This window comes from Caballeronia sp. PC1, from assembly GCF_021353155.1.
Classification (GTDB): Bacteria; Pseudomonadota; Gammaproteobacteria; order Burkholderiales; family Burkholderiaceae; genus Caballeronia; species Caballeronia cordobensis.
Genome location: NZ_JAJUBH010000005.1, coordinates 115177 through 298071, shown reverse-complemented (window position 1 = coordinate 298071; position 182895 = coordinate 115177). Strand labels below are relative to the sequence as shown.

Below are 182895 nucleotides of genomic sequence, written 5' to 3'. Positions count from 1 at the left end.
TGTTTCCCCTCGCTGCGCTTACTTGATGTTGGACGACATGAACCGCGTGTCTTCGTTGATTTCCGTAACGATCTTCAGCATCACGTCGCTGTTGTTGCACGCGGTCTGCTTGACGAGATAGTCGCCGCGCAACTGCTTGATACGGTCCTTTTCGTCGTCGGTGAGATCGAAGCCGGTCGAGGTCTGAATCAGATTGGCGCCCTTGTACAGCACTTCGCCCATATGCGAGGCGACACAATCCACGATGTGCGGCGCAAGCCTTTGCGCGATCGCAACGCGGGTATTCGGATTCGACGTTTTCGACAGCAGCGCGGCCAGAGGCACGCCCGCCTGCTTCATGAACTGAACCTGTGCAGTCGTGAAGCTTGTCGACGTACCGCTGTTGACCTGACCGACGATGGAGGAGCCGGACACACCGTTGGCCGGGTCAGCCTGGCCGAACAGCATCGTATTAACCCAACCTTCGATGCCCTGATAGTTGAACGACACCACCTGCATCTGCGTACAGATCTGTGCGTCAATGCCGCCTGCGATGCTGCCGCTCGGGTTCACGCATCGGTAGAGCGACAAGGGGGTGCTCGGACGCAGCGAGCCCGTGCCGCCGCCCTTCACAATGTCGTCGAGGGTGATCAATGCCGGGCCCGAACAGGTAACCTGGCCGATGCTGTTGCCGGACGGCGTGGAGCTGCTGACGCCTTGCCCGCTCTGGTTCAGGCTGTTACACGGGACTGCATCGATGTTGTACCCGAGCAGCGCATACAGAATCTGGTTGTTCAGACTGTTCGGATTCGTCGCGTCGTCGCTGCTGCCGTCAACGTTCGGAAGTCCCGCGAGGCCCATGATCGACGATGCGCCGGAGGACACGACTGTCTTCACCAGCGAGTTGCCACTCTTCGGATTGTTCGCCGACTGCTGCTTGAGGAACGAGTTCGCATTCGACAGGTAACTCGTGAGGCCGGAGAAGGCGTCACTGAGCATGCCCGAATCCGTACTGGCGATGTTGCCGTCACCGTTGACCGCGTTGGACAGCGCCGCGGCCGCAGGGTCGACGATGAGATGGGCGAGCTGGCAGGAATTCTTAGCGAGATTGTTCAGGTTCTGCAGCAGCGTCTGGAACTCGGTGATCAGCGCGTCCAGTGACGGTGAGATCGCCTTGATAGCGGCCTTGAATGCGAGGCCCGCCGCATTCGCGGCTACCTGCCGGAAGATCTGGATCAGCTGCTGACCGTTGATGAAGCTGAACGAGCCTCCATAGAGATCGATGCCACCACACCCGGCATCAATCCGAGGCGGGTCGAAGGTGATGAGGTTCACCGACTGGATCGGCGCACGCATCGAGAAACCACCCATGAACACACCCACCCGATCCTTGGTAGTCAGCACGCCAGGCGCCGTCGAATTACTCATGACCATCGAGCCGAGGTCAGCGAAAATCCCTGCAAACGCGAACATCGGCGCAAGCGCGAGCACAATGGCCACCAGAATATGTTTTATACGCATGGGCGACTCCTTAATACTGCTTGAGCAGATATGGTTGCAGGGTTTCCTTGAATGAACCCGGTTTGCTTGGGTCCAGCCGCAGGTTGTTCAGGTCTTGCGTGCTCGCTACGCCGCGGTCCCAGACGTTCAGGTCTCGCATGACGTCCGCACTGAGCAACTGCGTGTCATGACCCGCAAATGCGATTTGCTTGACCAGTTCGTCCTCGGCGTAAAACCCTTGCGAGACGATCAGGTACTTGTTCGGGTCCACGGGCCCGTTATAGGCGCGGGGGTGCGGGACGAAGACAATCGACGGCGTCAGCTTCAGCCCGAGCTTATGGAACATGCCGTTGTCCTGCATGATGCTGCCCGTGAATCCCTTGGGACGGGTACCATCGAGCGAGATCACCAGATACTCGACGTTGTAGCCACGCCGGAGCATGTCGAGAATCGGTAGCTGCATGGCGCAGAAGCGGCAGGAGCCGTCAACAAATACAACGAGGCCACCGATCTTCGACAGCTCCTCGACGGCCTTCTGTTGCGCCTGATAGTCGGCGTTCCGGACGGAGCGTGCGCCAATCGACGCATACGGAACGCGATTGTTCTCGTCCAGAACCGGGTCTTCGTGAAGAACCCGGACCACTGCCTCCGAAAAGCGTTGCGCCTTGTCGAAAATCACACGCTTGGCATACATGTAGTCGGAGACATTCGCATCCGTCGGATTGTTGATCGCCCGCTCTTCCAGTTGGGGGTAGATCTTGCGGAGGAATTCCACCGTGACGGCCTGCTTGCCATCCGATGCCGGAGCAGAGGCTGGCGCGGGGGCGCGAGCGGCGGGTGCTGCGGCGACGGGCGGCGGTGCAGAAGCCGGGGCTGCAGGTGTCACGTATGGCTGATAGTTCAGAAACGCGTCGCCATACGCGTCGCCTCGCGGAGACACCGCCTGGGCCAAGGCACAAGTGGTTGTGAGCAAATACGCGAGCGCACAGCTGAATCGAATGATGTGGAATCGGCGAACCATACTGGTCGTTCAGAAGAGACGGTAAGCGAAGCCTGCGACCCGGCCTGCGTCGAGGTAGCCCCAATAGCGCGAGTCATTCGAGAGGGGATGAACACCAACCATGAAAAACTCCCCGGGCGGAATGATCTCGTCGCGCTCGAATTCTTTTTCACCACGGTGGTAGAAGCGCGCGAGCGGGAAACCTTGCACCACTGTCTTTCCGTTGATCTGGACCTTGCCGTCGCGAATCGTCACGCGATCGCCGGGCACGCCCGCAACCTGCTTGAGGATGAAGCGTTCCTTGAAGCCGGCCAACGCGCCAGACGGCGTCCAGAACAGCAGATCGCCGTCGTGGACCGCTGCGGGAGCACGGTGTACCAGCAGCGCTAGATGCAGGTCGGGAAGGCAGCGCTCGTTTTGCGGGTCAAAACCGATCGTGATGATCGGCTTGCTCCAGAACCCCCACGCAATGAGCAGCACCCCAAGGAAGAACATGAGGAACTTTCCGCGATCGTAGGCCGGCGCTTCTGCGCTTGCTGCTGCGTCGTGGATCATTGACGGGCACCCGCTGCACTCGCGCTAGCAGTCGCTTCCGCCGGCGCAGGGGACGCAACGTCGGGTTTCTGCACAGGAAGATGCACGGCAGTGCGCAGCTCGTTCGTGATGTCGATCGTGTCAGCCGGCAGGGCGTCGAGGGTTATATCGCCCTGATCATTGCGGCTGGTATTAACCACCACGAAGCCAGCCTTTTCGTACCGCTGGATCACCCCACGGATCGGCACGGCGACCTGCTGCTTCAATTTCTCTTGGGACGCAGACGGATCATTGAGGGCGGCCTCGAGGATGACCGCGCTCTTCTCGGCCACCGCAATGCGCGGAGCCGGTTTGGCCGTCTGGTGTCCCATGAGGTAGACCGCAAGCGACAGCATCATCACGACGGAGTACGGCACCGAGCCCGCTGTCATAAGTCCTTTCATTACTGCAGCTCCTTTATCTCGTTGATGACTTCGTTCGGTGTGAGTCCATCGTGATCGGTGCACATTGCGAGGATCTTGCGGAACCACTCGGTGCGGCGGGCTTTCTTGTCGCCCATCACTTTCCGGACTGCGTCGAGCACGTCCATGCCTTCATCCATGAGTTGCAGCACGACGTCGCGATCGTCACCTTCAGAACTGAAGAGCGTTGCAGTGAACTTGTCCACATAGAGACGGACAACTTCGTACGTTTTGTCGCCCATGATCAGGGACTCGCTCCAGAATCCCTTTCTCGATTCAACGCTTCGCAACAGGCGGTTGAAATACGGATCGTCGGCGAATGCCGTCATGACCTTCTGCGCGATCACCGCGTCGATTTCTTCAGGTTCCTGCTCCATGATTACCTTCCACGCCGATTGCCGGAGGATCACGGCGCCGGCCGGGAAGCCGGCGATCTTCAGCAGCGACTGGACGATGATCCAGACCGCGAGCTTTTCTTTCCGGCCCTTCAGATAGAGCCCTTCCATCGCGGCTGCGGCCGCCGGAACCTGGAACAGGTCCTGCGCCTCGTCGACATAGATGCGCTTCCGGCCGGGAATGGTCCTGACGCGCGACATCAGGACGTTCAGGCAGCAGAACAGCACAACGCGCTTGAGGTGGTCGTCATCGCCGAGGCTCGCCAGTTCAAACACCGTGAACTGGGAGCGGGGATTCAGCGTGCTTGGACCGCGGAAGTACGGGCCGCGAGTTGGCGATTCCACGAACGCCTTCAGGCGCGGAATGAGGTTGGCAGCGGCCGTGATGACTTGGTTCTTGATCGGATTCGACTGAGCCTGCTCGACCATCTTTTCGAGGCAGTCGATGACAGTGGAGGTTTCGGCCTTGTTGCCCTCCTTGCCCCAAGCCGCCTTGACCGCTTCGTTCGCGGCAATCCGGGCGCCGGAGTCGGGCGTCTCGCCGTCGTACGCCATCATGATATGCAGGGACGTAATCGTTTCCTGCTGGGCGTCGAAATCGTCGTCAGACAGGCCAGTGAACGGCGTCAGCGACGGTCGATAGCCATCGGGCCCGCCAAACTCGTTAAACTCGCCTCCGACTGAGCGACAGAATTTTTTGGAGCTTTTGCCGTTGTCGAAGAGCATGACGAAATCGCCCTGAGCCAGGTCGCACTCGATCATGTACTGCAGATTGAACGACTTGCCGGCACCGGATTTCGCGGCGAGCACACCGTTGTAGTTGGAATTGCTGACGTACGGATCAAAGTAGTGCATAGACCCGCGTCGCGTAAGGTACGCAGCGCCCGTCACCGGGTATGAAGCGTTGACGTTACCGAGATAGTCGCCGTAGACGGGAAGCAGGCACCCCACTTCGGAGCTGGCCATCACGGCCTCGCCGTCGACATTGTTGGCGATTGCGGACGAGAAGTTCAGGGGCAGAATCTGCGAGAGTCGAACCAGCCCGGTGCCAAGTACCGCACGGGCGTCGAAGCCGAGCTTGTCCAGAGTGCCCTTCACCGTCGCAGTCGCGCGCACCACCTCCTCGCGCTTGCGGCCGAACAGAAACACGTTGGTCGAGGCGTACACGAACTTCTGGCCGTCTTCAGCGACCTGGCGCTTCAGCTCAAGCAGATCCGCGAGCTTTGCCTGGGTGTCTTCGACACCGAGCTTGATCGGAAAGTTTTGTGCAGTGGTCCGCGACTTGATGGCGCTTTCCATGCGAGTCCACTCCTTGCGCTGGCTGGCGACCCGCACCGTCGTGGACAGGATGTAGGCGGTTTCGATACGCTGGCCGCCGCCCTCTTTCGTCGGCCCCTTGTTAAAGGGCGCTCCGCTGACCAGATTCATGATGCCGTGGAACGGCTCAACCGGGTAGCTCTTGGTGGTCACGACCGAGCAGTAGGTGTCCTCGTTGATGACGCCAATTTTCGAGTCCGAGAAATCGAAACTTTGATCGGGCCCGTAGATCTGGTACTTCAGATCGATCATCTGGTCGAGCTGGACTTCGCCATGCTCGTTGAAGATGTCTGTGAACTGCCGGTAGGTGCCCACGACCTGACCGGGCGTAAGTTTTTGCGCGTCCCGGAAGCCGCAGTCGCGCACGTTGGTCAGGAATTCGGTCTGCAGGTTTTCGGCCTGTTCGATGACCTCGGCGTCAGCCTTGCGGCAAGGCACCGCGAGCGAGATATACACCGTACGCTTGTTGATCATGCCCATGTCGGCAAGCGTGCCGGTGCGAAGGCCTTGCTCATACAGCCTGCGCTGCCTGTTGACCAGGTCGGTAACAACATAGCCGCCATTCACCTTGCCCTTGGCAAACGCGGCTGGAGCATGGTGGTCAGGTTGAACCAGAAGGCTGACCGTGATCACCGAGTCGTCGGGGACCGCCTTGAATACGTTTTGCACGACGGTACTGAATTCGCCGCCGCCGCCGGCAAGGGGACTCATACGGTAGACCGCGCCGATATACGGCTTCTCTCCGCCCGCGGCCTTGCTGATCAGAAGATGCGAATCAGGGGTATAGGTTTCGAGGTTAATGATGTCGCTCGCACGTTTGGTGCGGCTTTGCGTGATCTTGGCAGTCAAGATGAATCTCTCTGTCGGCGTCAGCGGAACGCGGCGCGACCGGATGGACGCGCCGCGATTTCTCCTACGAGGTGTCGCGATAGGGTCAGTGCGCGAGATCGACCGTTTCCAGCTGATGTGCCGTCGACGCATAGCCCGGGCCCGTCGCCGTTGCAACGGTCTGGACAAGAGACGGTCCGATCAGCGCAGTCGCCAGAATGCCCAGCACAACGGTCAGGTTGCGGTATCCACCGCCATGCGCGAGTTGCCAGATCGTTACGATCAGCGAGAGCAGCACGAGCGCCATGACGAGCGTACTGCCGAGCATCGTCTGGACGGTCGAAACAAGCGTGTCCCACGCACTTGCGGCCAGCGCCGTACCACCGTTGAGTGCGCCAACGGAAACAAGCATCGCCCCCATCGTAAGCACCATCACGGCTACGGGCCGGAACGAGCGTGCCGGTGCGTGAGCGTGAGTCAAGACAGCATTTTGTTTCATGGTTTTCCTCTACTTTTACTGTGGCATTGAAGACGGCAAGGAATTGCCTGGGCTACTTTCACCAGCCGATGCTTGCGGTCCTGGCTGGATGAAATCGGTGCGCTGGGACGTGTCGGGCTGCGAGGGCTTCGCGGCCTCGAGCGCCTTGCTGTCCGCAGGCTTGTGTGGGTAGACGCCGCGCGCGGCGCCGGCGGGGTTGCCCCCATCGAATCCTGACCAGTGCGAGCCAACGATCTCCTTGTAGACGGTGGTGTCACTGGTCAGCATGTCGTTGCCGTCCACGAAATGCTTGATCCACGTCCGCTGGATAACGGGGCCCTCACGGACCGGCATGCCGTCAGGCATGCCGTCTACGGCAACCGTGCGAACCGTTCCTGGAGTCGCCGATCCCTGAACGGCCGGACCGCCAGAGCCCATAACGACCGGCTCGCCCGAACCAGAGCGAATCGGGGAGGCCGCCGTATTGCGCTGGCCGACCGGCGCGATGTCGGTCGCCTTGTCGTACTGGCTGAAGTTCAGCTCGGAGTCGAAGCGGCTGGGCGGCAACTCGCCGTTTGTCGAAGCCTCAACAGCCTTGAAGCTGTGGCAGTAGATGCTCGACGGGTCCTGCTTGCGATTGCAGTCGTACGAGTTAGACCCGATCGGATTAAAGGCGGCTGGGCAGCCCGATAGGACCGGCACAGCGCAAACGGAAATGGCGATCACCGCAAGTTTGCTTTTAAGGTTGCTCATTGGACTGCTTCCTTGTTGACCAATCGTTTCTTCAACACGAGGTTTTCTTTGAGAATCCAGGTCACACGGGTGCCTGCCGTGACTTCGACGACCGGAAAGGTCTCCTTGGCAAAGTTCAGATAGAACTGCGACAGCTCAGTTGCCGCGTGATTGATGCCCTGGCCTACTGCCGTGCCCGCCAGATAGCTCGGGCTCGGATAGGTGTAGCTCTGCTCCGAGCCGCTGCCGACGTTCGTGTTGTAGCTGGGCACCGCGCTCGGCGCGAGCGCAGCGCCAAGGCCTGCAGCCATACCCGTCAACGCGGCCTGCATCAGCATCGCACCCTGCTTGTTGACCACTTTCCCCGCCAGGCCCAGCGTGCCGTCAACGTCGAGCGCATAGGCCTTCATGGGCGCTTCGTACACGTCACCGTTCTTGAAGATGCAGCTGATGTGATCGGCGATTCCATAGGCCCGCTCGGCGGATAGCACGGCAGTCGCGGAGCCGCCGACGAAGCAGTTCGCAAGATCACTGGCCTTCCACGAATTGGGCATGATCGCCATGCCCTTGACGCGCGAAACGAACGGCGCGCCAACGTCGAGCGCGGATGTCACGCTTCCGGCAGCTCCTCCACCGTTCGAGCCGCTGGGTCGCGCGTTGATCCCAGAGAGCATGACGGCCTCGATGCCCGTGTACATCGGCAGCACCAGATCGGGGCGCTTGTCGTCATCGCTGCTGGATCGGGCAGGGACCGGGTCGGCGATCATCGTCGGACGTGCCGGCGGCAGGTTCGCCACCTGGGGCGCAGGCGCTGCGGCATCTGCGCTCGCTGTCACGCCGGACGCGTCAATGGGCCGTGCCTTGGCGCGCGAGCCCGGTTGGTCGAAGCTCACCGCTTCCGGCAGGTCCTTGCCGAGCGGATTCGAACCCTGGCTGTCGGTGGCGGGCGTCGTCGGCGCGGGGGCACTCGCCTTGAACGGCGTGTTGACGACCCCAGGCGCGGGATTTCCACCCTGCTGCCGCTGGAGTGCCGCGAGCTGCGACTTCAGGCTCTCGATGTCCGTCACGACGTTCTCGAGTCCCTGATTGCGCGGCGAGGACGGCAGCACGTTGCCCACGACACCCGTAAACGTGGGAGCCGATGCCCCGGTTGCGGGAGCTGCAGCGGGGGTCGGCATCGCCACGGTCTGTGCGGGTAACGCTGCACTCGTCGAGGTCTGCGGCGGGCGACGCGTGAAGTGGTTGTACGTGATAAATGCCGTGCCGAGCACGGTCACCGCGATCAGCAGGTAACGGAACCCAGGCTGCATGTCGTTCCATTCCTGCTTCTTCTGGTCGAGCCATTGCCATTCAAGTGCCATGCTCACTGCTCCTCACGCTTGCGGGCCAGCACAAAGACCCGGGCTCTTTCGCCAGGCTGCAGCAACGGCTTCGGATAGATGGAAACCGCAAGCACGTTGGGGCCGTCGAATTCCTGTTCCCGCAGTTGTGCAATCGTCTGACGCGGATTCCTCACCGTGTAGACCCAAACGTCCCCTTCCTGACCGCTGTAGCGCGTGTCGGCCGTCACGGTTAATCCATCCATCCCAATCGGCGGCAGGTTCACGTCGACCTGCGAAAAGCCGTTCGGCGACTCGCCGAGCGCGACGGACGCCATCAGGTCCTGAACGTGGGTGACGTAATCGCTGCTGTCACCTGTTTTTGGCTTGTGGCTCGCAGTAATGCCGGTATCGTCCGCAACGAGGATCGTCTGCCCCGGGATGGTCTTCGGAACAATCTCGAGCCCAAGGGCTTGACCACCACCACCCGGCGGCTCGATATAGATCTGTCGCGGCTGCGCGTCCTCAGGACGATTGACGTTCCAGTACACGTACAGGTTGTTGCTCTCCGGGCGATGGTCGACCGTCACATCGCTCATCCGCACGATGTACGGGTTCTTGAACGGAAGCACGATGCGGTTCGGTTCGGTCACACTGAGATAGACGGTCTTCGATCCCTGATTGGTCCACGAGACCTTTTGTGAGCGCGTCGGATCGTCCATGCCCAGCTTCTCCCCCGGCACGTGCAGTACACCGGGCAAGTCGATTTCTTTGGCGGGCGTCGCCTTCACAGCGATTGCCGAATCGACCGTCAGCGCGTTGCGCGCGGCTTTGCTTTTTACATGTGCGACCACCTTTTTCCGGGTCGGTGCCGCACCTTGCGCGCCGGCGGACGGAAAAGGCGTCGAACTGGAAACTGCGCCAGTCGGTTGGCCGAAATCAACCGTGGCCGGCGCGCTGTCAGCGCGTGAGGCAAACGGGAGCGAGAGCCCAAGGCTGGCCAACAGCAGCGCGGGCAGGTAGCGTGTGGTGGTCTTCATTTCTTTTGTTGAGCCTTGATCCATTCGGAGTTATGTGCCTTGTCACCGGAATAAGCGATCGCGTCGTCGAGGATCATCTGGTAGTTGGCAAAATGCACCGGAAACTCGAAGACCCACGGCTCAGCTGTATCTCTTGCCGCGTTGACCGTGTGAACGTCGCCAAGCACGAATACCCTACCCAGCTTGTCGTCCGCCTCGAAACGCTTGAGGATGAAGTAGTAGCTGCCCAGCTCGTGCTGGATGCTGAGCGTTGCTACCTTGCTGTCAATGGCCTGGCTAACCTTCGTGTAGGCAGCGGCGGAGAAAAACGGCTGTACAAACTTCTTGATGCTTTCACCGGTGCTCGGATTAACAGAAGCAAGCGCCGAAGCTACGGCATAGGCGGTCGCCTGTTGCGCGCCGACGTCCATGCCGTTTCGCTCGATCTTCGCGCCATCGGGCATGCCGGGAACACGGTTCACAACAATTTCCGACATGAAGACGACCTTGCCGACGCACAGCAGTACTGCCGCGGCGAGACACAGCACTACGATCATGAGGAAGTCATTCTTCTTTCGGAGTTCCGCGACTGACTTGTTTCGGTTCGGAAGGTCCATATCGTTGTTGCCCTATTCAGTGACTTGTTGTTCGGAATCAGCGACGTCCTGCTTGCGCATCATCTGAGATAGAAGACGGTCCGAGGCGGGGTTGATCACCGTGGCATCCCCGACATACACCGTTCGCTGCGACTTGAACCCTTTCGAAAACCCTCGCAGCCCGAAGCGGTAAAGCCAGACCAGAATGAAACCAGGCAGTCGGGTGCTACGCCATTCGATGTACTTCTTGTTCGCGTGATAGCCGACGAACGGAATACCCAGATACGCGCCAGTTCCGTAGATCTTTCCTGCCACTAGCGCAACGAACACGCTGACGATGAGGATGTATGTGTCTTTGAACTCAACGCCTAGAAACGCGCTTTCAGCGCCGCCATATTTTGGAATGCGGAAGGTCTTATTCGACACGTCGATCTCCAGCGAACCAGCAGACGAGGTGTTGCTGCCAGTCCGAAGCAGACGCAAACGCTGATTGCGGGACACACGTTCTGTCGCCAACGAGAACGACCTTGGGCCAGTTGAGCTTCGGCGCCGCGCGTCGACTGACGTGCTTCGTTCTCGCCCGCGCATTCGCCGCCGCCATCGCCTCGCGTTGGAGTTCCCGAGTACGCCAGAGTGCGGCCTCTTCCACAGAGCTGAACAGGTCATAGTTCTGGCGAGGAGCCTGCCCCAGCATGAATCGCTGCGTGCCGCGTCCGTCGTCAGCCGGCTTGGACGAGTACACATATTCGCCGCCATTCGCCGGCGCAACGACCACAGCGCCCGACACGTACCGACCCTGCTGGACGTACGTGACGCCGTCCGATGCTGGTGCCGAAAACGCCGGCACGCACACGACGGCTAACCCCGAAAGAATCATTTTGGACTTTGTCATACATTTATTTTAATCACTAGGAAGACTGATCACAATTAGTATTTATCGCCGTAGGCCGAGTAATAAACGCGGCTCGCCGCGTCCCTCGCGGCAGGCAGTTTCGATGTCTGCGCGACGAACTTCAGTGCCTGGGCGAGACTGATCTCGCCCGCGACTTTTGAGTACTCGCGAGGGTCGTCACTTTCGCCGTGAGCAACGACAAACGTCGGTGCTGCAGTGACGTGATAGCGCCGGGTCAGAACGGGATCGATGATCCAATGGGCAGGCTTCTTTCCACAGCAGGCGCTGCTGATCTGCGCGGCATACTTCTGGGTCGCAGTCAGCGTGCCGTTTTCGTCCGAAAAGCCGGTGAGCACAATCACAGCACCCGCCTGACTGGCCTCGCGGGCCAGCTCGATCACGGAGGCCTGTGGCATCCTCGTGGAGACGAATACCAGCGTGTTCCACGGTGCGGTCATCGAATCGACAAGCGACGGTTGTTCAGCGTGGGTCGAAGCCGCACAGCACAGCATGATGGTTGCGAGCAGTCTTTTCATTTGCTCTCCTTTACTGAGCGACCGTGTAGGTTGCGCAGCAGTCCTTGCGCTGGAAGAGAAAGTACCCGTAGTCCTTGTCCTGCGGACGGGACGCGCCGATCTCCTGAAACGCAAGAGGCCGACCGATCGGCGTGCACATGTTGTCGGGAAACGGAAACGTCCGGTTCGTCTTGTACTGCCGCTTGTCCATGATCAGTTGCGGCACGCCAAGGGCGCCGCATGACTGAAGAGCGTCCTGACCAGCTGTCGACTGCTGCGCCCCGGCTGCGTGCAGCTTTGCAAACAAGCGTGCGATCATCAGATGCGAAACCTGCTCCTGCGTGTTCGCAACAGCGACGTTGCCGTCCAGCGGATACATCGGGCCCCAGGCCCCAGCAACCCAGAAGAGGATTTCCGAGGGAAAGCCGAAGGTGGCCGATATCGCGTCGGGCAGCTCGGCCGCAACACTTGGAACGCCTGCAAACGGATACGCATACGGCGTCAGCATTAGCGACAGCGAGTCATCGTTCCATGTCGGATCTGCCCAGCTGAGGAAAGGTACGTCGAAAGAGCGGTTGTCCAGACACGGGTTGTTCACCACCACGCCGATCGCCGACATGACTGGATTGATGTACTCATTGACCTGTACGAAGGCCGACTTTCGCTTGCCGTTTAGATGCGCCGTCGTGTAGTTCTCCGTTCCGTACTCGTCGGAGTTGTACGGCGTGTTGATGTCGATTCCTCCGAGCAGGGGCATGCAGCCGGGCTTTGTCGTGGTATCGACCATGTAGCGCGGCTCCCAGAATGAGACCGGTGAACCCACCGACAGGTTGTTGGCGCAGACGCAGACCGGAAAAGAACTCGCGCCTGTGTCGTAGTCCTGAGAGGAAACGCCGAGGTTGATGAACCCCCCCATGATGGAAATCGGAAATATGCAGTCGTAGCAGACGTCGTTAATGAGATTGGGAAAACTGCCGTTGCAGATCTGCTGTGCCTGGGCGCCGCCCGACAGGCTGAACGCCAGTACGATCGCAATCCAGAATCGCGAGAGAAGTCTCATTTCATATCTCCCATACCGAACTGGACGGCGAGCTTGTCACCCTGCTGGAATAGCGCAGCCGGAACGCTGGCAATCTGGATGCCATACAGCTTTGCGAGCGTGCTGATGATGATCTTGCGTTGGTCGAAATAGAAAGGCACGCCCTTCTCACCGCGCCACGGGACGTTCTGATACTTGATGCGCATCAGGTACGGCGAGCCGGCCGTGAGCACGATCTTCATCGGTTCCCGCTGGCTACGCCGGATTGCGTACTCCACTTGCTTTGGATCGGTTCCGTCGATGAACAGCAGGCCAGACGTCAACGGCATAACTTTCAACGGTTCGACAACCGTGCCACGTTTGACGATCACGTTTCCGTTCTGGTCTTTATAGTCCGACGGAATCACAAACCGAAGGTCGTGCAACTCCGTGCGCGTCGTGTAGTCGCTTCTGACGCCGAGCGACGGCGGGTTTTTGATCGACGCAATCACCTTGTCCCGGTAGTTTTTCCAGAACGTGTCCATCTCGCCGCTCTGCTGCTTGTGACGCATGACGTCCTTGATCTGCTCCGTGGCGTCGCGATCGAGCGCGTAGGTTTGCGCTTTCACGCCGAGGTCTTCGGCACAAGCAAGCTGCGCAGTGGCCGCGAGTGCGAACACAACGCATTGCAAAAATCTTCTGTTCATTTGTCCACCACCATTGTTGGTCGCGTCGGCCTCGCTTGCGTCTCGATCCGGGCGGCTCGAGGAAACACAGGCTCGCTCTCCGGGTTCATCAACCGCTCGTATTGCTGCTGGACGAGGCGCGCGTATTCGAGCCGTGCCTTTTCGTTGCCGGGTGCGATGCCCGCGCCATATGCGCCGACCGCACGCCAGGTATTGCCATACATGCGGATAAAGTCGGAGAGCAGGAAAGTGCCCACATTGATGTTCGTGCAGCCGTCTAGCAGATCGTCACGATTGATGCCATATCGCTTCAGCCAGTTCAGGTGAAACGGCATGATCTGCATCACCCCCATCGCGCCCGTGGTCGTGTTGACCGCTCCTGGCCGATAGCGCGATTCCACGTGACCGATTGCAAGCAACAGCTTCACGCTGATGTGCCGACGCTGCGCCGCGTGCTCGAAGCATGCCCGCAGGTCAGCGTCAGCTCGCGCGGATTGGCAGATACCCAGCGCGATCACGAGCGTGACGAAGGCCCGGATCATCACGCGTACTTGCTCAAGCCCCTTCGGGCCAGCCAACGCCCGAAGGAAATCAGCCCGAGAACCAGTTCGATCACCACCGCAGCGAAAATCACGTAGAACGATGCAGCGATGATTAGTGGCCCCAACGGACCGAGGTCGCCAGCTGTCAGCATCATGAAAACAGCCGTGGCGATTAGCGTGACGACGCCGGCATGGAGCGCCGTGTAGCGACCGGGCGCGGCAACGGCGCTAAGAAGGCGAAATTTCAGGGTGCTCATTTGGATGCCGTCAGGTTTGCGTGAGACTGCGTCAGTTGCGCCTCGATACGGGCCGTGGGGGTCAGGCCGGGCACCAGCGTTCCGTCTTCGAAAATCAGGGCCGGCGTGCCGTTGATACTCCACTTCTCACCGAACGCAAGATTGCGGGCGATGGGGTTCTCGCACGTCGGCTGATCGGGTTGACGGCGCGAATGCAGGTAATCGCGCCACGAAGAAATCAGGCGCGCCGATCGCTTTTTGTAGTCCGCTTCGGGGTCCGCATCGAGCGGCGGGCCGGAGAAACCGTCACGCGCAAGGTCTTGATATTTGGCCCACGCGGCCGCCCGATCCGACTGACACCAGACGGCTTCCGATACGCCGGGTGCGTTCGGGTGCAACTGCGCGAGGGGGAACGGGAAGATATAGACCGTAACGTCCTTGAGCTGGGTGAGTTCGCCATCGAGCCGACGGCAGTAAGGACAGTCGGGGTCGGAGAAGACATAGAGCTTTCGCGAGCCGCTACCGAAGCGGATCGCATCCTTCAGGTTCAGTTGTGCCACATCAATCTTCGGCCGGTTCGCCTGTTCGAGCGCCTGCGTCAGGTTCTGCTTGGTTCGCAGGTCGATGACGTTCCCGGTGATCAGCACGGAGAAGTCGTCGCGCACGAAGAAGACTTCGCTGCCCTTGACGACCGACCAGAAGCCGGGAATCGAAGGCTGGATCTTGGCACCCTGAGCGGCCGGAAAGCGCTTGACAAGCTCCTCGGGGAAACCGGCGTGAGCGAGTGCCGCGTAGCCCGCGATAACGAGCGCGGCGGTGAGTTTGGAAATGCTTCGCATGAGTCTGTTGCTCCGGTTGGTGCCGTTATCGGCGATCGAACTTTCAGACGGTTCGGTTGATACGACAGAAATCCATCTGCGGTGTGCGGCGTCGGAGCGTGGCATGCAGGTGCGCGGCGCAAGGCTGTGAAAACCACGCCAGCATGTACCGACACAATTCATGACGGTCCCCGATCCCCGTAACGGCGATGGCTTAGGACAGGTAGTTATTGAGGACGACGCAGCCGTAAACGACGATCAGTACGGCGAGGCACAGGCCGTACTCCAGCTCATACATTCCTTTGTGCGCTCGCCAGTAGAGATAGCCGATGGCGAGCAAAAGCAGAAATGCGGCCTTGATCAGCGTCAACTCGTAGGCAAAGCTGATCCACTGGGAAATCCAGTTAAGGAGCTTGTTCGACTCATGCCGACCATGCGGTGCGGTGAGCGTGCTGTGCCAGTCGAGCAGCTGAAGAATCGCAACGACGCCGAGAAGAACTGGCGTTCGGTTGCGAAAGATGGCGTTGGGATGGTCGGTCCTCATTACGTCCCCGTAGTGTGCGCGCCGTTTTGTGTAAAAAACTGAATCAGGCGACGGGGTGATTATAATTTAGTTTTTCTGGCGATGCACGACCTTCCGTTGTGCACTACCAACCATGTCATAGCTTTTCGTCGGGGCCGTTAACCGTTGTAATTTCAACACGTTGCGGCAAGGCATCGAGTGCGGATCGCCGGGAAGATCTGAAGACGTTTTGCCAACCGTGACAAACGAATTAAAATCACGGATGCAGGTTAACAAAATCAAATTATGCGGGGTGTGAGATGGAGCTTGAAAACATCCGGTACGTCAATTTCGACGAACCGGACCGGCGCCGCGTACAGGAGCGGGCGATAGAGTCGGCAAGGTCCGCGCCGGAGAAGTACATCGAGGCCTACAAAAGCGATGTCCGGTCGTTCGAGGGACGGTACGTTGCGGCAGATCTCTTCAAGGAGACGTTCCCGGAGTTCAGCGCGTCGCGGGAGGCGCGAAACCGATACAACCAGCCGGTGCACAACACGGCGGCGGTTCTGTCTTCCGCCCTCTTCACCGAAAACCTCCAGGGGAAGCGCGAAGCGGGCCGTGACACGGTGTATTTCCTGACCGGCTCTCCAGGGGCCGGCAAAACGTCGCTGATGCTCAAGGAAAACAGACTGCCGCAGGATGCCGTGATGGTTTTTGAGGGGCAGATGTCGAGCTTCGACACCAGCCGCGACAAGATCCAGAAGGTGCTTGATGCCGGTTACCGGGCGCATATTATGGTCGTACATCCCAAGGTCGAAGATGCGCTCGACAAGACGCTGCAGCGGTTCTACGAGGAGGGCCGGGGTTCAAGCATCGGAACCATCGCGCGGATCGTCGGTGGCCTGCCCGACTCGCTTTCGCAGCTGAGCGCATACTTCGGAAATAATCTACTTCTCGACATCATTGATGTGCGCGACCGGTCCAACCCGGTCAATCTGCAGGGTTTCGAAAACGTCAACGTCTTGAGATCAGAGGGCAACTATGAACACATCCAGCAACGACTCCAAACCAGAATCGAACAGCAGCGAGACGCCGGACGAATCGACGATGCCGCCTACCGACAGGCAGCCGGACTCCCACCGCGAGATAGCCTCGCAGTGGATTCGCAGCGCCATGAAAGGAGTCAAGGAGATGCACGAGAACGAGGAAGCTCGACAGGACGTAGCGGGCAAGCTGTTCTGACTGCGGATGGCGATGAGCCGACCGGGGCGAAGGCGACCGCGGGAACCCATTTACGTGTCACGAAAGCAAGCGATCTCGATCCCAACATCGTGGTGCGCGGCGAGGTGATCAGGGTCACAGACAAGCACGTGCTCGTGCAAACTGGACGTACGGATGCCGTTGAGTTTGCCCGTTCAGACGTTAGCGGTGCGGTTCGCGTTGGCCAGAGAGTGCAGATGAACTATCAGGAAGTCGATCAGAAGAAGTCGGTCGAGCAGAGTCAGGAAATGACGCCGGGAAAGCAGGAGCAAAGCCGCGGTATAAATGAGCCGTGAACCGAGTAACGTCGGAAGCGCTACCTTGCGTCCTACAAGCACTTAAAAAAACGGGGTTTGGCAATGCAACGCTATGAGATCGACGGACGGCTGTTCGACGAAGACGGTCCCGCACTGCAGGCTGCACTCGGCCGTATCCACCACACGAAGATCCGGCCATTGTGCCTTTGCGTGCGGCCGGGGATTCCAATGTACGTCGCGAAGTCGAACGGTCACTATCTGATCAAGCGAATGCCAGAGTCGGGAGCAGGCCACGCCGCTGATTGTGGGTCGTACGACCCGCCGGCGGAACTCAGTGGGCTCGGCGAGGTACTGGGTCACGCGATCAAGGAAGATATCGAAGACGGAACGACGGCCCTACGGCTTGACTTCGCCCTGAACAAGGTTCCGGGGCGAGCGCCGCCACAGCCCAGCAACAGCGAGCAGGAAAGCATCAAGGGCGAGACTTCGAAGCTCACCATCCGGTCTCTGCTGCATTTTCTGTGGGACGAAGCGCACCTGACGCACTGGAATCCAGCGATGGAGGGCAAGCGCAGCTGGGCCACGATCCACAAGTACCTGGTCCGCGCGGCCCAGGGCAAGTATACAAAAGGACTGCATCTGCCGAGTACGCTTTATGTACCCGAGCCCTTCTACGTCGATCGCAAGGGGGAAATCGCGCAGCGGCGAAGCGCGCTCATCGCCTCTGCCGAGAGCGCTGGCAGGACGGGACAGAAGCTCTTCATTGTTGTCGGCGAGATCAAGGAAGTGACCGCAGCACGCTACGGAAAGAAGGTCATCCTGAAGCAGGTTCCAGATTTTCCGTTCATGTTGAGCAGCGATCTGAACAAGCGGCTCGAAAAGGTCTACAAGGACGAGGTCAGTCTCTGGAACGCATTCCCCGAAATTCACCTCGTCATGATCGCGACGTTTAGCGTGGGCGGTGCCGGCATTGCAGACATCGAAGAAATGGCCCTGATGCTTGCCAACGAGCACTGGCTGCCGTTTTCGAACGTCGACGAAAAAAACCTGCTGGACAGCCTCGTTACGAACGGACGACGGTTCGTTAAAGGTCTCCGCTACAATCTCCCGTCCTCACGGCCACTCGCTTCGGTGATCCTTAGCGACACGTCGGAGAAACACACCGCGGTGTATATGATCCCGGGCAACGCGTCCGACGGCTTTATGGCGGCCCTTGGCGAGCTGCTGGAAAACGACCGGCTCAACCATGTGCAATGGGCAGCCGGCGATGCAATGCCCGATCTATCCCAGGCCGTCCCGCACGCTTTCAATACCGCAGAATGACACTGAAGCTGCTTTCGCATGCGAAACGATCTCTCTTCGTTTCCACGCCAGCCGCAGCCGCGGCGACACTCGCAGCTGGCATGATGATGCTCCCTCTTTACGGCCACACTCAGACGATCCATTTCGGGGTGTTCGACGGTCGCAACTATGCTCCAGCGCAGCTGCCTCTGGCCGCGCGGTCGCCGGTCCAGAACGAGTCACCGAAACTGGATCGCGGGGTCTATCTGGTGCCCCGGTCAGCGGACGGGCAGTACCACCTCGCCGGCTGGATCAACGGTTACCCGGTCGTATTCCTGGTCGACACAGGCGCCACTGTTTCGGCAATTCCGCTGCACGAGGCGCGTAATGCAGGGATTCGCGCTGGCCAGCAGGTTGTCGTTTCTACCGCTAACGGTATGGCAACCAGTTGGACGAGCAAGGCCAACATCCTCAGCTTCGGCGGCTTTACGGTCAGCGACGTCGACGTGCAGGTCGTCGAGCACCTGCAGTTCCCCCTGCTGGGAATGAACGTACTCAACCGTTTCCAGATTGGATACGCCAACGGTTATATGACGTTGAAAATCGCGCAGTGAATAATGCTGCGCGCCCCTCGGCCGACTCATGGTGACCTCGCTCGCGCTAGTCCAGCATCTGCCTGTTAAATCGATGCTGGCATATCTTTGCCCGGCAGCGATCATCGCGCTGCTTCTAGCGCGCTGGGGTCGTGCCAACCTCGCCTTCGCATTGGTGGCGCTCCCGGGTACGATCGCACACGAACTGCTGCATTTCATCGTCGGATTTCTTACGCTGGCGCGACCGGTACGCTTGTCCCTATGGCCCCATCGCGCAGCGGACGGTTCCTAGTAAGCGGTCCGTTGTCGGCGTCCTTCCCGCGCGATGAGTGATAGGCGATGCTGGTGTCCACTTCAACTTTCAAGTGGACACTACCCATGGCAGAGGACAGGAATCTGAAGGAGCGGCTGGTAAGGGGCTTTGAGCGTGATGGCAAGCGCCGTTGCTTTGACGAACAGGCCAAGCGTGAGCTGGTGCTGGCCTGTCTGCGACCAGGGGTGTCCGTCGCCGGGATGGCGCTGGAATACGGCCTGAACGCCAACCTGTTGCGTAAATGGATTCGTCAGTATCAAAGCGATGCTACCAGTGAGGGGGCGCCGAACGGCGTGGCCAAGGCAATGCCGACGTTCATCCCGGTTGTTCAGCCGGGACATGCCGATGTTACGGCATGCGAGGCTCATGCGGCACCGGTTGCGCTCGCACGGCAGGCGCAACGCGTCACGCTGCCGTCGCAACTGATTGCCGAACTGCCTAACGGTGTCAAGCTCATCCTTGAATGTGCCGGCGACGATTCAAGCCTGGTGATGACGATGATCGAGACGCTGGGAAGGTGCCATGTTCCGGTTCGACGCTGATCTGAAGGTTTACGTTCACCGCGATGCCGTCGATTTCCGCAAGGGCATTACGGGCCTTTCGACGATCGTGGAGCAGGCACTGGGACTCGATCCGTTCGCACGGGCGGTCTACGTGTTCCGCAACCGGCGTGCCGATCGCCTGAAGCTTCTGCTATGGGAGCGTAACGGGTTCTGGTTGATGCTGCGCCGCCTGGAGGCTGACCGCTTTGCCTGGCCGCGCAGCGAACCAGTACTGGAACTGAGCGTCGAGCAACTGCATTGGCTGCTGGAGGGCATTGATCTGACAGCGATGCGCAAGCACCCGGCGCGATACTATGCACGCGTGAGCTGAGGAGGATGTATCGCTGTCGCGCGAGCGCGGCGCGCGCACAACAATTTGCGCGGTGACGTAAACCCATTTCGCAGCGCAAGCCGGTATGGTTGTGGCATGAACCGCATTTTGATCACCGCCGCAGAACTCGCTGCCCTCATCGCCGAACGCGATGCGATGCTCGCCGAGCGCGACGCGCTGCGTGGCGAACTGCGGGTCACGAAGGTCGAGCGTGATTTGCTCAAGGAACAGCTGAAGGCATTCGAGCGACGGCTGTTCGGGGCGAAGAGCGAAGCACGCAGCGAGGCCCAGCGGGACCTGTTCCTCAATGAAGCGGAAGCGCTGGCTCCGACGACCGCCACGTTACCCGCCCAGGAAGACGACACAGACAGTACGTCGGTGGCAGGCCACAAGCGCGGCAAGCCCGGGCGCAAGCCGCTGGACCCGGCATTGCCACGCAAGGTGATCCGTTACGAGCTCACTGAAGAAGAACGGGTGTGCCAGAACGACGGCAGTGTGCTCGTGGAGATCGGCGTCGAGGTCAGCGAACAGCTGGACATCATCCCGCAGCAGGTTCAGGTGATCCGTCACGAGCGCGTGAAGTACGCATGCCAGCAGTGCGACCAGGGCATGAAGGTGACGCCGGCGCGAGCACGCATCATCCCCAGGGGCCTGTTCACCGAAGCGGCGCTGGCGTGGTTCGTCGTCTCGAAGTATATCGACGGCCTGCCGCTGTACCGGATCGCTGCGCTGCTGCGCCGCTTTGGCGGCGACATCTCGCGAAACACGCTGGCTGCAAGCGTAGTGCGCCTGGGACATTCGGTACAGCCCGTCATCAACCTGATGCGTGATGTGATGCTCGACAGCGAGATCGGGTTCGGCGACGAAACCACCGTGCAGGTTCTCAAGGAGCCAGGGCGCGCACCGCAGACAAAGAGTTACGTCTGGGTCCAGATGAACGGCAGTGGTCCACCCGTGCGCCTGTTTACCTATGCGCCGGGGCGCTCCCAACAGCTTGGTGCGGACGTGTGGGCCGGCATGCGCCATGGCGCCGTGCTGATGACCGACGGGTACAAACCGTATGACACGATCGCGAAGGCTAATGCACTCGTGCATCTTGGTTGCTGGGCGCACTGCAGGAGGTATTTTGTGGAAGCCGAGGCGGCATTGCCCAAAGATGCCCGTGGCCGCCATCAGCCGTCCACCCAGTTTATCTACCTGATCGGCAAGCTCTATGCGGCCGAATCGCATGCCAACAAGAAACCGCACTGGCGAGCGCGCCTGCGCCGCCGCTATAGCCGTGCGGTGCTCACGAAGATCAGGACCCTGCTCGATGAGTACCTGGAAACAACCGCGCCCACAGGGCTGCTGGGCAAGGCCTTGAACTACACGGCGGGACAGTGGCCCAAGCTGATCCGTTACGTCGAGAATCCGGCATGGCCCGTTGACAATAATTTATGTGAGAACATGATCCGCCCGTTTGTCCTGGGGAGAAAGGCATGGCTTTTTTCGGACACCGTAGGAGGTGCAAAGGCCTCGGCAAACCTGTATTCACTCGTCCAGACCTGCGTCGCGAATCGCATCGATATCTACGCGTATCTTGTCGACCTGTTCAAGGCTCTGCCGCTCGCGAAGACCGCAGAGGATTACGAAGCTCTACTTCCTTGGAGACTGGGCAAGGTCCTTTTAGAAAAAAATCGATAGGTCAAGTTGGCGGGCAGGACGTGCTTCACTGACCGCTTACGGTTCCTACGTGTTCGGTGCTGTCGTATTCGCGAACGTGCGGTGGTGGAACGCGGCTCCTGCCAGCCTCGCTCCGCTGCTCGGTTTTGCAATCGCACCTGTCGTCGCATGGCTAAGAGTGCGTCATGGATTCCACCCGTCCGCGTGGGATGCAATGCTGTGGCTATGTCTCGCGCAGCTGCTAATGGCGGCATGGCCGTCCAGCGTCGACTGGCGCTTGTCATTACGGTCGTGGCCGTTTCTTGTGATTGGGACGGCCGGGGCGTTCCTGATCCGCTTTGTACACGGCTGAAACGATTGCTCAGGCGCTCGCCTTCCGCCCTAGTCAGAGTCACGTACGAAGCGATCGGGCCATCGCAAGAGGATGACATACCGCGCGATGTACATCATGCCAACGACCGTTGTCATCAGCGCGCCGACCGCTAGCGCGACGGCCAGCTTCCACGCGATAGCAGCCGGTGGCGCTGCCAGGTCTGTAGTCGACACGTCGGGCGCCATGACCAGGCTGATTGCACACAGGACCGAGGCAGTCACCAGCGCGTAGAACATGCGACGCCCTGCACGGCGCTGAGCGGCGACTACCCGATTCATCGCGTCCGTGTCGTGAAGGTCGATTATCCAGACAAGAAGCCCCCGGATTGTTTCCATATCATCTCCCTCGCCGGTCACCGGCTAAGAACACTGCGTCACATTGCGGAAGAGATCGACGGCATCAGCCATTGCGCCGGCCGCGTCCAGCTCGACCTCTCCCCGTCCCATGAGAAGAATTTGTAGCAGCTGGTCGGGAAATCGACGCAGGACGCCATCATCGGCGCGGCATAAGTCACGCTCGTCTTCCCGTACCCATCGACGTACCTCAGTAGGCGTCGCGGTGTTGATGGACCGCAATTCAACACTGTCTTCGTCGGCGCCGAACAGGCGCAAGGCATCTTCCAGTGTCGCCGCGTGCGCCCATTGTTCGGTTGTCCAGGTAGGAGGCGAATGCTGGGGCGGAGTGCCCGCCATCAAGGGGTTCCGGCTGAGCCAGTCGGCAAACATCCAGACCGCGATAGTGTAGGCCTGGTTACCAATGGAGGAGGTGTACATTCTGTGTCGCCGGCGCCATCAGCTGCGCGGAGTCGAGGGCCGCTGCAACATCACCAGCGCGATCGGCGCGCCGGAGACGTCGAGGCCGGCCTTCAGCGTCCCGTCCTTGCCATCCCACTGAACAGTTTCGTTGAGTCCGGCGAAGCCGGCCGCTGAGTCGGGCTTGCCCATCTTCTCCGTCAGGCTCGTGACGATCCCGCTAAAAGCCGCAGAGGGAAATTCGATGCCAAAGGAGCTGAGCGTGTACCCGGCCGCCGAATAACTGAACGCGAGCGTCTGCTGAAAGCTCGTTGCGTTGCCAAGTTGAAGCTGGGCGACGCTTCGAGTGCCGTCGGCGCCGAGCGTTGACCAGGTGCAGAACTTGAGCGTAGTGCTCGGGGGCAGGCGGGCACGCTGATCAAACATAATGTCGCCGTCGCCCAGGCAGTACAAGGATGCGCCGGCAGGGGCTGCGGCCTTGACCTCATCGAGCGACATTCCAGCTCGGACGCCGAGCAGGTCGATATGCTCCGGCTTGCCACAACCAGCCAGCATCAGTGCTGAGGCGCAGGACAGAAGAGTTAAGGCGATTTTCGAGCAGGTGGTCATGCGTTGTTCCATTGTTTGTTTAATCTTTCGTTGAGGAGTGGTTGGCGCTTGCGCAACCCTTTTTACGACGCAATCTTTCGCCGCATCGCTGTCTTGAATTCGGCTGGGCTTTGTTTGTCCGCTGTGAGCCCTCGTTCTGCCAGATACAGAGCGAGTTCCAGTTTTCTCACCCGTTCGGCCAAATCGACATTCTCTCTGGCAAGCCGTTCGGCCCGTCTGACTTCGTCCTGCAATCGCTTTTCATACTGCTCAACCGAGCGAGGTAATGACCGCCGGCGTGCGATGGAGAACAAAACGGCGCGCTCTGCAATCACGTCGGCTTCGTGCTGGAACGCGGACCAGTCTCCCAACTTCGCACCCAGCGACGGCCATCCGTTTCCGGTCGGCCGCAGAATTTCGCGCACGGTGTGCCCATCGGCGTACAGCAGGCCCCACCGCTCCGGCAGATCGGCTACGTCCATCACTTCGGGCAGGCAGAGATAAAACCGATACACACCTAGACCGCCCGATATGCGATGTGGCTTGCGTGAGTCGGCCAGAAAATCGGACCGGGACGCCTTGGCTTCTATCACGGCCGAGCAGTTAGACCTGAAGCCGATAACATCGGCTTGTTCCCGCGTGCCGCTCGTCACAAGCTCGCTCGCGACTACGGCAAACCCCTGCCGCTTCAGCCATTTTTCGCCAAGCGTCACCAGCCGTTTATGGATTTCCCCCGCCATCGTGTTAACCGTGCAGCGCGAAACACACGGCGGCCCGGTGATCCTTGTACTGGGCCATCACGTTGCTTTTTGACAGGGCTTTAGCGATAAGACCTGCTGGGGCGCTGAAATGCAGCTCAAGAGCATCTGCAGCGTCGGCAGCGTGAAAACATGCAGGCTCTTTGGAGACAATATTCCCCTCGGCGTCGTGCATGTCGACCCACATTTCACCGTCTTCGAGATCTTGCCCGTTGTTTGGGAGAGCCCGATCGTCGGCTAATGCTGCCTGCAGCATGCGTTCGCCGTCGACCGGCGAAACTGGAGTCTGCATCACGTCGATCAACTCGCCGTGCACTGCGACCTTGGCGACAAGAGTGAACATCGAACCTCCTTCATGACGGACTTATGATTCAACCAACTTGCGCCTTCGAGCGCTTGCTTCAATCGTCGCAGTTGTGAACCGCACAGGTTGGAAAGTGACACGCGGTTACTTTCGCGACATCCCTGAGCGGTCCCACATCAGACTTTTACCGCGTCGCGCGCGTTACTTGCTGACGCCGGCGCTCGCCAGTTGCTGTTCGACATACTGCGCGAACAGGGCGTGGAGATGCGTCGACGGATTGGTCAGATCGGCGAACATGTACGACTGATCGGCACCAGCAACGGTGTAAAGGGCCGGCGCGCAGAACAGCGACGAGCCGAACGCTTGCGGATTGCTCACGCCAGAGTTGGTCGCATTCTGGACCATCAGCGAAATATTGCAGCCTGTGCCGGTATTGGCAACGGAGAAGCCATTCGCCTGATAGGCAGCGATAACACCGTTTTGCCACCCGAACAGGTCAACCGGAACGACCTTGCCGGCCGGCAAGCCGAAGCTCTGAATCGTCTGACTGACCGCCTGGTTATAGACGGTTGCGAGCGCCGTCAGCAGCTGCTGCCCACTCGAACCGACCTTTGCCCCAAGGGGAGTCTGGCCGAGGTCCGGCACATTGACCACGACGACGTGGCCGGCGCCCGCGGTCGCGATCTGTTGCACCGTCGCAGCGAACTTCTGAGCTACCGGCACGAGAGCGGCGGTTGCTTCCTTCTGCACCGCGCTGGTCAGGTCCATGCCTCCAGCGACATCCGATGCGACCAGGCTCTCGATCGAAGGCTCGAGAAGGAGAATGTCATTCGTGCCGCCGTTCACCAGCACGACCTGGCTGGAGCTGAAGGCTCCATGTGCACTCAGGTAGTTCTGCACCTGCTGCGTGACTGGAACGGTTGTCGCCTGCGCGTAGTCGGCGTTCGGCACCGACGACGCCGCATGCCCTTCGCCGGCCGGGTCCTGCACGCGTGCCCCGCCTTGCGCGTAGCCAAGGCCTGTCGACGCTGCGAGCGGCTGACCAAAGCCGCCAAGATAGGCAGCGCTGAGCGAGCCGCCGAAATATTCCGCGACCTTCTGCGTCCAGACTTCGCCCGGATTCGTGGTAAAGCGGCCCCCGCCAAAACTCGCGGTGATGACCGGCGCGTATGTACCTACATCCGACAGCTCGTCGCCGAACGATACGATTTGAACGTTTGCGCTGGCCTGCGCATTCGACGCCGCGGAGGTATTGCCACCGCCACCGCCGCCGCCGCACGCCGCGAGTGCCGCGAACGCCAGCGTCGCGAGCGCGTATTGCGCGGTCCGCTTGATCGTGGTGATGTCGTTTGCAAAGATGGCCGTATTCTTCGTCTTCATTATTTGGTTCCTCGGTCTGTTAATCGATGCGTTGTGGGTCGCTTGCTGTTGGTATCGCGAGCCACCACCTGTTTGGGCCGCTTGGCCGCTGCTGCTTTATTCTTGCGGGCTGGGCGGAGCCACTGCGTCGCCGCCCCGTTCGGTTGCCTGCTCGACACGTGTGAGCCGCGAGTGCTCGCGCATCGCGTCGCGTACGTCGTTAAACTGGTTTTTGCGCGTATCGCCTTCCCAGAGAACGTAGCGGGGGACGCCTTGCACGTAACACTTGGCGATCGTCCAACCGCTCGGATGCGACAGGCAATACTCGCTTTCTTTGGTCCACTCGCCCATTGCCTTCGTCCTCACCAACTGGCATAGAGCGCTACCAGCTCACAGCCAGTAAGTCATCGTCACGACGGCTGGCTGTCGCGCAAGGCGGCGAGCGCCGGCGTTTGCGTGATGGTGGCACCCATCGCCGGGTCAGCTTGCGCAACTGCGACCTTGAAAAACAGCTCGGGGTGAGCTTTGTAGACGAGATGGCCCATCTGGATAACGGCACCGAGGGCGACAAAGATTAGGCCGTTGCGGCAAAAACGCGATGCATCGACGAGGGCCTTAACGGTGGCCACTTCAATCGCATTCGGTGTCGCCCCCTTCTGCGTGTCGATCAACGAAAGCATGTCGACCTCTTGCTCCCTGCTCATTACGGCACCGATCGCCACCCAGCACGTTCCATAAAGCACCACGCAGGCAGAGATCCAGTCGAACTGGTCGTCGGCGAGAACGATGTGGAACGGAAAGGAAAGGCAAAGTGCGAACACCGAAGCGAGCGCGAGTAAGAAGGCGATGTTGTGATGCTGTGCCGGCGCCGCGGGCGCGCTTTTGTGATGGACGAGTCGCGCGTAGATCCGCCTGATGGCGACGAACGCGATGCCAATGAAAAGCCAGAAGAGAGTCGCCTGCAGCACGGACATGCCTGCTACGGCGTTGGTGAGGTCTTGAAGATACTTGGTCATTTTGCGTTCTTGTTGAGTTGCTGGTTCTGCTTGCGGCACCGCCCCCGGGCGGCGCACCTGTCTCGCAAACACAAACGGAATCCATCGCTAGATGGATGACAGACAACTCAATAATGCGGTGTACATGTACACCGCGTCAAGTGCTGCGACCAAGTTTTTTTAGTTCTTTTTCCAGGGCTTCGACCGCCCATTCATGGCACGTTCTTGCGCGCGTCGAGTCAGGCGAGCATGTCCAGGACTTGATGGCGCTCACGCTACATGGACGACGAGTATGTTTGGCGATCAACGCGGCCGCTTCAGCCTGCGAGCCGGCCAGCTCGCACAGCGCGCGCATGCGGTCCCTGTTGGCGGAATCGGGGGGAAGAGAGGTATTCATGGCCGAAACTATATCAGGGGTATATCGAACTCGATGCCCCGATCAATTACGGGCCGGAAGCCGCGGGTTGCGTGTCCGCTGGCGTGTGTCGTACCGCTTGTTTGGTTTCAGTCTGCGCGTCGGCATTCGCCAGCGCATCGAGAATATGTCGACCGTCTGTTATGCCTTGAGAATAGGAAGGCCAAGGCACAAACGGTTGACTGTAATCGCGGCCGAACTCGATCAGCGTCGGACATCGGTAGGTCGCGGTTCTACCATCCAGTCTCACAAGCACTGAGCTGCTGCAATTGACGTCCTTGCCTACAAAGGAAGCCTCTGCTGTGCCTGCTTTTTCAGAATCACGAAAGAACCACCAGTGATCAACCGCCGTGCCGCAGATGTAGAGCCCTGCCAGTACGGCTAGCATCGCTGTACCGAAGCGCAGCGTGAGCGGGTCGCGACGATCCTGGCGTTCCTGCTTACGCAGCCGCGCAACGAAGAGCGCGATGGTTGCCGCCCCGAACCCAAAAAATGCAACGGGGCTCCAGTTGTATGCGTCGCCCGCGATGCCTTTGGTCGGATCGGGGACCATCTCGAATCCCAACAACAAACCGAGTACGCCCACGAGGCAGCACACGAAATGCAGCTGCGCCACAACCCCGTCACGTCCTTTCAAGACAAGACCGCGAATAGCAATGACCAGATTGGCGTATGCGGCAAATAAAAAGGCGGGGAAAAATACCATCTTTTAGCTGCGGAAGTTTTCGAAAATAGCTGTCAATCCGGTGCGGCCGCTGCCCCGATTCGCCTCGTTCAAGCAGATTGAGAATGTCCAGCTTGCCCCGATGCTCTTGTTTTCTTACTCGTGGTCCCGGAGGTCCGTTAGGGACTCTTCCAGCGTGTCAGCGGCGTCCAAATGGAACTGCACAACGGCATCAGTTAGGGGCTCGCCGTTGGGCATCTTGCGTGATTCGGCAGAATCTCGCAAAAGGTTGATTGCGGCCCGCAAGGCCAGCGCCGGGGTAAGGTTGGACATGGCTCGCTTTGCTCGTGATAGACGGCGGCATTTCCCGAGTTAGATATGCAACCAAGCACGGATGGTCACGCCGGCAGCGGCGATTGCAATACCCAGGCACCACCCTGCCAGAATCCGTTTCGGAAGCCACGTGTCCCACTCATTACGAACGAACCAAACTGCCGCTACCAAAGGCGGAGCGATCACGCCGACGAGGCCACCGATCCGGCGGAAAGACCACGCCTCAAAGTAATACAGGTCAAGCGTGCTGAACTCTGCGATCAACATCGCGGCCGCACAGAATCCGTAGAGCACAGCAGCCATCGCGTACGCTTCCACGGGATAGCCCTTTTCGGTCATCATTCGTCGCAACAAGATCTACTCCTTTCTTTGGTTTAACGGACACATTTCATCGCGCCTGGAGTATGGCAAGCGTCACCGCTGGATACGGCCATGTTTCACGAGGCGGGACTCGATTGCGCCTTTAGTCCTGCCGTGTTTGACAGCCAATTCCTTAGGCACGATACCAGCATCAAATTCGGCAAGCAGCTCTGCATCTTCTTGCGGCGACCACGACCGGCCGGCGTTTTCTGGTCTGGGTTTTTGCGTCGGTGCTGCCTTGGCGTCTAGCCCGTGTGCCTTGAGTGCGTTCGATGCGAGATTTAGCGCGCGGATCACTTCCGGCTGATTGAACGGACTCTCTGCAGACAGCACTTCGCCGGTCGTCGGGTCTATGCCGTCCGCGAGCTGCTGGACGATTTGAAGGGCTTGTTGTGGCGACATGGTTGTTTCCGGAACGACGTGGCTCACCCGCATCAGACCTTCATGACGAGGTCAGGTGCGTACTGTTCAAGATGACCATCAACCGTCATGAAATGCATTGGCTCATGTTTCGCTTGAGCGATCAGCAGCCGATCAAACGGATCGCGATGGAAGTCTGGAAGATGGCGTACGGCGGCACCGTGCGCCGCGATGACGGGCAATTCGTTGAACCCGCTCGTCTCGATGGCGCTTACGAGGGCGTCAATATCGACGTCCAGCTTTCCCAGCCCCGCCTTGATAGAGGCTTCCCAGATGCTCGCGCTACTGACGAACACCTCTGCCGCCTCCGAGATTGTCGCGCGGGCCGCGGCGCTCAGTTTTGCGTCGTCGGCGACCACCCACAGGAAGATATGCGTGTCGAGCAGCAGGCGCATCACCGTCCCTCAAAAGCGGCGAGAATGTCGTCGGGCAGCGGCGAATCAAAGTCGTCGGCGATGCGGATGCTATCGCGCATTACGCCGAAGCGCCGGAGAGGTTTTTCGGATTCGACGGGTACGAGCCGGACCGCCGGCTTACCCCGCTTGGAGATCACGACCTCTTCTCCGGCTATTGCCGCGTCGACAAGCCGCGACAGATTCGTCTTGGCTTCGTGAATGTTGGCATTTTGCATGACATCGCTCCCTTGGACGACACCATTCTAGCCAACTTAGCTAAGTTGGTCTACTGGCGGCGTCAGATCGCGCCCTACTGTCATCGCCGTCACTCTGTCGGGCGGCTAGCTAGCGCGGCACGGGCCTTCGACACCAGCTCGACCAGCTTCGGCCGGTAATGCTCGTTGCCCGGCATGCCGTCAGGGTCCAGCGCCTGCGCGCCGTACTCGCGCTGGAATGAGTCCAGCGCCTGCACAACTTCGCGCAGTGCATCGCGCTCCGACGCAAGGTTCAAAACCTCTCGTGTCGGGGTCATTTCCCGTTGACCCGACACCCAACAATGGAGTCGACCGTAGCGACGCTCACTTTCAGCGCGGGAAACGGTCTCGCGTCGCGGCACGTCCGGGCCACCGCTTGATGCAGCATCAAGACTGACCTCGACGCGTCCGGAGAACTGCCACGGCGTGCAAAGCTTGATGCGCCATGTGCCGAAGGCTCGCCGGGCGAAGACGTAGATCTGCAGAAGGCTTGCGAAACCAAAGCCGACGACGACGGCTATCAACCCCAGCCACAACCATAAGGGCAACCAGTGATACGCCGCGCCGACAAGAGCGAGGCATGCTAGCCTCGCCGTCATCGTGTAGTTGGTCGTGGCATAGAGCGCGAAACTTTCGAGGTCCCCATTGGTAGCGCTCGAGAGACGATCCTCCAATGCGCGAAAGCCGCACAGGTTGCCGTCGACGTGGCTCATGAATGTCACGCCGGCTCGTCGGTTGATGCCGTAGAAGGCGACGCACGGCCCGAGGTTACCTGTGCGCAGGCGGTTCAACGTGTCCTGCGTGGTCGCAATGGCAAAGGCTCCCTGCCTCACATTAAGCGTTCTCGCCTCGAGGCTGTCTGTCGATTCCACGGTCTCAAGAACCGCCGAGCTCTCGCCTGTCTCGCTGTGTTGCTCACTCATATGGATGGACTTTTTCAGAACGCGCTTCGCCGGTTACGCTTGTATCTCGCTTCCGCTCGCTTGCCACCGACGAGCGCGACGACACAGCCGATGACCAGCACGACAGCCGATCGGACGATGTCATGGTTCGTTGCGGGCGCCGACCATCCGTACATGCGACCGTTGAACAGTTCGAAGACAACCAGCCACGCGACGAAGATGCCGATCATCCAGCGACGGCCGTAACGTGAAGCGGAAACATCATGTGGATTGCGCGATTTCATCTTTTATTCCTATAAGTGATCGATACGTCAGCCCGTACCGGCGTTGGCTTCTTGCGCGCCATGCCCGCCCTCTCTGCATGGCAAGGCGATGCTCTTGGGACTGCTAGCTTCGAACGCGCTAAATCGCCGATTCAGAGACAGGGAACAGCGCGTCGAAGCGTGGCACCGGAATTACCAGACCGTCGTTCAGACAGGCGGCCGCAACGACCAGATGCTCGCTTGCGGCCCGCTGGGGTTGAGGCTTCCACCCGAGATGGTCCAGCGCGGTCTTCGCCTCTTCGGCAAACACCGTGGCGGCCTCCTCCGGCGTGATTCCGCTGGATTTGATGTGCGAGTTCACCAGTTCGATAAGTGCCTTGCGGAATTCCGCTTTCCGATCTTTTTGTGACATGCTCCACTCCTGCAATGTTGATTTTAATCACTAAATGCAATGAGTGAAATTATATAAGGATTGCGCGTTGCTATGTGAATATCCAAGGCCGTCACACGCGGCGGGCCATCATGTGTTACGGCAACCAACGTCAGGATCTTGAGTATTGCGCGTGGCGCTCATGCTTGGAGCCTTGCAGTCATCTGCTTGGTGATGACCTGCTGCCGCTCGATTCCGCCCCACGGCATATCCCTGCGCTGCCGTGCGGTGCGCACATTCCACTGGTCGCCGCCTTCAACAGCGCCAAGTTCGTCCCAGCTGATTGGCACCGACACGCCGAGCCCGGGGCGAGCGCGAACCGAATACGCGGCAGCCGTCGTGGAGCCGCGCCCGTTGCGCAGATAATCGACGAAGACCTTCCCGACTCGGTTTCGAGGACCAGACACCGCGGAGAAGCGCTCGGGCACGACACGCGCAAGATGGCGTGCAATCGCATGCGAGAACCGCTTGACCTCGTCCCATGCATGAATCGGCCGCAACGGGATGACAAGATGCAAACCTTTCCCGCCGCTGGTTTTGCAGAACGACTCAAGCCCGATCTCGTCAAGGAGTACCTTGGCCAGCATGGCCGCCTCCCGCATCGTTCTCCAAGGCAGCGCAGGGTCCGGGTCAAGGTCCAGGATGAACTGGTCAGGGCTAGCGAGATTCGGTGCGCTCGCGTTCCAGCAGTGGATCTCGACGACGTTCAGTTGGGCCAACTCCACGAGGGCAGCGGGCGTGTTGGCGACAAGCAGGGGGGCATGTCCGGGATGGAGAGACGGCGGCAAGCTCTCGACCGCCACGAAGCGCTGCGATTCGGCGTGTTTTTGGTAAATTAGCGCGCCGCTGATGCCGTCGGGGGCGCGCACGAGCATCAAGGGCCTGTTGCCTATTTGCGGCAGCATCAAGTCGGCCATCGCTTCGTAGTAGCTGATCAGGTCGCGCTTTGTGACGGCCGACGATGGATCGATGATCCGGCCGGGATTGGTGATCCGCACCGGACGGACTCCGGATGAGAGACGCTCTCCTGCGCCTGTTGACATCGCGAGATCGACGCCTTCCTCTCGCACTTCCCTGGCGTCTTTGTCTTCTCTCAGGCCGACCATGACGCCCTGCCGAATCTCACCTACCGGCGTCCACTCAAGAAACGATACTTCGACCACTTTCTCGGGTTCAACCCAGACGACCTCGCGATCAGGGTCTCGCGCCGGCGGATTAAGAAACGGCGGCGATTTGCGCTCGTGCAGCGAGGCCGCGAACGCCTGCAGCTGCTTCGGCCTGAGTTCAGCCTTGGCCGCCCCCGCGTAACGCAACGAGCCGTCGCGCTCGAAGACGCCAAGGAGCAGGCCCCGAACGCCGCTTCGCGCGCCTCGCGATTGCGTGTAGGCTCCGATCACGAACTCCTGGCGCCGCCGACACTTCAGTTTGACCCAGTCGGGCGAGCGGCCCTCGGTATAGGTCGCGTCTGCCCGCTTGCCCACGATGCCCTCGAGCTGCATGCGGCAGGCAGAGTCCAACAATGAATGGACGTCCTGCTCAAAGTCATTGCTGAATCGCAGACGTGCGTCGTCTATTTCCGCCAACAACTGCCGCAAGAGATCGCGGCGCTCATGCAGAGCCACGTGACGCAGGTCGAATCCGTCCAGGTACAGAAGATCGAATACGAAGTACACGATGCTGGACGTGCGACGGCGTGCAAAAGCATTCTGCAATGCGCTGAAGTCGGGGTCGCCTCAGAAAACGGAAAATAAAGCACGCTAAGCCGGTTGCAGCGGTCGTAGCGGCCTGAACTTGCCCGCGCCGATCTTGGCGCTGCTGCGCCAGAGGTAATCGCCGGTGAGGTTGATGTGCTCCCAACCGAGCGGCGACAGGTACTGCAACAGCGCGTCATCAACGGCATGGCCGTTGCCACGCAGCGCGTGCGCAGCCCGTTCCAGATAGACCGTGTTCCACAACACGACGGCAGCCGTTACCAGATTGAGGCCGCTAGCCCGGTAGGGGTCTCCTCGTTTTCAGTGCAATAAGTGACGGTACGAAAAGCTAGCACTGGCGCGGAGGTGGTGTTGGTAGATCGTTGATTTCATTGACTTTCCTGTTCACTTTCAAATCTGCGATTCGTGGCGTCAAACCGTGGTCGGTTTCATCCATTGGTGCCAGTTATCGATGCATTTGGCCGCGAAGGCAGGATTTGGTCAGCATAGCGGTCAACCGGGAAGCGAAACACACCCCGCAAGTTGATGCTCTCCAGCCTGGTGGGCGCAATCTTCCCGATCAGTTCCGGTGGAATGACCTGGCGGCGGTTCGACCAGCGATCCAGGACCGCCTGCATCTGTGAGGTATTCCACGCCATCACGATGTTGGCCATCAGGCTCAACGCATCGGCCACAGCCTGCATTTCATCGACACGTTTGGCCTGCGCCGGGCTGATCCGGCCGGTATAAATGGCGCGCTTGAGGGCGTTAACAGCCTCGCCCCGATTGAGCACCCGGCGCAACTCGTTCCTGAAAGCGTCCTTGACAAAGTAGTCAGCCAAAAACGCCGTACGCAGCAACCGCCCCAATTGCACGCCAGCCTCATAGATTGGATCGCCCTGGGCGGCAGAACCGAACCGCGCAAGAGCTGCCACCGCACTGGCATGTCCGCTCATGACCGAGGCTGCCAGGTGCACCAGACTATCCCAATGCTTTTCGATCAAAGCGACGTCGACATTGGCTTCGCACACCGCAGCGATTTCTGCGGGCACTTTGGTGCCGCGTGGCACAAAGAGGTGGCGCTGTTTGAGTTCCTTCAACCGCGGGCAAAGATCAAAACCAAGCAAACGGGCATGTGACATGGCAAAGTCGGTGTAGCCATGGGTATCCACAGCAAGCTGGCTGGTCTCCAGCTTTTCTTGGCGGATGACACCTTCAATGGCCACGCCCGCCTGGCGCTCATTGAGCACAAAGGGCTGCGCATGGAAGATGCCCCACCGGTCTTTTACATGGGAGTAGATTCCAATGGAAGGTGTGTTGCGCCGAGGATCAAGCCGGGCTTGCCACACCCGTTTGGTGGTCTCCATGGTCATCATGTCAGAAGATGCCAAATCGGACCGCCCCCAGGTGGCGGCAATCGGGTGTCGCTGCATGAATTCCAGCACAGCCTGGCAGGCCTGGCTCAGACGCCGTTCGTCCCGCGCCCAGCGCATGGCCTGGCGAATGCTGGTGGCAGACAATTGCGGAATCATGCGCGCGCATTCGACCGCAGTCAGACTGGTGCCGTGGGCCATGATGCCGGCATAGACCATCAGCAGCTCGTCGGTAGAGCGCGGCTCACGTCCGAGCATGATCCAGCTAAAGCGCACCTGGGCGTCAACGGCCAGAATCACTTCCGGCAATTGAACCTCACCGATGCGGTGATCCAAAGCCGCGCGCAGCTTGGTCACTTCTGGGTCTTCGTCCTCTGCGGGCAATGGCGACAAATGGAGTTCATCATCCACGCGCAGTACGCCACTGCGGGCTGCAGCGGCCACCGCATCGACACCGGCAGTTACTCTGGCCAGCAAAGGCTTCAAGAAAGTGGCAGCCTTGCTGGGTAACGATAGACGGGCATAGTGTTTCTTGGACTCTGCCTGCCAACGCTCGTCCGTGAAGAACAAGCGCGCACGACCCCGAAAGCTCAGGCTGTGCTCAATCCAGACCGAGCCATTGCGCACCGCGCGGCGCAGGGCAAACAGGGTGGCCACCTCCAACGCCTGAAACGCCCGTTCCCGGTCTGGGCTGGAGATCGAAACCTGCCAGATCATTCCCAGACTTGGTGCCACCACTTCAACTGGCAGCTTTCTGGATCCTTTGAGATATAAAGCTTGCAGCTTGGCAAGGTACTCGATGGCAGGATGCTCGCCGGTGGCCTGCCAGGGCAGCTTTGCAATGGCGACGAGCAACGACCGCACGGGGCGAATTCCATCAATCAATCCCTCGCGGACCAGGGAGGCCCTGCTCGGTGGTTTGCGTTTCTGGGTTTCGGTGATCAAGGCTTCAAGACGGGCACGCAACTCAGCATCTGGCACCGCACCTTGCGCGCTCAAGGCAACAAGTTCGCCGAGCAGCGTTTTGTACATTGCGGCCCAATTGACGGTAGCGGGGACATCGGCGGCAGCCTGACGCCACAGATCGGCGATCCGGCGCTGCACCATAAGGATCAACTGGTCTGTGGTGGTGAACAGGCAATACCGAAGAAAGCATGCGACCTCCACGGTGCGCGCTGGCTCTTTGATCTTGGCTCCGGCTGAGGGCGGCCTGGAGACAAGTCGGCGCGCGTAGCGGCGCAAGATGAGATCGGGGATGTCTGCCAGGTGCTTATGAACGTCCAGCGTGTAAGCCGGTGCAGCCCATAGCCAACTCTGCTGGGTTTGTCCATCTGGGCGCAGCTCTGAAACTGAGGCTCGCCAGCGATCAAGTGTTGCTGGATCAACGCTGGCGGCGATGGCGGTGCCTGTTTCAACTTCAAGCTGGGCAAGTGCCGCCGCAATCAGTGTCCGAATTGCCCGCTCGTGCACGATCACCAGCTTGTTCTTGTACAGCCATTGACGCGCCCGCACGAGTAGCTGATCGCGGTCGGCGCAGCGCGCCACTTCGTCGCGCAGTTCACGTACCAGTGAGCGGCGCTGGTGCTCGCTCATCCACTGGAATCCAAGGACCGTGCAGGCTACTTGTTGGTGATCGAATAGCGTGCGCCCGCGTTCATACATGGCTCTCAGCGAGGCGACTTCTGGTGCTGCAATGCCAAGCTCGTTGCCAAGGTGGCGCCACAAGGCTACTGGAATTACCCGAAAGGCACCGAGCAAACGCCCACTCATGCGCAGGAAACCAATATGGAGCGCCAGACCAAGCTTGTGGGAATCACCTCGGCGTGCATTGATTGCGTCGCGCTCGGCACCATCGAAGGTGAAAAATGCCTTCATCTCGAAGTCGCTGATATCGCGGGGGAGCCCACGCATCCCCAAAAACGTTGTGTGCCAACCCTGCATCGTGAACCTCAAAAGTGGGAGGCCACCATACCCGTTTACAAAGCGAACAGGAAAGTCAATGAAATCAACGGTCTACCCAGACCACCCCCGCGCCAGTGCTAGCTTTGCGTACCGTCACTTATTGCACTGAAAACGAGGAGACCCCCCGGAAGCCCTAGCCGCCGCGCGCCATGGGCGTGTAGGCGTCTTGAGACGCTGCAGCCCACATTGCAGATGTAGAGCGCGGCCAGCGAAAGCAGCGCCGGGGTTCCCGCCTGTTCGGGGGACGTGGGACGGCTACCGGGAGGCCAGAAGGGTTTCAGCCACGAATTCCTGGCGGCGTTGCTTGTCCTGTGCGCTGCCCTGGTTGCGGAACAGCGATTCAGATTGCATGTAGCAATACAGCAGGAAGGCGCGCGCCTTCGCCTCGTCGGCGTCAAAGCCAAGTTCGGCAAAGCATTCCTGGAGATACACCAAGCGCTTCGCATCGACAGCATCCACGATCCTGCGCGCCATGTCGTCGCGCCGTGCCCAGGCACGGATGGCCAGTTCCACCGAGGCACCCTTGGCCGCCGCGCGCCCGTGGAATGGCAGCTCGACAAGTTCGCGGATCAGGTCTGCTGCGTGCACGCCCTGCTTGCGATAGCGGGCAATGATTTGCTCGGTCTGCGCTTCCTGCCAGCTGAGCAGAACCCGGCCGAGCAAGTCTTCTCTATCTTTGAAGTGCCAGTAGAAGCTCCCGCGGGTTACTTGCATGATCTTGGCAATGACGTCCACCCGCACGGCATCGATACTTCGGTGAATCAAAAGCTCGGTAGCCGCCTGGATCTAATCATCCGGAGTAAGTTGCGTGCGCTCGGCGTTGGCCGAGCGCACAGGCTTCTTGGACGCGGCGGGCCTCTTAGCGTCGACGCGGACGGGCGATTTGGTGGGCATGTCAGATAATAGTTTGATGATTCGGCTCGAGGCGAGTGCGATTTTGGCCGCGGCGGGGCGCGTTAGCCAAGGCACTCGCCAAAAACTTTGCCGCAACCCCCTCGACCGACCGGACGTCAGGTCGGTAGTTGGTGGCTGATTTAACCGGTCGAGAAGAGGGCGCACCTGGAAGATGAAACATACAGTCAAGTATGCACGTTTGCCGCACTATAGAGCCGTTCAGGCCCGAGTTGTCCGGCAGGCTAATTAAGCGCACGCCCCGAAGAGGAGCGGAGGGCGCGCTGACGGGCTGCGCGGCCCCAGTCCCGACGCGCCGATGCGCCGAAGGAGTCTGACATCCATTCTTTCACCGGAAGTGCAGATACCGCGGCAACTATTCGGACGAAAGCGGGTGACCCTGCGGACTCACGGGGCAACAGTACCGCTGAGTTGATGCTGTCGTCTTCGATGTTTACGCGGACGGAGCGCACTGCGACTGCAGCATGGCGACGCCAGTCAAAGAAGTCGCACGCGACCGTCAAGTGGCGGCAGAACGGAACCGTCATTCGGCGGGTCTTCATCCTCCAATCGCTGTTCAACTCGGTGGCGTAGGCTATCAAGGCGCGCCTCGAGGGTGGTAGTCGGCAAATCCACGCAAAGTGCTATGCAATTTCTAGTTCGTTTTCGGCAGCCGGCCAATATTGTGCTCGAGCGGGCACCTCCTGGTTTCAAGCCGGGTAGGAATGCCGCTCATCACCATGCGGTTAGGGAGGGTCCTCTGCGGCCGTCGCGGTTTCCATGTTCATTTCGCGAATGATGCGCACGATGCGCTCCGTCAGATGTTGCCGGTTAACTCGCCCTCGACGGTAGTACAGCTTGTCCTCCTGGCCAACGTGAGCATGCCCCCCAAAAAGCAGTGCGGCCGTCAGAAGCACCTTGCGCTTGGTCATTGCCATTCCTTCATTCCTTCGGAGGAGGTCTCGGCTTCAATTGTGCCGGTCCGAGCGATGGGGTCGCCGTCGCTCCGAGTGCAGTGGCTTCACGCCGTGCGCGGGAAGCGGGCTAAGCGCTTAGTCGACGACCGAGAGCTTGGAGATGCTCTCCAGGTCAGGACATCATGATAGGAACCGGCGGCTCGAAGTCGCTCTTCGGCATTTTGTTCGTGCTCGTGCTGAATCCGGGAAGCGTTCAAGATCACGTCCGCCTCTGACTCGGCACGACCATGATCCCGTCCGAGTCCGCCAGGACAATGTCGCCTCGTTCGACCGTGAGATCGCCGACTGAAACGGGGTCGTTGTGCCAACCAAAGTGATTCGCCAGACCACCACGGATGGACACGCCGGCCGCCCATACGGGCAGCCCGGCCGCGTCGATGGCAGCCAGGTCACGAACCGCCCGTTCGTCAACACTCCCGCGATCCCTCGGATTTTTGCGCGGATCGCGGCGCTTCCGCCCCCGCAGGTCCTGCGATCCGTACCAAAGCCGTCGATCACAAGCACTTAGCCTGGCGCAGCGGCTTCGACAGCACGCATAAACGCGAGGCCGTTCCCCGGGCAGCATCGAACCGTGTATGCGGGCCCGCACATGGCAATAGCCTTGGAGACAGAGTTTGGAGTCACGCTCGATCAAGTTGGACAGGTGGAGCGACGCGATGTGCTGCTCTTCTTGGCGGCGCGCGGGCGGGTAGGTAGTTCTGCTCTTGGTGTAAACCCCAGCGGCGAAAGCCAGCCAGAACAATATGATTCATGGTCCGTACAGAAGTGTATTGCTCTAAGGCGTGTTAGCAGGCTGCTGAAATACCGTCGCGACGCCAGAAGTGCGTAGCCGGCAGCCTCGATAATTTGACGACCCGATTTCGACGAGACCCATGCGCGGCGCCGACACCTTCACCGAGAGCCTGTTCACGATGCGCAAGCTGGAGGACTTTGTTCCTGCCGAGCATCCGCTGCGCTCGATCCGCGCAATGGCCAACGAGGCGCTGGCGAAGATGGGCCCGCTGTTCTCGGCGATGTACGAGGCCGATGCCAAGGGAGGTCGACCCAGCGTAGCGCCTGAGAAGTTGCTTCGCGCCATGCTGCTGCAGGTTCTGTACAGCGTTCGCTCCGAGCGGCAAATGATGGAGCAGGTGCAGTACAACTTGCTGTTCCGCTGGTTCATCGGCCTTTCCATGGACGACGTGGTGTGGGTGCCGACCGTATTCACCAAGAATCGCGAACGCCTGATCAAGCATGACGCCGTCATCGAGTTCTTCAACGAAGTGGTGGCGATCGCGCAAGAGAAGGAACTGCTGTCGGGCGAGCACTTCAGCGTCGACGGCACACTGATCCAGGCATGGGCCAGCCACAAAAGCTTTGTGCGGAAGTCTGACGATGAATCCGACAGCGCCGATGGTGGTGGCAACTTCAAAGGCGAGAAGCGCAGCAACGAGACGCATGAATCCAAGACGGATACCGATGCGAGGCTCTACCGCAAGGGCAACACTGCCAGCGAGTTGCGCTTCATGGGTCATACGCTGAGCGACAACCGTCACGGCTTGATTGCCAGCGCCGTCGTGACCACCGCCGACGGCTACGCCGAACGTGAAGCGGCCAAGGTCATGATCAACGATGCCCGGCAAGCCCTCGGGGATCCGGAGCGCGAGATCACGCTGGGCGCTGACAAGGGCTACGACGCGCAGGAATTCATCGACACCTGCATTGAACTGGGCGTCACGCCGCATGTCGCGCAGAACAAGTCGGGCCGCAAGTCGGCGGTGCCCGACGCCATTGCTCAGAGCGAGGGCTATGCGCTGTCGCAGCGCAAGCGCAAGTTGATCGAGCAAGGCTTCGGCTGGGCCAAGACTGTCGGTGGCATTCGGCAGGTGATGGTGCGTGGACTCAAGCGCGTCGACCAGATGTTCGTGCTGAACATGGCCGCCTTCAACTTGGTTCGCATGCGTACCTTGGGACAGGTCCGTCCGCTGGGTGCGCAATGAAGGGAATCGGCGGCAAAGGGACCGCGAAAAAGCTGGAAATCAAGGAAATCCGACCTCGACATCCCGCATGACGAAAAGATCGATGCCAACTCGTCGGACGGGCTGAACGAGGCTGCGATTCGGACCAGTATTTCAGCAGCCTGTTAGCCGCAAGGTGTCAGGCGAATCCTTTCCTAAATTCAAAGGAAACAACAATGAAGACAAGCGTTCATCTCAGTTTGCCGCTCCTTGCGGTAGTCAGTACAGTAGCGTTGGTTGCGTGCGGGGGGGGCGGGGGCAACCCAGTCGTAGCGCCGGCACCCGAGCCGTTGACCGTTGCCAAGGCAAGTTGCGCCACTGGAAACCGCCCGGAAACGGGCCTGCAGGGCCAAGTGGACGCGTCCCTCCGGGCGAACGGCTTCAATGGATTCAACTGCAACTTAGACCTCGTGGGTAGCTACAAAGGTGACGGCGCCGGTGTTTCCTTTGCGTCCTTCAAGGATCATGCGGGACGCACGTGTACCTACCATTCGACCTCCTCGCCGGCACTCGTCGGTGGTCAACCGGTTGGCTTGCAGAACCCGGGCGTGACCGTGCTGGATATCACGGACCCGGCCACGCCCATCCGAACGGCATCACTTACCTCGATTGCGATGATCGATCCGTTGGAGTCGATGCGGCTAAACGGGCAACGACAGATTTTGGTGGCGAGCAACGGCTACCAAGGCGTCGGCGGTTCGGAGGTGGACGTCTACGATTTGTCTAGTGACTGTCGCACTCCCCAGCTTCTGGCTTCAGCGCCCGTCGGGACCGGAGCGGACGGTGGCGTTTACACACCCAATTCGCCATTGTCCAAGGGGCATGAAGGGGCCATTTCCCCTGACGGACTGACGTACTACATGGGAGACTTTACGAATAACGTCTACCGGGCAATTGATATTACGGATCCTGCCAAGCCGAAGCAGATCGCCGTATTTGACATGAAGGGCCTTCCCGGCAAAGCGCATGGTCTGTCCGTGAGCGCAGACGGCAACCGGGTTTACGCAGCTGCGTTTGGACTGCCTACATTGGCGCAGGTTGCCGACCCGGCCGCGTATCCCATCAACGGGTTTGTTGTGCTCGACACTTCGGAAGTACAAGCGCGCAAGCCGAACGCGGCTATCACGCTCATATCTACAGCCTTCCACAAGGACGGTTCAGCGGCACAGCACACCTTGCCTATGAAGGTCGCGGGCAAGTCGTATCTGGTGCAGGTCGACGAGGGCGGATCGGCCGGCGTCCTAACTGACGCCGGGTTCAAGGCTGCGTGCGCCGCCAAACTGCCACCGTTTCCGATGGCTCGAATCTACGACATACAGGACGACAGCGACCCGAAGCTTGTTTCTAAGCTCATGCTGGAAACGCACGATCCCGCCAACTGCGCCAAGGTCGCTCCGGACGTAGTGGGACTCGGCTTATATGCTTATGGCAGTCACTTCTGCTCGGTGGACAATCGCGAGAACGCCACAGCACTTGCGTGTGCCTATTTTAATTCCGGCATTCGCGTCTTTGACATTCGGGATCCTGCCAAACCGAAGGAACTCGCGTACTTCAATCCCGCTAGCGGTCCGTTGTTGCCGGGATCGGCTCACGCGAAGTTGCAGCAGTGGCGCGAGAAGGGGCCTGACTGGTGTGGCGCGCAGCTCCATTTCGACTTTGATCGCAAACAGCTAGTGTCAGCGTGCATGGACAACGGGGTTCAAGTTCTTCAGTTCGCTCCGAATACATGGCCGTTTGCACAGAGTGTGGCATCTGCTCTGCAACAGTAAAGCGTCAATCTTCGATGAGTGAGCGTCGCGAACCTACCTGTGCCCGAATGGCCGTGCTCGGGGTTCGCATACTTCTTTTGGGCGCCCTGAGCGCGCCGCTTTCAGCGTCTGCGCACTTCTTCGCGCAGCCGTACACAATGCCGGTGCCGTTCCAGGTATACGCACTAGCGGTGGGGCTGGCCTTGGGACTCTCCTTTCTTCTGATAGGCGTCTTTGCCGCGGTTCCGACGCTTGGACCAAGCGCCCCTGAGGCAGGATGCCCGGTTCCTGCGTCAAGGCTTGCCAGATGGGCTTCGGGTGTTGGCCGGGTACTTAGTGTGGCGCTTCTAGTGCTGTGTATTGCCACAGGGGCAGTGGGCACGAAGAATCCGTTCACCAATTTCAATATGTCCTTCTTCTGGATCATATTTGTGCTGGTGATTCCTTACGCGGTCGCGCTGCTGGGAAATTTTTATTCCAAAGTCAATCCTTGGCTGGCGATCGTCGATACCCTCGAAAAGGTGCTCGGAGTTTCCTTTGCGGGAAAACTTTCTTATCCAAAAGGGTTAGGGCACTATCCGGCACTTTTACTCTACATAATTTTTATCTGGCTCGAATTATTTGGGGCTTTGACGCCGCGTGGGCTGTCGCTATGCCTTGTTGCGTACACCGTCACCAATTTGTGCGGTGCATGGCTGGTGGGTTCTCGAGACTGGTTCCGCTATTGCGAGTTCTTTGGTGTCATGATGCATTTTTTTGCATTTCTCGCGCCTTTAAGAAGGGCGAGGAATGCGTGTTTCGCCAAAGAGGCGGCAACCGCCGTCGGTTTCAGCCTTTCTGTTTTTGTGATATTCATGCTTTCGTCAACCGCTTTCGACGGAGTGCACTCGACGTTGCCGTTCGCTCATCTGTATTGGGTCTGGGTGCTTCCGCTCATGTCCCCCTTGCTAGAAGCGCTAGGCGCAAACACGCGCGGGCTCGCGACCTCGCTCTACTATGTTTGGCAGTGGGCAATGCTATTGGTTATGTTGGTGTTTTACGTGCTTGTCTATACCGCGTTCATCTGGATGGCCAGGTTCGTGGCGCGTTCGCAGCATCCAATCCAAATGCTCATGAATAGGTTCGCACTTTCGCTTATTCCTGTTGCATTTGTCTACCACGTCGCACATTACTTCACGTTGATTTTCTCGCAGGGTGCCCAACTGGTGCGCATTGTTTCCGACCCGTTTGGCTGGGGTTGGAATTTGTTTGGAACGGCGAACGTTGATCCGGCGCCGCTGATGCTTGACACGGGAATAATTTGGCACTTGCAGGTGTCGTTTATTTTGATAGGACACGTTCTAGGCGTCTACTGGGCGCATGTCGATGCTTTGGCGGTGTTTGGCACTCGCAAGGCGGCACTGGTGAGCCAGTTACCGATGCTATTCTTGATGTTGTTCTTGACGACCTTTGGTCTTTGGATCCTGTCGTTGCCTATTGCATAACATGACAAAACCGTTTGCGGAATATTTGGTCGCCAGTTCGCTCCGCCTTTGGCGCTCGCTAGTGCTGTGTCTTTGCGCCGTGTATGGCCCCGCTTGGGGATATGAGGCGGACGTGCACTATGGGCTGACTAAGTGGCTTGCGCTGCAGGCAGGGTTTCCCGAGCAACAAGCCGAACTAATTGCCACAGGCAACCAGCGGGTGGACTTTGGCTCCATCGAGACGATTCGCCTCCTTACGGACTACGCATGCCTAAGGCCGGACAAGGAGTCCGCGGAGGAGATGCGTGCATCCCATTACCCAGTCGGAGGCGCCGACCCCGAGGGTCAGGGCGTGGTGGCCGGAGGGGCCGCAGCGCGTCAGCGCGTCACCGCCGTGATCAAGGCGGCAACGTCTTCGCGAGCAGGCGAACTGCTCTTGGCTTTTGGCGCGGCCTTGCATCCGTTTCAGGACTCATGGGCGCACGCCGGTGCAATAAGTGGGCCGCCTGCTGCCCTAGGGCTGCCTAACTGTCAAGCCCCGTTGTGGACAACTGCGCCCCTTACCCGAGGGGGGCCGGAGCGTCACGGGGCCGACCTGCTTCACACCTCTCCAAGTTCGGCGCTTGAGATGGCCAAGCAGACCTATGTACTGCTGAGGAGCTTTCCCGCAGTTCAGGGACATCAAAGATCGTCAAAGCCGTGGGTGGACGTCGAGAACAGTCTCATCACGCTACTGAAGGCAGACACCAAAGAGGCGTCGGCGGCTTGGTTTAGGGTCGAGGGCCTTAATGACGTGAGCTTCTTGGCGGCTATTAGTTTGCCCAGTGGAGCGGGAAACTGGCCTCTTCCACCGAAGAGCCGAATTCTGCCGAAGTTTACCGAGCCAAGATCGCTTCAGTACGATGTTCCCGAGGATCTAAAAAGCTTCTTCCATCGGTTCTTTCTCCGGTGGCTAACATCAAGCGACCCGGCGTCAGCTGTGGTGGAGAACGCAGACCCTGCGCACGCATCGCAATTAGGCGCCAGGCTCAAGCTTTGGAGGCTGCGCGATCACGGGAGCGCTTCGGCCTTGCTCCATAAAGAAGGCGCACTTAGCAAGGCAGATCTTCGAGCCGTGGAAAGTCGGGCAAGGACTACAGACGCTTACGCTGCATATGCTGTATTGAATGACGCGCTGCTTCCTGTGCGTGGGATCGAGAGCTACCCGTCGCCAATACTTCCGTATGTTATTCGCGTGATACCGGCGGCTACTGAAGGCGGGAACGAGCGCAGTGCCGCGATCGCGAAGATTCGTCATGCCCCGTACGACGAGATCATTGTCCTTGCCGAGAAGAAGTCAAGCGGATGGCAGGTCGTATCAGTTCAATCGGTAGTGGATCACTAAGTAGTTGATCTTCAACGGGCCACAGTGTGAAGCTGAAACACTTTTTCGTCGCAGGCATGGCAGTCGCGGTGCTCCTGGCTGCTGTCGCAATTCTTGAGCGCTCGCCATCGAGGATCAGTCCCCAACTCACCGCTTCGATTGTGGCCGAGCAATTTTGCTTGCCTCTCCCGTCAGAGGCTAAGGTGCCAAACGATGCTGCAATTAACAACGCTATCTCGGTCGAAGTTCCTGCGGTGCCCCCACGCTTCGAGAATGAAGCTAGTCGTGTGATTCTGGTGAAAAAGGGTGACGTCGTTCGACTGGACGTTCAATCGCCTGTCGAAGGCGCAGTTGGGGTTCACGGACTTTCAGAAATCGCGCCAATTCTGTCAGGTAGCGCCACTTCCTTGACGTTCCGCGCGATATATGCGGGCCGGTTCCCTCTGCACTTTCATGGGGTCGATGGCTCTCACTTCGAACTTGTCGCATTGCACATCATTGACGGGACGAAGTAGGGCACGGCCAATTGTTACGGTGGGCATCGTGCAGTCGCCGGATATTGGTGCGCAGTATTTTCGAGATGTTCGCGCCGTCGCGAACGCCGACAGACTGCCGGACGGGGCAGCTTTGATCTCGGTCATGGCTCGCTATGGTCTGGTCTCAGAGCCGCATGTCGCGGTGGGCCCAGCACGATCACGTTGTCGCCGTGTTCGATGAAATGGCAACAGGCCAACTGCTGCACGAGCTTGCCGTCAATAGAGGGCTGGTAGGCCAAGTCGCCAAGTCGCAGGTCCCCAGCGGTTTTTCTGGTCTACAGGGCAGGAGCTCGCAGTTCGCTTCGGGGCGAACACAGGACTTCGATCCCCAGCGTTGGACTATGCGATTCCAAGTTTCGCAATGACATTCGGGCTGGCCTGCACCGCGCTGCGGCGGTGATAGAAGTCCAGCGCCCGCAGTCCGCCGAGTTCGGCGCCGCCGCCCGCGCGGCCGGGGCCGCCATGCAGCGACATGGGCATCACGTTGCCATGGCCGGTCTGGGCTTGTGCGACGTCGGGCGTGATCACATGAACGCGCCCATGGCTGGCGGCGAGTTGCACCGACACCAGGCCGAGCGCGACGTCGTCGGCGCCATAGAGCGAAGTCACCAGCGAGCCCTGCCCGCGGTGCGCGAGCGCCATTGCATGATCCAGGTCGCGATAGGGCAGCAGCGTGGCGACCGGGCCGAAGACCTCGACGTCGTGCACCCGGTCGGCCGCGTCGGCATCGCGCGCGCCCAGCAGCACGGGGCCGATGCAGGCGGCGATGGCCGGGTCGGCATCGACGAGCGACTTCGCGCTGCCGTCATGCAGCACCTCGGCCTGCGCCTTGAGCGATTCGAGCCCTTCGCGCACCGCATCGAGTTGCGCCCGGCTCACCAGCGAGCCCATGCGAACGCCCTCGTTGCGCGGATTGCCGACCGTGATGCCCGCGAGCTTCGCGCCGATGGCTTCAGACGCCGCGTCGTAGACCGTGGCGGGAACCAGGATGCGGCGGATCGCGGTGCATTTCTGGCCCGACTTCACCGTCATCTCGCGGACCACTTCGCGCACCAGCAGATTGAACGCGTCTGAACCGGGCGCCGCATCCGGCAGCAGCAAGGCGGAATTCAGGCTGTCCGCCTCGATGTTCACCCGCACGGAGCGCTGCGCCACGGCAGGATGCGAGCGGATCACCGCGCCCGTCCCGGCCGACCCGGTGAACGAGACCACGTCGAAGGGTTCGAGCTGCTGGAGCACGATCTTGGTCACGGCCAGGCTGATGACATGGATACCGCGCCACCACAGTCGCTGCTGACAATGCTCTCCCGGCGGAGCGGCATCGAGCTGGATCGGCTGCGTTGCATGAGTTTCGCCGGCTGGGTGCCTTGGTTACTGGACAGCCTTGATGATCAGATTCCTGACGCTTTAGAAACCTATACGTTCCAGCTCTCGGTGTTGCTGCCGAAACTCCGCCGTAGGACGCGATCTATCACGAGCTGGCGCGCCTGGCTGCCCAGCCAGCCATTACATCGCGCCTGTCCACTCTGCCTGAACAATCGTAAGCGGTCCGTTGTCGGCGTCCTTCCCGCGCGATGAGTGATAGGCGATGCTGGTGTCCACTTCAACTTTCAAGTGGACACTACCCATGGCAGAGGACAGGAATCTGAAGGAGCGGCTGGTAAGGGGCTTTGAGCGTGATGGCAAGCGCCGTTGCTTTGACGAACAGGCCAAGCGTGAGCTGGTGCTGGCCTGTCTGCGACCAGGGGTGTCCGTCGCCGGGATGGCGCTGGAATACGGCCTGAACGCCAACCTGTTGCGTAAATGGATTCGTCAGTATCAAAGCGATGCTACCAGTGAGGGGGCGCCGAACGGCGTGGCCAAGGCAATGCCGACGTTCATCCCGGTTGTTCAGCCGGGACATGCCGATGTTACGGCATGCGAGGCTCATGCGGCACCGGTTGCGCTCGCACGGCAGGCGCAACGCGTCACGCTGCCGTCGCAACTGATTGCCGAACTGCCTAACGGTGTCAAGCTCATCCTTGAATGTGCCGGCGACGATTCAAGCCTGGTGATGACGATGATCGAGACGCTGGGAAGGTGCCATGTTCCGGTTCGACGCTGATCTGAAGGTTTACGTTCACCGCGATGCCGTCGATTTCCGCAAGGGCATTACGGGCCTTTCGACGATCGTGGAGCAGGCACTGGGACTCGATCCGTTCGCACGGGCGGTCTACGTGTTCCGCAACCGGCGTGCCGATCGCCTGAAGCTTCTGCTATGGGAGCGTAACGGGTTCTGGTTGATGCTGCGCCGCCTGGAGGCTGACCGCTTTGCCTGGCCGCGCAGCGAACCAGTACTGGAACTGAGCGTCGAGCAACTGCATTGGCTGCTGGAGGGCATTGATCTGACAGCGATGCGCAAGCACCCGGCGCGATACTATGCACGCGTGAGCTGAGGAGGATGTATCGCTGTCGCGCGAGCGCGCGCGCGCGCAACAATTTGCGCGGTGACGTAAACCCATTTCGCAGCGCAAGCCGGTATGGTTGTGGCATGAACCGCATTTTGATCACCGCCGCAGAACTCGCTGCCCTCATCGCCGAACGCGATGCGATGCTCGCCGAGCGCGACGCGCTGCGTGGCGAACTGCGGGTCACGAAGGTCGAGCGTGATTTGCTCAAGGAACAGCTGAAGGCATTCGAGCGACGGCTGTTCGGGGCGAAGAGCGAAGCACGCAGCGAGGCCCAGCGGGACCTGTTCCTCAATGAAGCGGAAGCGCTGGCTCCGACGACCGCCACGTTACCCGCCCAGGAAGACGACACAGACAGTACGTCGGTGGCAGGCCACAAGCGCGGCAAGCCCGGGCGCAAGCCGCTGGACCCGGCATTGCCACGCAAGGTGATCCGTTACGAGCTCACTGAAGAAGAACGGGTGTGCCAGAACGACGGCAGTGTGCTCGTGGAGATCGGCGTCGAGGTCAGCGAACAGCTGGACATCATCCCGCAGCAGGTTCAGGTGATCCGTCACGAGCGCGTGAAGTACGCATGCCAGCAGTGCGACCAGGGCATGAAGGTGACGCCGGCGCGAGCACGCATCATCCCCAGGGGCCTGTTCACCGAAGCGGCGCTGGCGTGGTTCGTCGTCTCGAAGTATATCGACGGCCTGCCGCTGTACCGGATCGCTGCGCTGCTGCGCCGCTTTGGCGGCGACATCTCGCGAAACACGCTGGCTGCAAGCGTAGTGCGCCTGGGACATTCGGTACAGCCCGTCATCAACCTGATGCGTGATGTGATGCTCGACAGCGAGATCGGGTTCGGCGACGAAACCACCGTGCAGGTTCTCAAGGAGCCAGGGCGCGCACCGCAGACAAAGAGTTACGTCTGGGTCCAGATGAACGGCAGTGGTCCACCCGTGCGCCTGTTTACCTATGCGCCGGGGCGCTCCCAACAGCTTGGTGCGGACGTGTGGGCCGGCATGCGCCATGGCGCCGTGCTGATGACCGACGGGTACAAACCGTATGACACGATCGCGAAGGCTAATGCACTCGTGCATCTTGGTTGCTGGGCGCACTGCAGGAGGTATTTTGTGGAAGCCGAGGCGGCATTGCCCAAAGATGCCCGTGGCCGCCATCAGCCGTCCACCCAGTTTATCTACCTGATCGGCAAGCTCTATGCGGCCGAATCGCATGCCAACAAGAAACCGCACTGGCGAGCGCGCCTGCGCCGCCGCTATAGCCGTGCGGTGCTCACGAAGATCAGGACCCTGCTCGATGAGTACCTGGAAACAACCGCGCCCACAGGGCTGCTGGGCAAGGCCTTGAACTACACGGCGGGACAGTGGCCCAAGCTGATCCGTTACGTCGAGAATCCGGCATGGCCCGTTGACAATAATTTATGTGAGAACATGATCCGCCCGTTTGTCCTGGGGAGAAAGGCATGGCTTTTTTCGGACACCGTAGGAGGTGCAAAGGCCTCGGCAAACCTGTATTCACTCGTCCAGACCTGCGTCGCGAATCGCATCGATATCTACGCGTATCTTGTCGACCTGTTCAAGGCTCTGCCGCTCGCGAAGACCGCAGAGGATTACGAAGCTCTACTTCCTTGGAGACTGGGCAAGGTCCTTTTAGAAAAAAATCGATAGGTCAAGTTGGCGGGCAGGACGTGCTTCACTGACCGCTTACGAACAATCCGGCAAACCAAGCCGTATTGCTTGCGTGGAAGCTGCCCCTGATGCTGAGCTGCCCGCTGCATGGGTGCTGGCTGGAATCGTATTGGGGCGTGCCTGGGCGGTTTCTCGGCTGGGAAAACGCCGACGCCGACCCACGCACGGCCAGCGACGCGATTGCGACGATGGACCGGCGTACCTGGCAGGCACTGACGACCGGCCATGTTGAGCTGCCGCGCCGACGCATCCACGCCGGATTGTGGTTTCGGCTGCTACGCACGCTGCTTGATGAGCTGAACACCCCGCTTTCGGCGTGCGGAACCTACGCGGGGTATCTCCGCCTGATCTGGGAACGCTGTGGGTATCCGCTGCGTGCTGGGCAAAGTCTGTGGCGACCGTATGAAACCCTGAACCTAGCAGTAGGGTTGCAGATGCTGGAGGCTGCGGCAACGGCAATCAGCTTGATCGAGGTGAGGGATATAAGCCCGCCTGGCGAGCATGCAAAGCTATTCTGGTCCGAGCCCCAAACCGAGTTCACCAGTGGCCTGCCGGCGAAAGCGCCGAAGCCCGAACCCGTCAATCACTGGCAACGTGCAGTCCAGGCCATCGATGAAGCCATCATTGAAGCGCGGCACAACCCCGAGACGGCACGCTCGCTGTTCGGTAAGCGCTAAAACGAGCACACCTTTCTTCGAGGGGCGTTAAGAGCGACGATTGCGTCCGCAACCCACATTGCGGACGCAGACCATGAGCGACGATGAGTTTGACTTTCTGCCACTCCGAGTCATCCGAGAATGCTCCAACGGCAAACGAAGGTACGACCCTGAAGGCAAGCGCCGACTGATTCAGGCGTGCTTGCGACCGGGGGCGTCAATTGCCGGACTCGCACTCAGGGCACAGGTAAACGCAAACCAGCTTCACAAGTGGATAAGGCTACATGAGAAGGCCAACTCTGCTCGTGCAGCACGAAACACGGTTGAGCCGTCAGCGGCGGCCTTCATCCCGGTCCTTGCTATCGAACCGAGCTCTACGCAGCCCGCCCTCGAGCTCGCGAAGTTGCCGGCGTCATCGAGTCCCACGCAACCTGCGACTGCGTCGCGACCAACGGCGCGCCTGTCAGCGCACCTCCCGAACGGGGTAACAGTCGAACTTGAGTGCTCACGGCACGATGCGCCGCTCGTCACGGCCTTGATCGCCGCGCTGGGAGAGCGTTGATGTTCCGCCTTGATTCCGACCTCCGCGTTTATTTGCATCGCGAACCGATTGACTTTAGGGCGGGAATCAACAGCCTCACGGCGTTGGTTGAGCAGTCGATGCAGCTCGACCCCTTCGCTCGCGCCGTGTTCGCGTTCCATAATCGCAAGCGCAACCGCGTCAAGCTCTTGTTGTACGAGCGTTCGGGCTTCTGGCTGATGTTGAAACGCCTCGAGGCAGACCATTTCGTGTGGCCATCCCGGAAGCAGCCTGTGATCGAGTTGACGACCGAGCAGCTGCATTGGCTTTTAGACGGCATCGACATCGACGCTGTCCGACGTCATCCGGCCCGGCAGTACCATCATACGAGCTGATGCGGCGCGCCTCGTGCAAGCGACGGTCCCAATAGCTGTTACAAATTTCCGTAAACCCATCGAGCGTTGCCATTCGCTACTGTGGGTACCATGGATGAACGCGAATTCTCCCAATTGCCTCCTGCCGCGCAGGCTTACATACGCGAGCTCGAGGCCAGCAACCGCCAGTTGGGCGAACGCGTTCGCCATCTCGAGGAACAATTCCGGCTCGCGCAACACAAGCGCTTCGCGCCAAGCAGCGAGAAGCTCCAAGATCGGGTGTTCGACGAGGCCGAGCAGATCGCCATTGAGGACCTTGATGAGGACGTAGACGAACTCGACTTACCAGACACAGGTCTGCCGGAGGCGGCCGAGCCTGCTCGCCGCAAACGAGGACGCAAGCCTCTGCCTGCAGATCTTCCGCGTCAGCGAATCGAGTACGACTTGCCCGTGGAGCAGAAGATCTGCCCCTGCTGCAGCAACGCGATGCATCGTATGGGCGAGGAAATCAGCGAACAACTGCATATCGAAGTGAAGGCTTCAGTCCTGCAGCATGTTCGGTTCAAATATGCGTGCCGTCATTGCGAGCGTGTCGCTGAACGTACGCCGATTCTTACCGCGCCGATGCCGGCCCAACCATTGCCAGGCAGTCGGGCGAGCGCGGCCTTGATCGCCACGGTGATGACGGGTAAATACGTCGACGGCACGCCGCTATACCGGATGGAAGAGGCGCTCGGGCGTGCGAACATTCCGGTGGGCCGAGGCACGCTGGGGCACTGGGTCATTAAGCCAACGCAATTGCATCTCGACCGCCTGTACCGGGAGTTACGCAAGACGTTGCTGTCGCAGCCGCTGATTCATGGCGACGAGACGACCGTTCAGGTGCTGAAGGAACCGGGTAAGGCCGCACAAAGCCAGTCTTACATGTGGCTGTACCGCAGCGGGCAGGATAGCGAAGAGCCTGTAGTGTTGTTCGACTATCAACCTGGACGCGGCAAGCAATACCCTCAGGCGTTTCTCGCGGACTACAAAGGCGCGGTGATGTCCGACGGTTATAGCGCCTGGCGAACAGTCAAAGGTGTGACCCACTTCGGCTGCCTTGCTCATGCGCGACGCGGATTCGTAGATGCTCTGAAGACGCAGAAGAAATTAGGCAAACGCGCGCAGCAAGCACTCGAATTCTTCCAGCGACTTTACCGCGTCGAAGCACTCGCGCGAGAGAAACCTCCGAGCGGGGAAACGCCTGCTAGCTATACCTTACGACTGCGACAGCAGCACAGCGTTGCGCTGCTTGAGGCATTCAAAGCTTGGCTGGATGAGCAAGCACCTCAAGTGCCACCCGAAAGCGCGCTGGGCGATGCGATCAACTACACGCTTAACCAATGGGAGTATCTCAGCCGTTACGTCGGCGACGGGCAAGCCCCAGTGGACAACAACATCGCGGAACGGGACATTCGCCCGTTTGCCACCAGCAGAAAGGTTTGGCTCTTCAGCGACACGGTCGCCGGAGCAAAAGCCAGCGCCGTCATCTACAGTCTCGTGCTTACATGCCGCGCGTGCAACGTCGAGCCATACGCGTACCTGCTTCACGTACTGACCCAACTGCCTCAACGAGCACAAGACGCCGACATAAGCGACCTACTGCCATTTCGGTTCATGCAGTCTCGGGTTCCGATCGACGCCGGCTGAGCAAAGAAAATCACACGCAATCGTCACGCTTCCACGCAAACAGATTTGCGGCGCTCGGCGAAATTCATGCGCGCGCCGATGCGCTCAAATTAGCGCTTACGCTGTTCGCGTTGGCTTCCTATGGTCGGCGCGACCCAGCTTCCCTGGAACGGTTGCGAGCCACCTTCGTGAAGGAAGGCATCCCGCCGGAATTTCTGTCACATTACGAGCCTGATGGACCCTTTGCATGTCTTAGACAGAATGACGGGTTAAGTGACAACTTTTGACGGCCTGAGCTTTCCGGCGCACACTGTCACATAATCGAACGTATATGTGACAGGTACGACATGCTGATAGGCTACATGCGGGTATCGAAGGCGGACGGCTCCCAGGCTACCGATTTGCAGCGCGACGCGCTGATTGCCGCCGGGGTCGATCCAGTACATCTTTACGAGGACCAGGCATCCGGCATGCGCGAGGATCGGCCCGGCTTGACGAGCTGCCTGAAGGCGTTGCGAACTGGCGACACACTGGTCGTGTGGAAACTGGATCGGCTCGGACGCGACCTGCGACATCTCATCAACACCGTGCACGACCTGACTGGGCGCGGCATCGGCTTGAAGGTATTAACCGGGCACGGCGCGGCCATCGACACCACGACCGCCGCCGGCAAGCTGGTCTTTGGCATCTTCGCCGCCCTGGCCGAGTTCGAGCGCGAGTTGATCGCGGAGCGCACGATTGCCGGCCTAGCCTCGGCCCGCGCGCGCGGGCGGAAAGGCGGCCGGCCGTTCAAGATGACCGCCGCCAAGCTGCGGCTGGCGATGGCGGCAATGGGTCAGCCAGAGACCAAGGTCGGCGACCTGTGCCAGGAACTTGGCGTCACGCGGCAGACCCTGTATCGGCATGTTTCACCCAAGGGTGAGCTACGTCCAGATGGCGAGAAGCTACTCAGCCGAATTTGATGCCGGCATGAGGCAACGTAGCGACAGCGTGGTTTGTCTCAATGGGAAGCGCTCATGATCGATCTTTGAAGGCCCGCAGCAGTCGTGTCACAGACAGGACGAACAAACCGGTCAGCGTGAGGGCTGCGATACCCCAGTACTCTCCGATGAACGCGCCGGCCGTCGTGCCGGCCAGCACAATGGCGAGAATCGGCAAATGGCAGGGACAGGTGAGCACGGCCAGCGCGCCCCACAGGTAGCCGGTGATCGGTTTGTGCGTCTCGGACGGCAAGCGCTCGGGGCTGTTCATGGCAGACTCTCCGCGTGCTGTGCCGGCTCGGTCGGCATGGTGGCCAACTGCACCTCCAGATCGGCCAACGCTTCGCGCCGACGCTCGACGAACTGGCGCAGAACGGCAAGCTGCGCGGCCGCTTCATCGCCGTCCGCAGCATCCAGCGCCCGGCACAGCCGCGCCAGCGCGTCCAGGCCGATGCCCGCCTCGAAGGCCGCCCGCACGAAGCACAGCCGTTGCAAGGCGGCATCATCGAACAGGCCATAGCCGCCCGGGGTGCACGCCACCGGACGCAGCAATCCGCGCAGCAGGTAGTCGCGCACGATATGCACGCTCACCCCGGCATCAAGAGCCAGCCGGGACACCGTGTAGGCGTTCATTGAACACCTCCTTTTTCTCACCCGGCGCAGCAGGAAAGCTGCTTCACATCCTTGTTGAAGGTCTGCGCCGCGAGCTTCAACCCCTCGACCATCGTCAGGTAGGGGAACAACTGGTCGGCCAGTTCCTGCACCGTCATGCGGTTGCGAATGGCCAGAGCCGCCGTCTGGATCAGTTCACCCGCTTCCGGCGCGACCGCCTGTACGCCGATCAGCCGATGGCTGCCTTCCTCGATAACCAACTTGATGAAGCCGCGTGTGTCGAAGTTGGCGAGCGCACGCGGCACGTTGTCCAAGGTCAAGGTGCGGCTGTCGGTCTCGATCCCGTCGTGGTGGGCTTCCGCCTCGCTGTAGCCCACGGTCGCCACTTGCGGATCGGTGAACACCACGGCCGGCATTGCGGTCAGGTCGAGCGCCGCATCGCCGCCGGTCATGTTGATCGCGGCACGGGTGCCGGCCGCTGCCGCCACATAGACGAACTGCGGCTGGTCGGTGCAGTCGCCGGCCGCGTAGATGTTCGGGTTGCTCGTGCGCATGCCTTGGTCGATGGCGATGGCACCTTGCGCATTGACAGTGACCCCCGCTGCGTCCAGCGCGAGGCTGCGCGTGTTCGGTGTCCGACCGGTGGCAACCAGCAGTTTGTCGGCGCGCAATTCACCGTGCGTGGTGGTCAGCACGAATTCACCGTCCATATGGGCGACCTGGCTGGCTTGCGTGTGCTCCAGCACCTCGATGCCCTCGGCACGGAAAGCGGCTGTCACCGCCTCGCCGATGGCCGGGTCTTCACGGAAGAACAAGGTATTGCGCGCCAGGACCGTGACCTTGCTGCCCAGCCGGGCAAAGGCTTGCGCCAGCTCCAGCGCCACCACCGACGAGCCGATTACGGCAAGGCGTTCGGGAATGGTGTCGCTCGCCAGGGCCTCGGTGGAAGTCCAGTAGGGTGACTCTTTCAAGCCCGGAATCGGCGGGACCGCCGGGCTGGCACCCGTGGCGACCAGGCAGCGGTCGAACATCACGACGCGCTCGCCACCCTCGTTCAAACGGACGGTAAGGCTCTGGTCGTCCTTGAAGCGCGCCTCACCGTGCACAACGGTGATGGCCGGATTACCGCCCAGGATGCCTTCGTACTTGGCGTGCCGCAGTTCGTCGACGCGGGCCTGCTGCTGGGCCAGCAGCTTACTGCGGTCAATCGTAGGCACAGTTGCCGCAATACCGCCATCGAACGGGCTTTCCCGGCGCAGATGGGCGATGTGGGCGGCGCGGATCATGATCTTGGACGGCACACAGCCGACATTGACGCAGGTGCCGCCGATGGTGCCGCGCTCGATCAGCGTGACCTGCGCGCCTTGCTCGACGGCTTTCAGCGCCGCCGCCATCGCGGCTCCACCGCTGCCAATGACCGCTACCTGCACCGGGGGCTCGTTGCCACTGTGCTTTTCGGCGGCGGCCATCCATCCCCGCACCTTGTCGAGCAGTCCGACGCGGTTGTCCGCCAGTGGCGCATCGGCTAGCGTTGCCTTGTAGCCCAGTCCGGCCACGGCGGCAGTCAGCGCGTCCGGCGATGTGCCCGGCACGATGGCGAGTTGCGCTGTGCCCTTCGGATAGGACACCAGCGCCGACTGCACGCCTGGCACTTTTTCCAGCGCTTCCTTGACGTGCGCCGCGCACGAGTCGCAAGTCATGCCGGTGATTTTTAGATGGGTCATGCAACAGATCCTTTATCGTTTGTGGCGCCAGACAATGACGTCCGTTGTGCTGCGGTGCCGTTTTCAGTGACTCACTGCTTGACGCTGGACGGATAGCCCGCGTCTGCGGTTGCCTTGGTCAGCTTCTGCACGCTGGTCTTGGCATCGTCGAAGGTGACGACCGCTTGGCGTGTCTCGAAAGTCACGTCAACTTTGCTGACGCCTTCGACCTTGGAAATCGCCTTCTTGACAGTGATCGGGCAGGCGGAGCAGGTCATGCCCGGTACGGACAGCGTGACGGTCTGGGTGGCGGCCCAGACGGGGGCAACAACGGCGGCGAGGGCGAGGGAGGCAAACAGTTTCTTCATGGTGAACTCCGATCAGTAGAAAAATGGCATGACGTAGGGAAATCCGAGCGCGACCAGAACCAGCGCGGCCACGATCCAGAAAATGAGCTTGTAAGTAGCTCGCACTTGGGGAATCGCGCAGACCTCACCCGGTTTGCAGGCCGCTGCCTGCCGGTAGATGCGCCGCCAGGCGAAGAACAACGCCACCAGCGCCACGCCGATAAAGATGGGGCGATAGGGTTCCAACACCGCCAAGTTGCCGATCCAAGCGCCGCTGAACCCCAAGGCGATCAGAACCAACGGCCCGAGGCAGCAAGCCGAGGCGAGGATGGCGGCAAGCCCTCCAGTGAAGAGCGCGCCGCGCCCGGTTTTTGGTTCAGACATGCGCTTGTCCTTTCGAATTGAAATTGGATAGCGTAACCTTACTTCCGTACTCATGTACGGAGTCAAGCGATATGGAAAACAATTTGGAGAACCTGACCATTGGCGTTTTCGCCAAGGCGGCCGGGGTCAATGTGGAGACCATCCGTTTCTATCAGCGCAAGGGCTTGTTGCTGGAGCCTGACAAGCCCTATGGCAGCATCCGCCGCTATGGCGAGGCGGATGTAACGCGGGTGCGCTTCGTGAAATCAGCCCAGCGGCTGGGCTTCAGCCTGGATGAGATCGCCGAGCTGCTGCGGCTGGAGGATGGCACCCATTGCGAGGAAGCCAGCAGTCTGGCCGAGCACAAGCTCAAGGACGTGCGCGAGAAAATGGCTGACCTGGCGCGCATGGAGGCCGTGCTGTCTGAGTTGGTGTGCGCCTGCCATGCGCGAAGGGGGAACGTTTCCTGCCCGCTGATCGCGTCACTACAGGGTGGAGCAAGCTTGGCAGGTTCGGCTATGCCTTAGCGTGCTTTATTTTCCGTTTTCTGAGACGACCCCAAGTCGGGCAGGCCGCTTTCATTGAGCACGACAGCTTCGCCGTCGAGCCAGACGCTTTTCACTGGCAAGGAGCCAAGGGAGTCGGCCAGCGCCGGCAGACGATCGGTCCAGTCATGGCCGTTGCGCGTGTAAAACGTCGGCACGCCCGCCACGCATTTCGATAGCAGCCGATAGCCATCGAACTTGATCTCGTAAGACCATTGCCCTGTCGCCGGCGGCTGCTTCGCGAGCACGGCAAGCTGCGGCGCGATACGACCGGGCATTTCAGCCCTGACGGCCCCTAATCTGCGCAGTCGTCGCACGTCAATCATGGGAAGGCCTTGCGGAATCGGTGCAGAGCATGCGCACGTCGTGTGCCTCCTCCGGCGGAGGCACAGCGGTTGCTCGTCGGCGAAGAACAACCGCGGAGGAAGACATGGCAGAGCAGCATAAACCCGGCGAGATTGTGAAGACCTCGGGCATCTACAAGGTAGTCCGGGAAGGCGACGGCGGAAGTGGCTTTGAAGTGACGTGTGTCGAAGGCGAGCATTTCCCCCCAACCCGCAGCGGCAAGGGCGCGCATTACGAACTGATTCATGGTGCGACCCACTCCCACAAACATAGCGAGCTGGGCAGCAAAGACTAACCTCGGGGCGGTGCCCGTAACGTTAACACGACCGACGCGCCGTGTCCGCGTTCGTCACGCCGACGTGGTCTCGGCGAGGCTTCGTCGACTTACGGTCGCAGGACGGCGGGTCCTGGCGTGGCGGCTGAGCAGCACGGGCGACGGGTGAAGCTCGACCACGATCGGCTGCGCGGCGGCAGGTCCCTTTCGTTTAACGACTTCGACGGACACGCCGTCAGTTGTTGGCCGGACCGAGAGCCGCAATTCAGCCGGCGACGGGTCCATCGCGGCCGCCAACGGTCTGAAAACGACAAACAGGGTTTCGCTTGACTTCGCGACGACCTGCAGCCGCCTCAGCCATTCCGCTTTGACGTGGTTTTGCCAGAAAAGAAGCGCGCCGCACGTCCCCGCACGGAGGATCTGCTCTGCAGACCACAGGGAGTCGGCAGTCGTTTTGGGCCGTAACAGCAAGGTGTTTTCCAGCGGGACGCCCACATACGCGAGCCCCGGAGCATTTGGCTCTTGCGGTGGCTGGACCAAGGTGATGGGTCGCTTCGTGGCGGCGAGCGCCGGAGCCAGCAGGCGCAGCTCCCCAATGCCTGTCTGCTGGAGCATCATCTCAGTGAGTGCGCCCAAGGGCCATCCACCGCCCGGCAGCTCCGTCGAGAGGCTGGCATAGCCTGTATCGATCGTCCGTCCACCGCCCCGCGCCAGCTGCGCTCCGCGCCACAAGGTTATTCCCCCCGACTCCGAATACATATTTCTGTCGAGCGCAGCATCGATGGAGCGCGCCCGTTCCTCGGGCGTGCGTAACTGCTGTGCGGCTAACGCAGTCCGACTCACGATTTAGCTCCAGAAGTACTGTATAAATATACAGGTATTCTAGCCCAAGTGTTTGAGTTCCAGGTTGGAGGTCGAGTCCAATCTTCTTCGATTCCGCCCGCTATTTCCCGTCCCTAATTAATCGACCAAACACTGTCGCTCTGTCGTTTCAAGATTACTTGAATCTTTGAATCGACAGGTCTATGATGCTGCCATGGACTCGAACCTCGTTGTACGCGCGCTCGGCGCGCTCGCTCATGAATCGCGCCTGGCGATCTTCCGCGCACTGGTTGTCGCGGGCCCCGAAGGCATGCCGGCTGGTGAGATCGCTCAGCAGCTTGGCCTCTCGCCATCCGGTCTGTCGTTTCACCTTAAAGACCTGTCGCATGCTGGCCTCGTCAACAGCGTCCAGCAGGGACGATTCATCTTCTATTCAGCCAATTTCGACGCGATGAACGGCTTGCTCGGGTTTTTGACTGAGAACTGCTGTGCTGGCGCCGACTGTTCCGTTCAAGGTGTGCCGCAATGCACAGGAGCTAAATCATGAAACGCATGCACATTCATGTCGCTGTCGAAGACCTCGAAGCGAGCACTCGCTTTTACGTTGCTATGTTCGGAGGCACGGAGCCGACCGTATCGAAGTCGGACTATCGCAAGTGGGAGTTGAGCGATCCTAAGGTCAACTTCGCCATTTCGAAGCGTGGCGTGAAGCCGGGCATCGATCATCTTGGCATCCAGGTCGAGTCAGATGATGAACTCGCCGAGATGCGAGCCCGCTTTGCAAGCGCTGAGCTGCCTGTTTCAAACCAGACGGCGACGACTTGTTGTTACGCAAAGTCGGACAAGGCGTGGACTGTCGATCCTCAGGGAGTCGCGTGGGAGACATTTAGAACGCTTGAGCATGCTCCAGTTTATGGTGAGTCGCGCGACCGTTCACGCAGTACCTACGTTTCTTCAAATGCCTGCTGCGCGGGCGCAGATATTAAACGGAGCGCCACGTGAGCAACAAGACCTACAACGTTCTGGTCCTCTGCACGGGCAATAGTGCCCGAAGCATCATGGCCGAAGCGCTCTTCAACACACTCGGCAAGGGCCGCTTCCATGCGTTCAGCGCAGGTAGTCATCCGTCAGGTGCGGTCAATCCGTTTGCGCTCGAGCGTTGCGAATCACTGGACTACGACACGGCAGGGCTACGCAGCAAGAGCTGGGATGAGTTCGGTACGCCGGACGCACCGCAAATGGACTTCGTGATCACCGTATGCGACCAGGCGGCGGGAGAGGTCTGCCCGATCTGGCCCGGCAAGCCGATCACCGCGCACTGGGGCTTTGAGGATCCTGCCGCATTTGTGGGCAGCGACGAGCAGAAGCGCGCAGTCTTTACGAAGGTCTACCGGCAGATCCTGACGCGGGTGAGTCAGTTTGTGAACCTGCCGTTGAACATACTTGATCGCAATGCAGCGCAGAAGGAAGTGCGTGCAATTGGCGAACGTCCGGCCGAGGAATCCAATGAGCAGCACTGATTCGGTTGCTCGCGCGGGCCGCCCCGTCATTGGCTTCTTCGAGCGATACCTGACGGTGTGGGTCGCGCTGTGCATCATCGCGGGCATCGCGCTGGGCCAATGGTTGCCGTCGTTGTTCCAGGCTATCGGTCGCATGGAGATCGCGCAGGTCAATCTGCCAGTTGGCGTGCTCATCTGGGTGATGATCATCCCGATGCTCATCAAGATCGACTTTGGTGCGATGGCCCAGATCAAAGGCCATTGGCGCGGGATCGGTGTCACGCTATTCGTGAACTGGCTGGTCAAGCCTTTCTCCATGGCGCTGCTCGGATGGATCTTCGTGCGCCACGTCTTCGCTCCCTGGCTGCCTGCAGCGCAACTCGACAGCTACATTGCCGGCCTCATTCTGCTGGCCGCCGCCCCTTGCACGGCGATGGTGTTCGTCTGGTCGCAGCTTTGCAAGGGCGATCCCTATTTCACCTTGTCGCAAGTGGCGCTGAACGACGCGATTATGATCGTTGCGTTCGCACCGATCGTGGCGCTTCTCCTTGGCCTATCCGCCATCACTGTCCCCTGGAATACGCTCATCGCGTCGGTGGGTCTCTACATCATCATCCCAGTGGTCATTGCGCAGGTCCTGCGTCGCACGCTTCTCGCGAAGGGTGAGCCACACTTCAATCGAACGGTGTCTCGTCTGGGCCCCTATTCGATATGCGCGCTTCTCGCTACGCTCGTCCTCCTGTTCGCCTTCCAGGGGCAGGCTATTGTCCGCGAGCCGCTGGTCATCGCGATGCTCGCTGTCCCGATCCTCATTCAAGTCTTTCTGAACTCCGGGCTGGCCTATTTGCTGAACCGTAAGCTCCGTGTGGCGCATTGCGTAGCCGGGCCTTCGAGTCTAATCGGCGCAAGCAATTTCTTCGAGCTGGCCGTCGCGACCGCGATCAGCCTGTTCGGCTTCCAGTCGGGCGCGGCGCTCGCGACTGTCGTTGGCGTGCTGATTGAGGTGCCAGTCATGCTGCTCGTGGTTGGCGTTGTGAACCGCTCGCAGCGCTGGTACGAGACCGCGTGAGGAGCGGGCGTGAGCATCATCATTTACCACAACCCTGATTGCGGTACGTCGCGCAATGTCCTCGCTATGTTGCGCGAAGCCGGTGAAGACCTATGCGTCATCGAGTATCTGAAGACACCACCGGATCGCGCAACGCTCGAGCGGATCATCACGGACACCGGACTGGCGGTCAGGGACATACTCCGGATCAAAGGCACGCCGTATGCGGAACTCGGACTCGACGATGCGGCATTGACCGATGCGCAACTGATTGACGCGATGCTGGTCCATCCGATGCTGATCAATCGACCGATTGTCGTGACGCCGCGCGGCACACGTCTATGCCGACCTTCGGACGCTGTTGTTGACGTACTGGCTCATGCACCCGAGCGCGAGATGCTAAAGGAGGATGGCGTACCGTTCATCGTCGCCCGGGCAATCCCGGGCGACGACGCCACCTTCGTGCAGACTATGAGGGATGCCCAACTACCGGTCGATGACCTGTCCGAGCCCGGACGCGCATTCTTTAAGTTCAGCACGCTAGCCGGTGTACACATCGGCTACGGTGGATTCGAACGGTACGGTAGTGATGCGCTCGTCCGTTCGATCGTCGTCGCGTCCGGGCATCGAGGCATGGGCATCGGTCGCAACCTGCTATTTGTATTGCTGCACGAGGCATTCGATGCAGGTGCTCGCACTGCATGGCTGCTCACGACGGACACCTCGGCCTTTTTCGAGAAGACTGGTTTCAGGGCCGTCATGCGCGAGGCGGCGCCCCCAACGATCCTAATGACGCAACAGGCTTGCACCCTGTGTCCGGCCAGTGCGGTACTCATGTCGCGTGCCATTACCCTGTAGCTCGCGCGAGCGCGGGATGGCACTTAATTGGAGTCCAGTCATGAACAATGTTGACATCACAGCACCCTCGTTGTGGGTTGGTTCCTCTGGCTCGCGCTGCAACCCGATGACGGCTGCGATCGCGCTTCGATTGCGCCCGGCACGGAAGTCCAGCAGCGCGAGACTCAGGAACATCGCTGGATCGAATGTACCCGCTGCTTTGCAGTCAGTCAGTATGTCCACCTCAACCTTGATCGATGCACTCTTACGATCGCTTGGCCGGGAGGCCGGGCAGTTCGCGGAAGCAATGGATTTAACCGCGACTCGAAGCGGGCATGAGGACTTGATGCGATTTGTCTTAGGCGGCACAACAGCGGCTGCTGTCCTGTTACTCGATGTGCCAACCCTGTTTCAGGTCCCGCGCTGTAACTGGCAAGCTCCGCTCCTGCAAACACGCAACCGCCTCTCTGACGACGGATTCAAGGTCTATGCGATTCTGGTGAATGGCCGCAGGGAGCACAGCCTGTCAGGCGCGCTGTACCGATTAAACGACCGGTACGAGGGATCGCGACTCGCTCGGTTTTGTGACACGAACGGTGTTGGACTTCTAACGAGCGACGAAGCGCGAGTCGCTGAAACGCGCAACGGGGCGGAAGGCAGTTTGGCTTCGTCGATAGCGTCGGCGCTAATGTCCGCACGCCACTTTTGTTGCGGAGCCTTCCGGATTGGCAAGTCGGACGTCGACACGAGCCATCTGTAACCGCACATCTATATGATCAACGACCTGCCGCACGTCAGCGCCTCGCATCTCGACATACCCGATCTCGCGAAGCTTGAGGCGCATGCGATTTCGCAGCACCCGCCCCGAATCCTCCTACTGTACGGTTCACTTCGACCCACGTCGTACAGCAGGCTGCTGACGCTTGAAGCTGAACGCATCCTCCGGCAGTTCGGCGCTGAGACCAGAGTGTTTGATCCGCATGGCCTGCCACTCGCCGACAGCGTGCCCGCAGACCACCCAAAGGTCGTCGAATTGCGCGAAGCGTCCATCTGGTCCGAGGGCCAAGTGTGGTGCAGCCCGGAACGACATGGCGCACTGACCGGCGTGTTCAAGAATCAGATCGACTGGCTGCCGCTCGATTCCGGTAGCATCCGGCCGACGCAAGGGCGCACGCTAGCGGTCATGCAGGTGTCGGGAGGCTCGCAATCCTTCAATGCGGTGAACGCTTTGCGCGTGCTTGGCCGCTGGATGCGGATGGTGACCATTCCCAACCAGAGCTCCGTTGCCAAGGCGTTTCAAGAGTTCGATGAGGACGGACGCATGAAGCCATCGCCGTACTACGACCGCGTGGTCGATGTGATGGAGGAGCTCTATAAATTCACGCTGCTCGTGCGCGACCGCTCGGATTACCTGACCGACAGGTACAGCGAGCGTAAAGAGAAGACCCCTACATCTGTTTCCGCCCTCGCCAATGCAGCAATGAGCCATGAGCACAGCACACAGAACGCCGACACCGACGACAGTGAAGTCGAGTAATTCGACGGATCGCGCCGAATCACTGGCCACCTGGGCGCTCGCGCTCGCCCAACTGGTGTCGTGGGGCTCGGTCTACTATTCGTTTTCGCTGCTGGTCGTACCCATGGAGCAGACGATGGGCTGGAGCCGCACGTCCACGAATGCGGCCCTCTCGCTCGGACTGCTGGTCTCGGGCTTCGCAGCATATCCGGTGGGCAAATGGATCGACCACGGGCTCGGACGTCGGGTCATGTCCATCGGATCGCTGATCGCGGCAGCCATGCTGCTGATGTGGTCCGCCACATCGTCGCTCACGATTCTCTTCGTAGCGTGGATCGGCTTGGGCTTGTCGATGGCGGCGACCTTCTATGACCCGCTCTTCGCCGTGCTCACGCATCGCTATCCGCTGCGATACAAGACCAAGATCACACTGGTGACGCTCGTTGCGGGATTCGCGAGCACGGTTTTCATTCCGATCACGCAGTTCCTCGTGGATGTGGCCGGTTGGCGTCTCGCGCTCGTCGCACTGGCCGCGTGCAATCTAATCATTTGCCTGCCGATTCATGTCGTCGCGATCCGCTCCTCACGAATCGACCCGAACGCTTCCCAGCCGAGCGCGGAGCGCATGGCGGTCGATGCTGCGGCAACGCGACGTGCACTGCGCACGCCTACCTTCTGGGCGCTCGCGCTGTGCTTCACAACCTACTACGCGACCTTCGCCGCGCTCACATTTCATCTGGTTCCGTTGATGGTCGAGCGCGGCGTCACCAACACGGTTCTGGTCATCACCATGGCGCTGATCGGACCCGCGCAAGTCATCGCCCGCGCGGTCTGGTTCGCATTCGATCGCAAGGTCACCATCACGACAGTTGGTTTCATCGTGGTGACACTCTTTCCCGTCTCGACGGTCGTCCTGATCGTGGCTGGCAAATCCGCTGCGCTATTGTGGATCTTCGCGCTCTGCTATGGCGCCGCCAACGGCATGATGACGATCCTGCGCGGCACGATCGTCCAGCAGTTTCTGTGGACGGAGGGCTACGGCGCGATCAGCGGCATGCTGTCGTTTCCGTCGAACATTGCGAAGGGCATCGCGCCCATCGCAGCGGCGAGCATCTGGGGACTGACGCATGGGTATGTCGCCGTCGAATGGACGGTGTTGCTTGTCTCGTCGCTATCCGCCTTCAGCTTTTTTATCGCAGCGAAGTGCGCGCCGGCACGGCTCTCTCATCGGTGAGTCGATTCAGGAGCAGCGATGACTTACAACGGTCAACGTGGTGACTTAAAGCGTGCGTAGGATGTTTGCTATTTCTGTCGAGCGATGTTCGTCAGCATCAGAGCAAAGGTCCTCACGGACGAAACCGGCGTCTACACTGAGATCCCCGCCTTGCTTGCCGCGACGGGGATACTCGAGCCGCTGATTGATTATTTCCTGCATAGAAGCCACGATCGCAGTCTGGAATGGATGCGCAAGGTGACGCGATCGGTGCGGCTCTTTCTTGAGTACATTCAGCTCAACCCCGCCGAACGCGACCCTCATCAACTGTTTCAGAATTTCGCGAAGCGCCTGTACACAGGAACGTTCAATCGCGAAACAGGACTCGACGCCACGGGCCTTTGCTGGCCACCTCGCTCGCCGCACGACGCGGCACGCATCATCATCCATTTGAGCGACTTCTTCAATTGGTTGGGCGAAGTTCGTCCTGAAGCAGCCAGCGTCAATCCTCGGTACCTCGGCAGCACGTTCGATCGACAGATTGATGAAGCCGCTTACCAATATCGTAGAAGCAAGGCCTTCCTTGGGCATACGTGGTCGTCGAATTCCACCGCGCGCGCCACACGATATTGGCTTCGCTACGGGAGAATCCCGAGGGTCGCGCGAGGTGAGCCGCCAGCTTTTCCAGAACGTCACTTTGAAGCGTTGCTCTTCAAAGGCTTTCGCAACGGCGATCGTTACGACTATCGTGGCATCTTGATCACGCTACTGCTCCATGGCGCGGGATTTCGAGAGTCGGAGCCTTTTCACCTTTACGTTCAGGACGTATTTCCAGATCCACAGGACCCGCGTCAAGCCAAGGTCCTCATCCACCATCCGCACTACGGGATCGCGCCTGCCGATTGGTGTGACGAGCGAGGACGACCGCGTAACTCGAACCGAGCAGAATACCTCGGCCAGCGCTTCCGCCTTGTGCCGCGTACAGACCTGATGGACCGTCGCCATGCCGGCTGGAAAGGCAGTATGCACGACGGCCCTTACTACAAGCAAGCTTACTGGTTCGTGCCGGAGTATGGCGAGTGGTTTCTCGAGTTATGGCAACGCTATCTGAAGCAGCTGGCGCATTTTGACCGGGATCATCCCTTCGCCTTCGTGAACCTTCGACACGCGCCATACGGTGCAATGTACACCCTCACTCAATACAACAAGGCTCATGCGGCCGCATGCAAACGCATAGGACTCGAGGTCGGTAAGGCGCTTGGCACCACCCCTCACGGGCACAGACACGCCTACGGCCAGCGCTTGAGGCGTGCAGAGATCGATAAGTCGATGATTCGCCGCTTCATGCATCACGCCTCCATCGAGAGCCAGGAGATCTACACACAAGCAAGCTTTAGCGAAGCCCGAGAAGCACTTCAGCAAGCGGCGCACCGGCTGGATGGACTTCTTACGACGCCTCTGTCGGATTTGGTCCGTTCATCGGACTAACCACATCTCCACGTGACCGAGCAAACACATGTACAAGACCTCTCCAACTAAACCGAAGGGGCGTCGCAAGGCGGCAAGGACCGAGCGCAGCATGCGACGCGATTCGGATGCAACCCTGGCCTGGGTGGTGGAGTTCTATCCAGAACTTGCAGCCTGGAGAGTCTTCGCCTTGGAGTGGCTCGGTGGGGAAACGCATGGTCTACACCAGAGACTGCAGGCCCTATCGACTTTCTTCGAGCGCTACCTCATTCTGCAGAGCCTGCCGCTGGACCCGAGTGTATTCCTGGCGCAAACGACACAGGTTCCAGAATTTCACCGAACGGCGTGTCCTGACTCTCCTTGGGGCATCAGCGCGAATAATCTTATCCACGCTTTTCTGCAGTTTGTGTTGCTTCGGCATTTCAGTCAGATTGGTAAAGACGATAATGCCGTATTAATGCAGGGCTATCGCAACCCGGTACGTCGTATGTCGAAAGCGGGGTTGCCGAAGCGCGGCGAGAGCGTTTACTCACCGCTGCCCTATGGCTACATCGACCAACTTCGGCAGATGCTGGCGGCGGGACCCCATTTTCGCGACTGGCAATGGGCGCAAGGGGCGCTCGGGAGCAAGATCGGCCATATGGGTGCGAGCGCACCTGATTGGTTCGACGTGACCGAAGACGAGATTGATCGCGACGATCCGGATTGCGTGTGGCGCATACGTAAGCTGAGTCGAAACTATCGCGGTGGTCAAGTGTTGCAGATGTGGAGTCCAGTGCGCTGGGTCGCATTGCTTGTGAAGCTCATCTTGCCGTTACGCACTAGCCAGGTCCGTGTGCTTGACTCTGGAGAGGCAGACACCTGGCGCTATATGGCAGGTCGTTGGGAACTGAACAGCAATGAGATTGCGCAGGGGAGCGAATTTCGACCGCTACAGCAGGGTGTGTTCAGGCGCGACTATGATCGCAGCAGCAGCGAGGACCCACTAGCGGTCCTGTATATCAACACGAACAAGACTGCCGATGTTTCGAAGTCAGGGCCGGAGAAGGGCTATTTGCTGCCGTGGATGCACGGCGGAGCAGTTCACCAGAATGTTTTCTACTGGATCGAGAAGCTGCGTAACTGGCAAGAGAAGTACAACCCCATCTCCCGTCGAACCTCATGGGCCGAACTGGATCGTCGACATATCATCGTCAAGACTGATTTCCAGTTGGCGCGCTATCCCGACGCGTGCTTTCTCTTCCGATTGCCAGAATACCCAACGGCACAAATGCGTAACTTTCCGCTTCAGGATCAGGCGCTCAATTCGTGCTGGTTCTATTTGCTGAAGGCATTTGAATCACGGCTCGCCGTGCGTTCCGAGACTCACCACAATGGAACGCCGATTCGGCTGCTGCCGCCCCAATCCAAGAAGAGGACGTTGTTCCCACTTCACAGTTTGCGAGTCTCCCTTGTCACCGCCCTGGCCTTGGAAGGCCAGGTGCCGTTCCCTGTGCTGCAGAAGCTTGTCGGTCATAGCCGGTTGGTCATGACCTTGTATTACACCAAGCCTGGAGCCACCCATATTCGCGATGTCCTCCTCGATGCGAAGGCTCGTTTGGATGCCAATAAGAATGCGAGCATTCAGAATTTCCTGCTCGATACTGCGCACGAGGAACTTGTGCAAAGCGCGATCTGCAATAGTGTAGGTAGTGTTGCAGATGCAATCGCTGAGCATCCAGCGGCAAGAAACGCGTTGGGCTGGATGCCAATGCACCACGGCCTGTGCCTCGCTGGAGGAAACGCCAGCGATTCGATGGAGAACCGTTCGATTGGTGGATGCCACAACGGAGGTCCGATGGTTCTGCCAGGTACTGCTGTTGGCAACGCAAAGCACGCTCCCGTTCCGGGAGGGAATCGCAACTGCGTTCGATGCCGCTGGTTTGTGACGGAGCCTCACTACCTTCCATCGCTCGCCGCGCACTTCAACACGATCGCCTACCATTTCGACGAGGCCCGCAATGCTTGCCTCGCGAATGAGGGCGTGCTTCTTGATCTGAAGAAGCAGAAAGCTGACGCTGAAGACGCTGGCGAGGTCTTCCTTCATCTCGATACCTTTCGGCAAGCAGAGCGCGTGTGGGAAGGATCGATGAAGCGATTCAACGACTTCGCGGAGGATCTCACCGCTTGTTGGCGGCTCATTGAACGCTGTAAGGCCGCGCTCGACCGGCTCGTCGAAGACTCTACTCAACTGGTGGCCGTGGGCACCGCGAGCGACGTGCATATCGCGTTTGAAGACACCGAATCGGAATTGCTTCAGCTTGCTGGAGTTTGCGAAGACGTCGAACTCTATCCTGATCTCGATGCTGGCAAGGCGATATTGGGGTGACCTTGATTTCCGTGCAAATTCCGGGTTAGGGCGCTCTAGCTCCGACAAGGCTTTGCGTTCTGGCGCCAAAATAATGCCTTTTTAGATCAAGGACTTGTTGTCTACCCTCGAGCGTGATCCGGCGCATCGCTATGCGCGCTGAGTGGCGTCACGCGTCGCCGTACCTTGAACCAAGCTTGGAAGGAGTCTGCTTGCGTAGCGCCCAACCGGAAAAATGAAGGTCCCGCGCAGGTTGATGCCCTCCAGATGCGTCGGCGCAATCCTTCTGAGCTGTTCGGCTCCAGGCGATTCGCCTCCGGAGGCTTGCAGCGCCTCGAGCGCATGCTGCATGTGGGTCGTGTTCCATGCCATCAGAATGTTCGCAAGCAGCGTCAATGCGGAAGACACGGCTGAGAGCGAATCTTCGCGCCGTGCCAATTCGACTGGGATGCGTCCAACATGAATCGCGCGTTGAACCACATGCACGGCCTCGCCCCGATTCAACACGTGCTGCAGCTCCGTCCGGAATGTCGTGTTCGTGAAGTAATCGATCAGGAAGATGCTACGGAAAAGCCGACCGATGTGGACGCCTCCGTCATAGACCGGCTGCCCACGCGCTGCTGAGCCGAAGCGGGTTAGGGCTTCCACTGCAGTACATTTTCCTGAGCGAATCGATGCAGCAATCCTGACAAACTCGTCCCAGACTTCAGCGATGAGGTCAAGTCTGATGTCGCGGTCTGTCACGGCGCAAAGCTCTTGCGGCACGTCCTGGCTGCGAGGAACGTGAAGCCGACGATCACGAAGATGCGACAGGCGAGGGCAGAGATCAAATCCAAGCGCGCGGGCCAGGCCCATCGCGAAATCGGTGTACCCATGCGTGTCGACAGCGAGCTGAGCGATGTCTTTCGTGGCACTCTGGCGCACGACACCTTCGATGGCCGCACCTGCTTGCCGCTCATTCAAAACGATCGGCTGATCGTAAAAGATGCCCCAACGATCGAGCACGTGTGTGTACATTCCGATGGATGCCGAGCGACGCCTTGGATCTGCCCGAGCCTGCCATACCTTTCGTGTGGTTTCGAGCGACATCATGTCGGAAGACGCGAGATCAGAACGGCCCCAGTGAGCAGCGATAGGGTGCTCGTGCATGAACTCAAGAACTGCATCGGCGGCAAGCCTCAGCTTTCTCTCGTCCGCCAAGCGTTTCATCATTTGCCGGATCGCGTCGCCTGACACCTCGGGCACCATCCTAGAGAGTTCCGCGGCCGAGAGAGATGTTCCATGCGCGAGCACGGCAGAATAGACCATCAGCAGTTCCACTCGTGAGCGAGGTTCACGCCCGAGCAAAAGCCAACTGAATCGTGTTGCGCTATCGATCTCGAGGATGATCTCCGGTAGTTGCCCCTGCGGATGCGCCTGGTAGATCGCCTGTCGCAGGCGATCCGCTTCGTTGTCCGCCGGCTGGGCATTGAGCGGACTCAAATGAACGGCCGTATCAACTTGCACATCCCCTTGCTTCACCGCTTCGAGCAAGAGATCAAGCCTTTGATCGAGAAGTGCAAGGATCGGATCGAGAAATTCCTTGGGATCTTGCGGAAGACCCAGTTGCCCGTAAAGATTGTTGCGTTTGGCGATCCACTCCCCCATCGGAATCAACATGCGCGTTCGACTACGGAACGCGAAACTATGCTCCACATAGACGGATCCGTTGCGAAGCGCGACGCGCAGGGCGAACAACGTGGCCCATTCGAACGCCTTCATGGCTTTGATTCGGTCGAATCCGTCGATCGCTTCGCGCCACGCGCGACCCAGACGAATATTCAACCCATCGGGCAGTAAGTAAGCGTGACGGCGATAAAGATCTCGAAGCAGAACGATCGCGTCGAGTACGGGATGAGTGGAATCAGCCTCGAAGGGCAGTTGCACTATCCGCATCAATAGGTTCCGTGCCGAGTGTCGCTTGCCGATTAGATGCTGCCGCATGAGGCTGCGGCGGCTTTGCGGTGGGCAGAGAACTGTGTCGGCCAGTTCACAGAGCGCGCTACCAAGCTGTTCGCGCGACAGGGACTCGTCAATCGCCAACGCCTTCACAGCCAGGGCGAACTCGCGAAGCTGATCGTCAAGCTTGTTCTTCGCCGCGTCGAGCGCGCGAGATGCATCATTCACGACTTTCTGCACCCAGCGCCGGAGCATCGTGAGTACGTGATCGGTCGCCGTGCACAGCGAATAACGCATGAAACAGGCGGCCTCGAGCCTCCGGCTTTGCGGCGCGATCCGTTTGCTGATGGATGGAGAGCGGTTGGCACAGCGACGAGCGTAATAGCGAACAATTGCATCGTTGCATGCGCTTGGCCATGGGGATGCGACGCCGTGCATGGTAAGGAGATTAATCTTATCCAGCACTTCACCCATCTGCTGAGTCGAACCACGGAGCGGCACAGCCCAAAGCCAGCCCTGCAGGCTCACGTACTCCTTGTGTGGCTGGGGTAAAAGGCGTGCCCAGCTGTCCAATTTCTCCGGGCCGAAGGTTCGCTGAAATTCCTCGTGGAGCGAACTCTCGATATCGCGAACTGCTTGGACGATGAACTGTCGGATTGTCCGTTCGTTGGGTATGACGATCCGATGTTCGTAGAACCATTGCTTCAGGTCGTTGCCCAATTGGCCGCGCTCTAGGCGACCCGTCAATTGTTCTTTCAGCCAACGGATCACGTATCGACGTTGGTGCTCTGAGATCGTGCGGAAGTTCGCGATGATTTGAGCAAATCGTTGATGGTCGGACAGCGTATCGAAGCGTCCGTCGTAGATCGAGCGCAGCGTTCCGAGATCGGGCGGCTGGACATGCAATTGTCGACCGAGGTGCCGCCACAGCATCGCAGGTATCTGGCGATAGGAATCCAGCGATCGGCCGGACATTCGTACGAACCCGACGTGCAACGCAACGGCGAGACGATATAAATCAGATCGCCGCGTCTCGATGAGCGCGATCTCTTGCTTCGAGAACGTGAAGAAAGTGTTGAGTTCAAACTCGCTCAGATCGCGGGGTACTTGACGGATCCCAAGATAGCCTGTTCGCCAGCTTTCCATCGTCTGTGCTCCGCGGCGATCACGAAGCGATCCAGCCTAGCGGCGCAAAATCGGCGGCGCTACGGTACAAATCGGGATGCCGACCTGGCATCGGCTGTCCAGCCGACAGCACTAGCGGCAATTCGTGGAAATTGACATAACGTGACGCATAACGAGCCCAGTCAGCCGATGGTCCTTGACATAAGGCCTACCAAAATTAAAATGCGATAAGTTAGGTTATGTCAAATAACGGTGCTCATTAATGACTGTGTACGGCTCCGCGGCGAGCCTACGATCAAGCAATAAGACGCGCAGTTGTTCAGTCAATAGACCCATCTGCTCAAGAAAACGGGTTTATCACGGTCAGCTGGTCGAAGATGACTTGACCGTGGTGCATGTCTTCGCTGTAGAGGACTTCGCAATCCGCGAGCAATGCGAAAGCAATAATGCAGGAATCGTAAAACCTGAATCCGTAGTGCGCTGCAATCCGACGTGCTTCTTTATGAACTTCAAGTGTCAGCGGCACGACTTCGCAAAACACTTCGACATCGTCCAAGATGTGCTCGATCTCAGGCCACGATAAGCCCATCTTCCGGCTCATCACAAGCGTGACCTCGTTCATCACCTGAGTACTGATGACTGGCCTGAAATTTCCGCTAGCCACCAATGCCTCAGCCCTGTCGGCCTTTGCGGTATCGTCCGAAAACAGATAGACGAGTATGTTGCTATCGACGGCGAACCGAGTCGGTGCGGCCACTGTCATTCGGCGTTATCCCCGGTCGCTGAGCGATTCGCGATCAAACTTAAAGTCCGCGGGCAGACGTCCCCGATACTTGCGCAGGCGCTCAATCCGCTCGGCAACGGTCGGCTTTTTGCTGACCGAGAACGCGCCAGAATCGGCAGCGTAAATCTCAATATCGTCGCCTTCCTTCAAGCCCAGCGCATCGACGACACTTGCGGGCAACCGCACGGCAAGGCTATTACCCCATTTCGCGACCTGCATGATCACTCCCATGGCATGGATACACTTTAATATAATTGTATATCCGATCCGGGGTTGTATCAAGTCCAAGGCGTGGTGACCTCCTGACCCGCGAACACTTACCCTGCGAGCGCGGTTTTCAACACGCCGCCGATGCTTGTCGGCTCTCCCGCATGCACCCTTCTTAGGATCGGGTCGAGTCAGTGCCCATCGCCGGGCAGATAAGAACCGACCTCCGGCGACGACGGTGGCAGCGATCGAAAGTGTCGGGCGGTCGGAAGAACGTCAAAAACATAGGAATGCTGACTCAGATGCTGATCGCTGATCCTGCCCGGTGCGTCACCTTCGAGGTGTCCGACGATTCGTGTCACGTTATCTTGGCCGATGCGCTGCCATGCTAGCCCCGGCGCCGACTACGACTGGCGACTCGCGTGAACGCGTCCGAAAACTTACCGATACTAACGCCGTTTCACCCGTTTCCACGCCTAAAATGGTCAGCCAACAGACAGCCCACTGTCTTAGGAAAGTAACCACTGCACTGTCGAAGCCTCTAGTGCGGCACCGAAACCTGCGCGCTAAACAGCGCCGCGCAAACGGAGGATCGATGGTGATCTATCATTCAGGAGCGGCATTCGAGCCCTCCGTTACCCGTAAGGGCGCTGCATTCGTCGCTAGCGTTTCGATCCTTGAAGAGGACGGACAGTCGACGTCGCTCGGCGAACTCGGTATTTTTGCTACCGAAGAGAGCGCTCTCAAGTTCGCGATTTGGTACGCTGCGGCCTTCATCGAAGGCCACGACCTTCCGGTCCCGCCCCTGCGCTCGGCACTGCCAGGAAATTCCTGAATCGATCAGACGGAATCGTCATTCGCCTCGTTCGCTCGAGTTCAAAGCCAGTGTTGAAGACACCCCCGCCTAGTCGGTTGCCGGTAGAATACGGACGTTCGCCTCGGGCCGGCTTTCACGCGCGAAGACCAGTGCCTCCTGTTCGCTGCAAGCGAAAGTGACGCGCTTGCCATGCTCAGTCGGAACTTCGACCTGCCATCCACCGCCTGAACACGGGCGAATAATGATTTCGGCGTCGTCGGCGCCTTCTGATGTCAGCACGTGCCTTGACTCCAACGGGATGCACTCTAACAGACGATCTGCGAAGCGTTTAGCGAACCACCAGCGTCCGTGATTCAGGCCATCGCACTCGTCACAGCATTCTCAAAAAATTCAAGTCCATTATAGGTCGTACACGGCCGACGCCTGCAGGCCCGTCGTATGGTGGTGTACCAATGATTCGTCTTTCTCAAAACGCGTCACAAACGCAATTATCAAGCGACGGCCAATGGCGGACGCGGACTTGAATAAACAAATACCCTATAACTGGCCAATCCGACCAAGGAACTCGATTCGGCCACATGCGTTCGTGATCGCCGATTTGAGCGCCTTTTCCTCGGACAAGCTCCCCGCAATACAGGGGTACGGCTCCAAGCATGAATAAAACACGACTCCAGTAACGACATGCCGAATCGTGACGTCGATCCAGACGCTATTTGTCCCTCGAAACGGCTGCACATCGAGCATAACCTCATAATCCCCGTGCACAATGTTCTTCGCCAATGTGGTCCTCCTCTAATCGGAATGCAAGCGAGGCTGACAGACCGAACGCGAACCGAGCCCTTCGCCCAACACCCCTGCGCGCATTCCTGGTTGCTCCGTTGCTCTCGGAGCCAGCCACTTTCTTCCTCGACACTTAAATCCATCTTAAGTCGCTTCGGCGTTTAAGCGCCCGTGGATCCTTAGACGGTCGATTCACCTCGAAAAGCAGGCCGATGAACGGCTAACAGGTGTATGCCGAAAGCGGTTCGAACATATGCTCAGCACGCTTGCGTGCGCCAGCATTTCAAGCATCGCAATCGCCACATCGGTTCACATCGCGAAAAGGGCCTTGTCGCGCCGGGTGCCCTGGTGGACAACGCCATCAAACTTTCTGAATGAGAGTACGGAACTCTTGCACCGTTGTACAGACAGACTGTAAGTGATAGTAACGATAAGAGGGGAAATTACCGATGCAATGGTTCAGTTCGGCAAAATGGTTCGATCTCGGAGCGGTGTTCGGCATACCGCCTGTCGAATGGCTCTACGCAGCAGTCGCCGTTGTGGCGAGCTACCTGATCTTGTCAGGACTACTTCGCATTTGCGTCGCACGTCTTGGCAGGATCGCGGCGAAGACATCAACTCACTTTGACGACATCGTTGTTGATGTGCTTGACCGAACACACCGATTGACGATTGTGATGGCCTCACTGCTGATCGGCACCGAATTCATTGATCTGTCGGCAAAGTGGGATAGTCGAATCAGCCATTTGTGGTTTCTCGTCGTTGGTTTCAGCTGGCGCTCTGGGTTAATCACGGCGTTTCGGTCTGGACCCACCGGCGCCTCACCAGCGCTGCGGCAACGGCTCACAATCCGGTCATCACCACAATGATGTCATGGATGCCCGAGCGCTGCTGTGGTCTGTTCTTCTGCTCGCCGTTCTCGCCAACATGGGCGTGAATATCACCGCGTTCGTCGCCAGTTTGGGCGTCGGCGGTGTTGCCGTCGCACTGGCCGTCCAGAGCATTCTCAGCGATCTGTTCGCATCCTTGGCAATCGGCCTGGACAAGCCGTTCGAGATAGGCGATTTCATCGTGTTCAATGACGTCGCTGGAAGCATCGAGCACATCGGCCTCAAAACCACCCGCATTCGCAGCCTGAGCGGCGAGCAGATCAGATCGTCTGCAGCAACACGGAACTGCTCAAAAACACGATACACAACTATAAGAGAATGTCGGAGCGTCGCATCGTGTTTGCCTTCGGAGTGACCTACGACGCTAAACCCGAACAACTGAAAGAGGTCCCGCAGATCGTGAAGGCCGCCGTCGAATCCGCGGGTAACACACGTTTTGACCGCGCGCATTTTAAGCAATTCGGTGAGAGTTCCTTGGACTTCGAAGTGGTCTATTACGTCACCGATCCTAGCTTCAACCTTTACATGGATATTCAGCAGACAATCAATCTGGATCTTATGACCGGGTTAGCGGAGCGCGGCATGGATTTCGCGGTCCCCACGCGCACGCTCTACCTTGTCGGCGACGCTGCGGATCAGGCGCAAGAAGACGAACCAAGCAAATCTACTCGGCCACGCGTGCGCGCTGTTGGCACCGCCTCAGCGCCGCTCAAAGGTTAGGCCGCGCGGCTCTGGCGAGCGCTGCATCGCACGTTGTGCGCGTGCTCGCTTTTAACCTCGCACAGAACCTGCTTAAAGAGGATCGACAGTGCTCGATATCGTCGCAATCAGCATCTCGATGACCGCGGTATTGGCCTACTTGAATCATCGATTCATCAGACTCCCGACAACCATTGGCGTCATGGCGACATCGCTGGGGGTGACGTTCTTGCTCGTGGTCCTCGATGGGCTCGGATGGGACGTGCTTGGGTTCGTCCATGGTTTGAAACTTGCCGAAGCGGGCTTCCTTCACTCTGTTGACTTCAGTCAGTTGCTCTTGCAGGGCATGTTGTCGCTTCTGCTTTTTGCGGGCGCCATGCATGTTGACTTTGCCAGACTTGCGAACTATCGCTGGCAAGTCCTGGCGCTCGCCATCGTGAGCACGAGCGTCTCAACCGCCGTGGTCGGGGTCGCGATATGGCTGTTGCTGCCGCTTCTCGACATGCGACTGTCTCTGCCCTATTGTTTGGTGTTTGGCGCGCTGATCTCCCCGACCGATCCAATTGCAGTCATGGGCATTCTAAGATCCGCCGGCGCGCCACGTAATCTGGAAATTGTCATTACTGGGGAGTCTCTTTTCAACGATGGCGTGGGGGTCGTGCTTTTTTCCTTGATGCTCGCCCTCGCAACAAGCGGTGACGCACCGAGCGTTTCGAGCGCTTCGCTCATCCTCCTGCGTGAAGCTGGCGGCGGAATTGCTTTTGGGTGGGTATTAGGATATGCCTTGTATCGACTCCTCGCATCAGTCGACCATTACCAGATTGAGGTCTTGCTCACCCTGGCAGCCGTCCTTGGGGGTTATTCGCTGGCCAGTCACCTTGAGATCTCTGGTCCGCTTGCGATGGTTATTGCCGGTGTGATGACCGGCAACCGTAGTCGCGAGCATGCAATGTCTGAGACAACGCGCCACTATGTCGACATGTTCTGGGAACTCATCGACGAGATTCTCAACGCCTTGCTCTTCGTATTAATTGGCATGCAGGCCCTGATCGTCCCATTCACCTCGAGGATGATACTTGCCGGCGTTGTCGCTTATGTCATTGCGCTAGCTGCTCGGCTTCTTACGGTAGGTGCTCCAATTGCCTTTTTCCGGCGCGCCGCAGGACTGCCGCGCGGCTCATGGCTGGTTTTGACGTGGGGTGGCTTGCGTGGAGGCATTTCCGTTGCGCTCGCCCTCTCACTTCCGAGCGGCGACGCACGTGAAGTCATTTTGGCCATGACGTACCTCGTGGTCATGGTCTCAATCTTCGGACAGGGACTGACTATTGGGCGCATCGTACGTAAGTCCGTCTGTCAAGGAGAGCCGGCGCAATCGATGCAGACCGATGCAGACCGATGCTAGAGCTTGACACCCGAATTGCCGACGAGCATCTGAGACTTGTCCGGCCACGCGCGAGGCGACATCCTTCAAACGGTCAACTCATTCCGGAGACGTCGAATGCAAATATTTGGTCTTCAACTGAACAAGCCTTCATTCTGGGATATCACGCTCACAATGGCCGGATGTTCGCTCTGATTCTCATTGTTTTCGCATGTTGTTTGGCCCTCGGTTACTCTCCCGACCTCGTCACGAAGCTATTGTTCACTGTATCCTTGATGTGGGGCGCGTTATGCAGTCTCTTTGGCGTCCGACCGTCTTCAGGACGCCGCCATGTTGTTCTCATCATAGGAGGCTGGATCCTTCTCGGTACGCTGTCACTTTTTGCGGCGCAGGCAGCAAGCGTCTAAAGAGGACAATTTCACCTGATCGGACGCTGAAACGAGCGTCGCTAGAACGCCCAGACAGATGCCGAAGGCGCAGCGCGGAGAAAGCAGTGGACCTGCAATCGACTAGCAAGTCGATCGGTCGGCTGAAACGTTGTCGTAAGCGCCTTGTCGATCAATGATGCAAATACAAGCGCTTTCGCTGAGCCTTGGGATGCCTTGAGGACGACGAGGCCCACAATCCGCCATACGTGAAACCGTAGCCCGACAGCTTTGATCCGGGTACTAACGTATTCCAGTTCGACAACCCCTCTGCTTGCAGCTTCGGATGGAACAGTCCAAAAGTTTCTGCATGCGCACCTGCCCTTTGCGATCCCCTGCGGCTTGCGTCGCGTTCTTGTCAGATGCGAACGACGCACCAGAAACCAAAGAAGCGATGAAAAGTGCAGCGGTCAATAGGCGTCTCATTTCGTCTCCTGCATTTGCCCTGCGTCTCTCATGTTAGGTCGACCAAATTGAACCCCCACGGTTCCCATCAAGGAGCAGGACTTGCGCAGTACAGTGTCCGATCGGCTTTGCTGAACATCAGTGACGCAACTGTCGGTACTACCAGCACGCGAAGTCCCGGCGCCTTGCAGGTCCGTGAGATCTTGCTCAGCGCAGCCTTAAGACAGGTTATCAACTTGGCCGCTACCTAGTCTCAAATGACGGCCGTGCTCCTGTTTACGCAACAGCGACGTGCTACGCTAACGCCTCACCTTATCGATGTGCTATACAGATCGCGAGTCGACTAGCAATCCGTTATTGCCGGCAGACACGTGGCACCTCTTCGGTGGCGTCTATTATTTTACGCAGCAACAATCGGCTTGTCAGCGTTATTGAAGTCATGGATGTGAATGCGATCATCGCCAAAATCTCGAAGACGCAGCAGCGTCTGGCCCTCATGCTAGCCCTCAGCCTGACCCTGTTCGCTTGCTCCCGTGAGGACGGTCCCTTTGCCATGTCTCCGCTCTTATCGGCGCACACAGATGCGTCCGCCGCAATGGTGGCTACTTGTATCGAGTCTCGCTGGGCCGGCGCGACGCGCAATGTGCGCATTGCCGTGGCGAAACATTCTATCCGACTGAGTGCGAAAACCTTCTTCGCCGGCGTCCGAATCGGTGCACGCTTAACAGAAGAGTCCGGTCACACAACAGTTGAGTATTTTGAAAGGCGGCTTGCCGATCGTCGCTATTTGGCTATGGTGCGGGCGTGCTTACATCCAGAAATGCCGGGCAGACCCTAGCAGAGTAACTCTGCATCCGCACCATGAGCCGCAATTTACTGAATTCTACAAATAACTTACTCAACGGCACGCACCTTCAGAGCCAGCCGCCGTAATTGAATTTTATCCTCCTCAAGGTCGAGCGCAATCTCGGCTCGCTTCAGCGCGAGCGCAGCGTGACGCACGGCCGCCAACTCGAACGAAGTGTTCCAATTCCGAGCAAGCAACGCCAATGATTTCTGCAACCGGATGCCTACTTCCAGCATGCTTGCTGCGTCGCGGGACAAGGGACCGAAGAAGTCGTCGAAGAGATCAGCAAGGGATAGGCCGGGCACGAAAACTTGGTCGCAGCCCTGCAACGGCTCCTCATTTAACTCCGATCGCCGGTCCCACCGTGAAAGGATGCGTACCCTCTGCCAATGACGTCGATCGCGGTGCCGGGATCATTGATAGCGCATCGGCGCCGACGCGTGCGGAGAGGTCGTCTGGAATATAAGGCTTGACTGCCAGCGCTAGCAAAGCCGTTGCGACGCCCAACACCGAGAAAAGTCCTGTCCGGAACCACAATCGCTTGCTGATCCTTTTCAACACCCACTGCCATCGAGCGATCATAGCGAGACACCCCTGAATTCTGCTTAACGTTAGGATATCGCGAAGGCCTGAGTCCTTTCCATCGGCGGAGTAAGTTCACACGAGATGTGAGGCGCGAGGCCGATATTCTCTGGTTCTCTGATGCAGCGACGACCGCGACGACCTTGTCGTTGAGCGGCATAACCTGCTTCTTTCTAAACGTTCGCGGAGATTTCTAACGTTTCAGCGACGATCGGCGTCGATAGCGTGATTTTGAACAATCGGCGCGTCCACGAATTTAAGTGCCATGTTACGTCGACTCGGCGCCCGATGCACCGCATCGCCGGCCGCTCCGGCCCTGCAACGCGACAGGTTCGGTACTGCCGTGATCGCGTCTTCGGCCGAACAACATCAACGCCTCACGAGCAGATCGTCTATCGGCACTGAAAAATAGAATGGCGTGACACAAGAATATCTTGAATGATTGACGTGAGAGACGATTTGAGATCGACGATTGTTGCGAGAAGAGTCGGCCGCCGCATGAGAAGACGAAGGAGTCAAGGTCGCTTGCACCCGCGCCAAAACTCCTGATGTACGGGTAGCTTGCCGATCGCTCCGCAACATCTCGCTGTGCGTGGCCCTTGGGTCGCTGGTGAACATCAGTCGCCGCGCTCGGCGAGCGCGTTGCCTCGATCGGCGTCAAGAGCGATGGTGGGAAAGGCTCGTCAGAACCTTCCATTCTTCAACCACCCTCCTCAATGGTGCGCTCCCATTGTTGCGCAGATACGCCGAGAGCATTTATTACGAAGGATTCCTCAGATGCACACGCCAGGTTCCGAGCTCCGCAGTACAGGTGCACCACCGGATTTCCAGGAAGCCAGACGCGAACTGAGTCGCCCGCCCCGGCCAGCGCATTTCGGCCCCACGCCACCCGGTAGGTCAACGTCTCGTAAAAGCGATTTACCTGGAATCGAGACTCGACGATTGCCACACCGGCTCCGGTGTCACCCTCGAACAGCCGCAAATGCACGACGGCACCATTATTGGCCTTTCCTGTATAAATGACCGTATGGTCGTAGCCATCGGCGTGACAAACACTCGACAACAGTAGAGTCGAAATCGACAGTAGCGCGGAAGTTCTGACCATGCTTAAAAACTGGATTCACTACAAGCCGCCGATCACGGCTCGTTTTCAAAGGGATGAATGGCGGAAGGAGCAGAATAGCCCAGCGCTGTCAGCGCGCAGCTTCCGACGCCAAATCCCACTCGCTGCATATAGGTCGCGCCGGCACCGTACAAAGTTGCGTCATCCAGCGAGGCAGAACGGTCCGCACCGATTGCACTCGCCGGACGAGCGTGCTCGACAGTCACGAAAAGGTCGCGATGCTGAAGGTCGTATGTCGAAAAGTAACGTCGGCTTGCCGATGCTTGGTCATTCAGCTGCGCCACTTCGTCACAAGTCAATGCTCCGTGGATGAGTCCCGGGGCAGTGTTGGCGACTTCAACAAAGCCACACAAAGCGTCGACGATCCATAGCTTCGGCAACCAAGAAAGGTACTTCGTCCGACCTGCAAAATTCGATTTCCATCGCGGACGTTTTCCGGCGGTCGACCGACTTCCGCCGCACTCCGCCAACTCAGGCAGTTGCGGGAGGTGCGGGCAAGGCTTCCTGCCATATCTCCGGCACGCAGCGCAGCCACGCAAGTGCAAGCAACAGGGGGCCAAGCCCCAGACGAACAATGGCACCCAACAACCAGCGTAGGTTGTAGCCCACTGCGCACAACACGGCGTGCAATGCGTCGCCGGTTTGTCCTTTTAGCCAGCAACGCTGCATGCCGTGGTCCTGCTTCACATGCCCGATGATCGGTTCTATCGCTTGGCGACGTTTTAACCATCGTCGCTGTGTACTGCTTAGCGTCTTGTGTTTACCTCGGTGAATCAACTGTACCGGCGCGATCTCGGCATCCACACCACGATAACCAAGATCGGCCAGCACGGTCCTGGGCTTCGATACGCCCGGCAGATCCTGAAGCAAGATGGTCGTTTGTTCAAGTTGTCCGGCCAGGGTATGCCCGTCATACGGGTTGCCCGCAAACGAGCGGGCACCGACGATAAGGCCTTGCTTCTCCGTGATCGCGAGACTTACCTTGACGCCAAATTCATAGGGCTGGCGAGCCTTACCTTTCGAGATGCATTCCACTTCTGGCGCGTGAAGCGCGTAGAGCTTGTGCTTATCCTTCGTCCGCTGGCGGTAGATACGCCAGGCGCGCTCAAGCCAGATGCTCAAGGACGCCTGTTGCTCGGCGGATGCGTTCGATAACTTTCTCTCGATGTCGCGCAGCAATCGTCCGAGTATCGTGCGCTGACACTTGAGCACCCGGCGCAGTCGCTTGAACTGTTTCGCATGCGAATAGCCACCGGCGCGGCGACGCAACTGTTTCCCCTCTCGCTCGTAGGTTTGCTTCAGTGTCAATCCGGCACGTTGCGCGAGCCTTGCCAGTTTGCCTCGCGCTATTTCCAGCAATCGGCTGTCAGTCGGATAGGCAATCGCTTTCTGTTGGACCGTCGTATCGATAATCACGCGCTCGAACTCCGCCGGCCTCACTGCTTTCATTTGCACGGCCGTTGCAATTGTCGTCGCGAGCAACTCCTCGACGCCGGCTTCGCCCAGCGCCTGCCGAAACCGCACGAGGTTCGTCGGATCGCACGGCATGCGCGGCTGAAAATACTCCTCGCCGCAGAAGAACTGGAAGTACACGTCTTGTGCCCAGCGCTCACAAACCGATTCATCACTTTCGTTGTACGCGTGCTTCAGGTAGAGCAGCCCGACCATCAGCCGGATCGACAGGCGCGGACGTCCGGCAGAGCTGAGGCCTGCACCGGCCAGTTGGGATGCCGTGCCGAACAGATCAATCTCCGCGCTTATCCGGCCTTCGCGAGCACGTCGCTCGAAGATCGGTGTCAACGTCGCCTCTATCGACGTCCAAGGCATCCGGCTCGCCAAGACCGCCAGGGGATGCCGCATATCGATCATCGCATCCAAGCGGCTGCGGAAGAAATCCGGTGTGCTCATCGGCGCTTCTCACTCCCAGAAGATAGGCCAATTCCATATTGAAACTGGGAGTTCCGCAACCCTCTATTTGCACCTATTCGCAAGCGGCGCCTGGCTTCGCGCCATTCTGCAAGACCGACTACTTCATCGAGATCCTCGCCAAAGCATTATCGGTCGTTTCCGCACGTATCGGGCGTTTTCCGCATCCATTAGGCTTCTATGCCGTGTACGACCGTGACGCACAATGTTGATATAGCACAGTGTGCCATATCTGCCTGTACGGGTGATATTGGGGTTTGCTCCATCGCAGCTAGAAGTGGAGATGTGAGGCGCACCGTCGTAGCTACGACACCAGCGGGATCTGATCACCCCTGCGAGCAGTTTTGTCAAGCGCGGCAGCGGTGCAACGGTCCGGAGGGCCTCGGCCTCGGCTCCTCGCTCTTTCAGCGCCATCGCGCACCGGTGCAAGTTCCTCGGAGTCGCCTTACCTCTTTCTGCTATTCCAGTGGGAGCCAGTGTCGGTGTTCCGGGGTGGCTCGAAACGGAATAGGTCGACAGAAATGTTGTCTTGAGCTCTCATGTTTCGACTGTTTGGCGAGCCCCAGCGACTGCGCCGCCGAACCTCCCGTCGGGAGGCCACTACTTATGAATCTCCGAGCGAAGCCGCTCGACCTGTCGGTCGGAGACCGGCGCCGCATGATTTCCCCACGTGCTCCGGATGAAGCTGATCACCTCCGCAATCTCGTGCGACGTCAGCTCGTGATGGAAGGCAGGCATTTTCTGCGCTGCGGGGCCGGTTTCGGTGGCAGGGCTTTTACTGCCTTCAATGACGATGCGCATGATTGAGGTCGGATCTTCAGCCAGAACGAGAGGGGCGCCGGCCAAGGCCGCCACTTTGCCTGGTTCGCCGCGCCCGTCGGGCTGATGGCAACGGGCGCAGAACGACAGGTATATACCTGCGCCAGGCCGTTCGTTTTCTCCAGTCTCAAGGCTGCGCGCAGTTTGTAGCTTGGCACGCGCGTCGTTGTCGTAGGCACCGTACGCTTGCTGCGGGGGGAGCGATTTGAGATACTCGCCAATGGCGTTAAGGTCCAAATCGGTAAGATACTGGGTACTGTCCTCCACGGCGGGCGCCATCGCGCCGAACGCGATCGTGCCAGCGCCGTGGCCCGTGCGCAAGAAGTTGACGATGTCTTGCCGTGACCAGCGCCCTAATCCGCTTCCCCGATCGCCGGTGAGGTTGGGTGCTAACCAATGGTCGACCACCCCACCGGTTAGGTATAACGGCGACGCCTCGCTATATCCGAGTTCGTTATACGCTGGGCCACGCGGCGTGTGACAGGCGCCGCAATGCCCGAGCCCTTGGACTAAGTACGCGCCGCGATTCCACTGAGCACTTTGTTTGGGATCAGGTGAAAACTCATCGCGGTTACCGAAAGCGAAAGTCCAGAACAGCATACCCCAGCGTTGATTGAACGGGAACGGCAAGTGCGTCCGCGGCGCGCGTTTCGCTGCGGGCGTCACGCCATGCATCAGGTACGCATACAGCGCCGTCACGTCAGCGTCGTTCATTTTCGCGAACGACGCGTACGGCATTGCTGGATAAAGGCGCTTCCATCGCGGCGCTTGCCGTAGCGCAGGGCATCGGAAAATTCCTTCAACGAGTAGCGGCCGATGCCGAATGTGGATCAGGCGTGATGTTACTCGCATAGATCGGGCCGAAAGGCGAGTTGACGGGCAGGCCTCCACCCAGCGGGGTATGGTCAGCCGCGTCGTGGCATGCGCTGCAGTCGCCCGCCTTTGCAAGATATTCGCCACGCGCAACGAGCTTCGGATCGCTAGTCGCGGGCGACTGCGCGGTAACGGCAGTCGGCAAATGATCATCAGCGCTTCCGCTACACGCGCCAACGGCGAGTGCCACAAGTAGCAACAGCAGGACGGTGGTCGGCTTCGAGCTTCTTGGCGCGTTCATATCAGTGCCATTGACTGCAAGAATCGAGGAACACTTCCGCGAGGATCGTGAACACTAGTCCCACCACAAATCCACAACCGATCAATGCGCTGCATAGAGCGATGAATCGTTTTCGACTAATCTCTTCCTGTTCGCGCCGCGGTTGCTCCTTCAGTTCGTTAGGATCGCCCTGCGCTCTGATACTGTTTTGCCTCGCGTGCAAGAGAGCGAAGCCGTACGTGGACAGTGCCGCGCATACGATCGAAATCGCAAGTGCCAGGGCCGATGTCGCGTACAACCATGTGTGCATATGGGTGACACCCGGCGACCGGAGCGGTGTTGTCGTTGCATCGCACGTCTGCGCGGAAACGGTCTCAGAAACGATGACCTGCAAAAGCCATGCACCCGGTGAGATAAAGAATCCCGCACCTGCATAAATCCATAGGCGGCGTTTCTCCACCTGTGTCAGTCCTTCGTCTGTGGGGACGCGCGGATGCATCACTGACCCCTGAGCCAAATCGGCGTCACGTAGAGCGCGGTGAAAATGAACAGCCACACCACGTCGACAAAGTGCCAGTAAAGGCCGCCGATGCGCATCGGCGCATTGCGCGCTTCGTCGAAATAGCCCAACGCGATCCATATTGCCAACAAGATCAGGATTACCAGTCCCACTAGAACGTGCGCCAAGTGAAAGCCGGTGATGGTGAAGTACAGCGAACCGTAGAGGTGCGCAGTCAATCCATACGGATGGTTGTGCCATTCCTTCAGTTGTACGCCGACGAAAAGAGTCCCGAGTACGATTGCGACCAGCAACCATGCGAAAGCCCACCATCGCTTGTTCTTCTTGAGCGTGCGCTCGGAGAACCACGTGAACACGCTGCTCAAGACAAGCACGCCGGTACTCAGCGCGCCAACGCCGATCTTCGGTATGCCCTCGGGGGGCCATGGCAGCTGCGTTTGGGATTGCGAGTAAAAGTAACTAAAGAGCAGATAACCGAAGAGGCTTGCCTCTGTGGCGACAAGCGCGAGAACACCCCACCACCCGCCGGAGTGTTCGCCGGCGCTGCCCACGGGAAGTGCATCGTCCTTTAGCGCACTCGGCGCCGCAGTCACCTGTTTGGGCGTGGGCGGTTCGCGCTGCGCCAATGACCGACGCGGCCACATCCACGCAATCAGCGTCACGCCGCTCGCGGCGAAAGAGATGATCGTGAATGAAGGTGAACGCAGCAGCAATGCGAGGAACATGAATGCGGCGAAGACGCCAAGGAGGAAAGGGGACCATGCGTCATCCGGCATCTTCAAGATGACGTCTGGCTTGCCGCTGAACGGATGGACGCCCAACGCCTCCCGGCCGTGATGCAGCAGGTACCCTTCCTTCAGATGCGAACGCCGGCCAGTCGGTTGAATTCGATCTTCCCACATGGGATGGCGTGATTCAATGATCGGAAGCACGGCGAAGTTATAGGGCGGCGGCGGCGACGAGACGGACCACTCAAGACCTGAGGCGTCCCACGGGTTGGGCGGGGCTTTACTTCCGCGGCGGGCTGAGAGCAACGCATTGATGGCAAATAGCACAATGCCTATACCGAGCAAAAATGAGCCAATGGTCGTGACGAGATTGGATGTGTCCCACCCCATTCCTTCGGGATAGGTATAGACGCGTCGGGGCATGCCAAGCAAACCCGATATGTGCATCGGGAAAAAGCCCACGTTAAAGCCAATGAATACGATCCAAAAGGCGATCTTCCCGAATCGCTCATTCATGAGGCGCCCGGTGAATTTGGGGAACCAGTAGGTAATGCCACCGAGCACGGGGAAGACATTGATACCGAGCAAGACGTAGTGCAAGTGCGCCACAATGAAGTACGTTTCGTTCAGCTGCCAGTCGAGCGGCACGGCGGCAGTCATCACGCCGGAGACACCACCTATCACGAACATCAGGACAAAGCTCGCGAAGTAAAGAAATGGGACCGTAAAAACTGGGCGGCCCATCCATATCGTCGCGATCCACGCGAACACCGCCACCGCACTCGGAATCGAAATGAGCACGCTTGCCGCGCCGAAGAACGCCAGTGCGAGCGGCGCGATGCCTGTCGCAAACATGTGATGAATCCACACCTCGAAGCCGATTATCATCGTGGCGACTGTTGACATTGCCACGGCGGCGTACGCAACCAGCGGCCGCCTGCAAAAGGTTGGCAATGCATCGGAGACGATGCCCATCGCTGGGAGCACGACGACGTACACCCAAGGGTGCGCGAACATCCAGAACAAGTGCTGCCAAAGGAGCGGTCGGCCGTCGGCGGCGACGTCAAAGAAGTGCGTGCCGACATTGCGATCCATCCACAGCAATAGAAATGCAAGACTCACGGACGGCACGGCGAAAAGATTGGCAAACGAGATCGTGAGCGTTCCCACACGATGATCGGCAGGCGATCAACTGACATGCCGACCGCACGCATGCGAAAGAGTGTAACCACGAAGTTCACCGCGCCTACCGTCGTCGATATGCCTAGCAGGACCATACCGAGCGAGTACACATCGATATTGGGTCCGCGGTTATATTCGAGCGAGGAGAACGGCACGTAGTTGAACCACCCCGCATTCGGAGCCTCGCCGAACGGAAAGCTGCAATAGAGGAAAAGTCCCGCAAACAAGAACAACCAGTAGGACAGCGCGTTCAGGCGCGGGAACGCCATGTCACGTGAACCGAGCATGAGCGGCCAGAGGAAGTTAGCGAAGCCGCTCAGCACCGGCAGGGCGTAAAGAAATATCATCGTCACGCCGTGCATAGTGAAAAAGCTGCGCATACTGCTCAGGCGACAGGAGCGTCTCGTTCGGTCGCGCCAGTTGCAGGCGCATCAGCAAGGCCTCGACCCCACCGATAAGAAGAAAGGCAAAAGCTGTAACGATGTACCGCAAGCCGATTTTCTTATGATCCACCGTCGTAAAAAATCCGCGCCAGCCAGACTCGCCTTCCCAAGTTTCACGCAGACGTTTTTCCGCGTCCGAACCCTCGGGCACGCTGCCGTATTCCGGTTCTCGCCGGAAAGCCACCCGCCCCGACTGCACCACGCTGCGATCACTCGTCGCGGACATCGTTATTCCTTACCTGAGAGTAGCGAGATAGGCCGAAAGATCGCCCGCTTCCGCAGGCGAAAGCTTCATGTCCGGCATGAGCGCACCGGGCTTGATTTCCTGCACGTGCTGCACCCACTGCATCAAACTTTCCGGCGAATTAGCGACCGTACCGGCGGCGATCAATCGGCGGGACAGCACATGTGTGAGATCGGGCGCTTGTACGCCAGCGGAACGGGTGCCACGAACCGTATGGCAGCCCGCGCAACGCTTCTCAAACAGCGTGGCTCTCGCCGCTTGAGCATTGGCCGACGGGCGCCGGCATTCGCTGCGCTGCTATCCAATGCTCAAAGTCCGTGTGCGGCTGGGCGTACACTTCGAAGGCCATATGCGCGTGCTGCAGGCCGCAGTACTGGGTACATTGCCCTCGGAATACGCCGGGGCGGTCCGCCTGAATCCACTGACGGTTGGTCACGCCAGGTATGGCTTGCGTCTTGCCTGATAGCTCGGGCACCCAGAAGGCGTGGATGACGTCCGCGCTTTTCAGCAGGATGAGCACCGGCACGCCCACTGGAATATGCAGTTCGTTCGCGCTCGAGAAATGACTTGGACCATCGCCGTAGTCGACTTTCCACCACCAGTCGTAAGCCGTGACAGTGACAGTCATCGCCGGTTCGTTCGGTGGTTGGGCGACACGTGCGAGCACGACGAGCATATACACCGTAATGCCTAGGAGGGCGACTGTGGAGATTGCCGTGCCAACATAAACGAAGCTCGTGCCTCCTTCGGTGCTCAGCGACCTTGGATCTTCAGGCTTACGGCGCCGAAACATCCCGATGATCAGCATAACGGTAATGATCGCGCACACGGCGGTGCAGATGGCCGCGAGTATCCATCCTAGGTAAAGGACCGGCTCGGTCGCAGGACCTTTGCTGTGAAGGAAGTAAGCGAGCGGTGTTTGTGTGCCGGCAAGGGACGTCGCCACATGGGCCGTCGCGTCAAATCCCGCCCGAGCCTTGTCGTGAGCTAGCGCAATCGTCAGCGCCAATCCACAACGGGCGGACCGAGCAGTGAGGCGAGGTGCGCTGCTCACATCTTCTCCTTCACGCCACGCTTGATCAGCCAGTAATTGACCGGATAGGTCGTGACGAAACCTGCGACCATTGCCACTTGCATGCGCACCCAATATGCAGCGCTCGTCGGCTCCAGCGACGCGGCCCATTCGGAGAAAGCAATCATGCAACCGAACATACCGATTTCGTAAGCGAGCAGGGAAAGCGTATCTGCCTTGACAGCCGCAACGATGCCGTCGCGCAGTCCCAAGCTACGCATCGGTGCAATAGAGAAATACTGGAAAGCGATGCCAAGCAGGTAGGCGAGCGCGAAGGCCAACGCTAGTTTCCCAGCCAACGCGGAGCCGGCAATAGTCACTGCGAACCCAAACGCGAGCCATTCGCCTATGAAGTCGCCCAGGGCACATCCGGCGCCACAGTGGGTCGCGCCGAGAAAGGTGGCCTGCCACATAGGAGTTTCAGCTTTGTCTGCACCCGTCGTTGACCTCCCAATCCAAAAATAAAAGATCAGGCCAACAGGACCCCAGTAAAGCATCGTCAACGGCCAGACGACGGACATAATGACCATCGGCTGCCGGTGTCCGCCTAGCCATACGTCGAAAGCGACGATAATGGCCGATAGCACGGATAGCGCAAGCCATATCGACGCCGCGGCGGGCGATCCGTATATTGGCATCGAAGGTTCTCCCGTGCACATGAGACCAGACGAAGGTGACGCTAAGGTCTCCAACGCTCGCTTGCCCTGCACACCCAACGGGTCCGCATCAGGGTGCAAACACGCAGCAAGCGGTGTTCCGCGTACGTAGTCTTGGAAGCCATAGGGAGCCGGCGGGGGCGGCCGTGCAAGACGGTAGGCTCGCTACATGTCACATCGTGCCGCTTTCACTTGCGCTCTTAAGCGGTATGCTCGATAAAGGTCGGGCTCTGCTAACATGTGGCCAGTTGAACGACCGGGAGCCATTGTTTCCGCCATCTCGAAACGAGACTTACCCTCATGAATCAGCGAAAGAGTCGCGCTCAGGGCGGCCTTCTTACCAAACGAGACCTCGAGTCGATGTCCAATTTCCGGTATCAGCTCCGGAAATTTCTCCGATACTCCGAGGAGATCACTCACGCAGCCGGCATTACACCGCTCCAGTATCAACTGCTTCTGCATGTGCAGGGCATTCCGGGAAAGAGCTGGGCGACTGTTGGCGAGATTGCAGAACGCCTCCAAGCAGCGCCCAACGGCACCGCAGCGCTAGTCAATCGATGCGAGGCAGCGGGACTCGTGCTTCGCAAGCCCGGTGAAGCCGACCGGCGGCTAGTTGAAGTTCACCTCACACCGAAAGGCGAACGCTGCCTGCTGGAGCTGGCCTCCTTGCATTTCGCCGAGTACCGCGCGTTTGGCTGGTTAGCCAGCAGCGTCGAGGCACAGGGGTAGGCCCGCTCAAGGCTCGGGGCGTCTCCGGCGATCCTTTACGGCCCCTCGCGCCACCATCAGCCTGCCGACTCATACCTTTGAGCGAGCGCTTCATAAAGCGGCGGAGCAAAAAACTTCGAGACCTGGCTAGATATCAACGCAGTTGCCATCAGAGAGATGACCAGTGCGTGGCCATTAATCATCTCGATAACGATGATAAATGCAGTGATCGGGCTCTGTGTAACGGCAGCCAGATAACCCACCATGCCCAAAGCCACTAGCATCGGCAGCTGCATCTGTCCGAAAAGCAGATGCAGTGCATTGCCAATCCCGGCGCCGATAGCAAGCGATGGAGCGAAGAGTCCGCCTGGAGCGCCAGGCAGGTAGGAACCGATCATCGAAGCCATTTTGAGGATCGGATACTCGACGCCCAACTGCACCCTCCCCTCGAGCATGCCGCGTGCTTCCGCATAACCACTGCCAAAGGTATGGTTCGCTGTTGCGACGCCGATGACCGCAATGACCAGGCCGCAAAGCCCCCCGAAGAGCACAGGGTAGCTTGCCCGCCAGGCGAGGAGCGCCTCGGGCATCCACCGGCGCGTATTGAGCAATAGCCAACAGAAGACGCCACCCAAGACACCGGCGAGCACGCCGATGAGAACCACCGCCGCGGCTAGCAGATCCGGAAAGTGGCTACCCACATCGATCGAGCCGAAATACGTATAGTTGCCCTGCAGCCCAAGGGACACGATGCCGGCAATAATGATTGCGGTAATCAAGACGCCGCTGGTGCGCTGCTCGAAGCTGCGCGTGAGCTCTTCAATGGCAAAACAACCCCGGCAAGGGGTGCATTGAACGCGGCAGAGAGCCCTGCGGCGGCGCCTGCGAGCGCCAGCCTGCGCTCAAGACTTGCCCCGCCCATGCGTCGCAGGCGCGCCGGATAGAGGCATCGAAGCGTGAACATCAGTGAAGCACCCACGTGAATAGTCGGCCCTCACGTCCGATCGTGAGCCCACCCAGAATCGAGAGAAACGACACGGCGATCTTGCCGACGAGGATGCGAAGATTGAGCAGGCGCGGACCCATCTCACGCCCTGCGTGAAGTGTGGCGATCACCTGAGGAATTCCGCTACCTTCGGCGCCTTGGAACCACTTACGCGTGATCCAGACCCCCGTAGCAGCCATCGTTGGCGTCAATACGAGCGGCAGCCACCAGAATTGCTGCGTATAACGCAGAAATGTGTCGTAGCCGAAATCGATCACGCGCGCATAGAGCACAGCGAGCAGCCCCGTCGCTACCGCCCGAGCCAGAACACCCCGTAGTGGAGCCAGAGTCGCCTGCCGTGCAGTATCGTTCTTCGGTCTATCCAGCGCGGGAATTTCATTGCAACCTGCGGTTTGAGATTCTGCGCAGATTGTGACACAAATGGCCTTCTCACGACACCGCGCGAACCACGGCCTCGTTACAACACGATATGTCACAACATGCCTGATTTACAAACGTTTGGAAGTTTTGCAAAGGCGTCGCCGGACACATTAACGATCGCCGCGTTAGGTGGATCGACGTTACTCGTGAGCCGGTCATCAAGCTTTCTGGCAATGTCCCGGGCGTAGTTGAAGGTTGAAGGCGGCGGTTCCCGTTGGAAATCCGAGAGAATCGGGTTTCGACGACCAACTTCCCGGACAGGGAACCAAGGAGAACCGCCAAATGAAGCGTACCAAGAAGAAGCCCCAAAGCGCCAGCGCGCCGTTGCACGTGGTGCCCAAGCAGGACCCGGAAGGACTGCGTGCCTGTTTTGCCGAGAACAGTCAGCCCTGTTGCCCATGCTCGATCTGATTCAGAACACCCGCGCGAGCATCGACGAGTTGATGCACGAAGCCGGCCGTAGCCTTGTCGAGCAACTGATGGTGATCTCGGCGACTGAAGACGCCGGCGAGAAGCATCCGGGCCGCAGAGGCGGCGAGATCCGCTGGCACGGCTCGCAGCAAGGCCAGATTGTGATGGACGAACGCAAGTTGAACGTGAAGCGGCCGCGCCTTTCGGCGTCGTGGCGGCGGCGAAGTGCCGGTCCCCGCCTACGAGCAATTGAACGAGAATCCGCGGCTCGCCGAGCGCGTGCACGAGATCATGGTCACGGGCGTGTCGACGCGCAAATATGCCAAGGTCCGGCCCGAGATGGCCGGCACCGTTGGCATCTCCAAGAGCAGCGTCTCGCGCGAGTTCATCAAGGCCAGCCAGACGGCGCTCACCGAGCTGATGGGGCGGCGCTTCGATGACAAGGACTTTCTGGCGATCTACCTTGACGGCATCATCGTCGACTCACGTCACATCATCGCCGCTATCGGCGTGGACAGCCCCGGCGAGAAACACCTCCTGGGTCTCGCGAGCGGGTCGAGTGAGAACGCCCAGGTCGTCAAGGATCTGTTGCGCGGACTGATCGAGCGCGGCGTGCCTGCGGATCGCGAATACCTGTTCGTGATCGATGGAACCAAAGCGCTGCGCTCGGCCATCGAGGAGTTCTTCGGCGAACGCGCCCACGTGCAGCGCTGCCGTGTGCACAAGCAGCGCAACGTCCTCGAGCGCCTGCCCAAGGAGAGCGTTTCGCAAACCGCCGCGATCATGAAGGCCGCCTACAAGTTGTCGACCGACGATGGCATCGCCAAGCTCAAGACGCACGCGGCGTGGCTCAAGGCCGACTATCCGGACGCCTCGGCCGCACTGCTCGAGGGGCTGGAGGAAACTTTCACGGTGAACAAGCTGGGCCTGACGCCGGCGCTCATGCGCGGGCTGTCGACGACCAACATCATCGAGAATCCCAACGGCGCGGTGCGCCGTGTCGCGGGGCGCGTGAAGCGCTATCGCGACGCCGACATGGCGTTGCGCACGACAGCCGCGGGATTACTGGAAGCTGAGAAGCACTTCCGAAAATCCTCGGCGTGAATGAACTCTGGATTCTCGCTGCGGCCTTGAAACGGTCACGCTCGAAATCAATTGACCATGATCGGAAGGTTGCCTAACCTATGCCGCACCCGCCGTCCCAACCTTCAACTGTCTTCGGGACATCGCCAGCTTTCTCGAATGAGAGGGAAAAATGCTCGCGCGGTGACGCGCGACGGCATAGGTATTGCGTCAAAGAGACCGTCGTGCCTACGCTCTCTGATCGTTATGCAGTTGTAGGCCAATTACCGAGGCGATTTTTGGAGAAAGCGATGGCTGCGACTGTGGGCGACTTCCTTGTCGATCGTTTGCATGCCTGGGGCGTGCGTCGCATTTACGGTTATCCCGGCGACGGCATCAACGGCGTATTCGGCGCGCTCAGTCGCGCTAAAGGCAAGATCGAATTCATTCAGGCGCGTCATGAAGAGATGGCTGCATTCATGGCGTCGGCGCATGCGAAGTTCACGGGTGAGCTGGGCGTGTGCATCGCGACATCGGGTCCGGGCGCGGCGCATCTCGTCACCGGTCTCTACGATGCGCGTCTCGATCACATGCCCGTCCTCGCCATCGCGGGCCAGCAGGCGCGCGCGGCATTGGGCGGACACTATCAGCAGGAAGTCGATCTGCCCGCGATGTTTAAGGACGTCGCCGGCGCCTTCGTTCAACAGGCGAGCGTGCCCTCGCAGATTCGTCACCTCGTCGATCGCGCGGTGCGCATCGCGCTATCGGAGCGCAAGGTAACGGCGCTCGTACTGCCCAACGACCTGCAGGACCTCGATTACGAGCCGCCAGGCCGCAAGCACGGCACGCTGCATTCGGGCGTCGGGTATCGCGCGCCGAAGACCGTGCCGCAGGACGACGACCTGCAACGCGCCGCTGACGTGCTCAACGACGGCAAGAAGGTCGCGATACTCGTCGGGGCGGGCGCGCTGCACGCAACAGATGAAGTCATCGCGATAGCAGAAAAGCTCGGCGCGGGCGTCGCGAAGGCGCTGCTCGGCAAGGCTGTGCTACCCGACGACCTGCCCTTCGTCACCGGTTCTATCGGTCTGCTCGGCACCGAGCCGAGCTACAAGATGATGACCGAATGCGACACGCTGCTCATGATCGGCTCGGGCTTTCCTATTCCGAATTCCTGCCGAAGGAAGGCGCGGCGCGCGGCGTGCAGATCGACATCAAGGCGGACATGCTGTCGATCCGCTATCCGATGGAGGTCAATCTCGTCGGCGACAGCGCGGAGACCTTGCGCGCGCTCCTGCCGCTTCTGCAACAGAAAACCGATCACGCGTGGCGCGAGGACATCGAAAGCTGGATCGGCGACTGGTGGAAGAAGCTGGAAAAGCGCGCGATAGAGCCCGCGAAAGGCGGCGTGAATCCGCAGCGCACGGTGTGGGAACTGTCGCCGCGCATGCCCGCGAACGCAATCGTTACGAGCGATTCCGGATCGGTCGCGAACTGGTACGCGCGCGATCTGAAGGTCAAGCGCGGCATGATGTGCTCGCTCTCGGGCGGCCTCGCATCGATGGGCGCGGCCGTGCCTTACGCGATCGCGGCGAAATTCGCGCACCCTGCGCGGCCGGTGATCGCGCTCGTCGGCGATGGCGCGATGCAGATGAACAACATGGCCGAGCTCATCACGGTCGCGAAGTACTGGAAGCAATGGTCGAATCCGCGCTGGATCTGCATGGTCCTCAACAACGAAGACCTGAATCAGGTCACGTGGGAACAGCGCGTGATGGAAGGCGATCCGAAGTTCGAGGCATCGCAGGACATTCCGTCGGTGCCTTATCACAAGTTCGCGGAACTGATCGGGCTGAAGGGCTTTTATGTCGACGATGACGAACGCATGGCCGCCGTGTTGGACGAAGATATCGAGGCGGACCGTCCCGTCGTGATCGAAGTGAAGGCCGATCCGAACGTGCCGCCGCTGCCGCCGCATATCACGATCGCGCAGGCGACGGCGTTCGCGACCACGCCTCATGAAGGGCGATCCGAGCCAGAGCCATGTGATCGTCGATACGGCGAAGCAGGTGCTGAGCGCCGTGCTGCCGGGCCACAAGGAAAAGTGATCGTTCATGCATCTGTCCAAGCGCGAGGCGCCGATCGAAACGATTCGAACGCGCGCCTACACCATTCCCACCGACAAGCCCGAAGCTGACGGCACCTTCGCATGGAATTCGACGACGCTCGTCATCGTCGAGATTGTCGCGGCGGGCAAGACAGGCATCGGCTATACGTACAGCGATGCGAGCGTCGCGAAGTTCATTGAGGCGACGCTCGGCTCCCTGCTCATCGGCGAAGACGCCTGGAATATCGACGCGCTCTGGCTGCGCCTGCAACAGCGCGTGCGCAACATCGGCCGCTCGGGATTCGCGGCCACGGCGATCTCCGCGATCGATTGCGCGCTGTGGGACGCGAAGGCGCGTCTGCTCGACATGCCGCTCGCGCGGCTGCTCGGCATCGTGCGGGCGCGCGTGCCGCTCTATGGCAGCGGCGGCTTCACGACCTATACCGACGACGACATGCGCGATCAGCTCGCGCATTGGGTCCACGAAAACGGCTGTCGCTGGGTCAAGATCAAAATCGGCAGCGAACCTTCCCGCGATCCGGACCGCGTGCGTGTCGCGCGTGAAGTGATCGGCCGCGATGCGGGACTCTTCGTCGATGCGAATGGCGCGCTCGATCGAAAGCAGGCGCTCCATTACGCGGCCTTGTTCGCGGAACACGACGTCATGTGGTTCGAAGAGCCCGTTTCGTCCGATGACATCGCCGGACTCGCATCGATAAGAAATGCGTTGCCCGCGCACATGGAACTCGCGGCGGGCGAATACGGCTACACGCTCGACGACTTCCGCGCGCTGCTCGCGAATCAAGCGATCGATGTGCTGCAGGCCGACGTCACGCGTTGCGGCGGCATCACCGGATTTCTGCGCGTCGCGGCACTGTGCGATGCGTTTCATGTGCCGCTCTCCGCGCATTGCGCGCCCGCGATGCATTTGCATGTCGCGTGCGCCGCGCCTCGCTTGCGGCATCAGGAATGGTTTCACGATCACGTCCGCATCGAGCAGATGCTGTTCGACGGCGCGCCCCGCGCGATCGATGGCGCCATTGCGCCGGACCTCTCTCGGCCCGGCTGCGGACTCGATTTCAAACACGCGGACGCGCAACGCTTCGCCGCGTAGACGACAACGGAATGATCGATGAAGCACATCACGTCAGGGAACATCGCGATTGCCTGCGGCATCGCCGCTGCGGGCGCGGCCTTGATCGGCAGAAAAAACGCGCACGCATGAAACGCCGATGGAGACGCATATCGATACGGCGCGCACCTTCAATCGCAGCTCCGCGCTGCTCGCGCTTTCCGTGCTCGCGGATAGCGCGATGGAGCACTACCGCGGCTCCTTCGACAACCCCGCGATGTTCACGCCGCTCGTCGCCTCCACTCTCTCCCTGCTGGCGGGCCTGCACGGCGGACGCGATCACGAGACGCAGCGCCATCTGGTACGCGATTCGGTCTATCTCGGCGCGGCGCTCGCGGGCGTGGCTGGCACCGGATTTCATCTCTACAACATCACGAAGCGTCCCGGTGGATGGAGCTGGCATAACCTCTTCTATGCCGCCCCGATCGGCGCCCCAATGGCCTTGCTGCTTTCGGGCGCGCTGGGTGCCGTCGCCGAAAGACTGCGCGACGAGCCCGCGCATGAGCCACGAATGTTCGGCATGCCGGCGGGACAGGCGCTCGCGCTGCTGACGAGCGCGGGCATCGCCGGCACGCTCGGCGAAGTCGCATTGCTGCATTTTCGCGGCGCGTTCCAGAATCCGGTGATGTATGCCCCATCGTGATTCCGCCGGTGGCGTCCGCGTTGCTCGTGAACGCCGCGATCGCGGCACCGCGCGAGCGCTGGTTCACGCGGCTCTGGCTGCGCATGACGACGGCGCTCGGTTTCATCGGCGTGGGCTTTCATGCGCGCGGCATTGCGCGCAATCAGGCGGCTGGCGCAACTGGAGCCAGAATCTCTTCAACGGTCCGCCCTGCCCGCGCCGCCGAGCTTTTCGGCGCTCGCGCTCGCGGCCCTCGCCGCATTGCGCCTGCGGGAGACCGAGCGATGACGCTGCCTCGCTATCCCGGCTACGACGTCACGAAGAAACGCGATACGCCCTCATGGGACGACATCACGCGCAAGGTCATCGACGAACGTCTCGCGACGCCGGAAGAAGCGCGCTTCTTCGATGCCGTCGAATGGATCGCGTTGCGTGCGCTGTGCGCGTGCATCGTGCCGCAGGACGACGAGCGCGAGCCCGTGCCATTGCCCGCATTGCTCGATGCCGAGCTCGTGAAAGACACCGGCGACGGATATCGCGATACGCGTCTTCCACCGATGCGCGAAGCATGGCGCATCGGCCTTGCCGCACTCGATGCCGAAAGCCGCGCGCGTCATGAACTGCCCTTTGCGAGCATCGGCAAGGAAGCGCAGAACGCGCTGCTGCGCGACATGCAGCAAGGCACGTTGAATCACGGTGCATGGCGCCGCATGCCGCCCGCGCTCTTCTTCTCGATGCGCGTGCTGCGCGACATCTGCGGTGCGTATTACTCGCATCCGCGCGCGTGGAGCGAGATCGGTTTCGGCGGACCGGCGAATCCGCGCGGCTATGTCCGCATGGTGTTCGATCGCCGCGATCCGTGGGACGCGGTCGAAGCGAAGCCCGGCGACGAAGCACGCGCCAAGAAGGAGAACCAGCGTGTCCGATGATCCGCAACATGCGCCGCGCGGCAAAGCACGGACGCGCGCCCGATGTCTTCCATCATGGCGCGTGGCTGCCGATGCGCGAATACGACGAAGACGATGCGGTCGATTTCGCGATCGTCGGCACGGGCGCGGGCGGCGGCACGCTCGCATGCCGTCTCGCGGAGAAAGGCTTTCGCGTCGTCGCGTTCGATGCGGGCGCATGGTGGCGTCCCCTCGAAGAGTTCGCATCGGACGAGACGCATCAATCGAAACTCTTCTGGGACCGACGAGCGCATCTGCGACGGCGACGATCCGCTCAAGCTCGGCAACAACAATAGCGGCAAGGCAGTTGGCGGCAGCACCGTGCACTTCGCGATGGTGTCGCTGCGCTTTCGTCCCGAGTGGTTCAAGTCGCGGGCCTTGCTCGGTTATGGCGCGGACTGGCCGCTCGACTGGCGCGAGATGTGGCGCTACTACGCGCAAGTCGAGAATGCGCTGAAGATCGCGGGACCGGTCACGTATCCGTGGGGACCGAAAAGGCCGCGTTATCCGTATCGTCCGCATGAGCTGAACGCGGCTGCGCTCGTGCTCGCGCGCGGCTGCGAAGCGCTCGGCATCGACTGGACGCCGACGCCGCTCGCGACCGTATCCGCGCCGCGCGGCGAAGCGCATCCGTGCGTCTATCGCGGATTTTGCGTGTCGGGTTGCGCGACCAACGCGAAGCAAAGCGCGCTCGTCACATGGATACCGCGTGCAGTGCGCGCCGGTGCCGAGATTCGCGATCTCGCGATGGTCGGCCGCATCGTCATGGGCGACGATGGCCGCGCGACCGGCGTCGAATACTTCCGCGAAGGACGATGGCGCTTCCAGCGTGCGCGCAATGTCGTCGTCGCGGGCTATGCGATCGAAACGCCGCGTCTCTTGCTGATGTCCGCGACGGACCGCTATCGCGATGGCCTCGCGAACAGCTCCGGCCTCGTCGGAACAAAATCTGATGGTGCAGTTGAATCAGGCCGCGTGGGGCACGATGGAAGAAGAGGTGCGCTGGTACAAGGGGCCGCCGTCGCTTTCGATGACCGAGCACTGGAATTACGAAGACAAGGGCAAGGACTTCTTCGGCGGCTATTGCTACATGAGCCAGGGGCCGCTGCCGGTCGCATGGGCCGCCGTGCAGAACGGGCGCGGATTGTGGGGCCAGGCGCTCGTCGACGAGATGCGCAAGTACAATCATCAGGCGGGCTTGAAGATCGTCGGCGAAACGATGCCGCAGGAGCGCAACCGCGTGACGCTCGCCGACGAGAAGGATCAGTACGGCCTGCCGGTCGCGCGCGTCACCTATTCGCTATGCGACAACGACAGGCGTCTCGTGAAGCATCTGCTCGAGTACATGAGCATGGCGCTCGATGCAGCCGGCGCGCGCGACGTATGGCGTCAGGACGACGATACGTGTCATCTGAACGGCACCGCGCGCATGGGCGACGATCCCGCGACGAGCGTCGTCGATGCGGACTGCCGGAGCTGGGACATCGACAATCTGTGGATCTGCGACGGCTCTGTGTTTCCGACCGTCGGCGGTGTGAATCCTTCTCTCACCATTCAGGCGATCGCGATGCGTACCGCGGATCGCATCGAGGCGTTAGCGGCAAGGGGCGAACTCTAGGACGAGGTTATTATGAAGAAGGTAGTCGTTGTGACGGGGGCAGGCGCGGAGTAGGACGAGCCTCGGCCGAAGAGTTCGCCCGTCATGGTTTCGATGTCGCGCTGCTGTCGCGCGACGCCGGGCGGCTCGAACGCGCAGCCAAGAACTCCGCAACGCCTACGGCGTGCGCGCACTGCCCATTTCAACTGACGTAGCCGATGCAGGCGCGGTCGATGCCGCGGCAACAGAAGTTGAAGAGACACTCGGGCCGATAAGCGTCTGGGTGAACGCCGCGATGGCGACTGCCTTTGCGCCCGTGTCCTTGTTGACCCCGAAGAAATCGAACGCGCCACCAAAGTCACCTATCTCGGACAGGTGCACGGCATGATGGCCGCACTTTCACGCATGCGTGTGCGCAATCGAGGCACGATCGTGAACGTCGGTTCTGCCCTAGGGTACAGGTCGGTTCCCCTTCAATCGGCCTACTGCGGCGCAAAATTCGCCATTCGCGGTTTCACCGATTCGTTACGATCTGAAATCATTCACGACCGGCTGAACGTTCATCTGACCATGGTCGACCTGCCTGCCGTGAACACCCCCAGTTCGACTGGGCGCTCAACAAATGGGCAGCGTGCGCGGCCCGTCGCCCTATTTTCCAGCCTGAAGTCGCCGCGCGCGCCATTTACTTCGCCGCGACTCACCGTCGGCGCGAGGTCTGGGTGGGCTTCCTGACAGTCAAGGCGATCCTCGCCAACCGTGTCGCGCCTGCGCTCATTGATCGCTATCTTGCGAAAAGCGGTTACAGCGGTCAGCTGACCGCCGAATCATTAGTGCCGGGTTCGCCCAACAATCTCTTCGAACCGGTACCTGGAGACTTCAGCGCACACGGACGCTTCGATGAGCAGGCCAAGCAGCAGAGCTGGGAAATGTTCACGGATCGCCATCGCACGTTGTTCTGGTCGCTTGCTTGCCTTGGCGCCGTGGGTTTGGTGAGTCTTTTGCGGCGCTCGGGGTCCTCGAAATGACCCGCCAGATCGAAGACTACGCACTGCTCGGCGACGGAAGCACGGCGGCCCTACTGAGCCGCGACGGCTCGATCGACTGGCTTTGCTGGCCGCGCTTTGATGACGATGCGTGCTTCGCAGCGTTACTTGGCACCCCCGAGAACGGCTCCTGGTCTCTAGCACCGGACGAGGCAGTGGTCCGGCAAGACCGCCGCTACGAGCCTGACACCGTCATCGTCGAAACCGACTTTGAAACGCTTGGCGGCCATGTCCGCATCATCGACTTCATGCCGGTCGGCAACTTCCCCAGTTCGGTAGTACGCATCGTCGTCGGATTGCGAGGGACCGTCACGATGCGTTCTACTTTGCGTCTGCGCTTCGACTATGGGCGCCTCTCGCCTTGGGTGGAGCGGATCGACCGTACGCTACAGGCTGGCATCGGACCTGACCAGGTCGTCTTGCGCACCGATGTGCAACTGTCATTAGCCGACGACATCATCCAAGCTGTATTCGACGTTGCCGCCGGTGCCCGTATCGCTTTCGTCATGAGCTACGGTAGGTCGCATCAGCCGCTACCGCGCGCCGTCAATGCAGAGGCCGCGCTTCTCGATACGCAAACTTATTGGCGTGGCTGGATCGGCAAGTTCGATACCGCGCGCACCGAGTGGCCTGGCGCCGTGAAACGCTCGCTCCTCACCTTGAAAGCGTTGACTCACCATGGTACCGGCGCGATCGTTGCTGCGCCCACCACATCGCTACCTGAGGCGCCCGCGGCCGAACTCAACTGGGATTACCGATATAGCTGGCTGCGAGATACAAGCTTTGCCATGGTCGCGCTCCTGAATGCCGGCTTCGATGCAGAGGCATACGCGTGGCGCAATTGGGTATTGCGCACCATTGCCGGCTCGCCGGAGCACATCCAGGTCCTGTACCGCGTCGATGGCGGGCGGCACGTGCATGAATGGAACGTTGACTGGCTACAGGGCTTCCGTTACGCCCGCCCCGTACGCATCGGCAATGCCGCTGCGGGTCAGCACCAGGTGGATGTCCTCGGCGAAGTCATAGACTGCCTCGACGTGGCACGTCGCGCGGGCATGCCGCCGTCAAGCCAGGATGATATTGTGCAACGGCGCATTGTCGAGCATCTTGAGTCCGTCTGGAACACACCCGGTTCGGGGATCTGGGAGTCGCGCGCCAAACCACGTCACTTCCACCTACTCGGGTGATGGCATGGGTCGCGTTTGATCGGTTCGTCGAACATCGATCCTCGATCGAAGGCGTAGACGCCCATCTCATCGCGCGGTTCACCGCATTGCGTGAGACCATCCACGCGGAGATCTGCCGTGAAGGCTGGAACGACGGACTCGGCGCCTTCACCCAGTTCTACGGAGGTGAGGAGTTGGATGCAAGTCTGCTTTTGATGCCGCTCGTCGGCTTCCTACCTGCCGACGATGCTCGCATGGCCTCGACCATCGAAAGGATTCGCTGTGACTTGGATGAGAAGGGTTTGATACGTCGGCACAAGAAGGCTTCGTCCGAACCGAACGAAGGCGCTTTTTTGGCGTGTTCGTGTTGGATGGCCGATTGTCTGCAAATGCAAGGGCGCACAGCGGAAGCTAAGATGCAGTTCGAACGCGTACTCTCCGTTGCAAACGATCTTGGCCTACTTTCAGAGCAGTACAACGCCCCGAGCAGGCAACTCGCCGGAAACTTCCCACAAGCCCTCACACACCTCGCTATCGTCAACACCGCGTTAGGACTCTGCGGGCCGACTTTGCAACGAGGCGGCGGCTAAGAGAGAGCATCCATTGGTGCAAGCCGCCTTCACATTACCATACGCCCCAAAGCGGTAGGCAAAATCGGTACGTCGAGTCCGACCGGTTGACCATCGCGGATAGCGGCCCGCAACGCAGTCGTTTGCGCTGGCGGTAGGCTTCTGACGAAGGCCGCGACGCTACGACGGTTGCTCAACTGGTTCGCTCGACGCACACCATGCGCACACGCGTCTAGTAGGCAGCGCTCAGGAACTCGACGTTCCAACTCCTCACCCAATAGTTCACGGGTTCATTTGGGACCTGAATTAGAATCGCCGCCGGGTCGGCCACACCGTCGTCGGTAACGATACATGCGAGAGTTCCATCCGGAAGCATTTTGACCGCTGCGCAGCGATGAACGATGGAAGCTTTCGCGCATCGACTGGTCGACTCGCCTGGAAAATGTCGTAGCTAATCGCGGCAGGCGCATCACCGACGATGCGTACCTCTTGCGTCTCACTACAAGTAGCGGCGTGCGCGCACACTGGACCGACAAGACACAGCAACGCAAGCAGCTGGCGCGCGCTCACTCTTGTTTCCTGAAGCCTTCTCGAAAATGGTATATGCATATGCCGTGGCGTAAATCAGGTGGGTCTACTTCATGTTAAGGCGTCGAGCAACCTCCCGGTGCGACCGTCATGTCGCTCGCCGACCAGTGAGTGGCGCTACATCGTGGCCTGACGCCTGCCTTCTTCCCGGTGGACTTGTCTGGCGCGACATTCAAGACTTGCATCGCTTGCGTTGCGATCGTGACAAATGGCGGCCCAGCAACGGCGCCGCCGAAATGTGATCCATGCAGTGGCCGGTCAATCGATACCGCAATCACCACTCTTGGCCGCTTAGCAGGCACGATTCCAATGAACGAAGCCCGATATTGCTGACGATCGTAGCCCTTTGTCGTCCATTTGTACGCGGTTCCCGTCTTACCGGCGACGGAGTAACCTGGCACGGCATATTCGCGGCGCAGTACCGTCGGCGGAAACCACATTCTCCATCATCCCAAGCACTTGTCGTGCAACCCGTTCCGAATAGACGCGGCGTCCCACTGGCATCGATAATCCTGAATCTCGGCGATAGATTGTCGCGGGCACAATCCGCCCGCCATTCGCGAAGCTCGTATAAGCTTGGGCAAGCTGCAGCAGCGACGCGGAAAGTCCGTAACCGTAAGCCATCGTCGCTTGCTCGATCCGGCGCCAGTGGCGATAAGGGCGCACCCTTCCTGCCGCCGCGCCGGGAAGTCCAGCACGAGGCGCGTGACCGAGCCCCAACGCGTGAAAGTTTCCGTACATGTCAGCAGCCGAGAGCAGCAAGGCAATCTTGGTCGTGCCCACGTTACTCGATTTCTCAACGACCCCTGCGGTGGTGAGAGTGCCGAAGTTCTTGTCGTCGTGAATGGTTCGCCCATCGAGTCGAAGTTTCCCACCGTCGGTAGGGACGATTGTGTTGGGCGCAATTCGTCCTCGCTGCAACGCGAGCGCAATAGTCAGCGGCTTCATCACCGAGCCTGGCTCGAAGACGTCCGTCACGGCGCGATTGCGCACTTCCATGCCACTTCGTGCATCGTGCTGATTCGATCGTAGCTCGGCCAGTTGGCCATGGCGAGAACTTCGCCGGTGTGTGCATCCAGTAAGATAGCGGAACCTGATCTCGCATTTGATCGCATCACCGCGTCGCGCAAAGCGCCGAACGCAGCATACAGCAATGAACGATCAATCGCGAGCGCGAGGTCGCGGCCGTTGCGGGGCGCTTGAACGCTGAGGGTGTCAATCACCTGTCCGCGGGTATTGCGAAGCACCCGTCGATGTCCGTCCGCTCCGCGCAGGCGCTGTTCAGCGAAACGCTCCATCCCTTCCTGCCCGCTTCCATCCTGGCCCGTAAAGCCGGTGATCTGGGCGGCGATCTCGCCTTCCGGGTACGACCGTCGATAGTCATCCTGCGCAAAAGTCCGGGAAGGCCGAGACGCAGCGCACGTTCGGCGACATCAGGTGGCACTTCCCGCCTCAGATAGGCGAATCCGCGATGTGCTGCGTAAATCTGCTCGATCGCAGTCGGCCTTACGTCTATAAGCCGAGCGAGCGCGTCGATCTGCTGTCGCGAAATGCGCTCGTCGGTGCCTGACGCGTCCACGCAGAGCGAACGAGTTGGACTGCTGATGGCAAGCGCCAATCCGTTACGATCAAGGATCCTACCGCGTGAAGCATGCGTTGGCCAGTCGCGCACCTGCCGCAATTCTCCCTGTTGGCGGTAAAACGCATCGTTAATGCCTTGTACCCAAAATGCGCGTGCGATCAGTGCTACGAACAAAACGGCAAAGCCGCCGCTGAGCACGCTCGATCGCCAACGTTCCAGCACATTCGGATCAAGGGTGTGGCTGGACAAGCGCACGAATTTTCTGGACGTTCTCATAACTTGGGACACAACACGATTGCGATCGCCTGTCGATTAATGCCTTGAGAAGAAGAGTTGTTTGCTCTGTTGCGCAAAGCTCGCGGGAAGCCACAACGTTACCAAGGTAAACCTAAGGGAAACTGCACGCGAGTTGAGATCGGCTAACAGGCATTGCGAGCACCAGCCTTCAGAAGAAGCACATTGTGCCATAAATGCCTAGGGCCGCTTTCGCATCCGGAGTGACGGGTTCGCAATCCCGAGCTATCCAGCCAAAGCCACTTACGCGGATCTTAGAGACGCGACACGTTCCGCCCGCTCACCTCGCTGTTGCTTGCACGTTGATCGCAATTGAGGTTGCCAGCGGCGAGGTTGTGCGCTTTGTAGGCGCGGTCAATAGCAGATGCTAGCCGATACCGTATTGGCACGGGTCCGCTTCCTCCACGATCGCCGCATCAGTGACGTTGTAGCCCTGAGAAAGAGGTAACAACGCGTTGATAGCTCCTCTTGGGTATCGCCGCTCGTGTCACGAACTGCCTCAATGGACTGGCGCCCGTCCGCTTTCCGCGGTGAATGGTTGTTGTAAGATATGAATACAATGAACTCGCGGGTTTGCTTCCGCACGCGCTTTCCACCAATGCCTCATTTCATTGAAATTGCTGCCGCTGTCATTTTCGCACTCGCACTCATCCACACTTTCGCCGTAGCGCGAATCGAGACACTTGGCCGGCGCTTTCCTAAGCACTCAGGTCTCTTCCATTTTCTTGCAGAGGTCGAGGTCATCTTTGGCTTTTGGGCGCTTGTGCTGTGTCTTGTCATGTGGGTGCTTGTTGGGGCCGAGGCGACCGTCGGCTACTTAGAGCATCGCGAGTTCACAGAGGCGCTCTTTGTCTTTGTGATCATGGTCATGGCGGCGAGCCGGCCGATTTTGGTGCTTGTCACGAATGCGGTGATTGGGCTGTCTCGTTTCCTTCCGGTGCGCACGGAAGTGGCGATCGTCTGGTTCTCCTTGTCTGCCATCCCGCTTCTCGGTTCCTTCGTAACGGAGCCGGCTGCTATGACGCTCGCGGCGCTCTTGCTACGTGACCGGTTGTTCGTTGCTCAGACGCCGGAGCGCGTCAAATATTTTGGCCTTGCGTTGCTCTTCGTTAATGTTTCGATCGGCGGCGTTATAACTGCATATGCGGCCCCGCCAGTATTAATGGTTGCAAATGTGTGGGGATGGAACACCGCGTTCATGGCGGCGACATTTGGCTGGAAAGCGGCGGCCGCAGTGCTTCTTAATGCGACTGTCTTCGTTGGGCTAACCGCGAATAGCATACCGAGGCTACAGGTCAGCAAAGACGATGAGACTTCGGGACTGAAGCGCGTCCCCGTCGGCGTGACACTTGTCCATCTAGGATTTCTTGCGCTGGTCGTCGTCAATTCACATCATGCGGTCGTTTTCATCGGAGCATTTCTTTTTCCTTGATATACCCAGGCTTACGAGCGCCATCAATCGCCGCTCATGCTTCGTGAAAGCCTCCTGGTTGCATTCTTCCTCGGCGGCTTGATTGTGCTCGGCGGACTGCAACAATGGTGGCTGGGGCCGGTCGTGGGTTCTATGGATGCGCTGACTCTCTTTTTTGGCGCTACCGGGCTGACCGCGGTGATGGATAATGCCGCCATCACTTATCTGGGGTCACTATTATCTGGTTTGTCTGACAGCGCAAAGTATCTGCTCGTGGCAGGAGCTGTTACTGGGGGCGGATTGACCGTAATTGCTAACGCGCCCAACCCGGCCGGCTTGGCGATAGTGGGACATCGGTTCTCTGGAGGCGCGGTAAGCCCCCTGAGATTGCTCGGCGCCGCGCTCGCACCAACCATCACCGCAGGCGCGGCATTCCTCTTTCTTTAAAGACGGGCAATCCGCGGCTGCGGTGCTCGGCAACGGCGGTCTTTCATCCCGATCCACATCCGCTCTGAGGCTTCAACAGTCCGTCCTTCCGATTTTGATGCCAGCTTTCGCGACGATGGCTGTGGTTCGCCGGTTGATTCATGCGAACGGCTTGGGAAAACATGAGGTACGAATACATTGGGCCAAGTCTGCGGCATCAGAAGAAAGGTCGGACGCGCAGCAAACAAGCGCGAGCTCAACCGCCCGTCCTGAAATTGCGCGATTCACAACACCCGTCGCACAAGTCCCGGCGCACCGCATGCCGCCACGAAGCAAGCATCGGCAGGAAGCCGCAGTTCCTGTATCCGCTTGCGACGAGACCAATACGTACGCGCCTGTCGCCATCGACATCGCGCCGGCTGCCAATCCGGCCTGGCCGGTCAGCACCAGATGGCCGTGTTCGGCATGCGCGGACGCGACGCCGATTATCAGACTTGCCGTCGAAATGATGCCGTCGTTCGCGCCAAGGACCGCAGCGCGTAGCCACCCGATCGCCTTGATTCGATGCGGTTCCTTGTGAGTGTTAGGCATTGGCGGACCCTAGCGGTCTCGACCCTGATCAGGCGACGGCCTTGCGTGGGGCAGCATCCTTTGCAGCACATGGTCCTTCAGGACAAAGCGGTGGAACAGCGCTGCGACGACATGCAGACCTATCAACGCGAAGAGCACCCATGCGAGGATGCCGTGCACATCGCCCATCGCGTGGCCGAAGCGGGAGCCTGTTTCGCTCAGCGCCGGATAGGACACTACGCCCAGCAAGCGGACCGCCCAGCCTCTTGAGGACGCATTGATCCAGCCGAGCAGCGGCACCAGCACCAGGGCGGCGTAGAGGAGAACATGCGTTATGCGCGAAACGACGCTGAGTAGCGGTGGCAGTTCATCCGGCGTGGGCCAATGCGTCAATCGCCAGATCACCCGGATTGCAATGACGGCGACGAGCGTCGCGCCCACCCCAAGATGCCACGCGATCAGATCAACCGGCTGCGTGTCTTTGTGAACGTCCGGCATCGTCCAGCCGATCACAAATTGCATTGCGACCAACAGGACGGTTAGCCAGTGCAGTGTGCGTGCGACCGCGTCATATGCCGGACGCTGCATTTTGTAGATCTTCGCCATTCTTGCTCCTCGTTGTCACGACTTGATGAATCGATGGGGATGCGCGGCCTGCGAATCTTGAGTTGCTGGCCGGCGATGTCCCGAAGACAGTTGAAGGTTGGGACGGCGGGTGCGGCATAGGTTAGGCAACCTTCCGATCATGGTCAATTGATTTCGAGCGTGACCGTTTCAAGGCCGCAGCGAGAATCCAGAGTTCATTCACGCCGAGGATTTTTCGGAAGTGCTTCTCAGCTTCCAGGAAGCCCGCGGCTGTCCAGCGCAACGCCATGTCGGCGTCGCGATAGCGCTTCACGCGCCTTCGCGACACGGCGCACCGCGCCGTTGGGATTCTCGATGATGTTGGTCGTCGACAGCCCGCGCATGAGCGCCGGCGTCAGGCCCAGCTTGTTCACCGTGAAAGTTTCCTCCAGCCCTCGAGCAGTGCGGCCGAGGCGTCCGGATAGTCGGCCTTGAGCCACGCCGCGTGCGTCTTGAGCTTGGCGATGCCATCGTCGGTCGACAACTTGTAGGCGGCCTTCATGATCGCGGCGGTTTGCGAAACGCTCTCCTTGGGCAGGCGCTCGAGGACGTTGCGCTGCTTGTGCACACGGCAGCGCTGCACGTGGGCGCGTTCGCCGAAGAACTCCTCGATGGCCGAGCGCAGCGCTTTGGAACCATCGATCACGAACAGGTATTCGCGATCCGCAGGCACGCCGCGCTCGATCAGTCCGCGCAACAGATCCTGACGACCTGGGCGTTCTCACTGACCCGCTCGCGAGACCCAGGAGGTGTTTCTCGCCGGGGCTGTCCACGCCGATAGCGGCGATGATGTGACGTGAGTCGACGATGATGCCGTCAAGGTAGATCGCCAGAAAGTCCTTGTCATCGAAGCGCCGCCCCATCAGCTCGGTGAGCGCCGTCTGGCTGGCCTTGATGAACTCGCGCGAGACGCTGCTTTGGAGATGCCAACGGTGCCGGCCATCTCGGCAGGACCTGGCATATTTGCGCGTCGACACGCCCGTGACCATGATCTCGTGCACGCGCTCGGCGAGCCGCGGATTCTCGTTCAATTGCTCGTAGGCGGGGACCGGCACTTCGCCGCCGCCACGACGCCGAAGGCGCGGCCGCTTCACGTTCAACTTGCGTTCGTCCATCACAATCTGGCCTTGCTGCGAGCCGTGCCAGCGGATCTCGCCGCCTCTGCGGCCCGGATGCTTCTCGCCGGCGACTTCCGTCGCCGAGATCACCAGCAGTTGCTCGACAAGGCTACGGCCGGCTTCGTGCATCAACTCGTCGATGCTCGCGCGGGTGTTCTGAATCAGATCGAGCATGGGCAACAGGAGCTGACTGTTCTCGGCAAAACAGGCACGCAGTCCTTCCGGGTCCTGCTTGGGCACCACGTGCAACGGCGCGCTGGCGCTTTGGGGCTTCTTCTTGGTACGCTTCATTTGGCGGTTCTCCTGGTTCCCTGTCCGGGAAGTTGGTCGTCGAAACCCGATTCTCTCGGATTTCCAACGGGGAACCGCCGCCTTCAACCTTCAACTACGCCCGGGACATTGCCTGCTGGCCTGAAAAAAGCACTACGCAAATCCGATAGATGCTAGGTCCTGTTCACATTCACGAGCGGGCCAAAGGTGCATGCGATTGAGGCAAATGTGAGGTAACTGTGGGCGAGTTTGTCATATCGAGTGGCGACGCGACGGAAATGCTTGATACGGCTAAAGAATCGCTCGACCAGATTGCGCTGCCGATACAGGGCTCGATCGTAGCGACGGCGTGTTTTGCGGTTCGAGCGTGGCGGGATAACCGCTTTGGCACGGCTGGCGCGAATGCTTTTGACGAAGACGTCAGCGTCGTAGCCCTTGTCGGCGATGATCGCGTTGGCGCGCAGGCCCTCGACCAATTCCTGCGCGCACGCGATATCCGCGACCTGACCTCGGTGATGATCAATCGCAACGCTCGACCTGCTGCATCGACTGCCAGATGAATCTTGGTGCTCAGCCCCCCTCGCGATCGTCCGAGCCCCTGCGCTCCGTTTTTTTCAGTGCGCCGGCTGCATGCTGGTGGGCTCTGACAATGGTCGAATCGATCAGCACATGCTCGATTTCGCCGTGCTCGGCCAGTGCCTGTGCGACACGTTCCCACACGCCTTTGCGACGCCATCGTGAGAAACGTATGTACACCGTATGCCATCGACCGAACTCCTCCGGCAAATCGCGCCAAGGACTGCCTGTGCGAGCAATCCACAGCACGGCCTCAACGAACATGCGATTGTCCGTGCATCGACGATCCGCATCTCCTTGCTTGCCGGGCAACAGCGGCTCTAATCGCTTCCATACGTCGTCGTTTAACAGTGTTCGGCTCATCCGCAAACTTACGCAAAAGATGAGATGTAAGCACATTTCGGCAAATGTAAACAGACCCTAGCGACTTTATCTTAAGGAAAGCTGACGCCGGGGGAGGAGATATTCGGATGCTCGACTCCGCTGCTGTTCCCGCACGACCGTCAATGGGGGTCAGCACGACCGAAGCCGGGAGCCCGAGGTTTTCCACTTGAATCACCGAATAGTTTGCGCATTTAACAGGCAACGTCATGGCCGGTTTATTGCTGTTCGTCCCGTACACCGTCGATTAACGCTGTTCACTCGGAACCTACATGCGCCTGCTAAACCGTCTGGCTATTTCACTGGTTTTGCCGCTGGCCTCTTGTGCGATTGGGCCATCAGCTTCAAGCAACACCGGCTTCGGCTCGTCGCCCGTCATGCCGGCACCGGAATCGTCCTTGATTCCGATGGTCAACATCGCGCCTGTTCAGGCGCGCCCCGACGATTTCACGCCCACTGCTCCCGCAGGCTTTCGCGTCACGGAGTTTGCCGGTGGCCTCGCCCACCCGCGCTGGCTTTACACGCTGCCCAATGGTGACGTGCTGGTCGCGGAAAGCGACGCGCCAAAAGAACACGATAAGGGCAGCGGCCTATTCGGCTGGGTCAGAAAGCAGGTCATGAAGCGCGCCGGCGCCGGTGTGCCGAGCCCCGATCGCATTGTGCTGTTGCGCGATGTGGATGGCAGCGGCGTCGCGAGGACTCAGACCGTGTTTCTGGGTGGCCTCCACTCGCCGTTCGGGATGGCGCTCATCGGCAATCAACTCTATGTTGCCGATACGGACGCTCTGCTGCGTTTCAACTATGTGACGGGCAGCACCCAGATAACAAGCCCCGGGGTCAAGGTTGCCGACTTGCCGGCAGGGCCGATCAACCATCACTGGACCAAGAACATCCTGGCGGATCGCTCCGGCAAGCATCTGTACATCACGGTGGGATCGAACAGCAACGCGGGGGAAAATGGAGTCGACGCCGAAGAAGGTCGAGCGCGTATCCTCGTGTTCGACATCGACACGGGCCATGTGCGGCCCTATGCGACTGGATTGCGCAACGCCAACGGACTTGCCTGGCAACCGGACAGTGGCGCGTTGTGGACGGCAGTCAATGAGCGCGACGATCTCGGCAACAATCTTGTCCCCGACTACATGACCGCCGTGAAAGATGGCGCTTTTTATGGCTTTCCCTACAGCTACTACGGACAGCACATCGACACCCGCGTCAAACCGCAACGCCCCGATCTGGTTGCAAAAGCCATCGCGCCGGACTATGCGCTCGGCAATCATACGGCTTCGCTCGGTCTGGTCTTTTACGACCGAACGCTGTTTCCGCCTCATTATCGTGGAGGCGCATTTGTCGGCCAGCATGGGTCATGGAACCGTAAACCACGTACCGGCTACAAGGTGGTGTTTGTGCCATTTTTCGATGGAAAACCTGCTGGCGTACCTGAGGATTTCCTGAGCGGCTTCCTGACGACAGACGGCTACGCCGTGGGTCGACCCGTTGGTGTCGCACTGGACGCGCATGGTGCCTTGCTTGTGGCTGACGACGTCGGCAACGCTGTATGGCGAGTAGCGCCGCGCACCGACGACAGATCGGCTGACGTCGCGCCGACAGGTAAATGACACAACCCTGGCCGGTTTGATCGGCAACCGGGCGACCGCAAGGTTACCGTGCCGATTAGAACCGCTCCATCAGTCAAAGCAGCACGCACGTGGCGTCACTTCAAAAGACGGGGACCCGGAACTGGGTCCCGGTGACGCTCTGCAATAAAGAACCAGCGTTGTCGCGATTTGGCAGTTTGTGGTAATTGATCGGACATCCGCGCCGAATGACCGCACCATCGCCAACCACTGTACCGCCATGCTGTTCCACAAAGCCCTTCACGAGCGACAATCCAATGCTTAATCCGCCCTTACCAGGCGCGATTGCATTCGGCGCTCAAGTTCACTCAACCTGAGCAGGACGCGCCATCCACTCGCGTCCCTTGAGCATGCCGTTCCAGTAAAGCGGCGGCAGAACTCGTTCCTTGAGGAACCATGCTAGACGCGACGGCCGCGTGCTGTCGATCAGCCAGGCCGGAAAGCTCGGTGCAAGCTTTCCACCATAGACAAACTCCGCGAGCACGACCTTACCGTGCTCTACCGTTAGCGGACATGATCCATAGCCGTCGTACAGTGCGATCCTAGCGACGCGACCCAGGCTTGCCAAAACATTGTGTGCGACGACAGGTGCCTGCTTGCGGGCGGCGGCCGCCGTCTTTGCGTTCGGGGCGTTGATCGCGTCGCCTAACGCGTAGATATCCTCATACTTCGTGTGACACAGGGTGCCGCGATCGACATCGATCCAGCCGGCCGCGTCCGCGAGTGGACTCGAGCGCACGAAGTCCGGCGCCGTCTGTGGGGGCACCACATGGATCATGTCGAAATCCGACTCGACCCGGTCCGTGCTGTCATCCGCTAGCACGCGCTCGAAGGTTGCGCGACCGCGAGATCCATCGATGCTCCTCAACGTATGGCCGAAGCGCAAGTCGATGCCGTATGACTCGACATACTCCATTAGCGCAGGCACATAGTCTGGCACACCAAATAGCGCGGCTCCTGCGTTGAAGAACTGCACCTGCGTGCTCTGCAGCACACCGTTACGTCGCCACGTATCGCACGAAAGATACATCGCCTTTTGCGGTGCGCCGGCACACTTGATGGGCATGGGCGGCTGAGTAAAGAGCGCCGTGCCGCCACGCATTCGCTTGACCAGATCCGCCGTGTACGGTGCGAGGTCAAAACGATAATTCGAGGTCACGCCGTTGCGGCCCAGTGTTTCGACGAGCCCTTCGACGCCATGCCAGTTGACCTTGATCCCCGGGCAGACGACAAGTCGCTGATAGCGTACCTTCCGCCCTCCCTCGATTACCACCGCGTGAGTGTCGGGCTCGAACGCTAGCACGGCGGCTTTGATCCAATGAATGCCTGGAGGTACGCATGAGGCCATCGTGCGCGCGGTATCGGCGGCGTCGAATATCCCGGCGCCCACCAGCGTCCACCCTGGCTGATAATAGTGTGTGTCAGCAGGATCGATGATGGCGACATCCATTTTGGGATCGCGGGCGCGCAAACTTGACGCCACCGCGATTCCGGCCGCACCCCCGCCGACGATCACTACAGTGTGTTCCGCCTCGACAACTTCCACCAACGCCGCCTGTACGTCTTTGTTTCCCGGCACCACGGTTGCCGAATCGGATTCAGCTCGCTGTGTGCGCTCGCGCGCCATAGCCGAAGTAACATTGCCCGCCAGCGACATCGCCCACAGGGTCGTGGACCGCGTTCCGGTGCGACAATAGGCGAGGATCGGCTTGGGCAATTCGGCACAAAGCGCTGCGAACACAACGGCCTCTTCGATCAAACCCAGTCACGGTACAACCGGTTGATAGATCGACTGAATTCCGGCCAGGTTCGCTGCGTGAGCGATCTCTCTGAACGAAGGCTGGTTCGGCGCCTCCCGTCCGGTCGGTGGCACACAATCGACCGAAAGCCGAGTTCCTGTAAAGTTGAGACATCAGTAGTACTGATTTGAGGAGAAACGGAAAGATCGGTGGCGAGGGGGCGCACAATCATGAGGTACTTCCTGAAAGCGTTGAACCACGCGCCGGCCTGGCGTTCTCGACGCCACGCCAGGCAAGCACTGCATCAAACAGCATTGAGCGGGATCTTGAGGTAACGGATTCCGTTTTCTTCCGGCGGAGGAAGGTCGCCCGCCCGGACGTTGACCTGTACCGCCGGCAATATCAGCATGGGCATCGCCAAGGTCGCATCGCGTGCCTGCCGCATCGCCACGAACTGCTCCTCGCTCACACCCTCATGCACATGGATGTTGCCATCGCGCTGCGCACCCACCGTCGTTTCCTATGTGGGTTCGCGTCCCTCGGGCGGATAGTCATGGCACATGAAGAGCCGTGTGTGCAACGGCAGGTCCAGCAGTTTGCGTATGGAACGATAGAGCTCGTGCGCATCGCCGCCCGGAAAGTCACAACGAGCGGTGCCCACGTCCGGCATGAAGAGCGTATCGCCGACGAATACGGCGTCGCCGATCCGGTAGGCCATGTCAGCTGGCGTGTGACCCGGCACATGCATCGCCTTTCCTGTCAAGCCGCCGATGGCAAACGTTTCGCCATCGGCGAAAAGATGGTCGAACTGCGACCCATCGAGGCGAAACTCGGGCTCCAGGTTGAAGAGCTTCTTGAACACCCCTTGCACCCGGCAGATGTTCTTGCCGATCGCGATGTGGCCACCGACTTCGCTTGAGATACGTGGCGGCAGAGAGATGGTCGGCGTGCGCATGGGTCTCCAGAATCCACTCGACACGCAGCCCGCGCTCGCGCACGAAAGCAATCACGTTGTCGGCACTGGCCGTAGACGTGCGGCCCGATTTCGGGTCGTAATCCAGCACTGAGTCAATGATGGCGCACGCTGAATCACCTTCCTCGTAAACCACGTATGTCACGGTCCAGGTCGCTGAGTCGAAAACGGGTGAATGATGGGCTTCATGTGTTGCCCTGATGCGCCCATTCTATTCACAAACATTATGTTTTGCAATATACTATATTCAGATAGATCGTGAACATTTTATGAAACACTCCAATCCCAATCCGACGCTCGATCTGGCCACGATGCAGGCCGGCGCCGAAAATGCATGCGCCCTGCTGAAGGTTCTCGCCAACCCGGACCGCCTGCTCCTGATGTGCCAGCTTTCCCAAGGAGAGCTTTCCGTCGGCGAAGTGGAGCAACTGCTCGGCATCCGGCAGCCCACTCTCTCGCAGCAGTTGGGCGTGTTGCGGGAAAGCGGCCTGGTGAATACGCGCCGCGAGGGCAAAAACATCTTCTATTCGGTGGCCAGCCCGCAAGCCCTCGCGGTGATGGCGGTACTTTATGAACAATTCTGCCCGCAGCAGTAAGGGGATCCATCATGCTGATTGACGTCATCCATTTCACACCCGGCATGTCGCTGGCGGGGGGACTCGTGATCGGCATCGCCGCCGCCGTGCTCGTGCTTTGCAACGGCCGAATCGCGGGAATAAGCGGCATCATCGGCGGCCTGCTGAGCTGGCCGCGCAATGACGTTGGCTGGCGGATTGCATTCCTCACCGGTCTGATAGGCGCGCCCGTCGTAGCAAGCGTCCTCGGCAGGTCTACTCACGTGGACATTGAAGCAGGCTGGGGAGCTATCCTCGCTGCTGGGTTTCTCGTGGGTATTGGCACCCGCTACGCCAGCGGCTGTACCAGCGGTCACGGCGTCTGCGGCCTGTCGCGTGGGTCGGTGCGCTCGCTGGCCGCAACCGCTACCTTCATGTTGGCCGGAATCTTGACTGTTTTCGTGCAACGTCACCTGATTGGAGGCTGATATGACTGCCCTCATGACACGCCTCGCGGCCCTACTCGCTGGCTTGCTTTTCGGTATCGGGTTGATGGTCTCCGGCATGGCGAATCCCGCCAAGGTGCTGGGTTTCCTCGATCTCGCGGGCCGCTGGGATCCATCGCTTGCCTTTGTGATGGCCGGAGCCATCGCGGTCGGCTCTCTGGCATTTTTTGTCGCGAAGCGCCGAAACAGTTCGCTCCTTGGAGCGCCTATGCAACTTCCGGCCGGCACGGCCATCACGTCGAGACTAATCTTCGGCAGCGCTGTTTTCGGTATCGGCTGGGGCTTAGCCGGATTTTGCCCAGGCCCGGCATTGGTCGCGCTCGGCGCGGGATATCCGAAAGCTGTCGGTTTCGTGGCGGCAATGATCGCTGGCATGGTCGTCTTCGAACTCGTGGAGCGGGCAAAAGCGACCATGCAACGGGCATGAATAGCCCACTCGTCTACATCCCAGCAGTTGATTAACCATTTTCACAAAGGTCAGTCTGTGGATCACGTTTTAGTCAATAGCGCCTTACTAGGTGGGATAGTCGGCCTCATTCTCGCGCTTACCGGTGCCGGCGGCGCCATCCTCGCCGTTCCACTGCTCCTGTTCGGGCTTCATTTGGGCGTTGCAGAAGCCGCGCCCGTCGGGCTGCTGGCGGTCGGGGTATCGGCCGCATTAGGCGCAGTCATGGGACTGCGCGCTCGATTGGTGCGCTACCGGGCCGCTATGTTGATGGCAGCGGTGGGAACAGTATTTTCTCCCGTGGGTTTGTGGCTCGCGCATCGCCTCCCGAACGGGCCGCTTGCGCTCATCTTCGCAGCGGTCCTAGCATATGTGGCGCTGCGGTTGTTTAGGCAGGGCACCACCGGCACACCCCAGCCCGTGCAGGGCGACCAACCTGTCCAGCCCTGCCAGTTGCACGGTGGCACCGGCCGGTTCGTGTGGACTGCCGCCTGTACGAGAGCAATCGCCCTTGCTGGCATCGGTGCCGGTTTTTTGTCTGGCCTGCTTGGCGTAGGTGGCGGATTCGTCATCGTGCCAGCGCTTCAGAAGGCAACCAATGCTCCCGTTCAAGCAATCATGGCGACATCGCTCGCGGTCATCACGCTGGTGTCGGCTTCCGGCGTCATCTCAACAGCGCTCATCGGGCGGATGAACTGGCAGGTCGGTGTGCCTTTTGCCGCAGGCGCGATGATCGGCATGCTAGGCGGCAGGCTTATCGGGAATCGCTTGAGCGGTCAACGACTGCAACAGGCATTTGCGGTGGTCGCCGGACTCATTGCGATAGGCATGGTCGCGAAGGTCGCAATGGCGGCCTGACCCAGAGCCCCAGCAACACATTGAATTTTTGGTGCCGGCAAACCCATCATGCAGATTGGACATCTTGTTATACCGCTGCCTCCGTTGATTTTCTTGTTGGCAGTGTTTGCAGCTCTGTCGGTTGCCGGTGTGCTCGGCCCCGGGCGCGCTACCGCCGAGGCAGACGTCGCGATTGTGATTTGTGTCGGATTGCTTGTCGCTCGATTGGCATTCGTTGCACGCTATGTTTCCGACTACGGCGACCTTTTGCAAGTCCTGGATGTACAAGACCTCGGATTCGACGCTCCGGCCGGATTGCTTGGATCATTCCTTATCTTAGCCTGGCGTTTAACAAGAAAGGATGCTCGCCGCCTTCCAGTAATTGTCGCACTCCTTGCCGGCACGGTCGTCTACGGTTCTGGACAAGTTCTCGCGTCTCAAATGGTGCAACCTGATCTACCTCGAGCGACCCTGCCCACCACGACTGATACGACCGAGATCATCCAGATTTCCGGAAAACCGACAGTGATTAACGTCTGGGCGACCTGGTGCCCGCCGTGTCAAGCCGAGCTTCCGGTCTTTGCACAGATGCAGCGAGAGATGCCCGGCGTGAACTTCATCTTTCTGAACGAAGACATCGACACGTCAGGCGTAAGGCCTTATCTCGAAGCGCGTGGCATTCGCTTGACCATTCGCTTCACGATCCACGCGGTAACCTTGCTACACGACTCTCCGTGAGAGGTTACCCGACCACACTGTTTTACGACCGATCAGGGCGTCTCGTCGCTGAGCACCTAGGCCCCTTTTCACAAGCGACGCTATCCGACGCGCTCAAGCACCTTTTCCCGAAATGAGCACGCCGTGCCTAACGACCGGTCGGAAGCCCCGCGATAGGCACCGTCACGTGTCCTGCGCGGCTAACAGCATTGTTGGGTCGATCGCTCAGCGAGGCTTCGGCCCGAGCACGCTTTCGAGTTGATCCGGTGGCAAGCCAGTGCGCGCCTGAACAGCTCCCGCATTGTCGCGCCAGACAAAACCCGGCGTCGCTTGCATCGTAAAGGCATGCATCAGCTCCGCGTTTGCCGCTAGCTTTTTTGCGATGTCGACGGGGATCGGGTCGAGTGGCGCCAGCGTCTTGTCCTCAAGAGCCCGAGCGTGGCCGGCCGCCATCTGAGCGTCAACCGTCTTCGTCTGCCGCGCTTCATAGTCGTGCAAGGCCGATGACGGATCACGACTCGTGAGCAGTGCGGCAGCCTTTCCAGGACTGCTAGGCGTAAGTATGCCGACAAGCACGTGCCGGATTTGCACCCGTCCGGCATCCACCCAAGGGCGCGCCTCGACCCAGAACCTCGAACAATACGGGCAATTGGGATCGGTGAAAACATACACGACCTTTGGCGCAGTCGGCTTTCCGTCAACGACCCAGGTGGCATGCTCCAACTGGGCCCAGAGTTCTTTCGAGATAGACGGTTCAGCGGACGCCTTGAGCACGTCGTCAGTCAAATCGTTGCCGTTTCTGTCGATGAAGGTTCCAGCGATAGCGTCCTGCCCGTCCTTCGTCACATATAGTGCAAGTGGTTGAACGCCTGCCCGCCCTGCCCAGCCGGTCATGCCGGGGGGCGCGGGTAGGGGGCCCAGGAGGCTCATACCTTGCGCCTGCAGCGTCTTGATAACTGGAGGGAGATCTGCCGAGGAAACCGGCGCCGGCGCCGCAAACAATGACAATAGGCCAGAAAAGCAGGCTACGCGAAGCAATTTCCGCACCGCGCTTCTCGCGACAAACAAAAGGACGACATCAGGCTACATTCTCCTTCAAACGATGACATGCGACTTCTCAAAACGGAGCGGGTCCTGCACGGGATGAAGTATCGGCCCACGGGACGGCGGCGGCGCTATATGCCCAAACGATTAAGCCTGGGATCGACAACGTGGCATGGACTACGCAATCTCATACATTTTTGAGAAGCCCATATGGCCTACTACTTTGCAAAAACTCTTGCGATTTCATTCGACGACGCGGTCCGTCGTGTAATCGACGCGTTGACGAGTCAGGGATTCGGCGTTCTCACGGATATCGATGTCCAAGGCACTCTAAAGGCGAAGATCGACATCGCTTTTCGGCGCTACCGAATTCTGGGTGCCTGCAATCCCACCTTTGCCTATCGGGCGTTGCAAGCGGAAGAAAAGATCGGCGCCATGCGGCCCTGCAACGTCGTAATCCACGAGCCGGCGGGCGGTGACGTTGAAGTTGCGACCGTTGACCCGGTTGCGTCGATGCAAGCCACTAATAATTCGGCGCTAGCGTCTATCGCGGAAGAACTGCGCGAAAAGCTGAGAAACGTGATTGCGGGACTCTGAATACTGCGGGGTTTATGGCCGTTGCGTTGCTTAGCAGGCGTGTGCACAGTGGCCGTCACCGTTCTCACCGTTTCTTCAGGTGCGGCAGCATACGGATCAGCACAGAATCTCGCACGATGAAGTGATGAAACAAAGCGGCGGCCGCGTGGAAGGCGGACATCACAATGATCGTCCATGCGATGAATTCGTGTGCCTCCCGATGTCGTGATGAACTGACTTACTGAAAGGTGCAAACGGTGGTGGGAGCAGCAGTCCGAAGAAGCTTATGGACTCGTTTCCCGACCAACGGAGAACAAAACCAAGCACCGCCTCTGAAACCAACAGACCATAGAGCAGATAGTGAATCGCCTGGGCCGCACGCTCTGTCCAACCAGCTGTGGCGGGCGGCGTCTCGTGTCCTGGCGATAGACGCCAAACGATCCGCAGCACAATCACCGCCGCCAAGAGAATGCCCAGCGACATGTGCGCCACGATCATGAGATGCCGGGTTGGCCGCGGAACGTATTCCCAGATCTGCGCCAGCCCAAATTGCGCGAGGACCAAACCGACTGTTAACCAGTGGAGGAAGATTGAAGTGTTATCGTACGTCGTACGGTCATCGCCCGCTGCAATTCGAGTGACGGTGTCGGTAGCGTTGGATAGCTGGTTGCGCTGCATAAGCTCGATCGGAAAGGACCAATTGGTTAGGATCTGGCGTCAGGGTCAATTGGAGCCACCGGCGCTGAGCCTGTAAAGTCACGATGCATTTGGCTCAAGAATCGCATTACCGCGCCTCGGCTGTCAGGTGAATCGTTTCGGGCATCGACGTTGACGATACAGTTGATACTCGTGTACGCGAGATAGCTGACAAGCCGCGACGCGCCAACGAATGCGACCATCGCCGCAGCAACCGCCAGCCTAAATCGGGGCGGCTCAAAGAGCCTCCGGAATCCCAAAGCATTGAATAGTGACGAGTTCAGTAAGTTGCATCAGCATCGCTGCTAGCGCTGCGGCTTTGTATGCGCACTAACGATGCGGACGAGATCTCGCTTCAAGACGGACCTTGTATGTGAGAGCTTCGCCACCGAGAGGGGGCTTCGAGCAACCAGTGCCGTGATTGTAGTCGGCGATTCTTAAGAAACCCATAGCGTCTAGCCGGAATCGATGCGTGGATCGCATCTTTCTCGACAAGGACGTCCGCAAATACGAACCATTGCCATTCTTGGTTATAGGCGCACCAAGGGTCTTGCCGGCGCCTTGAAGCACTTCCGGGTTAAAGTCTTACGTCTATCCCATGGCATAGCCTCTATGGCATCGAAAAACGAACTACGACGCTATCGCGCAAACTTAGCTGATGAGTTGCACAGCGCAGCGATCTACGAGACTCTCGCCCGCGTCGAAAAGGAGGCGGACCGAAAGCGGACATTCGCGGAATTGGCCTCATCGGAGCGGCAGCACGCTCAAGTGTGGGCAGATAAGCTCCGAGCTAACCATCAACGTGTTCGCACAGGCCCAAGCATTAAGACGGGACTGATGAAGGCGCTGGTCCGCGCGTTCGGCCCACGCTTTGTCCTCCCGTCGCTCGCTGCCGCTGAATTCGCAGATCGGAACAAATATGCCGGCAATCCTGACACGGCTAAGATGTCAGCAGACGAGCACCACCACGCCAGCGTCGTTCAGGCAATGGCGAACGATGGCAAGCCTGCCGCGACAAAAGGCGCCGAAATCGCCAATGCCGAGTCGTGGCACAGGGGCGTATCCTCTGGCAACGATCTTCGCGCTGCTGTGCTCGGTGCCAACGATGGGTTGGTGTCGAACTTCTGCCTGATTATGGGTGTTGCGGGCGCAGGCACCCAAAACAAGGCGATTCTCCTGACGGCACTTGCCGGTATCATTGCCGGCGCCTGCTCCATGGCGCTGGGTGAATGGCTATCGGTCACCAATGCCCGGGAGCTGGCGAAGACACAGATCCAAAAAGAAGCCGACGAATTGGAGCACACGCCTGAAGCAGAAGAGCATGAGCTTCGCTTGATCTATCGGGCGAAGGGGCTCGACAGCGAAGAAGCAAGTCGCGTCGCGTCACAAATCATGAGAGATAAGGACAAAGCGCTCGATGCCCTCACGCGCGAAGAGCTTGGCCTCGATCCAGCCGAGCTAGGCGGGAATCCATGGTCCGCGGCAGGAGTGTCATTTTGTCTTTTCGCCGTCGGGGCAGTCTTTCCTGCGATGCCATTCCTATGGTCTTCTGGTCAATTCGCGATTGTGCAATGCATCGGGTTGAGCGTCCTTGCGCTTGCAGCGATCGGGGTCTTTACGTCGCTATTCAACGGAAGAAGCGCAGGTTTCTCCGCAGTTCGTCAGATCGTCATTGGTCTTGCAGCGGCGGCTTTTACATTTGGTGTCGGACGTCTCCTCGGCGTGTCGGTTTCCTGACGATCACCCCAATTTGAGTCATTTGTTATTACCCGGTCGCGACAGAGGCACCCTCACCCTTGTGCGGCCTTAGCGAGCGGCCATACTAGTCCCCTTAGGCCGAACTCCGTTACCCTCGGAGCAGCACGCAATGTCTGAACGCAAGACCTGCGCTTACAGTCATTGATCAAGTGAGCGAGAAGCGTTGAAACACGATCCGCTTGACTTGGTCGAGAACAAGCGCGAAGAGCGCAACGACGCCGACCATGACGATGACCAGTTCGATCGGAATCGGCGTCATCAGCGTCCCAGTCACGGCCATTACACTAATGAGCACCACGTCTGCAACGCTGGCAGATGCCATGGCAAATCCCGGGGCCAATGTCCATAACCGGCCATCGTTGCGCAGTACATAAACGTTGGCCTGGGTCGTGAATACCAGCATCAGGAACACCGCAGTTTGCATCTGCGTCGAGGTCAGACCTAACTGGGTGCGTGCGAGGCCGTACAACGATAGCGAGAAAACAAGCGAGACCGCAGCGAGCAGAGCAGCAGCTCCGACGAGCTGTCCGACTTGCCAGCGCTGAGGGTGGCTCGCCGGCCGCACCCGGTCAACCGCGATGCTCATCGTCACAAAGTCGTTGGCAAACAGCAGCAGCACGATCAAACGCGCCGAGATCACGAAGCCGCCGGTCAGCCAAAGACCGAGCGTGAGAAACACGACAATCTCAAGCGTCTTCACGATTTTGTTAAGAATGTAAGTCAGCATGCGACGGTGCACATCGCGCCCCATGGTGATAACGGTAAGGATGCCCGATAAACCTGGATCCGTCAGGACTATGCCGGCTGCAGCCTTCGCTACGTCCGTCGCGCTGGCGACGGCTATACCAAGTTCGGCCTGCCGAAGCGCCGGCGCGTCATTGACACCATCGCCCGTCATGCCCGTGACATGTTCAGCCTGTTGCAAAGCCCGTACGATTGCATGCTTGTCTTGGGGCAGTACTCGGGCGAAGATATCGCAGTGCTCTGGTTGACTTAGGTCGCCGCTACAGGCCACACAGACGCGCGTCCCGACACCGAGTTGCTTTCCGATGGCTCGTGCCGTCTCCAGGGCGTCGCCGGTTGCCATAATCACGCGCACACCGAGTTGGCCGAGTTTCGCAATCAGTCTTGCTGCGTCGACCCGTGGCGGATCGGCCAGACTGAGCAAAACCGAGAAGCCGAATGGCCCCTGCCGGGCCGGCCGCGATCGCCAGCACGCGCGCACCGCCCTCTGCAAGCACCTGCTGTGCTGCCTGCGCGGTTTCGCGTTGGGCTGCGTCGGTTCCGCATTGGGCGAATACCGCGCTAGCCGCGCCCTTCAACACGCGCCACTCGTCGCCGTCAACTGCATAGACTCCTTCGCTTGAGCGCGTCGCCGGATCGAACGGCCGTAAGCGGCTCGGCAACTCACCTTGAATGTAGCTGAAACAGTTGGGAGTATCGTGTCCACTAAAGCGAATAAGCGGACACGTGAACACTATCGAAGAAGAGGCGTTGCCGACGCGTCGCCGTCGTCGGCGCTTATAACCGAAGAATTCTGGCGCGCGTTGTCGCCGCTTGCCAAGGCACCGGCGTGTCAGTGTCGGCCGTGGCGCTGGAACATCGGCTCAACGCGAATCTATCGCGCCGCTGGCTTGATCAGGCAGAAGGCAAACTTCCAAAGCGTTTGTCTGAAGGCCCGGCAGAAGCTCAATCGACACCCCTACCAGCGTTCGTCCCTGTTGCTATGGGAGTAAAGGAGGTAGCCTCGACGGAGATCCGTGTCGAAGTTCGCCGGGGCAGTCAGTCGATAACCGTGAGCTGGCCGGTCTCCGAAGCCGCGCAATGCGCGACGTGGCTGCGCGAGTGGCTGCGGTGATTCGTGTCGACGAGATCTGGCTAGCAGTCGATCCGCTGGACATGCGGGCCGGCTTCGACACGGCGTTGGGGCGCGTGGTGAAGGTGTTCGGCGCCGCGCATCCGCACCACGCCTATCTGTTCACCAACCGCCGCGCCAACCGACTGAAGGTTCTCGTCCACGATGGCATCGGCATCTGGTTGGCAGCGCGCCGGCTGAACGAGGGGCGGTTCGTCTGGCCGCACGCTGGCAGCGAACCCAAGCAGCAGTTGCTCACGCACGAGCAACTGGCGGGCTTGGTGCTCGGGCTGCCGTGGCAGCGCATCGGCCAAGATGGCGTGATACGCATAATCTGACGCGTTAAGGGCGACGTATACAGTTCTGCTTCTCGCGTTTGCGGGGTTCTGGCAGACTGGTCTGCATGAACCCGCCGGCCGACCTCGACGACCTCAATCCAGAGCAGTTGCGCGCCCTCGCAGCGCAACTGCTCGCCGAGGTCCACGCCAAGGATCTGGAGGTAACGGAGAAACGGCGAGAGCTCGGTGAGCTAGAACGGGAGCTGCATTACCGACAAACTCGCATCGACCAACTGACTCACGAGATCTCCGTGCTCAGGCGCCAGCAGTTTGGCCGGCGCAGCGAACAGCTCAACAGCGAGCAAATGAGCCTGCTTGACGAGGCGATTGATGGCGACCTGGCTGCCATTGAGATAGAGCTCGAAGAGCTCGAGCCTTCACGCAAGCGCCAACACGAACCGTCCAAGCGCGCACCCTTGCCGCCGCAGTTGCCGCGTGTCGACATCCGTCACGAACCGGACAACACGGTGTGCCAATGCGGATGCGAACGTGTTCGTATCGGCGAAGACATCAGCGAGAAGTTAGATTACGCGCCGGGCGTGTTCAAGGTGGAGCGACACATTCGCGGTAAATGGGTATGTCGCCACTGTGAGACGCTAATCCAGGCACCCGTGCCCGCGCACGTCATCGACAAGGGCATCCCAACCACCGGACTTCTAGCGTCGGTACTGGTCAACAAATTCGCAGATCACTTGCCGCTGTACCGTCAGGAGCAGATCTTTGCTCGGGCGGGCCTGGCGATACCGAGATCCACGCTGGGAGCGTGGTGGGCACATGTGGCGCGCAGTTGCAGCCACTGGTCGACGCCCTTCGTCGAGAGATCTTGCAGCAAGGCGTGTTGCACGCCGACGAAACGCCGGTGCAGATGCTCAGCCCCGGCAAGGGGAAGACGCATCGGGCTTATCTGTGGGCATATACGTCCACGCAATTCAGTCACCTTCGCGCGGTGGTGTACGACTTCGCGGGCAGCCGAGCTGGAGAGCATGCCCGTACGTTCTTAGACGGCTGGCGTGGCAAGCTGGTGTGTGATGACTACGGCGGTTACAAGGCCTCATTTCTTCAGGGCATCACCGAAATCGGCTGCGCAGCTCACGCGAGGCGCAAATTCTTCGAACTGCACGCCAATCACAGCAGCCAGCTTGCTGAGCAGGCGCTACCGTTCTTCACCGAGCTCTATGACATCGAGCGCGATGCCGCGACCTTGGATGTCGAAGCTCGACGCCAACTTCGTAAAAGCCGAGCCAAGCCCGTGTGCGACGCGCTCTATGAATGGCTTGTCACACAGCGGAAACTCGTTTCTGACGGATCGGCCATTGCGAAGGCTTTGGATTACAGCCTGAAGCGCTGGGAGGCGCTGACGCGCTACCTCGATGACGGGCACGTACCAATCGACAACAATTGGGTCGAAAATCAAATACGCCCATGGGCCATCGGCAGGACCAATTGGTTGTTTGCGGGGTCGCTTCGCGCAGGCCAACGTGGGGCTGTGATCATGAGCCTCATTCGCTCAGCGCAACTGAACGGGCACGAACCCCACGCGTATCTGAAAGACATCCTGACACGCTTGCCGACCCACAAAGCGTGCGATATCGCATCTTTGCTGCCTCATAACTGGCAGCCTCTCACGTCTGTCGCGTAGCCCTTCGCCCGTCAAGACGGGTTCGCTGGCCGCTTACGAACGGCCGAAAGCTGATGCGTTTGGGCAGGGGCTCGGTCGGCTCACCAGCTTTGTAAGCGGCGAGAATTGCCAGGTCCAACGGATCCTGAGAGGCCTCATCGCTCGCCAGCGCCGCAGCGCGTAAGACTTCGGCGTCGTCGACGGCGGCCAGCGCTTTCACCTCTGTGACCGACAGGACGTTCTGTGTCAGCGTGCCAGTCTTGTCCGAGAGCAAGGTGTCCATCGCTGCCGCTTCCTCTACCGCGGGAAGCCGGGTAACCAGCACACCTTGTTTCGCCAAGCGAGTACTGGCGACGGCCGTGGCTAGCGTATAAGTCGCCGGCAACGCAACAGGAACCGATGCGACAAGTAGCAACAACGTGAACACCACGGTATCGGCCATCGGGAGATCATGCGTCGCGGCATAGAAGACGACGAACGCGATAAGCACAAGATCGAACCCGACCAAACGCTTGACGATCGAAAAATCGTTCGCTGCATATGGCTGGGCGCGTTGGACGTGCGGACCAGCTCCGCGGTCCGTCCGAAGTAGGTGCGTGATCCGGTGGCGGTGACCTCGCCGCTGGCTTCGCCCTGGCGCACAACGGAACCGGCGTACGCAGGTTGCCCGGGGCCTGCATCGACGGCGAGGGATTCTCCGGTCAGCGCCGATTGGTCGAGTACGACTGCTCCGTCGAACAGCACGAGATCGGCCGGAACAAGATCACCTGCTCGCACGTGTACTACGTCGCCGGGCACCAGTTGCGCGGCCGCCACGCGCCTCCACCCTGCGTCGCGCAGCACGCGCGCGCTGACCTGCAGTTGGTGGCGCAACAGGGTCAGTGCATTCTGCGCGCGACGCTCCTGCAAGAAGGTGACAATCGCGTTGAACGCGAGCAGAAATAAATGACAAACGCCTCCTGGTCGCGCCGGAGCAGAATCTGAAGCGCGATCACCGCTTCGAGCATCCAGGGCACGGGTCCCCAGAGCTTGCCGAGGAACTGCTGCCATAGTGGCGTGCGAGCATCCTCGATAGCGTTAGCGCCGAACTGCTGAAGGCGACGCTGCACCTCCGCCGAACCGAGACCCATCGAATGATCGGTGGTCTGAAGCGCTGGTGGTACTTGTCCAAACCCGGTGTGACTATGAGCGGCGGTTGCCATCGAAAGTCAATGTCCCAGATAGGAAAGCCGAGGCTTGTTGACCGTAAGTTCGCTAAAGCATCGCGTGGCGCGAGTCCGGCGTCTCATGCGTCAAACGGAGGAGACTTATCTTCAGATGTGTTCCTTGGATGGCGACGCTCCCGAGTATCGCCTTCGTTCGATTAGGCTAGTCATGTTCCTAAGCGACAGTCAGGCAGTCCGAACTGACAGATCTCGTGAAGTGTCATTCTCTTGAGCGAGCTGTTCGCGAATCTCCAACAGCTCCTTACGTCGCGCCTCAGTCATCGCCGGGTACTGCAATTTCAAGGTGTCCAGCGTATCGAGAATGATTTGCGACACGATAAGCCGCGCGTCCTCCTTGTCATCCGCGGGCACGATGTACCATGGGGCGGAGTCCGTGCTCGTCGCACTCATGCACCTTTCATACGCATCCATGTACTGCCCCCAGAACTTCCTCTCCTCAATGTCCGCCGTGCTGAATTTCCAGTTCTTGTTCGGCTCGTCAATGCGAGCGAGGAAGCGCCTGCGCTGTTCCTCCTTCGAGAGGTGCAGGAAGAATTTCACGATACGCGTGTCATTCCGATACAGATGATCTTCGAGATCCTTGATGGACCGGTACCTGCCCATCCAGAGCGCCTCGCCCCGGCCGCAGCCGGTCGATAGTCTTTCGCCTTGCAGAATTTCAGGATGCACCCGCAGGATCAGAACCTCCTCGTAGTACGACCGGTTGAAGATACCGATACGGCCGCGCTCGGGGAGGTCGCGAGTGGTGCGCCAAAGGAAATCGTGCTGGAGTTCCTCCGTGCTTGGATGTTTGAAGCTGAACACCTGGCAACCCTGAGGGTTGACGCCCGACATGACGTGTTTGATCGCCCCATCCTTTCCTGCAGCGTCCATCGCCTGAAAGATGAATAGCACCGCATAACGCTTGTCCGCGTAGAGCAAGTCTTGAAGTTTGACAAGCCTTCCTGTGTGGTCTCCCAGCATCGCGCGATATTCATCCTTCGATTTATAGGCGGGCTTGACGCGCGTCGGCCACTTGTCAAGATCGACCTCGTCGGCCTCGCGAACGCGAAAATTTTCTGAATTGATCTCCGTCATGGCTGATGCTCCGTGATCTACTTTGCCACTTGCGATCGACATTTGGTCAGCGTACACGTGCCGTCGAACGACTCGATCTGCTCGCCTGACGACACGGTCTTCTTCACAAAACGGTCCTTCGACATGCCGAGGTGTTCCGCGGGGGTGCCGCGATGCCGACTTTGCACTGCGCGGAAGGTCAGGATGTCATTGAGACTTCAGCTGTCGTTGCTCGCCTTGCTGTACGCCCTCCGGAGATGGAATGACCAATACAGGGACAACCGACGTCCGGAGGAACGTTTCGGCGGTACTGCCGAGCAGGAGGCGTTCGATTCCGCGGCGGCCGTGAGTACCCAGAACGACGAGGTCAGCCCCCCACGCACGTGACTCGCGAAGCAGCACTGAGGCAACATCGCTGTCGCCTGCATCGATCAGCGAGGTTTCACCAGTAACGCCGGTTAGGACGAAAAGATCACATGCTCGCGCGAGCCCAGCCTGCGCCGCGTCCCGAAGTGATCGAGCAACCGGCACTGGGTGACCGAAGCCGGAGAACGGGGTGATCGTGTCGGCCTCGGGTTCGACGACACTGACAGCACGAACAGTAGCGCTTTCGCTCTCCCCAAGGCGGATTGCCTCGGCGAGTGCCCCGATGGCGGCCTGGCTTCCATCGATCCCAACCATTATTCGTTTGAACATTGGCTTTCCTGATCGCCAATTTGCTGAACCCTGGCGCACTTTGGTGCGCTCGCCGTTCACCGTTTCCGAGTTGTCGCGCCCCGTGTTCTCTTTTGCCGACGAGTCCGCACACCAGAATAAGTGTGTCGCACGTGCCACGAGTTGCGCGAGATCAACAAAACGCGGGATACCCAGAGCCGACGTGGGCGCACGTCGGTGCACCCGCCACCCGTTAAATCGGATATACACCAGAGGGGCGGGCTTGACGACCGACGACGCGTACATTCGCATCCATGCTCCCTGGTAAGGCAGCGATAGGCCCGTTTGCGGCGCTGAGTCGCTATCCGTGCTCTCTAAACCAGAGATGATCGGTGCGCCCCGTATCTCGCAGAGGCAGGCCGACCTCGGACCACAATGTTGCCGCGCTTGGATCGCTTTGCTCATCCATGGCCAAGTCAAGGGCTTTTCGCTCTGACACCAGGGTGAAGCCTCTGATACCGCTCCTTATTTCGTTCAATCGTTGCTGCGCTAAACGGATAGTCGTGTCGGTTATAGGAAGCCATCCGTCTACCCACGCCTGTCTGGTCTCCTCTATGACCTGCTGCCGTGTCTTTCCTTGAATCTCCTGCGCTTTAAGCCTCGACGCGCCCGCCACCGCAAGCAGCAACGCCAACGTAAATGTCAACGAGCTTCTCATTGCCAGCTCCTGATGTACCAGCGAAGAGCCCCGTCAAATAGACACGAGCGATCGCCGGCTAACGCTCGATGCGAGCTGAGCACTTCAACAACTCTCCCGTGCGAATCGTTGGTGTGCACAGCGAGGCAGGTCAACAATCCGCTCAATCCTGGGCCGCGGAGATTTAAGGATTGCCTCCCTTGCATCGAGGGCGTCATTCGATGACTATCCAACGGATGACTGTCCGACGTGCACGAGGGCTTCGGTCTCCACCAATGGCGGCGGCCTCGTCTCGCCGTGCAAACTTTCTGGGGTTTCCAGAGAACCGCCGTCGGACCTGCGCCGTGTGGCTACGTTGTCGTGACGGCGGACGCCACGCGGACGACAGTGTTTCCGCTGCTCTTTCTCAAGCTTCCCCCCACGAACGACTTCGCTCGGATCAATGGTGACTGAAGAGCGAATTCCGACCGTGATTCGCGGTAGCGTGACCCGATTCGGAAGTGGAAGTCGGAGCGCCTCCCATGCTCGATCTACCGCCATCCAAGCCGTCTCGCGCTGCAACGCGCATTTCGGCTGCTTGAATGTCCGCTGGATAGCTGACATCGTCGCGGCGGGCGGGGTTGTACCCGGCCTGCTCGATCTGTCGGAGGTCAGCGCGCACCTGTGCGCGGCTCAGCTGTGGCTGGGCTGTTTGCGCAATCGACGCAATCGGGGAGGCCAGTGTGGCGACGATAATAGATGTGAGAAGCAGTTTCATGATCAGGTTCTCCTAGCAGGCCGTTGAAATATCCCTTCGTGAACGCGCACTCGATTATTCGGAAGAGCTAGCGCGATGCAGTGTTCCAAATGAATTGACGCCGACTTTTCTGTGATTCAGATGCTGCCGATGCCGCTTTCCTTCTCGCTTACTCTTTCAAGCTGCCCTGGCAGCAAGCGTTCGCATGCGGGTCAAGTTGTACGCCGCCTGAGTCAGCACGAAGAGCTGGTCGACTCGCTTCAGACCTCGATACATCGCCTGCCGAATCTTGCCGACTGTCTTGCCCCATCCAAACACCTGCTCGATGCGTTTGCGTTTGCACTGACTGATTGCATAGCCGGGCCATCGGGTGGTTCGAGCGTCAATCGCAGAACCGCCCGCGCGTGCATCGTTTTGCGCCACGTGTGGTGTCACGTTGTTCTCCCGGCACGTCGCCACGAATCCGGCCGTATCGTAGTTCTTGTCGGCGCCGACCGTTATGGTCTTACCGGCAAATCGCGCAGCATCCCCAAGCATCTGCGCGGCCGCGTCCCGTTCGGCCGTGCCGTTGGCCTGCGTGACTTGTGCGTTCACCACCAGACCATGCCGGTTATCGGTCAGCACGTGACCCATGTAGCAAAGCACCGCGCCCGTGCCACGACTCTTGCGAAACAGGCGCGCCTGAGTGTCCGTGCTGGATTCATGGGTGTCGTTGCTGCGTTTCTCGCCGCGCCAGTTCTCCTGCGAGCCGCCCCGCCCGCAGGCGGCGAATCGTCATCCGGTTTCGTCTTGGGCACGAAGCTCTTGTGCCCCGCCCACGCCTGAATGAGCGTGCCGTCCACGCTGAAGTGTTCGCCTGACAGGTGACCTCGCACGCGCGCCGTCTCGACAGTTTCGTTGAACAGGCTGACCATGACATCGTGGACCATCAGCCGGTCGCGGTTCTTGCTGAAGGTGGAGTGGTCCCAGACCGCATCGTCCATCGCCAGTCCGACGAACCAGCGAAACAGCATGTTGTAGGAGATTTGCTCCATCAGCATGCGTTCGCTGCGAATCGAATACAGCACCTGCAGCAACAGCGCGCGTATCAGCTTCTCCGGCGCGATGCTCGGGCGACCGCCCTTGGCCTCGCTCTCGTACATGCGCGAAAACACCTCGTCCATGCGCGTGAGCGCCTCGTTCAGCCACAGGCGAATCGGTCGCAGCGGATGATTGGCCGGAACGAAATCGTCCAGTCTGGACATCGTGAACATCGATTCGGTATAGCCGTCGGGGCCGCGCATCGCTTTGGGCTCAGTGTCGTTCGATTCTTTAAATCAACGTTTCTCCCTTGCGCACGGATGACCCGCGCAGAGGGTATTTCAACAGCCTGCTAGAGATTCCAGTTGCAAACATGGATGTTCGCAACTGATGGAGAAAAAGCTAACAAGCCATACTTAAGGTTTGGTTAAGCAGTCAAGGAGGCTGGATCGCGATCCGGCAGGTGAGACACCGTCCAGCAGCAGTAACCGCTGCTTGAAATCGCGGCGTGAAGGTTTCCAGCGCTAAGTGTCGCCTAAGACTCAGGTAATTACCTAGTCAGTGTACGGTGAGTTTGATGATGGATTCGAGGGCTGACCTCCGCTACGCCAACAACGTCGCGTTGTTTGTCGTTGGGCAGTCCCAGCACCACCGCGACGATCGATTCTTGCCCTTGGCGTCTCCTATCGGACTTCAGAGGTCGGTCGGCAGAAACGCGCCATGGTCTGCAGTTGGAACAACGGGTTGCGCTTCATTCCTCAGAAAGCGTTGTGACACGTGGGTCATGGGCACAAAACTCTCAACATTCGCCGCGTTAACGATGTCTTAACTCTTCGCCCTCAAGCTGCGGAATACGGGCTGCCCGCGCTAACGCTCGCAGCTGTACGTCCACCTGACTGGAGAGAATCGAACATGAACACGACATTCAAGGTTTTGGCGCTGGCGCTGGTGCTGAGCGCACCGGCTCTAACGTTTGCACAGGCATCGAACACCCCTGTTTCCCGTGCACAAGTACGCAACGAGTTGATTCAACTGGAGCGAGCTGGGTATAAACCCAACAAAGTGAAATATCCGGCCGACATTCAAGCGGCGGAGGCGCGTATTGGGGCGCAAGCGCAATCGCCAAACATTGCTAGTCGAGACGTGGGTGGTACGCCGAGCGGCTTGTCACAATCGGGCGGTGCGCGGCCAGCTAGTAACTGGAAGTCCCTGTACAGTCACCACTGACTCCGGGCTTTTAAGGAATCGGATATGCGGGTACTGCTGGTCGAAGACGATGTTCTAATTGGCAGCGGGTTGCAGTACGGGTTACGGCGGGAAGGAATGGCCGTCGACTGGGTACAGGACGGGGAAGCGGGTTCCATCGCCCTGCGCACCACCTCGTACGGCCTGGTTTTGCTCGATCTGGGACTGCCGAAGCAAGATGGTCTGACACTTCTTCAGAGACTGCGGGCCCGCAACGACGCGACCGCTGTGATAATTATTACAGCCCGTGACGGCATCGCAGATCGTGTTGGCGGTTTGGACGGAGGAGCCGATGACTATATGGTCAAGCCGTTCGCGCTCGAGGAGCTACTCGCTCGCATCCGCGTGTTGAACCGTCGACACGCTGGCCGGGCACAGACGACACTGCAAGCGGGGGTGATCGAACTCGATCCGGCCCGTCACTGCGTCCTTTTACGTGGTGTGGAAGTGGGTGTGACGGCGCGAGAGTTTGCTCTGCTTCATGAGTTGATGCGAAATCCCAGCGTTGTCGTTACTCGAGAGCAACTCGAGGAGCGCCTGTACGGCTGGAACGAGGAGATTGAGAGCAACGCGATCCAAGTTCATGTACACAACCTCCGACGTAAGCTGGGTGCACAAGCGATCCGGAACGTGCGAGGGTCGGCTATCAAATTGGGGAGATCGCGTGAAATCCCTTCGCAGACGACTGGTGCTCTGGCTGCTTCCCGCAACCCTTTTAGCGGGCCTGTTGGCAAGTGCTGCTACCTATTGGGGGGCATTGTATGAACTCGATGAAGTCCTCAGTGACCAGTTGAAGGTGATCGGCCGGCATGTGGTGGTCGATGAGGACAATCACGTGTCATTGACCGGTCTGCAGCGAAGCGACGATGACCGGATGTCTGGCGAACAATCGCACGGTGTGCTGCTTCAGGTCTGGCGCGGCTCTACACCGATTTTCAGCAGCGATCCCGATTCGAGTTTGCCGCCGCCGGCCGGCGCCGGCCTCGCCGATATCATGGTGGGTGGGCAACTATGGCATTCGTTCGTTACGCGAGAAGGTGACGTGTGGTGCGTGTTGCGCAGTTGAGGAAGGCCCGCTGGGAAGCAGTCGCCGAAATCGCGATGCATCTCTTTTGGCCCGTGCTGTCGCTGATACCGCTGCTCGCCCTCTTCCTTTGGTTCGGGATTGGCTACGGTTTGCGGCCTCTGCGCGAGATCGCAGCAAATCTCAAACGGCGCGACGCGAACAATATGCAGCCAATCGACACCGCGGCAATGCCCGGTGAAGTGAAACCGCTTGTCGATGCGCTCAACGATCTTCTTCTTCGGCTCGATCACGCATTCACCGCGCAAAAACACTTCATTGCTGATGCCGCACATGAACTTCGAACGCCCATCATGGGTCTTGGACTGCAAGCTGAGTTGTTGGAGCGGGCATCAAGCGTCGCCGAGCGAGAGGAAATCACTGCCCAACTCAGAATGGGTGCCACTCGCCTCTCGCGTTTGTCTGAGCAGCTTCTGACACTGGCAAGGCTCGCGCCGGACTCGCAGCTCGCTGAGACCTGCCAATTCGACCTCACTGCTCTTGCTCGCTCCGTTGTAAGCGAGCGATCCAAATTCGCAGAATCCAACAATGTCGACCTCGGTCTCGCAGAAGGTAAAAAATTGACGGTCAGCGGAAACGCAGAAAACTTGCGTATTCTGTTGAACAACCTCGTCGACAACGCGATTCGGTATGGAGGAGCTGGCTCGCGAGTCGACGTAGAAGTCTACGGTCACGAGGGTCGGCCGGTGCTGGAGGTACGGGACACTGGGCCCGGCATTCCAGAGGTGGACCATACGCGCGTATGGGAGCGGTTCTACCGCGGGAACGGCCACGCAGCAACAGGTAGCGGCCTGGGTCTCTCGATTGTCCGCCGCATCGCGGAACAGCATCATGCCTCGATCACTCTGGCACATGGCCTCGAAGGTCGTGGCCTGACCGTACGCGTCTGCTTCCCAGTCGCGCGCATTCCGCATGTGTGCGTTGCAGAAAAAAGCGATGAGCCGCGCTTGCGTGAGAACAGTTAACATCGCCGCCGGGCTCGTTTCACCTACGGCTGTCCGTCGGTCCAGGAAACTTGCGCAACCGACTTTGCAGCGTGGCGGTCGGATTCTCCAGCCAGAGCCCATACGCGCTGACATCCGAGACCAAGTCCACGGCGGAAGTAGCGCGCAACTGGTTTTAGCGGCATGGCTTCGCTTAAGCTTTCGTTAACTATCGGCCTGCAGTATGGCGACGGTTGAGCCCACTCGTGGACATCTGTAATCGGGTACCGTCCCGATGGGATCGTGGGCGTTGCGACAACTAAATCGACTCTTGCAAATTCCACGGTCGGCGACGACGGGTGGCGCGGCACAAGGTAGGTGAAGGCAAGAAACAAGGCGGATGGATAGTGAACGGTATGTTTCGTCAAGCCACGCGGCAGTCGTGACATTAAAACGGCACGGTTGTCTTTATGCCCGGCATCCGCCGGGCTCTTTTTGATCAACGGGTTTGCGCACTCGCTTCGTGGCACATTCCGGGCTCGAGCGAGACCAATTCGTTCAGGCATTCGCGTCCAGGTCTTGAAACAAACTTGAAAGAAACAACCCTATAGATGATTTTCTCTTGGCGGGAGCGACTGCCTCCTCACGAGCACGCATTCCGACGGTCACACCTTTCTTTACGATTGCAGGCCAGTGCTGACGCTCTACTAGCCTGCGGTTTTGAAAGCCGTCAGACTTACTATTGTTACTGGATCGAACGCCATGGCAAAACCCCGGCTTTACATGAACCTCTGCGCGCTGCTGTGTGCCTCACTTCTTGCCGCCGCGCCACAAGCGCACGCTGGCGAAATCAAGACGCTGATGAAGGACATGAAGCGCGCGATGCAGGGCGCACTGGCGAGTACCACAATGCCTGAACTGCGGGGCTATGTGACGAGGTTCGAAGGCGACGCGCGGCAGGCGAGCCGCGAGTCCTATCACGATGATCAGCGCACGTACGACGAAGGCATGCAGGCCCTGCGGGAGGAACTGGCACAGGTCGAGAAGGCGATCCAGGCGAACAATATGAGCGACGCAAAGCGAGCACTGCTCCAAATCAACGGTACGAAGAGGCGCTACCACAAATTGCTTAGCTGATTCGCATAAGTCTCCCATGCGAAGAGGTAACTTATGATGAAAAAGGTTACGCGATATCCTCTGTCGGTCATTCTTCTGCATTGGCTAGTGGCGGTAGCACTTATTGGCAATTTGTTTATCGGCCTGATGTTAGACGACCATGAAAATCTAATTGCGCTTCACAAGTCAATTGGTATTCTCATACTTGGACTTGCGGCCGTCCGCCTTGCAAACCGGCTCAGGGCGCGACATATGCTGCCACGGTCGATCAACGCTGTTGGTACAGCCGCTCGCTTTGCCGAAAAAGCGGTCCATCATGTGCTTTATGTGTTGATGGTGGCTATTCCGTTGCTTGGTTGGATGAAGACTAATGCCGCCGGCCACGCCGCGCGCTTTTTCGGCTTTTTTTCTCTACCGATCATTGTCCAACAGAGCCGTGATTTATCGAAGTGGCTGGGGGAACTTCACTCGTTAGCAGCATATGGCTTGGCTGCATTGGTCGGATTGCACGTACTAGGAGCACTAACGCACTGGGCTTTGAAGTCAAAAAACGTCCTTCCGCGGATCTTACCTTCCCTGCGCCGAGGCAGCGGCGCAGACGACGCCTTTTGAAACTGGTGAGAGAGACGCGGTACGAATGTGGCTTAGCACACTCCGTCTCATGCAGAACCACAACATCCAAACCAGGCTAAAAATTAACGTCGCTGTCAAAATCGAACTAGAAAATAACCGGTGACCAAAAGCTGATGAAAGTGCTTGTTGTCGAGGACGATGCGTCAATTGCCGCGAACCTGTACGACTATCTTGAAGCGAACGGGTACGTGGTCGACTACGCCTCCAACGGTCAGGCTGGTCTGGAGATGGCGGTCGCCGTTTCGTGGGATGCCATCCTGCTCGATTTGTCGCTTCCGTGCATGGACGGCCTCACGCTGTGCCGAAAGCTGCGCGAAGAAGCGCATCGCGATACGCCCGTGTTGATGCTCACGGCCAGGGACGCGCTCGACGACAGGCTCGCCGGCTTCATGCATGGGGCCGACGACTACCTGGTCAAGCCGTTTTCCTTGCGAGAAGTGGGCGCCCGGCTCGGTGCGCTGATCAAACGCTACAGAGGCGAAGTCGCCGCCCAAGAACTACGGGTTGCGGATGTCCGACTCGATCTGACATCGCTTGGGGTCGAGCGTGCGGGCCGACTCATCAAGCTGCAGCCGAAATGCCTGCAGCTGCTGCGAATCATGATGCAAGCGCCGGGCCGGGTATTCGGCCGGGCCGAGCTCGAATCAGAGGTCTGGGGCGACGAGCAGCCTGACAGCGACACGTTGCGCGCGCACATCTACACGCTGCGCAAGGCGCTGACGCAACGAGGCGAGGCAGAGTTGATCGAAACCGTCCACGGGCTCGGTTACCGGCTCGTCGCCCGCGACACCGATGCGAAGTAGCCTGCGCCTCAAGGTCGCGCTGGTTTTCTCGGCGCTGACGATCGTCCTGCTCATCGCCCAGGCGCTGGGCGTCAGGGTACTTGCCGAAGCGCAAGAGGAAAGGCTCATTGCCGCGTTGATCCACGATGATATGGTCAGCGTGCTGCGAAGCTACCAGGCAGATCCGTCGTTGCTGCCGCCCTTCGACCAGCGACTCGGCGGCTACGTGTCGGCAGCGGACGAGTCATCGCAGGCGCTGCCATCGCGCGTCGCCATGATGGCCGCCGGAACGCACGAGATCATCGTCGGCGATCGGGAGATTCACGTTGGCATCGCGGCGATTGAAGGGGCGCGCCTCTACCGTGTCTACGACTTCAGCGCCTACGAAAAGCATTTCAAGGAGATGATCAACGTGCTGATGGCGGGCACGGGCCTCTTTGCGCTGCTGACGGTCTGGCTTTCGTACGGCGTCGCGGGACTGCTGGTGCGGCAGGTCGCGAGCCTTGCCCGCCAGGTCAAGGCACTACGGCACGAAAGCGCAGCTCTGATCAATCCAGGCAGATATGACGAAGCCGAGCTCATCGAGCTCGTCGAGGCCTTCAACGACTATCATCGGCGCATGGCGGATATGATCGCGCGGGAGAAAGAGTTCACTGGCGACGTGAGTCACGAACTGCGCACGCCGCTCACGGCGATCAAGACCAGCTGCGAATTGCTGGAGCAGGACTCGCGAATCAGCGGCAAGTCGCGCGCCCGGCTCGCGCAGATCAACCGCGCGGTGGACAGCATGCACAAGCTTGTCAATGCGCTTCTCATGCTTGCCCGCGACGATTCTGCCCAGCGCGTCGAGTCGGTCGATCTCACGCGCATGATCGGGACCACGCTCGCGCCATTTGCGGAGCGCCAGCCGCCAGCGGCGTGCAGACGGTGATCGACGTCGGTAGCAGCGTTCAAGTCAAAGCGGACGCCTCTGCTTTGGCAATCGTTCTGTCGAATCTGACCGACAACGCGCTGCGGTACACCGATCATGGCTGCGTGCGCTTCTCATACGCGCGCGGCCGGCTGCACATCGAAGACACGGGCTCGGGCATTCCGGAGCACGCGTTGCCGCATGTTTTCGACAGGTTTTACCAGGCCTCGCAAACGCCGTCTGAAGCAAAGGGTTTCGGTATTGGCCTGTCGATCGTCAAAAAGATCTGCGACCGGCGTGGATGGGCAATTCAGATCGAAAGCGAACAGGATCAGGGCACGCGCGTGGCGCTGAGCCTGCCCCTGGCGGGACCCGCGAGCGCCGCGGAGGACTGAGAGCCACGTTGTTGACGAAAATTTCACAACTGGGTGCGTAGCATCCGGGTCATGAGCGGTCCGCCCCTGCGGCCGGGAGACCCTTGGATGCCGGAATGCGCCGCGCGATACTGATTGTCCTTACCTTACTCACCGGTTGTGCGTCCTACCACGCACAGCCGATCGCGCCTGATCAACTGGCCCAACAGTTTGAGCAGCGCTCACTCGCGAGCGAGGACTTGCGCGCGTTTCTCACGAAGGCACTTCGGTCACGACGTCCAGCCGTGGCCGACGGCCCGGTGGGACGAACGGATGCTGACGCTCGCGGCGTGGTACTACAGTCCCGCGCTCGATGTTGCGCGCGCCCACTGGGGCACCGCGAAAGCCGGCATTCAGGCTGCCGACGCAATGCCGAACCCCGTCCTGCAGTTGCCGTTCCAGTTCGCTACGCCCAATCCTGGACCGGGCGCGCCTTCATCTGGGGCCCTGCCCTGACATTCCGATCGAGACCGCGGGCAAGCGCGGTTACCGCCTCGATCAGGCGACTCACCTGTCGGAAGCCGCGCGCCTTGCGATCGGCAACGAAGCGTGGAAGGTCCGCGGACACGTTCGGGACGCGCTGGTCGCTCTGTACGCCGCGCGCGAACGCGGGGCCGATCTGTCGCGCAAGGCGGAAGCACTGCAGCAGGTCGTTCGGATGGTCAGCAAGCGCCGATCGGTCGGCGAAAACTCGGGACCGGATGTCGACGCGGCCGTTCTCGCGGCGACACAGGCGCAGGCTGATCTGGCTGCGGCCCGAAGCGCGCAGCAGGATGCGCTTGCGCAACTGGCGGCGGCGATCGGTGTGCCGGCGGCCGCGCTCGATGGCCTCCAGTTCACCCTCGACGAATTCGGTACGTCACTGCCAGCGCCGCCTGCCGCTGACGCGCAACGCGATGCCATTTTCCATCGCGCCGATCTGCTTGCCTCGCTCGCCGAGTACGCGGCGGCCGAGTCGGCGCTTCAGCTCGAAGTGGCCAAACAGTATCCCGACATCCATTTCGGACCCGGCTACACATACGACACCGGTACACACAAGATAGGCTTCGGACTTGCGGGTATCATGCTGCCGATCTTCGACCAGAACCAGGGGAACATTGCGCAGGCCGAGGCGAAGCGCGAGGAAGCCGCGGCACGCACGGCGGCCTTGCAGGATTCGATACTCGGTGATCTGGATCGTGCCCTCGCGAATTATCGGGCGAGCCTTGACGCCGTGCAGCTCTCTGCACGCCATCTCACCACCGCACGGCGTCAGCTGGACAGTCAGCGGGCAGGTTTCGCCGCCGGCAACATCGATCGTCTGACGCTCACGCAGGCCAAGGCCGACTTCGAGGCAAACGAAATGACGCACCTGGATGCCGTCGTCGCTGCCCAAAAGGCGGCCGGTGTGCTCGAGGATGCCATGCAGCGCCCCCTTGAGCCCGAGGCGGCCAACGAATCTCTGACTCAACAGGAACCACGGCGATGAGATACCGGCTGCTCTTCTTTTCTGCCATCACGATCGCGCTGGCTGCCAGCGCGTGCTGGTACATCTATCAAAACCTTTATCCGAAACCATCTGCATCATCCGTGGCCGCGCAGCCGGCGTCCCGGCCGGCCGTTCAGACGATCAATGGTGAGACGGTGGTGACCGTCAGCCAGGCGATCCAGCAAGCAAGCCACATCGAAGCTGCCTCGCTCGCCCTCGTCACCAAACGGCCTGACACTAACGCATGGGCGACGGTCGTCGATCTTCAGCCGCTCTTCGACCTGCATAACCGGCTGGCCGCCGCACGCGCCGATCTCGATACGCTCACCGCTCAGGCCGGTAATTCGCATACGCAGTATGAGCGCAGCAATGTGCTGTACGAGGATGATCGCAACGTCTCCCAGAAGAGCCTGCAGGACGCGCGAGCAGTGATGCAGGCGGATCAGGCGAAGCTGCAATCGGCCACCACAACGGTCAGCGGGCTGGAGGCGACGCTGCGCCAGCAGTTCGGCGATGCGCTCGCGCGGGCGTCGATGGACCCGAAATCCGACGTGTTTCAACGGCTGCTTGCGGGCCGCACGGCGGTGTTGCGCGTGACGCCACCGCGGGGCTCCAGAGTAACGCGCCAGCGCGCATCACGGTGGACGCTCCCGACGGCGAGCATGTCACCGCGACGAAGCTGTCGGCGTCGCCGCTGGCCGATCCATCGATACAAGGCAGTCCCTGGTTTTACGCAGCGGATCGAGCGTTGCCTGTTGGCACCCGCACCAGAGCGCATGTGCCAATGCCGGCGCCGGCCTCACAGAGGCTCGTCGTTCCCGAGTCGGCCGTCGTCTGGTACGGCGGACAGCCGTGGCCTACGTGCAGACAGCACCCGATCACTTCACGCGCCGCTATGTTCCGCCGGCGACGAGGGCGATCAGGGCTTTCTCGTGAACTCCGGCTTTCATACTGGGGACCGCGTCGTCACGCAAGGCGCCCAGTTGCTGCTATCCGAGGAACTGAAGCCTCAAGGGATCGCGACGGCCTGCAAGGATCCGCCCGAATGCGATGACTGACCCGTTGTTTCGCCCGGTAGACACGAATCCAACAAACCGCTCATGCTCAACGCAATCATCCGGTTCTCGCTGCGCTTTCGCGGCGTGATCTATGCGCTGGCCCTTATCACGGCCGGCTACGGTCTCTACTCGCTCACCCGCGCGAAGCTCGATGTGTTTCCCGAGTTCGCTCCGCCGATGAGTATCATCCAGACCGAAGCGCCGGGCCTCACCAGTGAGCAAGTCGAGACGCTCGTGACACAACCTGTCGAGAACGCCCTACGCGGCATGGTCGGGCTGCAGTCGATGCGCTCCAAGTCGATGCAGGGCCTGTCTGCCATCACGCTGGTCTTCGATGAACATGCGAACGTGATGCAGATCCGCCAGTTGGTCTCCGAGCGGGTGAGCGCACTTGCGGCAAGCCTGCCGGCCGGCGTCATGCCGCCGAAGCTGCTGCCGCTCACCACCACGACCAGTGTCGTGCGCGCGATTGGCCTGACCTCGAAAAAGCGTTCTCTGCTGGAACTGTATGACATCGCGCAGTGGACCATCAGACCGCAGTTGCTCAGCGTGCCCGGCGTGGCGGACGCCATCGTCTTCGGCGGACAAACCCGTCAACTCCAGATCCAGGTCGATCCCACGAAGCTCTTGCGCTATGGCCTCACGATGCAGGACGTGGTGGCAGCGGCGCGCGTATCTACCGGCGTGCGCGGCGCGGGGTTCATCGAGAACGACAATCAGCGCATCGCCATCAACGCGGACGGCCAGGTCACGACACCCGAAAGGTTCGCCGCTATCGCGCTGCGCTGGAGCAACGGCGCCGCCGTTCGACTCGGTGATGTCGCGACGGTGACTTGGGCGCCCGCCCCCACTGTAGGCGCGGCCTCGATCATGGGTCAGCCTGGCGTGATGCTGGTCCTGGAGAGTCAGTACGGCACCAACACGCTCGCCGTCACAAAGGGCATCGAGAAAACATTGTCGAGCCTGCGGCCCGTGCTCGAAAAACAGGGTGTCGAGGTCAATGCAGGTGTGTTCCGGCCGGCCAACTTTATCGATGCGTCCGTCAGTCACCTGCGAATGGCGCTGATCGTCGGCGCCGTGCTGGTCGTTGCGGTGCTCTTCCTGTTTCTGCTGAACGCACGTACAGCCGTCATCTCCGCCGTGGCGATACCGCTTTCGCTGCTCGTTGCGATCATCGTGCTGACGTCGTTGGGCGTGAGTCTGAACACGATGACGCTCGGCGGCCTTGCAATCGCACTCGGCGAGGTGGTCGACGACGCGATCATCGATGTCGAGAACATCTACCGCCGGTTGCGTGAAAACCGCAGCCTGCCCAAGCCGCTGCCCGCGTTTCGCGTGGTGCTGCGCGCGTCGCTCGAGGTCCGCAGCGCCGTGGTGTTCGCCACCTTCATCGTGATGCTGATCTTTTGCCCGTGCTGACGCTTTCAGGTGTCGCCGGCAAGCTGTTTGCACCGCTTGGCGTCGCCTATATCCTCGCCGTGCTCGCTTCGCTCTGCGTGGCGCTGACGCTCACCCCTGCAATGGCACTCGCCCTGCTCGCGCGCGGTCCGCTGCCGGAGCACGAACCACGGATGATCGCGCGCCTGAAGGCTCGCTACGTCGCACTGTTGCTGAGTGTCGAGCAACGGGTGAAGACAGTAGTCATCGTCGTCACATTGATGTGCGTGGCAGCACTCGTATCGGTGCCGTTCATGAGCGGCAACTTCATTCCTGAGTTGCGCGAGGGACATTACATCGTGCACATGGGCTTGGCTCCCGGCACGTCACTCGCCGAATCGATGCGCATTGGCACGCAGGTTTCCCACGCCCTCATGCAGGTGCCCGGCGTGCGGCTTGTCGCGCAGCGGGCGGGCCGCGCCAACGAGGTCGTTGACCCGGTCGGAGTTCAGCTCTCTGAGTTCGAGGTCGATCTCAAGCCGATGAGCGCGTCCGATCAGAGCTGGGCGCTGTATCGCATCAAGCAGGCGCTTGCGGACTTCCCCGGGCTCACCACCTCCGTGAACACCTTTCTGGTCGAGCGCATCGACGAGACAATCTCAGGCGTGACCGCGCCGGTCGTCGTCAACGTATTCGGCGACAACCTCGATGTGATTGATCGCAAGGTGCAGGAGATCGCCCACGTGCTTGGATCAATCCGTGGCGCCGCAAGCGTGCGGGTGGAATCGCCCCCCGGCATTCCCGAACTCGATGTCAGGCTCAAGCTCGACCAGTTGAACCGTTGGGGTTTCAGGCCAGTGGAAGTGCTCGATGCGATCCAGTCCGCCTATCAGGGCGCCACCGTTTCACAGATCTATCAGGGTAGCCGCACGTACGACGTCGTGGCGGTGCTCTCGCCTCGCGAACGCGCTACGCTCAATGGCGTCGGCGCGTTGATGCTGCGCAACCCGGACGGGCTTGCCGTGCCGCTGCACGATCTTGCGTCCATTCGCCAGATCTCCGGCCGCTATCAGATCACCCACGATGGCGGACGGCGCATGCAGACAGTGTCGGTCAGTCTCGGGAGCCGCCCGGTCAGCGACTTCGTTAGGGAAGCCAAGGCACGTGTGAACCATGAGATCAACATGCCCCCGGGGACTTACGCAGTATTCGCCGGCGAAAGCGAGGCGCGCGCGCAATCGCAGCATGATCTGCTGGTGTACGGCGCGATGTCGCTCATCGGCATCGCACTGCTGCTCTTCCTTGCACTCAGGAGCAGTCGGGGGGTGCTGCTGGTCATGGTCAACCTGCCCTTTGCACTCGTGGGTGGCGTGCTGGGCGTGATGCTCGCGGGAGCGAACCTGTCGCTCGGGAGCATGGTGGGCTTCGTCACGCTGTTTGGCATTTCGTTGCGCAACTCGATCATGCTGATCAGCCACTACGAGCACCTCGTGCATGTCGATGAACTCCCGTGGAGCGCCGATACGGCCGTCCGAGGCGCCTCGGAGCGGCTCGTGCCGATCCTGATGACCGCACTCGTGACCGCGCTGGCACTACTGCCGCTTGCAGTTACGAGCGGCGCGGCCGGCAATGAGATCGAGGGGCCGATGGCGATCGTGATCCTGGGCGGGCTCATCACCTCCACGGCGCTGAACCTGATCGTGCTGCCGACGCTGGCATTGCGTTACGGCCGCTTCGCGCGGGATGCCTTGACCGAACCCGGCCCTGCAGCTGCCTGATCGGAGAGCGGCCATGTCCATCCACGCATTGCTCATGTCGTTCGGTGAACGTCCGCATCTGGTGCTCGCCGTGGTGTTCGCTGCGGCATGCACGGAGTCGATTGCAGCGATAGGGACGTTCGTGCCGGCCGGGGTCGTGATGTTCGCCGCGGGCGCGCTGATCGGCGCCGGCGCGGTGGACGGCTGGATCATGATCGGCGTGGCTACGCTGGGCGCCATCGCCGGCGACGGCCTGAGCTACGAACTGGGGCGGCGTTATCACACCCAGGTCGGCGCCTGGTCGCGATCGCACGGCCATGAGGCCGCCTGGTTACGCGGCGAACAGTTCGTCGCGCGGCACGGTGGCAAGAGCATCGTGTTCGCCCGATTCTTCGCTCCGGTGCGGGCGATCGTGCCGTTGGTGGTAGGCACGGCCCGGATGGCTCGCGCGAAGTTCTATCCGATCAATGTGGTCTCGGCGCTCGCCTGGGCGCCCACGCATATCGCCCCGGGCATCCTGTTCGGCGCATCCGCGTCCCTGGCCGAAGCCGTGAGCGCGCGCCTAGCCGCGATCTTCGTTATTTTGGCTCTGCTTCTCTGGCTCATCGTGCGTCTCGTCAGGCTGATGGTCGAGCGAGGCCTTCCGATGACAAAACGCGTCGCGGCGCGAGTGACGCGGCACTGGGCCCGCCGCCTTCCGTGGTTGGGAACACAGTTGCGGAAGATCGTCGATCTCGATTCGCCCGAGTTCCCCACGTTGGCGGCGCTGGTGCTGCTTTTTATCGGAAGCGTGTGGCTCTTTGGCGGTGTGCTTCAGGACGTAGTCGCCAATGATCCACTGATGCGGGCCGACACAGCGCTCTACGCTTTCCTGCAGTCACTCCACATCGCGCCGATCGACTCGCTGATGACCGGTCTGTCCGCGTTGAATGACCGCTCGGTGGTCTACGCAGTTTCAGCTGTCGTGCTTGTTTGGCTGATATGGAAGCGAAGCTGGAAGTCCGCGGTTTGGTGGATCGCCGTGGTTGGTGCGGGGGTCGCTGTCGCCGTTTCTCGGGTTCAATTTCAAGTCCACGCGGCCTGTCGACTGGATTCCCGGTACCCTCACACCCCGCTGCCCGACGGCCGCGCAGCGTTCAGTCTGCTGATCTTTGCCTTCGCCGGCTGGCTGTTATGTCGCCAGCAAACCTTGCGCTGGCGTGCAGGCGTCGCCACGGCGGTTGCACTATGGATCGTCATGGGCTCCATAGCCGATCTCTATCTCGGCCGGGCCTGGCTTTCCGGACTTCTCGGCGGCTGGGCGCTCGGGCTCGCGTGGCTTTCACTGTTTGCCGGCACCTATACCTCCCGGCATGTGGACGACGATCTGTCTCCCAAGGCGATGGCGCTGCTGATCACCGGAACGCTCGCGGTTGCCGGAGCGGGGTATCTTTCCGGCCACACGCAACCCGTTAAGGCGGGTGGTTCACCGATCGCGCGGCTTGCCCTGAGTTTGTCCGTCGGGCAATGGCTCGACAATGGCTGGCAACTACTGCCGGCACGGCGCATGGAAGTCGGCGGTGATGAGGAAGAACCGTTACCGCTACAGTGGGCGGCAAGCAATGATGCAATCATCGGCGCACTAAAGCAGGCCGGCTGGCAGCCCGCTGTCGCCTGGACGGCGCGCTCGGCACTCGGCTGGTTGCTGTCACAGCCACAAGTCGACCAGTTGCCGGTGCTGCCCAAATACTCGGCGGGCGAACCCTCGCAGCTTGCTCGTGCGGACCGATCCCGACTCATCGCGCAGCCGTCTGGTGCTACGCCTTTGGCGTTCACACTTCATCATTCGCGACGCAAGTGACCGCGCGCCGCTGTGGTACGGTGCTCTGTATCGGGAGACTCTTTATCGCCCGGCGCACGTAGTCACGATCGAGGAAACAAAAAATGTATTAGATCCATCGATCATCATCGCGTTGCTCGGTCTTCGGCGGCAGACTGTCATGCGCTCGACCACTGTCGATCGGGTGGTCCGTGACGTTGTACTTGTCCCACCCGAGTCCACGCGATGATTCGGGCGATCAGGGAATCGGGACTATTCGCTGAGGCCGGCGTCAACAACCGATGAACTGTTTGCTTTTATTGAGTAAATTTGATGCCTTCCACGGCCTGACAGACGGGCCGGTTGACTTCGAGCAGCTCGGAGCTGATGCTGCCCGGATTGGCGATCTGACCGGGAAAGACGCTTTCGGGACCGGCGTGCGCGGATCGGACCTCCGCGATTCGGTCGTAGACCTTTTTGACGCCCTGTGCGAGCTTGGTGGCGTCGCCGTGACCGCCGATATGCATGAATAACACCTTTGGCTGATCAAAAAGAAGTGATTGTGAAATGCGGTCACTTGGAGGCCGGCATCGAGTGCAGTGCTCATCACCGGATTGACTTCGTCCTGGAATAAGGCGGTGTCGCCCATCATCACGCTAGCCATGAATTTTCACGTCATTACGCGGGTTGGAGACCTTGAACACGCCCTCGTGTTTGGAATGGATCACTTCCAGGACGGCAGACAGCAACTATTTGATTCAATGACAAATGTTTATGGGGCCGGACCGCAAAGTCCCGCCGCGCCTAGAGCGTTCTAACCCGGAAATTGCACGGAAATCAAGGGCACCCCGATATTTCGTCGAAGTCAGTTGCTCGATGCTGTGCTATATCGCGATAACCTGTCGCCCGTCTTCATGATGCTGAGTGAGGCAGAGCAACTTCGCGTTGGCAACGCATTCATGCGCCGTCTCGCACGGCAGATGAACCCCGCCAATCCGGTGCTGGGAACGCGGCAAGTCATCAATTTGATGGATGCTGGCCAGAGCTTGAGCGAGCGATTTGGCGTCGATTTCGCCACGTTTCTGCCGGAATGCAATGCCACCGGCATGCTCACGCGCAAGCCTCAATCCATCGACGAGTCGCAAGGATGAACAGCCCAACAATCGGCCACCCGGACATTGTTCTTGGCACGCTGCTCGCCAAAGGCGGCCGCGCTCATCGGCTTGCTAGGCTGACAGCGCTGCATGAGATTTGCCGTAGGCATCAGGAGTTAGGCTCGTGCGATTTTTCTCTCTCAACCATTGGTCGCCTGGCGGAGGCGGAAGGCATCCTAAAGGGGCGCGTCCTCTACAACATGCAATCGGCGGATTACCGCAAGCTGATTTTGTCCTGGGCAACGTATGCCGGGCCACCGACGCTTCAACCATCGAAACCGCTGGCAAGCCACGAATACCTCATGCGTATTCAAGACCCCGCGATCCGCTCCATCATGCAAGCGATCATCGGGGAGCGAGACAAGCTCCGGGCCGAGGTCAACCTTCTGAAATCTAACGCTCAAGTCGTCGTGGACCGGCGCCCAATCGGTGCGCGCGGCCCAGGAGCCGCCATCGTCTTGCCAACAACGACGCACGGCCACGACGCGCAGCTCACTCCTTCAGAACGTGAAGCGCTGGAGAAGGCGGTCTCTGCCGACTACCTTGATGGACACGGCTTACACGAAAGCAGCCATGGGGAGATTGTGAACGAACACGGTCGGACTGTGTTCGATGTCGGCTTCGCGCGTGCAATACGAAAGATCCTCGGAGCCTGAACAGCCGATAACCGAAACGATGTAGTTCGATGTATGCATACATCGAAACGGAGAGTCCTTGGCGACCCCACCGCAGAACGCTTTCACGCTTTTCGCTCTCAAACTATGTACTCCACGGGTATAGGTCCACAGCGACGGATGGATTTCCTCGACACGTGCCGGCAACGCGCCCATAAGCCCTCCAAACACTGTATGTTTATACAGTATAGAGCATTGCGTGGAATGCAGGGGCCTGCTACGCGAGGGCCGCACGCTCCCTGTTCGCGCTGGACTCTTTCGAGTAGCGAGAGCGTGCGGGTACAGCTACCGTGACCTGCCGCAATCGGCCTGTGTTGGCCACCCGCCGGTCCGGCAACCGATTGTCGCTACTCCGCCGGAGCGGCCGCGCCCGGCTTTCCATCGCCCAGCGTGAACGCCCACTGCCGCCGCAGAAAGTTGCCAAACGGGACCTGGCCACGCTTTTCGTCCCGCTCACAAAAGTAGTAGATCAAACTGTGGATTACTGAGAGGGACAGCGGCGTGTGGAGCAGAGAATCACCAAAACCGGCGCCCCCGATCCGGGCCTGCCCGCTCGAAGCATGGCAGGTGTAGGCACCGTATATATCGACCGGGAAAATCGATATGAACGTCAACGCGAAGATCATCGCAGCCGGAATCTCGCGATTGTGACCTCGCGCGCGCGGAAGCCAGATGCTCACACATAGGAGGATCGCACCCGGCACGACGTGGACGGCATTCGCATCGCAGTACGAGAACGCCGATGAGATTACCACCGATAGTACGAACATCGCGCACGTGAACTTTGTCGTTACATCCAGCGTGCGCGGAAGGTATGCGACGGCGGCGGCAAGCGGTAGGCCTGCCCCGATCGCGTCGAGGGAAACTGTATTCATCCTCTTCCCGGTAATAGTTTGTCCATCAGCGTAACGACAAGGGCAGGCTGACGCAACGCAGCGCCGTTCGCTCACGCAGCCTGCGGTTGCTCGGCAAAGGAATGCACAAGTCGCGGTTTAACCGAACCCACACCGGCTCCCGAAGCGGCCAGCCGCAGGCCGTCCTGTGATTCACCGGCGACCTCCAGAAACTGGTGTCTCAACCGCATGGCCTTCGCCTGTGAGCATTGCATGAATCTTCGGATTTCCTTGACGGTTGGCCGCACTCGCCCGTCGGCGATCGCGCTCGTTAGCTGCACCAGTTCTGAATTGACGACGCTGTGCATCCGATGATCGGTGCGTCCGCTACTCCCGGTCTGAATCGCATGACTACCGGTGACTTCAACCCGGTAACCATGCTCGTCCGCTACGGCCGTCTCGCCCTTTACGGGACTGGCCCCCAGCGACATGCTACCGGCAAGCAAGGCGGCGTTACTCGACGATACTGAGACGTCTTCTGCACTACTGCTGATGCGCGAGGGGCCGGAAAGCGCGATCATCCAGCCCAGGCAGGCGACGCCTTCCAGCAACCAGCCCATCGAGAGAGCAAACACAAGATCGATCGTTCCCCGCGGTGCGCCAAGCACGTCTGCTACCCGCGACGTTACTGGATCATTTCTCGCTGCATCCGCTTTAGCGTTCAGTGCATCGCGCGCGGCAATTTCCCTGTCGGCGGCTTCTTCACGCCGGCGTGCTTCGTTCGCTTCGGTTCCAAGCGCCGCCAGTTGGGCCGCAAGCGATTCACGCCTGATGTCGAGCGATTCACAGCGGACTGTGCAATGTGTCGAGCGCGCCACGAGCAGTGCACGGGTCACGCGGGCCTGCTCGCGAGCGATCGCGTCCGGCGCACGACCTGGAAGCGCGGGCACTGCGGGCAAGTCACGTTGCACCTGAGCCGCACGCGCCTCGCCAGCATGGCGCTGCGCGGCAAGAAAGAATGTCGCATGCCCATAGCCGGTGCTGACCATGCACACTAGCCATAGCAGCACGGCCGTACAACGCACATGCAACGTCGCCCCATGAGTAAGCGCTGGAATCAGGTGTGCGCCGAGCAACAGGACAAGCCCTACGGCCGCCCACGCGAGACGTTCTGACGCTGCTCCCCCTCGTTCAATTCCCGCGATGATGGATATCCAGGCAGAAATGCCTGTCGCTAGGACGGCGAGAAGAAATGCAGGTATGCGAACTGAGAAGGAAGGAAAACGATGGGAAGGTTGCCTGAAGCCAGGCGCGGCGGTGTTGCTCATGATGCGGCCTCTTTGGTTTGCGGTCGAACTCCGCTGCCCATCGCCAAATGGGGTGAGCGGGCACAAGGCAGGGTTGGCGAACCGGAACCAAAGAAACCGGCAGACCCGAAGGTCTCCCCACCAGGGCCCGCCCATAGAACCGGCGTGCAGAGGCGCAGGCACAAAAAAGCCGCTTTGCGCGGCGTTTGCGCTTTGATTTGTTCAGGTCGCCAAACCCGACGTCTGCTGTTTCAGACGTGTCTACAGTATAGCCGTGCCGGGCAGGGTTAACAACCGGCGAACGGCGTGTCGTCCGACTAACGGACTGTCCCTTATCCCGTGCGCTCCGTGACAGCTCACCGGACGGACCAGCCGCCCACTAGCCAACAACAGACAGGTGTATCAGAACCCGTACGGATTCTGGCTCCAGCGGCGAAGCACCTGGTAGTCGTGCTCTGGCAGCACGATCAGCCCGTCTTCGGCCGCCTCGAGCACCCGCTCCATCTGGCCGCTCTTTACGAGGTTGCCGTGCAGGCCGTAGAAGTACCATGCGAACGGCATGCCGATGCGCTCATCAAATTGTGTGAGCTTGCCGTACAGGCTGTACACATCGAGCTTACCGGTGTTTTTCAGTTCCGCTATCTTGCGCGTATGAGCCCACTGCGGAACGAAGCTCAGCTCCCGCTTGCCACTCGGATCGGTGTAATCAGAAGTATTGAAGGTCCAGCGCAGGCAGGCCCGGTGGCCTGCACGACCGGCGCTCGACGCGCTCCAGTCGTCGAAAAAGCGGCGACCCGACCAGCGCACCTGATCGTAACCGGGCGTGAGCTCGCGCACCGTCACGATCCGCTGCTCGCCCGTCGAACTGTTGGTTTCTACCAGACGGCGGTCGCCGTCGGCGCGCCGGCGCCGGTCGTACATGGCCGTGGCGAGCGCAGTGAATTGCAGCATGTCGATCGCACCCTCAAGCCGATATCGGGGCGTGCCGACCATGCGCGGTTCGATGCGCTCGATGAAGGCCATCCCGGTCGCGCCCCTCCGAAGCTCGTCGATCCGGGGCAAGCCCCAACTGTCGTCGCGCGGAAACAGCTCGCGCTCGACAAACTCCTGCTCTTCCCACACTTCGAGTTGAACGAAGTTGTCCTGCTCCCCACCACGGTCATGCACGAAGTAATGCAGCAGCGGCCGGATCTCGGTCAGCCGATAGCCAGCATTCCTGTACGCTTCCCACACCGCGCGCACCGAACCGCCATGCGCTTCGAGCTGCGCGTCAATCCACGCATGATAGTCGGCCGCGATCTCGCGATCCTCCGCGTCGAGGATGCGCGCCGGCCGCTCGCTGTATACGTCGCGGGTCATGACGTAGCGCGCACTTCGATAGTCCGTGCGCGTGGCGAAAGCCGTCAGCAGGTCGGAGTGGTTTTTTGTGAATGACGTCGCGGCGACGATCGTCGCCAGCACGTCAGTCTGCAGATCATATTCTTTGCGCATGGTGCTACCTTGTTGCTGGGCCGAAGAGCCGCGGGTCCAGGGTAAAGGGTTCGCTGCTGAGGACCTTGACGCTCGCCATGTCGGGATGCATCGGGTTCAACAGCAGGTTGAAGTCGGTTGGACAGACGACCGACGGCACCCGCATTGCCAGCCGTTCGCCGGTCTCTATCCACTGGCGGCCGAGGGCGCGCGTCGCTTCCGGATCGCGCGTCAGGTCCGCCCACCCGGTCGGCAACGCAGGCACGAACGCCGCATCGTAGACCGCGTCCGCCACGTCGAGCGTCACCAGAAAATAGCCGCCGGCAGGCAGCAGGCCCGACATGTGTACCAGCGCCTCAAGCAGCGCGGTCGACGCGTGACAACACGTGTACAGCACCCGCATGCCTCGCGGGTTCCAGCGGCCGCCGGCCAACGCCGCGCCGTTGCCGCTCAGATCATCGGCCCGATAATGTCCGCGCCGTTCCTTCGCGAGTCGGTACAGCCTCATGCAGACACGCCGTGGATGACGCGAAGCAACAAGTCGCGCACGCGGTCGTAGCCCGGCTGCGAATCCAGAACCTCGAGCGGCCGCAGGCCGCCCAATTCCATATGCGGCCGTTGCATCCATTCTGCCGCCAGTGTGTCGTCTTCGAACACCTCCGCTGCCTGCTCGAATACATAGAGCACTCGCGCGACCCGATCTGACTCGGGTCCGGACAGGCGTTCTTCCTTCGAGATCTTGCGGAGGATCGTCGAACTCGGCAGTCCAAGACCACTCAACAGGGTTTGTACGGGAATATGCAACAGCTCCTTCGCGACCCGATCGATAATGATCGCCTCCATTCCCTCACGAATCTGGCGGCGCTGCTCAAGCGGGTCCATCTTCCGGAATGATTCGAAGTCGTGCGGTTGTGCGCCGAGGCCGTTGGAGCCCGCGAACGCCTTCGCCCGTTTGCCGGCGGCCGGGTCGCGGCCGGCGGGTTGATTCAGTACCATGCGAGCCTCCCAAATGAGAACATCATAGCTCCCAGATTAGTACTGTCTCAAATGGGAGTCAAGGAATTTCCATTTGGCAGCAATATGCTGGCGACCCAGACGCCGAATTTATACTTGGGAATCGGTCTTGCTGATCTAGGGTGTACCGTCGAGGAGAACCGCCATGTGCTACGGAGAGCCATACCAGCTGCTTGAACTTGTCCTCGGGAATCGCGACCTACCCAAAAACGACCTCGGGCACACGCCGCTGGACGACTTTCGAGACTTCTGCACCCGCACGCGCTGCAAAGAGGATGAACTCGGGCCGACGGCCTTTGCTTTCGTCAGGGTCGCGTACGTGACCGCCGCTCTGGGCCGCGCCAGCTTCCGACGCGCCGTTGAATGCAATGATCGGCCGCCGCCAGATGCCGCCCACATGGTGCCGGATGAGCTGCTGCAGCTGTTCATCGTTGATGGCGCGCTGCCCAAGAACGATCTGGGGCATACCCCGCTCGACGACTTCGAACACTTCTGTGCGTATAGCGGCTGCAATGAAGGTGACCTGGGTCAACGGGCATTCGCATTCGTCAGACTTGCATATGTGACGGCAAGCTTGGGACATCGAGGGTATAGATGGGCGCCACTCGACGACGAGCTGGCAAAGGCGCGAGCGAACGTCGGCATGCTCCTGCGTGACCATCCGCTGGGAACCACCGCGGACATTGCCGAGTACTGCGTGCTGTACTGGGATGGCGACGAGCTTGCCGGCGCCCACCTTTCCGCCGACCAGCCCGGGACCGTCGACGAACCGTTCGACGCGGATGAAGTGCTTCCCGAGATCGCTGAAGCGGTCGACGACTGGCTGAAGTCGCCAGTCTTCACTTTCCGCCCGTCACTTCTGGAGTGGCTGAAAGATGCGCCGCCGCGCGATTCCGCCGTCTGAAAAAACTGTCTGACCGCACGGCGCCCGTCACTGTGGGTTTCCGCCTGCCCTGATCGCTCTTGCGACGCTCACGGCGAGATTGCCGCAGAACCAAGGATACCCATCAGGGTCCTCGCGTTGCGCTGTCCCTGGTCTTCGAAATTGTTGTTGAACACGACGTGGGTCCGCTCAACGTTCTTTGCGATCCGCTGGATCATCACGGCCAGTTCTGCAAGCTCCTGCTCGGTGTAGTCGTAATTGAACCGCGACGACGCAGAAGTGGCGCCCTGAATGTTCCACGTCTCATGATTGCGGCCGTGCAGCCTGATGAGCGCGAGTCGCGGATTCGTCACTTCCCACACGGCAGGGATCGAGTTGGCCGTCGTGTTGGGCTCGTCGACCACCACGTTGACGAAGCCGCGCTCCCGTTCCATCAGTAGCGTCGATTCGCGCGCCTTGTCCGAGAACCACGATCGGTGCCGGAACTCAGCCGCGAGCGTGTAGCCCTCCATCACATCCGCACAGTGTTCGACGTGAGCCCGGCCATCGGCGTTATTGACGACCCACGGTGCGAACTGGAAATGCACGGCTCCGAGCTTGCCCGCTTTGCGCAGCGGTTCGATCGCTTCAATGTACCGGCGCCACAGTTCACGCAGGATGTCTCCCGGCGTGTCTTTGTAGTACAGGTTTTTCTTATCGCTTGCGGGCAGGGCGGCCTGGATATCCTTGGGCAGCTTGGTCCGGTCCGTCTGATGCCCAGTGAAGAGACGGAACGCCTTGATGTTGAACGTGAAATGCGGCGGTGTGCGCTCGGCCCACAGAACAGCGTTCGAGGCGCTTGGCATTGCGTAGTAGCTCGAGTCCACCTCGACCAGCGGGAACTGGGTCGCGTAGAACCGCAGCCGCGCTTCCGCGCTCGTACAGCCGGGAGGATAAAACCGCTTGCTGGCGATTAACGTCGGGTCCGTCCAGGACGCCGAGCCCACGCTGATGGTCATGGATATTCCCGTCCGTTTCGCATGCGAAAAACATTCTTCGCCTTGGTCTGAGGGTACCAGCCAACGCAGCGGGGAACCAGCCCCCGACATGACCAACCTGCGTCACACCGTGTCAGTGCCGCTGCGAAGATGGTCTCTGCGGAGCATGTCAGTCGCCAGACGACGCGACACCGATACGGCGCTTCGCCAGTTCAGCCAGTACATATTTCCCGAGCAGCTGTGTGTTGATCATCCGGCCACCACTACCAAGCAACTGGATTCCTAGGTCGTACCGGTCATTCGCCAGTCGCAACATCGGATGTGCATCGACCTCCTGATCGGCTTCCGCGTCAAACACCTTCACCGGTCCAGAGGTCCCCGCCCCGCGGTAGCGAGCAATCAAGTATTCCTTCCCGTTCAGCTCGACCAGCCGCTGCTCGATCACGTCCATCGAATCTTGGCTCGCGAACCTGCGCTTCGCCACCGACTCAGCGACGATTTCCCGCTGAAGGAACTGCACGAACGCCTTGAGCGTGTGCCGGGTGTAATCCGAGATCGGCTCAATTTCGGCGAGCGCCTCTCGCCGCAGCAGGTCGCGGATCAGCTCCACGACGGACAGCTGTCCTTCTGGCCCGCCGGTCCAGCGCAGCCACGTCTTACGGTGTGGATGGCGACCGTCGAGCTCCAGGGCGTCGAACTCCGCGCGGAGCAGAGCGCAGCGGCTTCGCCGGGCGGCGTCAGAAACACCACCGTGATGGGCGTCGGCAAGTCGCGGTTGGCTTCGCTGATGCAGGCGAACTGCTCGGCAAGCTGCTGCGCCTGCGCGGCTCCGGCTTTCACCTTGTTTTCGATAACGATGTGATGGGCTTTTTGCTGTGAGTCTCCATCCCCGGTCATTAACTGGATCTCAATGTCAACGATACGCGACACGGGACCGTCGTACTTCTTTTCGAGACCTACTTCAACGCTCAGGAGCGGATGCCCCAGCGCGGCGCTGAAGCGCTCCGGATCGCCGCAGGATCGAGCGACCTCGGTGAGAAAAGCATGCAGGAACGCATGCGAGAAGCCGTGCGGTTTGTTAGGTGCAAGCAGGAACGCCGCGAACGCACTGAGGTTCGTTTCGGTCAACCTGCCGCGCCCCTCGGAGAGGGCGTAGAAGATGTTCATCGGTGTGTGCAGGTGAGTCAGGAGGATTTGAAGCCACGTCGATCGCAGTCCATCAGCAGCGCATTGTGGACCGCAATGGGCATGCTCGACCGCAGCATCGGTTCCAGCGTGGTGAGGCCTCGATCGACAATTTCGGTGGCTCGGGCGATGGTTATGCCCTGCAGGCAGGCCGCGAAAAGCGGCTTGGTCTGCTCGAAGAGTACCCGATCGGTGTCGAGTGCCCCTGCCACGTAGAACTGTCGCTGATCGATCGACAGCTTCGTGTATCCATCGGGCGACACGGCCTGCAGGAGTGGAACGGCCGGCAGTGCCGGTGCTTGGGCGAACGCGCCCGTGGTTAGGCAAGCGACAAGCGCGGCGGCCGTTACGACGGTTTTGCTGTACATGGGGTTTCCTCAAGATGGCTCGTCGCTCTTAACGGCTGTTTGTTGAGGTTCCTTGAGTCGTTTGGCCGCGGCTGGGCGGCCGAAGATCACCTGACGGCACGGTCACTGACGCGGCCACGCTCTTAGCCTAATTCAGCGATCGAAACGAATCGCGAGCGGTTTTCGCATGCGCAATGAATGGCAGTTTCCGTCAGGGGGCGCCGCGCCCTGCGACGTCTAGCTGACCAGCGTGAGCGGCCGAGGCTTACGCGGGTCGACCTGGGTGTCCTGATGCGCGAAAACCGCGAGTCGAATTTCTGCCTCCGTTGGTTTTCTGGTGGACTCGAAACGTATTGTCCGTATCGCGGCGCTCGCCAACGCGGCGTCCCTCGCGGCGTCCCTGTTGCGGTTATGTGTCCGATCGTCCAGTTCGACGACCGCCATGGGTTTCAGCTCGGGGTCGCAAATTGCGAAGTCGACGCGTTTCTGCGAAATTCGGTTGAAGTCGCCGATTCGCTCTTTCGTACGCGAACAAGGTTCTATCAGCGCGGACATGGCCACCTGCGGGAACACGTGCGCGTCCGGCAGCGCCCGGCGCAGCCGATGAAAGAACTCGGTTTCATTCTCGGTGAGGAGCAACCTCGCGCGATACCGTGGGCTCTTTACCTTCGCTTTGTTACCGACGATAAATATCAGGCCGACAAGCAACAGGACGGCGAAAAATGACGCGTTCAGATGCATGGTGTCTGATTGTTTCTCGTTTGATCGCGGACGGCATGAACGTTATCAGCAGAAGTGATCCGCAGTCGAGCGCACGTCGCGTGAAACATGCGTCTATCGGACCCCGAGACGCTGATGTTCGTGCAAAAGGTACGTCAGATAGCTGCGCGTGAGATCACAGAAAAGGCGCGCCTCGCCCTCCGTCAGCTCGTAAGCGTCGCTCAGCACCGCACCGTGTCGCACCCCGCCACCGGACGGCGACGATAAGTACCCGTGCAACTTCTCGATCCATGAAATCGCTTCGCTGAGTACACGTCCTCGGTTGAACCGCTTGAGGTCGCCAATGATCCGGTTGAAGTATTTGCCGGTTACCGTGCCGTCTTCGTGCTCCAGACCCTGGAACGCAGTCGACACGGTTTCGAGCAACCACAGGATCTCCTGTACGGCGAGCCGGTACTTGCCGGTATTCAGCAATCGCTCGGACTCCGAAAGCGAGCGCTGGATGCGGTCGTTCGCCTGCTCGTCCAGTGACGGGACTTTCGCCGGCACCGCAACCGGCACGGCAACGCGTCCCGCGACCAGCCTCGGCGGATCGATCGCGAACCCGCTCGGAGCGAGCGCGTCATTCACGTAGTGCCACGGCGGCAGGCCTGCCTGCGGATGTTTCTTTGCGAAGTCCTGCAGGGCGTCGTACAAGGCCTCGACGAAGAGTGCCGCGTTACCCGCTGCCTGTCTCATATAGGCGAGGAGGTCGCTTACGGCCCAGCTTTCGCTCGAGCTTCGGCCGGCAGACTCGCCGCAGCACGCGGCAAAGCGTGGCTTGAACAGCTCGTAGACATCCTGCCGGCTGCCTTGCGCGGGCAGGCGGGAAATGACCTGAGAGAACACCGCGTCGACGACGTCATCGGGCATCACACCCGGAGACTCGTAGCGCCACGCCTGATCGAACTGCAACATTGCTCAGCCCTCGTTCCTGTCATCGGCGGTCGCCCCTGCCCTCACTGGGCCGGTCCACCAATCTGCGCTGCATTCTGCCCGAAAAGAGGCACCGTGACGCCGCTGTCGAGAAATCCGCACATCTGATAACCGGAGTTATCACGAACGCTGGATTTCCTCGTCAGATTTCACGTGTTCCGCTACACTTCGCTGGAACGTCCGCCGGGCAAGGGTCTGGCGCCGATCCGTCATGCCTTCTCACCGAAACGGTTCTGTGATGACGCCACCGAAGATCGACCCCACCAATCCCGAGGCGCTGCTCAATGAGCTGTTCGACGATGACCGCTGGGTCAAGGACAAGTTTGCCGAACATCTGAGCGGACCGATCCTCGAACTGTGCGAAGCGCTCGCCGGTTGTTTCCGCCTGATGACTGCCGTGAATGAGGCGGCCACCAAAACGGAAACGGTTCGCACTGCGCTTGTCGGGGCATTCGTTTTCGGGGTCCTGGACGACATCATGGTGTCGACGAAACTGCTGCTCACCGGCAAATTGCCGGCCGCCGGTAACCTCATGCGTCAGGTCATTGAAGGGATTGCCATGTCGATCCTTTGCTCAGCGGACAAACCGCTCATCGTGAGGCGCAAAACGAAGAAAGAGTCCGAGATCAAGATGCTGTACTGGGATCGACTCAACGCCGGCGACAAGCTGACCAGAGGCTATCTCGCGGTCGACCAGTTGGCGTGGAATGCCGTGCAACTTGGGGTACTTGCCGTCGCTGTCGAGCGGCTGCGGGAGGCCAAGGACTACTACAACACCTTTAGCCACTGTGGCACCGCCACGATCACGAATCGGGTTTCGCTTGAGGGGATCGGCGTGTTCCATATGGGAGGCCATTTTGACGACGCGAAGGTTGAGGTCTACCGTGCCGAGCTGCAGGGCCGCATCGGTCTGTCCCGCATGCTGCCGTCGTTTATGGAACATCTGCTGAATACGATGACGGTTCCGGCCACTACATCGGCAACGCCAGCCCAAAGGGCCGAGCCGGCATGAAGCCGCTGAAATCAGCCGCTCGCCGGCTAACCCGTCAACACTTCGCGCTGTACCGCGGCTGGCTCGAGGGCGCGGCGATCGAGGGGCTGCACACCGCCTACGGCGAACCGGGGACCGACGTCCGCGTCACGCGGCGCCTCGTCACGACGCTGCGCGACGCCCTTGCCGTCGCCGCGCGGCGTGCGCGCGACATCGAGGCCGCCCACCTGCTACGTCTGAAACCCGGCAGCATTCCGGCCGCGGAACTGCACGGGCGCGACGACACGCCGTCCCTCGACGACTATCGCGCACAGGTCGATCCGGACAGTGTGTACGGCGAGGCCGAGCTGCTGGAGCTATACCGGGTCGACTTTCCCCCGGAAAGGTCGCCCCGCGTCGATCGGAAAATTGCCCGCAATGCGCGCCTGCGCGCTCGCCAGGCAGCGGCGCTGGCCCGCATGGAGAAGGCTCTCGCCGAGGAACCGGCCCCCAGTCACCCGCTGGATGGCTGGTTCGAGCCAGCGCTGGCCGCGCGCCTCAGTGCCGCAGGGCTGTCCACTCTGGACGATCTGCTCGCGCTAATCCGGCGCCGCCGGCATCGCTGGTACGCGGCCGTGCCCCGGCTGGGCCCCAAAGGCGCACAGCGCGTCACTGCATGGCTGTCGTTGCACGCCGCTTCGCTCGGCGAGGAGTTGTCGGTGCTCGCGATCACGCCGCGGCGGCAACTTGCGGCCGGCCACCCGGCGCTCGCGCGGCCACCCCAACTGGGGACGTCGGTCGATGTCGTGCCGCTCGAATCGCTCCGCGTACCGAACGAACTGGACGGCTCGCGCGGCTTGAACCGCGCGCCGTTACCGGCGCACCAGGCTTCGCTCAACACCGATCTTGACGCGATCAACGCGTGGATCTCGATCTGCGGATCGCGCAGCGAGCATACGGCGCGCGCCTACCGGCGCGAAGCCGAGCGCCTGTTGCTGTGGGCTGTGATCGTCAAACGCAAGCCCCTTTCCTCCCTGAACACCCTCGACTGCGGCGAGTACATCAACCAGTTTCTGGCCGATCCGCAGCCGGCGGCCCGCTGGGTCGGCAAGGGCAAGGTCGAGCGGTTCGATCCGGCATGGCGGCCGTTCGCCAAACCGTTGCCGGAGGGCAGTCGGGAGACGGCGCGCAAGCTGCTATCCGCCCTGTGCGGCTGGCTCGTCAGGCAGCAATACCTGCAGGTCAATCCCTTCCACGGCCTGCCCAGGGTCGGCAGCCGCAAGGCGGACCTGGACGCGACCGGCCGCGCACTGACGCACGCGCAATGGCGCTTTGTGCTGCAGACCGTGAGCCGGCCTAACCCGACACCTGCGGAGTTGCGCGACCGGTTCGCGCTGCTCTTCGCCTATGCGACCGGTCTGCGCCGCGCCGAGCTGGTCTCTGCGACCACCGGCGCCCTCTCCCGCAAGGCGTTGGACGGTGCGCTGGAGGACGCCTGGACGCTGAAGGTCCGGGGCAAGGGAAAGCGGGATCGGGTAGTGCCCATGCCGGCGCGGCTGATCGACACGCTTGCTGGCGTGCTGCGCGGGCGCGCCGCACCCTGCACGCTGGAAACGGCCCCGAACGAGACGCCGCTGATCGGCCACCTGACGACGGGGCGGCCACTGACCCCGGATGCCCTCGCCCGGCTATACAAGCGGATTTTCGAACGCGCCGCGCAGCAACTGGAGCGAACGTACCCCGGCGCAGCGGCGGATCTACGACAGGCGAGCACGCATTGGCTTCGCCATACGCACGCCAATCATTCGCTGGACGCCGGCAGCGACCTGCGCGACGTGCAGGCGGGCCTCGGTCATGCCAGTCTTGCAACGACGACGATATACACGAAGGGCGATGCAGCCCGACAATACCGGGCAATAGAGAAGTTCTACGACGCTGGCGTCGACGCGGACGCCACACGCCTCTAGCAAAAACCGCATCAACGCGGTCAAAACCGCCTCTTTTTCGCATGCGAAAAGCGGCCCATCGTTGTCCTCGCCGCGCACCGAGCAACCTTCCGCAACAAATACCTCAAGTAAACCTTCAAGTTTACGGGTTTACCGGCTATTATTCGCCGAAATCGCAAGTCATCGAAGATGGATGATTTCGGCGATTTTCGATGACAACACCAAAAGGTAGGGAACTCATGGCTATCAAAGAACTGTCACCGCCTCGCAAGGCGATCGGTATTGACCAGCTGATCGCGATTGCTGACCGGGCCGAAGCGACGCTCGCGCAACTTCGGGATGACCTTCTTGAGCCGTGGCCCCGCAAGGTCGCGCCCATGCTCACGGCTTCGCGCGTGGCGAAGCTCTGCAAGATCGAGCGCACTCAGATCCAATACCTCTGCACGCGAGGGAACAAGAAGGGCGAGTATCCCACCGGCACACTAACGGGCAACGGCCGCAACCGCGAATTCACGCTCGCCGAAGCCCAGCAATTCGTGCGCTTGGCGGGCCCATACAAGGCGCGACCGGACGGCGCGCAGGGCATCGCCATAGCTGTCGGCAATTTCAAAGGCGGAGTCGGAAAAACCACTAGCGCCGTGGCGATCGCGCAAGGGCTAACGCTTCACGGCCATAAGGTCTTGCTGATCGACCTTGATCCACAGGCCTCCACGACGACGCTGATGGGCTATGTACCCACTCCCGAAGTCACGGAAGAAATGACCGTGATGCCTATGGTATATGAGGAGCAGTCCGACCTCGCCTACTCGATCATTCCGAGCTACTGGGACAACCTTGACCTAATCCCTGCATGCCCCGCCCTGTTTGGCGCCGATTTTTACCTGCCAAACCGTCAATCGAAAGACCCAGACTATCAGTTCTGGCAGGTTCTGGAGCGGGCTATGGGACCGATCCGCGCGAAGTACGACGTGATCGTCATCGACACTCCACCCAGTCTCGCGTACCTAGCGACCAGTTGCTTCATGTCGAGCGATGGTCTCATAGTGCCCCTCCCCCCTGAAACCCTCGACTATGCATCTAGCGCTTCCTTCTTCAGACAGTTTGCTGATCTGTTCAAAACGCTAGCTGATGATCGCTCGGTCGCAAAGGAGTTCGCTTTCATCAACATTTTTCTGTCGAAAGTGAAGCCCCGGGTCGATGCCACTGACATCGTCAGGTCATGGATTCAACAAACGTATCCGGAGTTGCTGGGTCGTGCCGAGATCCAAGACTCCGATGTCGTGAAAAACGCCGCTGCCGAGTTCAAAACCATCTACGACGTACAAGCTCTAGGTGCGTACGCCCGGGCGATTGAATCGTTCGACGCGATGGTTGATGAGATCGAAAGCAACCTGCAGAGCGTCTGGTCCACCCGAGCTCTAGCTACCCAAGCCTCGAAGGAGCGGGCGCATGCCGAGTAAATTTAAGGAGCGGTTGTTAAGCCGGACGGCAGGCGTTGCGGAACGGGCGGAATCGGCAGCGGCTGCACGGCCGTCGGAAAGTCAGGCGCGCAGCGCCACCATGCCTGCCCAACTCAGCGCATTCCGGCTTGAGGCTCGAGGCTACCAAGAGCGAATCCAGCAACTGCAGGAAGAGCTTGAAGCGGCCAAGCGTCACGGCGGCGCCATGAAGGTGCCTTTGTCGGACCTGCACGAAGTGCCGGGGCGTCGGCGGTTCAAGTCGCCAGAAGCCTATGCGGAGTTGCGTGAGAACCTACGGCACAACGCCCTGATCACGCCAGTCGCGATTCGACCGCGGCTAGAAGGCGGTTTCGAGCTTGTATCGGGGCATTGGCGCACGGACGCTTACCGAGAACTAGGCCGCACAGAGATCGATTGTGTGCTCAGTGAGTCGACCGAGACAGAAGCAAGCTTGGGCGCGTTCTACGCTAACTTGCTGCAGTCAGATCTCACGGACTATGAAAAATACCTGGGATTCAAGGACATCCAGCAACGCTTCGAGGGTATTACACAAGCAAAGATGGCGGAGCAGGCTGGAGTAGGCGAGGCGGCGATATCTCGACTGATGGCGTATAGCGACCTGCCCGCCGAGGTGCTAGCGATGCTGGATGAAAAGCCAGGGCTGTTTGGCGCCACGTCAGGGACAGCTTTGGCACGTCTTGTTCGGACCGGCAGATCCGCGCAGGTTATCGCTGCGGTTCAGCGTTTGGCCGACAAACAGTTTGATGAAACGCAGGCCGTGAAATTTGCCAGCACGGACCCGGCGAAGGAAAAGCCCCGCCCGATACCGACAGCGTTCAAAGTGAAAGCGGGCCGGTCGACGTATTGCGATGTACGGCAGGCCAAAAACGTCGTGCGATTAGAGTTCCAGTCGGAAGAAGAAGCCAAGGCGATGCAAGGGGCTCTTAAAGAAGTGTTGGAGCGACGAGCTGCGAAAGCGCAAACGGAATCATCGCCCGACGCGGGGAAATAATCTTTTATTTTCAAAGACTTCCAAGTTGGAATCGCATCTGAAACGCTTCTGACGGAGCGTCATAACAGGAGAATCGCCTTGAAATAGGTCCCGAAAAAACAAAAGCCTTCGGCGTCGGAACCGAAGGCTTTTGAGTTTGGGCTTGCTGTCGCGCGCCCTACCGCTCACTTCCCCGACGGCTAATCGGGCAAGGGATCAACACCACGAAGTGTAGCGGAATGCGATCGACAGTCAAGCATCCATCAATCCATTTTTGAAATGGACGCTGGACATGTCTATCGCGCAACCCTTGGTTGCTGGCGAGGGTCAAACACACCACGACTCAGCCAACCTGTCAATCTCCGCACTCGACTCTGCCGCATTGGTGGAGTTTGGCTGCGACACCACGAATCTGACCTGGATAACGTTCCGGGCCGCATTCCGCGCGTCACACATCGACGCCCTGCCCGCGCGTGCGCGTGCCGTTCTCGCCGCGCTCGCCAGGACCGTTCTCTCGACCCGTCCTTACGCTGCAATCTATGCGAGGCGCGAGCTCCTTACAGGCCGTGCCATGCAGTCCATGCGGACGTTCTACCGCAGCTTGGACGATCTGGAGACTGCGGGACTCATCCGACGTTCTGCGCAGAAACGGTACGAGGCCGACGGCATCTACGGTCGCGCCTATCTCTATCTGACGGAGAAAGCGGCCGTGTTGCTTGGATTTGTTACCCCCGCGACGCCCGTAGCCGCCAGCAAGCAAGCAGACGGTTCCAGCGATCAGGAGCAGTCGGCAAAAGCGCTTGGGCAGCCGTCTGCCACGGTGGCAGACGGCTCTATATATAAAGATGTTTACCCAACCTCTTTTCAAAAGAGACAACCAGGGGCCCTGCCTCAGGACCTCGAACGCCTCACTTCGCTGGGCTTTAATAGATTTTTCGTTTTCAAGCTGATGGCCGAAGCCAGAGACAACGGCAAGCGGCTATCGGACGTTGTGGAGAGCTGCTGGAACTCGCTCAAAAAGGCCGTCGCACCTATCGCCTACCTTCGATCGCTGCTGCGCCGGCCACTCGACTTTTCGTACCAGGCACGCCAACGCCAAGCCGATAACGACAAAAAGACCCATGCGGACAACGAGCGGGCAGACCTGATGCAAACCCTCGATGCCGCGGCCGGTCAGGTTTTCATCGATCCGGCCACAGGTCTGCTGATCGAGATCGGCGAACGCGGTACGGACGCCCTCGTTCGGTATCCGCAAGAATCGAGGCCGCGTTCAGTCGTCGGCAGCTGGATGCTCGACATCGCGCGCGGCATCAAGGCCGGCCAGATCCAACTCAAAGGACACTCAACCCAGTCCCCCGCACGGACCGACAGTCGGCTTCCATGCGAACAAGCCGCTCAAAGAAGCGAGGAGGGCAGCGACGCGATCACGTCGAGGACGCACGTGATGCAGATGCGCGAGGTGCTGAAGAGCCGCCGTCGCGCTTTGTCAGCGCACTAGGCCGAGCCGTGCGCGTTCAGGCACCCTTTGCGGCGAGCTGCGCCACTGCCAGCGACGGGTCGACGTCGCACGCGCGACACCAGTCGAGGTAAAAGAGCGTGTCAACATAGCGCTCCCCGCGCTCGATCTTGGACACGCGCGACTGGTCGACTTTCAAGCGCTCCGCCAATTCGGCCTGGGTGAGCCCCGAGGCGAGCCGAAGATCCCGCAGATGCGCGAGTAGCAAGCCATATCGGGGATGATGGACGGTGATTGAGCGGGTGTTGTGCGGGAGCATGGACGAATGCTCCCTGCAAAGAGAGAATAGGCCATTTTGGCCTATTTGAACTATCATCGCCTACTGGGGCATCAGGGATGCATCAGCCGGCTGCGTTGTTCGTCACCAGGTTTTTCGCGCGGTTGATCAGACTCGTGTCGAAGGTCACAGCTTGTCGCAAGCCGTCGCCAAAGTTAGTGAAGACGTCAGCTGAAGTGGAATTCATGCGGCCCATCACCCCAGCCTGAATGAACAACAGGCCGAGCAGGCAGAGAACGAAGCGGATCATGCTGAGGGTGTCCCCAAGTGCATTCCAGCCTCAAGCGGCAATGGCGGGGGCACATACGTGCCGCAGCGCACCTTCTCCCTGAGCCGGGAATCTGTCGACCAACGACAGCCGGTGACATCGCAAGCCGTTCAGCGATCTCGGGTCGCGACAGGCCCATATCGAGCAACGCAGCGATTCGTTTCTGATCCCCCGTGACACCGCTGATCGCAGAATTTCGCATGCGAAATTTAATCACCATTGAGACTGATTAACTTACGCGCCGCGCATCGATCGCGCGTGACGCATTCAATCCGGGATGTGCGCTGACCTGTTTGGCACCCTCGGGCCGCGCCAATTCTACCGAACCCAAGCCGTCCAGGCCAGGCGTCGATAACAATGTTTGTCCTTGTCCCTTGACCGTCAACATATCTAATAATATGATCAAAACACATCGCAGCCGGCGGGGTGGGTAACCGGCAATCACCAACAAGAATTGGAGAATTTCCATGAAGAACGCTGTGCAGTCCCGACTCTTTGCTCTTCTTTCCGATCTCATCCCAAACCTGGGCGGGAAGGAAAGCAGAACCCACTTTGCCCCGTCGAGAATCCCGGGAGATATGGCAGTCCATTGCACTATCGACGCGGCGGAAGACGGACATCTTGAGGTGGAAATCGCGCATGACCAAACGAACGCGCGAGGTGAAGCACAGTCGTGGATCTGTTTCGACGTGGATATTGCGAGCGGGACGGCGCGCGTCACGAGCTTTCAGGAAGGCTGTCACTACAGCCTCGCGAGTCCCCAGAGCGATGCGCGGGCCGCACGTGTTAACCTTTACGCTGCAAACTGGCTGGCAGTGTTTCACACGCTGGGCCGCGTGTTTCAGCCAGTTGACTGCCTCGTGCTCGCTTGAGGCCAAACAATGAAGATAATCGGAATCTGCAACGGAAAAGGCGGGGTCGGAAAGACCACTACCGCCAGACACCTGATCTATTCAGCGATCGACCGCGGCTTGCGCACGCTCGCAGTCGATCTCGATCCCCAGGGAAACCTGAGCAAATCACTGCTCTTCCAACAATTGGTCGCGCAATCGCAAGCACCTACAGGCACCGTTGCGCTCAGTTGGCAGCATATGGGCCTGCCAGAGATCGACCCTCAGGCTAGTGCGCATCTGCTTTATCAGGACGAGGTTGCATCGCGCCCGATGCCAATTATTCCGAATGTCTGGCTAATTGGTGCAACGCCAGAACTCGCGGACGTTCTGACATGGCCGCTCGACAGTGCATTCACTGCGCGCAACAGCTTGCAGCGAATGAGCCGCGATTACGACCTATGCGTGATCGATACGCCACCCACCATGAGCAATCTTGTGGTCGGCGGATTGATCTGCTCGCAGTACATGTTGATGCCGACAGATCTCAACATCGATAGCATGGACGGGCTGCTTGAGACCTCACTGAAGGTCGACCTTGTCCGTAGAGAATGGAATCCCGAACTCGAATTACTCGGCGTGCTCCTGAATAAAGTAAACCCGCGGCGTGCCGATGACCTATCAATGCGGACCACAGTGCGCAATGCCTTCGAGGGTGCGGTACTCGAGGCGGAACTACAGGACCGAGCAGGCGTTCGCCTGACTAGTTTCCACCCCGTGTGGAAGCATCAACGAGGAGACAGCGACAGACGAGCCGCAAAAGAAATGCGCGCACTCTGCGACTCAATCTTCGAGAAAGTCGGCCTGTAAAAAACAAACAGCAATAGAGGTTACGCATGCACCCAAATGGTGGAAAGCTCTCATCACTGTCGATGCTAACGCGCGCCGCAACGGCAAGCGCACGCGCTGCAGAAATCGAGAAGGAAACCGGCGCCTTCACGAAGACAATCCAGATCGCGAAAATACGGGTCAAACCGCAAGTGCGACATGACTTTTCCGACATCGCCGATTTTGCAGTTCGCTTGCAAGTCGTTGGCCACGTACACACGCCCATACTCGTGCGTGAAATCAAAGGCGCTGACGGGTTCGAATTGATTGCCGGCGAGCGTCGCGTGCGCGGCAGTACGCAGAATGGCTGGACGGAAATTCCTGCCAAGATCTTTCCGGCCGATACACCTGATCTCAAGATCCGCATGTATCAGGTATCGGAGAATGTTGATCGAAAAGGGCTGTCACTGAAAGAAACGTCCATTGGCCTCGCGGCAGACGTTGAGCGATTTGGTCGTGAAGAGGCCAGCCGAATCTGGACAGCACCCAACGGCAAGCAGCGCAGCGCCTCATGGATTTCGAAGCATCTGCGCTTCCAGAAATACGGCCCGATCACGCGCGAATTGTTCGATGCCAACCAGTTCGACGACATCGAGGCCGCAAACAAGATGGCGGACATCGAGGAAATCAGCACCGACGCCGCGGCCGAGCTGGCAGCGGAGATCCGCGCTGAATTGAGAGTCGGACGCAAGATCGGCCGGCTCACGCTCGACGCTCGATTGAACGCGCTGAGGCAACAAGCAGCTGTACCGTCCGACACGCCGAATGCTCAGCAGCTAACGTCTCAGGTCGGAGCCGAGCGCGAAGATGACGCGCCCCCGACGATTGCGCGAGACGTGGACCCAGTCAGTGTCAGGGAGCCGCATGCAGCTGCAGCCGCCGATATGACGGGCGCCGCGTCGTTGCGTCCCGCGTCGTCAAGCACAGGGGCGGAGGACCGCGGGAATGATTCGGCGCCGCGCACGAATACTCCCTCGCGTGTCAAGCATGAAAGGGCATCGAGCGCCGATCCCAAGAAAAGTGTTGTATGGCGAGTAGAGGAAATCTACGAAACTGGAACCGGCTCGATTGAGCGGGTGAGATCGCTGCAGGCCGATCTCACGGCCGCCGGAGTAGGGGCCGAGGACCGCGAGTGGCGTCTCTGGGTTGCCTTCGTCGACATCGCGGCCTCAGCTTTGGTTGGCATGGAATCAGAAACCGCGAGTAGAATATTGAACAGGTTCAGTGCTGAATTAAATTCGAGGGGACCACTCGAGCTGCTGAACAGGCTGCATCCGACCCGCAAGACCGGCGTTTTGCCAGATGACTTCAGGTACGATACCGACCGCGAAATTCATCCTCTGGCGCCAGGCGACTGGACGCTGTAACGCAACGGGACGGGGCTGGCAGGCTTCTAAACGTTGCCTGTCAACCTTTCTGGATAGCAACCTTGGCAACTTTCCGTCTAACGGCAAAAAATTTTTCAGCACTTGACTCCGCCATGCGCGAGCAGGCAAGCGAGTACGGCACACGATCCTTCTCCGAGCAGAGTCGTGACATTGCCCGCGCTGTCATTGTGGATGGGCGAGCCGCAGTCGAAGTCGCGAAGGAATTTAACGTGACGCGGCAGCGGGTCAACCAGCTCGTGACGCGCTACTACCAGGCATTGTTAGGCTCGAACGTGCAGGAGGACGTCGTACTGTGGCTGAAGCACGGCTTCGAGGTGCCGAGCACAGCCATTGAACCGCTTGAAGAGTTTTTTTTCAAAGCTCGACGTTCTAAAGACACGAAGAAAGTCCAGTCGGCTATTGCGGCCCTAATAAAGACTTTGGGGGCGCAAGTTAGCAAGCTGGAGTAGAAAAACGGGGTTAGCAGGAGAGAATGAGTACAGTCGAACAAGACCGCAGTTACTCACTGCGAGGGCCAGCAGTACCGGGGCGCGGCAGAATGGCCAAAGCGCCGCTCCATGATGTCAACATCGTCCTGACGCGTGATACGCCTCCAGCTGTTCAGGATGCGGAACCGCTCGACGAGGGAGACGTCGACCACGAGCAGCTAGAGCTCTTTTCGGGCGAACAACTTCCGGACTCCTGGAAGCCGCGTGAGGACCTTCACTCCCTCGAATTCCCTCTCTTTTCACTGCAGAAGGGGAAAGACACACGTGTGCGGATCTATCGCAACGGCGATCAGATCGTCCGCATCATCCCTAGCGTCGTCGGTGCAGCGAACATCTTCGACAAGGACCTTCTTGTGTACGCCGCCACGTTGATCTGCAAGGCGGCCGATGCGAACAAGCGCGTTTCGCGTCGCATCCGCTTCAAGGTCCGCGATTTCTTGAACTATACGCGCCGCAGCACAGGCGGCGCATCCTACACCCGCATCATCGACAGCTGTCGCCGCCTCAAGGGGACGATCGTCGAAACGAATTTCGACACGGCGAGACAGGGCGCAAACGAAGAGGGCATTCACGAGACGCTGCAAGGATACGGGCTCATCGAGGAATACAAGGTGATTTCGTACACCGCGAACAAGCAGGGTGCACTCGAGGTTGAACTGATCCTGTCTGAATGGACCTTCGACTCGCTGCTGAATCGCCGCGTGCTAACGATTCACCCCGGTTACTTTGGACTGGGGCAGGGGCTTGAGCGCCGGCTATATGATCTCGCGAAAAAACACTGCGGTGACAAGCTCTGGTTCAAGATCGGCCTCGACAAGCTGCACGCAAAATCTGGCTCCGCACAGGCCCTGAAGTATTTTCGGCGCGATCTGGTTGAAGCCATCAAGGCGGATACGCTTCCGGAGTTTCACATTGCGCTCGACGACGACAAAGCAATGGTGGTCTTCTTCCGTTGCGATCGCGACAACCGCCGGCAGGACGAGCAACTGGTCGCCAGCATTCATCGTGAGCTGCTATCGAAGAAACAGCAGAAGTGGTATTACGCGCTCCGCCGCTGGGATTCGGCGGCGCACGGCGAGGCTCAATACCCGCTGCTTCCCGCGTAACACGGGATGACCTCCGACCATTGGAAAGTGTATGAACTCGTCACCGCTTCAGCTGGTTGAGATCCACGACACGGACGATGACCACGAAGTCGGCGGCCAAGACCTGCCGTACCTGGTGACCGCCGTCTACCGCGGCGAATATCAGTCTGCGGCCGCCCTGATCCAGGCAGACAAAGCCCTCAACGCTTTCAACATCCAGCCTGCGGAATCGCGGGTCAAGCTGCCCGGGCACGTCGAGTTCTGCACGTTCGAATACCGGGATATCTACCGCTTCTTTGGCGTGCCCCGGCCCATGTCGCCTGAACGCGAGCTGGCGGGTCGCTACTGGCAGAGCACTTACGCGCGGACGGTCGGCGAGCTGCGCGCAGCCCTTGCTGACCTGCCCGATGACTTCCCCCTGATCCACACGGGCCACGACGATCGCCGCGAGGCCACGAATCGCCTCGGCGTCCACGTCACGACAAACACCTGGGAATGGACCGCTCCAGAGCCAGCTGAGTACGGCCGCTACGCAGGCTGGGCGATGAGAGTCGGGCAGCTGGCCAACGACGACTGGAATCAGGTCGTGAGCGGCACCTGGAAGGACAAGCGTTACAACGACATTGAGTAGCGTTGAGCGAAGGCACCCCGCCGGTATCCCGTCGGCACCGATGCTTTCCTTTTTTGCTGTCCGGCACTCCCCACCGATTCGCTTTGGACTATGCTGTTGAGCAGGGCGCCGGCCGTTCTGCTGACAGAGGACGTCCGGCGTCTGCAAATCTGCGTAGCCCCTTCGGTGAGGCTAGACATGAAGAGAACTCCCCGCATTGCCAGCTATCAAGGCTGGACGATAGACGCCGCCCCGGTGATTCTCGCGCAACATAGGCTATTTCAGTCATGTGCCGTGATTAGGCGAGACAACGGGGAAAGATTTGTGTTTGTCGACCTTGGGAACCGCGTATATCGATGGCAGGCGCACGACCGCGGAATCGAATGGGCCAAGCACTGGATCGACAACAATTACACTTATCGTGCCGCGCGGCGCTCAGAGTAGCGAGCACCGCTTGATCTGCCGCGGGACATCTGTCGGGGCTGTTAATTCGCCGCCCGCCCGCCGGGCGATTCAACAGCCGCAGGCTTGCAAAACGAACGTCTATCGCGCCACTGCCGATTGGTCGATCGGAGTGAGAAACCGCAACAAAACCACGACCAATGGCACGGAACGCCGCGTCCATCGGACCACCGCGCACGAACGTCTATCAGACCACCGCCAAGCGATATTCCGGTCCGTCCGATGTGTCTATCGGGCCACCGTCTCTCGCGTCTATCGCGCACTTCATCTGAGATAGCAAACGCTTGCGGGGAAAGCCTTGGGGCGGAATTCATTCAAAAGGCATAGACCCAAAGCCCTGCTTTTTCATGGGTCTAGCGCGCGTCTTTGCGCCACCGGCGGGCATTTTGTGGATAACTTGGGTGCGCCGGCGTCTATCAGACCACCCGATGTGTCTATCGGACCACCACCGAGGTGTCGATCGCACCACCGCTCGGGCGTCTATCAGGCCACGTGATCGGGCGCAGATCGTTACGGGACAAGGCGCTCGGAAACCGTAAACGCGCGCGCGGTTAACGATTTTTTTTAACTTTGGTTTTAACTGCGAATGGGAAAGGCCCCACCCTCAGTGAGGGGGGGCTCAAGAGCCCCCGCGGCCGGGTTCGCCGGCTAAAGCCGGCCCCACCCACCCGGCCCCACCCCCCAAGAAGCATATCGTGGCCCCTTCGGGGCACAGATGACAACACAACCAAACCAGCTGACCGCTAAAGACACCGCGCGGCAGGCACTAAGGGCTGCACCGCGCCTACGGCACGCTGCACCCCTAAGTGCGCGATAAAAGATTTACGGGGCGGTTACACCACCCCGTAAATCAACGCGCTCGTGTGCTCGCCATCTGCCGTGATGGTCGGTTGGTTTATCAGCGTCTACACCGAGCTGGCAGAGAAGGGGGGGTCCCTCGGCGGAAGACAGCGATGCTGGCTTGCGTATGGGCCGCCTAACCGCCTGCCGGCAGCCCGGTAGGGGTAGGGGATCGCTCGAGTCTCCGAGCGGCGCTACGGAGCCTCCGCAATTCCGCGCTCGGAAGCAATCCGACGCTGTTCTGGCCAGATGGTATTTCGCGGGATGGCCTTGGGCCGCCTGAGCCTGGACGTCGAGCTGCTGGTCGACGCCGGTCCAAAAAGCCAAAAGCCCGCTTGCGCGGGCCTTCGACTGCCTTTTCGGGAGGAAAACAACTTGGTTGGTGCCCTGAGGAGCAGGGCAGAGATATTAAACCGCAAAAGCCGCGCGCTACGCAACCGTTGTTTAATAATACTCAGTGCAGTAAGTGATCATAATTACACCACGCGCCGCGAGACGCGTGGTGCGTTCGACGCACTGTCAGTATACTCCGCGGCCTGGGCGTTGCTCACGCACGCATGTTCCTTACGCTGCCTTGCCCCATTCGCGGACGTTGTCGCGGTCCTGCTGCTGCGTCGCTTCCTGTCCTTCTCGCGCCTATCGTTGGCCTCGGGACAGGGCGCACGGGAGCGTCCACAGCGCGGATCTGAACCGCTCGCCGTCAGGTACTCAACTCGCTTCCGACCGGCCTGGCTGACCAGTGAGCTGCACTGCGCACGCTATCCAGCCCAGGTGGTGCGCGCTGCTGACGCGAGATCTCCTGTTCCGATCCAGCCGTCGTCCGGCGGACTGGCCAGCCAGTCCCCCACGCCGCACGCCGGTTTCCCGGCAGCACGCAGGTCTTCGTCCTGCGTTTCCACACCGACGAAATGTCGCTCCGCGGCGCTATCGCTTGCTACGCGAGAGGGCGCTCGCCGCGCGGCGTCCTGCCTCGTACGTGAGCTGCTGCTGCCGACACCTACCGTTCCCCTGGTTCGCCGTCCAGTTCCCGCGACCTTAGCTCAGGCCTTTGCCGCGTCAAGGCGCGCGGGGCCGTGTCAGTCGCTGCGCTCCATCCCGCACCCACCCCGCGCTTGATCCCTTGACGCGTCGCCGGCCCTCGCACGAATCGTCGCGGGACGACGAACTCAGGGGAACGGCGGCAGCTGCGAAGCGCAGCCCGCCAACTCGGCAGAACAACCCTACGCCGGGACTCGGAATCTAGGGGCCCGGCGGACGATATTCACGCGGATGGAGCAAGAGCCATGCAGAAGCAGACGATTGAAATGTTCACCCTCCATGAAGTGCGTCCGACGCTCGATCAGCGCGTGCACCGGGCGTTGACCGCGCTGCGCAAACTGTTCAATGAGCAACGCATGGTTGTGTGTCAGTTCAGCGCTGGGAAGGACAGTAGCGTCGTCGCCGCATTGACGCTGGAAGCGGCTCGGCAACATGCTGCAGATGGTGGAGCGCCTATGGTCTGCGTAGTGACCGTAGACACGCGCGTTGAGTCGCCAGAGATGGTCGCGCTCGCTCAGCTTGAACTGGAGAAGATGCGCGACTATGGACGCACTCATGGTTTTCAGGTCCACGCGCAGACGGTCATGCCGTCGCTCTCCGCATCGTGGCAGGTCGCGATCCTCAGCGGTCGCGCCTTGCCCAGCTATGCCGGGACAAATTCCGATTGCTCAGTATCGCTGAAGATCGAACCGTCGCGCGTGTTTCGCAACCAGCTATATCGCTCGGCGGCGTCGCAGGGCTATGCCGAGCCGGTCGTGTGTCTCGGAAGCCGCTTCGCGGAAAGCGACAAGCGCAAGGCCGGAATGCAAGCACGCGGCGATCGCGCGGATACGCCTGCGCGCAATGCCGACGGCGAGCTGACGCTCTGCCCGATCGCCGACTGGAGCACCGAAGACGTTTGGGAATGGATCGGTGAAGTGACATCCGGCCTGCGCACCGCCTACACAGACTTTCAGGAGACTACCCGCGTTTACGCGCACGCCGGCAACAGTAGTTGCGCGATTGTCTCCGAGCTGACGTTCGAAGAGGCCACCGCTGGCAAGCGTAAGCGACGTGGACAGTGTGACGCGCGTACGGGCTGCTGGGTGTGCCAGCAGGCCGAGGATCGTTCGCTCGAGGAGATGATCAACTTCGACGAAGAACGGTACGCGTACGCGCGCGGACTGAACCGCCTCAACAAGTTCATCAGGGCGATCCGTTACGACTGGTCGCGTCGCAACTGGGTCGGCCGCACGATTCACGAGGGCTTCGTGTGCATTGAACCCGATACCTTTAATGCTGCAACTGTTCGGGAACTGGTTCGCTACATGATGACGATTGACCGCGACGAGCAGCGCCGTGCATCGAGCGCCGGCACGAAGCCGAAGTTTCAGACGTTGCCACTCAGCACGATGATCGCCGTCGACGCGATGCAGTCGTTGCAGGGCCTTGCCGTGCCGTTCGCGATCTGGGCGGACTACCGCGACATCTACCTGCACGGCGTGAGTTACGACGTACCGGATGTCGAGCCGCTTCCCCCTAAGGGCATGCCCGAACCCATGTTTCTGCACGTCGGAAAGGACTGGGATGACAACGCCGACCAGTGGACCGGTTTCCGCGATGCCCTTTACGAGTCACTGACGGCAGATTCGCCGTGTGCGCCGGAGATCCTGCACTTCAGCGACGGGCGCAGTACGTGGAAGGTGCCTACCGGACAGCGCCTGGAGGTGGACGAAGAATCCGCCGAGCTGATCCTTGAGTTCGAGCTTGATCGTCTGCTGGAAATGCACGATCGCGGCTTCTTCCCGGGCGGCATCACAGCCGGATATCGCTGGTATCTCAACTATGGCGTGCTCAGCCTTTCACACGGCCAGCAACGCGAGCACGACGAGATCGCGCGCCGGACCGATTTCAAGGACCGTATGGGCCTCAACCTCAACTATGACATCGAGTCGCTGTTAGGCCGTGCTGTCAGGTACGGCGATATGCCGGAAAGCGCGCGCGCAGCGTGGTCGCACAAGGCGACGACGTCGGGCGCGCAGATGTCAATCGACTTTGACCTTGCGGCCTGACCGTTGGGCGCGCGGCGGCGGATTACCAAAAAGAAGGAAGCTATCATGACCAGTGCTACTCAAGACCTCGTGATCCTGGCGTGTTCCGCAACGAAGCTGCCGTATGCAGCGCGGGCACTCGATCTCTATCAGGGTGTGATGTATGGCACGTTTCGCGCGAACGTGCGCAGAGACGCTCATCCTCATGTTGTGATCCTTTCGGCCCTTCACGGCTTCATTCGTTCGGACGCGGTTATCGAGCCGTACGAACAGCGCCTGACATCGGAACGTGCAGACCACATGTTGCGCCATCTTGACGACTTCCTGCCAGCGCAGTCGCCACAAGGCATCACCAAGGTACTGCTCGCCGGCGGCGCCGAGTATCGCCGCGTGATGCGCGCGGCAGTTCCGCGGCTCGTCGAACGCGGATGCATCACGGCGCAGGCCTCCGTAACCGAGACATCGGGTGGCATCGGCTACCAGCGGCAGCAGCTGGGCGAATTCCTACGTGCGTGCCCGCCGGCGCAAGATGTGGTTGGCCAGCATCAGAACGGCACGCCGCTTTACCGATCACTTGGTGGCTTCAACGTCGACCAGTCGGTAGACGTGGTCTACGCCAGCCGTCCGGACCTGCCGGCGAGGCCTGCGGTCATCGAGCAACTGTTCCACGGTCCTGCTGGGCCGACCGCGTGCGTACTGATGCTTGACGCGAAAGACATCGACCGCGCGCGAACCTGGGTTGGCCTGCGGGACATCAAGCCCGGCAACTCCCTCTTCTGATGTACACGCCGATCCAGGATAGGTCGGTGGCACGCCAGTCAGCCGTCGTCCGGCGGACTGGCCAGCCAGTCCCCCACGCCGCACGCCGGTTTCCCGGCAGCACGCAGGTCTTCGTCCTGCGTTTCCACACCGACGAAATGTCGCTCCGCGGCGCTATCGCTTGCTACGCGAGAGGGCGCTCGCCGCGCGGCGTCCTGCCTCGTGCGTGAGCTGCTGCTGCCGACACCTACCGTTCCCCTGGTTCGCCGTCCAGTTCCCGCGACCTTAGCTCAGGCCTTTGCCGCGTCAAGGCGCGCGGGGCCGTGTCAGTCGCTGCGCTCCATCCCGCACCCACCCCGCGCTTGATCCCTTGACGCGTCGCCAGCCCTCGCACGAATCGTCGCGGGACGACGAACTCAGGGGAACGGCGGCAGCTGCGAAGCGCAGCCCGCCAACTCGGCAGAACAACTTTTACGCCGGGACTCCGAATCTAGGGTTCCGGTCAGCACTCACTTCAAGGAGCCTTTCATGACAGCAGCCGTCATTGCCATCGAAGCGCCGAATCGCGCGCAGAACCCGTCACAACGGGCCAAGACAACGATTAAGGAAGCTACCCGCCTGATGCTCGCGGATATACCCGTCATGCGTCAGGGCGAGTTGATCTTCGCGCTCGAAGCGCTCATGACCCCGACTGAGCGTGGACGGCACTTTTTCGACGTTCGCGAAGCGATCAATGAACTGATCGACGCGGGCGACCTGTGTGTGTTTCAGGTAACCACATCGACTGGCGCGGCGGTTCGGCTGGTGGCGATGTCGGGTTCGCAGCTTCAGCGCATTGCGTGACTATGGAGACCCGCCATGAAAAGCGTCAAAGTGAAACGCGACATCAAGCAGGAAGTGACGGACCGCATCGTCAAGGCGATAGAAGACGGCCGAATGTCTCCGGCAAATCTCTGGGCGCGCAATGCCGCTGGAGGCCTGCCGGTCAACTATGGTACGAAGACGCCATACAGCGGGGCGAACGTGCTGCTGCTCTGGCTCGAGGCGCATGATCGCGGCTTTCAGCGAAACGAGTGGATGACGTATAAGCAGGCGCAGGCGATCGGAGCACAGGTACGTCGCGGCGCCAAGGGATGTCCGCTCGTGCGCTTCAATCAGGTCGAGCGCGTTGACCAGGAGACGGGCGAGGTCGAGTTTTTTCCCGCGCCGACGGGCTTCACTGTCTTTAACGTAGAGGAAATCGACGGCATAGCGCCTGCTGCCGTGTACGACCCGTTTGATCCGATCGACGCAGCCGAGCAAATCATTTCGAGATCCGGGGCGTGCGTCAGGGAGACAGGGGACCGGGCGTTCTACCGGGCGAGCACCGACGAATGCTTTCTGCCGCAGAGGACGCGCTTCAAGACGGCCGCCAACTTCTACCACGTTGCGCTTCACGAACTGAGCCACTGGACCGGCCATCCTTCGCGGCTCGCTCGCGAGTTCGGCGCGCGCTTTGGCGACGAAGCGTATGCATTCGAGGAACTGGTGGCCGAACTGGGCGCTGCATTCTGCCTTGCCCGTATCGGGCTCGATCAGGGGCAACTGGAGTATCACGCGTCGTATCTCGATTCATGGTTGCGTGTCCTGAAGCGAGATCGCAATGCAATCTTCACCGCTGCAGGGCATGCCGCAAGGGTATTTTCACTGCTCATGGCGAAAGCCGGCATCAGTGAAGCGGTCGGTACGACGCAGCAACTGGCCGCGTAAGGGGAGGGCGATGTGAAAAAGCGCAGACAGCCGAAGATCTACGCGACGCTTCGCAAGCGATATACCACTGAGGCGTTGGTAGGTCTGAGATTCGTACGCCACGGTGGAAATATGGTGCGCTTCGGTGCGTGCCGTGTCCAGCTGGCGATAGCGACGAGCCTGGACGGCCAATGGTGGCGGGTCACCCCACTCGTGCGCCACTGGCGCTAACTTCTTTTGTTACCTTCAATCACGCCATGAAAAAGCCACGGATGAAGCTGCAGCCGCAACAACTGTCGTTCTTTCAATTTTGCGAACTTGCGCGGATCGAACCATTGACGAATCACGGCCGGGCTGCCGAGGTGTTCTTCCACGGCGCAAGCCTGCGCTTCGTCGACGCCATCGGGATCGCCGGTCTCATGCAGGCCCACAAGCGCGAGGTCAACAACGCCCTGTACGCACGGTCAGGCGACGCGCCCGAGTTCATGTCCGATCGCGCACTGCCGGCGGCCGTCGCGCTTGCCGAGTATCCGGATATGCGTATCAAATTTCCCCACGCCTCGCAGCTCGTCGACGCGGCCGGGACGTCGGCAACGCCTGAAATAGGTCCTGCATCCCAGTTGCGCGCCGTTGCGACGCCGGCGCTGCTCGCCGAACTCCATATGCGGGGCGCACTTACGTCGCTGCATCACGCGGTCGGCGCAGTGTACGACCACCTCGAGCGCGCAGGACATCTTGACGCGGGCAGCCCGCTGTTGGCATATCGCATGTTTCGCTTGAGACGGTTCGAGGCTGAGCTCTCGGGCGCCCCGGGAGCCGAAGCAATCGCCCGCCGATGGGAAGATCGTGTTGGTTCGCTCGAAGTGGGTGCGCGATAGACGCAGGTCCTGAATACCACCCGCGGCCGCCAAACTCTGTCGTCGTGGCGGCCGACGACGGCGCTTCGCACCGCGCGAACGCTGTCCAGCCGGACCGCAAGCGGCCCGGTTTCCCCACGAACTCCGGCGCGCTATCGCTTGCGCGGATCTTCAACCCGACGAAGTGTCGCTCCGCGGCGCTATCGCTTGCTACGCGAGAGGGCGCTCGCCGCGCGGCGTCCTGCCTCGTGCGTGAGCTGCTGCTGCCGACACCCACCGTTCCCCTGGTTCGCCGTCCAGTTCCCGCGACCTTAGCTCAGGCCTTTGCCGCGTCAAGGCGCGCGGGGCCGTGTCAGTCGCTATCGCTCCATCCCGCACCCACCCCGCGCTTGATTCCTTGACGCGTCGCCGGCCCTCGCACGAATCGTCGCGGGACGACGAACTCAGGGGAACGGCGGCAGCTGCGAAGCGCAGCCCGCCAACTCGGCAGAACAACTTTTACGCCGGGACTCGGAATCTAGGGTCCCGGTCAGCTAATTCATTGAACAGGAGCGCAGGATGGACTTCGATAAGTATCGCAAGCAATTTCCGGCCACCCGCAGCTTTCAGCGCTTTACGAGCGAGCAGCGCGCGAACCACGCTGCGAGCCACCGCCTGACCCCGGGCCAGCGTCAAGCTACAGGTGAGCACTACTACACGCACGTGCACGCGCCCGGGCTGGCATTTGGCACGCGCACGCAAGCCGAACGTGCAGGTTTCGAGCGACATCGAAATGAGGATCGAGCCACAGCAACGGACGCGGCAACCCCTCCTATCCACCTGACCTATACGGGGCCGCTGGCAGGGACCACGCTTTGTGGTGCGCCCCGCGGCGACGGCAAGGCACATCACGCGGTTTATGCACCAGTGCAGGTGCCCGCCTACCGGAACCAGTGCTGCCGAGCTTGTCTGGTCACTTTTGCGAAGGCATGGGCAGGGTCTCGCGACAAGCCGGTCTGGGTGACAGAGGCTCTTTCCGCCGAGCCCGACACCGACACGCCTGAGCAGTTTTCCCTCTTTTCTTCCAACGGAGATTCGCATGCAAACTGAACTGGACCTCGCGCCCGCGTCTATCGCTCACTCTGCGATTGATAGCGCACGCCGGACATCAGCCGCCACTGCGCGTGTTGAACGTGTGTTCGCGGCGATGAGCCGAATCATCGACGCGGCGGACAGCCGGCTGCAGCATTACCGTCAGGATTTCTACAAGTACGATCGGGCTTACCTCGAACGAACCAGCGCAAGCGGTACGTACGGCTGGATCGTCCGGGACACTGGGACGCACCTCGTCCAACTCGGACGGCATCCGAAGATGCACGAAGAGCTTGCTGCGGCGCTCAACATTACGGACAACCTCGACTGCTACCTGGTCGACGCGCGGCTTGCGACCGTCACGCAGGTGGATGTGGCTCGAATGCGTGAGCGGATGGGCCAGATGCAGTACACGGTCACCAACGGCGCCGTGATGCGTGGCGAGATCCGTATCGCGTCCATTGACGTTCAGATGACGCCGTGGAGTCACGGCGAATCGCCGAAAGGCATCGTTTGTCTGGAGTCGGCGGGCTCGACACTCAATGCCGACGACCTTATCGCTCTCGTTCAGATTGCGGAATGCGAAGTCGTGCGGAAATCGCAGTCGCTATTCACGGGAACGCGGTCGGTCACTCTCGACGGAAAGGACCTGCATGAGCTGATCGCACAGAGCGCTGGCTAGCACTCGTGCGGAACGGCGCCCGCACCGGCGGGCGCGTTGAACGAATCACAATGAGGACGATGATGGACAGGGCTATCACATCTGACGACGTGCGCGAACTGTTGGCGGCAGGGTACGCGATTGTTGAAGACAACTCGTGCGCCGAGGTGTCGCATGTGACGGTTGCCGATCCGGTGATTTGCCTGTCCGGAGGCAGGCGTTGGACAGAGACGAAGGACATCACACTGCGCACCCGCGCGCAGGTGTCGCGATTCCTGATCGCACGGTCATAACCAGCCAGTCAGCTTCGCGTCGACGGCGCTGCACGTATCCAGCCGGGCCGGGGCAAGCAGCGTTCTCCCGGCGCTGCCGGTCACGCTGCTTGCCAAGCCTCCCGTCCCGGTGAAAAAACGCAGTGACCGCTCCAGGGCTCCGCCCGGCGCGGGCCGCCCAATCCAGTCGCTGCGCTTCGCTACGCGAAAGGGCGCTACCCGCGCGGGCCTTTCGCGCGATCGCACTCACGGCGTTACGCGCCGTTCCCCGTCATCGCCCACCACTGCGACCGTAGCCATCGTCGGCCTGGCGTCAAGGCGTGCGGGGCCGTGTCAGTCGCTTCGCTCCATCCCGCACCTTCCCCGCACTTGCTTCCTTGACACCCGTCCTCCTCAGGCTCCTTGGGTCGCAGGGCGATGAACTCAGGGGAACGGCGGCAACGCTGCAACCCGGTCCAGCGTCCGCCGAAAGGAAACCCTACGAAGGGCTCTGAATCTTGGGGCCCGGTCAGCAAATCAAGGAGCCATGCCATGACCCGACGCGACACGAAATCCCCACTCCACGCCCTGCTTTATATCGAGCAGGGTCAAGGGGTCACCGAAATCGTTGCAGAAATCCAGCGCGCTGTCGTCAGTGCGACCGGATACGAGTTTACGGGCGCAATCGAAATGCGTGCGTTCGTGAATCGGGAACACGCAGCGACTTTCGGTCAGCGTGTCGTGTTGAATAGCGTCAGCGCCGAACTGGACGAGCTTCGCGCTGCTGTGCGCAAGATGGAACGCATGCGCGACCGGATGCGCAGGATCGACAAGGAGCTTGGCGATGCCTCGACGTTTGCCGAGTACGTGCGGCGCGGCTTGCGTGCGGCGGGAGTCGGCATCGTGCATATCGCGCGTGACGCCGCCGGGCGGCCCCGCAATGCGTCGAACTACATCACCGTGCGCGCCGACGACGGCGCATCGGTTCTGGAAGCCGCCGGTCGCCTCGAAGCGATCGCGCTGATGCTCTTTGGCCGTCGCGTGGAGGCAGCATGAAAGCCCAACTGGTTGAGCGCTGGGAAGGCGGCGGCAAGCACGGTCACTACCAGATCGACGTCGAGCGTTTCGAGTCACGCCCGGGTCAGGCATTTTTCAACATCCGCAAATCCCGTTGCGGCCGCGCATACGACACCGCGCTAGCGCGCACCCCGGCCGAGGCACGGCAGCGCATCCAGCACACCGTCGAGTGGGGACTGGCCGTGGGGCCGACGCAATACAAGCGGACTTTCCGCGATGCAAGCCTTGCGCCGGTTGACCGGGACGCCGATCCCGTACTGGCGGCGCAGCCAAACCCGCATGAACAGGCCGCGAAGATCGGGCTCTTTCTGGTCAACCGGACTGGACGGTGCGATGGTCAATGGCGCGGAAAACTGCTAGCCAATGAACAGCGCGCGCTGCTGGGCCGGTATTTCGGGCGCGGGACGCTGATTATCGACGGCGCTCGCGAGCGCGTCCGGTATCAGGCCGAACGTCTCTTCGGCGCGGGACCTGACACGAAGGCCGACCTTGCATGGGCGGACCTGTAAGAGCCACCAGACGGGCACCAGAGCCGGTGCCCGCGACCAACTATCAAGACCATGAACAAAGCAAATTCGTATCACGTGGCCTTACCGGGCAAGTGGCCGCTTCACACGCTGGAACCCGTCCGAAGCGCCCAGATCCGCGTGATGCTGAACACCATCGTGACCGACGCGCCAAGTGTCTGGCGTCGCGCTCCTCGCAGAACGTGGAGCGACATTAGTCGCCTCGTGCTGAGCCAACTGATGACGCTGGATCGCCTGTATCCGGAGGCTGGAATACTGGAATCGCCGCTACGACAAATGGCGGTGCGTTTCTTCGCCGTCAATGCCGATCCGGCAATCATTGGTTTCGGTCGGAGAGCCGGTGATGCGCCGTCACCCGCCGTTACTCGCCTTGCGCAAGCACTGCGCGGCACCCAGCGTTCCAATCAGCACACCGTTCAACAGGTGCAGCGATGAGCCAATACACGATTTCCAGACTCAAGACGTTCGATGGGATGCAGGGGCAGGGCTTCAGTCTCACCCTGTTACGCGACGGTAAGACGGTGGCGGAAGTCATCAACAACGCGCGCGGTGGCGCTTTCATTTTCCGCTGGGTCGATATTGGCGCGCGCGCAATCGTCAAGACGGTCGACTTTAGGGACGAACCGTGCGAGTTTGGCGGCACCGTCGAGGAAGCCGCGTTTCACGCATACGTCCTGACGCTGCCGAAGTACAAGCAGGACGAACGACTTGCCTGCCTAACGCCCGACATGGTCGTTGACCAATTGGTGAACGCTGTCCGGTGCGAGCGGCGTCTCAATCGGGCGTTCAAGACAAAAATCGTTTTCATCGAAGCAGGCATCCCGTACACCTATCCGGTTCGTGCTGGTCAGAATGTCGAGCTGGTCATGGGTGCGGTGAAGAAGCATTACCCCAATGCGGTAATGCTCAATCCACTTCCTATCGAAGAGGCGCTTCCGCTCGCGATACGTGCAGGATTTTGAATCCGACCAACGCTCGTACAAGCCCGCCTCTGGCGGGTTTGTTTCTTTGTGGCTTCAACGCGCATCCAGCCGTGCCGCTGCATCCTGCGCGCCGGTCCGCTGCGCAGCCCGTCACGCAAGCTGCGATCTCGCGGCCCGGTGACCGGACGACTCCGCTCTTGGGGCCACGCCGCGTCCGCGGACTTGCCCCGGCGCGAGCCATCCCCTCCAGCCTCGCAGCGCTCCTGACGTCGCGCCGCTCGGATAGCGCGCTCGCCGCGCGGGGCGTCCTGCCTCGTGCGTGAGCTGCTGCTGCCGACACCTACCGTTCCCCTGGTTCGCCGTCCAGTTCCCGCGACCTTAGCTCAGGCCTTTGCCGCGTCAAGGCGCGCGGGGCCGTGTCGGTCGCTATCGCTCCATCCCGCACCCACCCCGCGCTTGATCCCTTGACGCGTCGCCGGCCCTCGCACGTTTTGTCGCGGGACGACGAACTCAGGGGAACGGCGGCAGCTGCGAAGCGCAGCCCGCCAACTCGGCAGAACAACTTTTACGCCGGGACTCGGAATCTAGGGTCCCGGTCAGCTTTCAACCTTTGGAGATTGCAATGCCTTCACCAGCAGCCCAGCCCATCGACCCAACCACGCTTTCGCGCAAGCAGAAGCTCGCGATCATCTATCGCCACACGCACCGCGACTTCAAGGGCCCCGCCGGTCCGCAGTGGGGCGAGCATGCAGGCGAGAAAACCATCGTGGTGAACGAACAGGGCGCGTCAGTGCTGACACTGCTCGAAACGCTCAGCGATGAACAGATCGCGAACCTGCTGCCGTATGCGCTGAAGAAGGAAAGCGAGCGACTGGCCGCAAAAGCGGGGCAGCAATGAACGCGCAGGCTTTGCACATCACGGTTCACGAGCACGGCAACGCCGTGTTCCGCTACCGCATGAAAACCACTGGTTCATCGAGCGAGCGCTACGGCGCATGTGAGGTCTGCAACCAGCACGCGAGCGAAGTATTTCATCTCACGTCGGCGATGCTTTATGACCGGAAAAGCGCCGGCGGCGGCTTCGGCTGGACGCCCTATCACTGCCTCAGCTTGTTCGGACATCGCGAATGTCTGGAGGCGCGGCGCATCGGCCAGCCGGTCATGACGCTGGACGCAGACACGAACGATGCGAATTTCCGCGCTGTCATCAATGGTCGCGACGTGCTGATTGGTCGCGACTGCGAGGGCTTCAAGGTCTACATCGCGGACAGTTACGAAGCGTTGCGTCCGAGCCTGTTGGACGCGTACCGCTTCGCGCAGCATGCGGCGCATCACCCCGAGCGCCGCCGCCCCGTCACGGCCTTCGACTAATCCAGACAACGGGCCGAACGATCGGCCCGAAAGGAA

172 protein-coding genes and 30 pseudogenes (1 of these 202 only partly in view) are annotated in these 182895 nt (G+C 60.1%); 102 read left to right on the top strand and 100 right to left on the bottom strand.

Annotated features, from left to right (window positions below; all coding sequences use genetic code 11):
- Window positions 1-18: 18 nt before the first annotated feature.
- The 18 genes from LY284_RS37610 to LY284_RS37525 all read right to left on the bottom strand — a co-directional run bounded on the left by LY284_RS37610 (window position 19) and on the right by LY284_RS37525 (window position 15409).
- Window positions 19-1500, bottom strand: coding sequence for a conjugal transfer protein TraH (locus LY284_RS37610; RefSeq protein WP_033536757.1), 1482 nt, complete (start codon window positions 1498-1500; stop codon window positions 19-21).
- A gap of 10 nt (window positions 1501-1510) precedes the next feature.
- A complete protein-coding gene (gene traF, locus LY284_RS37605) occupies window positions 1511-2431 on the bottom strand; it encodes a conjugal transfer protein TraF (protein WP_233392244.1) in 921 nt (306 codons plus the stop codon).
- 78 nt (window positions 2432-2509) lie between these two features.
- Window positions 2510-3034 carry a signal peptidase I gene (lepB, locus tag LY284_RS37600; protein ID WP_051996779.1) on the bottom strand — a complete coding sequence of 175 codons (525 nt, stop codon included), beginning with the start codon at window positions 3032-3034 and terminating at the stop codon, window positions 2510-2512.
- Entirely contained in the window at window positions 3031-3456 is a 426-nt protein-coding gene (locus LY284_RS37595) for a hypothetical protein (RefSeq protein WP_033536758.1), read from the bottom strand. The genes lepB and LY284_RS37595 overlap by 4 nt, the downstream gene beginning before the upstream one ends.
- The gene (locus LY284_RS37590; RefSeq protein ID WP_033536759.1) at window positions 3456-6035 is read right to left on the bottom strand and encodes a TraC family protein; all 2580 of its coding nucleotides are present in this window, start codon (window positions 6033-6035) and stop codon (window positions 3456-3458) included. The genes LY284_RS37595 and LY284_RS37590 overlap by 1 nt, the downstream gene beginning before the upstream one ends.
- 85 nt (window positions 6036-6120) lie before the next feature.
- Window positions 6121-6426, bottom strand: a complete 306-nt coding sequence (locus LY284_RS37585; RefSeq protein ID WP_233392242.1) for a hypothetical protein — start codon at window positions 6424-6426, stop codon at window positions 6121-6123.
- A 102-nt stretch (window positions 6427-6528) separates the two neighbouring features.
- Window positions 6529-7245, bottom strand: a complete 717-nt coding sequence (locus LY284_RS37580; protein ID WP_144403768.1) for a TraV family lipoprotein — start codon at window positions 7243-7245, stop codon at window positions 6529-6531.
- Window positions 7242-8585: a TraB/VirB10 family protein gene (locus tag LY284_RS37575; RefSeq protein WP_033536761.1), complete on the bottom strand. Its 1344-nt coding sequence runs from the start codon at window positions 8583-8585 to the stop codon at window positions 7242-7244. Before LY284_RS37575 ends, LY284_RS37580 begins: the two co-directional genes overlap by 4 nt.
- 2 nt (window positions 8586-8587) lie before the next feature.
- Window positions 8588-9583 (bottom strand): type-F conjugative transfer system secretin TraK, encoded by a 996-nt coding sequence (locus LY284_RS37570; RefSeq protein ID WP_233392240.1) that lies wholly within the window; start codon window positions 9581-9583, stop codon window positions 8588-8590.
- Complete coding sequence (locus LY284_RS37565; RefSeq protein ID WP_033536763.1) at window positions 9580-10179, bottom strand: TraE/TraK family type IV conjugative transfer system protein; 600 nt, start codon at window positions 10177-10179, stop codon at window positions 9580-9582. The genes LY284_RS37570 and LY284_RS37565 overlap by 4 nt, the downstream gene beginning before the upstream one ends.
- A 12-nt stretch (window positions 10180-10191) precedes the next feature.
- The gene (locus LY284_RS37560) at window positions 10192-10659 is read right to left on the bottom strand and encodes a hypothetical protein (RefSeq protein ID WP_233392238.1); all 468 of its coding nucleotides are present in this window, start codon (window positions 10657-10659) and stop codon (window positions 10192-10194) included.
- 426 nt (window positions 10660-11085) lie between these two features.
- Window positions 11086-11586: a TrbC family F-type conjugative pilus assembly protein gene (locus LY284_RS37555; protein WP_033536766.1), complete on the bottom strand. Its 501-nt coding sequence runs from the start codon at window positions 11584-11586 to the stop codon at window positions 11086-11088.
- Window positions 11587-11596: 10 nt separating this feature from the next.
- Complete coding sequence (locus LY284_RS37550; RefSeq protein ID WP_033536767.1) at window positions 11597-12625, bottom strand: TraU family protein; 1029 nt, start codon at window positions 12623-12625, stop codon at window positions 11597-11599.
- Window positions 12622-13263 carry a conjugal transfer protein gene (locus tag LY284_RS37545; protein ID WP_233392236.1) on the bottom strand — a complete coding sequence of 214 codons (642 nt, stop codon included), beginning with the start codon at window positions 13261-13263 and terminating at the stop codon, window positions 12622-12624. Before LY284_RS37545 ends, LY284_RS37550 begins: the two co-directional genes overlap by 4 nt.
- A gap of 23 nt (window positions 13264-13286) precedes the next feature.
- Window positions 13287-13787, bottom strand: a complete 501-nt coding sequence (locus LY284_RS37540; protein WP_233392233.1) for a lytic transglycosylase domain-containing protein — start codon at window positions 13785-13787, stop codon at window positions 13287-13289.
- 23 nt (window positions 13788-13810) lie between these two features.
- Window positions 13811-14068 carry a hypothetical protein gene (locus LY284_RS37535; RefSeq protein WP_033536770.1) on the bottom strand — a complete coding sequence of 86 codons (258 nt, stop codon included), beginning with the start codon at window positions 14066-14068 and terminating at the stop codon, window positions 13811-13813.
- On the bottom strand, window positions 14065-14991 hold the full coding sequence (locus tag LY284_RS37530; protein ID WP_233392231.1) for a DsbC family protein: 927 nt from the start codon (window positions 14989-14991) through the stop codon (window positions 14065-14067). Before LY284_RS37530 ends, LY284_RS37535 begins: the two co-directional genes overlap by 4 nt.
- A gap of 88 nt (window positions 14992-15079) precedes the next feature.
- Window positions 15080-15409, bottom strand: a complete 330-nt coding sequence (locus LY284_RS37525; RefSeq protein ID WP_033536832.1) for a DUF5658 family protein — start codon at window positions 15407-15409, stop codon at window positions 15080-15082.
- Window positions 15410-15687: 278 nt separating this feature from the next.
- Between LY284_RS37525 and LY284_RS37520 the strand changes: the two genes are divergently transcribed.
- The 6 genes from LY284_RS37520 to LY284_RS37495 all read left to right on the top strand — a co-directional run bounded on the left by LY284_RS37520 (window position 15688) and on the right by LY284_RS37495 (window position 21627).
- Window positions 15688-16923: a zeta toxin family protein gene (locus LY284_RS37520; protein ID WP_081851911.1), complete on the top strand. Its 1236-nt coding sequence runs from the start codon at window positions 15688-15690 to the stop codon at window positions 16921-16923.
- 63 nt (window positions 16924-16986) lie between these two features.
- Window positions 16987-18207 carry a DUF1173 domain-containing protein gene (locus LY284_RS37515; RefSeq protein ID WP_051996776.1) on the top strand — a complete coding sequence of 407 codons (1221 nt, stop codon included), beginning with the start codon at window positions 16987-16989 and terminating at the stop codon, window positions 18205-18207.
- Window positions 18204-18779, top strand: a complete 576-nt coding sequence (locus tag LY284_RS37510; protein WP_051996774.1) for a TIGR02281 family clan AA aspartic protease — start codon at window positions 18204-18206, stop codon at window positions 18777-18779. The genes LY284_RS37515 and LY284_RS37510 overlap by 4 nt, the downstream gene beginning before the upstream one ends.
- Window positions 18780-19097: 318 nt before the next feature.
- The gene (locus LY284_RS37505; RefSeq protein ID WP_080443120.1) at window positions 19098-19613 is read left to right on the top strand and encodes a transposase; all 516 of its coding nucleotides are present in this window, start codon (window positions 19098-19100) and stop codon (window positions 19611-19613) included.
- Window positions 19594-19944 (top strand): IS66 family insertion sequence element accessory protein TnpB, encoded by a 351-nt coding sequence (tnpB, locus tag LY284_RS37500; RefSeq protein ID WP_012250655.1) that lies wholly within the window; start codon window positions 19594-19596, stop codon window positions 19942-19944. Before LY284_RS37505 ends, tnpB (LY284_RS37500) begins: the two co-directional genes overlap by 20 nt.
- A gap of 96 nt (window positions 19945-20040) precedes the next feature.
- The gene (locus tag LY284_RS37495) at window positions 20041-21627 is read left to right on the top strand and encodes an IS66 family transposase (RefSeq protein WP_060734303.1); all 1587 of its coding nucleotides are present in this window, start codon (window positions 20041-20043) and stop codon (window positions 21625-21627) included.
- 360 nt (window positions 21628-21987) lie between these two features.
- Here the strand turns inward: LY284_RS37495 and LY284_RS37490 are convergent, their stop codons facing one another.
- From LY284_RS37490 to LY284_RS39480, 22 genes and pseudogenes are all read right to left on the bottom strand, one after another.
- The gene (locus tag LY284_RS37490) at window positions 21988-22314 is read right to left on the bottom strand and encodes a hypothetical protein (RefSeq protein WP_034473960.1); all 327 of its coding nucleotides are present in this window, start codon (window positions 22312-22314) and stop codon (window positions 21988-21990) included.
- A gap of 24 nt (window positions 22315-22338) precedes the next feature.
- The gene (locus tag LY284_RS37485) at window positions 22339-22752 is read right to left on the bottom strand and encodes a hypothetical protein (protein WP_033536773.1); all 414 of its coding nucleotides are present in this window, start codon (window positions 22750-22752) and stop codon (window positions 22339-22341) included.
- 18 nt (window positions 22753-22770) lie between these two features.
- Window positions 22771-23340, bottom strand: coding sequence for a hypothetical protein (locus LY284_RS37480; protein ID WP_144403769.1), 570 nt, complete (start codon window positions 23338-23340; stop codon window positions 22771-22773).
- A 62-nt stretch (window positions 23341-23402) separates the two neighbouring features.
- A complete protein-coding gene (locus tag LY284_RS37475) occupies window positions 23403-24059 on the bottom strand; it encodes a hypothetical protein (RefSeq protein WP_033536775.1) in 657 nt (218 codons plus the stop codon).
- A 4-nt stretch (window positions 24060-24063) separates the two neighbouring features.
- On the bottom strand, window positions 24064-24420 hold the full coding sequence (locus LY284_RS37470; RefSeq protein WP_033536776.1) for a hypothetical protein: 357 nt from the start codon (window positions 24418-24420) through the stop codon (window positions 24064-24066).
- 162 nt (window positions 24421-24582) lie between these two features.
- Entirely contained in the window at window positions 24583-25761 is a 1179-nt protein-coding gene (locus LY284_RS37465; protein ID WP_051996772.1) for an SGNH/GDSL hydrolase family protein, read from the bottom strand.
- Window positions 25762-25857: 96 nt separating this feature from the next.
- Window positions 25858-26091 (bottom strand): hypothetical protein, encoded by a 234-nt coding sequence (locus tag LY284_RS37460; RefSeq protein WP_233392229.1) that lies wholly within the window; start codon window positions 26089-26091, stop codon window positions 25858-25860.
- 59 nt (window positions 26092-26150) lie between these two features.
- Complete coding sequence (locus LY284_RS37455; protein WP_033536778.1) at window positions 26151-26756, bottom strand: hypothetical protein; 606 nt, start codon at window positions 26754-26756, stop codon at window positions 26151-26153.
- A 422-nt stretch (window positions 26757-27178) separates the two neighbouring features.
- A complete protein-coding gene (locus LY284_RS37450) occupies window positions 27179-27856 on the bottom strand; it encodes a hypothetical protein (RefSeq protein ID WP_033536779.1) in 678 nt (225 codons plus the stop codon).
- Window positions 27857-28186: 330 nt separating this feature from the next.
- Entirely contained in the window at window positions 28187-28501 is a 315-nt protein-coding gene (locus tag LY284_RS37445; protein ID WP_233392227.1) for a hypothetical protein, read from the bottom strand.
- Between the two features lie 60 nt (window positions 28502-28561).
- Window positions 28562-28909 (bottom strand): hypothetical protein, encoded by a 348-nt coding sequence (locus LY284_RS37440; RefSeq protein WP_033536838.1) that lies wholly within the window; start codon window positions 28907-28909, stop codon window positions 28562-28564.
- Window positions 28910-28941: 32 nt separating this feature from the next.
- Entirely contained in the window at window positions 28942-29322 is a 381-nt protein-coding gene (locus LY284_RS37435) for a type II toxin-antitoxin system VapC family toxin (protein ID WP_033536781.1), read from the bottom strand.
- Window positions 29322-29558 carry a type II toxin-antitoxin system Phd/YefM family antitoxin gene (locus tag LY284_RS37430; protein ID WP_033536782.1) on the bottom strand — a complete coding sequence of 79 codons (237 nt, stop codon included), beginning with the start codon at window positions 29556-29558 and terminating at the stop codon, window positions 29322-29324. Before LY284_RS37430 ends, LY284_RS37435 begins: the two co-directional genes overlap by 1 nt.
- A gap of 89 nt (window positions 29559-29647) precedes the next feature.
- On the bottom strand, window positions 29648-30499 hold the full coding sequence (locus tag LY284_RS37425) for a hypothetical protein (RefSeq protein ID WP_033536783.1): 852 nt from the start codon (window positions 30497-30499) through the stop codon (window positions 29648-29650).
- A gap of 14 nt (window positions 30500-30513) precedes the next feature.
- Window positions 30514-30762, bottom strand: coding sequence for a hypothetical protein (locus LY284_RS37420; RefSeq protein ID WP_033536784.1), 249 nt, complete (start codon window positions 30760-30762; stop codon window positions 30514-30516).
- A gap of 118 nt (window positions 30763-30880) precedes the next feature.
- Window positions 30881-31153 (bottom strand): hypothetical protein, encoded by a 273-nt coding sequence (locus LY284_RS37415; RefSeq protein ID WP_033536785.1) that lies wholly within the window; start codon window positions 31151-31153, stop codon window positions 30881-30883.
- Window positions 31154-31311: 158 nt separating this feature from the next.
- Window positions 31312-32889 (bottom strand): annotated as a pseudogene (gene ligD, locus LY284_RS37410) (DNA ligase D); the annotation flags it as partial.
- A 39-nt stretch (window positions 32890-32928) separates the two neighbouring features.
- Window positions 32929-33168, bottom strand: a pseudogene (locus LY284_RS37405) (Tn3 family transposase); the annotation flags it as partial.
- 143 nt (window positions 33169-33311) lie between these two features.
- The gene (locus LY284_RS37400) at window positions 33312-36176 is read right to left on the bottom strand and encodes a Tn3 family transposase (protein ID WP_060733853.1); all 2865 of its coding nucleotides are present in this window, start codon (window positions 36174-36176) and stop codon (window positions 33312-33314) included.
- Window positions 36177-36452: 276 nt separating this feature from the next.
- Window positions 36453-36983 carry a TetR/AcrR family transcriptional regulator gene (locus LY284_RS37395; RefSeq protein ID WP_265184678.1) on the bottom strand — a complete coding sequence of 177 codons (531 nt, stop codon included), beginning with the start codon at window positions 36981-36983 and terminating at the stop codon, window positions 36453-36455.
- 851 nt (window positions 36984-37834) lie between these two features.
- Window positions 37835-38020 carry a 3-keto-5-aminohexanoate cleavage protein gene (locus LY284_RS37390; protein ID WP_231909772.1) on the bottom strand — a complete coding sequence of 62 codons (186 nt, stop codon included), beginning with the start codon at window positions 38018-38020 and terminating at the stop codon, window positions 37835-37837.
- 244 nt (window positions 38021-38264) lie between these two features.
- Complete coding sequence (locus tag LY284_RS39480; protein ID WP_375294357.1) at window positions 38265-38630, bottom strand: hypothetical protein; 366 nt, start codon at window positions 38628-38630, stop codon at window positions 38265-38267.
- Between the two features lie 307 nt (window positions 38631-38937).
- Here LY284_RS39480 and LY284_RS37385 point away from each other — a divergent pair, with 307 nt between their 5' ends.
- From LY284_RS37385 to LY284_RS37365, 5 genes are all read left to right on the top strand, one after another.
- Window positions 38938-40044 carry an IS5 family transposase gene (locus LY284_RS37385; RefSeq protein WP_060733817.1) on the top strand — a complete coding sequence of 369 codons (1107 nt, stop codon included), beginning with the start codon at window positions 38938-38940 and terminating at the stop codon, window positions 40042-40044.
- Between the two features lie 371 nt (window positions 40045-40415).
- Window positions 40416-41831: an LVIVD repeat-containing protein gene (locus LY284_RS37380; protein ID WP_233392223.1), complete on the top strand. Its 1416-nt coding sequence runs from the start codon at window positions 40416-40418 to the stop codon at window positions 41829-41831.
- Between the two features lie 47 nt (window positions 41832-41878).
- Window positions 41879-43294: a hypothetical protein gene (locus LY284_RS37375; RefSeq protein WP_233392221.1), complete on the top strand. Its 1416-nt coding sequence runs from the start codon at window positions 41879-41881 to the stop codon at window positions 43292-43294.
- Window positions 43295-43901: 607 nt separating this feature from the next.
- Window positions 43902-44657, top strand: coding sequence for a hypothetical protein (locus LY284_RS37370; RefSeq protein WP_233392219.1), 756 nt, complete (start codon window positions 43902-43904; stop codon window positions 44655-44657).
- Between the two features lie 26 nt (window positions 44658-44683).
- Window positions 44684-45151, top strand: a complete 468-nt coding sequence (locus LY284_RS37365; RefSeq protein WP_150124325.1) for a hypothetical protein — start codon at window positions 44684-44686, stop codon at window positions 45149-45151.
- Between the two features lie 122 nt (window positions 45152-45273).
- Here LY284_RS37365 and LY284_RS37360 read toward each other — a convergent pair whose 3' ends face one another.
- Both LY284_RS37360 and LY284_RS37355 read right to left on the bottom strand, forming a co-directional pair.
- Window positions 45274-45411 (bottom strand): ATP-binding protein, encoded by a 138-nt coding sequence (locus LY284_RS37360; protein ID WP_255725347.1) that lies wholly within the window; start codon window positions 45409-45411, stop codon window positions 45274-45276.
- Between the two features lie 100 nt (window positions 45412-45511).
- A pseudogene (locus tag LY284_RS37355) lies at window positions 45512-46399 on the bottom strand (3,4-dehydroadipyl-CoA semialdehyde dehydrogenase); the annotation flags it as partial.
- On the opposite strand from LY284_RS37355, the pseudogene LY284_RS37350 reads away from it, so the two are divergent.
- The 10 genes and pseudogenes from LY284_RS37350 to LY284_RS37305 all read left to right on the top strand — a co-directional run.
- A pseudogene (locus tag LY284_RS37350) lies at window positions 46334-46729 on the top strand (hypothetical protein); the annotation flags it as partial. The pseudogenes LY284_RS37355 and LY284_RS37350 overlap by 66 nt on opposite strands.
- Window positions 46730-46760: 31 nt before the next feature.
- Window positions 46761-47276: a transposase gene (locus tag LY284_RS37345; protein WP_080443120.1), complete on the top strand. Its 516-nt coding sequence runs from the start codon at window positions 46761-46763 to the stop codon at window positions 47274-47276.
- A complete protein-coding gene (gene tnpB / locus LY284_RS37340) occupies window positions 47257-47607 on the top strand; it encodes an IS66 family insertion sequence element accessory protein TnpB (RefSeq protein WP_012250655.1) in 351 nt (116 codons plus the stop codon). The genes LY284_RS37345 and tnpB (LY284_RS37340) overlap by 20 nt, the downstream gene beginning before the upstream one ends.
- Before the next feature lie 95 nt (window positions 47608-47702).
- Complete coding sequence (locus LY284_RS37335; RefSeq protein ID WP_060734303.1) at window positions 47703-49289, top strand: IS66 family transposase; 1587 nt, start codon at window positions 47703-47705, stop codon at window positions 49287-49289.
- A 41-nt stretch (window positions 49290-49330) separates the two neighbouring features.
- Window positions 49331-49975: pseudogene (locus LY284_RS37330) on the top strand (TniQ family protein); the annotation flags it as partial.
- Between the two features lie 85 nt (window positions 49976-50060).
- Window positions 50061-50528, top strand: coding sequence for a transposase (locus LY284_RS37325; RefSeq protein ID WP_083909450.1), 468 nt, complete (start codon window positions 50061-50063; stop codon window positions 50526-50528).
- Window positions 50528-50881, top strand: a complete 354-nt coding sequence (tnpB, locus tag LY284_RS37320) for an IS66 family insertion sequence element accessory protein TnpB (RefSeq protein ID WP_008348826.1) — start codon at window positions 50528-50530, stop codon at window positions 50879-50881. The genes LY284_RS37325 and tnpB (LY284_RS37320) overlap by 1 nt, the downstream gene beginning before the upstream one ends.
- A gap of 90 nt (window positions 50882-50971) precedes the next feature.
- Window positions 50972-52549 (top strand): IS66 family transposase, encoded by a 1578-nt coding sequence (locus LY284_RS37315; protein WP_035473649.1) that lies wholly within the window; start codon window positions 50972-50974, stop codon window positions 52547-52549.
- A 92-nt stretch (window positions 52550-52641) separates the two neighbouring features.
- Window positions 52642-52815: pseudogene (locus tag LY284_RS37310) on the top strand (TniQ family protein); the annotation flags it as partial.
- Window positions 52816-52875: 60 nt separating this feature from the next.
- Window positions 52876-53490: a recombinase family protein gene (locus tag LY284_RS37305; protein ID WP_000904941.1), complete on the top strand. Its 615-nt coding sequence runs from the start codon at window positions 52876-52878 to the stop codon at window positions 53488-53490.
- 52 nt (window positions 53491-53542) lie between these two features.
- Here the strand turns inward: LY284_RS37305 and merE are convergent, their stop codons facing one another.
- The 5 genes from merE to merT all read right to left on the bottom strand — a co-directional run bounded on the left by merE (window position 53543) and on the right by merT (window position 56554).
- Entirely contained in the window at window positions 53543-53779 is a 237-nt protein-coding gene (merE, locus tag LY284_RS37300) for a broad-spectrum mercury transporter MerE (protein WP_001087809.1), read from the bottom strand.
- Window positions 53776-54141, bottom strand: coding sequence for a mercury resistance co-regulator MerD (gene merD / locus LY284_RS37295; protein ID WP_023101948.1), 366 nt, complete (start codon window positions 54139-54141; stop codon window positions 53776-53778). Before merD ends, merE begins: the two co-directional genes overlap by 4 nt.
- A 17-nt stretch (window positions 54142-54158) precedes the next feature.
- Window positions 54159-55844 carry a mercury(II) reductase gene (gene merA / locus LY284_RS37290; RefSeq protein WP_003158917.1) on the bottom strand — a complete coding sequence of 562 codons (1686 nt, stop codon included), beginning with the start codon at window positions 55842-55844 and terminating at the stop codon, window positions 54159-54161.
- Window positions 55845-55915: 71 nt separating this feature from the next.
- A complete protein-coding gene (gene merP, locus LY284_RS37285) occupies window positions 55916-56191 on the bottom strand; it encodes a mercury resistance system periplasmic binding protein MerP (protein ID WP_003131987.1) in 276 nt (91 codons plus the stop codon).
- A gap of 12 nt (window positions 56192-56203) precedes the next feature.
- Entirely contained in the window at window positions 56204-56554 is a 351-nt protein-coding gene (merT, locus tag LY284_RS37280; RefSeq protein WP_003131974.1) for a mercuric ion transporter MerT, read from the bottom strand.
- A gap of 71 nt (window positions 56555-56625) precedes the next feature.
- On the opposite strand from merT, the gene LY284_RS37275 reads away from it, so the two are divergent.
- Window positions 56626-57060 (top strand): mercury resistance transcriptional regulator MerR, encoded by a 435-nt coding sequence (locus LY284_RS37275; RefSeq protein ID WP_003131969.1) that lies wholly within the window; start codon window positions 56626-56628, stop codon window positions 57058-57060.
- Here LY284_RS37275 and LY284_RS37270 read toward each other — a convergent pair.
- Window positions 57057-57404 (bottom strand): hypothetical protein, encoded by a 348-nt coding sequence (locus LY284_RS37270; RefSeq protein ID WP_309243247.1) that lies wholly within the window; start codon window positions 57402-57404, stop codon window positions 57057-57059. The genes LY284_RS37275 and LY284_RS37270 overlap by 4 nt on opposite strands.
- Before the next feature lie 104 nt (window positions 57405-57508).
- Here LY284_RS37270 and LY284_RS37265 point away from each other — a divergent pair, with 104 nt between their 5' ends.
- Complete coding sequence (locus LY284_RS37265) at window positions 57509-57718, top strand: hypothetical protein (RefSeq protein ID WP_033536786.1); 210 nt, start codon at window positions 57509-57511, stop codon at window positions 57716-57718.
- 54 nt (window positions 57719-57772) lie between these two features.
- Here LY284_RS37265 and imuA read toward each other — a convergent pair whose 3' ends face one another.
- The gene (gene imuA, locus LY284_RS37260; protein ID WP_033536787.1) at window positions 57773-58456 is read right to left on the bottom strand and encodes a translesion DNA synthesis-associated protein ImuA; all 684 of its coding nucleotides are present in this window, start codon (window positions 58454-58456) and stop codon (window positions 57773-57775) included.
- A gap of 277 nt (window positions 58457-58733) precedes the next feature.
- Between imuA and LY284_RS37255 the strand changes: the two genes are divergently transcribed.
- The 10 genes from LY284_RS37255 to LY284_RS37210 all read left to right on the top strand — a co-directional run bounded on the left by LY284_RS37255 (window position 58734) and on the right by LY284_RS37210 (window position 68467).
- Entirely contained in the window at window positions 58734-59066 is a 333-nt protein-coding gene (locus LY284_RS37255; RefSeq protein ID WP_075583599.1) for a helix-turn-helix transcriptional regulator, read from the top strand.
- Window positions 59063-59521 (top strand): ArsI/CadI family heavy metal resistance metalloenzyme, encoded by a 459-nt coding sequence (locus tag LY284_RS37250; RefSeq protein WP_033536789.1) that lies wholly within the window; start codon window positions 59063-59065, stop codon window positions 59519-59521. The genes LY284_RS37255 and LY284_RS37250 overlap by 4 nt, the downstream gene beginning before the upstream one ends.
- The gene (locus LY284_RS37245) at window positions 59518-60039 is read left to right on the top strand and encodes an arsenate reductase ArsC (RefSeq protein ID WP_033536790.1); all 522 of its coding nucleotides are present in this window, start codon (window positions 59518-59520) and stop codon (window positions 60037-60039) included. Before LY284_RS37250 ends, LY284_RS37245 begins: the two co-directional genes overlap by 4 nt.
- Window positions 60026-61087 carry an ACR3 family arsenite efflux transporter gene (gene arsB / locus LY284_RS37240; RefSeq protein WP_033536791.1) on the top strand — a complete coding sequence of 354 codons (1062 nt, stop codon included), beginning with the start codon at window positions 60026-60028 and terminating at the stop codon, window positions 61085-61087. The genes LY284_RS37245 and arsB overlap by 14 nt, the downstream gene beginning before the upstream one ends.
- A 9-nt stretch (window positions 61088-61096) precedes the next feature.
- A complete protein-coding gene (arsN2, locus tag LY284_RS37235; RefSeq protein ID WP_075583598.1) occupies window positions 61097-61924 on the top strand; it encodes an arsenic resistance N-acetyltransferase ArsN2 in 828 nt (275 codons plus the stop codon).
- A 40-nt stretch (window positions 61925-61964) separates the two neighbouring features.
- On the top strand, window positions 61965-62663 hold the full coding sequence (locus LY284_RS37230; protein ID WP_144403771.1) for a hypothetical protein: 699 nt from the start codon (window positions 61965-61967) through the stop codon (window positions 62661-62663).
- 12 nt (window positions 62664-62675) lie between these two features.
- Window positions 62676-63440, top strand: a complete 765-nt coding sequence (gene arsH, locus LY284_RS37225; RefSeq protein WP_033536793.1) for an arsenical resistance protein ArsH — start codon at window positions 62676-62678, stop codon at window positions 63438-63440.
- Window positions 63391-64653, top strand: coding sequence for an MFS transporter (locus LY284_RS37220; RefSeq protein ID WP_033536794.1), 1263 nt, complete (start codon window positions 63391-63393; stop codon window positions 64651-64653). Before arsH ends, LY284_RS37220 begins: the two co-directional genes overlap by 50 nt.
- Before the next feature lie 84 nt (window positions 64654-64737).
- Window positions 64738-66120: a gamma-mobile-trio recombinase GmtY gene (gene gmtY, locus LY284_RS37215; RefSeq protein WP_033536795.1), complete on the top strand. Its 1383-nt coding sequence runs from the start codon at window positions 64738-64740 to the stop codon at window positions 66118-66120.
- Window positions 66121-66148: 28 nt separating this feature from the next.
- Window positions 66149-68467, top strand: coding sequence for an integrase family protein (locus LY284_RS37210; RefSeq protein ID WP_233392217.1), 2319 nt, complete (start codon window positions 66149-66151; stop codon window positions 68465-68467).
- 129 nt (window positions 68468-68596) lie between these two features.
- Here LY284_RS37210 and LY284_RS37205 read toward each other — a convergent pair whose 3' ends face one another.
- The 3 genes from LY284_RS37205 to LY284_RS37195 form a co-directional block, all read right to left on the bottom strand.
- Window positions 68597-71530: a Tn3 family transposase gene (locus LY284_RS37205; RefSeq protein ID WP_233392216.1), complete on the bottom strand. Its 2934-nt coding sequence runs from the start codon at window positions 71528-71530 to the stop codon at window positions 68597-68599.
- A 319-nt stretch (window positions 71531-71849) separates the two neighbouring features.
- A complete protein-coding gene (locus LY284_RS37200) occupies window positions 71850-72272 on the bottom strand; it encodes a PIN domain-containing protein (protein WP_233392214.1) in 423 nt (140 codons plus the stop codon).
- Window positions 72273-72278: 6 nt separating this feature from the next.
- Complete coding sequence (locus LY284_RS37195; protein ID WP_233392212.1) at window positions 72279-72512, bottom strand: AbrB/MazE/SpoVT family DNA-binding domain-containing protein; 234 nt, start codon at window positions 72510-72512, stop codon at window positions 72279-72281.
- Window positions 72513-73095: 583 nt separating this feature from the next.
- Here LY284_RS37195 and LY284_RS37190 point away from each other — a divergent pair.
- On the top strand, window positions 73096-73335 hold the full coding sequence (locus tag LY284_RS37190) for a hypothetical protein (protein WP_233392207.1): 240 nt from the start codon (window positions 73096-73098) through the stop codon (window positions 73333-73335).
- Window positions 73336-73404: 69 nt separating this feature from the next.
- Here the strand turns inward: LY284_RS37190 and LY284_RS37185 are convergent, their stop codons facing one another.
- The gene (locus tag LY284_RS37185) at window positions 73405-73596 is read right to left on the bottom strand and encodes a hypothetical protein (protein ID WP_233392205.1); all 192 of its coding nucleotides are present in this window, start codon (window positions 73594-73596) and stop codon (window positions 73405-73407) included.
- Window positions 73597-74546: 950 nt separating this feature from the next.
- Between LY284_RS37185 and LY284_RS37180 the strand changes: the two are divergent.
- From LY284_RS37180 to LY284_RS37170, 3 genes and pseudogenes are all read left to right on the top strand, one after another.
- Window positions 74547-75707, top strand: a pseudogene (locus tag LY284_RS37180) (mechanosensitive ion channel family protein).
- 88 nt (window positions 75708-75795) lie between these two features.
- Window positions 75796-77088, top strand: a complete 1293-nt coding sequence (locus LY284_RS37175) for a sodium:proton antiporter (protein ID WP_233392203.1) — start codon at window positions 75796-75798, stop codon at window positions 77086-77088.
- Between the two features lie 1194 nt (window positions 77089-78282).
- Window positions 78283-78735 (top strand): hypothetical protein, encoded by a 453-nt coding sequence (locus LY284_RS37170; protein WP_233392201.1) that lies wholly within the window; start codon window positions 78283-78285, stop codon window positions 78733-78735.
- A gap of 56 nt (window positions 78736-78791) precedes the next feature.
- Here LY284_RS37170 and LY284_RS37165 read toward each other — a convergent pair whose 3' ends face one another.
- The 10 genes and pseudogenes from LY284_RS37165 to LY284_RS37125 all read right to left on the bottom strand — a co-directional run bounded on the left by LY284_RS37165 (window position 78792) and on the right by LY284_RS37125 (window position 89114).
- Window positions 78792-79073: a hypothetical protein gene (locus LY284_RS37165; RefSeq protein ID WP_233392199.1), complete on the bottom strand. Its 282-nt coding sequence runs from the start codon at window positions 79071-79073 to the stop codon at window positions 78792-78794.
- A 953-nt stretch (window positions 79074-80026) separates the two neighbouring features.
- Complete coding sequence (locus LY284_RS37160) at window positions 80027-80431, bottom strand: hypothetical protein (protein ID WP_233392197.1); 405 nt, start codon at window positions 80429-80431, stop codon at window positions 80027-80029.
- Between the two features lie 32 nt (window positions 80432-80463).
- A complete protein-coding gene (locus tag LY284_RS37155; protein WP_233392195.1) occupies window positions 80464-80829 on the bottom strand; it encodes a hypothetical protein in 366 nt (121 codons plus the stop codon).
- Window positions 80830-80920: 91 nt separating this feature from the next.
- Window positions 80921-82357: an IS5 family transposase gene (locus LY284_RS37150; protein WP_233392193.1), complete on the bottom strand. Its 1437-nt coding sequence runs from the start codon at window positions 82355-82357 to the stop codon at window positions 80921-80923.
- Window positions 82358-82975: 618 nt separating this feature from the next.
- A pseudogene (locus LY284_RS37145) lies at window positions 82976-84308 on the bottom strand (c-type cytochrome).
- Window position 84309: 1 nt separating this feature from the next.
- Window positions 84310-84747 (bottom strand): hypothetical protein, encoded by a 438-nt coding sequence (locus tag LY284_RS37140; RefSeq protein WP_233392191.1) that lies wholly within the window; start codon window positions 84745-84747, stop codon window positions 84310-84312.
- Between the two features lie 38 nt (window positions 84748-84785).
- A pseudogene (ctaD, locus tag LY284_RS37135) lies at window positions 84786-87386 on the bottom strand (cytochrome c oxidase subunit I).
- A 9-nt stretch (window positions 87387-87395) separates the two neighbouring features.
- Window positions 87396-87647, bottom strand: coding sequence for a c-type cytochrome (locus LY284_RS39475; RefSeq protein ID WP_375294356.1), 252 nt, complete (start codon window positions 87645-87647; stop codon window positions 87396-87398).
- Window positions 87640-88413: a cytochrome c oxidase subunit II gene (coxB, locus tag LY284_RS37130; protein ID WP_375294354.1), complete on the bottom strand. Its 774-nt coding sequence runs from the start codon at window positions 88411-88413 to the stop codon at window positions 87640-87642. Before coxB ends, LY284_RS39475 begins: the two co-directional genes overlap by 8 nt.
- Before the next feature lie 41 nt (window positions 88414-88454).
- Window positions 88455-89114 (bottom strand): DUF4396 domain-containing protein, encoded by a 660-nt coding sequence (locus tag LY284_RS37125; protein WP_233392190.1) that lies wholly within the window; start codon window positions 89112-89114, stop codon window positions 88455-88457.
- A 318-nt stretch (window positions 89115-89432) separates the two neighbouring features.
- On the opposite strand from LY284_RS37125, the gene LY284_RS37120 reads away from it, so the two are divergent.
- Window positions 89433-89861 carry a MarR family winged helix-turn-helix transcriptional regulator gene (locus LY284_RS37120; protein ID WP_008344646.1) on the top strand — a complete coding sequence of 143 codons (429 nt, stop codon included), beginning with the start codon at window positions 89433-89435 and terminating at the stop codon, window positions 89859-89861.
- Window positions 89862-89917: 56 nt separating this feature from the next.
- Here the strand turns inward: LY284_RS37120 and LY284_RS37115 are convergent.
- Window positions 89918-91225, bottom strand: a pseudogene (locus LY284_RS37115) (chloride channel protein).
- A gap of 323 nt (window positions 91226-91548) precedes the next feature.
- Between LY284_RS37115 and LY284_RS37110 the strand changes: the two are divergent.
- The 10 genes and pseudogenes from LY284_RS37110 (at window position 91549) to LY284_RS37075 (ending at window position 101943) form a co-directional block, all read left to right on the top strand.
- Window positions 91549-92858: pseudogene (locus tag LY284_RS37110) on the top strand (IS256 family transposase).
- 192 nt (window positions 92859-93050) lie between these two features.
- Window positions 93051-94847 (top strand): annotated as a pseudogene (locus LY284_RS37105) (thiamine pyrophosphate-requiring protein).
- A 6-nt stretch (window positions 94848-94853) separates the two neighbouring features.
- The gene (locus tag LY284_RS37100) at window positions 94854-95960 is read left to right on the top strand and encodes an enolase C-terminal domain-like protein (RefSeq protein ID WP_008344649.1); all 1107 of its coding nucleotides are present in this window, start codon (window positions 94854-94856) and stop codon (window positions 95958-95960) included.
- 133 nt (window positions 95961-96093) lie between these two features.
- Window positions 96094-96888, top strand: a pseudogene (locus LY284_RS37095) (hypothetical protein); the annotation flags it as partial.
- A complete protein-coding gene (locus tag LY284_RS37090; RefSeq protein WP_233392187.1) occupies window positions 96885-97529 on the top strand; it encodes a gluconate 2-dehydrogenase subunit 3 family protein in 645 nt (214 codons plus the stop codon). The pseudogene LY284_RS37095 and the gene LY284_RS37090, both read left to right, overlap by 4 nt.
- Window positions 97519-99165 (top strand): annotated as a pseudogene (locus tag LY284_RS37085) (GMC family oxidoreductase). The gene LY284_RS37090 and the pseudogene LY284_RS37085 overlap by 11 nt, the downstream one beginning before the upstream one ends.
- A 163-nt stretch (window positions 99166-99328) precedes the next feature.
- Entirely contained in the window at window positions 99329-99532 is a 204-nt protein-coding gene (locus tag LY284_RS39470; RefSeq protein ID WP_375294353.1) for a hypothetical protein, read from the top strand.
- Entirely contained in the window at window positions 99529-99876 is a 348-nt protein-coding gene (locus LY284_RS39465) for an SDR family NAD(P)-dependent oxidoreductase (protein WP_375294352.1), read from the top strand. Before LY284_RS39470 ends, LY284_RS39465 begins: the two co-directional genes overlap by 4 nt.
- Window positions 99864-100169, top strand: coding sequence for a hypothetical protein (locus LY284_RS39460; protein ID WP_375294351.1), 306 nt, complete (start codon window positions 99864-99866; stop codon window positions 100167-100169). The genes LY284_RS39465 and LY284_RS39460 overlap by 13 nt, the downstream gene beginning before the upstream one ends.
- A pseudogene (locus LY284_RS37075) lies at window positions 100166-101943 on the top strand (glycoside hydrolase family 15 protein). The gene LY284_RS39460 and the pseudogene LY284_RS37075 overlap by 4 nt, the downstream one beginning before the upstream one ends.
- Window positions 101944-102566: 623 nt before the next feature.
- Here the strand turns inward: LY284_RS37075 and LY284_RS38930 are convergent.
- The 4 genes and pseudogenes from LY284_RS38930 to LY284_RS39455 all read right to left on the bottom strand — a co-directional run.
- Window positions 102567-102950, bottom strand: coding sequence for a penicillin-binding transpeptidase domain-containing protein (locus LY284_RS38930; protein ID WP_255727893.1), 384 nt, complete (start codon window positions 102948-102950; stop codon window positions 102567-102569).
- Complete coding sequence (locus LY284_RS37070) at window positions 102886-103509, bottom strand: penicillin-binding transpeptidase domain-containing protein (protein ID WP_255727892.1); 624 nt, start codon at window positions 103507-103509, stop codon at window positions 102886-102888. The genes LY284_RS38930 and LY284_RS37070 overlap by 65 nt, the downstream gene beginning before the upstream one ends.
- Window positions 103485-103886 (bottom strand): annotated as a pseudogene (locus tag LY284_RS37065) (penicillin-binding protein 2); the annotation flags it as partial. The gene LY284_RS37070 and the pseudogene LY284_RS37065, both read right to left, overlap by 25 nt.
- Before the next feature lie 122 nt (window positions 103887-104008).
- Window positions 104009-104368 (bottom strand): annotated as a pseudogene (locus LY284_RS39455) (penicillin-binding protein 2); the annotation flags it as partial.
- A gap of 616 nt (window positions 104369-104984) precedes the next feature.
- Here LY284_RS39455 and LY284_RS37060 point away from each other — a divergent pair.
- Window positions 104985-106244 (top strand): annotated as a pseudogene (locus LY284_RS37060) (putative Na+/H+ antiporter).
- Between the two features lie 327 nt (window positions 106245-106571).
- Here LY284_RS37060 and LY284_RS37055 read toward each other — a convergent pair.
- The 5 genes and pseudogenes from LY284_RS37055 to LY284_RS37040 form a co-directional block, all read right to left on the bottom strand.
- A pseudogene (locus tag LY284_RS37055) lies at window positions 106572-106814 on the bottom strand (VIT1/CCC1 transporter family protein); the annotation flags it as partial.
- A gap of 9 nt (window positions 106815-106823) precedes the next feature.
- Window positions 106824-107399: a cytochrome b gene (locus LY284_RS37050; protein ID WP_233392185.1), complete on the bottom strand. Its 576-nt coding sequence runs from the start codon at window positions 107397-107399 to the stop codon at window positions 106824-106826.
- A gap of 388 nt (window positions 107400-107787) precedes the next feature.
- Complete coding sequence (locus LY284_RS38925; protein ID WP_309243248.1) at window positions 107788-108063, bottom strand: transposase; 276 nt, start codon at window positions 108061-108063, stop codon at window positions 107788-107790.
- Window positions 108064-108211: 148 nt separating this feature from the next.
- Window positions 108212-108664: pseudogene (locus tag LY284_RS38920) on the bottom strand (IS256 family transposase); the annotation flags it as partial.
- A 314-nt stretch (window positions 108665-108978) separates the two neighbouring features.
- Window positions 108979-109744: pseudogene (locus LY284_RS37040) on the bottom strand (IS5 family transposase).
- Between the two features lie 290 nt (window positions 109745-110034).
- Between LY284_RS37040 and LY284_RS37035 the strand changes: the two are divergent.
- The gene (locus LY284_RS37035) at window positions 110035-111381 is read left to right on the top strand and encodes a sorbosone dehydrogenase family protein (RefSeq protein ID WP_233392183.1); all 1347 of its coding nucleotides are present in this window, start codon (window positions 110035-110037) and stop codon (window positions 111379-111381) included.
- 322 nt (window positions 111382-111703) lie between these two features.
- Here LY284_RS37035 and LY284_RS37030 read toward each other — a convergent pair.
- Window positions 111704-113370, bottom strand: a pseudogene (locus LY284_RS37030) (TIGR01244 family sulfur transferase).
- A gap of 72 nt (window positions 113371-113442) precedes the next feature.
- Window positions 113443-114300: pseudogene (locus LY284_RS37025) on the bottom strand (MBL fold metallo-hydrolase).
- A gap of 80 nt (window positions 114301-114380) precedes the next feature.
- Here LY284_RS37025 and LY284_RS37020 point away from each other — a divergent pair.
- From LY284_RS37020 to LY284_RS36995, 6 genes are read left to right on the top strand one after another with little or no spacing between them, the layout of a single operon-like run.
- Window positions 114381-114707 (top strand): metalloregulator ArsR/SmtB family transcription factor, encoded by a 327-nt coding sequence (locus LY284_RS37020; RefSeq protein ID WP_008344668.1) that lies wholly within the window; start codon window positions 114381-114383, stop codon window positions 114705-114707.
- Between the two features lie 11 nt (window positions 114708-114718).
- The gene (locus tag LY284_RS37015; protein WP_008344669.1) at window positions 114719-115153 is read left to right on the top strand and encodes a YeeE/YedE family protein; all 435 of its coding nucleotides are present in this window, start codon (window positions 114719-114721) and stop codon (window positions 115151-115153) included.
- A 13-nt stretch (window positions 115154-115166) separates the two neighbouring features.
- Window positions 115167-115598, top strand: a complete 432-nt coding sequence (locus tag LY284_RS37010; RefSeq protein ID WP_033537289.1) for a DUF6691 family protein — start codon at window positions 115167-115169, stop codon at window positions 115596-115598.
- A gap of 57 nt (window positions 115599-115655) precedes the next feature.
- Window positions 115656-116474 carry a sulfite exporter TauE/SafE family protein gene (locus LY284_RS37005; protein ID WP_233392255.1) on the top strand — a complete coding sequence of 273 codons (819 nt, stop codon included), beginning with the start codon at window positions 115656-115658 and terminating at the stop codon, window positions 116472-116474.
- Between the two features lie 48 nt (window positions 116475-116522).
- On the top strand, window positions 116523-117191 hold the full coding sequence (locus LY284_RS37000) for a TlpA disulfide reductase family protein (RefSeq protein ID WP_233392181.1): 669 nt from the start codon (window positions 116523-116525) through the stop codon (window positions 117189-117191).
- On the top strand, window positions 117188-117307 hold the full coding sequence (locus LY284_RS36995) for a hypothetical protein (protein WP_233392179.1): 120 nt from the start codon (window positions 117188-117190) through the stop codon (window positions 117305-117307). The genes LY284_RS37000 and LY284_RS36995 overlap by 4 nt, the downstream gene beginning before the upstream one ends.
- 88 nt (window positions 117308-117395) lie before the next feature.
- On the opposite strand, the gene dsbG is transcribed toward LY284_RS36995, so the two are convergent.
- Complete coding sequence (dsbG, locus tag LY284_RS36990; protein WP_233392177.1) at window positions 117396-118217, bottom strand: thiol:disulfide interchange protein DsbG; 822 nt, start codon at window positions 118215-118217, stop codon at window positions 117396-117398.
- Between the two features lie 207 nt (window positions 118218-118424).
- Between dsbG and LY284_RS36985 the strand changes: the two genes are divergently transcribed.
- Window positions 118425-118811 carry a DUF302 domain-containing protein gene (locus LY284_RS36985; RefSeq protein ID WP_233392175.1) on the top strand — a complete coding sequence of 129 codons (387 nt, stop codon included), beginning with the start codon at window positions 118425-118427 and terminating at the stop codon, window positions 118809-118811.
- A 64-nt stretch (window positions 118812-118875) separates the two neighbouring features.
- Here the strand turns inward: LY284_RS36985 and LY284_RS39450 are convergent, their stop codons facing one another.
- A complete protein-coding gene (locus LY284_RS39450) occupies window positions 118876-118971 on the bottom strand; it encodes a hypothetical protein (protein ID WP_375294350.1) in 96 nt (31 codons plus the stop codon).
- On the bottom strand, window positions 118971-119468 hold the full coding sequence (locus tag LY284_RS36980) for a cytochrome b (RefSeq protein WP_233392172.1): 498 nt from the start codon (window positions 119466-119468) through the stop codon (window positions 118971-118973). Before LY284_RS36980 ends, LY284_RS39450 begins: the two co-directional genes overlap by 1 nt.
- A 630-nt stretch (window positions 119469-120098) precedes the next feature.
- On the opposite strand from LY284_RS36980, the gene LY284_RS36975 reads away from it, so the two are divergent.
- Complete coding sequence (locus tag LY284_RS36975; protein WP_008344675.1) at window positions 120099-121223, top strand: VIT1/CCC1 transporter family protein; 1125 nt, start codon at window positions 120099-120101, stop codon at window positions 121221-121223.
- 166 nt (window positions 121224-121389) lie between these two features.
- On the opposite strand, the gene LY284_RS36970 is transcribed toward LY284_RS36975, so the two are convergent.
- A complete protein-coding gene (locus LY284_RS36970) occupies window positions 121390-122412 on the bottom strand; it encodes an HAD-IC family P-type ATPase (RefSeq protein WP_233392170.1) in 1023 nt (340 codons plus the stop codon).
- Between the two features lie 656 nt (window positions 122413-123068).
- Between LY284_RS36970 and tnpB (LY284_RS36965) the strand changes: the two genes are divergently transcribed.
- From tnpB (LY284_RS36965) to LY284_RS39445, 3 genes and pseudogenes are all read left to right on the top strand, one after another.
- On the top strand, window positions 123069-123437 hold the full coding sequence (gene tnpB / locus LY284_RS36965; protein ID WP_014194149.1) for an IS66 family insertion sequence element accessory protein TnpB: 369 nt from the start codon (window positions 123069-123071) through the stop codon (window positions 123435-123437).
- A 65-nt stretch (window positions 123438-123502) separates the two neighbouring features.
- Window positions 123503-124944 (top strand): annotated as a pseudogene (locus LY284_RS36960) (IS66 family transposase); the annotation flags it as partial.
- Window positions 124930-125076, top strand: a complete 147-nt coding sequence (locus LY284_RS39445) for a transposase domain-containing protein (RefSeq protein ID WP_083973469.1) — start codon at window positions 124930-124932, stop codon at window positions 125074-125076. The pseudogene LY284_RS36960 and the gene LY284_RS39445, both read left to right, overlap by 15 nt.
- 228 nt (window positions 125077-125304) lie before the next feature.
- Here the strand turns inward: LY284_RS39445 and LY284_RS36955 are convergent.
- From LY284_RS36955 to LY284_RS36925, 7 genes and pseudogenes are all read right to left on the bottom strand, one after another.
- A pseudogene (locus LY284_RS36955) lies at window positions 125305-125964 on the bottom strand (hypothetical protein); the annotation flags it as partial.
- Complete coding sequence (locus LY284_RS36950; protein WP_233392168.1) at window positions 125934-126185, bottom strand: cation-transporting P-type ATPase; 252 nt, start codon at window positions 126183-126185, stop codon at window positions 125934-125936. The pseudogene LY284_RS36955 and the gene LY284_RS36950, both read right to left, overlap by 31 nt.
- 261 nt (window positions 126186-126446) lie before the next feature.
- Window positions 126447-127358 (bottom strand): ADP-polyphosphate phosphotransferase, encoded by a 912-nt coding sequence (locus LY284_RS36945; RefSeq protein WP_233392167.1) that lies wholly within the window; start codon window positions 127356-127358, stop codon window positions 126447-126449.
- A gap of 186 nt (window positions 127359-127544) precedes the next feature.
- The gene (locus LY284_RS36940; protein ID WP_233392164.1) at window positions 127545-128297 is read right to left on the bottom strand and encodes a universal stress protein; all 753 of its coding nucleotides are present in this window, start codon (window positions 128295-128297) and stop codon (window positions 127545-127547) included.
- A 55-nt stretch (window positions 128298-128352) separates the two neighbouring features.
- Window positions 128353-128709 carry a hypothetical protein gene (locus LY284_RS36935; RefSeq protein ID WP_233392162.1) on the bottom strand — a complete coding sequence of 119 codons (357 nt, stop codon included), beginning with the start codon at window positions 128707-128709 and terminating at the stop codon, window positions 128353-128355.
- A 418-nt stretch (window positions 128710-129127) separates the two neighbouring features.
- The gene (locus LY284_RS36930; RefSeq protein WP_008344681.1) at window positions 129128-129445 is read right to left on the bottom strand and encodes a DUF4148 domain-containing protein; all 318 of its coding nucleotides are present in this window, start codon (window positions 129443-129445) and stop codon (window positions 129128-129130) included.
- A 156-nt stretch (window positions 129446-129601) separates the two neighbouring features.
- Window positions 129602-130707 (bottom strand): annotated as a pseudogene (locus tag LY284_RS36925) (IS5 family transposase).
- A gap of 649 nt (window positions 130708-131356) precedes the next feature.
- On the opposite strand from LY284_RS36925, the gene LY284_RS36920 reads away from it, so the two are divergent.
- The 12 genes and pseudogenes from LY284_RS36920 to LY284_RS36865 all read left to right on the top strand — a co-directional run bounded on the left by LY284_RS36920 (window position 131357) and on the right by LY284_RS36865 (window position 145050).
- On the top strand, window positions 131357-131671 hold the full coding sequence (locus tag LY284_RS36920; protein ID WP_008344682.1) for a DUF4148 domain-containing protein: 315 nt from the start codon (window positions 131357-131359) through the stop codon (window positions 131669-131671).
- 24 nt (window positions 131672-131695) lie between these two features.
- On the top strand, window positions 131696-132454 hold the full coding sequence (locus LY284_RS36915; protein ID WP_304503023.1) for a response regulator: 759 nt from the start codon (window positions 131696-131698) through the stop codon (window positions 132452-132454).
- Window positions 132378-133738, top strand: a pseudogene (locus LY284_RS36910) (ATP-binding protein). Before LY284_RS36915 ends, LY284_RS36910 begins: the two are co-directional and overlap by 77 nt.
- Before the next feature lie 720 nt (window positions 133739-134458).
- On the top strand, window positions 134459-134833 hold the full coding sequence (locus LY284_RS36905; protein ID WP_233392159.1) for a cytochrome b562: 375 nt from the start codon (window positions 134459-134461) through the stop codon (window positions 134831-134833).
- A gap of 33 nt (window positions 134834-134866) precedes the next feature.
- Entirely contained in the window at window positions 134867-135424 is a 558-nt protein-coding gene (locus tag LY284_RS36900; protein WP_233392158.1) for a cytochrome b, read from the top strand.
- A 134-nt stretch (window positions 135425-135558) separates the two neighbouring features.
- The gene (locus LY284_RS36895) at window positions 135559-136248 is read left to right on the top strand and encodes a response regulator transcription factor (protein WP_008344692.1); all 690 of its coding nucleotides are present in this window, start codon (window positions 135559-135561) and stop codon (window positions 136246-136248) included.
- Window positions 136238-137158 (top strand): HAMP domain-containing sensor histidine kinase, encoded by a 921-nt coding sequence (locus LY284_RS36890; RefSeq protein ID WP_233392156.1) that lies wholly within the window; start codon window positions 136238-136240, stop codon window positions 137156-137158. Before LY284_RS36895 ends, LY284_RS36890 begins: the two co-directional genes overlap by 11 nt.
- Window positions 137146-137532, top strand: a complete 387-nt coding sequence (locus tag LY284_RS36885) for a sensor histidine kinase KdpD (protein WP_233392155.1) — start codon at window positions 137146-137148, stop codon at window positions 137530-137532. The genes LY284_RS36890 and LY284_RS36885 overlap by 13 nt, the downstream gene beginning before the upstream one ends.
- Before the next feature lie 331 nt (window positions 137533-137863).
- Window positions 137864-139018, top strand: a complete 1155-nt coding sequence (locus LY284_RS36880) for a TolC family protein (protein WP_233392153.1) — start codon at window positions 137864-137866, stop codon at window positions 139016-139018.
- Window positions 139015-140076: pseudogene (locus LY284_RS36875) on the top strand (metal transporter). The gene LY284_RS36880 and the pseudogene LY284_RS36875 overlap by 4 nt, the downstream one beginning before the upstream one ends.
- Before the next feature lie 42 nt (window positions 140077-140118).
- Window positions 140119-143231 (top strand): annotated as a pseudogene (locus tag LY284_RS36870) (efflux RND transporter permease subunit).
- A 13-nt stretch (window positions 143232-143244) separates the two neighbouring features.
- Window positions 143245-145050: a VTT domain-containing protein gene (locus LY284_RS36865; RefSeq protein ID WP_233392151.1), complete on the top strand. Its 1806-nt coding sequence runs from the start codon at window positions 143245-143247 to the stop codon at window positions 145048-145050.
- Between the two features lie 326 nt (window positions 145051-145376).
- Here LY284_RS36865 and LY284_RS36860 read toward each other — a convergent pair.
- Window positions 145377-145742: pseudogene (locus LY284_RS36860) on the bottom strand (DUF1259 domain-containing protein); the annotation flags it as partial.
- A 135-nt stretch (window positions 145743-145877) separates the two neighbouring features.
- On the opposite strand from LY284_RS36860, the gene LY284_RS36855 reads away from it, so the two are divergent.
- Together LY284_RS36855 and gmtX are read left to right on the top strand one after the other, a co-directional pair.
- The gene (locus LY284_RS36855) at window positions 145878-146159 is read left to right on the top strand and encodes a hypothetical protein (RefSeq protein ID WP_233392149.1); all 282 of its coding nucleotides are present in this window, start codon (window positions 145878-145880) and stop codon (window positions 146157-146159) included.
- Window positions 146156-146818 carry a gamma-mobile-trio protein GmtX gene (gmtX, locus tag LY284_RS36850; protein ID WP_033536805.1) on the top strand — a complete coding sequence of 221 codons (663 nt, stop codon included), beginning with the start codon at window positions 146156-146158 and terminating at the stop codon, window positions 146816-146818. The genes LY284_RS36855 and gmtX overlap by 4 nt, the downstream gene beginning before the upstream one ends.
- A gap of 365 nt (window positions 146819-147183) precedes the next feature.
- On the opposite strand, the gene LY284_RS36845 is transcribed toward gmtX, so the two are convergent.
- From LY284_RS36845 to LY284_RS36825, 5 genes are all read right to left on the bottom strand, one after another.
- Window positions 147184-147711 (bottom strand): hypothetical protein, encoded by a 528-nt coding sequence (locus tag LY284_RS36845; RefSeq protein WP_033536806.1) that lies wholly within the window; start codon window positions 147709-147711, stop codon window positions 147184-147186.
- Window positions 147712-147782: 71 nt separating this feature from the next.
- Entirely contained in the window at window positions 147783-148997 is a 1215-nt protein-coding gene (locus LY284_RS36840) for a hypothetical protein (RefSeq protein WP_051996766.1), read from the bottom strand.
- 381 nt (window positions 148998-149378) lie between these two features.
- Window positions 149379-150467, bottom strand: coding sequence for a hypothetical protein (locus tag LY284_RS36835; protein ID WP_033536807.1), 1089 nt, complete (start codon window positions 150465-150467; stop codon window positions 149379-149381).
- 4 nt (window positions 150468-150471) lie between these two features.
- Window positions 150472-150954 carry an RES family NAD+ phosphorylase gene (locus LY284_RS36830; protein WP_033536808.1) on the bottom strand — a complete coding sequence of 161 codons (483 nt, stop codon included), beginning with the start codon at window positions 150952-150954 and terminating at the stop codon, window positions 150472-150474.
- Window positions 150951-151442 carry an antitoxin Xre/MbcA/ParS toxin-binding domain-containing protein gene (locus tag LY284_RS36825; RefSeq protein ID WP_051996593.1) on the bottom strand — a complete coding sequence of 164 codons (492 nt, stop codon included), beginning with the start codon at window positions 151440-151442 and terminating at the stop codon, window positions 150951-150953. Before LY284_RS36825 ends, LY284_RS36830 begins: the two co-directional genes overlap by 4 nt.
- 163 nt (window positions 151443-151605) lie before the next feature.
- Between LY284_RS36825 and LY284_RS36820 the strand changes: the two genes are divergently transcribed.
- Window positions 151606-152364 carry a hypothetical protein gene (locus tag LY284_RS36820; RefSeq protein ID WP_033536809.1) on the top strand — a complete coding sequence of 253 codons (759 nt, stop codon included), beginning with the start codon at window positions 151606-151608 and terminating at the stop codon, window positions 152362-152364.
- A 68-nt stretch (window positions 152365-152432) separates the two neighbouring features.
- On the opposite strand, the gene LY284_RS36815 is transcribed toward LY284_RS36820, so the two are convergent.
- The 6 genes from LY284_RS36815 to LY284_RS36790 form a co-directional block, all read right to left on the bottom strand.
- On the bottom strand, window positions 152433-153341 hold the full coding sequence (locus tag LY284_RS36815) for a DUF72 domain-containing protein (RefSeq protein ID WP_033536810.1): 909 nt from the start codon (window positions 153339-153341) through the stop codon (window positions 152433-152435).
- 148 nt (window positions 153342-153489) lie between these two features.
- Window positions 153490-153930 (bottom strand): hypothetical protein, encoded by a 441-nt coding sequence (locus tag LY284_RS36810; RefSeq protein ID WP_033536811.1) that lies wholly within the window; start codon window positions 153928-153930, stop codon window positions 153490-153492.
- On the bottom strand, window positions 153921-154487 hold the full coding sequence (locus tag LY284_RS36805) for a PD-(D/E)XK nuclease family protein (protein ID WP_033536812.1): 567 nt from the start codon (window positions 154485-154487) through the stop codon (window positions 153921-153923). The genes LY284_RS36810 and LY284_RS36805 overlap by 10 nt, the downstream gene beginning before the upstream one ends.
- 17 nt (window positions 154488-154504) lie before the next feature.
- Window positions 154505-154873 (bottom strand): hypothetical protein, encoded by a 369-nt coding sequence (locus tag LY284_RS36800; RefSeq protein ID WP_033536813.1) that lies wholly within the window; start codon window positions 154871-154873, stop codon window positions 154505-154507.
- A gap of 216 nt (window positions 154874-155089) precedes the next feature.
- Window positions 155090-155593 carry a DUF2726 domain-containing protein gene (locus tag LY284_RS36795; protein WP_233392146.1) on the bottom strand — a complete coding sequence of 168 codons (504 nt, stop codon included), beginning with the start codon at window positions 155591-155593 and terminating at the stop codon, window positions 155090-155092.
- 93 nt (window positions 155594-155686) lie between these two features.
- On the bottom strand, window positions 155687-156529 hold the full coding sequence (locus LY284_RS36790; RefSeq protein WP_033536814.1) for a hypothetical protein: 843 nt from the start codon (window positions 156527-156529) through the stop codon (window positions 155687-155689).
- A gap of 256 nt (window positions 156530-156785) precedes the next feature.
- On the opposite strand from LY284_RS36790, the gene LY284_RS36785 reads away from it, so the two are divergent.
- From LY284_RS36785 to LY284_RS36765, 5 genes are all read left to right on the top strand, one after another.
- A complete protein-coding gene (locus LY284_RS36785) occupies window positions 156786-157559 on the top strand; it encodes a hypothetical protein (protein WP_051996589.1) in 774 nt (257 codons plus the stop codon).
- Entirely contained in the window at window positions 157556-159484 is a 1929-nt protein-coding gene (locus LY284_RS36780) for a site-specific integrase (RefSeq protein ID WP_033536815.1), read from the top strand. Before LY284_RS36785 ends, LY284_RS36780 begins: the two co-directional genes overlap by 4 nt.
- A 218-nt stretch (window positions 159485-159702) precedes the next feature.
- Window positions 159703-160923: a ParA family protein gene (locus tag LY284_RS36775; RefSeq protein ID WP_033536816.1), complete on the top strand. Its 1221-nt coding sequence runs from the start codon at window positions 159703-159705 to the stop codon at window positions 160921-160923.
- Window positions 160913-161935: a ParB N-terminal domain-containing protein gene (locus LY284_RS36770; RefSeq protein ID WP_033536817.1), complete on the top strand. Its 1023-nt coding sequence runs from the start codon at window positions 160913-160915 to the stop codon at window positions 161933-161935. The genes LY284_RS36775 and LY284_RS36770 overlap by 11 nt, the downstream gene beginning before the upstream one ends.
- A 271-nt stretch (window positions 161936-162206) precedes the next feature.
- Window positions 162207-163412 (top strand): hypothetical protein, encoded by a 1206-nt coding sequence (locus LY284_RS36765; protein WP_033536818.1) that lies wholly within the window; start codon window positions 162207-162209, stop codon window positions 163410-163412.
- A gap of 16 nt (window positions 163413-163428) precedes the next feature.
- Here the strand turns inward: LY284_RS36765 and LY284_RS36760 are convergent, their stop codons facing one another.
- Both LY284_RS36760 and LY284_RS36755 read right to left on the bottom strand, forming a co-directional pair.
- Complete coding sequence (locus LY284_RS36760) at window positions 163429-163689, bottom strand: helix-turn-helix domain-containing protein (RefSeq protein WP_033536819.1); 261 nt, start codon at window positions 163687-163689, stop codon at window positions 163429-163431.
- A gap of 82 nt (window positions 163690-163771) precedes the next feature.
- The gene (locus tag LY284_RS36755; protein WP_033536820.1) at window positions 163772-163957 is read right to left on the bottom strand and encodes a hypothetical protein; all 186 of its coding nucleotides are present in this window, start codon (window positions 163955-163957) and stop codon (window positions 163772-163774) included.
- Window positions 163958-164442: 485 nt separating this feature from the next.
- Here LY284_RS36755 and LY284_RS36750 point away from each other — a divergent pair, with 485 nt between their 5' ends.
- The 21 genes from LY284_RS36750 to LY284_RS36650 form a co-directional block, all read left to right on the top strand.
- The gene (locus LY284_RS36750; protein ID WP_034472871.1) at window positions 164443-164847 is read left to right on the top strand and encodes a hypothetical protein; all 405 of its coding nucleotides are present in this window, start codon (window positions 164443-164445) and stop codon (window positions 164845-164847) included.
- A gap of 9 nt (window positions 164848-164856) precedes the next feature.
- Window positions 164857-165675 carry a ParA family protein gene (locus LY284_RS36745; protein WP_033536822.1) on the top strand — a complete coding sequence of 273 codons (819 nt, stop codon included), beginning with the start codon at window positions 164857-164859 and terminating at the stop codon, window positions 165673-165675.
- Between the two features lie 26 nt (window positions 165676-165701).
- Window positions 165702-167060 (top strand): ParB/RepB/Spo0J family partition protein, encoded by a 1359-nt coding sequence (locus LY284_RS36740; protein ID WP_033536823.1) that lies wholly within the window; start codon window positions 165702-165704, stop codon window positions 167058-167060.
- Window positions 167061-167122: 62 nt separating this feature from the next.
- Window positions 167123-167530 (top strand): TrfB-related DNA-binding protein, encoded by a 408-nt coding sequence (locus tag LY284_RS36735; RefSeq protein ID WP_033536824.1) that lies wholly within the window; start codon window positions 167123-167125, stop codon window positions 167528-167530.
- A gap of 89 nt (window positions 167531-167619) precedes the next feature.
- Complete coding sequence (locus tag LY284_RS36730; RefSeq protein WP_233392144.1) at window positions 167620-168675, top strand: replication initiator protein A; 1056 nt, start codon at window positions 167620-167622, stop codon at window positions 168673-168675.
- A 31-nt stretch (window positions 168676-168706) separates the two neighbouring features.
- Window positions 168707-169285, top strand: coding sequence for a hypothetical protein (locus LY284_RS36725; RefSeq protein WP_033536825.1), 579 nt, complete (start codon window positions 168707-168709; stop codon window positions 169283-169285).
- 2564 nt (window positions 169286-171849) lie between these two features.
- A complete protein-coding gene (locus tag LY284_RS36720; RefSeq protein ID WP_033537043.1) occupies window positions 171850-173655 on the top strand; it encodes a phosphoadenosine phosphosulfate reductase family protein in 1806 nt (601 codons plus the stop codon).
- A gap of 45 nt (window positions 173656-173700) precedes the next feature.
- The gene (locus LY284_RS36715; protein ID WP_174447745.1) at window positions 173701-174414 is read left to right on the top strand and encodes a DUF6884 domain-containing protein; all 714 of its coding nucleotides are present in this window, start codon (window positions 173701-173703) and stop codon (window positions 174412-174414) included.
- A 507-nt stretch (window positions 174415-174921) separates the two neighbouring features.
- A complete protein-coding gene (locus LY284_RS36710; RefSeq protein ID WP_033536442.1) occupies window positions 174922-175236 on the top strand; it encodes a hypothetical protein in 315 nt (104 codons plus the stop codon).
- Between the two features lie 30 nt (window positions 175237-175266).
- Window positions 175267-176142, top strand: a complete 876-nt coding sequence (locus tag LY284_RS36705) for a zincin-like metallopeptidase domain-containing protein (RefSeq protein ID WP_233392142.1) — start codon at window positions 175267-175269, stop codon at window positions 176140-176142.
- A gap of 251 nt (window positions 176143-176393) precedes the next feature.
- The gene (locus LY284_RS36700; protein ID WP_033536441.1) at window positions 176394-176999 is read left to right on the top strand and encodes a hypothetical protein; all 606 of its coding nucleotides are present in this window, start codon (window positions 176394-176396) and stop codon (window positions 176997-176999) included.
- Between the two features lie 537 nt (window positions 177000-177536).
- Entirely contained in the window at window positions 177537-178067 is a 531-nt protein-coding gene (locus LY284_RS36695) for a hypothetical protein (protein ID WP_029672570.1), read from the top strand.
- Window positions 178057-178731 (top strand): hypothetical protein, encoded by a 675-nt coding sequence (locus LY284_RS36690; RefSeq protein WP_029672569.1) that lies wholly within the window; start codon window positions 178057-178059, stop codon window positions 178729-178731. Before LY284_RS36695 ends, LY284_RS36690 begins: the two co-directional genes overlap by 11 nt.
- Before the next feature lie 50 nt (window positions 178732-178781).
- Window positions 178782-179003 (top strand): hypothetical protein, encoded by a 222-nt coding sequence (locus LY284_RS36685; RefSeq protein ID WP_029672568.1) that lies wholly within the window; start codon window positions 178782-178784, stop codon window positions 179001-179003.
- Window positions 179004-179399: 396 nt separating this feature from the next.
- Complete coding sequence (locus LY284_RS36680; RefSeq protein WP_233392140.1) at window positions 179400-180017, top strand: hypothetical protein; 618 nt, start codon at window positions 179400-179402, stop codon at window positions 180015-180017.
- Window positions 180014-180547 (top strand): hypothetical protein, encoded by a 534-nt coding sequence (locus tag LY284_RS36675; RefSeq protein ID WP_029672566.1) that lies wholly within the window; start codon window positions 180014-180016, stop codon window positions 180545-180547. Before LY284_RS36680 ends, LY284_RS36675 begins: the two co-directional genes overlap by 4 nt.
- A 51-nt stretch (window positions 180548-180598) precedes the next feature.
- Window positions 180599-181000 carry a hypothetical protein gene (locus LY284_RS36670; protein WP_029672565.1) on the top strand — a complete coding sequence of 134 codons (402 nt, stop codon included), beginning with the start codon at window positions 180599-180601 and terminating at the stop codon, window positions 180998-181000.
- On the top strand, window positions 180997-181527 hold the full coding sequence (locus LY284_RS36665; RefSeq protein ID WP_029672564.1) for a hypothetical protein: 531 nt from the start codon (window positions 180997-180999) through the stop codon (window positions 181525-181527). The genes LY284_RS36670 and LY284_RS36665 overlap by 4 nt, the downstream gene beginning before the upstream one ends.
- A gap of 583 nt (window positions 181528-182110) precedes the next feature.
- Window positions 182111-182386, top strand: a complete 276-nt coding sequence (locus LY284_RS36660) for a hypothetical protein (RefSeq protein WP_029672639.1) — start codon at window positions 182111-182113, stop codon at window positions 182384-182386.
- A complete protein-coding gene (locus LY284_RS36655) occupies window positions 182383-182859 on the top strand; it encodes a hypothetical protein (RefSeq protein ID WP_029672638.1) in 477 nt (158 codons plus the stop codon). Before LY284_RS36660 ends, LY284_RS36655 begins: the two co-directional genes overlap by 4 nt.
- Window positions 182810-182895: the beginning of a hypothetical protein gene (locus LY284_RS36650; protein WP_233392138.1), read on the top strand. 766 nt of this gene lie beyond the right edge of the window; the window shows 86 of its 852 coding nt (coding positions 1-86); its start codon is at window positions 182810-182812; the stop codon falls past the right edge of the window. Before LY284_RS36655 ends, LY284_RS36650 begins: the two co-directional genes overlap by 50 nt.

What these genes read in the sequence shown, in the direction of transcription:
- LY284_RS37495 (WP_060734303.1), top strand. Translation starts at nt 20,041, where the DNA reads ATGAACCGCATTTTGATCACCGCCGCAGAACTCGCTGCCCTCATCGCC.
- LY284_RS37580 (WP_144403768.1), bottom strand. Translation starts at nt 7,245, where the DNA reads ATGAGCAACCTTAAAAGCAAACTTGCGGTGATCGCCATTTCCGTTTGC.
- LY284_RS37530 (WP_233392231.1), bottom strand. Translation starts at nt 14,991, where the DNA reads ATGCCACGCTCCGACGCCGCACACCGCAGATGGATTTCTGTCGTATCA.
- LY284_RS36900 (WP_233392158.1), top strand. Translation starts at nt 134,867, where the DNA reads ATGATGAAAAAGGTTACGCGATATCCTCTGTCGGTCATTCTTCTGCAT.
- LY284_RS36940 (WP_233392164.1), bottom strand. Translation starts at nt 128,297, where the DNA reads ATGTACGCGTCGTCGGTCGTCAAGCCCGCCCCTCTGGTGTATATCCGA.
- LY284_RS36830 (WP_033536808.1), bottom strand. Translation starts at nt 150,954, where the DNA reads ATGAGGCTGTACCGACTCGCGAAGGAACGGCGCGGACATTATCGGGCC.
- LY284_RS36695 (WP_029672570.1), top strand. Translation starts at nt 177,537, where the DNA reads ATGGACTTCGATAAGTATCGCAAGCAATTTCCGGCCACCCGCAGCTTT.
- arsB (WP_033536791.1), top strand. Translation starts at nt 60,026, where the DNA reads ATGAGCAGCACTGATTCGGTTGCTCGCGCGGGCCGCCCCGTCATTGGC.
- LY284_RS37425 (WP_033536783.1), bottom strand. Translation starts at nt 30,499, where the DNA reads ATGAGTGAGCAACACAGCGAGACAGGCGAGAGCTCGGCGGTTCTTGAG.
- LY284_RS36920 (WP_008344682.1), top strand. Translation starts at nt 131,357, where the DNA reads ATGAACACGACATTCAAGGTTTTGGCGCTGGCGCTGGTGCTGAGCGCA.
- LY284_RS37160 (WP_233392197.1), bottom strand. Translation starts at nt 80,431, where the DNA reads ATGGTCAGAACTTCCGCGCTACTGTCGATTTCGACTCTACTGTTGTCG.
- LY284_RS37335 (WP_060734303.1), top strand. Translation starts at nt 47,703, where the DNA reads ATGAACCGCATTTTGATCACCGCCGCAGAACTCGCTGCCCTCATCGCC.
- LY284_RS37435 (WP_033536781.1), bottom strand. Translation starts at nt 29,322, where the DNA reads ATGCGCCTGCTGCTCGACACGCATATCTTCCTGTGGGTGGTCGCCGAC.
- LY284_RS37250 (WP_033536789.1), top strand. Translation starts at nt 59,063, where the DNA reads ATGAAACGCATGCACATTCATGTCGCTGTCGAAGACCTCGAAGCGAGC.
- merE (WP_001087809.1), bottom strand. Translation starts at nt 53,779, where the DNA reads ATGAACAGCCCCGAGCGCTTGCCGTCCGAGACGCACAAACCGATCACC.
- LY284_RS37535 (WP_033536770.1), bottom strand. Translation starts at nt 14,068, where the DNA reads ATGAGCACCCTGAAATTTCGCCTTCTTAGCGCCGTTGCCGCGCCCGGT.
- LY284_RS37370 (WP_233392219.1), top strand. Translation starts at nt 43,902, where the DNA reads ATGGCCAAGCAGACCTATGTACTGCTGAGGAGCTTTCCCGCAGTTCAG.
- LY284_RS36685 (WP_029672568.1), top strand. Translation starts at nt 178,782, where the DNA reads ATGAGGACGATGATGGACAGGGCTATCACATCTGACGACGTGCGCGAA.
- LY284_RS36800 (WP_033536813.1), bottom strand. Translation starts at nt 154,873, where the DNA reads ATGTACAGCAAAACCGTCGTAACGGCCGCCGCGCTTGTCGCTTGCCTA.
- LY284_RS36690 (WP_029672569.1), top strand. Translation starts at nt 178,057, where the DNA reads ATGCAAACTGAACTGGACCTCGCGCCCGCGTCTATCGCTCACTCTGCG.
- LY284_RS37120 (WP_008344646.1), top strand. Translation starts at nt 89,433, where the DNA reads ATGAATCAGCGAAAGAGTCGCGCTCAGGGCGGCCTTCTTACCAAACGA.
- LY284_RS37460 (WP_233392229.1), bottom strand. Translation starts at nt 26,091, where the DNA reads ATGGGCGAGTGGACCAAAGAAAGCGAGTATTGCCTGTCGCATCCGAGC.
- LY284_RS36835 (WP_033536807.1), bottom strand. Translation starts at nt 150,467, where the DNA reads ATGCGCAAAGAATATGATCTGCAGACTGACGTGCTGGCGACGATCGTC.
- LY284_RS37465 (WP_051996772.1), bottom strand. Translation starts at nt 25,761, where the DNA reads ATGAAGACGAAGAATACGGCCATCTTTGCAAACGACATCACCACGATC.
- tnpB (WP_012250655.1), top strand. Translation starts at nt 19,594, where the DNA reads ATGTTCCGGTTCGACGCTGATCTGAAGGTTTACGTTCACCGCGATGCC.
- LY284_RS36740 (WP_033536823.1), top strand. Translation starts at nt 165,702, where the DNA reads ATGCACCCAAATGGTGGAAAGCTCTCATCACTGTCGATGCTAACGCGC.
- LY284_RS36680 (WP_233392140.1), top strand. Translation starts at nt 179,400, where the DNA reads ATGAACTCAGGGGAACGGCGGCAACGCTGCAACCCGGTCCAGCGTCCG.
- LY284_RS36825 (WP_051996593.1), bottom strand. Translation starts at nt 151,442, where the DNA reads ATGGTACTGAATCAACCCGCCGGCCGCGACCCGGCCGCCGGCAAACGG.
- LY284_RS36815 (WP_033536810.1), bottom strand. Translation starts at nt 153,341, where the DNA reads ATGACCATCAGCGTGGGCTCGGCGTCCTGGACGGACCCGACGTTAATC.
- LY284_RS36775 (WP_033536816.1), top strand. Translation starts at nt 159,703, where the DNA reads ATGGCTATCAAAGAACTGTCACCGCCTCGCAAGGCGATCGGTATTGAC.
- LY284_RS37510 (WP_051996774.1), top strand. Translation starts at nt 18,204, where the DNA reads ATGACACTGAAGCTGCTTTCGCATGCGAAACGATCTCTCTTCGTTTCC.
- LY284_RS39450 (WP_375294350.1), bottom strand. Translation starts at nt 118,971, where the DNA reads ATGTCCGCCTTCCACGCGGCCGCCGCTTTGTTTCATCACTTCATCGTG.
- LY284_RS37550 (WP_033536767.1), bottom strand. Translation starts at nt 12,625, where the DNA reads ATGAGACTTCTCTCGCGATTCTGGATTGCGATCGTACTGGCGTTCAGC.
- LY284_RS36660 (WP_029672639.1), top strand. Translation starts at nt 182,111, where the DNA reads ATGCCTTCACCAGCAGCCCAGCCCATCGACCCAACCACGCTTTCGCGC.
- LY284_RS36880 (WP_233392153.1), top strand. Translation starts at nt 137,864, where the DNA reads ATGTTGCGCGCGCCCACTGGGGCACCGCGAAAGCCGGCATTCAGGCTG.
- LY284_RS37345 (WP_080443120.1), top strand. Translation starts at nt 46,761, where the DNA reads ATGCTGGTGTCCACTTCAACTTTCAAGTGGACACTACCCATGGCAGAG.
- LY284_RS36765 (WP_033536818.1), top strand. Translation starts at nt 162,207, where the DNA reads ATGTCTATCGCGCAACCCTTGGTTGCTGGCGAGGGTCAAACACACCAC.
- LY284_RS36840 (WP_051996766.1), bottom strand. Translation starts at nt 148,997, where the DNA reads ATGAGCAACACCGCCGCGCCTGGCTTCAGGCAACCTTCCCATCGTTTT.
- LY284_RS39465 (WP_375294352.1), top strand. Translation starts at nt 99,529, where the DNA reads ATGATGGCCGCACTTTCACGCATGCGTGTGCGCAATCGAGGCACGATC.
- LY284_RS36890 (WP_233392156.1), top strand. Translation starts at nt 136,238, where the DNA reads ATGCGAAGTAGCCTGCGCCTCAAGGTCGCGCTGGTTTTCTCGGCGCTG.
- LY284_RS37570 (WP_233392240.1), bottom strand. Translation starts at nt 9,583, where the DNA reads ATGAAGACCACCACACGCTACCTGCCCGCGCTGCTGTTGGCCAGCCTT.
- LY284_RS37010 (WP_033537289.1), top strand. Translation starts at nt 115,167, where the DNA reads ATGACACGCCTCGCGGCCCTACTCGCTGGCTTGCTTTTCGGTATCGGG.
- LY284_RS37585 (WP_233392242.1), bottom strand. Translation starts at nt 6,426, where the DNA reads ATGCTTGTTTCCGTTGGCGCACTCAACGGTGGTACGGCGCTGGCCGCA.
- LY284_RS37610 (WP_033536757.1), bottom strand. Translation starts at nt 1,500, where the DNA reads ATGCGTATAAAACATATTCTGGTGGCCATTGTGCTCGCGCTTGCGCCG.
- LY284_RS37305 (WP_000904941.1), top strand. Translation starts at nt 52,876, where the DNA reads ATGCTGATAGGCTACATGCGGGTATCGAAGGCGGACGGCTCCCAGGCT.
- LY284_RS37000 (WP_233392181.1), top strand. Translation starts at nt 116,523, where the DNA reads ATGCAGATTGGACATCTTGTTATACCGCTGCCTCCGTTGATTTTCTTG.
- LY284_RS37020 (WP_008344668.1), top strand. Translation starts at nt 114,381, where the DNA reads ATGAAACACTCCAATCCCAATCCGACGCTCGATCTGGCCACGATGCAG.
- LY284_RS37220 (WP_033536794.1), top strand. Translation starts at nt 63,391, where the DNA reads ATGAGCACAGCACACAGAACGCCGACACCGACGACAGTGAAGTCGAGT.
- LY284_RS37415 (WP_033536785.1), bottom strand. Translation starts at nt 31,153, where the DNA reads ATGTCACAAAAAGATCGGAAAGCGGAATTCCGCAAGGCACTTATCGAA.
- LY284_RS36730 (WP_233392144.1), top strand. Translation starts at nt 167,620, where the DNA reads ATGGCCAAAGCGCCGCTCCATGATGTCAACATCGTCCTGACGCGTGAT.
- LY284_RS37440 (WP_033536838.1), bottom strand. Translation starts at nt 28,909, where the DNA reads ATGTCGCCACAACAAGCCCTTCAAATCGTCCAGCAGCTCGCGGACGGC.
- LY284_RS36755 (WP_033536820.1), bottom strand. Translation starts at nt 163,957, where the DNA reads ATGATCCGCTTCGTTCTCTGCCTGCTCGGCCTGTTGTTCATTCAGGCT.
- LY284_RS36930 (WP_008344681.1), bottom strand. Translation starts at nt 129,445, where the DNA reads ATGAAACTGCTTCTCACATCTATTATCGTCGCCACACTGGCCTCCCCG.
- LY284_RS37455 (WP_033536778.1), bottom strand. Translation starts at nt 26,756, where the DNA reads ATGACCAAGTATCTTCAAGACCTCACCAACGCCGTAGCAGGCATGTCC.
- LY284_RS37480 (WP_144403769.1), bottom strand. Translation starts at nt 23,340, where the DNA reads ATGACCACCTGCTCGAAAATCGCCTTAACTCTTCTGTCCTGCGCCTCA.
- gmtY (WP_033536795.1), top strand. Translation starts at nt 64,738, where the DNA reads ATGTTCGTCAGCATCAGAGCAAAGGTCCTCACGGACGAAACCGGCGTC.
- LY284_RS37265 (WP_033536786.1), top strand. Translation starts at nt 57,509, where the DNA reads ATGGCAGAGCAGCATAAACCCGGCGAGATTGTGAAGACCTCGGGCATC.
- tnpB (WP_008348826.1), top strand. Translation starts at nt 50,528, where the DNA reads ATGTTCCGCCTTGATTCCGACCTCCGCGTTTATTTGCATCGCGAACCG.
- LY284_RS37485 (WP_033536773.1), bottom strand. Translation starts at nt 22,752, where the DNA reads ATGTACACCTCCTCCATTGGTAACCAGGCCTACACTATCGCGGTCTGG.
- LY284_RS36935 (WP_233392162.1), bottom strand. Translation starts at nt 128,709, where the DNA reads ATGAGAAGCTCGTTGACATTTACGTTGGCGTTGCTGCTTGCGGTGGCG.
- LY284_RS37555 (WP_033536766.1), bottom strand. Translation starts at nt 11,586, where the DNA reads ATGAAAAGACTGCTCGCAACCATCATGCTGTGCTGTGCGGCTTCGACC.
- LY284_RS37575 (WP_033536761.1), bottom strand. Translation starts at nt 8,585, where the DNA reads ATGGCACTTGAATGGCAATGGCTCGACCAGAAGAAGCAGGAATGGAAC.
- LY284_RS36665 (WP_029672564.1), top strand. Translation starts at nt 180,997, where the DNA reads ATGAGCCAATACACGATTTCCAGACTCAAGACGTTCGATGGGATGCAG.
- merD (WP_023101948.1), bottom strand. Translation starts at nt 54,141, where the DNA reads ATGAACGCCTACACGGTGTCCCGGCTGGCTCTTGATGCCGGGGTGAGC.
- tnpB (WP_014194149.1), top strand. Translation starts at nt 123,069, where the DNA reads ATGCGCGACGTGGCTGCGCGAGTGGCTGCGGTGATTCGTGTCGACGAG.
- LY284_RS37125 (WP_233392190.1), bottom strand. Translation starts at nt 89,114, where the DNA reads ATGCCAATATACGGATCGCCCGCCGCGGCGTCGATATGGCTTGCGCTA.
- LY284_RS36845 (WP_033536806.1), bottom strand. Translation starts at nt 147,711, where the DNA reads ATGAATACAGTTTCCCTCGACGCGATCGGGGCAGGCCTACCGCTTGCC.
- LY284_RS37070 (WP_255727892.1), bottom strand. Translation starts at nt 103,509, where the DNA reads ATGGAAGTGCGCAATCGCGCCGTGACGGACGTCTTCGAGCCAGGCTCG.
- LY284_RS36700 (WP_033536441.1), top strand. Translation starts at nt 176,394, where the DNA reads ATGAAGCTGCAGCCGCAACAACTGTCGTTCTTTCAATTTTGCGAACTT.
- LY284_RS36725 (WP_033536825.1), top strand. Translation starts at nt 168,707, where the DNA reads ATGAACTCGTCACCGCTTCAGCTGGTTGAGATCCACGACACGGACGAT.
- LY284_RS37015 (WP_008344669.1), top strand. Translation starts at nt 114,719, where the DNA reads ATGCTGATTGACGTCATCCATTTCACACCCGGCATGTCGCTGGCGGGG.
- LY284_RS37100 (WP_008344649.1), top strand. Translation starts at nt 94,854, where the DNA reads ATGCATCTGTCCAAGCGCGAGGCGCCGATCGAAACGATTCGAACGCGC.
- LY284_RS37050 (WP_233392185.1), bottom strand. Translation starts at nt 107,399, where the DNA reads ATGGCGAAGATCTACAAAATGCAGCGTCCGGCATATGACGCGGTCGCA.
- LY284_RS37255 (WP_075583599.1), top strand. Translation starts at nt 58,734, where the DNA reads ATGGACTCGAACCTCGTTGTACGCGCGCTCGGCGCGCTCGCTCATGAA.
- LY284_RS37390 (WP_231909772.1), bottom strand. Translation starts at nt 38,020, where the DNA reads ATGACCAAGCGCAAGGTGCTTCTGACGGCCGCACTGCTTTTTGGGGGG.
- LY284_RS37475 (WP_033536775.1), bottom strand. Translation starts at nt 24,059, where the DNA reads ATGGCGGGGGAAATCCATAAACGGCTGGTGACGCTTGGCGAAAAATGG.
- LY284_RS36750 (WP_034472871.1), top strand. Translation starts at nt 164,443, where the DNA reads ATGAAGAACGCTGTGCAGTCCCGACTCTTTGCTCTTCTTTCCGATCTC.
- LY284_RS37090 (WP_233392187.1), top strand. Translation starts at nt 96,885, where the DNA reads ATGACGCTGCCTCGCTATCCCGGCTACGACGTCACGAAGAAACGCGAT.
- merT (WP_003131974.1), bottom strand. Translation starts at nt 56,554, where the DNA reads ATGTCTGAACCAAAAACCGGGCGCGGCGCGCTCTTCACTGGAGGGCTT.
- lepB (WP_051996779.1), bottom strand. Translation starts at nt 3,034, where the DNA reads ATGATCCACGACGCAGCAGCAAGCGCAGAAGCGCCGGCCTACGATCGC.
- LY284_RS37210 (WP_233392217.1), top strand. Translation starts at nt 66,149, where the DNA reads ATGTACAAGACCTCTCCAACTAAACCGAAGGGGCGTCGCAAGGCGGCA.
- LY284_RS37205 (WP_233392216.1), bottom strand. Translation starts at nt 71,530, where the DNA reads ATGGAAAGCTGGCGAACAGGCTATCTTGGGATCCGTCAAGTACCCCGC.
- LY284_RS37470 (WP_033536776.1), bottom strand. Translation starts at nt 24,420, where the DNA reads ATGTTCACTCTTGTCGCCAAGGTCGCAGTGCACGGCGAGTTGATCGAC.
- tnpB (WP_012250655.1), top strand. Translation starts at nt 47,257, where the DNA reads ATGTTCCGGTTCGACGCTGATCTGAAGGTTTACGTTCACCGCGATGCC.
- LY284_RS37315 (WP_035473649.1), top strand. Translation starts at nt 50,972, where the DNA reads ATGGATGAACGCGAATTCTCCCAATTGCCTCCTGCCGCGCAGGCTTAC.
- LY284_RS37195 (WP_233392212.1), bottom strand. Translation starts at nt 72,512, where the DNA reads ATGCAGGTCGCGAAATGGGGTAATAGCCTTGCCGTGCGGTTGCCCGCA.
- LY284_RS36710 (WP_033536442.1), top strand. Translation starts at nt 174,922, where the DNA reads ATGACAGCAGCCGTCATTGCCATCGAAGCGCCGAATCGCGCGCAGAAC.
- LY284_RS37200 (WP_233392214.1), bottom strand. Translation starts at nt 72,272, where the DNA reads ATGACAGTGGCCGCACCGACTCGGTTCGCCGTCGATAGCAACATACTC.
- merA (WP_003158917.1), bottom strand. Translation starts at nt 55,844, where the DNA reads ATGACCCATCTAAAAATCACCGGCATGACTTGCGACTCGTGCGCGGCG.
- LY284_RS37190 (WP_233392207.1), top strand. Translation starts at nt 73,096, where the DNA reads ATGGTGATCTATCATTCAGGAGCGGCATTCGAGCCCTCCGTTACCCGT.
- LY284_RS37230 (WP_144403771.1), top strand. Translation starts at nt 61,965, where the DNA reads ATGAACAATGTTGACATCACAGCACCCTCGTTGTGGGTTGGTTCCTCT.
- LY284_RS37595 (WP_033536758.1), bottom strand. Translation starts at nt 3,456, where the DNA reads ATGAAAGGACTTATGACAGCGGGCTCGGTGCCGTACTCCGTCGTGATG.
- LY284_RS36655 (WP_029672638.1), top strand. Translation starts at nt 182,383, where the DNA reads ATGAACGCGCAGGCTTTGCACATCACGGTTCACGAGCACGGCAACGCC.
- LY284_RS36865 (WP_233392151.1), top strand. Translation starts at nt 143,245, where the DNA reads ATGTCCATCCACGCATTGCTCATGTCGTTCGGTGAACGTCCGCATCTG.
- LY284_RS37325 (WP_083909450.1), top strand. Translation starts at nt 50,061, where the DNA reads ATGAGCGACGATGAGTTTGACTTTCTGCCACTCCGAGTCATCCGAGAA.
- LY284_RS37420 (WP_033536784.1), bottom strand. Translation starts at nt 30,762, where the DNA reads ATGAAATCGCGCAATCCACATGATGTTTCCGCTTCACGTTACGGCCGT.
- LY284_RS36895 (WP_008344692.1), top strand. Translation starts at nt 135,559, where the DNA reads ATGAAAGTGCTTGTTGTCGAGGACGATGCGTCAATTGCCGCGAACCTG.
- LY284_RS37520 (WP_081851911.1), top strand. Translation starts at nt 15,688, where the DNA reads ATGGAGCTTGAAAACATCCGGTACGTCAATTTCGACGAACCGGACCGG.
- LY284_RS36715 (WP_174447745.1), top strand. Translation starts at nt 173,701, where the DNA reads ATGACCAGTGCTACTCAAGACCTCGTGATCCTGGCGTGTTCCGCAACG.
- LY284_RS38930 (WP_255727893.1), bottom strand. Translation starts at nt 102,950, where the DNA reads ATGTGGTTTCCGCCGACGGTACTGCGCCGCGAATATGCCGTGCCAGGT.
- LY284_RS37505 (WP_080443120.1), top strand. Translation starts at nt 19,098, where the DNA reads ATGCTGGTGTCCACTTCAACTTTCAAGTGGACACTACCCATGGCAGAG.
- LY284_RS37275 (WP_003131969.1), top strand. Translation starts at nt 56,626, where the DNA reads ATGGAAAACAATTTGGAGAACCTGACCATTGGCGTTTTCGCCAAGGCG.
- LY284_RS36785 (WP_051996589.1), top strand. Translation starts at nt 156,786, where the DNA reads ATGACGCCACCGAAGATCGACCCCACCAATCCCGAGGCGCTGCTCAAT.
- imuA (WP_033536787.1), bottom strand. Translation starts at nt 58,456, where the DNA reads ATGTATTCGGAGTCGGGGGGAATAACCTTGTGGCGCGGAGCGCAGCTG.
- LY284_RS36985 (WP_233392175.1), top strand. Translation starts at nt 118,425, where the DNA reads ATGGCCTACTACTTTGCAAAAACTCTTGCGATTTCATTCGACGACGCG.
- LY284_RS36975 (WP_008344675.1), top strand. Translation starts at nt 120,099, where the DNA reads ATGGCATCGAAAAACGAACTACGACGCTATCGCGCAAACTTAGCTGAT.
- LY284_RS36950 (WP_233392168.1), bottom strand. Translation starts at nt 126,185, where the DNA reads ATGGGTCTCGGTTCGGCGGAGGTGCAGCGTCGCCTTCAGCAGTTCGGC.
- arsH (WP_033536793.1), top strand. Translation starts at nt 62,676, where the DNA reads ATGATCAACGACCTGCCGCACGTCAGCGCCTCGCATCTCGACATACCC.
- LY284_RS37515 (WP_051996776.1), top strand. Translation starts at nt 16,987, where the DNA reads ATGCAACGCTATGAGATCGACGGACGGCTGTTCGACGAAGACGGTCCC.
- LY284_RS37385 (WP_060733817.1), top strand. Translation starts at nt 38,938, where the DNA reads ATGCGCGGCGCCGACACCTTCACCGAGAGCCTGTTCACGATGCGCAAG.
- LY284_RS36820 (WP_033536809.1), top strand. Translation starts at nt 151,606, where the DNA reads ATGTGCTACGGAGAGCCATACCAGCTGCTTGAACTTGTCCTCGGGAAT.
- LY284_RS36780 (WP_033536815.1), top strand. Translation starts at nt 157,556, where the DNA reads ATGAAGCCGCTGAAATCAGCCGCTCGCCGGCTAACCCGTCAACACTTC.
- LY284_RS36770 (WP_033536817.1), top strand. Translation starts at nt 160,913, where the DNA reads ATGCCGAGTAAATTTAAGGAGCGGTTGTTAAGCCGGACGGCAGGCGTT.
- LY284_RS37270 (WP_309243247.1), bottom strand. Translation starts at nt 57,404, where the DNA reads ATGATTGACGTGCGACGACTGCGCAGATTAGGGGCCGTCAGGGCTGAA.
- LY284_RS37035 (WP_233392183.1), top strand. Translation starts at nt 110,035, where the DNA reads ATGCGCCTGCTAAACCGTCTGGCTATTTCACTGGTTTTGCCGCTGGCC.
- LY284_RS36805 (WP_033536812.1), bottom strand. Translation starts at nt 154,487, where the DNA reads ATGAACATCTTCTACGCCCTCTCCGAGGGGCGCGGCAGGTTGACCGAA.
- LY284_RS36760 (WP_033536819.1), bottom strand. Translation starts at nt 163,689, where the DNA reads ATGCTCCCGCACAACACCCGCTCAATCACCGTCCATCATCCCCGATAT.
- LY284_RS36905 (WP_233392159.1), top strand. Translation starts at nt 134,459, where the DNA reads ATGGCAAAACCCCGGCTTTACATGAACCTCTGCGCGCTGCTGTGTGCC.
- LY284_RS39445 (WP_083973469.1), top strand. Translation starts at nt 124,930, where the DNA reads ATGAGCCTCATTCGCTCAGCGCAACTGAACGGGCACGAACCCCACGCG.
- gmtX (WP_033536805.1), top strand. Translation starts at nt 146,156, where the DNA reads ATGAACAGCCCAACAATCGGCCACCCGGACATTGTTCTTGGCACGCTG.
- LY284_RS36945 (WP_233392167.1), bottom strand. Translation starts at nt 127,358, where the DNA reads ATGACGGAGATCAATTCAGAAAATTTTCGCGTTCGCGAGGCCGACGAG.
- LY284_RS36915 (WP_304503023.1), top strand. Translation starts at nt 131,696, where the DNA reads ATGCGGGTACTGCTGGTCGAAGACGATGTTCTAATTGGCAGCGGGTTG.
- LY284_RS37150 (WP_233392193.1), bottom strand. Translation starts at nt 82,357, where the DNA reads ATGAGCACACCGGATTTCTTCCGCAGCCGCTTGGATGCGATGATCGAT.
- LY284_RS36720 (WP_033537043.1), top strand. Translation starts at nt 171,850, where the DNA reads ATGCAGAAGCAGACGATTGAAATGTTCACCCTCCATGAAGTGCGTCCG.
- LY284_RS37525 (WP_033536832.1), bottom strand. Translation starts at nt 15,409, where the DNA reads ATGAGGACCGACCATCCCAACGCCATCTTTCGCAACCGAACGCCAGTT.
- LY284_RS36675 (WP_029672566.1), top strand. Translation starts at nt 180,014, where the DNA reads ATGAAAGCCCAACTGGTTGAGCGCTGGGAAGGCGGCGGCAAGCACGGT.
- LY284_RS36745 (WP_033536822.1), top strand. Translation starts at nt 164,857, where the DNA reads ATGAAGATAATCGGAATCTGCAACGGAAAAGGCGGGGTCGGAAAGACC.
- LY284_RS37375 (WP_233392221.1), top strand. Translation starts at nt 41,879, where the DNA reads ATGGCCGTGCTCGGGGTTCGCATACTTCTTTTGGGCGCCCTGAGCGCG.
- LY284_RS37430 (WP_033536782.1), bottom strand. Translation starts at nt 29,558, where the DNA reads ATGCAAAATGCCAACATTCACGAAGCCAAGACGAATCTGTCGCGGCTT.
- LY284_RS36790 (WP_033536814.1), bottom strand. Translation starts at nt 156,529, where the DNA reads ATGTTGCAGTTCGATCAGGCGTGGCGCTACGAGTCTCCGGGTGTGATG.
- LY284_RS36980 (WP_233392172.1), bottom strand. Translation starts at nt 119,468, where the DNA reads ATGCAGCGCAACCAGCTATCCAACGCTACCGACACCGTCACTCGAATT.
- LY284_RS39480 (WP_375294357.1), bottom strand. Translation starts at nt 38,630, where the DNA reads ATGCTGCCCGGGGAACGGCCTCGCGTTTATGCGTGCTGTCGAAGCCGC.
- LY284_RS36670 (WP_029672565.1), top strand. Translation starts at nt 180,599, where the DNA reads ATGAACAAAGCAAATTCGTATCACGTGGCCTTACCGGGCAAGTGGCCG.
- LY284_RS37565 (WP_033536763.1), bottom strand. Translation starts at nt 10,179, where the DNA reads ATGGACCTTCCGAACCGAAACAAGTCAGTCGCGGAACTCCGAAAGAAG.
- LY284_RS37450 (WP_033536779.1), bottom strand. Translation starts at nt 27,856, where the DNA reads ATGGTATTTTTCCCCGCCTTTTTATTTGCCGCATACGCCAATCTGGTC.
- LY284_RS36795 (WP_233392146.1), bottom strand. Translation starts at nt 155,593, where the DNA reads ATGCATCTGAACGCGTCATTTTTCGCCGTCCTGTTGCTTGTCGGCCTG.
- LY284_RS37400 (WP_060733853.1), bottom strand. Translation starts at nt 36,176, where the DNA reads ATGCAGGGTTGGCACACAACGTTTTTGGGGATGCGTGGGCTCCCCCGC.
- LY284_RS37490 (WP_034473960.1), bottom strand. Translation starts at nt 22,314, where the DNA reads ATGGAAACAATCCGGGGGCTTCTTGTCTGGATAATCGACCTTCACGAC.
- merP (WP_003131987.1), bottom strand. Translation starts at nt 56,191, where the DNA reads ATGAAGAAACTGTTTGCCTCCCTCGCCCTCGCCGCCGTTGTTGCCCCC.